Origin of the sequence: Syntrophotalea acetylenivorans (assembly GCF_001887775.1) — a bacterium.
Taxonomy (GTDB): Bacteria; Desulfobacterota; Desulfuromonadia; order Desulfuromonadales; family Syntrophotaleaceae; genus Syntrophotalea_A; species Syntrophotalea_A acetylenivorans.
The window spans coordinates 230,686-461,371 of sequence record NZ_CP015519.1; the positions used below are offsets into that span (position 1 = coordinate 230,686).

A 230,686-nucleotide genomic window follows, 5' to 3' on the forward strand; every position below is an offset into this window, starting at 1 on the left:
CGGTAGTGGCTCCCGGAGTCGGGGCGTTGCAGGCGTTTTTTTTGGTTGGGCTGTGGGTACAGGCGCTCTCGTCGAGCAAATCGCGGATTTTCGGTTTGCGTGTCAAAGCCTGACTCCTTTGGTAGCAGGCTGTTGACTAACAGCCTGTAGGGCCCAGGGATGGGCGGCCAAAATTATGGACGGTCCTGTAAGTCCTTGATTTTGTAAGCAAGGCGAAAACTTGTTTTCGGCTTGCGTCGTTGAAAAAGGCCATGGAGGGTCTTTTTCAACATCCTGCTAGAAGGTGGAGCAAGCCCTGTCACGTCATTGGGACCGAAGCTTACGACATCTCAATAAAGCAAGAGCCTTGCCATGCCACGTAACTATTTGAAATATATCTTTTCTATATTGTTTGTCGTTAGCTTCCAGGTTCAGAATATCGCTTGGATGCCTATAAAATGTGCATCGCGTCCACATAACTGGTTCCGGGTCTTCCCACCAGGGTCTGGAAAGAATGATATTGTTAACAATAGGCCACAAAGAGAGACCAAATGACTTTAACGAGCGATAGACTGGCGAGAGGAGGTCTTATGGAAGGACATTTTACCGGTAGCTGTCATTGCGGAGAGGTGGCTTTCGAAATTAACGGAAAAGTACTTAACGTGGTCAATTGTCATTGCTCAATTTGTCGCAAAGCCAATGGTGGAGTATTTTCGAGTTTTGCCGTAGTCCCCGAAGAAATCTTCACCGTTGTCAAAGGGGGTGATTCACTGACCCGCTATGCCATGTCGGATAAGGGAGAAAAGAATTTTTGCAGTGTCTGCGGCGCACCGGTGTTCAACCGCAACAAGCTCTATCCCGGAATAGCGGTAGTGCCCCTGGGCTGTTTCGAAGAACCGGCCAGGCTTACCCCTCAAGCCGATATTTTCTGTGCCGACCGTTTGCCTTGGGTGACGCCATACGGGGGTAGTAACTGCTACGATCAGGGGTTTGATGGCTGAGGTATAAACAGATTATTTTCATTGGTAAGTGTTTTTTTCTTGTCAGAATTGAGTGCCCTTATTATGTTTAGATGTTGTTAATCTCTAAATACTAAATCCATCCATTTAAGGAGGGGGCATGTCGCTCAAAAGACAGAATGCCTTAGTTGAGTTACTCAACGTCAGCGCCAAAGAACAAAAAGTTGCCGACGTGCGCATCGGGCTGGGTTATACGGCTGTATGTCTCGAAAAGCACCAGGCCGGGTTGGCCTGGACCCCTCCGCGTACCGTGGGCTGCTGCACGCATCTGCCGCTGGCTGGGACTCTGGCTGGTCGCCCGGCCTCAGAACTGTTGCAGATGCTGGCATCAGAACAGCCTCTGCAGCGTACCCTCGGTCTGGCGACGGCCAATGCTCTGCTGGCTGCCGGTCCCTTGCCGGAAACCAGCCGGGAAGAAGTGCTTGACGGTTTGAAGATCACCGCGGAGGACCATGTGGCTATGGTCGGTTATTTCGGCCCTCTGGTTAAAAGGATCCAGAAAATCGGCTGCCGGTTTGATATCATCGAGCTCGACAGCTCCCGTCCCGGAGTGCTGAACCCGGAGCAGGGACGAGCGGTGCTGGCTGAATGCAGCGTGGCCATTCTCACCGGCACCAGCTTGGTTACCGGTACCTGTGACGAACTCCTGAACGATTTGGGGCAGCCTCGTGAAGCCGTATTGCTCGGCCCTTCGGCACCCTTTTGCCCACAAATCTTTTCCGACACTCCCCTGACTCGTATTGCCGGTGCCCTGGTGCTCGATGCAAACGGCGTGCTGCAGGTTGTTTCCGAGGGGGGAGGGACACCACGGCTCAAGTCCCATGTCTCTTTTGAGACGATGATTCTGTAAACTGCTTTGCATCTGAATGTTTCGCCCATTCCAGGGAAAAATATCAGCATATTATAGTTGGGAGCCAGTCCCCGGTCCCCTTTCTGATAACTGATATATCTTAGACAATCCGAGAAACAATTTAGAACAAGATATAAGACGGCCCAACCTATCAATATTAGGTTGGGCCGTTTGGTTTTATTTAAATCGTGGGTTTTGCGACATCGCTGAATGGGGCCAAATGTCTAGTAGATTGGGGGCGATTCATAGGAAAAAACATTACCGCCATCAATGTATGAGCGTTGCAAGGGTTTCTATCCCTTCTGGGATGTCATTAATTTTCATCCCACCAAAACCAAGCATTAACTTATTACCTTCAGTTTGGCTAGAAACGTAGAACTCGGAAAAGGGCAATAGTCGAAGCCCCTTTTGTTTTGCTCGTTCTACAAAAGCCAATTCATCATTTAAACTTTCGGCCAGTTCGAGAATTATGTGGAGCCCTGCGCCCTGACCAATAACTTTAGCTTTACGTCCGAAATATTCGCCGATGCTTTGAAGCATTATTTCATGCTTCTTTTTATAAAAATTTCGGGAACGTCGAATGTGTTGCTCCCAGTGCCCCCTCTCCATAAAGTTGATCATGGCTCTTTGGATAAGGAGTGGGACCTGGCAAAAATGACCTTGGAAGAGCCGATGGTAATCATTCAAAAGTGACTTGGGGAGCACCATATAGCTCAATCTCAGCGCAGGAGAAAAGACCTTGGAGAAGGTCCCTTGATAAATAATGTTGCCATCAGAGCATAACCCCTGCAAAGAAGAAATAGGTCGCCCAATGTATCTAAGCTCACTGTCGTAATCGTCTTCAATTATCAGACGTTCCCCCGTTTTCGACCAAGAAATCAGTTCCAGTCGGTTGGCCACAGGCATTACATAGCCGAGCGGCATTTGGTGTGAAGGGGTTATGTATACAACGGTACTGGATGTTGACTTGAGCGTACTCAGATTGAGCCCGCCAATGCCAACATCAATAGGAGTGATATTGAAACCGTTGTTATGAAAGACTTCTCGGGGGAGATGGTATCCGGGATTCTCGATAGCCACTGATTCGTGACGACCTCTGGCAAGCTGAGCAACAATGGTTAGACTTTGCTGTAAACCAGAACAGACTACAATTTGGTCGGGAGTGCAGTGAACTCCACGTGATCGCTCCAAATAAAATTGAAGATTGCAACGCAACCCCCATTCCCCTTGTGGCTCGCTGTACTGTGAAAAGTCTCCGGCGTCTGACCGGAGACAATCAATGAGGCATCTGCGCCAAAGGGATGCCGGGAAAACCTCCGGGTCGAGACGTGCAGGGTGAAAATCGTACTTATAACGTTCCGCAAGTTTAGGGTGAAGGTCTTGTTGTGGATGAATAACTCGAGAAGATGACGCTAATTCCTGGTCTATATATGAAACAAAGTATCCGCTTCGTGACTTACTGTATATGTAACCTTCAGCGCACAATTCCTGGAAAGCGCCCTCGACTGTATTGCGACTTGTTGCTAACTCCACGGCCATGGCACGTATTGATGGGAGCTTGAAATGTGCGGGAAGTTCACCAGAAATTATTTGGTCCCGAATTTGTAGGAAGAGTTGCCGGTAAAGTGGTGTGGCGTCTTTGTTGTTTAAGTTGAACATAATTTCAGCCGACTGTAGTCTCTGTCAGACAATATAAGGGAGGGTTTACTAAAGATATCTGTCCCCATATTCTTTTATTGAATTGTACCTTTTGATGGGGACAATGATCAAGTATCCTCTGCATATCTACTGATCACAAATAATTCAAACAAAAGGAGAAAGCTATGATCTCTGAAAAATTGCTCGAAATGCTCGAAAAAGATGGCATCGTTGCGATTGCAACGCTAGGTAAGGATGGGCCTCATATGGTCAATACCTGGAATACCTACATCCACATCTCGCCAGAAGGGCGATTTCTGATTCCCGCAGGCTATATGAACAAGACAGAAGAAAACATCAAATATAACCCTGAGGTGTTAATCACCGTTGCAAGCAGTAAGGTCAAAGGTTTGCACGGTGCTGGAGCCGGATTCCTAATCAAGGGTAAGGCCGAATTTGTAACTTCTGGGCCTGATTATGACAACTTGAAAGAGAAGTTTGGTTGGCTAAGAGCGGCTGTTGCCGTTACCATTGATTCCGCTACTCAGACTTGGTGACTTTTTCAGGCCTAGGTTGAATTAATTTTACAATCTCGCGATCCAAAGATTATTATGGCTGTTAAAGAAAAAGTTCTAGAAGCCATGCGTACTGAAGGCCACCCCTTCAATGCTGGAAAGATTGCTGAACTTGGTGCTCTCGACAGAAAAGCCATTGTTAAAGGAATGGCATAACTAGGAAGGGAAGAAAAAATGGTTTCGCCGAAGCGTTGTTACTGGAAGCCAGCATAAACTTTCGCCAGGAACACGCAACGAAAAGAAAAAGGCCGGCGCCCTAATGGAGTATTGGTCTTTTGTTGTTTACTCCGTGATCAAGGCCCGAATTTTCGACAGGACATTACTTTTCAGATTCCCACAAACCAAGCAATACAAGACGCCGCCAATCTACATCCGTCGATAGTTGAGGTCAAAGAAATGACTTTTTGTAATTCCTCTTGCATTGTTTTGAGGGTGTGAAATTGGCAAAAGCTCGAAATCCTTGTTACTCCTGCATTGTGAGAAAACCCCGTCTAGCGATCCGGGCGGGGTTTCTGTGTTTTAGAAGTCGTGACTTATAGGAAAACCATTGACACAACTGATGTTAAACGTCCTCTCCTGGTTGGCTAGCAAATCCCGGAGGGTGCTGCTTCCACTGATGCAAGGTGGTACGAATGATTTCGAAATAGCCCTGCGCCCGCACGACTTCTTGATATCCCGGAACGGCTCCCACCCACTTGCCCAATCGGACGTTGCGTTGCTGTGTGAGATAAAGAGTGGGCAATCCCATAAGCGCCGGTCCGTCCATGCCGGCAGTAGTAACACCGATCTGGCCCACCAGGTTGTGTCGGCATTTCAACTCCTCAAACAGTTGCAGTTGAGCCAGGCGCATGTCCGACCCCTGGAAGAGCGGCTCCTTCCAGCAAAGGGTCAGGTCTACTCCCCTTGTCGGAACAAGGTCCGCGGGAACAGCATCGCCGAAAAAGATGGGAGTGAGCCCGGCATTCAATACCAGTTCAAAAAGCTGCCGCAACTCATCGAAACAGGTGTTGCGCTCGGCATCGTGGTCACCCGTTCGTACCCAAAGCAGCACCTTCTGCTCTGAATTCCCTCCCACATTGCCATCGATCCATGATCTTAAGGAAGCCGATGGCGATTCCTCTCCCAGAAACGCTGCGCGAAGGGTACGCTGTGCTCCTGGCGCGTCGGCGTGAAAAGCCTCGGCGATGATATGCGTCAGATGCTTGGGACTCGCCGGACGAGACCGATAGGGGCGAAGGGATCCTGCTAACCCGGCAGCACGCAGAAAATGTTTGGCCTGCAATTCCTGAACAGCGCCAGGTCTGATCTGGATGGGAACACCGGCAAGCAGCGCCGCGGCAGCAAGGTACCAGCCTTCGCCGAACGAAAAGCCGGGATCTGCATGAAACGTGTAGGCGCGGTTCCGCTCCAGGACGATTTTTCTCGCGGCGTTTCCGGCAATTTCAGCTCTGCGGGCTATCGCTCTTGCTTTGTCCGTATTAAGTTGCTCAGCAAAACGTGCGGCCTCCAATGCCGCCTCTTCTGCATTGCAAACAATCTGCTCAACTCGCTGCCAGCCGTCCTCGCAATCTGACCATGTGGGCGCCCGCTGAGATCCGCGCGAGAGCTGCCCGGCGCCATAGCGCGCATCCTCTGCCCGGGCCGCTTGAGCCCGTAGTAACACCCATTGGAGCAACGCAACCTCTCGATTGTCCACCGCGCTGTCCAGCGCCCTTGTGGCCAACTGTACAACGTGCTCTAGCCGAGCTCTATAGTCATCGCGCACTCCGGGCAGATGCAGCGATCCCTCCAATGCCGTAGCCTCTGCCAGCAGGGTGGCGGCCTTTCGTGTGAGCCCTGCGCCTTCCGTTTCGTTATGGAGCAGCCTAGGAGACTGTTGGACTTTACGGATCATTGCGAGAAATTGGCTGTTCGAGGACAGATTGTCGATCGTTTGAGAGCGAATAGCCATAGCTATTTGTCGAAAAGGATCGGGAATATGGACCGATCAGACGGTTTCGTAGCAGATTCATGTAAAGTTCGACAGCCTCCTTATCACAGTAACTTCTTCGACCAGGTCTTCGGCGCGAGCGGTCCGTCTATTTCCAACTCTACATTGTGTAAAAAGGGGCGAGGTCCGCGAGATTTTATCCAGTCGATCATAACGGCCAAGCCCTCTTCGAGTTTCACCTTCGGCTCGTAATCAAGCAGTCGCCGGGCCTTATCGGCGCAGCAGTTGGCAAAGAAAACCTCCTGAGGACGGCTATCGATCCGGTTCGGCTGCAAATCAAAATCGAGTAGCCGAGCGATCGTGGCCGCAAGCTCGTTGATGGTCACAAACTCATCGTCGGGGCCGATATTGATAACTTCATGGACACAGCGGTCGTCCGTAGCCATACGCAGAAGCGGATCGACCACATCGGAGACAAAGCTGAAGCAGCGTTTTTGATTGCCGCCTCCATAGATATAGGGTTGACGGCCTTGTAATATCAGGTTGATGAAAATAGCGGCTACGTTGCGATAAGGATCGTCGTACCGCTGCCGAGGCCCGATGATATTGTGAGGAACCGCCACCACCCACTCCATACCGTGAATTTCGGCAATATTGGCAAGCAGCCGTTCCGCACACCATTTGGCGATGCCGTAGGGGTCCTGAGGAGCCGGCACCATATCCTCGGTGAACGGAACCTTATTTGTACCGTACCTAGCCATGGACGAACATAGAACGAAGCGCTTGACTCCTCCGGCCGCTGCCGCGGAAACAATTCCACTGGTCGCCGTGACAACATTCTGAGTGACCATATGCGGGCTGAATACGGAGAGGCCTTCATAGGCTGTGGCAGCGCAATGGTAGACAATATCGACCTCTTTCATCAAAGCGGCCAGTGGCGCAAAATCGTTGCAGTCGATCTGATGAAACGCAGCGCCACTCGAAACATTGTCAAGGTAGCCACCCTTCAGGTTGTCACATCCCGAAACCCTGTACCCTTCAGCCAGACACCTTTCCGCGATATGACTCCCCAAAAAACCTGCTATACCCGTAATGAAAACTCGTTTTTCGCTCAATTGAAGTACACCATACCGGATTTTTTTATTAGAACCTGAATGAGTGAATGATCCGGCGAATCATAACACAAGTCATTGAATCGCTTAAACACTCTGTTGAGGGGTCTAAAAAGTTATGTCAAATTGTTTTCTAATGGCTTATTGAGAGTATTTTCGCTGTTCCTACATTCCCTGCAATCTAGGGGCACTCGAGCGTTTGGCCGATGAGGATGGGCGATAACAGGTGGACGGATTTGTTCAAAAAGCCCATGGCTGGCTTTGAGAAGAATAAGCTGTTTAGACAAAAAGGCCGGCTTGGGAAATTCCCTGCCGGCCTTTTTTGTTCATTTGTCAAGCAGCCTCTCGGTCAGGCGCCGGTGATATTCATTCCGGTCGGAACGGTAAAGGCGCGTTGGCCAAGTTCCTTGTCCATCATCATCAGGCCGCGTTTGTCGTCTTCGAGTCTTTGGAGGTTTTTCAACTCAAGACCAAAGCTGGCCTCTTCTTCAACCTGCTCGGTAACAAACCACTGCAGGAAGATTTCCGTAGCGTGGGCGTTTTCACTTTTAGCCAGGGTCATCAGGTTGTTGATGCTGGCGGTGACAAACTGCTCGTGTTTCAGGGAATATTCGAATACATCCAGCGGCGACTCGTAGTCGACTTTCGGCCCGTCTATGGGCAGCAGTACCGCACGGCCGCCGGCTTCGCAGATATAGTTGAAAAACTTCTCGCCGTGGCATAGTTCTTCAAGGGCCTGCATTTTCATCCAGTGGGCAAAGCCGGGCAGGTCTTCAGCTTCAAAGTAAGCGGCCATAGCCTTGTAGAGATACCCCGAAAAAAACTCATTTTTCATCTGTTCGTTCAATGCGTCGACCAGTGGTTGGCTGAGCATGGCGTTTTCTCCTTTTGAGAGGGAAAGGGGTTAACAACATGTTTGTGGTTTCAATCTCAACTTTACCTTATTTATCCTATTTATAACAAATGATAAGAATTTCAGACGCGTGGTCCATTGTTTAGATCAGGGATCGGCAGCCGACGTCATCTTCTTGCTTTCCTACTCGGAATAACCTGTTATTGTTGAATAAAAAGAGGGGTTAAACGACATGAGCCGGCATTTGAGGGGAGGGTCGCTATGATGACAACGGGATCGGTGAGGGAGCAACTTGGGCTCTTCAGTGGTGTGGTGACAAACCTGATTATTATGGTCGAAAAGGCGAGCAGTGGGTTCAACCGTCAGCGTGCCGCGGATCTGGAAGAGATGCTGCATCATCAAAAAATCGTTGTGGATGAAATCTCTTTGCTGTCGAGTCGCCTGGATGGACTATTGTCCACGGAGCAGGGGGATAGTCGGGATTTTTGTTTGAAATTGGAAAGTGTGTTGGCCCATGTCCAGTTGATGTCTGAGGATATCGGAGAAATGATACCGGCACTTAAAAAGCAGATCAGCCAGGGGATCCCCTTTTCGAAAAAAGGGATCATCCAAACCAATGAACTTTTTGAAGGTCAACTGGAGATGCTTCGGGTGCTGGCGGATATCTTTCAGACCGACAACGAGGTTTTAAAAACCTTTTTGCGCCAGGAAAAAGGCCCCAGTCTTTGTCAACGGTGTATCGATTTTGCCACAGACCATGAAGCCCGTCTGGTCGAAGGCCTGTGTTTGCCCCATGCTGCACCTATCTTCCTGACTTTGCTTGATGCGGTTAGAAACATGGCTCAGCATGGTATGGAAGTAGCTCATTTACTTATGCTGGAACAGCGGAGCTAAAAAGCGACTATTTTACGGGGTCGTTTGTGCGGGAACCAGCACGATCTGAATCCGCCGGTTCTGGGCCCGCCCAGTTGCCGTTTCGTTACTGGCGATGGGCTGATAGGGACCGTAGCCGCAAACCGACAGACGAGCACCGGGAATGCCTTTGTGTTGTTGGAGAAAGCGCACTACATTGGTCGCTCGGGCCGTCGACAGTTCCCAGTTGCTGGCAAAGGTCTTTTTTAGTCGAGGGCTGATGGGGATATTGTCGGTGTGTCCTTCGACGCGAATTTCTTTGTCGGTGACCTCTTTAAGGATGTCTCCTACCCGGTGCAATACCTGTATGCCTGCGTTTTTAAGGTCGGCTTGGCCGGAATCGAATAAAATCTTTTCTACCAGGTTAACGGTGAGCTTCCCCTGTAATTTGGAGATGGTAATTTCGCCCCGCTCAATTTCGCTTTCCATCTTGTCCACCAGCTGGTCATAAGTCGTTTTCATTTCCGCTATGCGGGCCTGCCGGGCCAACTGCTCTTTTTCCAGTTGTGCAGTCAACGTCCGCTTGGTTTCTTCCAGGCCATCAATAGTCTGCCGCATCTCGCTCATGGCGGCGCCGGCGGAGGCACTGCGTTCGGAGAGAACCTTTTCCAGACGCTCGATATCTGTCGCTGCGCGCAACTGGTCCTGCCGCAGGCCGATATTGGCATTGTTGACTTCTTCCAGTTCCAGTCCCCGCTGGTCGTATCGCTGGGCTAGCTTTTGTTGTTGTTTTAACAGTTGGCTGTAGTCACGTTCCAGTTCTGACTGGGCGGTGGCAAGATGAGCTGCTTCATCGCTTTTTCGTTGATATTCGGCCTTACTGACACAGCCGGAGAGCAGAACAGCCAAAGCCAGCAGGAGGGCAAGGTGGGGACGCAGCATGGTGTGCTCCTTTTTGTATGGCAATTAAATAAAGTATTAGGGACAAAGATAATCAATTATTAAAGCTGGCACGATTCTCCAACACTCCGGTAAAAATTGCAAAGGCAAAATGGGCTGTGTTTACGAGGCTTTTCAGTTGCGGCTGATCAACTTGCCATGGTATATAAATAAGCGTTTTAAAACCATACTCTGGAGTTTTACATGTTTGAAATAGATCGTATTATTCAGAATGCTTTGCAGGAAGATATCGGCCTCGGTGATGTTACTACTCTGGCTACCATCGAGCCTGGCATACTCAGCCGGGCCGAATTGGTTGCCAAGGAAGATTTTGTCCTGTCGGGCATGGATGTGGCCGCCCGGGTTTTTGCCTTGCTCGACGAGCAGGTTGCTTTCGAAAAGTTGCGTGAAGACGGCTTTGCTGTACAGCGTGGTGAGGTGCTGGCCTGGCTCAAGGGCGATGCTCAAGTATTGCTTCAGGGGGAACGGGTGGCGCTTAACTTGATGCAGCGCATGAGTGGTATCACCACCCATACGGCCCGTTTCGTTAAAGAAATTGCGGACACCGATGCCGCCGTGGTCGATACCCGCAAAACCACCCCCGGATTGCGCTGTCTGGAAAAATATGCGGTTCGCATGGGTGGCGGGCGGAACCATCGTACTTCCCTGTATGACGGGGTGCTGATCAAGGAAAACCATATCGCTGCAGCAGGGGATATCGCCACGGCCGTTGAACGGTCCCGGCAACGGGCCCCCCATACGCTGCGGGTCGAGGTGGAAACGACGTCTCTAGCTGAGGTCGAATTGGCTTTGGCTGCAGGAGCCGACATCATCATGCTCGATAATATGGATTTGGATACCATGCGGGAGGCGGTCCAGTTGATCGACAAGCGGGCCTTGAGCGAAGCTTCCGGTGGGGTCACCCTGAAAACGGTGCGGGCCATCGCTGAGACTGGGGTGGACTATATCTCCGTCGGTGCTTTAACCCATTCCAGCCGGGCTGTTGATATTTCCATGCTGTTTCAGTGATGATGGCGTCGCAAAAAGTCCGCCCACCGGCGTTACGGCGCTTTTTCAGGACCTCGACATACTAGAGGTATGCCTTCGCCCCTGAAAAAACACCAGGCCTTGGTGGTCGAAATTTTTGCTTAGCCATCTTATGATTTTTGCGAATGCATCAGAGATAGAGTGCTATTGGAGTCTATGAGCCAGCAGAGTCGCCAGGATGAAATTCTGATGTTGTTTCGGCAGCAGCCAGACGCTTTTGTGTCGGGTGCTGAGATGAGCCGTGTCTTGGGGGTCTCACGCACTGCGGTGTGGAAACATATCGAACAATTGCGCACTCTGGGTTATCAAATTGAGGCGGTTACCGCCCGCGGCTATCGCCTGCGTACATCGCCAGACCTGTTGTTGCCGGCTGAACTGCAGACCGGTTTGCAGACGAAGGTCGTCGGTCGAGAGCTGGTCTACTTTACCGATACCGATTCTACAAATGACCGGGCTCACGACCTGGCCAAGAACGGTGCCGAGGAAGGGACCGTGGTTATCGCGGAATCCCAGCAGGCCGGCAAGGGACGCCTTGGTCGACGTTGGACCTCTCCTGCCGGGGTCAATCTCTACGCGTCGATAATTCTCAGGCCCCCCATCGCGCCCCGGTATGCTTCGCAACTGACCTTTTTGTCTTCAGCCGCCGTGGCTCGGGCTATCGTTGACATTACCGGCTTGACCCCGACGGTCAAGTGGCCAAATGATGTCCTGCTTGACGGGTGCAAGGTGGCCGGACTGCTCAATGAACTGGATGCTGAAACGGAACGGATCCGTTACCTGGTTCTCGGTGTCGGTGTGAATGTCAATATGAAGGCCGAGCAGTTTCCCGACGATTTACGCTACCCGGCATCCTCGCTGGCAATAGCCCGTGGACAGGAGGTGTCGCGGCTTCTCTTTACCCGAACCCTGCTGGAACATCTCGATCAACTGTATGATCAGTACCGCCGGGAAGGTTTTCAACCGATACTGCAGGCATGGCAGGGTTTTTTCGCCTTGACCGGACGGCAAGTCGAGGTTGATTGTCAGGGGCGCCTGCTGCAAGGCCAGGTTGTCGGGCTCGATGACGATGGTGCTCTATTGTTGCAGATGGCCGACGGCCGGCAGGAACGTGTTTTAGCCGGGGACGTGCGACCGCTCTAGAGATCAGGACTTTCAGGAGAAATTTTCCAATATTATGCTGCTGGTTATTGATGTAGGAAATACCAATACAGTACTCGGCCTTTATCGGGGCGAGGATCTTGTGCAAAATTGGCGAATTACCACCGATAAAACCCGGACGGTGGATGAGTATGCTATGCTTATCCATGAGCTATTGCGTTTGGGCGATATATCCATGTCGGACATTGAGGATGTCATTATTTCCAGCGTTGTGCCGCCGACTAAGGATGCTCTGGAAGGATTGTGCCGCAAATATTTCAAGCGCGCTCCTTATCTGATCGGACCGGGAATCAAGACCGGCATGCCGATTCATTACGATAATCCCCGGGAGGTCGGTGCGGACCGTATCGTTAACGCCGTTGGGGCTTATGAGAAACGCCGCTGCAGTTTGATCATTGTCGATTTCGGTACCGCCACAACTTTTGACCTGGTATCGGCCCGTGGTGAATACCAAGGGGGAGCTATCGCCCCTGGACTGAATATCTCGGCCGAAGCATTGTTTCAAAGAGCCAGCAAACTGCCGCGAGTCGAATTTTCCCGGCCTCCTCACGTGATTGCCAAAAACACCGTGAACAGTATTCAGGCTGGACTGTTTTTCGGTTATGTCGGGTTGGTAGACGGTATCGTGGGTCGTATGCGCCAGGAAACCCGGGAAAATCCGCAGGTGATCGCTACCGGCGGTTTGGCCAAGATTATTGCCCCGGCATCACAGACCATTCAAGAAGTCGAGCCATTTTTAACGTTGGAGGGTTTGCGAATACTGTACCTGCTTAACAAAGATTGACTTTAGCTCTCGATCTTGTCGAGAGTTCAAGTTGTACTAGATACTCCTCATAACCAAACAGCAGTTTTTACTGCTCTGTGGATAGCATGCGGTCGGCAGGCCGCATCTTGAAATTCGTTGTTTCCTGCAAAGCGATCCTTAATCGAGTTCCCCCAACAGGGAAAAGGAAGGGAGAGACCATGGGAAAGTACGACACGGCAAAAGTGAGGAATTTTGGGGTTATTGCACATGGCGGAGCGGGTAAGACCTCTCTGGTCGAGGCGGTCCTGTTCAACAGCGGGGCAACGGATCGACTAGGGCGGGTCGATGATGGTTCCTCCTGCATGGACTTTGAACCCGAGGAGATCAAGCGCAACATCACCATCGGCGCTGCTGTCGCCCATTGCGAGTGGCAAGGGCATCAACTGCAGATTGTCGACACACCTGGCTATGCTAACTTCCTTCACGATACTCGTACCTGCCTTCGTGCTCTAGATGGTGCGGTCCTTCTGGTTTCAGCCATTTCCGGCGTTAAGGCACAAACACAGAAAATTATGGAGTGGTGCCAGGAATTCGGGGTCCCCGTTATCGCTTTCGTTAACAAAATGGATCGCGAACGGGCCGACTTTGATAGGGCCATATCGAGTATGGCCGACTCCCTCGAAACTCCCGCTGTGGCAGTTACCTTACCCATCGGAGCGGAAGATGATTTCCGTGGTGTTATCGATCTGGTAACAATGAAAGCCCATCTGTTCAAGGACGATGGCAGTGGGGACAGCGAGACAGGAGAGATTCCCGGCGAACTGCTGGATGAGGCTGAAACCCAGCGGATAATGCTGATGGAGGCTGTTGCTGAAACTGAAGACGATCTGATGGAGAAGTACCTCGAGGAAGAGACTCTTACAGAAGATGAACTTCTTCAGGGGTTACGATCCGGTACCCTGGCCGGACATTTCATTCCCGTGTTGGCCGGCAGTGCGGTCCGCAATGCTGGAGTCAGAGAACTTACAGATTATGTCAATCTCTGTTTGCCGTCGCCTATTGACCGCGGCAGTCAGGCCGGCACCAACCCGAAAACCGAAGAACTTGAAGAACGTCTTCCTGCCGAAGATCAGCCTTTTTCTGCCTTGGTATTCAAGACCATATCCGATCCCTATACCGGTAAGCTGACTCTGTTCCGGGTCTATTCCGGCTCTCTTAAATCGGACAGCAACTTCTACAATGCCAATAAGGATGTCGTCGAGCGTGTGGGGCAGATTTTTATGCTCAACGGTAAGCAGCAATCATCGGTGCAGGTTGCCACGCCCGGCGATATCGTAGCGGTGGCCAAGCTAAAGGAAACAGCCACAGGCGATACTCTGTGCGACGGTGCCAAGCCGATTTGCTATGAATGCCCTGAGCCGATGCAGCCGGTTATCTCCTTTGCCCTTGAAGCGGCCAGCAAGAACGATGAAGACAAGATTAACAGTGCCCTGCAGAAACTTGTTGAAGAGGATCCTACGCTGCAGGTGCGGCGGGACGAGGAAACCAAAGAACTGGTCCTGTCGGGAATGGGGCAGGTCCATGTTGAGGTTACCGCCGAAAAGATGAAACGCAAATTTAATGTCGAGGTTCTGCTGAAGGCGCCCAAAGTGCCTTATCGTGAAACCTTACGCGGCAAAGCTCAGCTGCAAAGTAAATATAAAAAGCAGTCGGGCGGGCGCGGTCAATATGCGGATGTCTGGCTGGAAATCGAACCGCTGCCAAGAGGTTCCGGGTTCGAGTTTGTGGATAAAATCGTTGGTGGCGCGGTGCCTCGCCAGTATATTCCGGCGGTTGAAAAAGGTATTGCCGAAGCGTCGCTCAAGGGGGTTTTGGCCGGGTTCCCGACAGTGGATTTCAGAGTAACCCTGTACGATGGATCTTACCATTCCGTCGATTCATCTGAGATGGCTTTCAAAATTGCCGGATCGATGGGGTTCAAAAAAGGTGTAGAACAGGCCAAGCCCGTTCTGCTCGAGCCGGTTATGCAGATGAATATCACGGTACCCGACGATTGTGTTGGTGATGTGATCGGTGATATGAATTCCCGCCGAGGCAAAGTGCTGGGCATGGAGCCGGGGGCCGGCACCCAGGTGGTTGCTGCTCAGGTACCCCTTAGCGAGGTACTTAAATATGCCCCGGAACTGCGTTCGATGACTTCCGACCGCGGTATGTTCACAATGGAATTTTCCCATTATCAAGAAGTGCCTGCACAGAATATGCAAAAACTGATTGCCGAGCTCAATCAGGAAGAGTGAGCCTCGTAGAGGATCAAAACCATTGTTGAGGTTGTACTAATGCGTCCTTCGGTGTTGTTGCCGAAGGACGCATTTCCTTCATAAACAGCAGAATTTTTGATTCAAAAGAGGTTGTTTTGTATAAAGCTAACTTGACTGAAAGTGGCGAACAGTCAACAATGATGGCGTTCTGAAAGGTCCGTCTTACGGAGTCATGGCGTTTTTTCAGGGCCTCGACATACTGGATGTATGCCTTCACCCCTGAAAAACACCAAGCCTTGAGGACGAAATTTTTACTTAGTCATACTGTAAACTTTGCGAATGCAGTCAAGCAATGTAAACTGTCTTCGCGTGAAAACCGGCGCCAGAGATTCCTATGTGTGTATAGCTCAGACGATATAGACTGACGGTTGCCAAGCTGTTTCCAAAAGGCCGAAGAGAACGATGAAAGATCTGACTACCGATCGAAAGCTAAAAGTATCCTCCCGCGTTGCCCGGCTCATCGGGCCGGATGGTTCTCTTGAAGAGCAACGTCAGGTTGCCGGCGGCCAGTTTCAGCTTTGTAATAAGGAAGAGTTGCTGGCGCTATTTGTGCTTGCTCGTCGCGGTGCTGCAGAGGTTCGAGATCTGGCGATCAGCACACTTAAGGGCATTGCTCCTTACAGGCTGGTCCCGCTGCTTTGTCATGGTGAAATCCATCCCCAAGTACTTGATTTCGTGGCCCGGCAACGTCATGATGATGCCTCTGTACTCGTACTTTTGCTTGATAACTCCGGGTTAGCTCGCCAGACTTTGTTGTCTGTCGCTAGCCGTTGTTCCGTCGATGTTCTTAGTTTTTTAGTTGATCGTCATGCGCGCAGCCATGTTGAGGGTTTGCGAGAGGCTATCGAAGCCAATCCCGCAGCAGAAGGACATTGGCTGGCACGATTCGACGAACTCTCGGCCCAGACGGATGAACCCGTCGATGATGACGAGGACGACTGGGATGAGGAGATTGAGGAGGAAGGTCAGTCCGTCTATCAGCAAATCATGAACATGGGGGTTGCGGAGAAAGTCAAAGCAGCCCTGACCGGTGATAAGGAATGGCGTAAATTACTGATCAGGGAAAGTAATAAACTGGTGTCCGCAGCGGTGCTTAAGAATCCCAGAATTAGCGATGGAGAAGTGCTGGCCGTGGTAAATAACAAGAGCAGCAATGAAGAATTGATCCGGATCGTCACCATGAACCGGGAGTGGATGAAAAACTACGCCATCAAACAGGCTTTGGTCGTTCATCCAAGGACTCCACCGGCACTGGCCTTGCGTTTTATGAACATTCTTTCCGAAAGGGATCTTAAAACCCTCAGCAAGAGTCGGGATATTTCCCAGGTGATCGCCAACAGTGCTCGACGGATGTTAAATGCCAAATCACGACAAAGATAAAAAGATGGCGTCGCAAACAGGCTTTGCAAGTCGAAATTTTTGATTAGCCATCCTATCGGGTTTTATGAATGCATTAAAAACGTTAGTTACCTACTTTTCAGGTTTTTCAGGAGAATAGAATGATTAAAGGAAAAATTGTCGCTGTATGTACCAGCCAGGCTAAGGGTGGCCGTAAGAAGGATGTTGGACAAGGCGTCCTGGTGGAAAATTTTGGTTTGCAGGGCGACGGCCACGGTGGTGACGGCCACCGTCAGATCAGTTTGCTGGCCAATGAGAGTGTTGCAAAAATGCTCGCCAAGGGGCTCGATGTCGGTCCCGGCGATTTTGCCGAGAACTTCACCACCGAAGGTCTTGACCTTTGTTCCATGCCGATTGGCACCCGTTTAAAAATGGGCAGCGAAGCCGTGCTGGAAATTACCCAAATCGGCAAAGAGTGTCATGAACGCTGCCAGATTTATTACCAGGCCGGTGATTGTGTCATGCCTCGTGAAGGTGTTTTTGCCCGGGTATTGCGTGGTGGGCCCGTAGCCAATGGTGATGTTATCGAATTGCTTGAGGGCGATTGGGAGGTACTGTGAGCCAAACAGGGAATTTCGCCATTGGCATACTGACCCTCTCCGACAAAGGCTCTCGAGGAGAGCGAGAGGATATCAGTGGCCAGGTGATACGGGAAATGGTCACTCCCCTCGGCTCGATTCAAGAGTATCAGGTTGTGGCCGATGACCTGGAGCAGATCGTTGCCACGCTGGTAGATTGGACTGATGCAAAAAAACTCGATCTGATTCTAACCACCGGCGGTACGGGCATGAGTCCGCGGGATGTAACCCCCGAAGCAACTTTGCGGGTGATCGACTGGCAGATCCCGGGTATGGCCGAGGCCATGAGGTCCAGCAGTATGCAGATCACTCCCCATGCCATGTTGTCCCGAGCCCTGGCCGGGGTCCGGGGAGAAACCATGATTATCAATCTGCCCGGCAGTCCTAAAGGGGTTCGCGAAAATCTGGCCGTGGTTCTGCCCGCCTTGGAACACGGGATCCTCAAGCTCAAAGGTGATCCGTCCGACTGCGCTCGTTGATAGATTGAGCTCTGAGGTTGTTTTTGCTGCATTCTTCGTTTATTCGCTTGTTGCATTCATGGTGTGCCGATGGCAAAGAAAAAAGTATTGCTGGCCAACAATGGAGACCTGTTTAAAGAGGTTGAGGATTCCTTTCTCTACCGGGATGAATATGAACTTTTGTTTGCTGCTAACGGTGTTGCGGCGTATGAAATAGCGGTCGAGGAACGCCCCGCTCTTATTTTTATGGACATTGTGCTGCCGGAACTTAATGGCGATGAGTGTTGTCGACGGTTCAAGGCACATCAGGATTTGAGGAATATTCCGGTCATCATGGTGGCGCATGGAGATAGAGAGGAAGAACTACAGCGCTGCGAGCGGGCTGGATGCGATGATCTTCTGCTTAAACCCATCAATCGCCAGCTCTTCATTGAAGCGTGTCGCCGACATCTGCAGATTAGTCAGCGTGAAGCCCCCCGGGTTGCTCTGCGACTCAGTGTGCATTACGGCATTGGCGGGGAAGAACGACAATTGCTAGAATATTCCATTAATGTAAGCACCGGTGGATTGTTCATCGAAACGCCAGATCCGCCAGCGGCATCAACTCCTTTGCGTCTGGAGTTTTTTCTGCCGGGGCAGGAACGACCGATTCGTTGCCTTGGCAGAGTTGCCTGGCTTAATGCCGAGGATGGTCTACAGAATCCGCAGCTGCCAAAGGGGATGGGAGTGCAGTTTGTTGATATGAGTCTTGACGATATGCGGTTGATCCGCTCTTTTATCATGAGGGAACTGGTGGCCTAGGTTGTGTTTCTTTAAGGTTTCCCAGGCTAGTTCTGACAACTCTTTGATCCGGAGAAGTATTGTTACCTGGTAGCGTCCGGATCGTTATCTATGCAATAAGCCAGTTTATGTACTTGGAAGCCATTTTGCCTGGCCGACTTCCAACAAAATCCCCAATTATTAAAGGCTACCTGTTGCAGGTAGCCTTTTTGTCAGAGACGATCAGAATGTCCTCTGAATAATTTTGATCCGGAATTTTCAGGCCTTCTATGATTTTTGCGGAAGCCTGTAAAAATAGTTTTATCTTGCTATTCCACTATTTTATCCTCAAAAACTTTTCCCTCAATGCCGAGCTTCCCGCTGGCAATCTCTCGTAACTTGTATTTTTGAATCTTGCCGCTTGCGGTCATCGGGTAGGCATCGACAAAGATGACATGTTTGGGCTTTTTGTATGGCGCGATGCGGGTGCGGGTGAAGTCGATGACATCCTCTTCGGTGATGTCTACCCCCTCTTTTCGGATGATGAAGGCACCGACCACTTCGCCGTACTTTTCGTCGGGAATGCCGACCACCTGCACGTCGAGCACGCCTTCCATGGTATAGAGGAATTCCTCGATCTCACGGGGGTAGATGTTTTCACCTCCACGGATGATCATGTCCTTGATCCTGCCAGTGATCTTATAATAGCCATCGGTATCGACTTCAGCCTGGTCCCCGGAGTGTAGCCAGCCTTTGGCGTCGATCGCTTCGGCCGTTTGTTCAGGCATGTTGTAATAGCCCTTCATCACGTTGTAACCCCGGCAGCAGAGTTCGCCCCGCGCACCGCTTTCGACCTCTTTGCCAGTGTCCGGATCGACAAGTTTGACTTCGATTTCCGGCAGCGCGGCGCCAACGGTGCCGGTACGCTGGGCCACCGAATCGTCGGTGCGGGTCTGGGTGATAACCGGCGAGGCTTCGGTCAAACCGTAAGCGATGGTGATATCAGTGCAGTGCATCTTCTCCATCACTTGGCGCATGGTCTCTTCCGGGCAGGGCGAGCCGGCCATGATGCCGGTACGCAGTGAGCTGAGATCGAACATGTCGAACATCGGGTGCGCCAGTTCAGCAATGAACATGGTTGGCACGCCGTAGACCGCCGTGCACTTTTCCTTCTGCACCGCCGCCAGCACCAGCAACGGATCGAATAGCTCCAGCGGCACCAGGGTGGTGCCGTGGGTCAGTGCTGCCATTATCCCGAGTACACAGCCGAAGCAGTGGAACAACGGCACCGGCAGGCAGAGCCGGTCAGCTTCGGTGAACTTCTGTCGATCACCGATATAGTAGCCGTTGTTGAGGATGTTGTAGTGGCTGAGCATGACCCCTTTTGGGAAACCGGTGGTCCCGGAGGTGTACTGCATGTTGACGACGTCGTGAGCATCCAGGGAGTTCTTGATGCGGTCCAGCTCGCTGTTGTCGTCCTGGTCGCCGAGAACCATCAGCTCGCGGGTGTTGAACATGCCGCGATGCTTCTCCTGGCCGATAAAGATGACGCTGCGCAGCTCCGGGAAACGTTCGCTTTCGAGCTGACCTCTCTGGGAGGTCTTCAGCTCCGGAATCAGTTCGTAGACCGTTTGCAGGTAATCGTGATCACGGAAATTGTCGATCAATGCCAGCGCCTTCAGGTCGGCCTGCTTGACCAGGTATTCCAGTTCAAAGCGGCGATAGTGGGTGTTGATGGTAACCAGCACCGCGCCGATTTTGGCAGTGGCGAACATGAAGGTGGTCCAGTCGGGGACGTTGGTCGCCCAGATTCCGACGTGATCTCCCTTGCCGATGCCTATCGCCAGCAGACCCTTGGCCAGCTGGTCGACCCGCTCGTTGAACTGGCTGAAGGTCCAGCGCAGATTGCGGTCGGGATAGACAATGAAGTCATGGTCGGGCAGGCGCTGTGCCTGCTCCTCGAAAAACGCACCGATGGTTTTATCCGTATAAGGCATGGTGAGATCTCCGAGTTAGCAAGGTACGTAGACGACGGCCAGAATCCTGGCGGGCTCGCCACCTTTGGCATGCACGTCGTGGGGCACGACCGAATCGTAGTAGATGCTCTGGCCCGCTTCCAGCTCGTAGGTAGTTTTGCCGTAGTTGATCTGGATAGAGCCGGAGATCACATAGATGAACTCCTCGCCTTCGTGGCCGGAGAGGGGCGCTGCTTCGCCGGTACGCGGCTTGACCTCGATCATGAAGGGTTCCATGTGCCGATCTTTTTTGCCGGCCGCCATGGAGACGAAATCGAGGTTACTGCTGGTCGCCTCTGGGTCTTTGCCGGAGAAGCGAATCACATTGGGAGCATGGGCGTTATTAAAAACAGCCGGGCCGTTGAGCGGATCATCATCCATCAGAGTGCCGAGGCGCACGCCCAGAGCACGGGAAATTTGCATGAGCGGGGTAAGGGAGGGGACCAGTGCGCCCTCTTCAATCTGCCGGATCTGGTCGGCGTGGCATTGGCTCTTTTCGGCCAACTGTTCGATGTTCATTTCTTTTGCTTCGCGTAGTTGACGCAGCTTGGCTCCGATTTTGTTCTCGGCAGACATCTTGACTCCTTTGGGGGCGGTATTTTGGGCAGAAAAACAGCAGATAGTGGATCGTTTCAAAGCCCGAATTCCAGACTGAGTTCAACGTCGTTGTCCGGTACCTAATATTTGACAAGCGTTTGCATCAGCCATGAAATCTTCAGTGTTTGCGGTAAATATGCAAGGTCTTCAGGACTGGTCCGAGGTCTTAACCTGCCCGATCTGGTGATAATCGTCAAGATGGAAGTTTTGTTTTCAACAGTGTTTTGTTTGTCACGATTAACCAGATTGAGTCGAGTAAGACGATCCGGGGTGATGGCGGGGAGTTAATAGCTGGATTCCTGCTCAGGTTGTCTCCGGTGCAGTTGCCGGTACTGTCGCTTGATTAATCATCTGAAGGAAACTTGCAGTGAGCTCCGGATGCAGTTCGCTGCCTGATAGATCAGTCAGCATTTCGTAGACCCTGTTGGCTCCCATAGCCTCACGGTAGGCGCGCTTGGTGCGCAGAGCGTCGAAGATGTCGGCTATGGTAACCATGTGGCTGCCCAGATGTTGTTGCCAATCCTTTCTGACCCCAGGATACCCGGTCAGATCGTATTTCATATGGTGTTCGTAGGCTGTTACCACCGCCAGTTGCGGAACCCCCGGTGTGCCGACGAGATATTCTGCGCCGCGTACAGGATGTAAGCGAATTATCTGCCATTCCTCTTCGTTGGGCTTACCCGGTTTATTGATGATGTCGACAGGCAGAAACAGTTTGCCGATATCGTGCAGCAGTGCCGCAATGCCGATGTCGTGGAGCAAGGGGCCGCTAAGGCCGAGCCGGCGGGCATGAGCCAGAGTAAGCAGACAGACGTTGGTTGAGTGGGTAAAGGAGTACTGATCCTGTTGATGCAGTGGAAAAATAGCCAGCAGGGGATTAAGTTCCTGGTCCAGGGCCTGCAGAAAGTGGGCAACAATTTCTTTGAGTCCATTTAGGCTGAGGGAACGCTTTTTGCCGACACCGGTACAAATATCGGATAGCCGTTCCCGTTCGTATTGCACCAGGTCGCTCTCACTGGGAAGAGGTGTCGCCCCGACAGCTGTTGAGGTTTGCCCTGCCTTTGACATGTCGATACTTCCAAACCGTAAACTCGTGCTGCTTTTGGGCTGTTGAGAGAGATCCTGGCGCTTGGTCAACAACACAATCAGTTGCAAAAGTTCCTGTTGGCTTATAGCCCTTTGTAAACTGAGATGTTCGATGCCGTGAACTCTTAGCGCCTCGACGAAACGGACGGTGTGAAGATTTGACGATAAGGGAGTCTCATCAAGAACGATGTTCTGGTCGATGAGCAAGATATCGATTTGATTTTTGCTGCCGAACAGGGATTTAATCAGTTCAAGGGCTTTGCCGCACAAGCGGGTTACCTGCGGGTGTTGTTGGTTGTAAAGATCGGCATTTGCTGCGGCAGTGACTAACAAACGGAAAAAATCTTGCCAGATAGCAGGCTGTTGTTGGCTCATGGTGCCCCCTTTAGCAGTTCTGTTTGGGCTTGTCGAACCAGGCGAGCAAGTGCGGGTCGTTTTATCCCGGAAAGCTTGTGGAGCAGAGAAGCGATATCGTCTTGGGAAAAGTTTTTCAAACTTCGTAGAATGCGTCTTCGCAAACGCATTTGCCGGCGGGGATGCCAGAGGCTGTAAGCGCGGAATCGTTTTTCAAGATGGGGTAATAAGTCTTTTCCGCCTTGTTTTGTTAATGAATCGAGCGCCGCAAACTTTAAAAACAAACCTTTTCTGGACAGGTTTTTATCTCCAAGCATTTTCAGAAGCGCGGATTTGACTCTGGAGTCACGACAGTACCTGGCCATTTTTACGGCAGAAAGACAGCGTTGATGATCGGGGTGGGAAAATTCTTCGAGGAGATGATCGCTGCCTTGCGGAACCTGAAAAACAAGGGCTGTTTTCACTACCTCATACCGGACTTTTTCGTGAGGGTGGTCCCATAAGGGGGTGATCGCGCTCATGGAAGAAGGATCTCCAAGGCGCTGCAGAATGATAATCAGATTTCTCAGATAGTACCAGCGAGAATCCTTGAGCCGTGTGATAGCATGGTCTCTGGTTGCGATTCCCTGATCGACGAGGCAGTTCATAAAAAATTGGCGCAGGGCACGGTTTGGTTCTATAGCAAGGCGATCGAGCATGGGGCCAATGGCGATCGGACCTATGGTTTCAAGGAGGAGAGTGAATTCCTTAAAGGCGTTTTTTCCCCAAGCAGCCAATGTTTCCAAAACCTGAGAAATAAATACTGGTGAATAAAGCTCTGTGCGTATTTCTTGAAACCAGGCGGGGTCATTAGCTGCCGTATCATTGTTTGCAGAGGACAGTCGAGAATATATGTCAGCCAGTGAAACAAAATCGCCGGTATCGAGGAAGTGGCCACATAAGTTGTGCAGGGCCTTTTTAAAGGATTTGTCTTTACCCTCACCGCAATCGGTTTGAGCCAGTTCAAAAAGTATGTCGCTGACTTTTCTCTCAATCGGCTGTTGATTAAAGGACGCTTGCCAGTAGTGCTCATCAGGAGGGGACTCCGGTTGTTGACTGGCAGGGGCTTCGATAGACCGCAGGGTCTCGCCGTATTCCTCAGGAATAAAACTTTCCGATTCATCTCTTGCATAGAGAGGGCTCAATAGCCCCTCGGTATTGGACGATACGATCTTTGTATCGGCGTTGTTTCCAATTGAGGAGGCTCCCGACTCTTGGCTGTTTTCACACTGTGTCAGTCTGTCCAGCAGCGTAAAGATAATCGGCGGTATGGTCGTTTGACGGGAGTTGAGAGTTTCCAGGACCTCCATCAACATCGTGCCTGGAAATTGAGACAGCACCTTTTCTGCCATTTTTTCATCAGGAGCGACAGCTCGAAAAGTGCTGTTGAGCAATTGTGCACGCAACTCGGGATTGAGTTGGGAGGCCAAGCCTTGCAGTCGGGTGATGGCCATGGAGCTTCCCCTGTTGGAGAGCTGTTCGCGGTCCAGTTCACGCAGAAACTCGGTAATCGCCCGATCGTAGTGTCCTTCCAACGGAAGTTCATTATCCACCACTTGTTGGTTTAGTTGTTCGGCCACCGCTTGTGCAGCGAAATCCTCTTTACTTTTAAGTTGGGGTTTTGGTTGAGTTTGCGCTCCCTTTCCAACCAACAGGTTCTGGACTAAACGCTCCCATATCGCGGCTTCTTTCTTTTTTATAGCCGCGAGGCTCGGAGGACTTTCACTGATTTGGTCAGATATGCCGAAAGCGCTGTAATCGATGGGTTTAACCTGGATTCCATCGATAGCGGCTGCTTTGATCAGTCCCAATAGCCCGCCTTGAGCTTGAACCGCCTCCCTGTTTTGGCCGATGATTCCTAGGAATTCCTTCAGTTGTTTCTCGGGAAGATTTTGATGCAGGGTTACGACGGCAATGCCATGGTTGAAAAAATGCGAGGCAAATTCTTTGTAAACCGGATTTTTCTCATCCAGGATAGTCTGGCCTGCCACCAGCTTGTCTTTGCTGATGCCAAGAGAAAGTAGCCCGTTTTCCGGCTGCAGTTGTTCTAAGTAAGACAGGGCTTTCTGAACGCTCTGCCCGATAACAGGGTGGCTGGCGGGATAGGTAACGGTGTGATGACGTGCGATGTTGAGCTCGTAGATAAACTTGCTCAGCAGTTTAAGATCCAAGCGTAATTGTGCTTTTTGGCTAGGATAGGGCGGCAATATATACTCTCCAGGGAGTTTTTACACTGCTCTTATTTAATGATTTGTAGAAGCCTTGGGCTATATTTATCCAATTAAGCCTCAATCTTTAAGCGTTTGATTTTTTCAACCAATGTGGTTCTTTTGATACTAAGAAGGGCTGCAGCTCGGGCTTTGACCCCGTTTGCCAAAGCTAAAGCCGAAAGAATCAAGTTGCGTTCTATACCTGCTACAAATTGGGGCATGTCAATCCCCTGTTCAGTTAGTTTTGGACCAACGACATCTGTTTCATGACTGTCTGGATCGGCTTCCCCGATATCGGTGGGAAGGTCGGATATTTCAATAGTACTGCCCTCGGAAAGGGTCATGGTTCGTTCAATCACATTTTCCAGTTCACGGACATTGCCGGGCCAGGAGTAAGCCTCCATGGCACGCATCGCCTCGCTGCTAAAGGCAATAGGCGTGCGGCCTGTTTCCTGGCAGAATTTTTCGACAAAATGACGCGACAGTAAGGCGATATCTTCTTGACGCTCTTTCAATGCAGGCAGTTTGATCGGGATAACGTTGAGGCGGTAGTAAAGATCCTCACGGAACTCTCCGGCTCTGACTGAATCTTCCAAATTGGCGTTCGTGGCGGAAATTACACGGACGTCAAGCTTGATCGTTTTGTTGTCGCCGACCTTTTCTACCTCCTGTTCCTGCAGTACCCGCAGTAATTTCATCTGCAGATGAAGGGGCATGGTGGCGATTTCATCAAGGAAGATCGTGCCGTGGTGCGCCTGTTCAAACTTGCCTTTTTTATCTGCAACTGCTCCGGTGAAAGATCCTTTAACGTGACCGAAGAGCTCGCTCTCGAGCAGTTCGGCCGGTATCGCTCCACAGTTAATAGCAACGAAAGGTTTATCCTTTCGATTGCCGTTAAAATGAATTGCCTTGGCCACCAGTTCCTTGCCGGTGCCGGAGTCCCCGAGAATTAGAATAGTTGAATCGGTACCGACAATCTTTTCCATGCGGGAGAAGACCTGCTGCATGGCCAGGCTGTTACCGACAATTTTGTCGAAACGGTATTTGCCGCGGAGCTGCTGGCGCAAGTAGAGGTTTTCGCTCAGCAGCTGGGTTTTTTCCAGCGCCTTGGAAATGACGACCTTGAGACGCTCGAAATGCAGTGGTTTGGTCAGATAGTCAAAGGCGCCGCTCTTCATCGCTTCAACAGCTGTTTCCGCCGAGGCTTTACCGGTGATTAGAATGACACTGCTGGAGGGGGCATCCTCTTTGACTCTTTTGAGAATGTCGATGCCGCTGATTCCCGGCAGGAAAAGATCGGTGAGGATTACCTCGAAGCTGTTTTTTTGCAATAGTTCCAAGGCTTCTTCACCGCTGGCGGCGGACTGTACCTGATAACCGCTGCTGTTCAGCAACAGGGAAATGGCTTCGCGGTTACTCGGATCATCATCGATAACCAGGATCTGAGAGGACGGTTTCATAGCAACTTTCCGGCAGCAGAATTGCGTCACATATTTGACGCATTAAACAGATACCACACTAAAACGCCTGGGGCAAGGAGTCCGCAGAAATATTTCAGCTAGCAAGCTGTCGGACTCATCACGAGTCGTCTGCAAAATCGCCTGATCGGCCCAGGCTCTCGACCATTTTCCCCAAATAGTCCTGCTATTCGCTCTCACGTTCTCGACCGCCTGGCCTCTAACAGCCAATTTTCGTTTCGGCCCGTTAAGTCCGGCGGACTGCTAGGCTGAATTGACAGATAAGGGCCTTCGGTTAACCTTGTTGTGATGAGAAATTTTTTGTTTATCTCCATGATATTCATGGCGTTGGCCTCAGCCTTAGTTTCTGGAGTTAGAACCTTAAAGGCCGCTGGGGAGAAGCCCACACAGGTGCGAATCGGTGCGGTGCGGGTCGCCGACGTCATTAATTCGACGGTGGCCGAGTTTGTTGTCGCGCAAGTGGATAGTGCCAATCGGGCCGGCCGGAACGCCTTTTTGCTGGAACTCGATACCCCGGGTGGCCTCGATAGCGCTATGCGCAGCATTATCCAGGCTCTTCTCGGGTCCGATATCCCAACGATCGTATATGTTTACCCTGACGGCGCCCGTGCTGCTTCAGCTGGCGCATTAATTACCCTGGCCGCTGATTTTGCTGCCATGGCGCCTGGGACCAATATTGGAGCCGCTCATCCGGTAGCGATTGGGATCGGAGGAGAACAGAATGAGATCATGCTCAGCAAAGTCACCGAGGATGCCGTGGCTTATGCCCGCAGTATTGCTCAGCAGCGTGGTCGAAATGCCGAACTGGCGGAGCTTATGGTCCGAGACAGCTTGTCGCTGGCCGCAGAGGACGCCGTACGCCGACAAGTAGTCGATCTTCTTGCGACAGACGAAGCGTCCTTGCTGAAAACCATCGACGGGGCTGAATATCGGCGGGAGGACAAGACGCTTATTTTGCATAGCGCCGACGCCGAATTAATTTTTGTCGAGATGAATTGGCGACAAAAAATACTCAACGTAATCAGCCAGCCAAATATTGCTTATATGTTGTTGATGCTGGGCATGCTGGGTATTTTTTTCGAGATTTCTCAGCCTGGAGTCATTCTGCCCGGGGCCATTGGTGCCATTGCTTTGCTACTGGCTTTTTTCGCCTTTCAAACCCTGCCTGTCAATTACGTTGGTGTTTTGTTCATTATCTTGGCTCTGGTGCTGTTTATTCTCGAGGTAAAAGTGGTGTCTTACGGCATGTTGACCATTGGTGGCATCGTTTCCATGACTCTTGGGTCATTGATGCTGATTGAACAACCCGAACCTTTTTTGCGTATTTCCTGGATGGTAATTGCAGGAACGGTAACCGTGGTCAGCGGTTTGTTTATGGTAGTCCTTTTTTGCGTTGTGCGAACCCAGCGTCGTCGGTTTTTTTCCGGTGCCGAGGGGATGGTTGGGGAGCAGGGCGAGGCGGTAACTGATATTCATCAAGACGGTAAGGTCTTTGTCCATGGGGAGTACTGGCAGGCTTATTCGACTGCTCCTGTTGCCCGGGGAGAGAAGATTGAAGTGGTCTGCGTCGGCAGCAATATGCGTCTGGAGGTCAAAAAGGCCACATCGACATAGCAGATCGTGTGAGCTGTCTCGGGATGAAGGATTGACTCCTCTCACAGAGGAATTCAGTTTGTTGGTCCAAGGGTGGCGAAAGGAGGCAGTATGGCGTTTCCGATTATCATTATCTTTCTGGTTTTGCTGGTTCTCAGCAGCGCAGTACGGATTATTTTGGAATACGAGCGGGGTGTGGTGTTTCGTCTTGGCCGGTTTTCTACCGTTAAGGGACCGGGATTGCGGTTTATTATACCCATAGTCGACCGGATGCGAAAGATCAGCTTGCGCACCGTGGCCATGGATGTGCCGCCTCAGGACGTTATTACCAAAGACAATGTCTCGATCAAAGTCAATGCGGTGCTCTATTTTCGAGTGGTGGGGCCGGACAAGGCCATCATCGAGGTGCAAGACTATCTCTATGCCACCAGTCAATTGGCCCAAACCTCACTGCGTAGCGTGCTCGGCCAATCGGAGCTCGATGATCTGCTGGCCCATCGTGAACAGATCAATCAGCATTTACAGGAGATTCTCGATCGACAGACGGACCCCTGGGGGGTGAAGATATCCAACGTCGAGATAAAGCATGTCGATTTGCCGGCTGAAATGCAACGGGCCATGGCCCGCCAGGCCGAAGCGGAGCGAGAGCGCCGCTCAAAGGTCATTCACGCCGAAGGCGAATATCAGGCAGCGCAAAAGTTGACCGAGGCGGCGTCTATCCTTTCCACGGATAAAAGCGCTTTGCAGCTGCGTTTCTTGCAAACTTTGACCGAAGTGGCCGCCGAAAAGAATTCAACCGTTATTTTCCCTTTCCCCATCGACCTGGTTCGGCCTTTTCTTGAACAGGGAACCAAAAACGAATGACTTTTGGCTGCCAGATGTAGCTACTGCGCACGGCTTGCTGATTAGGTCGTGCGCTTTTTATTTGTTGCTCTGATAACCGTGGTAAAGTGTTGAATCCAATTGGTATTTAGATTCACAAAATAAAGTTCATATTGATTTGTGTTGAAGGTTCTGATAGCATCGACTGTTCAGGATAAGGATAATCATTGTTGTTTGGAGGGTACTTAGAAATGGAAATAAATCGTTTCAATAAGATCATGGTAGCCAATCGCGGCGAGATTGCCATTCGGATTTTTCGCGCCTGCATTGAACTCGGCATTCAGACTGTTGCCATCTTTTCCGAAGAAGATCGGATTTCTTTGCATCGCTATAAAGCGGACGAGTCTTACCTGATCGGTAAGGGCAAGGGGCCTATAGAAGCTTATCTGGGCATCGACGAAATTATCGAGCTTGCCCTCAAAAAAGGTGTCGACGCTATCCATCCCGGATACGGCTTTTTATCGGAAAACCCTCTTTTCGCAGAAGCTTGTGCCGAGGCTGGAATCGCCTTTATAGGGCCTGGTGCGGATATTCAGCGTCGTTTGGGGGATAAGGTCGCAGCGCGCAAGGTTGCTATGGAGGCCGGTGTACCTGTGGTGCCGGGCACGGCTGATCCCGTTACTTGCGAAGAAAAAGCCCTGTTGTTCGCTGCCAAGGCCGGTTATCCGATCATGGTCAAAGCCGCTGCAGGTGGGGGTGGTCGCGGGATGCGAGTAGCCCGGAACCAAAAAGAACTGCTTGAAGGGCTGAAATCAGCTTCGTCCGAGGCCAAGACGGCCTTTGGCAACCCGGCGGTCTTTCTCGAGAAATTCATCGAGAATCCTAAACATGTCGAAGTCCAGGTTCTCGGCGACCATCACGGCAATTTAGTTCACTTCTTCGATCGTGATTGCTCCATTCAGCGCCGTCACCAGAAAGTTATCGAGGTTGCTCCCTCGCCGGCTCTGAGCGAGGCTAAACGGCAAGAATTATGCGACTACGCCCTGAAAATCTGCAAACACGTCGATTATGTCAATGCGGGGACCGTTGAATTCCTCATGGATCAGGAGGAAAACTTCTACTTCATCGAGGTCAACACCCGGATCCAGGTCGAACACACGGTTACGGAGATGGTCACCGGCCGCAATCTGGTTCAGGGACAAATTCGCGTTGCCGAGGGTTATCGCTTGGCTGACCCCGAGATTGGGATTCAAAGCCAGGAAGATATTGTGTTGAATGGTTTTGCCATTCAGTCCCGTGTAACCACCGAGGATCCGGAAAAGAATTTCGCACCGGATTTCGGCACCATCGCCGCCTATCGCAGCCCTGGAGGTTTTGGCGTGCGGCTCGATGCGGGAAGTGCCTATCCCGGTGCCCGCATCAGCCCCGACTACGATTCGTTGTTGGTGAAAATCAGCTGCTGGGGGCTGAATCTGGCCGGTGCGGCCCGCACCATGAGCCGCAGCCTCGAGGAATTTCGTCTGCGTGGCGTAAAGAGCAATAAAGGTTTTTTGGAAAACGTTATCAATCATCCGACCTTTCTGGCCGGGCAGTGTGACACCTCCTTTATAGATAATCACCCGGAGCTGTTTCAAATGCCGGTCAAGCGTGATCGCGCCCATAAGCTGTTGTCTTTTATTGGCCACACGGTGGTCAACGGTTATGAAGGTATAAAGGAGCCGCTGCACTTCAAGGATTTGCGTAATCCTGTTGTTCCCGAGATCCCCTACGATTGCAGTCGTCCCAAGGGTAGCCGCGATATCCTTAAAGAACTGGGTCCGGAAGGACTGTCCCAGTGGGCGCTGAACGAGCGCAAGTTGTTGATCACCGATACCACCATGCGCGACGCCCACCAATCTTTGATGGCGACACGCTTCAGGACTTATGACCTCGATCTTATCGCCCCGGCAACTAGTCATCTTGCCAGCGATCTCTTCTCCCTGGAGATGTGGGGAGGAGCCTCTTTTGATGTGTCCATGCGCTTCCTTAAGGAAGACCCCTGGGAGCGCCTTGACCGTTTGCGGGAGAAGATTCCCAATATCCTGTTCCAGATGCTGTTGCGCGGATCGAATGCGGTCGGTTATTGCAACTATCCCGATAACGTGGTGCAGGAATTTGTTGCCCAGGCGGCCAAAAGCGGTATCGACGTCTTTAGGGTCTTCGATTCATTGAACTGGACCAAGGGCATGCAGGTGGCCATGGATGCCGTACGCAAGTCCGGCGCCGTGTGTGAAGCGGCGATCTGTTATACCGGGGACATTCTTGATCCCAAGCGGGATAAGTATCCGCTTTCTTACTATGTGGACATGGCCAAGGAACTGGAAAGGATGGGCGCCCATATTCTGGCGATCAAAGATATGGCCGGATTGCTCAAGCCTTTTGCGGCCGAGAAGCTGGTCAAAGCCCTGAAGCAGGAGGTCGGCATCCCCATTCACCTCCATACTCACGATACCTCAAGTAACGGTGGGGCGACTCTCTTTGCCGCCTCCATGGCCGGGGTTGATATCGTCGATACGGCACTTTCTTCGGTTTCGGGTCTTACCGCTCAGCCGAACATGAATGCACTTCTCTCCGTGTTGAAGGATTCTGAGCGCGATCCGCAACTTGATGAAAAGAAATTGCAGAAGCTGGCCAATTACTGGGAAACGGTGCGCACCTACTATGCGCCCTTTGAATCGGAGCTTCGCAGCGGCACTGCTCAGGTTTACCACCATGAGATTCCTGGCGGTCAGTATTCCAATTACAAACCGCAAGTTGAAGGCTTCGGCCTTGGTCATCGCTGGGAAGAGTGCAAGGAGATGTACCGTAAGGTTAACGATATGTTCGGCGATATCATCAAGGTGACCCCGTCGTCGAAGATTGTTGGCGACATGGCCATGTTCATGGTGCAGAACAATCTTGAGCCTGCCGATGTTTATGAGCGGGGTTCGGAGTTGACCTTTCCCCAAGGGGTTGTGGACTTTTTCAAAGGTATGATCGGTCAGCCTCACGGTGGCTTCCCGGAAGAGCTTCAGAAAATAGTTCTAAAAGGCGAGGAGCCCATCACTTGCCGCCCTGGCGAATTTCTGGAAGCTGTTGATTTTGCGGCTAAGAAAGATGAATTGGAAAAGAAGCTCGGCCAGGAGGTCGATGACCGGGATGTTCTTTCAGCGGTCCTCTACCCCGGGGTTTTCGAAGAGTTTGCCCGCCATCGTCAGGAATACGAAGATACTTCCGTGTTGCCGACTCCGGTCTTTTTCTACGGTCTGGATCTCGGGGACGAGACGTCCATTGAGATACAGCCGGGCAAGACCCTGGTTGTCCAGCTTAATGCTATCGGTCGGGTAACCGAAGATGGCAATCGTGATATCTACTTTGAACTCAACGGCGAACCGCGCCAGGTAGCCGTTCCGGACCTGTCGGTGGAATCGGATATGATCACCCACCGAAAAGCCGATCCGGATAATCTGCATCATGTCGGTGCTCCCATGCCCGGCAAGGTTTTCCGTATTCTGGTCAATGTCGGGGATGTGGTCAAAGAAGGGGACACCCTCTTATCTACCGAGGCGATGAAGATGGAGACTAACGTCAAGGCTGCTAAAGACGGGGTTGTTTCCGAAGTTCTGGTCTTCGAGGGAATGCAGATCGATGCCGGAGAGTTGCTGATTATTCTTGACTAAACATCAGGTTTCTTTGTCACGTCCTAAAATAGATTGACGGTTTTTTCAAGCCACCTCCCTTGCGGAGGTGGCTTTCTTATGTACTTCTTCTGGTGTTTTCATGTCTAAGCTGAGGTGTGGCCTCAGACGATTGTAGGTATCGACGGATTCCCGCACCAAACCCTTCAACTCACTCAAAGTCCGGCACTTGGTGATCAGAAACTCCTGCTTCAAAATACCATTTACCCTCTCGGCCAAAGCGTTCTGATAACAATCATAGCCATCTGTCATTGACGGCGTCATACCATGACGCTTTAGCTCTTGCTGGTAGATCGCTGAACAATATTGTAGACCTCGGTCTGAATGGTGTATTAACGCTCGGCTTGTCTGTCGTTGCTTAGCTGCCCGACGTAAAGCTTTTACGACCCTGTCAGCACGCATATTGTCACTGACTTCATAACCCATGATTTTGCGACTATAGGCATCTGTGACCAATGATAGATAGTGAACACCTTCATCCGTTTCAACGTAGGTAATATCGCTCACAAAGGCTTGTTCGGCACAACTGATCTCTTGACTGCCTAAACGATTCGGGTATTTCTTCATCCAATGTTTGCTGTGCGTCGTTTTTGTGTAGCGCTTGATCGGTGTCACCAGCAGTTGATGCGCTCTCAAATAGTCAAAAAAAGCGTCACGCCCCAACTTTATTCCCTGCTCAACAAACATGGGTTTCAACAAAAAATACAGTTTGCGAGTACCAAGCCGCGGCATAAACCGTCTGACCTCCATCACCATTGACTTGACGGGGGCCAACTCTATGCTGCGCTGCTCACTGCGTTTTTCTCTTTGATAAACGGCTTGCCGGGTGATGCCAAGGAGCTTACAAGCGCGGCTTAGACTCAGCCCTTTTTGTTTTTGAAGGCGTCTCGCTCCTTGGCAATATACTTTTTTCGCAGTCCCGTTCCGTGCTCTGCATCCAGGATATCCACCACTTCATTCAACAACAGATTGCGAAGACGTTCATCCTCAAGTTCGCGCTCGAGTCGCTTGATTTTCTGTACGGGAGTTTCTTTCGCTTTGGGAGATTTGGGCATGGTCATCCTCACAGGTTGGGTCCAATCCAGCCTTCCGTGTTTTCGCAACCATTTTAACACTGTCGAGCGGCCCTGGATGCCATAAATCTTCTGAGCCTGCTTGTAGGTCATGTCGCCTTTTTCTACGGCAGCAACCACCTGCAATTTAAAGCCCATGGTGTAATCACGTTGAGTACGTCTCTTCCGCTTACTTTCTGCTGTGTCCATAAATAAGCCTCCTAGCTGTAAACTTATTTCAGGACGGGACACTTAATGACAAAAGGCCGAGCCCTTAACAGGACTCGGCCTTTTTTTGTGGCGCCTGGTTAGCCAAAACCGAGTTGATAAACTTTCAACAGGTACAGGATGATCGGGTAGCTGATAAGAGAAAAAAGGGTGGAGAGCAGGATAATCGAACCGGCCAGTTCCGTGTTGCTGTCAAGTTGCTGGGCCAGCACTGTGCAGGCGGCCGCTGCCGGTGCACCGGCCATGAGGACGGCAATGCCGAGATCGAGACCGCGAACATCGAGAAGTAGCATGACAACGATGGTAAGCAATGGTAGACCGATAACCTTGAATAGGCTGGCGATTGTTGCCTGAACCAGGTCGCCGCGAAGTTTCCGCAAAGAAAAGCTGCCGCCGATGGCCAATAGGGCCAGCGGCAAAGTAATGCTTGCGGTAAGGTTGAAAGAACGAGCAAAAACCGTTGGCAGGGGAAGTTGCCAGTAGCTCCAGACAATGCCCAGCAGGGCGGCGAGTATCAAGGGGTTCGAGAGTAGGCTGCGATACCAGAAGGACCATGTGGTTTGCCGCTTCCCGGTTCTTTGGGGAAGCAGCAGGGCCAGAATGGATAACAGGTTGATCACCGGCACCAGGCAGCCCATAAACATGCCGGCCCTGGCAAAAGCTGCATCTCCATAGGCACTGAACACGATAGGCAGACCGATGTAGGCCAGATTGCCACGAAAGGCCCCTTGACTGAATGCACCGCGGTCTTCATATCGATACTTACGACCTATTGCGGCATAGCTGTAGGAAATGATTAAACCGCTCAACATGACGACTGTGGCACCAGTAACCATACGGCCGTTGAACGTTGCGCTGAAGTCGGCAGTAGCGATTTTATGGAAAAGCAGGGAAGGCAAACCGATAAAGTAGATAAGCCGGTTGGCTTGATACAAAAAACGGTCGTCAATCAGGCCGCTGCGTCTTAACAGGTAACCCAGCCCAATGACGAAGAATACCGGAAGAATAATGATGGATATCTCGGAGAATATTTGCAAAATAGACCCTTTTCTATATCTGGTTCGAACCAGCATACTCCCCCGGTAAGGGGACGGCAACTATTGAACGTATTGAATCTGTGCTTCCTTGACTTTTAGAGCCTGGAGGGTTAGATGTTAAGGATGGTCAGCAGAATACGGACACTCCCCATTTTATCGATTGCAACGATACTGTGTGTTTTGGCTTTAGTTGGTTCCAGCCTCTGCTTTTCGGGATGTCGACGTAATGAGGCTTTGTATGAGCCGGGAGCTATGGTCGGCGAATTGGCTCCCGATGTTTCGCTGGTCGACATGGCTGGGCGGCAGGTAGTTCTAAGTCAATTTCGTGGACAAAAAGTGCTGCTAGCCTTCTGGGCTTCCTGGTGCCCTCCCTGCCAAACAGAAATGTCTTCATTGCAACGCCTGCACGACAATCCTGCCGTGGGGAATCTTAAAATTCTCGCGGTTAATGTTGGAGAAAGCAAAGAGCAGATCGCCTCTTTTGTTGCCAGGCAGCAGCTCTCACTACCGATTCTTATCGATGCCGAAGGCATCGTTCAAAAGCGATACGGAGTTAATCAACTGCCGATTGTTTTTCTAGTCGACGGTCAAGGTATAATTGTCGCGCGCCATTTTGGCTTACGTGATTGGAATTCCAGGGATGTCATTACTGAACTCAACCAGTTCGGGAGAGAATGATTAAATGAGCAATGCCGCTGATATTACTTTATGGATAGCATTTTCCGCCGGAATTCTGTCCTTCTTTTCCCCCTGTGTCCTGCCTTTATTGCCCTCGTATATAACCTATATCACCGGTCTCAGCTTTGGCCAATTGCAGGAGGCGCACCCCGGTGCTCGTGTTCGGCTGACGGTCTTTTGTCATTGCCTGGTTTTTATTGCAGGCTTCTCCGCCGTGTTTATTTTGCTCGGGGCGCTTGCCGGAATGGCCTCCGCTTCTTTCCATGGTCAGCTACGAACGGTGCTGGTCTGGGTGCAAAAAATTGGTGGCATTCTTATTTTTCTTTTCGGTATACATCTTAGCGGGTTGTTTCATTTCGGTATTCTTCTCGGCGAAAAACGGATTCATTTGCATCGTAAGCCGACTGGATTTATCGGCACCTTTGTCGTTGGGTTGGCCTTTGCTGCCGGTTGGACTCCCTGCATTGGGCCTATCCTGGGAACTATTCTGGCTCTCGCTGCCGGATCAGCAGCAGGACCCGGCCGCGGTATTCTGCTTTTAACGATTTATTCAGCAGGGCTGGGTCTTCCCTTTTTGTTGGCAGGGCTCCTGTTTCACGGCTTTCTTACCTTTTTTAACCGTTTTCGTAAATACATCCGTCTGGTTGAGATCTGTACCGGAGTCTTGTTGATGGTGGTTGGCATCATGCTGTTTTTTGACATGTTCGGCTTGGTGACCGGTTATCTGTACCGCTTGCTGCCGCCTGCCGGCTGATTTAAAGTCCTGATTTGACCTTGACAGTCATCATCCCCTACTGATATTTTTGAAATTCAATTTCATGGGAGGTATGATGCCAGACAAGCGTACAACTTTCAGAGAATTTGTGGCCCGCAAGGGGCTGAAATGGACCAAGCAGAGGGAAATTATTCTGGACGAATTTCTCAATTCCAAAGAACACCTTTCGACAGAAGCTCTCTACCTAGAGATTCGCAGCAAGAATCCCCACATCGGTTATGCCACTGTTTACCGGACCCTGAAGCTTTTTGCCGAGTGCGGCATAGCAGAAGAACGGGATTTCGGTGCCGGGCAGGTTCTCTATGAATTGAGTCACGGTGGAGACCACCACGATCATCTTATTTGCACCGGTTGTGGCGCCATCATCGAGTTTGAAGATAAGCGAATAGAAAAACTACAAGAGCAGGTTGCTCAAGACCATCATTTCATCATCTCAAGTCATCGTCTGGAAATCTTCGGGTTGTGCACCAAATGCGCAGCCGGATGAAGATTGCCAGGGCCTTTTTTTGAATGGTTTTTCATTCCCCTTTTAAATAGAAATAATTGTAATGGTTTCTCAAAGCAAAGTTCCCCAAAGTGACCGTAAGGTCATTCTGGTGGGTAATCCCAATGTTGGCAAAAGCATTCTTTTTAATGCCTTGACCGGGGCCTATACGGTTGTCTCTAATTATCCCGGCACCTCGGTTGCCGTAGCTCGGGGGCATTGTGAGATAAACGGTCAACGCTATGAAATTCTCGACACCCCGGGCATGTACTCGCTGTTGCCGATTACCGAGGAGGAGCGTGTTGCCCGGGAGATGTTGCTGCTCGAAGATGCTCATGCGGTCATTCATGTCGTCGATGCCAGAAACATCGAGCGCATGCTGCCCATGACCCTGCAGCTTATCGAAGCCGGGCTACCGGTTATCCTGCTGGTCAATATCCTTGATGAAGCAGAACGTTCCGGCATGATCATAGATATCCCGTTGTTGGAGGAAAAGCTCGGGATTCCTGTGGTGGGCGGAGCGATTCGTCATAAGCGGGGTTTGAAAGAGGTAAAACAGGCCATTGTTGGTCGTGGAGAAGGTGACCTGCCGAGCTATGGGTATTCCTCCGATCTGGAAAAGGATATCGCCAAGGTTACAGACTCCATGACCGGTGAGTATCGACTCGCCCTTCGATCCCTCGCCTTGCTTCTGCTGCAAAAGGACGATGAAATTCTCGATCTGGTGCGCTGCTGCGAAGGTGATAATTTTGAAAGAGTGGAACAGGCTGCTGCCGCGATAGCGTTTGAACATCGGTTTGATCTTCATCTGCGTATCAGCCTGGAACGTAAACGGGTGTGCAAAGGATTGTTGGCCGAAACGGTACGACAATTGGATAATCAAAAGCCCCGGTTTGCTGATCGGTTGTCAGCCTGGACCACCAATCCCTGGACCGGCTTCCCGATATTAATTGTGGTTCTCTATTTCGGCATCTATCAGTTTGTCGGCAAGTTTGGAGCCGGTGTATTGGTTGACCTTTGCGAAGGTTCGTTGTTCGAGAACTATCTCAACCCTTTAGCCGTAAATCTTGCAGATCGGTTCCTGCCCTGGTATTGGTTGCGGGAAATGCTTGTCGGTGAGTATGGCGTCTTTACCCTCGGTGTTCGCTATGCGGTGGCCCTGGTACTGCCTATTGTCGGTACTTTTTTTCTGACTTTTTCGGTTATTGAGGATGTCGGTTATTTTCCCCGGCTGGCTATGCTGGTCGATCGCATTTTTAAAAAAATCGGCCTTAACGGGCGGGCAGTAATTCCCATGGTGCTCGGGTTTGGTTGTGACACCATGGCAACCATGGTGACCCGTACCCTGGAAACCGTTCGAGAACGGGTACTCGTGACTCTGTTGTTGGCACTTGCCATCCCGTGCAGTGCCCAGCTGGGTGTTATTCTCGGGTTGCTTTCCGGAGTGCCGGGAGCTCTGATGGTCTGGACCGGGTGCATCGTTTTGGTTTTTCTTTTGGTCGGTTTCCTGTCCGCCCGGGTTTTGCCCGGTGAACGGCCAATGTTCTACATGGAGTTGCCGCCCATGCGGTTGCCCCAGTTTCACAATGTCCTGATTAAAACCATGACCCGCATGCAGTGGTATTTTCTGGAAATTTTCCCTCTGTTCATTATTGCCTCTCTATTGCTGTGGGCGGGGAAAATGACTGGTGCCCTGCAGTGGCTTGTTCGTGGCATGACTCCGGTCATGGGGCTGCTCGGTCTTCCGGCAGACGCATCGGCTGCTTTCATCTTCGGTTTTTTTCGTCGTGATTTCGGAGCCGCAGGGCTCTACGATCTGCAGGAGGCAGGCCTGCTAACACCGGTCCAGTTGACCGTAGCAGCTGTTACTATGACTCTTTTTGTGCCTTGCATTGCGCAGTTTTTGATGATGAAAAAGGAAAGGGGCTGGAAGGTTTCTTTGGGAATTTTCCTGTTTGTCACGGTGCTGGCTTTTTCTGTGGGCTGGGCATTGAATGTTCTACTGCTGTTTAGCGGCGTCCTTTCATGAAGTGTGGTTTTTGCGGCCGTCATTACACACCAGAAGAAGCGGTGGATAAAGAGTCCTGTGGCCGCTGTTTGCGCGGTTGTCAAAAGACCTACTGCCCCTATTGCGGGTATGGCAATCCTTTGATCCCGGGATTTTTTGATCGCTGGGTTAAAAATAAAGATAAAGAAGGAGTAGATGATGAATAATTCCAGTAAAGCCGAAGATATCCTTGAGGCGCTCTGGATTGCAGTTGTAGAAGATGGGGATAATTCCATATCCTTGCAGGATTTGCAGGTTTCAGCCGATGATCAACCTCTTGTTGAACTCGCGGAACAAGCCCTGGTTGAAGTTAAGGGCGCAAGGGTCTATCTGCGCCATGAAGGCAGGGTTGAAGGAGAAAAGGTGGTCAGGAGGCACCGTCTTTCTGAACGCCTGATGATGGATATCTTCGATCTTAAAGGTGCGAGCGCAAACAATAAGGCCTGTGAGTTCGAACATCTGCTTAACGAAGGCATCGACACTAAAATATGTACCCTGCTCAATCATCCGACGACCTGTCCTCACGGCAAGGCTATTCCTCCCGGTCCCTGTTGCCTGGAAGCACGAAAAAAAGGGGGGATGGGGGTGGTGCCCTTGACGGAACTACAGGTCGGGGAGGAAGGGGAAATCGCTTACTTGTCCACCGAAGATCCCAAGAAGATGCAAAAACTTATGTCCATGGGTGTTTTGCCTGGTAGCAGCATTCGCTTAAGTCGCACGTTTCCTACATATATTTTTCATGTAGGTAATTCCGAATTTGCGGTGGATGAACAATTGGCCCAGGAAATTTTTGTTCGACAGCCCTGATAGAGGCCTTTGCTTCCTCTTGCACAGAAAACCCTGATTTATTATAAACGGCCCGTTTGTCGTCCTCTCTGAGTTGAGGTGTCAAGCGGGCTGTTTTTGTTAAATTCGAAACCTTTGATCTTCTGTCTTACATTCACTCTCCTAAAAGTGCTTTTCAGTAGTGTTGTAATTTGTTAAGGTGCAAGATGTTGAGGGAGCGTTAATTTAAAGCACGGTTAGTCTGCATTGTAATTAAAACCAACCAAGTATTTGTGATGAGTTTTCCCCTTTTGGGGGCCGTATATGAAAATGCTAACTTTGTAGCTTGTTGTTGATGTTACAAGTCCAGCCAGATTGATTCATTGTAATTGTCTGCAGCTTTTAGTTCTGTCCTATTTTCTTGGTATGATGTCGATAATGAAGAAGTTTTTTTCCAAGATAACTCTTAGACAGAAATTGACGTGGATTATTCTGTTGGTTTGTAGCATTGTACTACTGCTCTCTTCCTTGGCTTATTTCGGTTTAGAGATCATTTCCTTCAGGCGCTCAATGGCTGCCCACCAAACGTCATTGGCAGAGATCATAGCTGCCAATGCGGCGATAGCTCTTCCTTTCAAAGATCGGCCTTTGGCCCGCAATACCCTGGCGACCTTAGCATCAGAGCCAAACATCCAACTTGCATATATTTTCGATAAACATAATGAACCTATCGCGCAGTACCTTAGAAAAGACACTTCATCGAAACCCTTTGTAAGTGGGTATCCCCAAATCTCTCCTGCCGAATATAAACAGTTGGCGGAAGGAGTTCAGGCAGGGGAAAAGAGCTTTTTCTTTTCCAGTAATCACTTGGCGGTATTTTGTCCTGTTGTCACTCAGGGGCAACGGGTCGGCATGGTTTATCTCAATTCTGACTTGGGAGCTTTTGCCCGTTGGAAGCGTCTTTTTGCAGGTAGTGTGATCGCTGTTTTGGGCCTCTCCTTTTTGCTCGCTTATCTACTGTCGAGGCAATTACAACATATCATCTCGCGGCCCATCCTTTATCTTGTCGATAAAATGCATGCCGTGACCAACGATGAAGATTTCACTATACGGGCAAAAATAAGCTCCCATGACGAAGTAGGAGCTCTGATTGTCGGCTTTAACGAGATGCTTGAACATTTGCAGGATCGCGACCAGCAGCTCGCCAAATATCGACAACACTTAGAAGACCTGGTCTGTAAGCGAACGGCCGAATTGCGCTCTACCAATGAGGAATTGCAGGAAACCGTAGCTGAATTGGTCCAGACCAGGGACGCAGCAGAAGAAGCGAGCCGTACCAAATCCCGTTTTCTCGCCAATATCAGTCATGAGCTTCGTACGCCTATGGTCGGGGTTCTTAGCAGCACTGAATTGCTTTTAAATAGCGGACTCGACTCAGAGCAACTCAGCCTTGTAGAAACCCTGAACAGCTCCGGCGAGGCGCTGCTGGAGATTCTCAATGATCTGTTGGATCTTTCCAAAATTGAAGCGGGGAAACTGTCTCTTGAAAACGTAGAGTTTGATCTGCTGGAAGTGATCGATTGTCCCATTGAGTTGTTGGGGAAGGTGGCTTTTGCTAAAGGGATAGAATTGATTTGCCATGTTGCCCCGGAGATTCCCTCTGTATTGTGTGGGGACCCCGGCCGGCTACGGCAGATTCTTTTCAACTTGTTGAGTAATGCCATTAAGTTTACTCATTCAGGTGAGGTTTTATTGAGGGTTTTACCTGAACAAGAATCGCCTGATTGGGTAAAGCTTCGTTTCGAAGTAATTGATACCGGGATCGGTATAGAACCGGCAGACCAACAACGAATATTTGAATCTTTTTCTCAAGCGGACAATTCGACCACACGCTTGCATGGCGGTACTGGACTTGGTTTATCTATTGTTAAGCAATTGGTTCATATCATGGGTGGTCAGGTCGGCCTTGAGAGTAACCCCGGTAGCGGATCGGTCTTTTCTTTCGCTGTTACTTTTAATAAGGAGGAAGTTGTACCGGTTAAGCCCGCCGAAGGTGCTGGTAAGAGGATTCTGGTCATTGAAAAAAATCTGACAGCCTGCCGCATGTTAAAACAACACTTACAGTATGCGGGCTGGTGTGTTCAGATCAGCCAAAAATGTCCTTTAACGGAGATAGAGCTTGAAGAAAGTCTGGCTCACAATGAATTTTACGATGTTGTTCTAATCAGTGATTCTTTTCCTTTGGAACAAAGATGGGCATTGTTGGATGTGCTCAGACGTTCTATTGCTGTTCATAGTACCCGGGTGGTCGCCATGGGGCCGCGAAATTCCCACGCATCCTGGGACCAAGGGACAATAGAGGTTGTCAGTTCTTATCTTTATAAGCCTTTATTGCCATCAAAGTTGCATAAGTTGCTGGACGATATTTTAGTTTCTTCCCCCAACCCTTTGCCGAGTCCTCCCAATGTAGAGAACTTCGAACCCTCTCCGGTAGAGGATAATAGAGCTGCCGGGGCCATTTTGGTGGCGGAAGACAATCCAACTACCAGTAAGCTGATTGATATCAGTCTCTCTAACCTTGGTTATCAGGTCACTATTGTGACCGATGGTCAGGCGGTGGTTAATGCCGTGGAGCAACAGGCTTTTGATTTGCTGCTTATGGATTGTCAGATGCCGATTATGGATGGTTATACCGCCTCGAAACAGATTCGCGGAGCAGGGCATAAAATCCCTATTATCGCCCTAACCGCATCTTCGCGCCAAGAAGACGAAGCTCGCTGCCGCGAAGCGGGGATGAACGATTTTGTCTGTAAACCCTTCAAACATAAAGTGCTGCATCAAGTAATAGCCCAATGGCTTACCGAGGCACGGACCATAACCGCCTAATCCCTCTGATATTCTTTTCCTAGAGACCTTGGTCAAAATGGATACATCATATATTTATCATCACCTGAAAACAAAGCGCATGTTTTGGGCTTTGTGTGGTTTTAGTCTAATAGCCTATTGTGCTCTTGTGTTTTTTCTTCTGCGGGCAATCTTCTTTGAGCCAGAAGTGAGTGAAACGCTATCCGTGGATACCTCGACTGTCTTTCAGAAGATGGACGGTAAGGGACTGTTGGTCAATATCACCGGGAGCGGTTTCGACGAAAAGGTTGAGGCTTACCTGGCTTATGATGCTGGGAATCACGGAGCGATAGTTGCCACCTTGCCGACCTGGGGATATTTGCGGCAGGTGGTTGTTCGTGGTGATACGGCCTATCTGGCTAATGGCCATCGCGGATTTCTGGTGGTTGATACCCGCAATTTGCATCAGCCGTTGATTGTCGGCAGTGTCGATACTCCTGGCCCTGCATGGGCTATTGCAATAGCTGGGTCTTACGCCTATGTGGCAGATGGCACCGCCGGGCTCCAGGTGATTTCTATAGACGATTTACACCAGCCACGTATCGTTGCAACCCTGCCGATTGAGGGCGATGCTATTGATGTGTTGGTCACCGGGGACAGGGTAGTGGTTGCAACGCGTAAGCATGGCGTAAAGATTGTTTCAGTAGAGCATCCACAGCGCCCACGTTTGGTCGCCGAGATTGCTGTCGAGGGAGGAGGGGTCAAAAGACTTGCTCTTGACGGTGGCAAGCTGTTTGTAGTTAAGGGCAAACAGGGGGTATGGGAGTATGCGTTCGATGACACAGAGGGATATCCGTTGGTCCGAAAGCTCGAAACCAGTGGCTCGGCCCAAAGTATTGAGGTGTCTGAAAAAGAAATTTTAGTTTGTTGCGGGAAAAATGGACTGGATATTTTCCCTTTGGCAGGAACGGAATCCAAACCATCGTTTTCCATCGATACGCCGGGCTCTGCTCGTGCTGCGGTAGTGGTGGGGGGAAGTGTTTACATAGCAGATAATTTCAATGGCCTGCAAGTCCTCAAACGCCATCCTGGGTTTAGTTGGCAGGATGCTGGTACGGTCGATACGCCAGGCAATGCTTGGGATGTTGTTGTTGACGGAGGGTATGCTTTCGTTGCTGATGGGAAAAAGGGTTTGCAGATTGTCTCCCTGGATAAGATTAATCCGTCGAAGGGTTTGCAACGAATTATAACTCCCGGTTATGTCGAAACCTTGGCCGTTCAAGAAAACAAGATCTATGTTGCGGATGGTCCCCACGGTTTACATGTTGTTAGTTGTAATTCAAATGGCGATTTCCGCATCGTTGACTCCTTTAAAACTCCTGGTTATGCCTACGATGTGGCCATTAAGGACGATCGAATCTACGTTGCTGATGGTGCCAAGGGATTGCAGGTTTTGACGGTGAAGAGGGGAGGGGTACTACAATTAGTTGATACGGTTAAACTGGACGGTGTCGCAAGAGCGGTAACTGTGATTGATCGCTTAGCTGTGGTAGCGGCAGGCAAGACCGGATTATATATCGTCGACATTGAAAACATAGCAGGGCCGCGGGTTATCGGATACCTGGGTGAATTAGGTTATTTGCGCGATGTTGCAGTCGTTGGCGAGCACGCTTTTGTTGCGGCCGGCAAAGCGGGGTTGTTGCAGGTCTCCATTAAAGAACCGACCCGCCCACGAGTGGTAGGTACGGTCACGCTGCCTTTGCCTCTGCAGGTCTTTGCACAGTCGTTGGCTGTTACGGTGCATGGAGATAAAATGATGGTGGCTAATGCCACGGCCGGCTGTCAGATATTCGACGTCTCGGTTCCGGAAAAACCGAGATTCCTTACTTCGATAGCGTCCATGGATTATGTGAAGGGGGTCAGTGCTTTTGAAGGCACGGGATATCTGTATGATTATAAAAACGGCGTCCAGGCTGTTGACCTTAAAACCCTTCAACAGCTTCGATCGGTCGCGAGCTCGAAACTGACCGGATTAGCAGTGGTGGATGGAAAAGCACTGCTTGGACACGGTAATGGAGGTGTCTCCATCGTACCATTGCCCATCGAGCTCTCTGAAGTTGATCTTCGCAGTAGCCAGGAACTTTCGGTGTTTATACCGAATCCTGCGATGCGAGGCAGGTATTCGCTTTGGCTGACCAAGGGGGAGCATAGCATGATTGTGCCTCAGCCTTTAACGTTTGACCAGGCGGGCTTGGGCGCTGCTATTGAATAATTTTTTTTGTTAAAAGCGATATTCCATTCCCGCCCAGACTTGCCGGCCGATCTCATAGTCATCCGTATCACCGACAGAGGTTTTTTTGTTCAGTAGGTTGTTGACCTCCAGGCTTAGAATCATGCTGTGGTTTTGATAAAGCCGCTTTTCCCAATCGACACGACAAGAGATAATGACGGCCCCACCTTTTTTAACTTCTTCATAAATATATGGGTTCGTGCCATCCGGTAGTGTAACGTCAGGATTCTTTTTGTAGGAGTTCTGGATGGCTTTGTAACCGCCGCGGTATTTGGCTATGGTGCTAAATGTAAGCCCGTATGGAAATTTTCCAATATAGGTGATATTAGCAACCCAGGGACGATTGAAATCTTTTCGCGGCAGCTCGCTTTTTGAGGTGAGCTTTCCTTGGAAAGAAACTAGAGGATCCTCTTCTTCCACTAGATCATCATAAGATTCGTTGCTGCTGTCAGTTTCCTGATAAGTAACATTGGTACTCAGATAATGGTTTCGCCAATGCCTCTCCCAGGAAAGGCTGTAGCTTTCGTGCTGGCTGCGCCCGTTGTTATTCAATGTGTTGTAATATATGCCGTCCTCCTCTTTCTCGAAGGTTTTGCCAAATTCTTCCCGCCCTTTTCTCTGTATATATTTTGCTACCATCTTGCCACCGAACAGCCGCTGTTCCAGACCTAAGACATATTCATCCGCATATGGTGTGTTTAGTTCAGAGAATTGAGTATCTGTATTGTGCCCCTTCCAAAAGGTCCATTCATCGGCTATCAGTTGTTCAAAGTATTCGTCTTCGATGCCTTCCCGCAGTTTGTAAGCAAGAAGAGTATTGGCGTAATACCTATTGTACCCTCCAATAAGAAGGGTCTGGCGATTAGAGAAAACATCCACTGCCATTGCCATACGGGGCGCCAAGTTAAGGTTGTGCATGTAGTCATCGTAATCCACCCTCATTCCTGGTCGAAATTCCAGTCTCCCCCAGGTGATGATGTTTTCCAAATAGAATCCATATTGCCTGAGAGAGGCCTTGGCATCAGATTCTTCATAAACCTTACGATTGGGGTAGTCATCTTTGGTGCTGAAGGGGTTGTCGTTCAACAGGTATGTGTATAGATAGCTTGTTTCAGAACGCTCGAATCTGCCTTCAACGTGCTGAGTATCGATACCCGTATTTAATACATGGTTTGTTGGGCCGAGGGAAATTGGCAGAAAAGAAAGGTCGAATTTAAATTGGAAGCTTTGCTGCGTTTTTTTGAGATCCCCATAAAAGCCCTCTCTTTCCCAGATGTTTTTGCTGAGCTCAGTTTGAGTTAAATGAGTGGGGGCTTCTCGGGAGTTTTCACTTGTACGGTAGGCCACCTGTGTGTCGAGGGTGGCTATAGGCACTCGCGTATGGCAGCCCACCGAGAATAGATGGCCGCCACCATATAGCGTGTAATCGCTGTCACGGTAGCCGTCCTTGAAATATGTGCCATGATAAGGAGTGTAGGTCCAGAGGAAATCGAGGTCGATGCTCAAGGTGGGTTGGAAAAGACTCTTGAACAAGAAGTTTTCCTCACGGCGTTCCTGCGTTTTGGATTTACCCTCCTGACTCAGGGGGATTCTGGAGTATAACTGTCGGTAACCACTGACCGTCAGTAGGCGGGGGGTGAGGGGAATGTGAAAGTCGAACCCGTAATGGTGTTTGCGAAATTTGGGTTGTTCTCTATGGTCGGTAGAAGATAAAAAAGCTTCCTCTTTTTCAGGATCTAAATGAAATGAAGTCCATTCATCCCGGGTCGTGCGATAAAATAGTTTACTAGAGAACCAGGGCAGGGGGTTGATGGTTTCAGCGTCCACCACACCGCCTTTGAAATTACCGTATCGCGCTGACACATTGCTGTCGTAGACGGTGATTTTATCTGCCAGCGAGGCGTCAAGAAACATTTCCTGGGCATGCCCCGCCAAGTCGTTGGGTGAGTCAAGTGGGGTCTTTCCATTCGGGTCAAGCAAGCTGTTGTTGCTGATACCGTCGATGGTGAAATTGTTTTCAAAGACTTTGCCGCCGGATATAGATACCTGGGGCGGTAAAATTTCTCCTCCCTGCGTGGAAATATTAGCCGTTTCACTGAATTGAATGCCCGGAAGGATGGTGAGTGCCTCGTTAATGCTGTTGTTGCGAAGGGGCAGCTTCTCTAGAGTTTCACTCTGGATGATAGAGCCTTGTCCGGTCATAGGCTCCGGTCTGGCCACAACTGTGACTGGAGGAAGTTGCAGCACCCTGTCTAGTAGGAGGTCGACGTCTGACGGTTTGATCGATTGCGTGGGTGGACTGCTGGACTTGTCCTCTGCCGCCCAGATATTGGTTGCCATTCCCTCTGCGCAAATGATTGAGAAAAACAGGAGACCGAACACGCTAGGAATTATTGGTGATAGAAAGACGTGTTTTAAGACGAGGATAGACATTTTTCCGTTTGATGAAGGAGCTAGACTTGGTTTAGACCGAGCCGTTAATAATTGTGTGCAGAAAATTACATTAATGGAACGTACCACATTTAGTTAATCAACAAAAGTAATACAATTCAGTAAAAAGTATATTGTTTAGGCAGGATTTGAAATACGCAATGTGGTGTTTGTTTAATGTTTAACAATTTGGAATTGATGTTTAGTAAGATTGGTTTGCAATAATTCTTTGAAAGTTCAGGCCATACTATTAAACCTACCCATGGAAATCGGTTGGCGCGTACCAATATTGCGAAACTAGGATTAAAAGACAAGCTGGCAAGTATTAGCGTCAAGCAATAAAGGTACTGTCTTTGGTTAAAAAATTAAGCATGACAAATTAAGGGCGGGGTTTTTGGTGGCCAGTATTAGTATTCATGAATGTAGATGGTTGAAATGGCTGATTCGGGTAAGATGCAGACCAAAAATCATGCAGGCAAAATTCAAGGGTTTTGCGGGTTTCACCTGGCATGAAAAAAGCGTGCCGACTTCTCGGGGCGTTTCTTGACAACCAGCCCCGTTTTCTTTAGGCTACCATTCGAATTTACCGTTTTTTTCGAGAGGATTTTTCATGCGAATTAGCGCCATCATTCCCGCCCGTTTCGCCTCAACCCGTTTTCCTGGCAAACCCCTTGTGAAGATTGCCGGAAAAAGCATGATAGAGAGGGTGTGCGAAAGAGTCTGTAGTTCGAAGACCATTGATCGCGTGATCGTTGCGACGGATGATCAACGAATTTTTCAGGCCGTAACGGCCTTTGGCGGTGAGGCATGGATGACTCGTGAGGATCACGCTTCCGGTACGGATCGCCTGGCCGAGGTCGCCGATAAGTTGCAGACGGATCTGGTAGTTAATGTTCAGGGGGACGAGCCTTTGATTTCCCCCGCTATGATCGATTCGGCCGTCGCGCCCTTACGGGACGATCCCACCATTCCTATGGGGACTCTGAAATCGGCGATTGCAGATTGGCAGGAGTTTCGTGATCCGAATGTTGTCAAGGTGGTCACTGATCATGCAGGTAATGCTCTCTACTTTTCTCGTTCTCCTATTCCTTTCCCGCGGGAAGAATGGCAAGCCGCCTCGTCGCCGATGTCGGCCTTGGGTGTTTACAAGCACATTGGTCTGTATGTTTATCGGCGTGACTTTTTGCTGAAGTTTGCTGCCATGCCGCAAAGTCCTCTTGAAGCACTGGAAAAGCTGGAGCAATTGAGGGCATTGGAGAATGGCTTTAAAATTCGAGTGGTTGAAACTGACCAGCCTTGCATCGGTGTTGATACACCCGAGGATGTGACAAAGGTTGAAATGCTCTTAACGAACAATGATGCCCGCTGAGTTAAAAAATGGGTTTCCATTTGCTTTCCATGGGTGTAAAATTCGGCGTTTGTGTCCAAGATACCACCTATTGATTTCTGATTAATTCCCGGTTTGTCCTGGGGGAGGAGTTTTTATGAAGACCAAGTTTCTGTTTATTACCGGTGGCGTTGTTTCCTCCCTGGGGAAAGGATTATCCGCGGCTTCCATTGGCGCCCTTATGGAGGCTCGGGGGTTGCGGGTTTCCATGCAGAAGATGGACCCGTATATTAATGTCGATCCGGGAACTATGAGCCCTTTTCAGCATGGCGAAGTGTTTGTGACGGATGATGGGGCCGAAACTGATCTCGATTTAGGACACTACGAGCGCTACACGTCTGCCAAGTTGTCCCAGAAGTCGAACTTCACTACTGGCCAAGTATACGATTCGGTTATTCGCAAAGAGCGGCGAGGCGATTACCTTGGTGGTACGGTTCAGGTCATTCCTCACATCACCAATGAAATAAAAAGTAAAATCCTGGATAACTCAAAAGATGTCGACATCGCAATTGTTGAGGTCGGCGGTACGGTCGGCGATATCGAATCACTGCCTTTTCTGGAAGCCATTCGGCAGTTCCGTGCTGATCGCGGCCGGGAAAATGTACTTTATATTCACTTGACCCTGGTGCCGTATATCCCTACGGCGGGCGAGTTGAAAACCAAGCCGACTCAACATAGTGTCAAGGAGCTGCGTGAGATCGGTATTCAGCCGGATATTTTGCTGTGCCGTTGTGACCGTGAGATTCCGCGGGATATGAAGGCTAAGATCGCTCTGTTTTGTAATGTCCCTGAAGTTGCGGTGATCACCGCCCGGGATGTTCCTAGTATTTATGATCTGCCTATCGCTCTGCATGAAGAGGGGCTTGATGAGCGAATCACCGAATATCTCAATATCTGGACCAAGGCACCTGATCTTTCTGCCTGGGAGTTGATTGTCAAACGGGTCAAGGAGCCAGCTTCAGAAGTCACGATTGCTATTGTCGGCAAGTACGTGGAGCTAACAGAAAGCTATAAGTCTTTGGCTGAAGCCTTGACTCATGGCGGCATCGCCAATGATTGTGGGGTTAAGCTGACCTATGTTGACTCAGAAGCCCTGGAGCGGCACGGCATAGGTGACACTTTTGCCGGTGTTGACGGGATTTTGGTGCCTGGCGGGTTTGGTCAGCGCGGCAGCGAAGGGAAAATTGCCACAATTCGATATGCCAGAGAAAATAATGTGCCCTTTTTCGGTATTTGTCTCGGCATGCAAATGGCTGTTGTTGAATATGCTCGTAATGTTTGCGGTATCGAAGATGCTTATTCCAGTGAGTTCAAGGAAGATGCTAAAAATCCAGTGATTCACATTATGGAAAGCCAGAAAGGCGTCTCTAGCAAAGGCGGAACCATGCGGTTGGGGGCGTGCCCATGCTCTTTGGAAGAAGGCACTTTGGGCCGGCGCATTTACGGCCAGGAAAATATCACTGAGCGCCATCGCCATCGCTACGAATTTAACAACCAGTATCGCGATCAGTTGCGCGATTGCGGCTTGATTATTTCCGGAACCTACCCGGCTGCGGATTTGGTTGAGATTGTCGAACTGAAGGAGCATCCCTGGTTTTTGGGTTGTCAATTCCATCCGGAGTTCCGTTCTCGGCCGATGGATCCCCATCCTCTTTTCGAATCCTTTATCGGGGCTTGTCTGAAGGGCAAAGGTGAAGACTGAAATGGTGCGTGAAGTGACGGTAGGCAAGGTTTCTTTCGGTGCCGGCCACCCGCTGGTACTGATTGCCGGTCCCTGCGTCATTGAGGATGAAGAGACCACTCTGGGTATCGCTCGGCAGTTAAAATCCATCGCTGAAGAGGTTGGAGGGGCGCTGGTCTTTAAGGGGTCCTTTGATAAGGCCAATCGCACCTCTGTGGATTCTTTTCGTGGCCCGGGTCTGGTGGAAGGGTTAAGGATCTTGCAGCGGGTCAAGGACGAACTTGGCTTGCCCGTGGTTTCTGATATCCACGAAGCATCGCAAGTCGAAGAGGCTGCTCAGGTTCTCGATATTATCCAGATTCCGGCTTTTCTCTGTCGCCAGACCGATTTGTTGATTGCTGCCGGTAGCAGCGGCCGGGTTGTCAATGTGAAAAAAGGACAGTTTCTGGCTCCTTGGGATATGGAGAATGTGGTTGCCAAAGTCGGTTCGACGGGCAACCAGAATGTTCTGCTAACGGAGCGTGGTACGACCTTTGGCTACAATAACCTGGTTGTCGATATGCGGTCTTTGGCCATTATGCGCCAGGGGGGGTGTCCGGTCGTTTTTGACGCCACTCATGCCGTACAGTTGCCGGGAGGTGCCGGTGGCGCCTCCAGTGGACAGCGGGAGTTTGTCGGCGCCTTGTCCAGGGCGGCTGTGGCGATAGGGATTGATGCCCTGTTTTGGGAGGTTCATCACGATCCCGCCCGGGCACTGTGCGACGGCCCCAATTCCCTGGCTTTGGACAATGTTAAAAAGTTGTGGCGGGAGATGCTGGCCATTGATTCCATCGTTAAAGGAACTGACGCATCATGACTGAAATGATCGACGTGGCAAAACGTGTCCTGCAGATTGAGGCACAAGCGCTTTCCGATCTGGCTGATCGTATCAACGGGGATTTCACGAAGGCTGTGGAAATCCTCTTGTCCTGCAAGGGGCGGGTTGTAATTACCGGTATGGGTAAATCGGGTTTGATCTGTCAAAAGATTGCATCGACCATGGCTTCTACCGGTACGCCTGCTTTTTTTCTTCATCCTGCCGAGGGGATCCATGGAGACCTTGGCATGTTGATGAAAGGCGATGTGGTTATCGCTGTTTCCAACTCGGGTGAGACCGATGAGATAGTCCGTATCCTGCCGGTAATCAAACGGATGGGGCTACCGTTAGTAGCTATGAGTGGTAATCCTCGCAGCTCGTTGCGCCGTGCTGGTGATGTTTTTCTAGATATCTCCATTAAAGAAGAGGCTTGTCCTCTAGGATTGGCCCCTACGGCCAGTACTACGGCAACGCTGGCCATGGGTGACGCTCTGGCCGTTGCTTTGTTGGTCCGGCGAGGATTTAAGGAAGAGGATTTTGCCTTGTTTCATCCGGGAGGTGCTCTCGGTCGCAAATTGCTTTTAAAGGTCGAGGATCTCATGCATGGTGGCGATGAGATGCCTATGTGTTACGAATCGACCCCTCTTAAAGAAGCGCTCTTTGAAATCACCAGCAAAAAACTTGGGATTACTGGTGTGCTGGATGATGGAGGTCAGTTGATAGGTGTCTTCACTGACGGTGACTTGCGACGTTCTATGGCGCAGGGATTTGAGGTGCTTGACCTCCCGATTGGAGAGGTTATGGCGCGAAATCCCAAGCGCATCCTCAAAACCGCCTTAGCCGCTGAAGCGGTGCAGACCATGGAAGCTCATACGATTACCTCTCTGTTCGTTTTTGACAGCGAAGAAGGCCGGATGCCCGTCGGAATTATCCACTTACACGATCTTTTGAAAGCAGGGGTAGTTTGATGAAAGAACGTCTGAGCAAGATTCGGCTGTTGTTGCTGGATGTCGATGGTGTTCTTACCGATGGACGCATCACCTATGATGCTAATGGTATTGAGAGCAAGTCTTTTGATGTCAAGGATGGTCATGGCCTTAAAATGTTGCAAAGAACCGGAATTAAAGTAGGAATTATCACCGGTCGCGAATCCGAGATTGTGGCTCTGCGGGCACGGGAACTCGGTATTGAAATTCTGTATCAGGGCGCCAAGCAGAAGCTTCCTCCTTATGAGGCTATCCTGCAGGAGCACGGTTTGGAAGATCACGAAGTTGCCTACGTTGGCGATGACCTGGTGGATTTGCCCATTTTAAATAGGGTTGGCTTTGCTGTTACAGTGGCTGACGGGGTCGAGGAACTCAGAGGCCCTGTTGATTATGTAACCCGCAGACCGGGGGGGCATGGGGCCGTAAGGGAGGTTTGTGATCTACTTTTGAAAGAGACCGGCTTTTGGACCGAAGTTACCGGCCGCTATTTTTCCGAGACTCGTAATTGATCTAATCAAATCCCATGCCAAGTCATGGGATTCGTCTTTACAGCCATGGGGCTTGGTGGTATACTGGCACTAACTATGATACCTAAGGTAACTATCCGAAATGTATTGCTAATTTGTATATTGATTCTGCTCGGTGCCGTGTCGTTTACGGTGTGGCGGAATTTTAAAACTTCCACTCCCGAACAACTTGTAGAGATGCTCCCGGACAATGTCGATGTGGCATTGGATAATATTGATTATACAGAGACCCGGGGTGACCAGCGATTCTGGAGGTTGCAGGCCGATTCCGTTTCCCATGAAGCACAGCAGAAAGAAGTCAGCCTTCAAAACGTTCGTATGACCGTCTACGACCAGGGAGAGCTTGGTGATATCGAGTTGACCGGTCAGAGCGGTAAGTGGTTTTCTGAAACGGGCAATATCGAACTTACAGGTGACGTTGTTGCAAAAAGTGACCAAGGCTTGGCATTGTATTGTCAGGAACTATTTTATGACAATAAGGCAGAAATGATAACAAGCGAATCTCTTGTTCGCATAGTGGCTAAGGACATGGAAACAACAGGCCGAGGGTTAAAGGTTTTTCTGCCTGAACAACGCATTGTGATCTTGAGTCAGGTAAAAACTGAGCTTAGTAACTGGTAAGAGGAGTGGAATGAACAATCAGCCTAATTATCGTTATTGCTTCATTCTATTGCTGCTGTTGGTAGCTGTCTTTGCTGTGGATTCCGGCTCGGACGCATTTGCAGACCAGATTACGACAGGTTCGGAAACCATTCAAATTTCATCCCGCAGGCTTGAAGCAGATCACGCAGCAGGGAAGGTCAAGTTTGTCGGCGAAGTCGTGGCAGTTCAGGGCGATACGACCATTCGCGCAGATGAACTGATACTGTATCAGTCAGACAAGGACCAGCGTATTGAACGTATCGAAGCCTTTCGACAGGTGCGTATCGAACAGGGCGAACGTGTCGCGACGGGTAAAAAGGCCGTTCTCGACAGAGCTCGCGGTCAGGTTGTTTTGACCGGTTCGCCAAAGGTCAGTCAAGGTGCGGATTTTGTCGAAGGAGATGAAATTGTCTTCTTTCTTGACTCGGAACGTAGTATCGTACGTAGTAAGGGGAGCGAGCGGGTTAAAGCCGTTTTCCACCCAAGGGAAAGGTCTTCAGAATGAGTCAGCGCCTTGTTGCCCAAGGTCTTCATAAGCTTTACGGGGGGCGGCAGGTAGTAAGCGGGGTTGACCTGGAGGTGTCTTCCGGAGAGGTAGTTGGCTTGCTTGGACCCAATGGTGCAGGTAAGACCACCTCTTTTTATATGGTTGTCGGGCTGGTCCGCCCCGATAAAGGACAGGTCTTTCTAAACGATAAAGAATTAACCGATATGCCGATGTATCAGCGGGCAAGGGTCGGTATTGCTTACCTGGCACAGGAAGCATCAGTCTTTCGCAAAATGACAGTGGAGGAGAACCTCCTTGCGATTCTGGAAACGTTAGATCTGCCGTCGGCGACTCGTCGTCAGCGTATGGGTGAGTTGCTTGAAGACTTTAGGCTGGAACACGTTTCCAAATCACCCGGATATGCCCTTTCAGGTGGAGAACGTCGACGTCTTGAGATCGCCAGGGCCCTTGTGGTCAATCCTTCATTTATCCTGCTGGATGAGCCGTTTGCCGGTATAGACCCGATTGCTGTTATCGATATCCAGAATATTATTTCAAAATTACGTCACCGAGGTATCGGTATCCTGGTTTCCGATCATAATGTACGCGAAACTCTTGGAGTCTGCGATAAGGCTTATATCCTGAATGCGGGAGAGATTCTGGCCTGTGGGCTGCCGAATGAAATTGCTGCTTGCCCGACGGTTCGTTCCATTTATCTTGGAGATAAGTTTCAGCTTTAACCGTCAGATTACGCTTTCTTGTTAGTGTAAAGTCAATGGACATTGTCCCGGGAGTATCATGGCTTTAGAAATTCGCCAACAACTAAAACTGACTCAGCAACTGGTCATGACTCCGCAGTTGCAACAAGCTATTAAATTGTTGCAGTTGTCCCGTACGGAATTGGAAATTGTTGTCCGCCAGGAGTTGGAAGAAAACCCGATTCTCGAAGAAGGTGTAGATACTCTCGAGGAGAAGGACGATCAGGATGTCGATAAAGAGACAGAGGAAGCTAAAACTGAAAGTGAGGAAGTTCAGGAGTTAAAGGAAAACCCCGAAGAGTTTAACGACGTCGATTGGCAAACCTACTTGGAAGGGAATCATCTTAGCGGAACTTCTTCTGAAATGTATGAAGGAGATGATGATCGTCCCAGCTATGAAAACTTACTGACAAAAAAAGGTTCCCTTGGGGATCATTTGTCGTGGCAGCTCAATCTTAGCCGAATCGCGGACGATGAGCAGTTGGCCGCGGCAGAAATTATTGGCAATATAGATGAAAACGGCTATCTGCAGGCATCTGTTGAGGAGATCGCCAGCGGTTCCGGTCTGGCAATGCCTGTCGTTGAAAGGGCCCTGAGTCTGGTACAGGATTTCGATCCTCCCGGGGTAGCCAGCAGGTCATTGCAGGAGTGCTTGTTAAAGCAGGTTCAGCAGTTGGGCATGGAAGGCAGCCTGGTTGAACGGATTCTTCAGCATCACATGTCCGAGTTGGAAACCCGGAAATACCCGGCTATCGCTAAATCCCTGGAAGAGAGTCTTGACGACATCTTAGGTGCCGCACGCATTATTTCCGGACTCGACCCAAGGCCCGGTCGCGCTTATAGTCAGGAGGATATCCATTATATCACTCCGGATATATTCGTTTATAAAATCGGCGAAGAGTATGTGGTCGTTTTAAATGACGAAGGCCTGCCTAATCTGCGGATCAACTCCTTTTATCGCAATGCGCTTTCGAGTGGATCAAATGTCGATGAAAAGGCCGGCGAATATATTCAGGAAAAACTTCGCGGTGCGATGTGGCTGATAAAAAGCATCCACCAGCGTCAACGGACTATTTACCGGGTGACCAAAAGCATCGTCAAATTTCAGAAAGAGTTCTTTGAAAAGGGCATAGAACACCTGAAACCGCTGGTTTTGCGTGATGTCGCTGAAGACATCGAAATGCATGAATCGACGGTTAGCCGGGTCACCACGAATAAATATGTGCAGACACCGCGGGGCTTGTTCGAACTCAAATATTTTTTCAATAGTGGAATTAATACCACCGTCGGCGCTTCTATCGCTTCAGAAAGTGTTAAAAGTAAAATAAAGGAGATTGTCGCCGGTGAAAATATTAAGAAACCTTTTTCGGATCAGAAGATTGTCGATATGCTGCGTCAGCAGGGTATCGATATCGCCCGGAGGACCGTTACCAAATACCGGGAAATGTTGGGGATAAGGTCGTCCACAGAACGAAAGAGATTTTTCTGAAAGGAGGCAGGGCCAAAGACAGGTAGATATTTCAGGTCAATGGCGAGGCTGTTTCAGACATTCACAAACTTCAATCCCCTGGAGGCTTATTTATGCAAATTGCCGTAACGTTCAGACACATGGAAACCAGCGATGCCGTGCGTAACTATCTTGAGGAAAAACTTTCTCGCGTCAAAAAATATATTGACGAACCGATCGATGCGCAGGCTGTTCTTTCTGTTGCAAAGAAAATTCGCCATAGCGCGGAAGTAACTCTGGTAGCCAAAGGGATTACCATTAAAGGTTCTGAACACACCAATGACATGTACGCGGCCATTGATGGAACCGTCGATAAAATTGAGCGTCAACTCAAGCGCTATAAGGAAAAACTCAAAGAACACAAACCGGCCAGCGGCCGTGAACGGCGTGTAGCCAAAACTGTTTATGCTGCGGAAAGCATTGACGAAGGCCTTGGCCAGCCCAGTATCATTCGGAGCAACAGCTTTTCTGTTAAGCCGATGGCTGTTGAAGAAGCAGTAATGCAGATGGATCTTTTGCACAAAGAGTTTCTGGTTTTTACTGATTCCACCACTGAGGAAATCAGTGTTGTTTACCGGCGTTCGGACGGTAACTACGGCCTTATCGTGCCGGAAGCTCAATAGCGGTCATTTGTTGTTTCTTTAGAGGGGGGCTTTCGCCTGCATCGTAGTGGGGCGGAAGAAGATACCAGGAATGAAGATAGTCGACTTATTAAGTCCTGCTGCTATCGTGCCGAACTTGCAGGCCACGAATAAAAAAGCTGCTTTAGAAGAATTGGCTGATGCGATTGTTGGTGTAGAGAAAGATTTGGACCGGCAGGAAGTCATCGGTGTTTTGCAAGAGAGAGAGCGATTGGGCAGCACTGGCATCGGCGAAGGCGTTGCTATTCCACATGGTAAGTTGAAGGATATCGACAAGCTGTTGATCTCTTTCGGACGTAGTGACTCCGGTGTCGAGTTCGATTCAATGGACGGCAAACCTGCTCGACTTTTCTTTCTGTTGCTGGCCCCGGAAGAGTCCGTTGGCGTGCACCTGAAGACTCTTGCAAGAATTTCAAAGTTACTCAAAAACTCAGCGGTTCGGCGCCGCTTGCTGGATGCACCGAATGGTGAAGAAATTTATCGCGTTATCGGAGAAGAAGAAGAAAAACTCTGATCAGAACCACTTTCCGGCAGGAGATTGCTACGCGTGGCGTGCCGAACTGAACAGTCCAATCACTCTTTTGTTGATTGTCTAACCGCTTTTCCTAATCTATATGTGTCCGTGGCCGCCCTCTAAATAAGAGGCGGCCACTTTTTTGCCTTGGTTTAAGGTTATCTCAGGCATCTTTCTTGATGGCCTGAGCCCATTGACGGAATGTGATTTAACTGCCCCATTTTCAGGAGACGGAAAATGAAACGTGGTCGCCTTGTTATCATCACCGGCCTGTCGGGCTCAGGCAAGAGTACTGCAGCCAGAGCCTTGGAAGATCAGGGGTTTTTTGTTGTCGACAACCTTCCGCTGGTATTGCTTCCAGAGTTTATGGAACTGCCCCAGCAATCTGCCGGGCCTTCTCCTCCTGTAGCCGTTGTTATCGATATCAGGAATCAGGATTACCTGTCCCGATATCGTGAGATTTTGCAGCAAATTAAGGACGCAGGGCATCAGGTTGACGTTCTCTTTCTTGATGCTGCAGATGATGTCCTGGTCAGGAGATACTCCGAAACACGCCGCCGTCATCCGCTGAATCAGAATGAGGGGGTGCTGGAAAGCGTTCATCAGGAGCGACGCTTATTGGCGGAGGTCATGGGAAGGGCAACTATTACCATCGATTCTTCTCTTCTTACCCCCCATCAATTGCGCGCCAAAGTGCTTCAGATTGGATTCGGCGGAGAGAAAAGTTATCCCTTGTCGGTATTGCTCCAATCCTTCGGTTTTCGTCACGGCCTGCCTGCCGGTTCCGATCTGGTAATGGATGTTCGCTTTTTACCTAATCCTCATTTCGTGGCTGAATTACGTCCCCATACGGGGTTGGATGCAGCCGTCAGCGATTATGTCATGGATCAACCGGCAACCCAGGAATTTCTTTCCTCCTTTTTGGGGTTGCTTAAATTTCTCTTGCCCCACTATCATCATGAAGGGAAGAGCTACCTGACTATATCGATTGGCTGCACAGGCGGTCATCATCGAAGTGTGGCGCTCGTGGAAAAACTACACCAGGAGCTAGACGCACCATTTATGACAATGGAAGTCCTTCACAGGGACATTGCTAAAGAGTGATGAAATGATAGGGATTGTCATAGCTACACATTCCAATATGGCCCAGGGTCTAGTTAGTGCTGCTGAAATGATTTTAGGCTCTCTGCCCGGGGTTAAGGCTATATCTATCGGGCAGAATGATGGGCCGGAAGATATCCGTCAGCATTTTACAGCCGCCCTCGATGAACTCGATCTCGCAGGGGATGGCGTATTGATTTTGACTGATATGTTTGGCGGTACACCCTCCAATATCGGTCTGTCTTTTATGAGCAATGCTCGGGTGGAAGTGCTGTCCGGGGTTAGCCTGCCGATGTTGCTTAAAGCGTGCAACGCTCGTAATGAGTTGTCACTCGAAGCTTTAGCGGTTGAGGTTAAAGAATATGCTTTGAAGAGCATTCTTCTAGCAAGTCAGCTACTGAAAGAACAGGGATCGTCGCGTTAACGGGGAGCAAATGGGGATAGTCTTAGTTCGAATCGATAATCGTTTAATCCATGGCCAGATTCTCGAAGCTTGGGTTCCTGCCCTTCAAGCCGATTGCATCGTGGTTGCAAATAATCAACTAGCTGAGATCGCCTTTCAAAAGGTTTTGATGGAATCGGCGGTTCCCAGGGGAATAAAAGTGGCCATTGGCTCTATCGAAGAGATGGCCCAGCTTCTACGCTCTGAAGAATTGAGTGCGTGCAGGGTTTTGTTGTTGTTTGGCAACGCCCAGGATGCCTTGCAGGCACATCGCCTTGGAGTATCTTTCGATGAGTTGAATTTAGGGAATTTGCACGGTGGCAAGGATAAAAAGCGATTGAGTTGTACCGTGGCGTTAAACGATGATGACATTGAGCAGTTGCAGGCTCTTGAGGATGACGGGGTAAAAGTTGTTATGCAATGTGTTCCTTCTGACCGACAACGCCTATGGCGCCGCTTGATTCGATGACAGGTAGGGTATGTACCTTTCCGCTTTAGGGATAACAGTTGCGGTGGCCGTATTGGCCGGGCTCGATAGAACCGCTGCCGGTCAATTTATGGTATGCCGGCCGATTGTAGCCGCTCCCTTGACCGGATGGCTATTGGGCGATGTTGCGATCGGATTGCAGGTCGGGGCTATGCTTGAACTTTTGTGGCTTGGCCGGTTGCCCGTGGGAGCTGCCATCCCGCCCGATGATAGTCAGGTTGCAGTCGGCTGTACCTTCCTGGCTGTAGTCAGCCAGGCTCAAACCGGTTTGCCGCCTCAGGCTGTGGCGGCAGCCAGCCTATTGATCGGAATGCCCTTTGGTAAGGCTGGGCAGTTATTCGATCGCCTGGCGAGGTTGGCGAACGCTCGTTTGTTAAATAAAGCCGAATTAGCCCTCGATAGGGGGCGATTTGAATGTTTGGAGAGATATCATCTGCAGGGGTTGTGGCATTTCGCTGCTGCATCTCTGGCAACTTTGACGATTGTTGTCGGGGGAGGACTTCTTTGCCTGCCCATATTTTTAAGTTATCTTGATGGACCGTTAATTCAGGCGGCTCCCTGGATCTACTTGCTGTTTCCATTAATCGGGATCGGTTCAATGCTTAGCGGTCTAAAGGTCCCACGTGCCTCTTTGCTATTTGGCGTTTCTTTTGTGTTCGGATTGTTTTTTCTGGCCTTACGATAAGAGGCAGTAACGTATGAAGTTGCCACGCTCTGTATTGTTGAAGGTACTTTCCAGGTCTTTTTTGCTTCAGACCAGCTGGAATTATGAGCAGATGCAGAGCCTCGGCCTGGTTTACACTCTGACACCCGCTTTTCGTCAGTATTACTCCGGGGTGACGTTGCTCTCAGCTTATCGTCGACATCTGGAGTATTTCAACACCCATCCCTATCTTGCGACGACGGTGATCGGTGCCGTGCTAAAGCTTGAAGAACAAGTACAGCAAGGGATCGACCCGGGTTTCACCCTTGGTGAGTTCAAGTCTGCGATGGTAGCTCCTTGCGCTGCCATGGGGGATGCGTTTTTCTGGGGAGCTGTGCGGCCCGCAGCTGCAGTGGCTGCTTTGCTCTGGGCTTTTCATGGTTCTTTGTGGGGACCGGTCCTCTTTATTGTTTTATTTAATCTGCCCCATTTCTGGTTTCGTATACAGGGTTTGGTTAAAGGATACGGTGGTGGCGTGAGGGTGGTTTCCACCCTACAGCGTTGGCATCTCTCCGATTGGGCCATCCATCTCAAGCAGGTCTTGGTTGTGCTGCTCGGTTTGCTGGCTGCCGCTATTGGTGCAGCAGCCACGAAACACCTGTCTGTAGGGATTTTTTGGGGGTTATGTGTTGCTCCTATTGCATTGGGGTTATGTACCTTGATGAGGCGTCGTGTTTCGTCATTATTAATTATAATAGCCTCGTCGCTGTTTTTGCTGGGTTGGTTTCAGCTGCATTGATAGAAGGATTGTACGATGGTAGAGAAGGGCTTCATCATAGTTAATCGTTTGGGTCTGCATGCCAGGGCCGCAGCTCAACTAGTCAAAACTGCTAACCAATTCTGCTCCGAGGTAGTCGTTGTCAAGGAAGATGAAGAGGTTAACGGCAAGAGTATTATGGGGATTCTGATGCTTGCAGCGGCCCAGGGGTCGGAAATTACGGTGCAGGTCACTGGAGACGACGCCGAGCTGGCCATTGAGGCTATTGGCAAACTGATCGAGGACGGCTTTGGAGAAGAATAACCGGACAATCGTAGAAGATATCACTCTTTTTGGTATTGGCGCTTCCCCTGGTATTGCCATCGGGGCCAGCTATGTACTGGATCGCAAGCGGATCAAGCCGGTCGAGCGAAAGATTTCTGCCAGCGAGGTTAGTGAGGAAATCAAAGCGTTTCGGGATGCAGTAAGGGTCTCGAAAAAGCAACTGGAAGACGTCAAGCAAGGAGTCGCTGATCGTCGTCTGGCCGAGCATCTACATATTATCGATACGCATTTGTTGATCCTGGAAGATCAATTGCTCGTCGATGATTCCATTGCCCTGATCGAAAGTGATTTAATCAACGCAGAATGGGCTCTAAAGCGCACCCTGGATAAATTTCGCATAGTCTTCGATGCTATTGAGGATGAATATCTACGGGACCGCCGCTCCGATATCGATTCTGTTGGTGAGCGCTTACTACGGAACCTGATAGGTGCCGATCAACAGTCTCTTGCCGAGTTAGAGCGAAAATCAATTGTTGTGGCACACGATCTTTCACCGGCCGATACCATGCAAATGGATAAGAAGCGGGTGATCGGTTTTATTACCGATGTCGGTGGTCGCACCGCCCATACAGCGATTCTTGCCCGTTCTCTCGGTATCCCCGCTGTGGTCGGTCTGGAGTCGGCCACGGCCTTAGTACGCGAAGGTATGCCGGTCATTATTGACGGCACTTCCGGAATCGTTATCTTGAATCCCTCCCAGGCAACCTTTAAGGAGTACCTGGAGAAGAAGCAGCTATACGAATATCTTGAACAGGAGCTGCTTAGTTACCGCGAGTTGGCCGCCGAGACTCTTGACGGTCATAGCATCACTCTGCGCGGCAATGTTGAGTTGGCCGAAGAAGTTGACTTGGCTCTGCGTGAAGGCGCTAAAGGGGTAGGGCTGTATCGTACCGAATTTCTCTTTATGAACCGAGAGCGGATTCCGGACGAGGAAGAACAATATCTGGCTTATCGTGAGGTCGTTGAGCGCATGGCCCCTCATCCGGTTACTATCCGGACCCTTGATGTTGGTGGCGATAAACTGGTGACTGACATCGACCTTTCCGATGAGGCCAACCCGGCGCTGGGGTTGCGGGCGATACGCTTTTCTCTGCAAGAGGGAAAACTTTTCAATACCCAGTTGCGGGCTATTTTAAGAGCCTCCGCCCATGGCCAGGTTCGAATTCTGTTCCCTATGATTACAGGGCTGGCGGAAATCAGGAGTTGTAAAAACCTTCTTGAAGAGGTCAAGGCAGAATTAGCCGCGGAAGGGTATGCTTTTGACGCGGATATTCAAATTGGCATCATGATCGAGACGCCTTCTGCCGTTCTGATTGCGGAACTTCTGGCCCAGGAAGTGGACTTCTTATCGGTCGGCACCAACGATCTGATTCAGTATTGTCTTGCCATCGACCGTGGCAATGAACATGTGGCCTATCTGTACGAGCCTCTTCACCCTGCCGTTTTGCGCGCGCTTCAGATGGTCTGCCGTGCCGGACAGAGTGCTGGAATTGAAGTGGGTATTTGTGGTGAAATGGCTGCCGAGCCTCTTTATGCCTTGGTGCTATTGGGACTCGGTTTTGACGAACTGTCGATGAATGCTCCTTATCTTCCCCGGGTCAAGCGTATCATACGCCAAGCCCGCCGGTCCGAGGCGTTGGAGTTGGTGACCGAACTCCTGCAGTTCGGTACCGCACCGGAAGTTGCCTCCTGCCTTCAAAAAGAAATGCAGCAGCGCTTCCCGGGGATTTTTCCCGTTCAGCAAATCCGCAAGGCGGTAACCGATTCTTGACTTTCAATCCACAGCCGATCTAAAATCCAACGTTTTCAACTATTAAATTTATAATAGGAGGCATAATCTCCATGGCTATGACCGATTTTCTGTTTACCTCTGAATCTGTAAGTGAAGGACATCCGGACAAGGTTGCCGACCAGATTTCCGATAGCGTGCTCGATGCTATCATTGCTCAGGACCCCGAGTGCCGTGTTGCCTGCGAAACCATGGTGACTACCGGTATGGCTATGGTAGCCGGGGAAATCACCACCACCGCCAAAGTCGATTATCCGGGTGTGGTGCGGCAGGCGATTAAGGATATCGGGTATAACGACTCGGCTATGGGTTTTGACTGGGAAACCTGCGCCGTACTGACCTCCATCGACTGTCAGTCACCAGATATTTCCCAGGGGGTAACTGAGGGCCAGGGCATGTTTAAGGAGCAGGGCGCCGGCGACCAAGGCTTGATGTTCGGCTATGCTTGCGATGAAACTGCCGAACTGATGCCTATGCCTATCACCTATGCACATCGATTGACCAGCCGCATGGCTGAAGTTCGTAAAAGCGGTCTTCTGACCTTCCTGCGCCCCGACAGCAAGTCTCAGGTTTCCATTCAGTATATTAACGACAAGCCGATTCGTGTTGATGCAGTGGTTGTTTCCTCTCAACACACCCCTGACGTTACCTACGAGACTCTGCGTGAAGCTCTGATCGAAGAAGTGGTCAAGCATGCGATCCCCGCGGAAATGATGGACGAAAATACCAAGTATTTCATCAATCCGACAGGCCGTTTTGTCGTCGGTGGGCCGCAGGGAGATTGCGGTCTCACAGGGCGTAAAATTATTGTCGACACCTATGGTGGCCAAGGTTCTCACGGTGGCGGGGCCTTCTCCGGGAAAGATCCTTCCAAGGTCGATCGCAGCGCTTCCTACATGGCCCGCTATGTCGCTAAGAATGTCGTGGCTGCCGGTCTGGCTAAAAAGTGCGAAGTTCAGCTGGCCTATGCCATCGGTGTGGCCGAACCGGTTTCGGTGATGATCAATACCTTTGGTACCGGAGTGATTCCCTCCAATGATATCGCCCGTGTGGTGCAAGAGGAGTTCGATATGCGCCCCGCTGCGATTATCACCACCCTGGATCTGTTGCGGCCCATTTATAAAAAGACCGCTGCTTATGGACATTTTGGTCGTGAGTTGCCCGAGTTTACCTGGGAGAGGACGGACCGCATTGAGTCTCTGCGGCAGAAAGCAGGCATCTGACCACAGTTCAATACGTGATAAAAGGCGAGCCGTTTGGTTCGCCTTTTGTTTTTTTAGTGCACCAATCACCTTATTTTCAGATTGTACGTGACATGTTTTCGATCCCATGATGCTCTCTGTTGTTGTACCGATTCTTAATGAGATTGACCAGTTATCTCAACTGTTCGATATGCTCTCTCTTCAGGCGGGAGTCTCTTTTGAGTTGATTCTGGTTGACGGCGGATCAACGGACGGAAGTTTTGAAAGAGCTAAAGAACTCGCTGCCGGGGCATCTTTTCCCTGTCGGGTGGCTTCCACTCAGAAGGGGCGTGGTCGGCAACTTAATGAAGGAACCCGGCTCAGCTCCGGAGAATCGCTATTGTTCCTTCATGCGGACAGCCAATTTGTAGATAATATGGCACTGGCAAAAGCCCTGAACTGTTTTCAGGCGGCTCTTAAGAGTGCCGGTCATAACCGCATTGCCGGGCATTTCTCTTTAAGATTTCAAAGGGAGACCTCCAAAGGGCATTTTGGTTTTTATTATCTGGAGAGTAAGGCCCGTCTTGACCGCCCTGGTTGTATCCATGGCGACCAGGGTTATTTAATGCAACGGCGCTTTTTCGATCAAATTGGCCCCTTTGACGAGTCCCTGGGGTTTTTGGAAGATAATCGCCTGGCAGACTCGGTGCGGAACGCTGGTTCTTGGGTATTGTTGCCGGTAGAACTGCTGACTTCCAGCCGTCGCTTTGTGCAGGAAGGGTTCCGCCAGCGACAAATGCTGAATGCCCTGATCATGAATCTTGAAGCACTGGGCCTGAACGATTGGCTGAGGGGCTTGCCTGACATCTATCGGTTGCAGGGCCATACTCAAGAATTGCATTTAATACCTTTTTTCCACGATATCAACGAACGCCTGTCTCTGCTTTCACGGAAAGAACAACGACAATTCTGGTTACAAACCGGGCATTATTCTGTGGCCAATGCTTGGCAGCTGGCTTTTTTGGTGGATGTAAAAGGTGCTTTTCACAAAAATCTGCGTCCAGGTGAAGGTCGAAGAACGTTGCTCAGCACTTTTGATCGCATCTTGCATCCCTTGATCGACCATTTTTTAGGGTATCGATTTGCCGGGATGGTGATCCGTTTTTGGTTTCGTGGAATACTTAAGAAACTCTCGGTTTGAAAATGGGCCAGACACAGATGTTTGATAGCATTCTATTGCCACGGGGGAGTTGTGGTAAAGTTAATGGTAGATATTTACCGCTCAGGGAAAGGATATGACCATGAGACGAAAGAGACATTTGTTTTTAGGGCTCCTGGCTCTGTTGGTTGGCATCACGCCTGCCTGCACATCCTATAAAAGCCAGGAGGTTTCTTTTAAGCCGCCTACGGCTTATGGAAACATGCAGCAGGTAGCCGGGTCACAGATTGCTGCCCAATCCTATGCCGATAGCTCGGCTGCCAAGCAGGCTTTCGGTTTCGATATCCGTTCGGCAGGTCTTCTTCCTGTGCAGGTGATTATCGATAATGGCGGCGACAGTGCCTTGGATGTCGTTCCCGAGCAGACCTTTTTGATCGACGCCGAGGGTAATCTGTGGAGCCTTTTAGACAGCCGGACGGCGTACCAACGCGTGGAGAAGAGTTCGGAATATGCCCGTATCGCTAAAGGCGGTGGAAAGGGGTCCCTGCTAGGGGGTGCCGGCGGTGCGGCCATCGGTGCGGCCATCGGTATTCTAACCGGTGATAGTGTCGCCGAGGCGGCATTTAGGGGTGCGGCCGTCGGCGCAGCTGGTGGTGCGGTCATTGGTGGCACTCAGGCGAGCACTTCCGGCGATGCCAGCCGCCAGATTGGACGCGATTTGGCCACTAAGCAATTGGTCAATCAAGCGGTGCAGCCGGGCAGCTTGGCCAACGGATTCTTGTTCTTCCCGGGTGAAGCCCCGTCCGCGGCTCAATTACGTTTGCAAATAAGAGAAACCCAAAGCGGCTTGGTACATAAGGTGATGATTCCCCTGCCTTGATTTCTGTTCAGAAACAGCTCTCCGTCCAACAATAATGGGAACGAACCAGTGGTTCGTTCCCATTATTTCATCTTGACCTGCCGGGTTCCTCATGATAGATCAATATAACTTGATCTATTGTTGAGGGAAAGCAGATAAAATGTTGCAACTTCTCAAAGCGCTGGCGGACCCGACCCGCCTGCGAATACTAGGTATTCTGGCTCACGGTGAATTTACGGTCCAGGAATTGACCGCTATCCTTGCTATGGGGCAGTCTCGAATTTCCCGTCATTTGCGTATCCTCACCGAGGCTGGAATCGCCTCCGTCAAGCGACAAGGAACCTGGGGCTACTATAGGCTGGATAAGGGTGGTAGGCTTTTTGACGACCTGTGGCGCAACCTGGAACAGCATCTCGATAGTCTGGCCGAGTGGCCAAAGGACCGGGATAATCTTATGTCAGCTCTTGAGGAACGTCGTTGTCGCAGTCAGAGGTTCTTTGATCAACATGCGACCCAGTGGGATCAACTGGCTCGTGAACTGCTGCCAGTGGCTGATTATCGAAACCAGCTCCTTCAACAGGTGCCGCGTTGCCATACTTTGTTAGAGCTGGGCGGCGGTACTGGATCGATGTTGCCCGCATTGGCGAATAAGGCGGATCGAATTCTGGCCGTCGATCATTCCGCTGCGATGTTGGCGGAAGCAAGAAAATATGCCGAGCGGCAGGCTTTAAAAAATATCGATTTTCGTTTAGGGGAAATGAGCCATTTGCCTTTAGGTGATGCCGAGGTGAACTGGGCCGTTCTCGACATGGTGTTGCATCATGCCCCGCGACCGGCCCTGGTGTTACATGAACTTTCCCGTGTGCTCAACTCTCATGGTGGCGTGACGATTGCTGACTTGCAGCGCCATGAGCAGGAATGGGTGCGAACCAGGCTGGCCGACCAATGGCTGGGTTTTGATATTGCCGAGATGGAAAACTGGTTTATTGAGGCTGGATTTGAAAAACCGGAATTTCATTATGTTTCTGCCATCGGACAAAAACATGATGTGCTTTTGTGTACTGCTCGAAAAAGGGTAGTTGAATAGTAGTTCGCATTTCGAATTTAAGAAAAATGACCGTTACATCATTTCATTAACAATAAGGAGTACTTCAGTATGACAAACACCGTCGATACAGACTATTTGATCAAGGATCTTGCTCTGGCGGATTGGGGACGTAAAGAAATTCGTATTGCCGAAGCTGAAATGCCGGGCTTGATGGCATTGCGTGAGGAATTTGGAGATCAGAAACCTCTAGCCGGAGCTCGTATTACCGGTTCTTTGCACATGACGATTCAGACCGCGGTTTTGATCGAGACCCTGGTCGAACTGGGAGCTGATGTGCGCTGGGCCAGTTGCAACATATATTCAACACAGGATCATGCCGCCGCTGCCATTGCTGCTGCTGGCATCCCTGTGTTCGCTTATAAGGGAGAGACCCTTGAGGAGTACTGGCAATATACCAAGTCAGCCCTTAACCACCCGGACGGTCCGAATCTGATTGTCGATGATGGCGGCGATGCTACCTTGCTGGTGCACCGAGGCGTGGAACGGGAAATGGAATTTGAAAAAACAGGAAAGTTGCCGGCCATATCGACGGACAATAAAGAGCTGACCATCGTCGACCAGTTGCTTAATGATACCCTTGAAGAAGACTCCAGTTTCTGGAGGCGTATGGCCGAAGGCCTCAAAGGGGTCAGTGAAGAGACGACCACCGGAGTCCATCGCCTCTATCAGATGGCCCGCGAGGGCAGCCTGATGTTCCCGGCTTTTAACGTCAACGATTCGGTTACCAAAAGCAAGTTCGACAATCTCTACGGCTGCCGCGAGTCCCTTCTAGATGGCATCAAGCGGGCGACCGATGTCATGGTGGCCGGCAAAAAGTGCGTTGTGCTCGGTTATGGGGATGTCGGCAAGGGATGTGCACAGGCCTTTCGCGGCATGGGCGCCATGGTCTTTGTTACTGAGGTCGATCCCATCTGTGCTTTACAGGCCGCCATGGAAGGGTTCCCGGTCGTGAAAATGGATGAGGCCTGCGCCTATGGTGACATTTTTGTCACAACGACCGGTAATGTTGACGTTATTACTCGCGATCACATGGACCGGATGAAAAATGAAGCCATCGTCTGTAATATTGGCCACTTTGATTCGGAAATCCAGGTCGATGCCGTCTACGATGACCCCAACCTGGTGGTCCATGAAGTCAAGCCTCAAGTTGAACAGGTCGAGTGGCCCGATGGCAAGCGGGTGACCATTCTGGCCCGCGGTCGCCTGGTCAACCTCGGCTGCGCCACCGGACATCCTTCCTTCGTAATGTCGGCTTCTTTTACGAACCAGGTTTTGGCTCAGATTGAATTATGGGTCAATCCCGACAATTATGAAAACCAGGTTTATGTGTTGCCCAAACAGTTGGACGAAAAGGTGGCCCGTCTGCATCTAGGTAAGCTGGAGGTAGCTTTGACGGAAATGACCCCTAAGCAGGCCGAGTATCTCGGTGTTGAGGTGGATGGCCCTTACAAGCCCGATCATTACCGCTATTGAGGCCTTTTCCTTTTCAGGTGTCGCTTGCTCCTTCGATCGCAGCCTCTAGGTTGTGTAATTGCACAGTCTCTAACAAGGGTTTCAACCGCGATTTTTTACGGAATGGCACGTGGCGACCGGACGGGAGGGTAGTACAATTGGTAAGACATAAGATCTGATCGTAACGGGTATGCGAATCAGGTCTGAAACCTCCATCTTTTGGCGCGTTGTCCTTCCCTCCTGAGCAACGCGCCTTTTTTATGTTTATTTTACTGGTATAGCTGGTTGGGCATAAGTAGGTTGTGTTTAGCTAGTTGCCCACCCGAAGTTTTCGGAGGGGCAACTAGCTAGGATTGAATGTCCCAATAAGTATTTGATGCCTACTGTGGATATGAACAGGTGAAGATGCTACAACTGCACCTTGCCCTGTCAACGACGAGTCGTTATAATCCCCCGAATTGATATTTTGCTGAAGGAGCAATTGTTATGTTTCGTGAAGAAAATGAGGCCTTAAAGAAACTCCAGGTCAAGCTCGATGAGCTGAGGGGGTATCTTTGAATTACCGGCTAAAAAAGAGCGTATTGCTGAGCTAGAGGCAGAGATTGCGCGTCCCGGTTTCTGGGATCAGGGCGATAAAGCTCAGGATTTGCTGAAAGAGCGTACCGGCCTGGAGAAGATCGTAGAGCAGTGGGAACAGGCGGCCAGGGAACTTGAAGACCTTCAGGTTCTGGTGGAGTTGGGAGAAGAGGGCGAGGATCAGGAATCTCTGGATGAAGTGCGAGATTTACTACCGGCCTTGACCAAACGGGTGGATAAGATGGAATTTGCCCGCATGCTGTCCGGTGAGTATGACGCCAACAACGCCATTTTCAGTATCAACGCTGGTGCCGGAGGACTTGAGGCTCAGGATTGGGCCGATATGTTGCTGCGCATGTATCTGCGCTTTTTTGAAAAACGGGGTTACAAAACCGATATCACTGACTATCAGCCCGCTGAAGAAGGCGGGATCAAGAGTGTTACCCTGACAGTGGAAGGGGATCATGTCTACGGCTGGTTGCGTTCAGAGATCGGTATTCATCGCCTGGTGCGGATTTCACCCTTTGACTCCAATGCCCGAAGGCATACGTCCTTCAGCTCGGTTTTCGTTTTCCCCGAACTGTCCGACGAAGTTGAGGTTGAAATCAACGAAAAGGATCTCAAAGTCGACACCTATCGTGCCAGTGGTGCCGGTGGGCAGCATGTCAATAAGACCGATTCCGCTATTCGCATCACCCATATTCCTACCAACACCGTGGTGGCCTGCCAGAATGAGCGTTCCCAACATAAAAACCGGGCTACTGCGTTAAAACAACTCAAAGCACGACTTTTCGAGTTGGAGCGTCGCAAAAAAGCAGAAGAGGCTTCCTCTATTGCCGGAGAGAAAATGGAGATCGGCTGGGGCAGTCAGATTCGTTCCTATGTGTTGCACCCGTATCGCATGGTTAAGGACCATCGTACCGGTTTTGAGGTAGGTAATGCCGATGCCGTTCTCGACGGGGATCTCGATGGTTTCATCGAAGCGTATCTGCTAAGCGATCAGTAGGAGTCCTCGGCGTCTTTTTTTCTGCTGGAACCGGCGCTTTTTAGACTGCTGGAAGGGCTTTCTCAGAGGCCCGAAGAGGCCGTCAAAACGGGCTTTTCCCTTGACTTGCCTGGGGGCATTGTTTAAGGTGCCTTGTTTTGCATCCGGGATAGAAAGGGCTTTAAATTAATGGAAGAACTGAACGATATATTGTTGCAGCGTCGGGCCAAAGTTGATGAATTTCGTGAGCAGGGGATCAATCCTTTTGCAAACGATTTTTCCGTCAGCCACAATGCGGCAGAGGTCAAGGCTGCTCATGATGAACACGATGCCGCTGCCCTCAAAGATTGCGATCAGCGTTATGCTCTGGCCGGCCGGATAATGGCCCGTCGTGACTTCGGCAAGGCCGCGTTTATTCAAATTCAGGATCGCACTGGCAGGCTGCAGGTATTTGTTCGCCGGGATGAAGTAGGGGACGAGACTTTTGCGGTTTTTCGTAAGCTGGACATTGGCGACATCGTCGGGGTGTCCGGTCGGATGTTTCGTACCAAGACCAATGAATTATCCTTGCGGGCCGAGTCCCTGCGGTTGCTGACCAAATCGTTGCAGGTGTTGCCTGAAAAATGGCATGGCCTGACCGATGTGGAGACCCGTTATCGGCAGCGCTACCTCGATATGATCGTCAACCCCCAGGTGCGCGATACTTTTCAGAAGCGCAGCCGTATCGTCAGCCTGATCCGTGACTACATGGTGCAGAACGACTTTCTTGAGGTGGAAACCCCGATGATGCAGCCGGTGGCCGGTGGCGCGACAGCGAAGCCTTTTGTCACTCATCACAATACCCTTAAGATGGACCTTTTTCTGCGCATTGCGCCGGAGCTCTATCTCAAAAGGCTGGTGGTCGGCGGCTTTGAACGGGTTTTCGAGATCAATCGAAATTTTCGTAACGAAGGTATTTCCATTCAGCATAATCCTGAATTTACCATGATTGAATTCTATCAGGCCTATGCGACCTACCATACTCTAATGGATTTCACCGAAAACTTGATTTGCCATGTAGCGAAAGAGGTTGTAGGTGGTCTGGTTATTCCTTACGGCGGCAAAGAAGTTGATCTGACTCCTCCCTGGGATCGGCTCACACTGAGGGAGTCGATTGTCAAATATGGCAATGTCGAGCCGGCCCTGCTGGAGGATAAGGAACGATTGCTCAACTATGCCCACAGCCTCGGTCTCGAGTTCGAAGGCAGCATAGGCCACGGTAAGCTTCTTACTGAGATATTTGATGAGGTGGTGGAGCCGAAGCTGTGGAACCCGACCTTCATTACCGAATATCCTACAGAAGTTTCGCCCCTGTCGAGGAAGAACGATGCCAATCCCGAGGTTGTCGATCGTTTCGAGCTGTTTGTGGTCGGGCGCGAACTGGCTAATGCTTTCTCCGAGTTGAATGATCCGATCGATCAGAAGGAACGCTTCATCGGCCAATTGGCCGAAAAAGAGGCTGGCGACGAAGAAGCTCATGCTATGGATGAAGATTACATCCGGGCGTTGGAATACGGGTTGCCACCGACTGCCGGTGAAGGAATCGGTATCGACCGGTTGGTTATGTTGCTTACTGATTCCGCTTCGATTCGGGATGTCATTCTGTTCCCGCAGTTGAGGCCCGAAAGTAAATAGTTTTTGACTATAGCTCACGCCTGTAACGGGTCGTGGTCTATGATGTCATGTTTCACCTGTCATGCCTAATGGGGTTTTATGGGGTACGAATGGTTCGTCAGTCTGCGTTATCTGCGTGCCAAGCGTAAGCAGACCTTCATATCGGTAATATCCTTTATCTCCATAGCCGGGGTTACTTTGGGTGTTGCTTCGTTGATCGTTGTGCTGGCAGTTATGACTGGCTTTCACGACGGTGTACGGCAGCAGATTCTTGGAAATGTACCCCATGTTCTAGTGCAGCGACAGGGGGGGAATATTCCCTCCTATCAGGAACTTGTTACTGAACTTCGCCAGACGACCCCTGAAATCCTGGAAGTAACGCCTTATGTCGCCAAGGAAGCCATGCTGCTGGCCAAGCGTAATGTGGCTGCCGTCAATGTTAAGGGATTGCCGCGGGGACATAAGGTTTTTCAACAGAACTTCTTGTCTGCCTCTGGAGATGAGGTAGAAAAGGCTCTGTTCACTACGCAGGAAGGTCCGCCCGGTCTGGTAATCGGTCTTGATACCGCCGCGACCCTTGGAGTGACCGTAGGCGATACCGTCAATGTTATCCCTCCGATGTTCACCATTACTCCTTTCGGCCTGATTCCAAAGATGAAGCCTTTTCGGGTGGTTGGTATCGTCAGCCATAGAGGTGGTTTCCTCGATACTTATTTTGCCTATATCCCCCTGCCTGTGGCCCAGAATTTTTTTGATGCTGCGGACCAGGCCAGCGGTGTTGAAATTGAGGTCGCCTCTTATGACAGGGCCACCCCCCTCGCGGCTCAATTGCGTGACCGGTTTTCTTTTCCGCTGGTGGTTCGTTCCTGGGAAGACCTGTTCGGTTCCTTCCTGTCGGCTCTTAAGTTGGAAAAGCTCGGATTGTTTATTGTGCTTGCCATTATCGTGCTGGTAGCAGCCTTTAATATTGCGACCACCCTGATCATGGTGGTTATGGAGAAGCATAAAGATATCGCAATATTGCGCTCCATGGGAGCGACTTCGCTCAGTATCATGAAGATCTTTGTTCTCGAAGGATTGATTATCGGTTCATTAGGAACTGGCCTTGGCACTTTGTTGGGGGTTTTGTTGGCTAAACAGGCAGACCCCATTATCAAAGGACTGGAAGGGATTCTAAAGATCAAGATTTTCGATCAAACGGTCTATGGCATGGATCGCTTTCCTTCGGTGGTTATCCCCGAAGATGTGGTCAAGGTGGTCTTGGTTGCCATGACTATCTGTCTGTTGGCAACGGTCTATCCCGCTTATCGCGCGTCACGTATGGATCCCGGGGAAGCGTTGCGCTATGAATGAGTCCCGCAAAGAGGTATTGATTGACGTCCAGGAACTTAGCAAGCACTTTGTGTGCGGGGAACGCCGTGTTGAAGTGCTGCGGAAAGTCAGCCTGCAAATTGACAGCGGCGAGCAGGTGGCGCTGGTAGGGGCGTCCGGGGCAGGCAAAACCACCTTGATGCATATTCTTGGTGGATTGGATCGCCCGAGTAGCGGTACGGTGTATTATCAACAACAGGATATCCTTGCGCTAAAAGGCCCCGCTCTCGATACGTTTCGTAACCGGACTATCGGTTTTGTGTTTCAATTTCATCAGTTGTTGCCCGAGTTCACAGCTCTTGAAAATGTCATGATGCCGGCCTTAATTGCGGGGCGGGGTTTTGGTCGGGCCCGTGGACCTGCCGAAGCGATTTTGCAGGAAGTTGGACTGGGTAAGCGGTTGGAGCACAAACCTGGTGAACTGTCCGGCGGTGAACAACAGCGGGTAGCCATTGCCAGGGCTTTGGTCATGGAACCCCAATTGCTGCTCGCCGACGAACCTACCGGTAACCTGGACAGTGGCACTTCCGACGAGATCTATCGTCTGTTGCAGCAGCTGCACCGAGACCGGGGACTGACTATGATTGTCGTGACCCACAGCCAGTCATTGGCTGATCGTATGGGGCGTACCCTGCAGATGGTTGACGGGGACATAGTCGCTTGAATTTTGGTTTACAGGGTTTTTGCAATTACCTATAATCGCGCTTTTTATGTGTCATCTCGACGGAGTCGATCTGCTTATGTTTAGAGTGGTATCTTTTGTGATTTTATTGGCGGTTCTTGTCCCCCAGGGCGTTGCAGCCCAATTGTATCAGGTGGGGCAGGTCGTCATTGAAGGGAATCGGCGAGTCGAAAGCCGCTATATTAAATCGGCTTTGAATATCAGCGAGGGGCAAACGGTTTCAGCAACCGATATTGATCAAGGTCTCCGTAATATCTATGCTACCGGCCGTTTTGATAATGTAACGGCTGAAACGGTAACTGCTGGTGAACGGGTAAATCTGGTCTATCGGGTTACCGAGCGTCCCCTGTTGCGGGAAGTCGTCTTCGTCGGAAATCATGAAATTGACAATGATAAGCTCAGCACGATTATCAACGCCAAGAGTATCGATTTCTTCCGACCGCAGGTTCTGGCTCCTGCGATCAAGAAGATTAAGCAGGCCTATGTACTGGAAGGTTTTTACGCCACCGAGGTCGTACCGCAAGTTGATATTAATGACCGCAACGAAGTTACTCTCACGCTGGACATTGAAGAAGGTGAGAGAGTTTTCGTCACGAGCATTCGTTTTGAAGGCAATACGGTTTTTAGTGAAAAAGAACTCAAGAAGAAGCTCTTTTCCAAAGAAAAATGGTTCCTGTCATTTATTACTGAGAGGGGCGCTTACAAAGAAGATATGTTGCTTGCAGATCGGGATGTGATTACTGATCAGTATTACAACCAAGGATATATCAAAGTCCAAGTCAAGAAGCCGATTACGACCCTGCTGGCCGATAAAGAATCGATGGAAGTGCTATTCGAAATCGAGGAGGGGGAACAGTTTCGGATTGGCGAGGTCGACGTCCAGGGCGATCTGCTGGGCAGCAAGGAAGAAATGCTGGCCGGATTGACTCTGCGTTCAGGAGAGGTTTTCAGCCGCAAAGTGCTGCGTGAAAACATGAAGCAGCTTAACGACCTCTACGCCGATGAAGGCTATGCCTTTGTTAATGTCTCACCGGTTACCGATGTCGATCCATTTCTTCAGCAGATCAACATCGTGCTCAATGTTGAGCGTGGTGTACGTGTGAGTATCGGCCGCATCAGCGTTGCAGGCAATACCCGTACCCGAGACAAAGTAGTTCGCCGTGAAATGCGCCTTACGGAAGGTGATTTTTATAGCGCCAGCAAGATGAAAAACAGTCGTCGTCGAATCAATAACCTCGGTTTTTTTGAAGAGGTGAATCTCACCACCAGTCGTGGTGTCGATGATGCTCATATGGACGTTGAAATTGACGTACAGGAAAAAGCTACAGGGTCTTTCAGTGTCGGGGCTGGTTTTTCTTCTGCCGATGGGCTGCTGTTCCAAGGTTCCGTGTCCCAGGACAACTTTCTCGGGCGTGCTCTGCGCTTTGATCTGTCTGCGGCCTTAGGCGGTAGCAGCACTACCTATCGTCTCGGTCTGCTCGATCCCTATTTTCTCGATAAGCACATCGCTTTCGGTGGCGATCTTTACAACACGGAACGAGAGTGGTCCGATTTCACCCGCAAGACGACCGGTGGTGATGTCAAACTCGGGGTGCCGCTTACCGAAACTATGCGCAGTTTCTTTATCTATCGCTTCGAAAAGAAGGATATTTTCGATGTAGATGATGACGCCCCACGGTCGATTACTGAACAGAAGGGCAAGCATACCCTGTCGTCCTTTACCGCTTCGTTGAGCCGCAATACCACCGATTATCGACCCGACCCGACCCGCGGCAATATCTCCGAATTGTCCATCGAGTATGCCGGTCTCGGCGGCACCGAAAAATTCATAAAATACATCGCAGATCATCGCTATTTCTATCCCCTGCCCTGGGGGCTGGTCTTTTCCGCACATGGCCAGGTTGGCTATATTCAGGAAATGGGCGGTCAGGACAGTCCTCTTGATGAGCGCTTCTTTCTCGGGGGTATGAATAGCCTGCGCGGCTTTGAATCTCGCGAGGTGGGTCCCTATGAAATTGATGATGATGGGGAAATCTATTTTTATGGGGGCAATAAAGAGGCTTACTTTAATCTCGAAGTGGCCTTCCCACTGGTTAAGGCCATGAAGATGAAGGGCCTGGTTTTCTTTGATACCGGTAATTCCTGGGACAAAGACCAGGAGTTTTTCAGCGATATGCGCTACAGTGCAGGGGTCGGTATGGCCTGGAACAGCCCCATGGGGCCGTTGCGATTTGCTTGGGGGCGCAACCTTGACCCCGAGGATTATGAAGAGACTTCCGTTTTCGATTTTTCTGTCGGCAAAATGTTTTAGATCTTTCGTATCCACGTAAAGGAGATTGTCATGAAAAGACTTTGGATAGGTTTAGTGGTCGTGCTGATGATGGTTGCAACCCCGGTTGTCGCCGCAGAGGTTAAAGTGGCTTATGTTGACCTGCAAAAGGCTCTGGTGGTTTGTGACGCCGGCAAGGCGGCAAAAGGCACAATGGGTAAGCGAGTCAAAGAATTTCAGGCCACCGCTCAGAAACGCCAGCAGAACCTTAAGGTCCTGAACGAGGAATTGGAAAAGAAAAAAATGATGCTGTCGGCTGATGCCAGAGCGGAAAAAGAGCGAGACTATCAGCAGAAAACCAAGGACTTTCAGAGATTTATCAAAGATGCGCAGGAAGAGTTGCAGCGCGAAGAAGGTCTCCTCGGCCGTGAGATCCTGGAAGGGCTGGGCAAAGTCATTAAAGAATTGGGTGATAAAGAGGGTTATACCTTGGTGCTGGAAAAGTCTAATGGTGGTCTGTTGTATGCCGACGAATCCATTGATTTGACCGACAAGGTTATTGCCGCTTACAACAAGGCGTACAAAGCCAGCAACGGCAAATAAGGAGCGGCTGTGAAAACCCTTAAGGAATTGGCAGATCTTATCGGCGGGACCGTCGTTGGTGACGGAGATGCAGAGATCCATCGGGTAGCTGGTATCGACAGTGCCAAACCCGGGGAGATCACTTTCCTGGCCAACCCTAAATACCTGCCTCTGTTGAAGACTACTCAGGCTTCGGCCGTGATGGTCACGCCGGGCGTCGAAGCACCAGGAGTATCCCTGCTGGTTTGCCCTAACCCCTACTTGGCCTTTGCCAAGGTATTGACCGCACTCCATGTAGCGAAGCCGGAGTATCGCGGTATCATGGAGGGGGCATATGTCGATCCCGAGGCAAAAATTGCCGATGGAGTGACTATCCACCCGGGCTGTGTCATTGGTAAAAATGTTTCGGTTGGCTCGGGAACGACTCTCTATCCCGGCGTGTTGTTGTATGACAATGTCACTGTCGGCGAAGATTGTCTGATTCACGCAGGCACGGTAGTGCGAGAGGGATGCCGTCTCGGGAATCGAGTCATTGTCCAGCCCAAAGCTGTTATCGGTTCCGATGGCTTCGGTTTTGCTCCGGATGGCAGCAGTTATTTTAAGATACCCCAGGTGGGAATCGTGGTCATCGAAGATGATGTTGAAATTGGGGCGAACAGCTGCCTTGATCGCGCAGCCCTCGGTGAGACGCGCATCGGACGCGGTACTAAAATCGATAACTTGGTTCAGATTGCCCACAATGTTAAGATCGGGGCGGATAGTATTATCGTTTCCCAGGTGGGCATTGCCGGCAGCACCGAGATAGGCAAGCATTGTACTCTGGGTGGTCAGGTCGGTGTTGCAGGTCATATCAAAGTTGGCGACAACACCATGGTTGGTGCCCAAAGCGGGGTTACTGGCAACATGCCGGGAGGCGAGGTCATCTCAGGGACGCCAGCAATTCCCCATCGGGATTGGTTGAAAGCGGCGACAAGCTTTTCTAAACTTCCGGAAATGCGTAAGGAAATTAAGAAGTTAAAGAAGCAGGTCGAAGAATTACAAGAGCTTACCAAGGAAGGATAGCTGGCATGGAGCTCAACGCACAGGATATAATGAAGGTACTTCCGCATCGCTACCCTTTTTTACTGGTAGATCGTATCGTGGAATTGGAGGTCGGGACTCGAGCGGTCGGCATCAAGAACGTGACCATTAATGAGCCCTTTTTTCAAGGACATTTTCCGGATCACCCCATTATGCCGGGAGTGCTGATTCTGGAAGCACTGGCTCAGGTCGGCGGTGTAACTGCCGCCCTGGCCGAAAAGGATGTCGATGACAAGGTGACTTACTTTGTCGGTATCGATAAGGCGCGTTTTCGCAAGCCTGTTACTCCCGGAGATGTGTTGCGTTTGGAGATGGATATTAAATATTGCAAGCGCGGTATATACTGTTTTGAAGGCAAAGCCTACGTTGAAGACAAGCTCGTAGCACAAGCTGAATTGAAAGCCACGTTCGCACCACGCGAAGAATCTTGAGGAAATATGATACATCCAACAGCAATAGTTCATGAAGGCGCACAGATTGCCGAAGATGTCGAAATCGGTCCCTATGCCATTATTGGTGAGCATGTGAAAATCGGTTCCGGCACCACCGTCGGCCCCCATACTGTTGTCGAGGGGTGGACGGAAATCGGCTGCGACAACCGGATTTTTCAGTTTGCTTCTATTGGAGCTGCTCCCCAGGATCTGAAATACCGTGGGGAAAAGGCCTTGTTGAAAATCGGAGACCGCAATACGGTGCGCGAATTCGCCACCCTGCATCGTGGTACTGCCGATGGTGGTGGGGAAACGGTTGTTGGCAACGACAATCTGTTCATGGCCTATTCCCATGTTGCACATGACTGTATCCTCGGTAACCAGGTAATTCTGGCCAATGGCGCCACTCTCGCCGGTCATGTAGAGGTCGATGATTTCGCCATTCTCGGAGGATTATGCGCTGTGCATCAATTCACCAGAATCGGCTCCCATGTCATGATCAGCGGTGGGTCCATGGTAACTCAGGATGTACCGCCTTTCTCTATAGCGCAGGGTGATCGAGCTAAAACAGTGGGGATCAACCAGATTGGCCTCAAACGGCGTGGCTTCTCTGATGAAGCCATACGTGGGATCAAACAGGCATACAAGTTGATCTTCCGTTCCGGGTTGCGGACTGAAGAGGCCCTTGAACAGATCGCAAACGAAATAAATGACTGTCCTGAAGTTGAGAAATTTGCCGAATTTATCCGTAAAAGTGCAAGGGGGGTCGCCCGCTAACTGATTTTTATCGATCAGCTTTGGGCCGATCCGGTTCGAGTGAAATACGAATGTATGCGATCTGGTTAGTTGGCGTGAGGCGTTTCGGGCTAGTTTAATTTAAAGGGCATCTGTTGTTAGCGGATGGTCCTGAAAGAACAACAGGCGGGGTGTCCTATGGAGTCCTCGCCTCTTTTCTTTATCTGGCGCATTAAAACGATTACTCCCAAACTGCTTAGGTGTTTTCCAGGAGCTGTCGGGCTTAACGGGCCGAAACGAAAAATTGGCTGTTCGAGGCTTGATTTTTGAGAATTTGAGAGCGAATAGCAGGACTATTTGTCGAAAATTGTCGGAAATATGGACCGATCAGTCGATTTCGCAGTCGGTTCATAGAAAGTCCGACAGTCTCCTAGCTTCTGAAAGGTCTTTCTTTGCAAGTTTCGGCACAGATTCAGCGGCGCGTTTTGGTCGTCGCAGGCGAGGCTTCCGGCGACCTTCATGGCGCGAATATGATTCGCGCAGCGAAGGATATCGACCCAAATCTCTGTTTTTTTGGTGTTGGTGGTCCTCGCATGAAACAGGCCGGGTGCGATATCCTTTTGCCTGCCGAGGAACTGGAAGTTATGGGTCTGGTCGATGTTGTCGGCCATTTGCCCGTGTTGTGGCGAGCATTTAAGTCACTTAAAAAGATTCTCAATAGTCCTGAACGCCCGGATGTTCTGGTCCTTATCGACTTTCAGGAGTTTAATCTCTTGTTGGCTCGACAGGCCAGAAAGGCGGGGGTTCCCGTCGTTTTTTATGTAGGGCCGACGGTTTGGGCCTGGAGGCGGGGAAGGGTTAAGAGATATGCCCGTGCCGTAGATCGCCTGGCGGTAATTTTCCCATTTGAACCTGCTTATTATGCAGATGAGGACATAGAGGTCGAATACGTCGGGCACCCATTGCTCGACGAAGCCAGGGCGACCAGGCAGAGGGACGATTATCTACAGGAATTAGGTCTCGATTCTTCCCGACCGGTTGTGGGCATTTTCCCCGGCAGTCGCAATAGTGAACTTAAATACAATTTACCGACCATGCTGGAAGCCGCCGAGCGAGTAGCTCTGCAACTACCCGGTGTTCAATTCCTGCTCCCCGTTGCGCCTTCTTTTGACCTTGAGGCTATGCGACAACGGATTGAAAGCTGTATGTTGCCGATCCTATTGGTTAGGGGGTCGATATACGACGTGGCCAATGCTTGCGATGCTGTTCTGACTGTTTCCGGTACGGTTACTCTGCAAATTGCTTTGGTCGGAACGCCGATGGCTATTCTCTATAAAACGGCTTCGCTGAACTATGCAATTGCCAAAAGGGTTGTTAATTTGCCCCATATCGGGTTGCCTAACATCGTCGCAGGTCGTGAAGTCGTTCGAGAGTTTATTCAGGATCAGGCTACCGCGGAAACTGTCGCCGAGGAACTCATCAAAATACTGACAGATGCTCAATATCAAGAGAGCCTGCAACAGGGTTTGGGTCAGGTTCGCCAATGTATGGGGGACCCTGGCTGCTCTCAACGTGTCGCACAAATGGTTTCGGAATTGAGCCGAAGTCATCTTGCTTAGGAAGATTTCGAGTGAATAATAGTACTGCCACTACCTACCGTCGGGTTTATCGATACTCAAAACCGTATCTCGGACGGATCTTTCTTGCCTTGGCTGCCTCGTTACTGGTCGCGGGGACCGATGTTTCACTGGCGAAACTCGTTCAGCCTTTGATGGACAAAATCATCGTTGCCCAAAATAAGGCTCTGGTTTATGTTGTGCCGGTTGTTGTTATCGGCCTGGCTTTCCTGAAGGGGGCCAGCCGCTATGTGCAGGAATATTTCATCAAGACTGCCGGGCAGTTGTCGGTACAGGATATCCGCAACGATCTCTATGAACATACCATGTCCTTGTCCATGGGCTATTTCTCTCGGGATTCGACGGGCAACCTGATGTCGCGAATTCTTAATGATGTCGGTATCCTGCAACGGTCGGCAGCCGACGTCCTGGTGGATGGAGTTCGTGAGAGTTTTACCCTGGTCGGCCTGACGGCCTTAGCCTTCTATAACGACTGGAAGCTGGCCTCTATCGCTTTTCTGGTGCTGCCGCTAGCTGTGGTGCCTGGTTCTTTCATCGGCCGGAAGATCAAACTGAATACCCGCCGCGGACAGAACACCATCGGCAACCTGACCCGGCTTCTGCAGGAAACCTTGTCCGGGATTAAGGTCATCAAGGCTTTCGGTACCGAACAGCGGGAAATGGAGAATTTCCGGCAGGAAAATTTGCGATTTTATCATTTCATGCGCAAGGTATTGAAGTACGATTCGGCGGCTGCACCAGTCGTTGAGATCCTCTCGTCTTTCGGTGTGGCGGCGGTATTCTGGTACGGCATTCATCGGGTGTTGTCCGGAGCCATGACTCAGGGGGAGTTGTTTTCGTTTATTGCCGCCATCTTCATGATGTATACTCCGATAAAACGGTTGACCAGGGTCAGTAATAACATTCAGCGCGCGGTCGGTGCGGCGGAACGGGTCTTTGAGGTGCTGGACGTGGTCCCGGAGATTTGTGATTCTCCCCAGGCTATGGATATGGGAAGGGTGAGCGGTGGTATTACCTTCGATGGGGTTGGATTCGCCTACGACAAGGAACCGGTTATAAGGGAGTTTTCTTTAAAGATTGCCCCAGGCGAAGTGGTGGCGTTAGTTGGTCCAAGCGGTGGAGGTAAATCGACGCTTGTCGGTATGCTGAGCCGGTTCTACGATCCGCAGCAGGGTACGATTTATATCGACGGTCTGGATATCCGCCAAGTGTCCCTCGCCAGCCTTAAACATAATATCGCCTTGGTCGACCAGGAAACCTTTCTGTTCAACGACAGCATTCGCAACAATATCCGCTATGGCCGACCGGAAGCGACAGATGCCGAGGTCAAAGAGGCTGCCCGCCAAGCCTATGCAGACGACTTTATTCGCGAACTTCCAGGAGATTACGAGAATACCATCGGTGATCGGGGGGCACGTCTTTCCGGGGGACAGCGTCAGCGCATCTGTATCGCGAGAGCGATTTTGCGCGACGCTCCTATTTTATTGCTCGATGAGGCCACCAGCGCGCTTGATACAGAAAGTGAAGCCATGGTGCAGAAGGCCCTCGGTAATCTGATGAAAAATCGCACAACCATTGTTGTTGCCCATCGTCTTTCCACGATAATGCACGCAGATAAGATTGTTGTGCTGGAAAATGGCAAAATCCAAGAGATTGGTCGCCATACCGATCTGCTTAAGGGCGAAGGGCTTTATCGAAAGCTGTATGAGATGCAGTTTAAATAGCAACTGTTTTCCAAAAGCCAGTCCAGGTCAGGGGATGTTCTACTGATCATTCTTGATAACAAATTTTACAAGCCGAACAACAAGAACCGCTTTGATTGGGAGAAATAGAGTGTATCTGCTCTATAATATATTGCTGCTGGTGCTGGCTCTGCCTATTCTTTCCGGTCATTTGCTCTATGGCTTGTTAAGAGGCAGACGGCGGCAGGGCGTACGTGAGCGCTTCGGTTATTATGGCAAAGATCAACTTGCATTTTTAGCTGGTAAAAAGACGGTTTGGATTCATGCCGTTTCCGTAGGGGAAACTCAAGCTGCGGTACCATTGGTAAAAGCCTTCAAGAAACGTTTTCCCGATTGGGCTGTAGTTCTGACCAATGTGACCGAAACAGGACACAAAGTGGCTACGGGTATTGCCGGTGTCGATTTGTGCCTATATTTTCCCTATGATTTCCCTTGGACCATACGCCGAGCGTTTTCACAGGTAAAACCAGAACTTGTAGTGGTTGTCGAAACGGAAATCTGGCCGAACTTTATGCGCATCGCTCGCCTTGCAGGCATCCATGCTTTGCTGGTCAACGGACGCATCTCAGATCGTTCTTTTCCCCGTTATCGCAGATTGAAATTTTTTATAAAGCCGGTCCTCCAGCAGTTTACGCGATTATGCATGCAGTCCGCCCTTGATGCAGAACGAGTAGAGGCTATGGGGGCTCCAGCGGAGCGGATAGAAATAACCCGCAACCTCAAGTTTGATATGCAGACCGGGGGCGTCAGCGAACAGAATCCGGAGGCTATTCGAAGAAAATTTGGCTTCCCACCTGACGGCAAGGTACTGGTAGCCGGCAGTACTCATGCCGGAGAAGAAGAACTGGTAGCTAATGTATATCGTCGTCTTCTAAAAAAACAGCCTGACCTTTGTCTGGTTTTGGTACCCCGGCATCCCGACCGCTGCCCGGCTGTTGGGGAGTTGTTGTCTTCGTATAATCTGGCTTATTCCTTACGTAGTGAGTGTGGCGATGATCCTGCCTTGTTGACGCCTGGAAGCGTTTTTCTGGTCGACACGATAGGAGAGCTGTTGCAGTTCTATGCTTTGGCTGATCTGGTATTTGTCGGTGGGAGTCTGGTTCCCGTAGGCGGACATAACATTCTGGAAGCGGCATTGCTGAAAAAACCGGTTCTTTTCGGACCGCATATGAATAACTTTAAGGAAATCAGTCGTTTGCTGATTAAGGCGGGAGGCGGTCTATGCATTCCTGACAGTGAAGAGTTATTTGATGCTGCTGCCGAGCTGTTGGCTGATTCCGATCGCTGCCAGGATATGGGAGCCAAAGGTTATGCTTTGCTGCAAGATAATCGTGGGGCTACGGAACGTACCCTGCAAGCCATCGAACGGATATTGGGGGACGAATGAGGGGCCTGCAAGGCTTTTACCGCCGACTGGCCCGCAATGGTCCCGCCAGTTTGGCTGAAAAGGCAGTCTATGGTGTTTTACTGCCTTTCAGCATCATCTATCGGGAAATTATTCGATTAAGAGCATATCTATACCGCCGGCGAATTTTTTCGAGTTACAAGGCCCCCGTTCCGGTCATCTCTGTGGGCAACCTGGCTGTGGGAGGAACCGGTAAAACTCCTGTTGTCGACCATTTGATCAAGTTTTGCTTGGCTCAAGGAAGACGAGTGGCGGTTGTCAGCCGCGGTTATGGCGGTAAGAAATACTCTGGAGTGCAGGTCGTCAGTGAAGGAAAGGGCCCTTTGCTTGGGCCCGGCCAGTGTGGGGACGAACCGTATCTGCTGGCGCGGCGTAATCCTCAAGCTTTGGTTCTGGTCTCTCCTAAGCGGGTCCATGCAATACAACAGGCGGTTGAGAATTTTGGCGCTGACGTTGTACTGCTCGATGATGGATTCCAGCACCTGGCCGTGCAGCGCGACATCGATATTGTGTTGCTTGACGCGCAGCGTCCCTATGGCAACGGGCACCAGTTGCCCGCCGGGCTCTTACGGGAACCGATTGCTGCACTGGAACGTGGCGACCTTTTTCTGCTGACTCGCTGCAACAATAAAGAAGAGAGGAAGCTTCCGGTCAAAGGCCCTGTATTACATTGTCGGCATGTGCTGGCCGATCATGCCCAGACTCTGAATGGTGAGCAGATTCCATTGACCCGTCTGGCTGAAAAGCAAGGAGTTGCTTTTGCCGGTATTGCAGAGCCTGAAGACTTTTTTCTGAGTCTCAAGGCCAAAGGTCTGCACTTGGTTTCCGGGGTTCCTTTTGCGGATCATTGTACCTATACTGAATCGGAACTTCGACAATTAGCGGCGGCCTGCCACGGAGCCGACTACTTGGTGACTACAGAAAAAGATGCCGTGAAGCTGACCGCTTTGAATTTGCCTTTACCTTGTTATCAGGTCCCGATGGCTCTTGATTTTCGAGAGCAGGGGGCGTTGGAGCGCTTTCTGAGCCCGATCGTTTGTCCGGAGGATAAAGAGTTATGACACTTTCGCAGGAATTGCTGGATATTCTGGTCTGCCCAAAGTGCAAAGGGGAGCTTCTCTATCAGCAGAGCGAGTGCCGCTTGCTCTGTGAAACCTGTCAGCTTGCGTATCCTATTCGAGATGGTATTCCGGTGCTGCTTATTGATGAAGCGGAGAAGTTTTGAAGTCTCGTAATGCGTAATAGGTAATAGGTAATAGGTAATAGGTAATAGGTAATAGGTAAAAACCAATATCCCGAAATCTTGGCGATTTTTGCTTTTAAAGTCTTTTCCCCATTACGATTTACGTCTTACGAATTACGGGCGTACACACCCCGGAGTTGATAGTTTTGAAAAAACTCGATAATAAGCAAATCAAAAAGATCATGGTGCGTTCGACCAACTGGGTTGGTGATGCAGTCATGACCACCCCGGCTATGGGCAATATCCGCGCAGCCTTTCCAGATGCTGAAATTGTCGTTGTAGCCAATCCCCTGGTCAGCGAGCTCTTCAGTTTTCATCCCTATTGCGATCGGGTGATCGTTTTTGATAAAAAAGGCCCCCATAAGGGATTTGCCGGGCTGTGGAAATTTTCTTGTGAACTACGGCAAGAGAACTTCGATTTGGCTATTTTGCTGCAAAATGCCATCGAAGCAGCCTTGATGGCCACATTGGCAGGGATCCCGCGCCGTGCAGGATATCGCACCGATGCACGCAGACTGTTGCTGAGCCACGGTGTTCCGGTCGGCCCAATTGAAAAGAAAATGCACCATACCGATTATTATCAAAAAATGCTGCAACGGTTGGGGATCCAAGGCGGTGATGCTAATCTGCGTCTTGCTTGTACCGAAGAAGAACTTGACTGGGCTCAGGAAATACTTGGAGCAGGCGATTGGGTGGCTATAAATCCCGGGGCCGCTTACGGTTCCGCAAAGCGCTGGTTCCCCGACAGATTTGCTGAAACAGCCGATGGCCTGGTCGCCGAATATGGCGTTAATATCGTTCTGACCGGCGGTCCGGGCGAAAAGGAAATAGGCCAGGACATAGCCGCTGCCATGTCCTCCAAGCCTCTCAATCTCATCGGCCAGACCAGCGTCCGTCAATTGATGGCTGTTTTGGCCAGTGTGCGTCTTCTGGTAAGCAACGATTCGGGACCGATGCATGTCGGTGCCGCCTTCGGGGTGCCCATTGTTGCTGTGTTCGGCCCTACCGATCACACGACGACCTCTCCCAAGGCTGATATCTGTCGCATTATTCGCAAGGCCACCGACTGTGCTCCGTGCCTGTTGCGTCAGTGTCCCACCGATCACCGCTGCATGAAGGCGATTACCGCCGCCGATGTGCTGGTCGGAGTTCGTGATTTGCTGGGGGATAGGTAATGCGGGTTTTGATTGTCAAGATAAGTGCCTTGGGTGACGTCATTCACGCTTTGCCAACGCTTGCCTGGTTGAAAAGTATCGATCCGTCCATCGAAATTGATTGGTTGGTTGAAGAAGGTTTCGCACCATTGCTTGAGGGCCATTCTTTATTGCGTAAAGTCCATCGATTGGGTCTTAAACGTTGGCGGCGCCAAGGTTTTTTGGCAACCCTTAAGGGGATTCGACAAACCATCATTGATCTACGCCAAGAAAACTACGATATGGTGCTCGATCTGCAGGGTAACTGCAAGAGCGGGATCTTCACCTTGCTCGCTGGTGCTTCTCAGCGCTTCGGCTTTGCTCGCGACGGCGTGCGTGAATGGCCCAACCTGCTGGCCACCAACCGCAAGGTGGCTCTGACTCCTGCCGACCATCACGTCAGCGACCGTTCTCTGGCCGTGGCACGTGCTGCCTTTCCAGAGGGAAAAACGGCACTGCTGGCCGGGCCAATGAACGTTTCCCCCGAGGCTTCTGCCACCGTGCAACGTCAGCTCACCGAGCTTGATCTTGATCGGCAACCGTTGGTGGTTCTGCAGTACGGTACTACCTGGACCACCAAGCTGTGGCCCCTTGAATGTTGGCAGGAACTGGCCGGCAGATTGTGCGATGATTACCGGGTGCGACCTATTTTATTATGGGGAAATGACACTGAAAAACAGGCCTGTATTGCAATCCATCGGGCTACCGACGGCCGTGCGATTATTTGGCCGAGAGGATCTCTGCCCGAGTTGGTGGCTCTGCTGCAGAAAGCCGACCTGGTTATTGGCGGTGATACTGGCCCGATTCACATTGCTGCTGCTGTCGGTACCTCGACGATCTCTCTTTTTCGAGTTACTGATGCCGAGCGCAACGGTCCGCGTGGGGATGAACACATATGCTTGCAGTCGCCCCTGGACTGCTCGCCCTGTTTACGGAAGGACTGCGAGCGGGATGCAGAGTGTGGCAAAAGTATTTCTGTGTCTGAGGTGTTTCGCTCCGTCTGTGTACTGCTGAGAGGAGATAAGTAACAACAAAGAGGGGGGGTAGGTAACCCTTTTCTGTTACCAGGCAAAGTTTCATAGCCTCCATTCGTACAAAATCTGGCTGGATGCGGACTCGATGGGTTCTGCTTGAATTAAACATAAAAAGTTAAACTGTTGCATATTCTTTTAGGGGTAATAGGTTTATGACAAATCCAGAAGTAACGATACTTATTCCGAACTTTCGCACTCTCGAGATCACCAAGCTGTGCTTTCGCCTATTGCGTAAGTACACCGATTCGGACAAAGTTCATGTTATAGCTATTGATAATGGCTCTCAAGATGCTTCCACCGAATACCTTCGGTCGCTGAAGTGGATCAAGCTGATTGAGAGAACTCCAGCTCCTGAAGAAAAACCTGCACGTTCCCATGCCCTTGCTTTGGATCAAGCTCTCGAACAAGTTACCACCCCTTATGTTCTCTCTTTTCATACTGATACACTCGTTAAGAATGATCGGTGGCTGGACTTCTTGTTGCAAGAAATTCGAAAGAGCCCTGACATCGCAGGTGTCGGTTCTTGGAAACTAGAGACCCGGTCGTTTTTACAAAAGTTGGGTAAACAGGTGGAGAGAGGATGGCAAAGTCTTCTTTTCCCCCTGATGGGGAAGGGATTCGGACGTTTGGAGGGAAAAGGTGAGAACTATTTGTATCTTCGCAGTCATTGCGCTCTGTATCGGACTGACTTGATCAGAAAATATGGCTTCTCTTTCGCGCAGAATGGGGATACCGCAGGTAGGGCAATGCACAAAGAATTGATCGACCGTGGTTACAAGATGGTCTTTCTCCCTTCGGAAAAACTTGGTTCGTATATCATGCATTTGAACCATGCGACTATGGTACTCAATCCGGAGCTGGGTTCCCGCAAAAAGTCTGTGGTTAAGGGGCTGAAGAGAATAAAAAAGTTCCTTAAAGAGATTGATGCCGAGCAGGTTCTTGCCGACGAGGGCCTTGATTCCTGATGTCGGATCAGGTGATTTCATGAAGCTGGCGTTTTGTCTGTTTAAATATTTTCCCTTCGGTGGTCTGCAAAGGGATTTCATGCGGATTGCAACGGCCTGTCGTGACAGAGGACATGAGGTCGAGGTTTTTACCATGAAATGGGAAGAGGAAGTGCCGGACAACTTCAAGGTGAACCGGGTGAACGTGCGTGCACTGACCAATCATGGAAAGTGTTCAGCCTTTGCCGAAACCGTGCAATTGGAAGCATCTAAACGTTTTGATGCGATTGTCGGTTTCAACAAAATGCCCGGGCTTGATCTCTATTTTGCTGCAGATCCCTGCTATCTTACCCGGATGAAGGAAACTCGCGGCCCACTGTCCCGACTTGGCAGTCGCTTTCGAACCTATGTGACTCTCGAAAGGGCGGTTTTTGATTCGTCAAGCAAGACACACATCCTAATCCTTTCGGAAGAAGAAAAGCGTCGATACATAGCTGCCTATGGCACGCCAGAGGAGAGATTTCACGTTCTTCCTCCCGGAATTGACCGCAATCGTCTTGCCCCGAAAAATGCTAGCACGATCCGGCGGGAGCTGAGAGAGGCATTTGGCATCAGTGACGAGTATCTGGTGTTGATGGTCGGTTCTGGATACCGGACTAAAGGCCTCGATCGATCCATCAGGGCGATAGCTGCGCTTCCCGAAGCACTACGTTGCAAGTCTCGGCTTTTTGTAATTGGTGAAGGCCAGGCCCGACCCTTTGTGAAAATGGCCAAGCGGTTTGGTATTGAGAAACAAGTTAGGTTTTTAGGAGGCAGAGAAGATGTTCCCCAATTTCTCTTGGGAGCGGATCTCCTTTTGCACCCCTCCTATACGGAAGCCTATGGTATGGCGCTATTGGAGGCTATGGCCGCCGGTTTGCCGGTTTTGGTGACAGACATTTGCGGCTATGCATACCATATCGAGAGAGCCAATGCAGGACTCCTCATCCCCTCACCATTTCAACAAGAGACTATGAATAAAATGCTGGTCCAAGCACTTTCTTCTTCGGATGCGAAGCAATGGCGACATAACGGTCTATCCTATGTTGCTAAGACGGATATCTTCAGCCTTCCTGAGAAGGCGGCAGATTTAATAGAGAGCGTCGCCCGTAAAGGAACCAGCCATGCTTGAGTTGCGTAGCGATTTCGAGGCATATTTCGGTGAGCGGGCTTTTGATAACATCTTGGCTTTGCAGGGCGAAGAGTTCCGGGCTTTAGAGGGTCGCAGGACTCTGCGCTGTATTTTTGAGGGTAAGGGAGTTTTTGTAAAAATTCATTTAGGTATCGGATGGAAGGAGATCTTTAAAAACCTGCTCCAGTTCAGGCTGCCGGTTCTCGGTGCTGAAAACGAATGGCAGGCTATCCGCAGGCTAGAACAACTCAGTGTGGCGACCATGAAGATCATTGGTTTCGGCAAGAGAGGTTGGAACCCTGCTCGACTAGAGTCCTTTATTATCACAGAGGAGTTGGAGAATACGATCAGTCTGGAAGACTTTTGCAAGGACTGGGCAAAAAATCCACCTTCTCCGGCGCTCAAGCGAGCTCTGATAGGCAAGGTGGCGCAAATTGCCCGCTCTCTCCACCAGAATGGTGTAAATCATCGTGATTTTTACCTTTGTCATTTTCTACTTGATCGCCGGACCTTGGCGGAAGCAGGAAATCCTGAGAGCCTAAGGCTTTATTTAATCGACCTGCACCGAATGCAGCTGCGTAGGAGCACCCCCAGACGCTGGATCATCAAGGATGTGGCCGGGCTTTATTTTTCCAGTTTAGATATAGGTTTAACACACCGCGACCTGCTCAGGTTCTTGAAGATTTACTTTGACTGCCCTCTGCGAGAGGTTCTTATACGAGACCGGCTGTTTTTGAGTCAGGTAACCCGGCGGGCGGTTAAGCTTTACCGAAAGACTTTTGGCAGGGCTCCGCGGCTGAACTGGAAAAGTAACTGAACAACGATGTCTGGGAATGACAGGGTAAATTAATGAAGGAACTAAAGCTCTACTGGTCAACGAGTTTACAAGGCGGCCGCAAAAATTTCGGCGACTGGCTATCGCCTGTTTTATGCGAAGCCCTTTCCGGGATGAAGGTTGTTCATGCACGGCCTAACAAATGCGACCTGATGGCTTTGGGCAGCATCTTGGCCAAGGCCAAGAATCGTTTCTGGAATCGCCGCATCGACATTTGGGGGTCTGGCCTTATTGAAGGAATTCCCGCCTTCAGAAGCCCCCACCGGATTCACGCGGTGCGTGGATGGCAAACCGCCCAAACGATTTGTAATCAGAAAATTGAGGTTGTTGGCGACCCCGGGCTTTTGTGTGACATGCTTGTCCCGGAGAACGTGACCGCCCAAAAGCGGTTCAGCGTAGGAGTGGTCCCCCACTACGTCGATCAGAGCAACCAACTCATTCAGCAACTTGTTGAGACGATTCCTAACGCTACGATGATCGATGTTTTTTCCGGGACGATCGAATTCATAAAACAGGTTGCGGCTTGTGATGTTGTCCTTTCTTCAAGTATGCACGGTCTTATTACTGCTGATGCCCTTGGTGTTCCGAATGCGTGGATACGCTTGTCTGACAACGTGTGGGGGAAAGATTTTAAGTTTCATGACTACTATAGCGTCTTCAAGCTTGCAAATGTTAAGCCTTATCCGTTGACAAGAGAGACCCGCCTTCAGGAAATTATGGATATTACAGACAGCTATTCTCGCCCTGGGATTTCAGAGGTCAAGGAAAGACTGTTAAATGCCTTCCCTTTTAAAAAGTAAGAGAAAGTATTCAGCCATATATCGCCTTCTCAACTAGTCATGACCTTAAAAAATATTCGGAACATTTGTCAGCCCACATGTCGTTTTACGATGGAATAAAACAAATAATTTTTAGTCAGAGATCTTGTATTTTACGAACTAGGTGTTAATCATGGGCGCGGAGATATCCTTGAGGCAAATTAGTTGGGATTACTTGACCGAGGACGGGGAGAGCTTCCTCGGTAAGCTTGAAAATGATCTTCAGGTAAAAACAGTTATTAAAGATTACCCAAAGCGTCGAGTAGTAAGCTATCCTGGATTGTTTATGAAAGAGGTTCGCTATCGGGGTACAGCTGTTCTTTTCAAAACAATCTTGGGAGGAACGGCTTGCAAAGAAGGACGGATTTCACGGCGCTTATTTAAACTTGGAATAGCTGCTCCCGAGGTCCTTGGTTATGGGGTTGAAAAAAGGAACGGGATTCTCACTAGAGATGTTTTACTGACGAAGGAGGTAGAGAATAGTAAGAGCCTTTACGATACCTTGCTAGAGGATTATCCACGTTTTTCTGTTGCAAAAAAATGCCACTTTAATAAGGAGTTTGCCTCATTCGTAAGAAAGTTGCATGACAATGGAGTCTTCCACAACGATCCTCACATGGGAAATATCCTGTTTGTTAATGATCCCAGGAACCCCCATTTCGTCATCCTTGATACGGATCGGGTCGACCTTAAAAACCGTGCTCTTTCCCAGAAAGAAAGGATCGCAAATCTCGCCTTGTTTCACACTTTGGGGGCCCTGGCGAGTAGATCCGAGTTTTTCAGATTTATTAAAGCCTACGGTTTTTCCCAAATAAAAAATCACCGCAAGCTCATTCTTCGCCTTCAAAAGAAAGCTCTTAGTCATTCAAAAAAGATCTGGCGTAAAAACTCACGTCGATCTTTGTCCAACAATTCAAGGTTCTGCAAAGAAAACCTCCATGGATTTTCAATTTTTAGGCAAAGGACCAGCGAAACCGCAAATATTCTTAAGACTCTGCTGCCTGATCCTGATCAAATCCTGGAACAAGGCGAAATTTTTAAAGACGGGCGGACTGTCAGAGCCGCCAAGATTCATGTAAACGGTATGGATTATTTTCTCAAGCGGTACAATGTCAAAGGCTGGAAATATTGCGTACGAAATGCTTTTCGTCGATCCAGATCAATCAAAACCTGGTTGTCTTTTTGGGAATTTCGCCTAAGAAGATTGCCTGTTCCAGAACCGCTTCTTTGCTTGGAGGAGCGGAGGTTTCGCTTGCTTGGGCGTTCATATATTCTCAGCGAATTTATTGAAGGGTCTGAGAAGTTAAGTAAACATTGGCCGATGCTTGACCAAGGAAAAAAGAAAAGTTTGCTCGTAAAGCTAGGTATCCTTTTCGGCCGAATGCACCTGTTCGGTTGCTTGCACGGTGATCTCAAATGGGACAATATTCTTTTGCAGAACACAGGTGAAAAGTCAGAGGTCATATTGATCGATCTCGATGGCACTCGGGTTCGTTCCCACCTCCGGGACGCACGAGCCCGCAGAGATATTGAGCGCTTCCTGCGCGACCTCAGGAAATGGGCAAGTGATGAAGATGTGCAATTCTTTTTGAAAAGCTGGCAAAGGTGGCGTGTTAGATAATTGCCGGTGAGGGGGATGTACTGAGCCTATGGTGGTTTCCGTTAAATTCGGCCAGAGATCTTCAACTTGCATCTAAAGCAGTGTCAGTTTAGGCTCAACCATAGAATGGCAGGATTTCTATAAATTGGTCCTCCATACTTTCAGAGATCGACCTCTTAACCTAATCAAGGCACTTTTCCTGAGACACTTAGAGCGGTAAAAAATGTGAATTCTAGTGGAGTAGAAAGCGTCATGAAGTTAATGGGCCGAGTAAGAGAATGGCTGAAAGGGGAGTGGGAGCTGGTATTTCTCTTACTGTCTTCGCTGATTCTAAAAGTCATTCTCCTTTCATCCGATCATATTATCAACCTAGATGGTGTTAGGTATATTAGTGCGGCTCAACAGTTTGCCGATGGCAATTTTCTGGAAGGGCTTCGGATTGACTGGATGCCCTTCTACTCCCTGCTTATTGCGGCCTTTCACTTTCTCGTGCGGGATTGGGCGCTGGCCGGTCAGCTGATTTCCCTTCTCGCTATGGTGTTGGCTCTGATCCCTCTTTACCTGCTGACAAGGGAACTCTTCGACAAAAAGGGGGCATTCTGGACTGGTGTTGCTTTCACCATATGCCCCACGCTTAATGGCCATGCCGTTGGTTTGCTTCGAGATCCTATTTTTATTTTTTTTGTTGCCTGGTCGGTCTATTTTTGTTTACGTGCGTTCCAAACTGAAAAAATCGTCTTTTTTACTCTGACTGCCCTATCATCGACCTTTGCCCTTTGCTGTCGGCTTGAGGCCCTTCTTTTGTGGGGTGTTTTTTTGTTGGTACTAGCTGCATTAGCAATCAAAAACCGATTGGAAAGGCCTCTTTTACTCAAAGGTATTTCTGTGTTGGTTGGCCTTCCACTCATTTTTGGATTGTTGTTGGGCGGCAGTGTATTGCTTGTTGCAGGGCCTGACCTTACATCTTTCGATGTAGAGGGAGAGCATAAGTGGCAACTGAAGGATGTAGTTGCCGGCAACTCAATTAGTTACTACAAACGCAAAGTCAGTAAGGGAGTTCTTAGGAACTATCAAAGTCGTTATGAAAAATTAAAGGACTTGGAAAGTGCTTTGCCGGGCTGGAGTCATGGTGGCAATTTGCTAGAAACGACTCGGCATTATATGCCGCTCATCTACCTGTTCAGTGCAGTTGAAGCCCTAGCGGATAATCTCTTTAGTTTTTTCGTTCTCCCCCTTTTGTTCGGCTTTGGGAAACGTTTAAATTGGCACCGCGGGCACTGGTTGATCCTGCTGCTTGTGTGTGCCTATTTCCTAATGGGCTACTATTTTCTGTTCACACACGATTGGATTAGCAAGCGTTATGTTCTGGTGCCAGCTTTGCTACTTATGCCTTGGTTAGGTCGAGGACTGGAGCGGATTCGAGCCAGGATCACTAGGTTTCGCTGGCCACGGTTTGCAATGGTTCTTTTCCTGCTAGTTTTCTGCGTTGTTCCCGTTTATAAATCCCTTGGAGATTTTATCGGGCAGGACAAGGACAATGTGGTTAAGGTTGCAGGTGAATGGTTGGCGGAACAACCGGACTTGAAGGATGCACTAATTGCATCCAATGATCCAAGGGTTTGTTTTTATGCTAATCAAGAGTTGAATTTCATCAGGCGTTTACCAAAAGATTTTAGAAAAGTGGAAGCCCAAGCAATTCGCAAACAGGCTGATCTGCTGATTATAGAGACCTCTTCAAAGAGTCTGGGCCAGATACCCGAATTCAAAAAGTTTTCTTTGCTGAAGGAATTTGTAGGCACTAAAAATCATGTACGAATCTACCACCGAAATACATGATTTGGCGACTTTGACTGTTAAGTTTTGTGGGAGCCTGGGGCCGCTATAGAGTCAGGTTGGATTTGCTAAAGTCTCTGATTTTATATTTGCTAGGCTCATGCAGAGTAATGGGAGAGAAGAATTGATAAAGAATATTTTGGTTACAGGGGGCTCCGGGTTTATCGGTGCGAACTTTATTCGCCTTGCTCTCGCAACTCTAGATAGCTGTCGACTGGTAAATCTAGATAAGCTGACTTATGCGGGTAACCCTCAGAACCTTACTGATATTTCGGACGACCCCCGCTATCGATTTGTGCAGGGGGATATCTGCGATGCTTCGTTGGTGGAGCAACTCTTTGCCGAAGAACAGATCGACACAGTCGTCCATTTTGCCGCCGAATCCCATGTGGACCGGAGTATCACGGGTCCTGCCGCCTTCATCGAGACTAACATCCTTGGCACTTTTACGTTGCTCGAAGCTGCACGTAAGACCTGGGGCTTCGATGGCCGATCACCGTTAGCCGATTGCCGATTTTTGCACGTTAGCACCGATGAAGTTTATGGTTCGTTAGGCGACACAGGCCTCTTCACCGAAGAGACTCCGTACGATCCTCGATCTCCATATTCATCCAGTAAAGCCTCTTCCGACCATTTGGTTAGCGCTTATCATCATACTTACGGCCTGCCGACCTTGATTACCAACTGCTCCAATAACTACGGTCCGTACCAGTTTCCTGAAAAGCTCATTCCGCTCATCATCAACAACGCCCTGAACGGCAAGGTCCTTCCGGTCTACGGAGATGGCAAGAACGTGCGGGATTGGCTCTATGTAGTCGACCACTGCACGGCTATTTTAAAGGTTTTGAAAAAAGGACATCTGGGGGAAACCTATAATATCGGAGGCAATAACGAAAAGCAGAACATCGAGGTAGTACAAACAATTTGCGATATTCTCGATGACCAAGCTGCCCCTTTGCCGGAAGGAAAGCCAAGGCGCAGTCTGATCACTTTCGTCAAAGACCGCCCCGGACACGACCGCCGTTACGCTATCGATGCTGGAAAAATTACGAAAGAGCTCGGCTGGGAACCTTCAGTGACATTTGAGGAAGGGATTCGGAAGACTGTTAAGTGGTACCTTGAGAACTCCGATTGGATTACCAAGGTGATCGATGGCACCTATCAGGAATACTACGATCGCATGTATGCGGGGCGCTGAATGAGCGGGATGACACGCAAAGTTGCCCTGATCGGAGCCAGGGGCATGCTAGCGAAGATGGTGCAGGCAGCAGCTCCGTCTAACTTTTCGATTCAGGGCTTTCAACGGCCCGAATTTGACCTGACTGATGTTGACCAAGTTCGACGGGCGATGGAGGAGTTTCGCCCTCAGGTCATTATTAACTGCTGTGCCTATACCCAGGTCGATCGTTGCGAAGATGAAGAGGAGCTGGCGACGCGGGTCAATGGTGAGGGGCCCGGTTATCTGGCAGTTGTCGCGAGAGAACTCGATGCTACCTTGGTGCATGTCTCCACCGATTATGTGTTTTCCGGGAATGCGAATCGCCCTTACCGGGAGAATGATGCAACCGGTCCCATGTCGGCGTATGGCCGCTCCAAATTGAAAGGCGAGCAGGCCATATTGGAGAGCGGTCTGGAGAAGTACTTTATTGTCAGAACTAGCTGGCTCTACGGCCCCTGGGGAAAAAATTTCGTCGAGACCATTCTTCGCCTGGCTGCCGAAAGGGAAGAATTACGCATTGTGGCAGATCAGGTTGGGTGTCCCACTTATACCGGCGATCTGGCAGAGGCGATTTTCCGTCTACTGGAGCTTGAATCAGATTCTGAAACTCCTGCTGTGTTTAAGGGGGAGTATGGTGTCTACCACTTTGCCAACGAGGGCCAGTGTAGTTGGTATGACTTTGCTTGCGAAATCGTCGAAATAGCCAGGCAAATAGGGCTTCCGGTGAAGGCTCATCGGATTGAGCCGATTACAACCGAGCAATTTCCACTGCCAGCCCAACGTCCGACATATTCCGTTTTTGATACGGCGAAATACCAAAAGGCAACGGGTGTTTCAATTCCATCTTGGCAGGAAAGTCTGAAAACCTATTTCGAAGTGCGTTGAATTTCTTAACAAGGGAGTGCAAATAGAATGTCCGGAATCAAGAGAGGAATTGTTCTTGCCGGGGGCGCAGGTACCCGCCTTTACCCACTGACCCTGGTCGCAAGTAAGCAGCTGCAGCCGGTTTATGACAAGCCGATGATCTTCTACCCCATCTCCACTCTTATGCGGGCCGGTATCAGGGATATCCTCATCATCTCTACCCCACAGGACACGCCCCGTTTCGAAGAGCTTTTGGGGGACGGCAGCCGCTTTGGCATCCGCCTTTCCTATGCCGTCCAGCCCGAACCGAAGGGGATCGCTCAGGCCTTTCTGGTCGGTGAGGAGTTTATCGATGGCGACCCCGTTGCCCTGATTTTGGGAGACAATATCTTCTACGGCAAAATGGATCTTGACTCCATTTTTGAGCAATTCTCTGAGGGTGCACTGGTTTTCGGGTATCCGGTCAAGGACCCTGAGCGCTACGGCGTGGTCGAGTTTGACAAGGATGGCATGGCCATCGGCATTGAGGAAAAGCCGCAGAAACCCAAGTCGCATTATGCCGTGCCCGGTCTTTATCTTTATGACAGCAAAGTGGTGCAAACTACCAAAAATCTCACCCCGTCAGCGCGCGGCGAGCTGGAGATCACTGATGTCAATACTAAATACTTGAAGCAGGGGAAACTGAGAGTCGAAAAGCTCGAGCGAGGGATTGCCTGGCTCGATACTGGCACCCACATGAGCTTGCTTGAAGCCAGTCATTTCATCGGTACGCTGGAAGCCAGACAGGGCCTGAAGATTGCCTGTCTGGAAGAGGTTGCTTTTATAAAGGGGTACCTGTCTGAAAGTGAAATGACTAACGTCATTGCCGACACTCCCAAGTCCAGCTATCGTGACTACCTGGAGATGGTTTTGAAGGATGGGATAAATATATGAAGGTAATTCCCACAGATATCCCCGAGATTCTGATCCTCGAACCCAAAGTTTTTGGTGATGAGAGAGGTTTTTTTTACGAAAGCTTCAACCAGCGGGCGTGGGAGGAGGCGACGGGACTGAAAAGAAACTTTGTTCAGGACAACCATTCTCGTTCAGTTAAAGGAGTCCTGCGGGGCCTTCATTATCAGCTTCCGCCTTCAGCGCAGGGGAAACTGGTTCGTTGCGTTGTCGGAGAAGTTTTTGATGTCGCAGTGGATGTTCGAAAGAGTTCCCCCACATTCGGTAAATGGGTGGGTGTAAATCTTTCCGCGGAAAATAAGCGACAGCTATGGATACCCGAAGGCTTTGCCCACGGTTTTCTGGTCCTTTCCGACGTTGCCGAGTTTTTGTATAAAGCCACCGATTACTATGCGCCTGAACACGAGCGCGGCATTGTCTGGGACGATCCGGAACTTGCCATCGATTGGCCCTTGACGGAAAAAACTACAGTTTCCGCCAAAGATCGGGACGCTCCACTTTTTAAAGACGCCGAAGTTTTTTAGTTTCCAACTGGAAAACCTGCTTGTTTGCATCTGGATGTTTCGAAAAGGAAAATATTCGGAATATCAAAAGGCGCTATTGGCCACAGATGAACGCTGATTTACGCAAATATGGCAACTTCGCTGGAGGAAAAGAATGGTTCGGGAGGTTGCGTATCACGATAGTCTGACTGAGCAGATAATAGGATGCGCATACTCCGTAGGAAACGCCCTTGGTGAAGGTTTTCTGGAGAAAGTCTATGAGAATGCCTTGGCTCATGAACTAGAGAAGACAGGCCTGAAGGTTTCTCGTCAGGAGCCAATAACGGTTGTTTATGATGGTGTCGTGGTCGGGGATTATTTTGCCGACATGATTGTGGAAGAAGAAATAATTATTGAACTCAAGGCTGTAAAGAATATTGATAATTCCCATTTGGCACAATGTATTAATTATCTGAAGGCGACAGGGAAGAAGCTTGCTCTATTGATCAACTTTGGTAACAGCAGGGTGCAGGTTAAGCGGGTAATAAACACAAAACAAGTTAGTCCATCTGCGTAAATCGGTGTGAATCTGCGGCTATACTTAGAAGTTTTGGCTTTCAGGTTGTTCAAGGAAATTCCGAAATGGCAGGGTTCGGAGGAAAAAAATGACCGTTGAAGATATAAGAAATCATTTTGAAAAGCTTCAGGAATCGCTTAGTAAGGCGTCCGAAGTGATGTCTGACGATATTTTATTGTCTTGTCGCGCAATTGCCAATGCGCTGAAGCAGGGGAATAAAGTCCTGATCATGGGCAATGGCGGGTCAGCGGCCGATGCCCAGCATTTTGCCGCCGAATTGGTCGGACGTTTTCTATTGGAGCGCAAGGCATTACCAGCCATTGCGCTGACCACCGACAGCTCGATTCTGACTGCGGTGGGAAACGACTACGGATTTGATGAAATATTCAAACGCCAGGTAGAGGCCCTGGCTCAGCCCGGTGATGTTGTGATCGGTATTTCCACCAGCGGGCAGTCCGATAATGTCTTCCATGCCCTTTCCTCGGCCAACGAGATCGGCTGTAAAACAATCGGCCTGTTGGGACGGGATGGCGGCACTATAGCCAGCATTGTAGATATCGATCTCACCGTACCCGTTCAGTATACCCCGTACATTCAGGGTGCCCATGGCAGCATCATTCATATCATATGCGACTTGGTTGAAAAAGATATGTTCGGATAGTGTGAGTAAGTCCTGCGGAAGCGCTTTGTCCTGCCTTTTCCTTAAATTTCGCATTTTGTTTCTTGTTTTTTACTTGCGCCGCAGTGCTGTTCCGCTGGATTAGAATAATTGTATTCCCGACGGATTTCTGGTAATTAAGGCCTGGTTCTTGGGTGCTTCTTCCTGCCCTGACTTCTTGTATCCTTCAAGAGAATATGTGCTGTTGCGAGGATGTTTCAATTCTTAACGGCTAGGGGATTGAGGATGCTATAAGTTTATGGTTTGGGTGATGGAACCCTGTGTGGAAGTACAAAAGGTCGATTTGCTTATTTCCGGATAATCATATAGATGGTGCTGTGGCAGAAAACGAAAAAGTCTTATATCTTTCTTTGTTTATGGATTTGATAAAGTCAAATTAGAATGAATATTTCTGCATTCAAAAAGCTTCACGGCCTTCTCACTCCCCAAGAACGTCGCCGTGCCTACCTCCTGCTAGGTATGATCGTTTTTATGGCCTTGCTTGATGTTGTGGGGGTGGCCTCCATCATGCCTTTTATGAATGTGGTGGCGAATCCGGAGATGGTGGAAACTAATCGATATCTCGCTGTCGTTTACGGCTATTTCGGTTTCGAAAGCACAAAAGATTTTCTGGTTCTTCTCGGTATGCTCGTGTTTCTGGCCCTGGTTGCCTCCATAGGGTTCAAGGCGCTAACGACCTATGCCCTGTTGCGTTTTACCCATATGCGCAACTATTCGATAGGCAAGCGGCTTGTGGCCGGTTATCTGCGCCAACCTTACGATTGGTTCCTCAACCGTCATAGTGCCGACTTAGGCAAAGCTGTACTATCCGAAGTCCAACAGGTCATCACCGGCGCTCTTATTCCTTTGATGCAATTTCTTGCCCATGGGGCAGTAGCTCTGGCTCTACTGGGTTTTTTAGTCATGGTAAAGCCAATTCTTGCGTTAATTGTCGCGGCTGTTCTAGGAAGTGCGTATGCGGCAATCTACTTAATGCTACGGCGGTATCTGGAGAATATTGGATTAGACAGGGTACGTGCCAACCGTGAGCGTTTTGAGGTTGTTCAGGAGGCTTTTGGTGGTATTAAAGACATTAAGGTTGCTGGCCTTGAGGGAGGTATGCTGGATCGTTTTGAGAGATCGGCAAAACGCTTGGCCAGACGTCAGGCCGCATTTCAGGTGTCCAGCCATTTACCGCGTTTCGCACTGGAAATTGTTGCTTTCGGAGGCCTGTTGGCCGTGGTTCTCTACCTGTTGGCTGAGTCCGGAAGCTTGAGACAGGCTCTGCCGGTGCTTTCCGTCTACGCTTTTGCCAGTTACAGGTTGATGCCTGCTCTGCAGCAAGTTTACCTTCAGTTGTCGAATATGCGTTTTGCCGGTCCGGCATTGGACGCATTGTACCGAGACTTTGGCAGCCTAAGCTCCGGAGGCGTTGCCAATTTAGATCGAAGCACTCTCACTCCGCTTGGTATCCGACAGGGACTACGGTTAGAGCAGGTGGGATACTCATACCCAAATGCGCCACGGCCGGCATTGAATACTATTACTATTGACATTCCGGTCCGCGCCACCATCGGCCTGGTAGGAACCACCGGTTCAGGCAAGACCACTACTGTGGATATCATTCTTGGTTTGTTATGGCCTCAGTACGGAAAGCTTTTGGTTGACGGCAAGTCCATCACCCGGGAGAATGTTCGTTCCTGGCAACGTACAATCGGTTACGTTCCCCAGCATATTTATCTTTCTGACGATACTGTGGCTGGAAACATCGCTTTCGGCTTGCCTGCTGCGGAAATCGATCAGGATGCGGTTGAAAGAGCCGCCCGCATAGCTAATCTCCATGAGTTTGTAGTTAACGATATGCCCCAAGGCTATGCAACCTTCGTTGGGGAACGCGGTGTGCGCCTGTCCGGGGGCAGCGGCAACGGGTGGGGATTGCCCGTGCCTTATACCATGACCCTGAGTTGCTTGTCCTTGACGAAGCTACCAGTGCTTTAGACAACGTAACTGAACAGGCAGTGATGGAGGCGGTGAACAATCTTGGTCGCCGTAAGACCATCATTCTAATTGCCCATCGACTTACTACCGTTCGCGGATGTGATCAAATTTTCGTGTTGGAAAAGGGGGAATTGGTAGACCAGGGTAGCTATGAGGATCTGGTAAAGACTAACGCTTGTTTTCGGGCAATGGCATCTGGCCACAGTTAAATTCAAATATGAATGGGTCTTTGTTTAGCATCATAGACGATAGGTGAATAACGAAATGGAAATGGCTACAGATAACAACCAAATGAAAAATTATGCATTGGTTGGGGCAGGGGGCTATATTGCCCCTCGGCACATGAGAGCAATCCAAGATACGGGCAATCAGTTGGTTGCCGCTTTAGATCCCTCCGATTCGGTCGGTATTCTCGACAGCTACTCTCACGACATAGCCTTTTTTACTGAATTTGAGAGATTTGACCGCTTTGTGGAAAAATTGAAGCGGCAAGGAGAGGAGAAGCGGATTCATTACGTCAGTATCTGTTCTCCAAACTACTTGCATGATGCTCATATTCGCTTTGCTCTGCGTATCGGTGCAGATGCCATCTGCGAAAAACCGCTGGTGCTCAACCCGTGGAATGTCGATGCCCTCCAACAGATGGAGGAAGAGAGCGGGCAACGTATTTACAATATCCTTCAGTTGCGAGTGCATCCATCCATCATTGCTCTGAAGGAGAAAGTTGCCAAGGCCCGCAAGAAAGACAAGTATGAGATTGACCTGAGCTACATCACCTCGCGCGGACGCTGGTATTTCACCTCATGGAAAGGCAACGAACAAAAGTCCGGAGGGGTCGCCACCAACATCGGGGTTCATTTCTTCGATATGCTGATGTGGATTTTTGGGGATGTGAAACACCATGAGGTTCACCTGTCGGATGAGCGGCGCATGGCCGGCTTTCTTGAGTTGGAAAAAGCCAATGTTCGTTGGTTTCTCTCAGTTGATCGCAAAGACCTCCCCGAAGTTGCCGTCAAAGAGAAGAAGCCGACCTTCCGGTCGATTTCCGTTGACGGCGAAGAGTTCGAATTTTCTAACGGCTTCACGGATTTGCACACGGTTGTCTACCAGGAAATCCTCGCCGGGCGCGGCTTCGGCCTCGAAGATGCCCGGAGGGCCATCAACCTGGTCTATGAATTGCGCAATGCGAAAGCGACCAAGGTTAACGGAGGAAACTCTCATCCCTTTGTTGCCGCAATCGACGATTAACTCAGACGGAGGGATCCATAAATGAATGACTATTTTGTGCACGCATCCTCTTATGTTGACGCTGGTGCTGAAATTGGCGATGGGACCAAAATTTGGCATTTCAGCCACGTTCTTTCTGGTGCGCGGATTGGCCAAAACTGCAGTTTTGGCCAAAATGTCTGCATCGCGGGTGGTGTCGTAATTGGCAATAACGTCAAGGTGCAGAACAATGTCTCCATTTATGAGGGGACCATTGTTGAAGACGATGTCTTTCTAGGTCCGTCCTGTGTTTTGACCAATGTGACCAACCCCCGATCGCAGGTGGTCCGAAAATCGTTGTACGAAAAAACCCTTCTGCGGCGAGGCGCCACGATTGGTGCAAATGCAACAATCGTTTGCGGGATCACTCTTGGACGGTATTGTTTTGTCGGTGCCGGCGCGGTCGTTCAGCGCGATGTGCCGGATTACGCCCTGATGCTCGGGGTCCCGGCCCGTCAAAAAGGCTGGATGAGCCGGCACGGGCATATCCTCAATAACCCTGACCAGGATGGTGTGATGGTTTGTCCGGAAAGCGGTTTGCGGTATCGAGAGGAACAGCCGGGCCGGCTTCGTTGCTTGGATCTGGATGAAAATACACCTCTTCCCGAGTCGTTGGCCGTCGGGGAAAAATCGTACGATGATTTTAAAGAGGCATAAAATATATGAGCTCGATTCCATTTATTGATCTGCAGGCACAGCAGGCCCGCATCCGTCCCGAAATCGATCGGCGAATTCAGGACGTGCTCAACCACGGAAAATATATCATGGGGCCTGAGGTGGCTGAGTTGGAATCCCGCCTTGCCGACTATGTGGGCGTGCAGCACTGCATCGGTGTGGCCAGCGGTACCGATGCGCTACTGATGGCCCTGATGGCCTATGGCGTCGGTCCCGGGGATGCTGTTTTCACCACACCCTTTACCTTTGTTGCAACGGCGGAGGTCATCTCTCTGCTGGGAGCTACTCCGGTATTTGTCGACATCGATCCACAAACGTTCAATATCTGCCCTAAGTCCTTGGAGCAGGCCATTGCCAAAGCCCGTGCAGAAAATCGGGGGCAATTGATCCCCAGAGGGATCGTGCCGGTCGATCTGTTCGGTCTCCCGGCGGACTACGACGCCATTAATGCTTTGGCTAAGACCCACGGACTTTTTGTTTTGGAAGACAGTGCTCAAGGGTTAGGCGGGGTATATAAGGGTCGGATGGCGTGTAGTCTGGCTCACAGCGCTGCAACCAGCTTCTTCCCGGCCAAGCCTCTGGGTTGTTATGGGGATGGCGGCGCCATCTTCACCTCTGACGATGAATTTGCCGAAAAGCTCCGGTCGATCCGGGTACACGGGAAGGGCTCCAACAAGTACGACAATATTCGGATCGGGGTGAACGGCCGGTTGGATACTCTGCAGGCCGCCATCCTTCTGCCAAAGTTTGATATCTTCCCCGAAGAGATCGATAAGCGTAATGCCGTGGCTGAAGGTTATTCGAAACGCCTTTCACAGGTTCCGGGCCTCCGGCTGCCGATCATGCCAGAAGGGTACAGAAGTGCCTGGGCCCAATATTCTCTGCTTACAGAGCGCCGGGAAGAGCTTCAGGCGTCCTTGAAAGCAGTTGGGGTTCCGACCGCCGTCTATTACCCCAAGCCTCTTCATCTGCAAACGGCCTATGGCGGTCTTGGTTCTGGAGAAGGGGCGTTCCCCGAGTCGGAGAAGGCGGCTCAAAGCATCATGAGCCTTCCGATGCATCCTTATCTCCAAGAAGAACAGATCGCATTTATTTGCGACACCATTAGGGAGTCTTTGCGTTAATAGTTACTTAGAAGTATTCAGTTACCCACTTTTGTTGAGGGCGTTCTACACAATTTATTCAGGGATATTTCATGGAAGATCGAAAAATCGTTATCCTCCTTCCTGCTTTTAATGAGGAGGCTTCTCTACCAGCGTTGCTACCAAAAATCGGTTCTGTTATGGAGCAAGAAGGGGTTGAGTACAAGATTATCGTCTGTGATGACGGCAGTAAAGACAACACTGCCATGGCACTCCTTGAGTACCAGAAAAAACTTCCCCTAGAAGTCATTACTCATAAAATCAATCGCGGACTCGGTGAAACCAGTCGGGACCTTTTTGAAAGGGCCGCGGAAATCTGTAACCCGCAAGATATCCTCATTCGCCTGGATTGCGACGATACCCATGAACCTGAGTTTATCCCGAGGATGATTGCCAAGATCGAAGAAGGATTTGACGTCGTTATTGCCTCTCGCTTTCTCCCTGGTGGTGGACAGATAGGCGTTACCTCCTACCGTGCTTTCATAAGTCGTTGTGCAAACCTGTTTATGAAAGCATTTTTTCCGATTGAAGGCTTGCGTGAATATTCTTGTGGATTCCGTGCTTATAAAGCCTCAATCATTATTGATTCCATTCAGAGATTTGGAAATAATTTCATTCAGTTAAAGGGGCTTGGTTTCACTTGTACCCTTGAAAAACTAGTTAAGCTAAAATTGATGGGCGCTAAATTTGGGGAAGTACCTTTTGTGCTGCGTTACGACCAGAAACAAAGTGACAGCAAAATGATAAATAGCCTTACCACGCTGGGATATATTGTGATGACGGTTATGTACCATTGGCCGTGGGGTGGGTGGCGCAGACTTTGTTCTTCCGCAAAATCAAAATAATTTTTTGAAATAAGTTATTTCTGCAAGTAGACGTGAGGTATCATTTAAGTGTGTGGCATTTGTGGAATTATAGGCCCTCCTGCCGCGGGGGATGAGTGGCAGGAAACAGTTGGGGCTATGATGAAATCTCTGGCCCACCGAGGGCCTGATGATGCAGGTTTGACCTCGGGCAAGGGGTTCGCCTTTGGCCATAGGAGGCTCTCAATTATCGATCTGGAACATGGGAAGCAGCCCATGCAAACAGTCGATGGGCGCTACACACTTGTTTTTAATGGAGAAATTTACAACTACCTTGAGCTTCGGAATCAATTGATTCAACAGGGAAGCCGGTTCAGGACCTTCTCCGATACTGAGGTGTTGTTGCAGTTGCTGATTCGTGATGGCGAGCAGGCGCTTGAATTGCTCAATGGCATGTTTGCCTTCGCCTTTCATGACAGCGAGACCGGTAAATGGCTTCTGGCCCGGGACCCATTTGGTATCAAGCCTTTATACTATTCAAAGAAAGGCGATAGTCTTTATTTCAGTTCAGAGATCAAAAGTCTATTCTCTGCCAGTGATATCCGCCCCCGGCAAAATTGGAAAGCCCTTCAACACTATCTGACCTTCCAGGTCTCTTTGTCCGAGGAGACCTTGTTCGATGGAGTCAAAAAGGTAGAGCCTGGTTGTTATATCGTTGGCAACAGGTCAGGAATGCAGAAGATTGTTCGGTACTGGGATACCAACTATCAGATTGACAACCATCATACGGAAGAATATTTCAAAGACCGTTTACTGACCCTGCTGGAAGACAGTGCCAGGCTTCAAATCCGAAGTGATGTTCCCTTGGGGGCCTATCTGTCCGGTGGCCTTGATTCCAGTTCTGTCGCCTCTATGGCGGCGGATCATCTGGGAAGCTCTATCAAGGTATTTACTGGAAGGTTCGCCGAAGGCCCTGCGTATGATGAGTCGGCATATGCCCGCCAGGTCGCTGAAAAAATCGGTGCTGAATATCTAGAGGTGGTCCCCACGGCCGAACAGTTTGTCGATTGCCTGCCAAAACTGATCTATGCCATGGATGAGCCCGTTGCCGGCCCAGGGCTTTTCCCACAGTACATCGTGAGCTCACTGGCTTCAGAGCATGTCAAAGTAGTTCTTGGTGGCCAGGGGGGTGATGAAATATTTGGTGGCTATGCGCGCTATTTGATCGGGTATCTGGAACAGGCGCTGAAAGGAGCTATTTTCGAGACCCAGGAAGAGGCCCAGCATATTGTCACCCTGTCCTCGATCATCCCCAACTTGCCGCTGCTGAAGGAATACCGCCCACTGATGCAAAGGTTTTGGCATGATGGGTTGTTTGACGATATGGACGCCCGGTATTTCCGGTTGATCGATAGAAGCCCTGACGTGGAAACTCTTCTGACTGCAGATGCAAGAAGGGCCTATAACCGAGAAGAAGTCTTTGCCGACTTTCAGCAGGTATTCAATCACCCCGATACAAAGTCCTATGTCAACAAGATGACGCATTTTGATCTGAAGACTCTGCTTCCGGCCCTCTTGCAAGTGGAAGACCGTGTCAGTATGGCAGTGTCTCTTGAGTCGCGCGTTCCCCTTTTGGACACCCGAATCGTAGATCTTATCACCACCATGCCGCCTCAGATGAAGTTTCAGGGCGGGAAGACCAAATATATTTTTAAACAGGCGGTCAAAAACCTTATTCCTGCCTATGTAATGAATCGGAAAGATAAAATGGGCTTCCCGGTTCCTCTAAAGGAGTGGATGGAAAATGGTATTGTTAGGGACTTTATTCACGAAACGTTACTTGGAAAGCCGTCCAGGGACCGTGGGCTGTTTGATCCCAAGGCATTGGAAGACCTGATTGTGAAGGAAAAAACTTTTGGGCGTCAGATCTGGGGGGCCTTGTGTCTTGAGCTCTGGCACCAGAGGTTTATTGACGGCGGGATGGCATGAGCCAGGGCGCGGGGTTGCGAGAATATGCTCTTGAAACCCTGAGTATCTATTGGCCTGAAGGGAAGGCGGCAATTAACTCGCTGCCCATTTCTGCCATCGCCGTAGAGGAAAAGAATGTCACTATCCCTCCGTTAATGGACCTGGTTTCCCTCCCCGCATGGGCTGCGGATACAGGTGTCGAAGGAACGATTCTGGTCCCTGCCTACCTCATTGAAAAAGGCGAGGGAGAGGTATGGACCCGGGTCGATTGGATTGGGGTAGCTGCCTGGTATCTGTCCGGACTCCCGGAGCGGGAGTATGAACGGCAACATGGCCCGGTGCATTCCTACAGTTTCCGTCTGGCAAAGTGGGATACGCGGATCTGGGAACGCGCCTGGGTTAATCGGATAGCTCTGTTTCTGAGGCGCTGGGCAGCAGAACATCTCGGTCAGGAAGAAATGACGGTTTGTGGTCCTTTGCCCGAACCAAGGATCCTGTTGACACATGATGTCGATGCCGTCAGGAAAACGCTGGTCATTCGAGCCAAGCAAGGAGCTTTTTTTCTTTTTAACGCTGCCAGGACCTTGTCCCAGGGTAAGCCGAAAAAGAGCTTATCCCATTTCTTTAAAGGGCTTGGTTTCATTTTCAGAAAAGCTGATTACTGGTGCTTTGGTACGATTCGTTCCCTTGAAGAAAAGTACGGTGTTCGCAGCCACTTTAACTTTTTTGGGGGAAACGGTCCTCGAAAGGGGGGTGGCTGCGCTTTCTTCTAGATCCTTCCTATGATATTTTTGACCCTGCCTTAAAAAAAGAAATACGGGATCTCGAAGAAAACGGTTGGACCGTCGGCCTTCACCAGTCTTTTTACGCCTGGGATTATGCCGCACTGATGGTTGACGAAAAGACTGCCCTTGAAGAAAGTTTGGGGGTGCCCGTCTGCACCTGCCGTCAGCATTGGTTGCGGTTTTCCTGGGAAAAGACCTGGAGGGCACAAGAAAAGGCAGAGATCCGGTTGGATACGACGCTCGGATTCAATGATCGGCCCGGGTTTCGAATTGGTGCAGCCCTGCCTTTTTTCCCATGGGACCATCAAAGAAAGACCCCTTTAAAGATTCAGGCTGTGCCCATGGTTTTGATGGACTCGCACCTGTACGATTACGGGGATATGTCTTCAGAAGAGCGGCAGAGACAGATAACAACCTGGCTCGACGAAATTAAATCGGTCCATGGAACCGCCACGATCATCTGGCATCAACGTGTTATGAGCCGAGATTATGGCTGGGGGCCTGGATACGAACAATTGCTACAAATTCTGAGGGATCAATGAGTTCGAAGTACCCTACATTTGGTTACCGGTTGCCCCACCTTCTCAGCTCACGCCTTTTTGGAGACCGCCAGCGCTTTGGGCTTAAGGCGAATATGGAGGACGCCTGCTGGAAAGAGTGGGAAAAATGCTACCTCGATTTTTATTATGAGAACCAGAAGAAGTCGGTAGGGTCGGTTGTAAACGATGCTGGCTACAAGGTCATGGAAAAGGTCGATCTCACCGGGAAGAAAGTGCTGGAAATCGGTCCTGGTGATATACGCCATATGTCTTTCTGGTGTGGAATGCCTGCTCATTATGTAATTGCCGACATTAATCAGGCGATGCTGGATAAATCAGCCTCAAGATTGCGAGAGCAAGGGGTTGACTATTCGACTGTTCTTCTTTCCAAGCAGGAGACGGCGCGGTTGCCGTTTGAGGACTCTGAATTTGATGTTGTAGTCTCATTTTATTCGCTGGAACACCTCTATCCGCTTGAACCTTATCTTACCGAAACGTCCCGGGTTCTTAGGCAAGGGGGTGTATTCGCTGGCGGAATTCCCTGCGAGGGAGGGCTGGCTTGGGGGATAGGCAGGTTTTTAACAAGCCGACGTTGGCTCAAGAACAATACTCGGATAAATCCTGACAAGATCATTTGTTGGGAACACCCGAACTTTGCAGAAGATATTCTGAAATCCCTGGATGAGAATTTTGCGCTTAAATATCTTAGCTATTGGCCTTTCGGGGCCCGCGTAATTGATATCAACCTGGTTGCCAAATTTGTTTATGAAAAACGCTAACCCTTACCGGGAACAAGTCTGGTCGACTCTCCCACGCCTTCTGGCGCTGTTCGATAATGATCCGACGAGCCCTACTTATGGGCAGGGAGATCGATATCGTTGGGCCTGGAAGTTGATCGACTTCGGCAACGGGACCTACCAGGGGGCGGCCCATGGTCTGGCAAGACTTCTGGCGGCAGGCATGTTGCCACCGGAGTTTTCAGGGCAGGCCATTCTGCAGAGAATCGATGCCTTGTTTATTGGAGCTGGGCGTTTAAGACGGGCGGATGGCAGTATGGAGGAGGCCTTTCCCTTTGAGGCGTCTTATTGTGTCACTGCACTGGCCGCTTATGATCTTCTCAGTGCCGTAGAGCTTCTGCAGGAGGGCTTCTGGGACAGGTCGAAGGTCCAAGGTGGACTTGAAGTTGTAAAGCCCATGATCGAGTTTTTATGCCAGTCGGATGAGGTACATGCGTTTATTTCGAATCATCTGGCAACGGCATCCGCTGCGTTATTCAAATGGACGCGCCTTACGGGAGAGGATGGCCGAAAGAAAGGGGAAGACCTCCTTCAGAGAATTCTGCTGGAACAATCGGAGGAAGGTTGGTACCGTGAGTATCAGGGTGCAGATCCGGGCTACCAGTCCTTGTGTACCTATTATCTGGCCGACATCTATCGAATGGAGCCTACTTCCGAATTGCGAGATTCCCTGGAGCGCTCTCTGGAGTTTCTTTGGCACTTTGCCCATCCGGACGGGTCTTTTGGTGGACTTTATGGAAGCCGGAATACCCGTTTTTATTATCCCGCCGGAATTGAGTACCTGTCAGGTTCCTTTCTCGAAGCGGCCTCACTGGCGAGTTTTATGCGGCAAAGTGTGCAAAAAAATAGTGTTGTGACATTGGCTGCCATGGATGAGTCTAACCTGGTGCCTATGTTCAACAGTTATTGTTGGGCTGCGACAACCTTATCTGACGATCGTCCCAGTATCGCTGTCCCCGCCCTAGAACGGGGGAAGTGGAGAAAGGTTTATGAAAAGGCCGGTCTCCTGGTTGATAAGGGACCGGAGCATTACACGATCATCTCATGGCATAAAGGGGGGCTGTGCAGCCATTTTAGTACAACGGGCACTGTGGTTAACGCTGGAGCTATTGTAAGTGATGCGAAAAATCAACTGTTTAGTACGCAGGGGTATGATGGGTCCAATTCTCTGATTCTGGACGGTGATAATGTGATGGTCGAGTCACATTTTACACGGATGAACAGAGAGCATCCGACCCCGTTTCAATTTGCAGTACTGCGTTTTCTTTGCCTCACCGTTATGCGGCTGGGGTGGTTAAGGGACCTGATAAAAAAAATGCTTGTGACTCGACTGATTACCGGGGTCCATAAGGCCGGCTTCGTCAACAGAAGAAAGATTGAATTGGGGCCCGATCTCCGGATAGACGATCATCCTGAGTTACCGGGGGGATGGCGCTTGAAGAAAAAACATCAACAGTTTTTTGCCATTCATATGGCAAGTCAGGGCTACTGGCAAATACAGGACGAGGGCTGCCATGATCCCAAGGTTTAAGCCCTGGCTTGACCATAGAGAGGCGTTGGCTCTTTTCAGGCGCAACAAAGGGGCTGTCCTCCGATTCGAAAAAAGCTTTGCCAAAACATTCGAGGCAGAAGAGGCGATTTCTTTTTCTTATGGCCGAAGTGCTTTATGGGCTTTTTTTAAGGCCGTAGGTATTGAAGGGGCCGAAGTCGTATTGCCCGCATACACTTGCTCCGTGGTTGCCCATGCCGTCAGCTTGAGTGGCAATTCACCTCGCTTTGTCGACATCAGGTTGTCGGATTACAACATGGACCTCGACCTGTTGCCCGAGGCGATTAATAAAAAAACCAGGGCTATTGTTGCCACCCACCTTTTTGGATACCCCCTAGACATCGATCGCCTCGAGGAAATCGTTGCCGAGGCAGAATTGCGATACGGGCACAAGATCTGGTTGATTCAAGATTGTGCACATTCTTTTGGTGCCCGTTGGAAAGGTCGGCTCGTATGCAATTCTGGTGATGTCGCTATTTTTGGTCTAAATATCAGTAAAATGATCACGTCAATTTTTGGGGGGATGCTCACGGTCAATGACCCTGAATTAGCAAAGAGGATCCGCTCTTGGCGTGATGCCAATTTCATAAAAGCGCCATGGATAAAATCATGGTTACGTAAAATATATCTTTTGACGGTTTACGTTGCATTCTCCCGTCCCATATATGCGGTTACGCATTGGTTACAAGAACAAACCCCTTTTTTAAACAAGCTTACCAAGTCATATCACCTTGATGACCAAATACATTTTCCACCAGATTATTTGGAGCTATTGACGGATGTTGAAGGTGAAGTTGGGCTTGTGCAGCTAAATATGTACCCCAAGATTGTTTCTTCAAGACGTAAGTGTGCCAAATGGTTTATTGACAGTATTCAATGGCCAGAAGATTGGAAGCCCCCTTACTGGTTGAAGGAGCGACCTATTCCCATTTTGTTGTAAGAGTTCCTGATCGCCGCAAAGAAAATGAATTTTTTGCAAAAAATGGCGTTCAATTGGGGGAACTGATCCAATACTCTGTGCCGGGATTGGCCAATTACGAAAAACTTGAAGATAAATTTGTTAAATCGGAGCTCGCTAGCAAAACAACAATAAATATCCCTATTAGCCCAGATCTTAAAATTAAAGACTTAGAGAAAATAAAAAAAATTATAAATAAGAAATAAATATTTTATGGGAACTGTTATTAAGCAAGTAACAAGAAGTCATATAAATGAACTTGTTAGGATACATCAAGAGTCTTTGCCAGATGATATTCTTCCATCACTTGGAAGTGGAACTTTGCTAAAATACTACGAATTTGTACTTTGTTCTTATGGACAATACATTTTAGGGGCCTTTCAGGAAGGTTGCTTGGTGGGGTTTTGTCAGCTTTCTGTAAACCAATTTTCAATTTTATCCATTTTTTTAAGAAACCCATCATTTATTCTCAGAATAACTATTCTGGCTCTAACAAGACCAAAAAAATTTATTTCAGGGGTTTTGATGGTATGGCATAAGTCAAAACTTAACTCTCGTTGCCCTGAAATAGAATTTATTGCTGTTGATAAAAAATTTCAGGGGATTGGTATTGGCAGTAAGTTAATTGAATCTGTGACAAAGCATGAGGCGGTTATTGGTGCAACTTTAATGACTAAAACCTCAAATCCTCTTGCAAAAAATATTTATGAAAAAAAATATAACGCTATTATATCTTATGAGTTTTTATTGTTTGGTAAAAAGTATTGGTATTTAACTTGGAAACCTAGTATTTGAAGTTTGTAAAATGAATAAAGTAAATAAAAAAAATATCAACTATTACTCCGTGTTCAGACTTTTAATTATTATTTTAATTGCTTTTTTTGCCATCTTCGGAGTAGATTATGGTGCGCTAATTGACCATTTGACTGCTAGGCTGTTGGCGGCAATGGTTCTTAGCCAAGTTGTTGTTCTTTTGTCTCTTACGTTGCTCTCTTTTAGGCTTTCACTCTTCATAGACAAGAAAAATCCTCCTGTTATCGCTTCCTTTAAGGCAATAGTTCTTGCAATGGGGTTTAATCTTATAATTCCTGGCAGGATGTCCGAGTTTGTAAAACCTTTGTTTCTAAAGAGTAAAGTAGGTATTTCAATGGAAGGTGGACTAAGCTCTGTTTTCCTGGAACGTGTAACAGACATGTTTATTATTTCTTTGCTTTCAAGTGTTGTTTTAAGCGGTTCATTTGTTGACTTTGATGGCAGAATAATGATTTGTGCTGCCTCCGTTTGTTTCCTTTTGCTTCACTTCCTGCCAAAAGGTATGCCATGGGTTGAAAAAGGTGTTGCCTTTATCCCTTTTAAGAGATTGTCTAGTTTGATATTGAATATTCTTGAACATCTTTCTCAAGCCATCATTGATAAACGGTTATATGGTGGGTTTGCCTGTGGATGCCTTGCCTGGTGTTTTACGGTAAGTAGTTTTTTTGTGTTCTTTTTTGTGGCGGAGAATGGGCAATTCTCTATTGATAAGTGTCTGATATTGTTTGTTATCTCAACGATTGCCTATGCTGTTCCGGCCTTGCCGGGTGGTGTCGGAACCTATGAGGCGAGTATCGTCTTTGTGTTACAGCATTATGGATATAGCATGGAGCACTCCCTTGTGCTGGCTGCCGCTCTACATCTAAGCCAAATGCTAATGGTTGGGCTTTTGGCTGGTGTGGTTGTTGTGAGGGAAGATTTGACCTTGGGGGATTTTTTTGGAAGGGCCAAAGCTGTCCCCTCTCGTGGGTGATTCTGCCGCTCCCCTCAAAATTTTTTACCCAAAACATGTAACTGGTTAATGGGAAAGGTATGAAAAAACTGGATCTTCTTCTTATTTTCCCGCAGCTTGGGGCTTTTGACGAGTTGGTGAAAGATATCCCACTGAGTTTGATATATGCTGCTGCTGATGCCGTAAAGGATGGATTTTCTGTCGAAATACTCGATTTGCGGCTCTATGGCGACGGATGGCAAGAACAGATCGATCAACGAATGAAGGATGGTTGTTTTCTCGTTGGCTTATCCGTGATGACCGGCAATCCCATCAGGACAAGCTTGGAGGTGTCCAAATACATCAAAAGCAAGTACTCCTCGGAGATCGTTTGGGGCGGCGCTCATCCCACCATTCTGCCGGAACAAACCCTGGAAAATGAGTACATTGACTATGTAATTCGGGACTGGGGTTCTAAAGCACTATGTCAATTGGTGGGGTATGTAAAGCAAAGGGACCTTCCCCTCGATTCCATTGTCGGGCTTGGGTATAAAACCGGGGGCCAAGTACATCTGAATGAAACGTGCTCCGAGTTCGAAATCCTTGATTTCCGCGATATCCCATATCACCTGGTCGATGTCGCCTCCCCAGCCTACAACAGGCTAAGCAACGGTGAAATGATCTTTCCTGTTTTTACGGCTGTTGGATGCCCTTATAAGTGCACGTTTTGTATGTCGCCCGCCGTCTATAAAAAGATAAAGGGTGGCAAATGGATACCTTTTGAAATGGAAGAGGTGTTCCAGCATATGGATTACCTGCTGGATAGCTACCCAATTTCACGGTTCCAGATTTATGACGATGATAGTTTTGTTGATATTGAGCGGATGCGCTCTTTCTTTCGAGAGTATATTTCTCGTGGATACCCAGACCGTGTAAAACTCGATTTTCGGGGAGTTCGGATTGACGAATTAGACAGGACGGACGACGAGTTTCTGTCGCTGATGGTGGAAAGCCGCGTCGAAATTATGGCCATTGGTGTTGAGTCGGGATCAGATCGCATGCTGGAAAGCATGAAAAAGGGGATTACTGCTGAGCAAATTCGGCGGGTCAATCGAAAATTGGCGCGTTTCCCGTCGCTGAAGCCCCATTACAACTTTTTTTGCGGTATCCCCGGTGAAACTATGGCAACGCTAATCGAAACCAAGAATCTTTTATTGCAACTGGTCCAGGATCATCCAGGCTGTTATTTGGGGGTCGGGGCGGACTGGAAACCGTTGCCCGGCTCTGTTATGACCGATCAGGCAGTAGCTGATTACGGTTTGAAATTGCCCGAAAAGTTGGAAGAATGGGCTGATATCGACTCTTTTGATGCCGAGAAAATCGTCCATCCTTGGTACTCCCGTGAAATGGACAATATGATTCGATTGCTGCAAATTGCTGGACAAGCTCTGGATTGCAAACTTTACGATTTTAAGAAAGAACTCGGCATTTTTTGGGGAAACTTATTGATCAGCTTGGCGTCTTTGTACAGGCCGATCTTGATGTTCCGCCTCACTAGAAATTTTGTCAGTTTTCCTGTTGAGTACACCCTAAAGAATTGGATGTTTACCCTCCTGGTTAAAACCAAGTCCCTTTTTGGGGGAAAGAGCTGTTGAGTGCTTTTTATGAAATTTTTATCTCACCTGAACGTTAAGGGCATCCTTTTTACCGTCATTCTTGTAGCGGTTGCATTGCGATGCTTGATGCCGGCTTATTTGGTGATACACCAAAAACCGTATCGTAAATATATGATAAGTTCCAGTGCGACCTGGGATATGTTGGCGATGTCTGTTGCGGTCGCAAAAGGGGAAGGGTTTCATTTGGAATACCTACCGTATGTGCAGAAGGAACTAAAGCTTTATAGCCCCCCATTAAATAAACTGCAGCGGCAGCCGAATGACAGGCCTTTCTATTTTGATAAAGGGGGGGTGGGCCAGGTTATTGTCAGTAGTGCAGTTTTTTTTGCTCTTAATCAGGTCAATGTGCCCGCCGTTCAATTCGTCCAGGGCGTCATTGATTCCCTAGGGTGCTTGCTGATCTTTTTAATACTAAGGATATTTTCCAGTCGAGTTGTTTCTCTGTTAGGTGCTGCTCTGTACGCGGTATGGCCGGCTTCTATTTTTTATAGTTATCACTTGATGTCTGAAGCCTATGTTCCCGTTACCCTTCTTGCTGCTGGGTTGTTTTTTATCAAGGCTGTCCAGAACTGGCGCTGGCAGGATATCCTGTTTGGTGGTGTTTTTGTTGGGTTGTCTTTTTCGTTTCGGTTGGACAATATTCTGGTTCTTCCCTTTTATATGGCTTTTATGCTTCTGGTCGGTCCTGAAAGATGGAAAGTGCGAATTTGTAATGCGGGATTGGTTTTTCTGGGTTGTGTTCTCGGTTTATTACCTTTTAGCCAAATGATTCCACAGGATGCGAACAAACCTTCAAATGTTGGAGTGGCATTATACAATTCCCTGGCCGAATATCCTGCAAACTACAAAGGGCTTCGTTTTTTTCATGACAAAAGCGCTACTGAACATGGGATCCAAAAAGCTCAGGAGTATATGGGAAATGATGCCGTCTTCGATTCATTGTATGCATTGAGCCAAAATCCGATGGTTCCAGGGTTCTTCCGGCCGATGAAAGATAGCCATTTGGTAACCCTGGCTTATATTCGTGAAGTGATTTGGGGGAAGCCGGTACTTTTTATCAGTCGGGTAATCAGTCGTACTATAGCGTATTTTCCGGCCAATCCATTTGTTGGATGTATTGCTTATTTCTGGGAGAGCCCCCGCGGGACATCCACCATGCGGAATTACCGGTTTAGTGAAACCTTTCAACTGTTTAAATACTTCGATTTCATATTGTTTTTTAGTTTTTGTGGAGGCGTTTGGTGTTCGAGAAAGAAGACGGCTCTGTTAAGTCTTTTCTGTATATATCTGGGGGTATTGTTAAGTCATGTATTGCTAGGGGGAGGAGAGGTCCTTTTTCGTAATGACCAGGAATATATTTATCTTGATCCCCGATATATGCTCGGAATGGTAACGCTTTGGCCTATATTTATTGCAACTTTTTTGGGGAAGATCCTTGAAGTTTTAAGAGTGAATAAACCTGCATTATCAGAGTACGAGGCTCAATGAGCGGGCTTGCGGGAAAGAGGATGTGAATCGCCCCTAGTTTTGTAGACACTCCTGGGTTATAAAAAATGACTCAGGAGGAACCCATGAGCAGCAAGCGTTACACTGAAGAGTTCAAGATCGAAGCCGTCAAGCAAATCACCGAGCGCGGCTACTCCGTTTACGATGTCGCTCAGCGTCTGGGAGTGACCACCCACAGCCTATATGCCTGGCGCAAGAAATACGCTTCAGGTCCCCAGCACGACCCGAGTCTCGACCAGGATGCCGAGATCAAGCGGCTTCGTGCCGAACTGAAACGGGTTACCGAAGAGCGAGATATTTTAAAAAAGGCCACCGCATACTTCGCCAAAGAGTCCCGGTGAGGTATGCCTTTATCCGGGCACACCTAGGGCAGTTCGCTATTCGCAACCTGTGCCGGATGATGCAGGTTCACCGCAGCGGCTACTACGCCTGGATCAAGCAACCCAAGTCGGGCCGGCAGAAGGACGACGAGAGGTTGTCGGGACTCATCAAACAACTCTGGCTGGAGAGTGGCTGTGTCTATGGTTATCGCAAGGCCTATAAAGATCTGCGTGAAATCGGCGAGACCTGTGGTCCGAACCGGGTGGCCCGCCTGATGAAACAGGCCGGGTTGAAAGCCCAGGTAGGCTACAACAAGCCCCGGCATAAAGGCGGTAAGGTTTCTGTCTTGGCCGACAACCATCTCAATCAGGACTTCGATGTCCAACAACCCAATCAGGCCTGGGTCACCGACATCACCTATATTCGCACCTATGAAGGGTGGTTGTTCCTGGCCGTCGTCATAGACCTGTTTTCCCGTCAGGTCGTGGGCTGGTCAATGCAACCCAAGATGCAGGTCGATCTCGTACTCAACGCGTTGCTCATGGCGGTGTGGCGGCGCAAACCAAAGAACCCGGTGTTGGTCCACTCCGACCAAGGAACCCAGTACACGAGTAGCGACTGGCAGAATTTCCTAAAGACGCAAAATCTGCTGTGCAGCATGAGCCGCCGTGGTAATTGCTACGACAACGCTGTCGCAGAGAGCTTCTTCCAACTCTTAAAACGAGAGCGAATCAGACGCAAGACCTACAAGGACCGAGAAGAGGCCCGGCGCGATATCTTCAACTACATCGAAATGTTCTACAACCCGGTTCGCCGTCACGGTTACAATGACAACCTGTCGCCAATGGAGTTCGAAAGGCGCCATTTCAGCAAAACCCAGAGTGTCTAGTATTCTGGTGGCGATTCAAACTTTAGCCTAACGTCGCTTAGCGCGGCAGTGTTTAAAATCTTTAAGGGCGGTTTTTTATGGAGTTTTTATGAGAACAAAAGTTGCAGCTGTTGTGTTCAACTCAGTGTTCAGAGATGCTCGAGTTTTGAAGCAGGCTGAAAGTATGGAAAAAAATAATTATGAAGTTAAAGTTTTTGGCATACAAGATGAAAATAATAAGATTAGGAACCCTAAAACAAATTATCAGTTCGATATAATATTGAGTGAATGCCATTCGTACAGAAAGTTTTTGTTGTGCGGAATTTTAACCTTATTTTTTGTTTTTATTTTTCATAAAATTCCTGACCATGCTGGTTTTTTAAAAGGGATTGTTATTGTCTTTTTTTTGTTTGCATTTTTATTTCTTTTTAAGAAAAAAAACAAATAAAAATTAAAGTAAAAAGTAGTCTTCAAAAATTATTTCAAATTTTGAATGACAGGTCAGTTTTCTTTTCAAAGTTATATGAACTTGTTTTGTTGGTTCGTAGGATTTGGCTTTACCATGTATGGAAAAAATGTTTGATAAGAGAAATTTTAAAATTTAAGCCAGATGTGGTTCATTGTCATGATCTTGTTACGGTTCCAGTTGGGTTAAAAGTTAAAAAAATTATTGGCGCTAAAGTTGTTTATGATAGCCATGAAATTTTTACCAAGCTTTCCCATGCTACACCTATATGGGAATGGTGGTTTCATCGAGTTGAGGAGAAAATTTCACATAAAATCGATGGTTTTGTAACCATTAACAAAAGTATTGCTGATTATTTGAAAAAAGAATACCCGGCTTTGCCTGAACCGGTTTTGGTCAAAAACGCAACAAAGTTTAACGGAGGGAGAGGGGCTTATGATGGGAGGCTGCATAAGGCTACTGGTCTCCCTTTGGACCAAAAAATATTGCTCTATCAGGGGGGATATTCCCCGCATCGTGGATTAATTCAATTGGTAAAAGCTGGTGGACTTTTACCTCAAGGGTGGACACTTGTATTAATGGGGTGGGGAGGGCTTGAAGAGGACTTGCGCCAAATGGCTCACCAAGTTGACCCTGAGGGTGTCCGGATCAAATTTATTCCCCCTGCTCCGCAAACAGAGTTGGTTTGCTGGAGTGCTGGCGCTACCCTGGGCGTCATTCCCTATGAAAATATCAGTTTGAACCACTGGTATTGCACTCCTAACAAGTTATGGGAGTATCCTGCGGCTGGCGTCCCCATCCTGTGTAGTCCTTTCCCGGAGTTGTCTGCCGTAGTTGAAGCTTTTGGGGTTGGGGCCCTGCTGAACGATCCGGTAACCCCTGAGGCAATTGCTGCAGCGGTTGCGAATATGACAGCGGAGGATGTCCAGAAACAGGTTGAATCTTGTTGGGAGTTTATCCGAAAGGATAACTGGGGAGTTTACGAGCGGAATCTTATTGATTTATATAGGTCTGCCCTTTAATTCATCTATTGGTAAGGAAAAGAAGATGGTTGGCAGGATTTTTGATATGCCTTTTCAATCAATTCATAATTATTTGGGGAATTGCCTTTGGCTTTTGTCTGACGGGCTGAAAGGGTGGTGGCAATGCGTCTGGGTTATTTTATCAGGTTTTTTAGGTGCCACGAATTTTTCTGTTACCTTTCTCCTGTTGTTGGGGTATGCCCACTTTCAATTCGGTGGACGCGCGGTTAGTTTTAAAGGGATATCTTTGATTGTCCCTCTGGGACCTGGGGGAATATTTTGTATGCAGGGGGGTGGACTGATCATGGGGTTGCTCAGTGCGTATTGTATATATTGGGGGAAACGAGGTTCTCTCAACGTCGCTGAACAATATCATTTGGAGGCAGTACCAGCGGATTCAAATAGGATGATTGCCGCGATAAAGGACTCGGTTTAATATCGTGTCTGGATATTGGAAATCTGTTGCCACCATTATCTCTGGTGCGGCCGGAGCACAATTCGTTTTCTTCTTATCAATTCCTTTTCTTACGAGGTTGTATTCGCCTGAGATATTTGGGAAATATGCCGAACTATTTTCGCTTGCGTCCATTTTTGGTATGGTTGTTTTTTTGGGCCTAGAGCGTGCTCTTCCTTTGGTTCCCCATACTTTCCTTTCGCAATTTTTCAAATGGTTATCAAATGCCTTTGTGGGCATAAGTTTGATAGTTTTTTTCTTTTACGGGCTATATCTTTTTTTGGATGGAAGCTTTTCACTATTAAAGTGCATATTATTTTATTTGCTCATAGTCGGCGTCGGACTTTTAAATCTCTCCTCATATGTAGTTGTACGAACAGAGGCATTTAAACTAGAGGCTGGAGCTAGAGTTGCCCAGTCTATAATGATGGTACTTTTGCAGTTTGTTGCTGCTTTTATTGCTAAATCTAGCCTAATCCTCATGTCGGTCGATGCCTTTTCACGATTGTCCACCGGTATTTATATTCTTGTTAGGAGAGTAAGCCATCTATTGGCATGTGATAATAGTCGTCTTAAAGAAAAAAATAGTTCCTTAAAAGGAGCGCGCATTACTCCTGAATGTCAAAGATTTTGCCTAAGTGATTATAAGCTATTTTATACCTATGGATTATTTTCTACCTTATTGGTGGTGTCGGCCTCGAACCTTCCAGTTTTTCTTACTTCTTTAGTGTTTAGCCCAAGCATAGCTGCTACTTTCTTTTTGGCGCTGAGGCTTTCTACCGTGCCGATTACCCTTATAGGTACTTCTATTGGCAAGGTGTATTTCTCTGAAGCCTCAAAGAATATTTCGAACCCATGGAGGGTTAGGGAGCTTTTTATACAGAACCTTAGGAACTTGTCGTTGTTGTTTATCTGTGTGGTGACCCCGGGCATTCTTATCGGATGTCATATTCTACCATTTTTGTTCGACAGTGAATGGGCTCCCGCTGTTGATTATCTTCTTGTTTTGCTACCAATGATGTTTTTTCAGTTTGTTGTTTCTCCATTATCTCTAACTGTTACAATATTCAAACGTCAACAGTACGATGCTATTTTCTCTATTGTCAGACTTTTCTTTATTGTTGTTCCTTTTGCGTCGTCTCATTTTTTTGACGCGGATTTTTTAATTTGTTTGCACCTATTAGTGTTCTTGTCTTCTCTTTCCTATGGCTTGTTTGGGTTTTCTTGTTGGAAGGTGATAAATAATGAATGTAAAAAAAGTGTTGAAGCTGTTATTTAGATTATGTGGTGTGCCTGTTCTCAGGGGGATAGCACCCTTGTTTTATAAGAAAGAATTACTTCGGGGTCGTTATTTTGACGACAGTCTAGAAGGGTGGCTTTGGGTATTTAGAGGCTTTTGGTTTCAAAAAATTCTAGGGTTTAATAGACATTTGCCCTTTCCTGCCTCCTCGCACGTTCATGTTTCAGATCCTCAAAACCTTATTTTAGGCAGCAATGTGCTTAATAATTTTCAGTCTTTTGGGATTTATTTTCAGAACTTTTCTGGAAAAATACATTTGGGGAATGATTGTTATATCGGACCTAATGTCGGCCTTATTACAGCGAATCATGATCTAAGCGATCCTTCAAAGCACCTACCTGGGAAGGATATCATTATAGGGGCACGTTGTTGGGTTGGAATGAATAGTGTGATTATGCCTGGTGTTGTCCTTGGTGAAGGGACTGTGGTTGCTGCCGGTTCTGTCGTTACAAAATCATTTCCCGAGGGAAATGTTCTTTTGGCAGGTAGTCCTGTAAAAGTTATGAAGGAGATAATAAATTCATGAAAGTCGTAACAATAATTGGAGCTCGCCCACAATTTGTAAAGGCCGCAGTGGTTTCTCGTGTCTTTAAAAATAATCAACCAAGGGTGTCTGAAATAATTATTCATACCGGGCAACATTATGATAGCAATATGTCCGATATTTTCTTTGAAGAGATGGAAATACCTAAGCCTAACTTTAATCTCGGGGTTGGAGGTGGGCGTCATGGATCAATGACTGGACAGATGCTTGAAAAAATTGAAGATGTGTTGCTAGAGGTGCAACCTGATTGGACTCTCGTTTATGGCGATACTAACTCGACCATCGCCGGAGCATTAGCGTCTGCTAAATTAAATATTCCAGTAGCTCATGTCGAAGCAGGATTGCGATCCTTCAATCGGCGGATGCCTGAAGAAATCAATAGGGTGGCCACCGATCACATTTCAGACTTGCTTTTCGCTCCAACTCAGATCGCGGTCCAAAATTTAAAACGGGAAGGGGTTGCTGAGGAACGTATTATTTTGGCTGGAGATGTGATGCTTGACGCGGCCCTATTTTATCGGGATAGAGCGTCTGGACTGTCTTGTAATGCGAGCCGTTTGCCGGGGGGGGACTTTGCTCTTTGCACAATTCATCGTGCTGAAAATACAGATGATCCGCAACGTCTTGCGAATATTGTAGATGCCCTTGAAGAAATCGCTTTTTCTGATATCCCAATTTATTTGCCATTGCATCCTCGAACGCAAAGATGCCTAGCTGCGAATGGGTTTTCGTTTAAACATGTGACGGTTATCGATCCGGTTGGATATTACGATATGTTAGTTTTGCTTGATCGCTGTCGATTTGTTTTAACCGACAGTGGTGGCTTGCAAAAGGAGGCTTATTTTTTTGAAAAACCCTGCATTACTTTAAGGGACGAAACTGAATGGGTGGAATTAGTAGAGTCAGGGGCTAATCAACTTGTGGGGGCTCAGGGTGATAAAATACTATCCGCAGTTCGGGACGGATGGAAAGATGATTTCGAATCGTGCGTGTGGCCTGCATTCTATGGTGATGGGCAAGCCGGAGATGTAATATTTAAGACTCTTTATTCGCGTTGAATATGAGGAATCTAAGCTTTCCTTGCTGTAACTAGTATTTGTGAGGGTTAGTTTGATTGGACACGGTCTATGAAGACAGTTTTGATAATTTGTTATGATTATGTGCCTTATTTTCCTTCTTTAGGCGGTGTATTGCGTGTTCTCACTCTTTCTAGGTATCTCTCTAAGAATGGTTGGAAAGTATTTGTCTTGACTTCAAGAGGGCAAGATTTTGGTTTTCATGGTTATGAGGACATACTTAAGGATGTTGAGATTGTTTATATAGATGATCCTATTAAAGTTAATATTCAAAAAGTTTTGAATAAGCAACTTGAAAATACTGCCAATAAAAAGGGAAATCTGCCCCTTTCTTCCCTTAAAGGATTTATAAAGTCCTTTGTATCCTATGTCGTTGTTCCAGACTTGGGCGTTTTTATGGTACGGAAATACTTGAAGTCTGCGGAAAGAATTATAATTAAAAACAGTGTTAAAAACGTAATTGTTTCATCACCTCCCCACAGTATGCAAATTGTTGGAGCCTTGTTAAAAAATAAATTTAAGTCTAATGTTAATCTAATTGTTGATTATAGGGATAGCTGGAATATGACTGCCATATTTAGGAAGAAAAATGTTATTGCTAACTATTTCTCCTGTCTTTTGGAAAAATATACTTTGAATAAATGTGATCATTTTTCATATGTTTCTAAACCTATTCTTGATAAACTTATCAATTTCTATGGCATTGATTTGGAATGTAAATCTACAATTGTGATGAATGGATTTGATGAAAAAACGATTTTTCCGTCAGTTGATTCGAATCATGATTCCGGGGTGGTTAAGATAGGTTATTTTGGTGCCATAAGTGACGATAAGACTTCCTTCAGAAGTATATCCAATGTTTTAGATGTATTGATTGATCTCGCAAGTAAAAATTCTTTGCCGAGACTTGAATTTAATTTTTATGGTGCCACAAATTTTGAACGTTATGATTTGCAGAAGCTTCCCATGGTCAAAGTTAGGGGAAATGTGCCACATGATGAAGCTCTCCGTTGTATGGCCGATATGGATTTCTTAATGTTGTTGCATTCTGATCCCTTGAGTGCGGATGAAGTAATTACTGGAAAGTTCTTCGATTATATCTCTATGAAAAAGCCTATTCTGTGCTTTGCGCCACAAAATATGGAGGCAAGGCGTTTGATCGAGAAAAACCGGCTCGGAGTTAATGTTGACATTGAGAGTACGATCGATATTGCAGAAAAACTGATCGCTTTGCCATTGTTTCTGAATAGCCCCTTTTATGAAGGTTTTAATATTGATCAATATCAGCGAGTTAATCAATATAATAAGATGATAGAGTTGTTGCGGTAAGTGACGTTTGAGATACCATGTTTGTGCATAGTTATCGTGGACGCCCTTTTTTCGCTTTGCCACCTTCAGGATAGAGAAATTTTATCCCTGAGAAAAAACCGACCTCGAAGTCTATCTGCCCTTTTCCTGGGGCAAGCCGAATATCAAGAAACTGCCACGGCGACATGAGGCTCAGAGAAGCAGCCGATAGGTATTTGTAATTCAGAGAACGACCTCCATCAAATTTGTTGACACTGAAAGCATTATATTTCGTGGTTGCTCCTAAGCAAATAGTTCTTATGTCGCCACACAAAAAGAAACAGAACCATTGACATAGTTTTGGCAGGTTCTAGACCAAAAACTACCTAATTATATTTTAAAGAAAAGAGAAGGTTAATGAAGGTTGCCTTGATAGGGACGCGTGGAGTACCTGCAAATTATGGAGGGTTCGAAACTTGTGTCGAGGAACTTGGTCGCAGACTTGTGGAGCGTGGACACTCCGTCACTGTTTATTGCCGGAAAAGTTATTATGATGAAAAGGAGAGCCATTACTTAGGGATGAAACTGGTTTATCTCCCGAGTCTCAAGAGAAAGTCCCTAGATACTCTTTCACACACACTTTTGTCCGTGGGCCATGCTCTCTTTAATCCCTATGACGTTTTGATGGTCTTCAATGCTGCTAATAGTCCAACGCTTATTTTACCCAGACTTTTTGGAAAAAAAATCGCCATCAATACTGACGGTCTTGAGTGGAAGAGGGGTAAGTGGGGCTCTATAGCCCGGAAGTATTATAAGTTTTCCGAGTGGTTGTCGACAAAATTGGCCAACCGGATAGTTGCAGATTCTCTTGGGATCCAAGATTATTACCGTAAACATTATGGCGTTGAGAGCTCATATATAGCCTATGGTGCACCTGTTATTTATTCCTCTAAGCCAGCACTATTGGACCGGTTTGGTGTTAGCCCTGGACAGTACTTTTTGCAAATCACCCGTTTTGAACCGGAAAATAACCCCCTGTTGACAATAAAGGCTTTTAAAGCAGCCAATACCGGGAAAAAGCTTGTTCTTGTTGGTGGCGTTCCTTATGAGAGTGAATATTCCAGACAGATTGAAATGGAAGCCGATGAGGACGTTATTTTGCCTGGCTTTCTTTACGATAAAGAGCTGTTGAATGAACTTTGGGCGAACTGCTTTGCCTATATACATGGGAATGAGGTTGGTGGGACCAATCCGGCTCTTCTTCAGACCATGGGTGCTGGTTGTTTTACCATTGCGGTAGATTGCACTTTCAGTCGTGATGTTCTTTCAGATTGTGGGATTTTTTATGAAAAAAACGTAGAGAGTCTTTCCTCCAAGATGATATGGGCGACCCAAAATGAAAAGAAGTTGGACTCATTTAAGGCCAAAGCAGTGGCGCGCATTAAAACTCACTATACCTGGGACAAGGTAACGCATGGATATGAGTCTCTATTCGTCAAACTGGTAAATGGAAAATATCCTTGGAAGCCTTTCAGAAAAGACTAATGGCAGTCTGAGATGGTGTCATCTGCCGATGTGCGAGGTTATTGCGTAAGCTTCCCGTCAAGTAGACAGTTGAAAAATAGAGTTTTCAGCGTTCTGTGACAGATATTCAGCCGGAGTCAGATCCCCTAGGGAATCGTGTGGCCGCTGTTTGTTGTATTCGATCTTCCACCAATAGGTGGTTTCCTGCACTTCATTCAGATTGCGGAACAGGTAATGGTCGAGAACCTCGTTCCGATACGTTTTGTTAAAGAGTTCGATATACGCATTCTGGTTCGGCTTGCCGAGCTCAATGTATTGAATTGTTATCCCGGCCTCCTCGGCCCAAGCGATGAAATCGCCGCTGAGAAACTCAGGTCCGTTGTCGGTCCGAAAAACATCGGGTAGATTTCGCTCCAATCTGAGTCGCTCAAAAACTCGGATCAAACGTTTCCGGGTGATCGAGGTATCGATTTCGACATGCAGCAGCTCGCGGTTAAAATCATCGATCACTTTAAAGGTGCGGAACCGCCGACCGGCATAGAGCGAATCACTCATAAAGTCGGCTGACCAGACCTGGTTCGGTTGTTTTGGTACCAGCAACGGCTGCTGAATACGTTTTGGAAGCTGCTTCTTGGCCGTCGTTTCTGATTCAAGTTCAGTTTGCAGTAAATACGATAAACCCGTTTATGGTTCCAGCGGTGTCGCTTGCGCAGATATTTTCAGCATTTCCAAAAGCCCCACCGGGGATGTTTATCGAGCAATGCATTGATGGCATCGACGACTTCGGCATCACGATCCTGCGCTATAGGATGTCGATAGTAGGCCGCCCGAGACAGACCGACACAGCGGCAACTGCGCTGCACAGATAAGCGATGTTCGGCAATCAGATAGGTGATGGCCTCACGCTTGTCAGGCGGCCTTAAAGCTTTTTTTCGATCAGGTCTTTCAGGGCCCGGTTCTCAAGGGCCATATCAGCGTACATGCGCTTGAGTTGAGAAAGTTCCTGTTCCATCTCTTTCATGCGCTTGAGATCGGAGGCACTCATGCCGCCGTATTTCGATTTCCAATTGTAGTAAGTGCGTCCGAGATGCCATGTTTGCGGCAAATCTCTTTAACTTGAACACCAGCTTCGCCCTCTTTGAGAATGGCGATGATTTGATTTTCGGTAAAACGGGTCTTTTTCATCAGAGCCTCCTGAATGGATTGTGCCAGAAAACTCTACTTTTGGCATGTCAATCATTTGGGGAAGCTTACGAAAGCCGCTGGGTTTGATTAGAACTGCTGTAGATTTTGCGGGTTCCGATAAAATCTTATAGAACAAGCAGGTCACCTTTTTCACCTTAGTAAGCCCATTTTAAGTATTTAGGTTTGGCAAAACCGATTTTTTAGAGAGGTAGTGATGCTCCGGCAACAGGCGAAACTGTTTAACAAACTTTCCATCTGCGTGGACACCTTTATCATATGCACCTCCCTGTTGCTAGCCTACCATGTCAGGATCTTTTTTAACGGCAATCTCCTTCCGTTGGACAACTATCTCTGGGTGCTGGTCATCGTCATACCTATTTGGTTCTACCTTCTCAAACTCAACGGCCTCTACTCCTCGATTCGACGCTGGTCGATTTTTGACATTGTCAGCAAGCTGTTCAATGTTCATCTGCTTGGTGGTTTGCTGACAGCTTCGATAATTTACTTTGTCGACCGCGATCAATACAGTCGGGGGCTATATCTTGCCTTTCTGGGCACATCCTTTCTGCTGCTCTCCTTGGTAAAGGTCATCGTTCGCATGGGGCTAGGGTTTTGCCGACGACGAGGGGTCAATACAAGGCATTTGCTAATCGTAGGCACCAGGGAAAAGGCTCGACGTTTGCATCAACTAGTCGAACAACACGAGGCCTGGGGCCTGGTAGTTGCTGGCTTTGTTCAGGTTGGTGGTGCTCAGGTTCAAGACGAAGTGGAGGGACACAAGGTGCTCGGCCAGGTTGATGAGCTCCTGACCATTTGCAAAACTAAGCGAATCGATGAGGTTATTTTTTGTCTCCCCAAGGATTTCATCGTGGACGCCGAGGCCTATCTTCAGGAACTTGAGGAGTTAGGTGTCACTGTCCGAATGGTTCTTGATTTCTACGATTTTTCTTTCTACCGACGCGAGCTGAGTTTCTTTCATGACGAGTTGCCGATCCTCACCTATCACCCCAAGGCGTTTGAGGGACAGCAACTTTTTGTGAAACGATCTCTCGACATCCTAGGCGCCCTCTGCGGACTTGGGATTACCGCGATTTTATTTCCTTTCATCGTTATGGCCATCAAATCTGATTCTTCTGGACCTATCTTTTTCGGTCAGCAGCGGATTGGTGAGAATGGTCGGACCTTCCGTTGTTGGAAGTTTCGGTCTATGTTTGTTGACGCAGAAGAACGTAAGAAGGAACTACTGGCTCAAAATGAAATGAACGGGGCCATTTTCAAGATCAAAGACGATCCGCGCATTACGAAGGTGGGTTCTTTTTTGCGCAAGACTAGTTTGGACGAACTTCCGCAATTCTGGAATGTTTTAAAGGGAGATATGAGTCTGGTCGGAACCCGGCCGCCGACTCCTGACGAAGTGGCGCAGTACGAAAACTGGCATCGTCGGCGGATCAGCATCAAGCCGGGAATAACCGGTATGTGGCAGACCAGCGGCCGCAATCGGATCGAAGATTTTGATGAAATTGTCCGGCTGGATTTGCATTACATCGACAACTGGTCCATCTGGCTGGATATTTTAATTCTCTTTAAAACGGTAAAGGCGGTCTTGGTTGGTTCTGGTAGTTATTAAGCTGCACGCTTCAAGGACCTCACGCGGAGTCGCGGGGAACGCGGATAGGGCCATAATTCTCGTAATGCGTGACGCGTAATGTGTAATTGGTAAATTCATTTGCTGAAACCGTTAAAAATCTGGTGATGTCAAGTTTTTTACCCCTTACCAATTACGTCTTACGATTTACTAATTTAAAGATTAATCAGCAAATGCGAAACATCAGATTTTGTCTGCGCCTGCCCAGGGTTTAAAGGTCTAGGTTTTTCCTGCATTTTTATCGGAATTCCTCCGTGTCCCCGCGTCTCCGCGTGAACAGAACGGAAGGATAGTTTGCTCTTCTTTACATATTGTCAGAAAAGCAAGGTGCTTTGGACGCAGATGAACGCAGATAGGGCCATAAGGTTCGTAATGCGTGACGCGTAATGTGTGATTGGTATATTCAACTGCTGAAACCATAAACAATTTGGTGATGTCAAGTTTTTCCCCCCCCCACCAATTACGTATTTCGATTTACGGGTTTAAAGATTGATCAGCGAATGCGAAGCATCAGATTTTATCTGCGTCCATTCTAGCGGTTAAAGATCTAGCTCTTCGCCTGCATTTCTATTGGTTTCCTCCGTGTCCCCGCGTCTCCGCGTGAACCGAACGGAAAATGAGATCAAAGACCGAATGCGAGTCGTGAGTTAAGGGAGGTTGAAAAGTGGCAAAAAAAACTTATAAGTCCATCGATTTTTCCGCCGTCAAACGCTACTCCATCAAAACACGCGATAACAAAGTCAACGTGGGTGAGCACTTCGCCCAGCCACCGAAACCAGGGCAGTCGGTGGCCGACTTTCTCGATGGGTTGCCTCATCTCCTTGGTGCCGACAATCTTCGGGGGGTGGTTGATGCTGTTGTGGCTGCACGCCAGAAGGGTAAACCTGTTGTTTTGGCGATGGGTGGTCACGTCATCAAATGTGGCTTGCAGCCGGTGCTGAAGGCACTGATCGAGGCTGATGTCATTACCGCGGTGGCCATGAACGGCTCGGTTACCATTCACGATTTCGAGGTTTCTCTGATCGGTGCCACTTCCGAGGATGTGGCCGCGGTTTTGGCCGCCGGCGATTTCGGATTCTCCGAGGAGACCGGCATCGGCATGAACGAGGCCTTGAAGCAGGGCAGGGAACATGGGGTCGGCTACGGCGAGGCGATCGGTCGTTGTATCGTCGACAACGACCATCCGTATCGTGACTACAGCCTGCTGGCGGCCTGTGTCGAAAAGGAAATTCCGGTGACGGTGCATGTGGCAATCGGTACCGATATAATCCATCAACATCCCGAGGCGGATGGCGCGGTTATCGGTGAGATGAGCTATCGGGATTTCAAGCTGCTTACATCGGTAGTAAGCGAACTCGGCGACGGCGGTGTCTGGCTTAACGTTGGTTCGGCAGTATTGTTGCCGGAGGTTTTTCTCAAGGCTCTGTCCATCGCTCAGAATCTCGGGTACCATGTGGACGGTTTTACCACCGCCAATTTCGATATGATTCAACACTACCGTCCTTTGGCCAATGTGGTTAAGCGACCGACTATGGGAAAGGGACGTGGGTATACTATTACCGGCCACCACGAAATCAATATTCCCCTCTTTGCACAGGCGGTTCTCGACCGGCTTCGCTGAAATCGCAGCGGAAAACCTTGCATAAATTCCTGCTTTATGATACCCGAGTAACGCGTTCTGGCTAAGGGCCGTAATGCGTGAGGATGAGGCCGTGAGGGTGAGACCGTGAATGGTTTTAACCCATTACGCATTACGGATTCTCACTCACGGATTTGTCTGTCACGGCATTTTTAAGCTTGCAGCTTACAACTGGATTTTTTATGAATCGTACTGAAGTGGAAATGTTTTTAGATCGTATCGGCGCCGTCAGAGCTTTGGTGGTTGGCGATCTGATGCTTGACGAATATTTATGGGGCAAGACCGATCGGATCAGTCCCGAGGCCCCGGTTCAGGTGGTTGATATTACCAACGAAGATTTGCGCCTGGGTGGTGCCGGTAATGTCATCAATAATCTGGTGACCCTCGGTTGCCAGGTTCATGTGGCCAGCGTTCTCGGCAATAGTCAGGATGGCGATCTGGTGCGCAATATGCTGGATGAAATTAAAGTTGATACCACAGGACTTTTATTTGACCCTCAGCGTAAGACCAGCCGTAAAACCCGTATTTTGGCTAGCCACCAGCAGATGATGCGTTTTGACCGGGAGAGTCGGGAGCCGATTTCTGCCGAACAGGAGCAGGTTTTAGCTGATTATGTCAGAGAGAATGCGACCCGGTTCGATGTTATTTTGATTTCGGATTATCTCAAAGGGGTATTAACCGAAGGCTTGCTGCAGCAGATCATTCGTATCGGTAAAGAGCAGGGGCTGCCGGTGGTTATTGATCCGAAAGGCAGTGATTACGGAAAGTACCGTGGTGCGACCCTGTTGACCCCTAATCGCAAGGAGACGGAAGTCGCCTCCCGGGTAGCCATTACCGATCAGGACAGCCTGCGCCAGGCGGGGCAGGCGTTGTTGAAAAACTTGGAGCTTGAAACTCTGGTGGTGACCCGTAGTGAAGAAGGAATCAGTATCTTTTTTCAAGACGGTCAAGAGGTCCACTTACCGACGGAAGCCCAGGAAGTGTATGATGTAACCGGCGCCGGTGACACGGTATTGTCCCTGATCGGAGTGGGATTGGCGTGCGGATTGTCCATTGAGGATGCCGCAGGCATGGCCAATCTTGCCGCTGGGATTGCGGTTAGTAAGGTCGGTACTTCCACCGTTAGTGTCGATGAAATTCGTGAGATGTTTTCCCATCAGTTCCTTGAAGGGGATGCCAAGATCAAACGTCGCGAACGGTTGGCGCAAATTCTTGAGACTGAACGGCAACGGGGCAAGACCATCGTCTTTACCAACGGCTGCTTCGATTTGCTGCACGTCGGTCATGTCAAGTATCTGCAACAGGCTCGGCGACAGGGTGACTTGTTGGTGTTAGGGCTTAATTCGGACGATTCGATTCGTCGTCTCAAGGGGCCCAACCGCCCACTTATCGGCGAGCAGGAGAGAGCGCATATCCTGGCTGCATTGACCTGTATCGATTACGTGGTGACCTTTGACGAGGATACCCCTTTGGAACTTATCGATATGCTGCGACCCGATATTCTGGTCAAGGGCGGCGATTACACGCCTGAAACGGTGGTTGGCCGGGAACTGGTGGAAAGCTACGGTGGCCGGGTGGCGTTGATTGATTTGGTGGACGGTCGTTCTACGACCAACATTATCGAGAAAATTCTCGACCGTTATGAACAGGAATGATTCAGCCGGCCGGCCGGCGATATTCCTCGATCGGGACGGGACGATTAATGTAGAGAAAAACTACCTGCATCGGATTGAGGATTTTCAGTTCATTGACGGAGCCCCTGAGGCCATTAAAGCACTCAACCAAGCCGGGTATCTGGTGCTGGTGATAACCAATCAGTCCGGAGTGGCCCGCGGCTATTTCTCTCTAGAGGATGTTGAGTCTCTCCATCAACATCTGGCTCAGCGTCTGGCTGCTGCAGGCGCTCGTGTCGATGGCTTCTATGTTTGTCCTCATCACCCCACAGCTGGGCTGGGTGAGTTGCGTAAGGCCTGTTCCTGCCGCAAAGGAGAGCCGGGGATGCTGCTAAAGGCGGCTAACGAGCACGGTATAGACCTGACTCGTTCCTATATGATCGGCGATAAAGAGGCCGATATTGAGGCCGGCGAAAAGGCGGGTTGTTCGTCTCTACTGGTTCTTACTGGCTATGGGAACGAGACGGCACAAGTTGTCTCGCCGGATCGAGCCAAAAGATTTGCCGACCTTAAACAGGCTGCAGATTATATCTGTCGTCAGACCGTCTGATGACAAATTTCCATTGAATTGGACAAAGGAATATTCATGATTAAAAGTATGACCGGTTATGGCAAAGGCCAAGCCACCCGCAACGATATATCCCTCTCTGTGGAAGTGAAGTCCGTCAATCATCGCTATGGCGATGTGACTGTCAAGGTGCCTCGCACTTTGATGGTTCTGGAAGGGGAGGTGCGCAAGCTGGTCGGGGCCCGATTGAAGCGGGGTCGTATCGATGTCTATGTCAACCTTGAATTTGCTTCGGATGCCGATAAGGTACCGGTCCTCAATCGTGCTCTGGCGGATAGTTATTTGCAGTTGCTCGAGGGGATGGAACGTACTTTTGAATTGACCGGTGGGGTCAGTGTACAGTTGCTGGCGGCGCAGAAGGATGTCATTACTCTCAAAGAGGCCGAACCGGCCGTGGAGGATGTTCGGCACTGCCTGGAAGTCGCTCTGGATAAAGCCTTGTCCACCGTGGAAGACATGCGCCTGGCAGAAGGAACGGCAACCTGCGAGGATATGCGGGAGCGTTTTGCAACGCTTGAGACACTGTTGGCCGAGGCTGCCGAGAGGGCACCGTTGATCCCTCAAGAATGGCGGTTGAAATTGCAGGAGCGACTGGCTCGGCTGGATAAAGGATTTGAATATGATCCCCAGAGGGTAGCCCAGGAAGTGGCCGTTTTTGCGGATCGCTGTGATATCAGCGAAGAACTGACCCGCTTCAAAAGTCATCTGCAACAGTTTGCATCCTTGTTTGAGAGTGATGAACCCGTTGGTCGGCAGATGGACTTTTTAGTCCAGGAACTGAATCGCGAAGCGAACACCATGGGGTCTAAATCGAACGATGTCGAGTTGACTCGCCACGTTGTGACCATAAAGTCAGAACTGGAAAAAATTCGTGAGCAGGTACAGAATATCGAATAGATTCATGGTGTGAGGCAAGTGGCGAGTGGCAAGCTCCTCAAACCGCTAGCCCATAGCCGCTAGCCGATATCTTTCAGGAAAAAACTATGCAACATAGAGGTAACCTTTTTGTAGTTTCGGCACCCTCCGGGGCCGGTAAAACGTCGCTATGCAAGGCGGTAATTGACATTTTACCCAATCTGCGGCACTCTGTTTCCCATACGACTCGTTCGCCTCGTACTGGCGAGGTTGATGGCCAGGATTATCATTTTGTTTCCAACGCTCAATTCGATGCCATGGTGGCGGACGGTGCGTTTGTCGAATGGGCATTAGTCCATGGCAATCGCTACGGAACGGCCGTGGCCAGCCTTGAACAAGTACGTGATGCCGGTTGCGATCTGCTGCTTGAGATCGATTGTCAGGGAGCTGCTCAACTTAAGGAACGTTGCCCGGACGCCATTTTTATCTTTATCCTGCCTCCTTCATTACAGGAGTTGGAAAGCCGCCTGAAAGGACGCCAGACTGACACGCCTGAAGTGATCGCGCAGCGCCTGCTCAATGCCCGGGACGAAATGCGCGAGATGTTCTGGTATGATTATCTGGTAATTAATGATGAGTTTGATCTCGCCAGCCAGCAGTTGCAAGCCATTTTGCTTGCTTCCGGTTGCCGAACAGAGGTTTTAAAAGCTCAGGTTCAGGTTCTTTTTGAAGAGCTCGATCTTTGATTACTGCTCTTTGCATGAGCGTCTCAGGTTATTCGTTTGATAATGATTGTCTTTAACCACATAACAGGGAAATATTTCTATGGCACGTATCACTGTAGAAGATTGCTTGCAGCAGATTCCTAACCGTTTTCTGCTCGTCATGGTGGCGGCTAAGCGCACCAAGCAGCTTTATAAAGGCTCTCAGCCGTTAATCGAAAACAAAAGCAACAACAAAAAGATAGTACTTGGTTTGCGGGAAGTGGCCGCAGGAAAAGTAGATTTTGAAATTCCCATCCGTAAAAGCTAGTCTTTGATAATACTGGCCGGTACTATCAGGTGCCGGCCAGCCCTCTTTGCGTGTTTGCGGCACCGCATTTTTAACCCGGTTTCGCTTCTTCGGCCTTTTGTCATGCGCCCATCCCAACAGTTTAAAAAGATCGTCCAAGAGCTTCTCGATCATCATTCGGCCACGGATATCGACTTGTTGCGTCAGGCTTACACTTTGTGCGTCAGTGTCTATTACGGCAGGCACCGTGAATCCGGCGAAACCTGTCTAACCCATGCTGTTGAAGTGGCTCATATTTTGTGCCGCTTTAAGCCCGACGCGGCCACCCTTGTTGCCGGTATGCTCATTGATATCGTTGATCAGCAACTGGTTGATGTTGCCGCGCTCCGGCAGCAGTTCGGTACCGAGATCGGCGAACTGGTTGAGAGTCTAGCGAATCTCCGTAAATTGGTATATTCCGCAGAGGAAGAGCGGCAGGCGGAGAATTTTCGAAAGATGCTGCTCTCCATGGCCAGGGATATCCGCATTGTCCTGGTGCAGTTAGCCGATCGGTTACATTGTTTACGTACCATGGAGAAGATCCCTGAAAAGGAACAGCGGCGTTTTGCCAAGGAGACCTTGGCGATTTATGCTCCTCTGGCGAATCGTCTCGGTGTCAGTTGGTTGAAATGTGAAATGGAGGATTTGTCTCTGCGCTATGCCATGCCGGAGATTTATTTCGACCTGAGGGACAAGGTATCCCGCAACGAAAAAGATCGCTCCGGCTACATAACGCAGGTCAAGCGACTGCTTCTGGAAAAAATCGGTCGACAGGGGATCAAGGGGGTCTGTTACGGGCGTTATAAACACCTTTATTCGATTCATCGAAAGATGGTTCGTCAGCAGGTTGTTTTCGATGAGGTTTACGATCTTATTGCCTTTCGAGTGATTGTACAGACGATTCCTGAGTGCTATACGGTGCTTGGTGTCATTCACGCTGCCTGGAAGCCCGTTCCGGGACGATTCAAAGATTTCATCGCCATGCCCAAGCCGAATATGTATCAGTCATTGCATACAACGGTTATCGGTCCTTTTGGTGAGCGCATGGAGGTGCAGATTCGTACGGAGGAAATGCATCGCATCGCCGAAGAGGGCATTGCAGCCCACTGGAGATATAAGGAGCAACAGGCAGGGAAGGCTCCTGGCTCCGAGGTGGACAAACAAAAAGGTTTCTTTGAGCGGGAACCTGAGAAACAGCCGGCAAAGAGTGATGAAGTTGGATTGCTGGAGGCCCTCAACGATGATTTGTTCTCCGATGAGGTCTATGTCTTTACTCCCAAGGGAACGGTTAAAGCCTTTCCGCGCGGGGCTACTCCCATCGACTTCGCGTACAGCGTGCATACCGATGTAGGTCATCACTGCAGTGGAGCGCGGGTTAACGGCAAGCTGGTACCTTTAAAGACTCAATTGCATAGCGGTGACATCGTCGAAGTCATTACTGCCACCAGTCAACAACCCAGCAAGGATTGGTTGAAGTTTGTCAAGACCTCCAGAGCTGCCAGTAAAATACGGCAGTGGATTAAGGCCGAACAGCATGAGAAGAGTTTGCTCCTCGGCCGCGAGCTCCTTGAAAAACGATTGCGTAAATATGGTGTAAGTCTAAAACGGGCGCTCCAGTCTGCTGAAATGGCTACAGCCATGGAGGAACTGGGCTATCACGCCAGTGATGACCTGCTGGCTGCCATTGGTTATGGTAAATTATCGCTGGGACAAGTGGTAGGCCGGGTTGTTCCGGAAGAGAGCCTTAAGCCCGAAGCCCCCAAAGAAAAGGGCCGGATTGGCCGGGTTCTGGAAAAAATCCATAAAAAACCCTCCAGTGCTATAAAAATTCAAGGTCTTGACGACATTATGGTGCGATATGCCAAATGTTGCAATCCGTTGCCGGGAGATCCGGTGGTTGGCTTTATTACCCGTGGTCGTGGTATTGCCGTGCACGCCGCAGATTGTCCCGGAGTTATGCAGAGCGATCCCGAACGGCGTATCGAAGTAGAATGGGATTTAAAGAAAAAGTCATCCCATCTGGTCAAGGTGAGGGTATATTGCCTCGATCAAAAAGGAATTCTAGCTAATATCAGTGGTGAGATAAGTAACTGCGAAGCTAACATCATTTCGGCTAACGTACATACAACCGACGACAGCAAAGCCCGGATTGTTTTTACCATCGATCTGCAGGACCGGGAACACCTTAATCGAATAGTCAAGGCTTTGAAACAGGTTAAGGGTGTTCATCAGGTCGAACGAGTGCGGGGTTAAAATTTTAGATCTATTATGGGCAGTCAAAGTCAGGACTGGCTCATCGTGAGTAAATTTTTGGGATGAGTCGACGGGGCAGGGAGGGAGTGAGCTATGACAGGCAAACAAGTTGTTTCCACATCTGAGGCACCAGCTGCAATCGGGCCTTATTCCCAGGCTGTCAAGGCTGGGGACTTGTTGTTTTTTTCCGGTCAACTTGCCCTTGATGTTGCTAGTGGTGAGTTGGTTCCGGGGGGGATTGCTGAACAGACTGAGCAGGTTATGGCGAATATCGGTGCGATTCTCAAAGCGGCCGGCCTGGATTATGATTCGGTTGTTAAAACCACCATTTACCTGCTTGATTTGAAAGACTTTAGCGTGGTTAACGAAATCTACGGACGATATTTTAACGTTGATTCAGCCCCGGCGCGGGCCACTATACAAGTGGCGGCTCTGCCTAAGCAGGCGTTGGTAGAGATCGAGGGGATAGCCCGGGTCAGCTGATGTTTCAGCTAGTTGTTTGGAAATAAAAAAGGGTGGAACTAATGTTCCACCCTTTTTTATTGATACATAACTGTATGGTCCGTTGTAGACCGATCAGGCCTTGGTAACGGCTCCGGAACGCAGACAGCGGGTACAGATCTTAATCGACTGTACCTTGCCTTTGTGCAGCGCTCTTATTTTCTGGAGGTTAGGATACCATACCTTCCGGGTCTTGTTCTGTGCATGGCTGACATTATTGCCAGTCGTTGGTCTCTTGCCGCAAATCTCACAAACTCTTGCCATTTTGAAAACCTCCTGGAATTTTAGAGCTGCTATATTTAGCACGCTTTTTAGACCTTTGCAACCTCTTTTTCCTGTTTCAGGCGTTTGTCGGGCTACAGTAAATCGAGTTGAAAAATGTTTTGAAATGGCTATCCCATCCGCTTTTGTAAACAGCCTGCGACCGCTTGTCCCAGCATTATGTCGGCATTTAAACCGATCGATGGCAGCAATTGCGAACCATGGCAGAATATGGCGTTGGAGGCTACCGGGTTGGGCAGGCTTCCCCTCGGCCAGAAGCATTTAGGCATGACTTTTTCGTTTTGCGGGCGGGCCGATTCAGTTAATTCATAATCGATAAAGGGCAGTACAGACGATAGCTGCTCGCGAACCATATCTGTGGTGAGTTGGGTTTGGTCCGGCGGTTGGGCTGCTTCAAGAAGTGCCTGACCTGGCGTCAGTTTATTTTGATCCCAGGTCAGGCGCAAGGTTTGTTCGCCGGCCAATATAACCTGCCGAGAAAGTATGGACAGGCGCTGTCGAGGCAGGTTGGACAGGGTCCAGGTCTGTGGCTTACCTGGAACCTTGGCCAGGGTAGAAGTCAGGGCCGGGTAAGGCTCCACATGCTCGGGTAAGGATCCGATCAGGAACTGGTCTGCGCTGAGAACTTTTCCATTTTTTAAGCTGGCGCCAGTTTGACGTTTCCCGGCACGTTCCATTCCAGACAATTCATCGAGAGGGATATGTTGTCCGCCGGCAGCGGCATATCTCTCTGTCAAAAGTTGGCTCAAGTCCGACAATGAAATGGTTTGAGGGCGGGTGGTTATGTGCCATTTTAAAGCGGCCTCGGCGATAGAAAGTCTTTTGGGGGCCACCAGACAGAGTCCGGATAACAACTGGTTTAGCGCTTCCTGCGGCTTATGCGAACCAAGTGTTGTTGTTAATTTTAAGATAGGTTGTTGCAGGCGCCGGGCGGGCAGTTTTTGAGCTAGTTGACGCCGATAAAGGGTTAAAAGGCGAAAAGCAATCAAAGAGGCATCGGGTGCGGGGCTGGCTAGCAGCAGGCTGAGTTTTCGGCCCCACTCATCAAGGCGGGCTAATAAGGCCAGTATTGAGGGGTGGTGCTTTGGAAATTCTCGCAGGAGTTCATTTTCTAAAGGCAGGAGACCGCCCACTTGCAAGCGAATGTCATTCGTTACCAGTTGTAAGGACTCGCCCGAATCAATTAAAAGGTGTTCCCCTTCAAGTGTCTTCAGTAATTTGTTCAGGGCCGGACAGCACGGTAAGGACTGTGCCGCCGGTTGAATAGCAGAAGGCAAGGAAAGCACGCGATAGCCCTGCCTGGCGAGCAATGTGGCGCAAATTTGTTCGCCAATATTTGCACCAAGGACGATCAGGTTATAATGTTCCGTAGCCATAGGTTAAGGTCCTGACTCTATGCTCAACAGACAATAGGGGAATGGGGGAATGGGGAGGTTGATCAGCTAAATGTCCTCTTCACTGTACACTCGCAGGCCGTTATGCTGCAGCATGGCGGTGGCGACTCCTTGACCGGCTACTGATTGTTGCTGGCGATAGACGCGCCCAACGCCACAGGAAGGACTGCCCTCCTTGAACAGGGCTGTTTGGCAATCGGTAAGGCGTGCGATTTGCAGAGTCACCTCTGCGCCCCTGATAAAATGGGAGTTCATTTCCTTGCCATCGGATCGGACAAGCCTGCCCTTGCCCAACAAAACCTCTTTGCCGTCCCCCTGGTCAAACCAGCATTTCGGTCGAGGCGTGGCCAAGCCGGCTAATTGCTCCGGACACACGGGGATGGGATGCAGCCCTTTTTCCTTAAGATGAGTGAGGACCTGACTATTCTCTTTGTGTTTCCCATCGTACCGAGTAGGTAATCCGAGCAAGCAGGCACTAACCAGAATCGGTTTGAACATCAAGTCCTCCAATGGGCATGGATGACCTTGGAAAATGCTTGTACTTAGCTGAGCGGGGGGCTAAGGAGGGTTTGGTCAGGATTTTCCAAGGGTGGATCAATCAGAACCCGTCGACCTTCAAGGCGTAGCCGACCTTCGGCAAAAAGACGAATCGCTTCTGGGTAGATGCGATGTTCCTGACGGAGGATGCGTGCTGAAAGGGTCTCCAGGGTGTCGTTTTGCAGGACCGGCACCGCTGCTTGAACGACAATGGGGCCGGTATCGACTCCGGCATCGACGAAGTGAACGGTACAGCCGGTAATCCGGGTGCCGTGGTCAAGAGCCTGTTGTTGGGCATTCAAGCCGGAAAAGGCGGGCAACAGGGCAGGGTGGATGTTCATGATGCGGTCGGGAAAGGCCTCAAGAAACTCATTGGAGATCAGGCGCATGAAACCGGCAAGTACGACCAATTCCACTCTGGCTTCGTTCAAGGCGGCAACCATGGCCCGGTCAAAATCAAGCCGGTTTTTATATTGCTGCTGGTCGATGCAAAGAGTTGGGATGCCAGCCAACCTTCCGCGTTGCAATGCGCCGGCAGTCGGCTTATTACTAAGAATAAGGGCAATTTCAGCGTGGAGGGTGCCGTCCTGGATGCGATCGATGATCGCCTGCAGATTGGTGCCGCCGCCGGAAGCAAGGATACCGAGGCGTAACTTGTTGCTCACAGAGATTCCTCGAAACGTTTTAGGGCAGGCCGAAGGCCTGCCCGTTGTTAATTCAGTACGACGCTTTCTCCCGTATCGCTTTTGGCGATGCGGCCGATTACGTAGGCTTTTTCATCGAGACCGGTAAGTCGTACCATTATCTCATCGACTTCTTGTTCCGGAACAATAAGAACCATGCCGATGCCGTAATTAAGGGTGCGATACATTTCCAGTTCGTCGATGTTGCCGCCGCGGCGCAGAACTTCAAAAATGGCTGGTTTTGGCCAGCTGTCCTTTTCGATAATTGCCTGGCAGTTCTTAGGTAGAACCCGGGGTACGTTTTCGACAATGCCGCCACCGGTTATGTGCGCCATGCCCTTGATCTCAAAGTCGCGCAACAGGTTGAGAATCGTTTTGACGTAGATTCGAGTCGGTGTCAGTAATTCTTCGCCAAGGGGCTTGTCCAATTCGTCAAGCTGAGAGTCGACAGTCAGGCCCATTTTCTCAAACAAAATCTTACGCACCAATGAGTAGCCGTTGGAGTGCAAACCGCTCGAGGCCAGTCCGATCAACCGGTCGCCAACAGTAATGGTGGAGCCATCGATAATTTTACTGTTGTCGACGATGCCGACGGTGAAGCCGGCCAGATCGTATTCGCCATCGGCGTAGAAACCGGGCATTTCAGCCGTTTCTCCGCCAATAAGAGCACACCCCGCCTGGAGACAACCCTCAGAGATGCCTTTAACGACTTCCACGCCCTTTTCCGGTGCCAGTTTGCCGGTGGCCATGTAGTCCAGAAAAAAGAGAGGCTCAGCCCCCTGAACGGCGATGTCGTTGACACACATGGCCACCAGATCGATGCCGACAGTATCGTGTTTGTCCGCCATGAAGGCAATTTTAAGCTTGGTGCCCACGCCGTCGGTGGCGGTAGCGAGAGTCGGTTTTTCGTACTTGTCGGCATGAAGTGAGAACAGGCCGCCGAAACCGCCGATATCGGTCAGTACCTCTGGTCTGGCAGTTGCTTTGACCAATGGTTTGATCATGTTGACGAAACGATTGCCCGCATCAATATCGACGCCGGCATCCTTGTAGGTCATTTTCTTGTCGTTGCTCAATTCTTGGCTCCCCTTGCAGATAAATTCGGCCATTATTAAAACAATCAGCCACTCATTGTCAACGCCAAAGTCCCCTGTCGTAACGACAGCAAGATTGGTTCTTTACACTGTACAGGGGGTGAATTATGATGCGCTGAAGCGGGTAGCCATAATACTTTAAGCCGCTGCCCTTTGAAGAATTATTCTAACCGCTTTTAGCCAGTCTGTCATGATTCTTTTATCATAACGGGTATTTTTCTCATGCGTTGCTGTTGCTACCGTTGCAGTTTCCCATGCGCCACACGCTTCCTATGAACCCAGAGAATATCATCCGCTGTATGACCGAGGCCGATCTGGAACAGGTGCTGGTTGTTGAGCAGCTGTGTCATCGTGCGCCCTGGTCCGAAGCTATGTTCCTTAACGAATTGGCTAATCCGCTGTCACGTATTGATCTATTGTGGCGTGGACGCGATCTGGCCGGATTCCTCTGTGCTTGGCGAGTTTGCGAAGAACTGACCATCCTCAATGTGGCGACAGCGCCGAAAATGCGCAGAAGCGGTGTGGCTCATGCTTTGCTTGAGCAGGTTTTGCATAGGAACCTGCAGACCGGTCTCGAGAGCGCATTGCTGGAGGTTCGTCCCTCTAATGCAGCGGCTATTGCTCTCTATCGATCTTTTGGGTTCAGTGAGATTGACCGCCGTTTGCGTTATTATAGTGATGGAGAAGATGCCCTGGTGATGCAGTTGCTGCTGACGGAGCATGGAATGCCGGGCAAGAATTGTTTAAAACACTAATGGTTAACTGTTTATTTACAATTAATGGAGTGACCGAGAGTTCACAATGAAAAATTTTAATACCACCATCCTGTCTAACCAGGAAGTTTCACCAGATTATTATCGAATGAAAATTCTGGCACCGGGGATTTCAGATTCGGCCCAACCCGGGCAATTTGTCATGTTTCGGTCTCAAGCTACGAATGAACCCTTGTTGCGCCGACCTTTCGGCATTTTTCAGACCGGGACGCTAGCCTCCGATTGCGAAGGAATGCCCGCCAAGGAGTTCGTGGAAATTCTTTATAAGGTGGTTGGCAGGGGAACCGCCATCATGCAGGAACTGCACGAAGGGGATCGGGTCGAGTTGTTGGGGCCGCTCGGTCATGGTTTCGATTTGTCTGCCGACGGCAGTGAGGTGATCCTGGTTGGCGGGGGTATCGGATTGGTCCCTCTGTATATGCTTGCCAGCGAACTGGTAAAAACGAACAAAGTTCGGTTGCTTATCGGCGGGCGTTCTCGTAAGGACGTGTTGATGGTAACGGAATTTGAGCGCCTCGGAGTGGAAACCTACGTGTCGACCGATGATGGTACGCTCGGAGAAGAGGGTCCGGTTACCCAAGTGTTGCAGCGCAAACTGACGAAATTCCCCGGCGCGGCGGTATATGCTTGCGGTCCAATGCCGATGCTGGAAGCGGTTCATCGGATCTGCCAGCCCCGTAAGGTGAAATTACAGGTTTCACTGGAAGCGTTTATGGCTTGCGGGGTAGGGGCCTGTCTCGGGTGTGTGGTCAAAGGGGCCGGTCATAGCGAAGAAAATCCCCGTTATCTCTGTACTTGCAAGGAAGGCCCTGTATTTGATGCAGAGGATCTCGACTGGGAATTGCTGGAGAAGCGAATGAACGAGGAGGGCCACAGCCATGAGTGAGATGCCGCAATCAAAGAGTCCGTCGGCAGAAACTCCGGACCTGTCAGTTGGATTTGCCGGTCTGCGGTTGAAGAACCCGGTCATGCCAGCTTCTGGTACTTTTGGCTACGGTGAGGAATATAGTCCCTATATGGACCTCAACCGCCTGGGCGCTATTGTTACCAAGGGGCTTTCTCTTCGTCCTAAAGCCGGGAATCCAACCCCCCGGATCGCCGAAACCAAGGGCGGCATGCTGAATGCGATCGGTCTGCAGAATGTCGGAATGGACGTTTTCGCCGAGCAGAAACTGCCCTTTTTGAAAGAGGTGCAGACGCCGGTGATTGTCAATTTCTTTGGCAATAGTCTGGAAGAATACGGTATGGCCGCGCAGCGACTGTCGCAGATCGATGGCATTGCCGCGGTTGAACTTAACATCTCCTGCCCTAATGTAAAACAAGGGGGTATCGTTTTCGGTACCGATCCCGGCGCCGCAGCCGAAGTAGTTGGTCTGGTACGGCGGCATCTCAACGTGCCGCTCATCGTCAAGCTGACTCCCAATGTCACCGACATTACCGTCATCGCCCGGGCTGTCGAGGAGGCAGGAGCCGACGCTATCAGTTGTATCAATACCCTGACCGGCCTGGCGGTCGATATCCGCCGCCGCACCCCGCGTCTTGCAAACGGCACCGGAGGGCTTTCCGGTCCCGTGTTGAGGCCTCTGGCGGTACGCATGGTGTATCAGGTGGTGCAGGCGGTGAGCCTGCCGGTAATCGGCGTCGGTGGTATTATGACTGCCGAGGATGCCTTGGAGTTCCTTATCGCCGGCGCGCAAGCCGTTCAGGTCGGAACGGCCAATTTTGTCGACCCAGCGGCGATGATCACTATTATCGATGGTCTGCAGCAATTTTGTCAGGAAGAAGGGGTGTCTCATATCACCGATTTGATCGGTAGCCTGCATTGCTGATTAGACCGCTTTAGCCTCTGCCCGGTTGGTGCGAAAGTCGCTATGGACGTTATTACCACCCATATCAATGCCGATTTCGACTGTCTTGGCAGCATGATTGCGGCTAAAAAGCTCTACCCGCAGGCTGAAATGGTCTTTGCCGGTGCCCAAGAGCGAAGTGTGCGGGAGTATCTGCTTAAAAATCCTGAGCAGGCTGCTCTTTTCAAGCGCATCCGCGATATCGACCTGGCCGACATCCGCCGGTTGATCCTGGTCGATGTTTGCCAGGCGGAGCGGATCGGCCCTTTTGCCGAGGTTCTTGAGCGACCGGGGATCGAAGTTCATGTCTACGATCATCATCCGCTCTGCCAGCTTAGCGTCAAGCCATCCCTTGAGAAGATCGAGGAGGTTGGCTCGACGGTTACCATCTTTGCCCATCTGTTCCAGGAGCAGGGGATTGAACTCAGCTCCGCTGAAGCGACCATGATGCTCCTCGGTCTCTATGAGGACACAGGCAAGCTGCTGTTTAATTCCACCACCAGCAGTGATTATCAGGCGGCAGCCTATCTATTGGAACAGGGGGGCGACCTCAATCTGGTGTCCGATTCCCTGATTCAGGAGTTAACGGCCAAGCAGGTCGCTTTGCTGCATCAACTCATTGAAAGTCGTTCCATTCTCAATGTCAACGGCATCGACATTGCTGTCGCTCATGCCTCTATCGACCATTATGTCGGTGATCTGGCTGTCCTGGCCCATAAACTAAAGGATATGGAGAGTCACAACGCTCTGATTGTGGCCGTGCGAATGGGTGATCGGGTTTTCCTGGTCGGCCGCTCCCGGGTCCCCGAAGTTCATGTCGGCCAAATTTTGAGCGAATTTGGCGGAGGTGGTCACAGTTTTGCCGCCTCCGGGGTTTTGCGGGATATGACCCTGGTGCAGTTTCTTGATCGCCTGACAGAAGTATTACAGCGCCATGTCAACCCCCACTGGGAAGCTCGTCATCTGCTTTTTACCGCGCTCAAGACGGTACCCAAAGATGTAACTATCAAAGACGTTCGCGAACTGCTGACCCGTTATAATATTAATGCGTTACCGGTTATGGATGGTGAGCGGGTGGTTGGTATTATTAGTCGCCAGGTGGTGGAAAAAGCCGCATATCATTTACTTGAAGATTTGCCGGTGAGCGAATTTATGAACAGTGACTTTGTCGCGGTTCAGCCTGGCACTCCTGTGGAAGAGTTGCAGGAGTTGATTGTCAGCGGCAATCAGCGTTTTGTGCCCGTGGTGGATGAAGGCAAGCTGGTCGGGGCGATCACCCGAACAGATCTGTTGCGGCATATGGTGTCCGGCGCGGTTTCCCGGCGCATGAGCGATGCCCCTGCTCTTGGCAGCAGTCTTGGCTTGAAAAAACGATATGTCGTGCGCTTGCTGCGAACGCGGCTTGAACAGCGTATTCAGGATATTCTTGATCGGCTGGGGCAAGTGGCACAGGATTTAGGCCTTGATGTTTTTGCGGTTGGGGGATTTGTCCGCGACCTGTTGTTGAATAAGCAGAATCTTGATGTCGATATTGTTGTCGAAGGAGACGGTATCGCCTTCGCTGCTGAATTTGCCCGGCGTTTTGATTGTCGCATACGCACTCATCGCAAATTCGGCACCGCTGTCCTGATCTTTCCCGATCAATTCAAGGTGGATGTAGCCTCAGCGCGCACCGAATATTACCTGGAACCAGGAGCCTTGCCCACGGTAGAGCATGCACCGATCAAGCTCGATCTTTACCGTCGTGATTTCACCATTAATACTCTTGCCATTGCTCTCAACGGCAGTCATTTCGGAGAACTCTACGACTTTTTCGGCGCCCAACGAGACCTTCAGGAAAAAGCGATTCGCGTTTTGCATAACCTGAGTTTCGTAGAAGACCCGACGCGGGTTTTCCGCGCCATCCGTTTCGAGCAGCGTCTCGGTTTTCGCATCGGGGTGCATACCGAACAGTTGCTGCGCAGCGCCATGCGTATGGGTTTTTTGGACAAGATCGGCGGTCATCGTGTTTGGAACGAACTGGTTTTGATTTTTAAAGAAGCCAACCCTTTACCGGCAGTACTGCGGATGGCCGATCTCGACCTGCTTGAATATCTGCATCCCGACCTTTTGCTTGAAAAAAGGGCCAAGAAGCTGTTTGCCAATGCTCGTCAGGCGATTGATTGGTATCGCCTTCTCTTTACCGGCGAGCCGTGTCGCCACTGGCTGGTCTATTTTTTATGCCTTTTGACTGATCTGGATGATCAGGCCGTGGCCAGCCTTTGCCAGCGGTTGGTGGTGGCGCCGCGACTGCAACAGATATTTACCGTTGAACGGGAGGCGGCCCATCGTGCAACCAATCTGATCTTCTGGCGCCGGATGCACACTGCACCACCGCGTCCAAGTGAAATTTATGATTGGTTTCAACCGCTGGCCACGGAAGTACTGCTGTATGCTATGGCTCGCAGTAACAACGAACAGGTACAGCGTTGCCTTTCCAGCTATTTCACCCATCTCCGTTCAGTTCAGTGCGAACTGGTTGGCAGTGACATCAAGCAGTTGGGAATTGCACCGGGCCCCATCTATAAAGAGATCTTTCAGCGTCTACTTGCTGCACGCCTTGACGGAGAGCTTGTAACCCGGCAAGACGAACTCGATTTTGTTTCCCAGCATTACCTGCCAAACAAGCACACCAACGAATGATTTCGCTTTTGTGTCTCTGCTGAACTATCCCAGGCAACTGCCATGGATAAATTGACTTAGGTACAGGTATTTGCTAAAAAGAAGGGTCAAGCTTCTTTTAGGAAAGGTTATGGATATCTTGCTGGTAAAAATCTCAATTATGCTGGTTCCCGGCTTACTGGCCATCGTATTGCACGAAGTTGCCCACGGCTATATTGCAGAACGTCTCGGCGATCCAACAGCCCGCATGTTGGGGCGTTTGACTCTCAATCCTTTTAAGCATATCGATCCTTTTGGTCTGGTGGTGCTGTTTCTGGTTGGTTTCGGTTGGGCGCGACCGGTGCCGGTCAATGTCCTCAACTTCAAACGTCCCCGCCAGGACATGGTTTGGGTCGCTTTGGCCGGGCCGGTTACCAACTTGATCCTGGCTGGACTCTCTGCACTGTTTTTACGGTTGTTACTGCTAATGCCCCTTGGTGCATCGCAACCGGGGGGATTCGTTTCTTCTCTGGCAGAACCGCTCATTTTGATGGCGGGGTTCAGTCTGTACATTAACTTGTTGCTTGCCGCACTCAACTTGCTGCCGGTTCCTCCCCTCGATGGTGGTCGAGTGATTAGCGGGGTGCTTCCCGAGGCTCAAGCCAGGTGGCTGGCGCGGATTGAACCTTTCGGGTTCTTTATTTTAATCCTGTTGGTCTTCGTCACGCCCCTGTGGGACAAGGCACTGCTGCCCGCGGTCTCTTTTGCTGCTCATTGGTTGGCCGGTCCGCAGGCTGCAGCTATTCAACACTTTGTTCCTTTGGCCGGTTCCTGATGGGGCAGCTATGCCTTACCAGATAGATATAGATACTTTTAAAGGGCCTCTCGATCTTTTACTCCATCTCATTCAGAAACATGAGATGGATATTTATGATATTCCCATTGCCGAAATTACCGCCCAATACCTGGCGACAATCGAGGTTATGAAAAGCCTGAACCTTGATCTGGCTGGCGAGTTTCTGGTGATGGCGGCCACCCTGCTTCATATCAAGTCAAAAATGCTCTTGCCCCGGGATGAGGAAGAGGCTCTTGAGGAGACTGAACTCGATCCGCGGACCGAATTGGTTAAACGTCTGTTGGAGTATCAGAAATATCGAGATGCCGCTATTTCTCTTGATACCCTGCCGGTTTTAGGACGGGATGTTTTTGTGAACAGTCCCCCGGAACCGGAAGGTGATGGAGAGGATGAGGCAGAATGGGAGCCTGTTGGCCTCTTTGAACTGGTCGCAGCTTTTCGGCAGTTAATACAGGACAATGGCGAGGAAACTTTTCACGAGATCAGTCGCGAGCGTCTTTCCGTAACGGACCGAATCAATCAGATTTTAACTTCCCTTAGCGAACAGAGCAGTATGGCTTTTGGTGATTTGCTAACCGGTGTTGTTAGTCGTAACGATGTGGTTGTAACCTTTCTTGCTATGTTGGAGCTGGTTAAAATGCGTCTTGCCCGGCTGATGCAGAACAGTCGGGATAGTTCCATTTGGCTTTACGCCGTTGAAGGCATCGATGGCAACTGTTTGCAACAGGATGAGACCCTTGGTTACAGTTGAGCTTAAAGCAATCATCGAAAGTTTATTACTGGTTGCCGACGGGCCGGTACAGCCGGATCGTGTTGCCCTGATCCTCGAGATCGAATTGGAGCAGGCAAAAGAACTTTTGCAGGAATTGCAAGAAGACTATGAAGGTGCCCAGCGTGGATTTTCTTTGCAGTTGGTTGATGGCGGATTTCAGTTCCGAACTCGGCCTGAATATGCCGAATGGATCCGGCGGTTTCGTAAAAGCCGGCCTTTCCGATTCTCTAGAGCTGGTCTGGAAACCCTGGCTATCGTCGCTTATCGGCAGCCTGTTACCCGCGCTGAGATCGACTATTTGCGCGGTGTCGATTCGGGTGGCGTAATAAGGACCCTTCTCGATAAACGTCTAGTACGTATCCTCGGTAAAAAGGATATCCCCGGGAAACCCCTCATTTACGGTACCAGTAGAGAATTTCTCGAATTATTCGGTTTGCGGGACTTGTCCTGCCTGCCGACCCTTAAAGAATTTAACGATCTGCCTCCGGATATGCTTGCCGATATGGAAATGTCTGATGCAGGGCAACCCCCTTTAGAAGAGGATTCGTCATCATAAACGGCGGAACTCTTCAATAATACCGAGTGCTATAAATGAAGGAACGGTTACAAAAATTGATCGCCGCTGCCGGTCTTGCATCACGGCGGCAGGCAGAGCGCTGGATCAGCGCAGGCAGGGTTACCGTCAATGGTCGGATTGCCGCTATTGGTGATCAAGCCGACGTTGAGCGTGATCGCATTGAAGTGGATGGACGACCGCTGCGACTGGAGCAGCCCAAAGTCTATCTTCTGCTGAATAAACCCAACGGTTATGTCACAACGGCCCGGGATCCTCAGGGGCGCAAGGTTGTTGCCGATCTGTTGAAGGACGTCAAAGTGCGGGTTTTTCCCGTCGGGCGCCTGGACCTCAATACAGAAGGTTTGCTGCTGTTGACCAACGACGGAGATCTGGCTGCGCGTTTAACCCATCCACGTCATCAGGTGGCTAAAACCTACCTGGTACGTGTGCGGGGCACGCTGACAGCCTCCTCCCGGCGCCGGCTCGAAGAGGGAGTGATGCTGGACGATGGTCCTACCGCTCCGGCCAAAATTGCCAAGGTGCGCTCTTCAGGAAGTCATACCTGGTTCGAGATGACCATCAGTGAAGGCCGTAACCGTCAAGTCCGAAGAATGTGTGAGGCCGTAGGGCATTCGGTAAGCCGCCTAAAGCGTGTTGGTTTGGCTTTTCTGGTTCTGGAAGGTTTGCCGGTTGGGGTATATCGCCCCTTAACGAACGGCGAGGTCAAGCGCCTCAAAAAACTGTAGATTTTTCTCAGGGCGTTTTTGCTTGTAAATGGCCTTTGTCATGTGAGATGGGAAGCACTGGAGGGGTTTGATTTAATAATGGACTCTTGTTCACCTAAAGGGGCTTGTTTGCAGGGGAAATTCATGTCCCTGTTCTTGACAGAGTGCTTGCTCCTAGTTTAAGTTAACGAGGGTATTTAATCACTTTAACCGAGTGGGTGAAGGCATTGTCTAAAAAGGAAAAACTCTTAGCGGCGGCGCAGAAAAATCTGCTTAAAGGCCAAATCGGTAAAGCTATCAAGGACTACGAAAAGATAGTGGCTATCGATGCCAACGACATTCGCAACCGGCAGAAGTTAGCGGAGCTTTACAGCCGTGACAAAATGGCGGAGATGGCCCTGGCAACCTATGAAAGTGTGGCCAAGCATTATGAGGACAATGGTTTTTTTCTAAAGGCTCTGGCGGTCTACAAGCAGATGCAGAAAGTCGATGCCTCAAAGCCCGAACTCTATCAACGCCTTGCAGAAATCAATGTCAAACAGGGATTGGTCGGGAATGCTTTGACCGAATATCACAACCTGCTCAAATTATACCGGAGCCAAGGGGAAACTGACGAAGCGTTAAAAATACTGGACCAGATGAAAGAACTGGATCCGGATAATTTAAATATCTCTTTGCAAGTGGCTGAAGCGTACAGTCAGGCTCAGCAGACAGAAAAAGCAGCGGATTGCTTGGTTGAAATCCTGCAACGCATTACTCCCGTTGCCGATTTGCAGGCTGTGGAAAACGTTCAAAAAGTTATACTTAGCAAGTGCCCAGCTACCGACTGCCCGGAATTCAATCCCGTTATGGTGGAACTGGCCAGGGCATTTCTTGCTTGTGGGCAGGCGGATCGCAGTGTTGAGTTGTTGCAAAGCGTTTTGGAAAATGACTCACAGAATACCGAGGCACTTTTGTCGTTGGCCAAGAGCTATCGTTCTCTGGCTGATCATTCAAAGGAAATATCTACCTTCGGTTCATTGCTGGAACTTGATGCGGATAATCTGAATTGGCACAAAGGGTACGCTTGTGCTCTCTTGGCTGACGGCCAAACGGAACAAGCATTGGGTGAACTCGAAAAGCTCAAGGAAGGTTTTTTCGCTGAAGGGCGCGCGGCGGATCTTAAAGAAAGTTACGAAACAATTGCAGAGCAATTGCCGGAAAATGAAAAGGCCGTTGTTTCGTTGCAGGCCATTTACGAACAGACGGGAGAAGGCGGCAAACTTTTTGATTTGATGTCTACTCAACCGGATGAAGCACCTGCAACAGAATCTATTGCTGAAGACGAGACAGCCGATTCTGTGGAACCAACCAGTTTTGGTGAACTCGATCTAGAAGATGAACCAACCACTGCTCCCGACAATCTGGAACAGTCGTCGTCCTTCGAGGTAGAGGCCGACTCGCCCGTTGAGGTTGAGGCAGCCCAGGAGAGTGGTCTCGAATTTGATGAACTAGACCTGGATGGTATCGAGTTTGGCCTCGATACAGAGTGTTCGGATGACGCAAGCACCTCCGCTGACACATTACTAGATGGGGACCTCCCTGAGTCCCCTGTTGAGGTTGCCATTGATGCGGCCGGCGAGGTCGAAGAAGCAGAGTTCTATTTTCAACAGGGCCTGCTAACCGAAGCCGCTCAAAAATGCCAGGCCTTGATAGACCGTTTAGGCGATTGTCCCCAGGCTAAGCAATTGCTTGACCGAATTGGCAAAAACGACGTCACCGGCTTAGATGCCGGTCAGGACAAAAAGGTCGTTGCTACTGCACCCAGTGGTGCGAAGGGACCGTTGCAGGGCTTGGAAGATCGGGAACGTTCACGTCTCGATGGTTCTTTGAGCGACTTCAAAAAAGGTTTGGAAAACCAGGTTTCTGCCGAGGATTTTGAAACGCATTACAATCTTGGAATTGCGTACAAAGAAATGGGTTTGCTTGACGATGCTATCGAGCAGTTCGATAAAGTGATGGCCGATCCCCAACGGCGCATCGATTGCCTGACACTTAAGGGGGCGTGCCTTGTCCAAAAGGAGGCCTTTGAGGATGCCGTTTCCGCCTTTAAGGAAGGCTTGGCTTATGATGCCCTCAAAGATGGCGAGCGTATTAGCCTTTATTATGAACTGGGGCTTTTGTATATGGAGTGGAAACAGCCCCTCGAGGCGCTTGACAGCTTTCAATGTGTTGCCGATGCAGATCCCTTTTTTCGTAATGTAGACGATCAGATACGACAGTTACGTAAGGAATTGGGGCTTGATGACGATAGTGGGGGCAACCCCTCCGGTAATGGTTCGGATAAGAACCGGGTTTCTTATATCTGAACCTGACCGATCAGGATTGTCTTTTTATTGTTGGAATGCCACGGTTGTTTTTCGGGTGGGCTTGAGGAAAAAGTAAGAATAATAAAGTTTTTTGTAAGGGAATTGGTAGATGAGCTACGCCGAACATTATGGACTAGAGCGGGAGCCTTTTTCAAACGCTCCTGACGCTCGGTTCTATTTCAACAGTGAGCAACACCGTCAATCGCTTCAACGCTTGATGTATGCTGTCGACTCCAATAAGGGATTAGCGGTTCTGATCGGAGGAATCGGTACCGGCAAGACGACTCTGGCGCGACGTATGCTGGATTGTCTACCCGAAGATCGCTATGAATCTTCTTTGCTGGTGATGGTCCATTCCGGTATCACACCGGAATGGATATTAACCAGGATCGCCATGCAGTTCGGTGTTGAAGAGCCTGCATCTGACAAACTTTCATTGCTTAAACAGCTCTATGACCGGTTGCTGCAGATCGAGGAGTCGGGTCGTCGCGCTGTGGTTTTGATCGATGAAGCCCAGATGCTGCAAACGCGCGATCTGATGGAAGAGTTTCGCGGGTTGCTCAACCTGGAGATCCCTTCTAAAAAATTACTCAATATCGTCTTCTTCGGCCTGCCTGAAGTCGAGGATTGCTTGCGGCTCGATGAACCTCTGGCCCAGCGTGTCGCTGTTAAATATCAGTTGCATTCCTTTACCGTTGAGACCACAACCAGTTATATTAATCATCGTTTGAAAATTGCCGGTGCTGATCGAAACGTCTTTGCTGCTGATGCTATCCCGGCTATCCACCGCTTTACCGGTGGAGTCCCACGATTGATCAATACCATTTGCGACAATTGCCTGTTCGAGGGCTTCATGCGTAAGATGGAACAGGTCGATGTTTCTGTCGTGAACAGCGTTGCAGGAGACTTCGGTTTGTTGAAGGAACCCTTGACCGATGTGGCTCAATCGGAAAACCACTCTGACTTGACAGAAATCGAGAACTTACTCGACTCTCTTGAGCATAAGATTTGAATCGTAACCGTATATTTGAATTTGAAGAGCGGTCGAAGTATTGACCGCTCTCTTTTTTACGCTTTAGCTAAATTTTCTGCTTCGGAAGGTTCGCATGAGGGAGCAAATTCGTATTCTGCCGGAACAACTCTGTAACCAGATTGCCGCTGGGGAAGTAGTAGAACGCCCGGCATCGGTAGTCAAGGAGTTGGTGGAAAACGCCCTGGACGCGCAAGCCAACAAAATCGTTGTAGAAATTGAAGGGGGAGGCAAGCGATTGATTCGCATAACCGATAACGGTTGTGGTATGGATCGGGATGATGCTTTTCTTTGCCTCGAACGACATGCGACCAGCAAGTTGCGCAACGAAGCTGATTTGTTTCATTTGCAGACACTCGGCTTTCGTGGCGAAGCGTTGCCATCGATTGCCGCCATTTCCCGTTTACGGTTGCGTACACGAACTTCTGAGGCATTGGAAGGGTGGGAAATTCACGTCGAGGGAGGCGCCGTGCGTCATGCCGAGGCCACCGGTATGCCGGTCGGAACCCTTATAGAGGTCAGGAATCTCTTTTTCAATACGCCTGCCCGGCGCAAATTTTTACGCAGGGATGAGACCGAAGCCGGACACATAAGCGATACGATCACCAAATTGGCCCTGGCCTGCCCGCAGGTTCAGTTTCAGTTGGTAAATAATGGTCGCCGGCAAATAGATCTCAACCGGCAGAAAAACCTCTCTGAGCGTGTCGCTGGTTTACTTGGCCGTTCGGTCCTGCAAGGTTTGATGCCGGTCGAGGGGACGAAAGGTGGGATGCGCCTTCATGGTCTGATCAGCCAACCGTCTCTCAACCGATCAGCGACCAGCAGTCAGTTCGTATTTATTAATGGTCGATATATTCGCGACCGATTGGTTCAGCACGCTCTGCGTGATGGCTATCGTCACCTGTTAATGAAAGGCCGTCATCCCATCGTTGTGCTTTTTCTTGAAATGGCGCCGGAGCAGGTTGATGTCAATGTTCATCCAACAAAACACGAGGTTCGATTCCGGGATCAATCCTTTGTGCATGACTTTATCGCTCAGACCTTGCAGGAAACGCTGCGTTCGATCGGTTCCGAGGCACCGGCTTCCGTCCCTGTTAATCCTGTTTTTCCTGTTGTCAAAGAGCAAGATGACAGTTCCTCGCCATCTCGTTCAGCGAGTATTGCCGAACCGATTGACGAGTCACTGTTGGTAGTGGGCGAAGGCAGGGTTAATTATCCGGTAACGCCACAGCAAGAGATCATCGAGAGTTTCGACGAACCAGGTCTGACAAGTGATGCCCCGTTGTGTGAAACCGGTGGTTTTTATGCCGGCCTCAGGGTAATAGGCCAATTCTCTGATAGTTATATCCTTTGCCAGGACAAGCAGGACTTGCTGCTCATCGATCAGCATGCAGCCCATGAACGCATTGGATTCGAACAATTGCGCAACCAGTATCGTGACTGCGGGGTAGAGCGACAAGGCTTGCTTTTCCCCCTGGTTCTTGATTTCGATCATCGGGAAGCGGCCGCCCTTGATGAGCACCAGGCTGAGTTGCAACGCGTTGGGTTTGATTTGGAATGTTTCGGCGGGAACTCCTATGTCCTCAAGGGGATTCCGCAGGTTCTTGGGGATGCTGAGGCGGAAAAGTTGATTCGCGATGTGATCACCGAACTGATTTCTTTTGGTGGCAGTTCGCTTCTTGAAGAGCGTATCGAACAGCTTCTGATTCTCATGGCTTGTCATCGGGTTATTCGTGCCAACCAACAATTAAACAGGTCGGAGATTGACTACCTGCTTCGGGAGCTTGATCAGGTCGATTTCAGTGGCCATTGTCCTCACGGTCGACCCGTTGTGCAACGTCTTTCCTTGTCGGAAATCGAACGTATGTTCAAGAGGACATGATGAAAGGTGTGAAAGAGGGTCAACGCCCCTTGTCTCTGGTGGTGATTTGCGGGCCGACGGCAGGAGGGAAAACATCGCTGGCTTTGGATCTTGCCGAGCACTTTGGAGTGGAAATAGTATCTGCGGATTCAAGGCAGGTCTATCGGGGGATGGACATTGGCACAGCCAAGGCAAGTGTCGAAGAGCGGGCCAAGGTCCGCCATCATCTGATCGACGTCGTCGATCCAAATGAGAACTTTACAGCCTCTGATTTTATCGTTTATGGTCGTGTCGCGCTCAACGACATTGCTGACCGTAGTCATCTGCCCCTGGTTGTTGGGGGGACCGGATTTTATGTCGACGCATTGTTGCGCGGCTTGGTTGATGCGCCAGGCGCCGACCCGGCGCTGCGTCAGGAATTGGCGGACTGGGAGCTTCAGCATGGATCCGGTAGTTTGCATACCCGATTGCAGGCTGTTGACCCGGTCATGGCTGCTCGGCTGACCCCCCTTGATCAAGTTCGAATTATACGAGCTCTGGAAGTTTATTATCAAAGCGGCCAACGATTGTCTGATCTGCAAGGGCGACACGCGGCTGTGAAAAGTCCTTATCGGGTCTTATCCATAGGTTTGGCGTCACAGAGAGACTTGCTGTATGATCGCATCAACCAGCGAGTTGATGAAATGATCCAGGCCGGTTTGCTAAACGAGGTTCAAGCGTTACTGGAACAAGGGTATAACCCCGATTTGAAGGCGTTAAAGACTATCGGTTATCAAGAATGTGTAAACCATTTGTTGGGTAATGCGTCTTTGCCGGACACTATAAGTTTGATTCAGCGCAATTCACGGCGTTATGCCAAGCGACAGTTGACCTGGTTTAGAAAGAATAAAGATATAATTTGGCTTGATTCCCCGAGAGAGTTTGCTAAGGTATTGAAGTTGATTGATCATTTTATAATGTCTAAATAAAGGAGCGGCCATGTCTAAGACCCCATTTAATATTCAGGATCAGTATCTCAACCAAGCTCGTAAAGAGCGTGTCCGTGTAATAATTATGATGATGTCGGGGCAAAAACTGGAAGGGTTTATTAAATCGTTTGACAGCTTCTGCGTCTTGGTTGAATGCAGTGGCGACCTTCTTTTATACAAGCACGCCATTTCCTCAATCACCTCGGCTGATGGTTCCTTCCGTCTGCATGGCAGCCGAGATTAATTGGCGGCCAGCAGGGCGGGCTGGATTTCCCGAGGAATGATTCCTGCCTAAAAGGTCATTTCAATTCTGCGCCTGGGAGACTGTCGGACTCCAAGGGCCGAGCAGAAGGTTTTTGGTCGACTTTTGCCAGGTTCGACACCTCCTAGTAGAGTAGAGAGTGTCAGGCTGTTGCTGTTATGGTGCAGCAAGCGTCGTGACACGCTTATGTCAGGGGATTGGGTATGGTTTTGAATATCCCGAATTCGCTAACCCTGCTGCGGTTGTTTCTAGTACCGTTGGTTACTATCGCAATAATTTATCGTGAATTCGAGCTGACTTTGGCTTTGTTTCTGGTGGCAGCCCTTAGCGATCTGCTGGATGGGCTTTTTGCTCGTCTGCTCGATCAGTGTACACTGTTAGGACTCTACTTGGACCCGGCAGCAGATAAAATGCTGACATTGTCCTGCTATCTATCGCTGGCATTTATCGGCTTGGTTCCTGCGTGGCTTGCGGTGGTGGTCTTTTTTAAAGACCTGTTTATGATTCTGGGTGCCGCAATTATCTTTTTCTGTGGCTGGGAACTCAAGGTTGAGCCGAGCCGTTGGGGAAAGCACACCACCTTTTTGCAGCTGATTACTGTCGCGGCAGTGCTTTTAATTGTTGTGACCGGTTGGTCAGGCAGCTGGATCTCCTGGCTATTCTATTTGACCGGGCTGCTGACAATTTTTTCCGGTGGTCATTATATTTTTCAACGCTTACGTACTTTGCCGGAACAACCACAACTGCCGGCATGAAACCTTTCTTAAGATTTGCATGGAAACCACATGAATGATTGCGAACAACAGGCGCGTATCGCGCTGGATAATCAAGACTGGCCTGCTGCGATCCGTTTATTTAGACAGGCACTTAAAGATTCGCCGCAGGACGCAGAATTGTCTTTGCTTTTAGCCGATGCCCTGTGCGAGTTCGACAAGGCTTCAGAAGCGGTATCGGTGCTTGAAAAGGCTCTAGAAAAACATCCCGGGGAAGTAGAGCTTCTGTTTGCTCTCGGAGATTTAGTTTTTGAGCTTGACGACAGTGGTAAGGCTCTGGAATGTTATCGTGAAATTCTTCGGATAGACCCGGAAGAGGGCGAAGCTTGGGCCAGCATCGGTTTAGTTCAGTATCGGCAACAGTGTTATGTCGAAGCCATAGATGCTTATCGCACAGCTGCAAAATTGGATGGCGATTCGGCTTTTCTGTTTAACTGCCTGGGAGATGCCTTTCTTGCACAGGATGATACTGAACAGGCCTTGGTGTGCTACCAAAAAGCACTGAAGCTCGATCCGCAAGAAGCCCATACCCATCTCAATATGGCCGAAATATACCAAGAACGTGGTGACCTTGTTTCTGCCAAGGCAGCCTGTTGCGAAGCTATCGCCCTCGACTCAGAGTTGGCAGAGGCCTATGTGGCCCTTGGAAATATTTGCCTCGACCTGGATGAGACTCGCGAAGCACTGTCCAGCTATCAGAAGTTTCTGGCTATTGAAAAGTCGACCGTGGGGCGGGAAATTTTAGCTGAAGTTACCGCTCTGGTCGAAGGGTTGAAGGCAGAGATGTCTTGAACAGGCATTTTCCAAAAAGATGATAGGTTTTAAACTGATAGGACAAAAAAAGGGCAGGCGCATCGCGCCTGCCCTTTGTAGTTTCAATCGCTAAAACCCCATGTTCGTTACTTGCCAGCGGCCTTTTTGGAAGCCTTAAGGGGGTTGACTTTAACGTCGACACTTTTGATTTCAACTTTTTTGTGGGTAGCGAAATTACACAGACCTGCGCTCCACTTTTGAGCGGGAGAGGGGTATGCCGAACAGACCTGGCCGACTTTACTGTCGACGATCCGCTCGCAGCCCTGACATTCTTCGACGACGGGCTGACAGGTGTTGCCTTCAAAGACGCAACCGCGCTTTGACCAGAAGGTACACTCAATGCCGGGGAGAACGGTTTCACACTTCATCTGGTTTTGCCTCCTTTATGTTTCAATTGTTCTTTTTTTGTCTAAAGAGTGGCATTATTATGCATGTGGTGAATTTTTGTCAATTGTAAAATCGAATTGACAGTGGTTTTGTAGAGTTGAATGAGGAGTGCCTCATCTGGTTGCATAGGGAGTGTTTGTTCGATGACTCATGAAGAGTGGGAAACTAAGTGCAAATGTTGTGCGCGTTGCTGCTATGAAAAGATCGACTTTGAAGGAGAGGTTTATTTTACCGATACACCCTGTGAAAAGCTTGACCTTGAAACGCTCCGTTGTACCGTTTACGCCGACCGGGATATTCGGCGCCCTGGCTGTGTCCGGTTAACTCCGGAACTTGTCACAAAAGGTTTTCTTCCGGGAGATTGTCCCTATGTGGAGAACATATCCGATTATGTGGCGCCTGTTCCCTTTGATGAAACAAACCGTTGAGGCGGTGAACAAGATATGCCGCAAAGTTAAGCTGTTGTCATCATATTATTTATAGGGGATAATATCAATTTCACCTTTTCTGTGAGCCACGTTTGTCCGTTCTGGCTTTTAGAGGGATGGCTGTTGAAGCCTCAGCACCCAGGCTATTAACTAACACGCTGTTGCTGTCTGCACATTTGTTCCAACATAGAGGACTGTTATGGAATTGAAACAGGGCATAGAGAAATCTGAAAAGCGAAAATTTTGGTTGATGAAATCTGAACCGAATTGTTTTTCCTTGAATGACTTAAAGAATCGTCCGGACGGTACCGAGCCCTGGGACGGGGTTCGTAATTACCAGGCTCGTAATCTGTTGCGGGATGATATCAAATGTGGGGACGGTGTCTTATTCTATCACAGTAATATTTCAAAACCCGCTATCGTCGGATTGGCAAGGGTGGTCCGTGAAGGGTATCCAGACTATACAGCCCTTGACCCTGAATCCGATCACTTCGATCCCCGTGCATCAGCAACAAATCCTCTCTGGTATATGGTTGATGTGCAGTACCTGGCTTCCCTAGAGGTTCCTATAACTCGCCAGGATTTAGCTCGGCATCCTGTGCTTGCAGGCATGGGGGTACTGAAAAAGGGCAACCGTCTGTCCGTGCAGCCGGTTACTCAAGAACAATGGCAGGCCGTTTTGCAGGTGGCTGGTCTTGAAGACCCTTTCGGGCTTTAGAACCTATTTTCGATCTTTTATGCATCCGTGTCCATTGTCCGGATCATACTAAAACCTTTAATCCGTATGTAATTATGGAGTAGGCAATGACTAACTCTAGGAAATTTATCGCGGCAATTACGGCGGCCGTGATCGTGGGTCTGGTCGCTCTCGTTGTATTGACTAAGTTTCTGGTAACGCCGGAACGGGTCAAAGGGCTGTTGCTGCCACGCGTTGAGAAGGCCTTGAACCGCCAGGTTGGAATTGAGCAGGTCGATATCAGTCTCTTTTCCGGCATTGTTCTTAAAAACATTGAAGTTAAAGAACTAAAGGATGCAACGAACTTCCTGCAAGCCGAGGCCATAACCCTGCGTTACCGTTTCTGGCCCCTGTTTCGTATGCGGGTAGAGATTGACGAGATTTCCGTCGATAAACCGAAAATTAGGCTGGAGCGATGGACCGATGGAACCTTTAATTTTAGCGATCTGATCCCAACGGCCGATAAAAAAACTGCCACGGCACAGGGTGAAACAGACCTATCCGCAGAAGAGTCCACAACGGGCAATATTCAGTTGTTGATTTCCCAGTTGGCCGTCCGGCAAGGAACCGTTCAACTAATCGATCACCAGGTCGCCGCTGACCCGCTTAGTTATAAACTCGATGATTTTTCATTGCAGGTCAGCCAGTTTTCCCTTCAACAAGACTTTCCCGCGCAGTTGTCAGCCACATTGAACGGGGCGCCCTTGTCCATCAACGGGGTTGTCAATCTTGCTAAAAGTTCAGCAGAAGTCAAAATAGTCATGCCTGGCTTAGATGTCATGCCTTTTGCCCCATACTTTGGTGAGCAGTTACCGGGTCGTCTGGATCGTGCTGAAATTGATCTGGACTTGCAATTATCGGGGAATCGGGAAGTGCTCGCCAGCGAAGGACAGGTGCGGCTGCATAATGTCGACTTGCAGTTGGACGCTATGCCCCAAGCCCCTTTAAAGGGGGCTAAAATTGACATCGATTATGATATTGATCTCGATCTGAAGAGCCAACGACTCGTGGTTGATCACGGCCGGTTGTCCTTAAACGAGGTACCGCTTTATGTCGCCGGTGAAATACAACAGGGTGCAAAAAAGTCGCTAGATTTGAATTTGCGTATAAATGAGCTGAATATCGCCAAAGTTCTAAAGGCCTTTCCCGCCGGACTGGTCAAGGACTTTGTCCCCCTGGAGCCTGCCGGTCTGATTACAGCGAGAATTCATCTAGCTGGCACACCTGAGCGCCCCAGGGAATTGGTGCAGGATGCTGAAATGCGCTTAGACGGTGTGCAGGCGCTCGTTGGCACACTAAGACCGTCACTGACCGGCCTGGTTTCGATCAATGGCGATGCGTTACTGACGGAAAACCTGGTGCTGGTTGTCGGCGATAATCGCCTTCAACTTGAATGCGAAGCTTCTTCTTTTACTAAATTGCCCATTGTAGCGGTTGCAAATGTTCGTAGTGATCACGTTATTATCGATCAACTGCTTCCCCGGGAAAGTTCATCATCCGCTGGAGCCTTGACTTCTTCTAAGAGTACTGGGGCAGCGTCGCCATCTACTCCACCGGAGCCTTTGGACCTTCCGCTTATACTCTCCGGCACAGCTACGATTAAGCAGGCCTTTTATCGAGGTTTGCCCATTGACGGCCTTCAGACACGCTATCGTTTCCAGAACAATCAGCTTCAAATTGAAGACTTGGTCGGCCAGGTCGCCGGGGGCTCATTCAAGAACAACTCCCTTATCGATCTTGGGCGTCCAGGCTTTGCCTATCGAACCCAACTTTCCACCCTCGGCGTTCAGGCCGACCCATTGCTAAGAGTTTTTGTTCCCAAAGCTGCTGGTTCCGTTTATGGTTTGATGAATCTAGACCTCGATCTGAAGGGGCAAGGGACCGATTTTGAGGTTGTTCGTAATCAATTGAGTGGCCAGGGGAGTTTGTTGTTGCGAGAAGGGCGTGTAACCGGCACTAATTTATTGAAAGAATTGTCGAATTTTCTTGGTCTGCCTGAATTGAGCGTTATGGGGTTCGATCAAGCCAGCGGGCGTTTTGCTATCAATAAGGGCCGTTTTGATCTAACCAGTAGTTTGGTCAGCCAGGATCTTCGTTTCGCCCCGCGAGGTGATGTCGGCCTTGACGGTACCCTGAATCTCGCCCTGGATCTTCGTTTGTCGCCAGACTTGACCGAAAAACTTGATGGTAGCGGCCGTTTTGCTCAGTTGTTGGTTGATGCCGATGGTTGGGGGCAGGTTCCTCTCCGGGTGAAGGGATCCGTTGCCCGCCCGAAATTTGCCTTGGATACTGCGTTCATAAAGGGCGCATTGAAAGGAAAAGCTGAAAAAAAACTTCAGGAAACCTTGGAAGAAAAGCTGTTCCGTAAAGAAGTTCCAGCCGACCAGGAAGATTCACGGGAAAAGGAGAAGAAGCTTCTGGAGGGTGTTATTAAGGGCTTGTTCGGTCAATAAGTCTAGTACGCTGCCAATCACCATGGCGCCAGCACCATAGGGTCGCAATGGACAAATAATACCTTATGCATTCCATGCGACCGCTTTTGAGGAAGGGGAAGGCATTATTTTTCTGATTGAATTATAAGAGCGGATTTTTTTGACCGTTAGTTGGACAGGCTTATGTGCTAAGGAGTGTCTGATGAACGTTTATGATTTTGCCATACAGATGGAAACAGATGCCGAAACCTTTTATCGAAAATTGGCGGACGAAAGTCATATCCCCGGCATGAAAAAAATATTTTCTGATCTGGCTGACGATGAACAGAGCCACAGGCAGTTATTTCAGAACCTGAAAAACCAGCAAGTGCCCGACGCTGTGACCGAGTCAAAGGTGTTGGAAAAAGCGAAGAACGTTTTTGCCAAAATCCTGGCTGAGAGGCAGAGCCTTCCTTCCGTAATGAGCAATCTTGAGTCTTATCGGTACGCCCTCAAACTTGAAGCGGAAGGCGTACGGTTATACTCTGATGCGGCAAAACGCGAAGTGGATGAGGAGATAAAAAAGGTCTTGTTGTGTATTGCCAAGGAGGAGGAAAATCATTTCAATATCGTCGAGAACATCTATAATTTTGTCAATGCTCCCAATCAATACCTAGCCTGGGTTGAGTTCAGCAGTTTAGGCGAGTTTGAGGCCTTTGGCCGTGAAACGGATATATGACCTGGTGTTAAATCGTTGCCATTTCCGTTGTGGAAAAAACAGACCAGCCGCTATGATAACGGGTGGTCTTTCTGCGAAAATATTTTACCCTGCCAACCCTTAACCCTGTGTCACTTTGGTTGCCAGATTTGACTTCAGACGATTGATGCGGCGATAAGCTTGATCGATTCGCTGTTCGCTGACGCGACCCTGTTGTACCAGGTCGGAAATCAGGGCTACGGTATCGCTGACAAGGTCATCATCGCTGGCGCAAATTAATAAGATGTCCACTCCAGCATTGATGGCACGTTCTATCGTCTCCGGAAAAGAATAGTGCCGCCTGATCGCATTCATCCGCAGATCGTCCGAAATAACCACCCCGTCGTATTTCATCTCTTCTCGTAGCAGTTCGGTTATAATAGGTCGGGACAGGGTTGCCGGTAGTTTTGCATCCAGCTGTGCATTATAAACATGCCCTGTCATGATCGCATCTGCCAGGCCAGCGTCAATCAAATTAACAAAGGGCAGCAATTCTGCCTTTTCCCAGGTTTCGGTGATGTCGACAAAGCCTCGATGACTATCGGTTTTTGAACTGCCGTGGCCTGGAAAATGTTTCAGACAGGTTGCTATGCCATGGGAGCGATGAGCCGCTATGACTTGACCAGCGTGGGCCGTTACGATGGCAGGGTCGGTTGAGAACGACCGCTCCCAAAAACCGATAACCGGATTCTTCGGATTGCTGTTCAGGTCGACCACTGGGCTGAAGTTGAAATTGACGCCATACCGATGCAAGGTTTTGGCAATCGCCTCGGATTCCGTGCGAGTTTTGGCAAGATCGTTCATTTGGCCGAGTTGGGCGAAACTGGTTGTCGTTGGGAAGCCATCTCGAGGCTTTAGCCGGCTCACTTTCCCTCCTTCCTGATCAACAGCGATGAGCAGCGGGGTAGGACTCGCCGATTGAAGCGAATGGGTCAGGGCCTGCAATTGATCGGGGGATACGATATTGCCTGGCCCTTTGGCTTCGTCAGCAGGCTGGCTGCGCAGCATGACGCCTCCCAGGTGACCGAGACGAATGTCCTGCAGCAGAGGGTGTTGCGCAGAGAGCCGAGAACCTTCGAAACAGACCAACAGCATCTGGCCGATGCGTGCTTGCAAGGATAACGGCGGTGGAGGAGGGACCGCTGCCGGTCGGCTAAAGTAAAGGTCGAGCAGAAATACCAGAAGTGCTGCGCATAAAAATTGCCGCCATTTTATGGACATGGTGTAAGCCAGGTGAAAAAGAAAGATAGCGATAAAAAAAGCCCGGCGGCTAACCGCAGGGCTTTTTGCTTGAATGTTGTCAGATGCGACGACTTAGATTTTGCAGACGTTAGAAGCTTGAGGACCTTTTTGTCCTTCGGTCACGTCGAAAGAGACCCGGTCTCCTTCAGCAAGGGACTTGAATCCGTCGCCCTGGATAGCCGAAAAGTGGACAAAAACATCGGGGCCGTTGTCCTGCTCGATGAAACCAAAACCTTTTGCGTCGTTAAACCATTTGACTGTACCTTCTGCCATTTTCTTCTCCATGTTTCCCGGTTGGGATGTTTTTGTTGTGGAGATCGAAGCCTCTGGCTGAAAGACACAAAGCCGAATTGGGTCTGAATGCTTTGTTCTTGATTGACGCCGTGTCAATATGCCGGGCTACATGAATCCGCACAACATTTACCAAGATGATGGAAGGCTAACATGGGCACGTTTTTAAAAACAAGTATTTTCCTGCCGAAATTTTCAAAAATTCCCATAAAACACAACCGCAAAAAGTTGAACAAGATTAAAAGGCTACACGAATATTTTGAGGTGTCAAGCATGGTGGCGAGTCAAGTGTGCCAGGAGGTTTAATGCATTGCTTAGAGATTGCAGTCTTGAAAAATAGCTCCTGCTTGACAATTTACAGTAATATCTGTTAGTTTTAGTGAGATAAACTAATTTCTGGAAAAAGACCATCGTAAAGCCCCGAAATTAACTCGGGGCTTTTTTTATTAAAGAAAAAGGAACTTATGGATTTTCAAACTTTCGATTTTCAACCTCAGATCATGAGCGGCATCAAGGCCGCTGGTTATCTTGCTCCCACTCCGATTCAGGAACAGGCTATCCCTGCAGTGCTCAGTGGAAGCGATGTAATGGGGTTGGCGCAGACCGGCACCGGAAAAACCGCCGCTTTTGCTTTGCCTATTCTGCAGCGTTTGTCCAGCGGCAGCAAAGGTCATGTACGTGCTCTGGTTGTTGCGCCGACTCGTGAGCTGGCAGAACAAATACACGAATCCTTTACTAGCCTAGGTCAACAGACTGGCCTTCGCAGTGTCACGGTCTATGGTGGCGTTAGCATCAATCCGCAGATTGCTAAACTGAAGCGAGGCGCCGAGATCGTTGTGGCTTGCCCAGGGCGCTTGCTCGATCATCTCCGGCAAGGAACCATCGATCTGTCGCACCTCGAGGTATTAGTCCTCGATGAGGCCGATCAGATGTTCGATATGGGCTTTTTCCCGGAGATTCGACGTATTCTCAAACATTTGCCCAGTAAGCGGCAGACATTGCTGTTTTCAGCGACCATGCCTAAGGAAATTCGCCATCTGGCTCATGAGGTGCTGCACGATGCTGTGACCGTTCAGGTCGGTACCACGGCCCCGGCAGAAACGGTTAGCCATGCACTTTATCCGGTGGCTCAACATCTTAAGACAGCGCTGTTGAGGGAACTTCTAAAACGCACCGATACCGAATCGGTATTGGTATTTACCCGCACCAAGCATCGCGCTAAACGATTGGGGCAGCAGTTGGACCGTGATGGTTATCGGGCAACGTCATTGCAGGGTAATCTGTCGCAGAATCAACGTCAAAAAGCTTTGGAGGGTTTTCGCAAAGGCACCTTCCAAATTTTGGTGGCGACCGATATCGCTGCTCGGGGAATCGATGTGAGCCAGGTCTCTCATGTCATCAATTACGACGTACCATCGACACCGGAGTCCTATATTCACCGCATTGGTCGTACCGGTCGAGCCGCTCGAAAAGGAGATGCTTTCACCATGATCACCAATGAGGACCGGGGGATGGTGCGGGCCATTGAAAGGCTTCTTAAAAGTACCATCGAATGTCATACCCTGGACAATTTCGACTACAGTGCAGCAGCGCCGCCCCGGGATCCGGCCAAGGGCCGTAAACAGGGCTCCCCACCTGCCGACCGTCGGCGTGTAGCAGCTAAGTCCGGCAGCCGATCGGGTAAAAGCGGATCTCGTTCCAATAAGTCTGCTCAGGGAGGCCACCGCTCACGCGGCCGGCAGAGCCAGGCAACCGTATAAACGGTTTTTGCCGGCGAAAACTCGTTGGGAATGAATAACGGCCCGATCGGTCTGACGCACTTAGTTTGCTCAGACCGATCGGGCTTTTGTTTTTCTGTTTAAGCAAAATTAAATCAAGAACGTCTATTCAGATATATTCCTCTACCGTTTCCCATAACCAGTTATTCCTGCACTGTTTTGCTGCTCCAGGTCTTTTTGGCGTCGCTGTAACAGGGTATACTGAAAAAAAGCCTAAGTTTTCTTTATAGTGGTAACCCTTAAACAGGGGAGGCGCTATGCAACAAAAGCGGCTGCTGGCGGTGGCTCGTGGCGACGAACCCGCCGACCTTGTGTTACGCAATCTGCAGTTGGTCGACGTCCTTAACCATCAGGTTTATCCTGCCTCTATCGCGGTCTGTGATGGACGCATCGCCGCCATTGATGAAGCCTGTCTCGGCCACGAAGAGCACGATCTTCAGGGTGGCTTCGTTTGCCCGGGGCTGATCGATGCTCATGCCCATATCGAAAGCACCATGCTGCATCCCGCAGAGTATGCCAGGGCCGTGATTAGCCACGGTGTAACCACGGTGATTGCCAATCCTCATGAAATTGCCAACGTACTCGGTATGGCAGGGATACTTTATCTGTTGCAGGCCGGAGATAGAGCGCCTCTCGATATCCTGTTGACGGTGCCTTCGTCAGTGCCGGCTACCGCCTTGGCTTCTTCTGGGGCCACTTTAACCAGCAAGGATATTCAATCGCTGGGCGATCATCCAAAGGTGGTGGGTCTGGGCGAGGTGATGGATTTTCCTGGGGTGGTCGCCGGTAAAGATCGTTTATTGAAAGAACTCTCCATGTTTCGGGGGCAAGTTGTTGACGGCCATTGTCCGGGACTCATGGGAAGGGATCTCCAGGCCTACGCCGCGGCTGGAATCTCTTCTGATCACGAATGCGTCAATATTGCCGAGGCGGCGGCCCGCTTGCGAAGCGGTATGAAGGTCTTTTTCCGTGAAGGCAGTGCGGCGCACAACCTTCTCGATCTGCTGCCCTTGTTGGACCACTACAATGAGCGCTGGATTTCTTTGTGTACCGACGACTTAAGTCCCGCCGATCTGTTGACGAAAGGTTCCATCGACAATTTGCTGCGGATGGTCATGAACGCCGGGGTTCCGCCCATCACCGCTTTGCGCATGGCAACCCTTAACCCGGCCGAGCATTATCGGCTTTGGGATCGAGGGCTGCTCGCTCCTGGGCGTCGGGCGGATATTCTCGTGGTAGATAGCCTTTCCGAGTTTCAGCCGAAAAGAGTCTATCGGGCCGGTCAACTGGTAGAAACCAAAGAGCAGCCGGCAGACAGGGCAGAGAGGGTGCCTGCAAAGCTTGCGCATACGGTTCGGGTTGATTGGCAGCGGCTAGACCTCAAGGTGGCGGCGCAGGGAACTCACATGAGAGTCATCGGCGTAATTCCAGATCAACTGACGACGACCTGCAGGATTATGCCGGCCCATATCGTTGCTGAAGAGGCTCTGGCTTGTCCGAAACGAGATCTGCTGAAGATGGCGGTAATCGAACGACATCGCGAAAGTGGTCAATGCGGTCTTGGATTTGTGACCGGCATGGGTTTACAACGCGGGGCCATAGCCAGTACCGTGGCCCACGATCATCACAACCTGATGGTTATCGGTGGCGATGACCGTTCCATGCTGACGGCGGCACGGGCGGTTGCTGCCGTTGGTGGTGGCCAGGCGGTTGCTCTTGGTCATGAGGTTTTGGCGCTTTTGCCATTGCCTGTTGCCGGTCTGATGTCCGATGGTGCTATTGAACAGGTTGCCTCTTCCCAGAATGAGGTGGCCCAGGCCGCTCGTCGGCTTGGATGCAGGTTGGATGATCCGTTTATGACCATGAGTTTTCTGGCGCTGGAGGTCATTCCGGAATTGAAGCTTACCGACCGGGGTCTGGTCCATGTCCGGACCATGAAGTTTGTTCCTCTATTTGTGGAGGATTGATGTGGCTGGGGTGGAACCGCAACCGGCAGTGATGTTAACTGTTGAGCAGATTGCTCGTCGAGTGCAGGAACTTTCTCGGCAAATCAGCCGTGATTATGCTGCCGCAGACGAACTGGTCATGGTCGGTGTATTGCGTGGTTGTTATATCTTCCTGGCGGATCTGTCACGGGCGCTAACTATACGCAGACGAATTGATTTTATCGCTGTTTCCGCCTACGGGCAGCAAGTCTACCCCAGCGATTCTCTGCGTCTTATAATGGATGTACGCTCCGACCTGGCTGGACAGCATGTGCTTATTGTCGACGATATACTTGATAGTGGCTTAACCCTGAACTATTTGACCCATCTCTTGGGTGCTCGCAATCCTGCCAGCCTGCGCACCTGCGTCCTTTTACGTAAACCTGGCCGGTTAAAGATAGATATCACTCCCGATTATATTGGGTTTGATATACCGGAAGTGTGGGTTGTCGGTTATGGTCTCGATTGTTCCGACCGATATAGGGCTTTGCCCTATATCGGTCAAGTCGACCGCTTAATCTGACCGGTTAAACATAGGGGAGGGTAAGACTTCAGTCATAAATAGTCAAAATTATGACCATTTTGTACTTTTTGTATTGTATTAAAATTAAATATCATGGTAATTCATTGATGTTAATTGATCCATAATTGAGAGGATGCAATGACCGTGAGGTGTTGTGGTGGTTCCACCACAGGATTGCCAGATAATGAATTGTGCGCTGATGCTTCGCAAATAGAGGAGCTGAAAGAACGTATCCGGCGTTTGGAAGAGGAGCGGAATTATTTGCGTAGCTCTTGTGACGAGCTGCAAGGCAGTCACGACATTCTTTTGGAAGCAATTGGCGCTGCAAACCAGAAGCAAGTACAGGCTGAAATGTTGAGCATGGAATTAGACCAGGTTTTTTCTTCCTGTGCCGATGCCATGTGGGTGGTGCGTAATGATAAAATAGTGGTTCGCGCCAATGACGCTATGCTTAACTTGCTGGGTAAAACGTCTGCAGAGGTGGTCGGCCGTCCGTGCAACACCTTGCTTGAAGCGCCCCTTTGCAACGGGAAATCCTGCCCCCTAGAGCTCTCTATAAATTCTCTCTCTGCCAAGGAGTATGATGTTTCGCGAGGTATCTCTTCGGGAGAACAACATTTTATCGTATCAGCTGCTCCTTTGGTGACCTTGGATGGTACACCTGGAATTGTTGCGCAATTTAAGGATATCACGGATCGCAAACAGGCCGAAGCCGCTCTGGCCAAGGCCAATATTACCCTCGCCCGATTGGCACGATTGGATAGCCTGACGCAGTTGCCCAATCGACGATCCTTCGATGAAAACATAGAGCGGGAATGGCGTCGATTGGCTCGTGAAAAACAAAGTCTTTCCCTGGTTTTATGCGATATCGACTTTTTCAAGCCGTACAATGATACCTATGGCCACCAGACCGGTGATGACTGTCTGCGTCAGGTAGCGCAAGCTCTTGGCGGATGCGCTATGCGAGCCGGAGATCTTGCTTGTCGCTATGGTGGAGAAGAGTTTGTTTTTTTGTTGCCGAATACCCCTTTAGAGGGCGCCACTAAGTTTGCTGAGCGGGTTCGTCATGCAATAGAAGCGTTGGCTCTTCCCCATGAAACATCCCGTGCTGCGTCTGTCGTTACGCTTAGTCTTGGTGTGGCGTCGCAGATCCCTGGTTCCGGTACCTCACCGGAAATTCTTATCAGGGCAGCAGACGAGGCCCTTTATCAGGCTAAAGAAGCTGGCCGCAATCAGGTTGCTGCCAGTTAGCTGACCGGTTTTTCTTCAATGGCTATTACTCCCTTCCCCTAGCCAGGTTTGTTCAATTCCCATTTCTTCCGTTTCTCTACTGTAGTTGTCAAAATTAACCCACCTGTTTTATGCTTTTGTGGTCTAGAGGGTAAGTCTGGCGTTCTTTGGATGCTGGAGTGCAGCTCTTGTAGCTCGTGAGAGTAATGTTATCTTTTACTGGTAGGGATATCTGAAGAGGTTGGTAGCAACTTCTGGGAAAGGGATAAATATGATTGTGGTTAAGTGTGGCCGGTATCGCCATTTTAAAGGCCTTGAATATGAAGTTCTTGGTGTGGCTCGGCATTCCGAAACGGAAGAAGAACTTGTAGTTTATCGGCCTCTCTATGGTGAGGGCGATCTATGGGTCAGGCCTCTGCATATGTTTGTAGAAACTGTAGAAATAGACGGTAAGACTGTTTCCCGATTTAAATATATAGGCGTAAGTTCTTGCTGAAAAGTGTAGTCAGGGTTATGTCCGTTGTCAAAAGGAGGAAGTTTTGAAAATAGTGGTGTTGGATGGACACACGCTTAACCCAGGAGACCTCAGCTGGTCCGATTTGGCCGCTTTGGGCGAATTGAAGGTCTATGATCGTACCGGACTCGAAGTACTGCAGGATCGTGCTCTAGGCGCGGAGATACTGCTGACCAATAAGGTGCCTATTGATGGCTCTTTGATCGAAAAACTACCGAAGCTTCGATATGTCGGAGTTTTGGCTACCGGGTATGATATCGTCGACGTTTCCGCGGCGACTCGCCACAATATCGTTGTGACCAATGTGCCGGGGTACAGTACTTCTTCCGTCGTGCAGATGGTTTTTGCTTTATTGTTGGAGATGACACAGCAGGTCGGTCACTACAGTCGGCTGGTCCGGGAAGAGGGGCGCTGGTGTGAAAGTCCCGACTTCTGTTTTTGGGATCGCCCGTTACGGGAGCTGACGGGGTTGCGCTTGGGATTGGTGGGGTTTGGCCAGATCGGTCGCCAGGTGGCTCGCGTGGCTTCAGCCTTCGGCATGCAGGTGCAGGTACATACCGCCCATCCAGAGAAGTACCGGAGTTGGCAAGAGACCGAAGGAATAGTGTTTCTGGGCCTGGAAGAACTTTTTGCACAAAGCGACGTAGTTAGCTTGCATTGTCCTTTGTCAGAGGACACAGCCGGCCTCGTCAATGCCTCTCTACTTCACATGATGAAGAGAAGGGCGTTGCTTATCAATACGGCTCGGGGCCCCTTGCTCGACGAACAAGCTGTTGCCTCTGCGCTGAACAGTGGCCGGCTGGCAGGTCTGGGTATCGATGTCTTGTCCAGTGAGCCACCCTCAGTCGATAATCCTTTACTCACCGCCGCCAATGTCCATGTCACTCCCCATGTCGCATGGGCTACTGAAGAGGCCCGTAGGAGACTGCTGGACATTGCAGTTGCCAACATCAAGAGTTTTTTGACCGGTGAGGTAAGCAATAGGGTCAACTAACCGTGATATGGGATGAATTTCAAACTTAATCTTGTTGTTATTAAAAGGTTCGTTCTATGGCACAGGGATATAAAAATAATGGTTTTAGACAACCTTATGTTGTTCGGCGGACGATTCGCAATTGTGGGTAAAACTTAGTGCCAATTTCCTTTTCTATAATAATTTCAATTATTTAAAAAAATAGAAAACAGTTATTCGTTATGTTTTCCTGGTTATAGCTTATTTTCTGACGCCCAAATGTGTAACTGATTGTATTTCAATGCAAAACTTTATATGCTTAAAAAATAGGCAGGTTGTTGGGGGTGCCGATGGGGGCTGTGGCCTCTCGGTTGTGTACAGCCTTATGCACAGGTCTTCCACAGAATTTGTTGAAAAGTATCCAAGGGCCCCGATTGAACAGGGTTTTTTAGGTTTTGGTTAGGGCCTTGGCTTCTCGCCAAAGAGTTTCCATCTCAGCCAAAGAGGCTTTTCGGAGAGAGCGACCGCTTTTCTCCAGAGAGCTTTCGACGTGGCCAAAACGAAAGATAAAGCGACCGACTGTTTTCCGTAATGCCTCCTCGGCATCGATGTTTAAATAGCGGCCGAGATTAGCTGTCGCAAAAAGGAGGTCTCCCAGCTCGTTTTCGATGGACTGCTGATGGTCTTCCCTCAAGGCCTCTTCCAGTTCTGCCATTTCCTCCCTGACTTTGGCAAAGGCGCCATCGATTTCAGGCCAATCAAAACCGGCACGGCTTGCTCGTTCAGTCAGTTTCTTTGCGTGCATCAGGGCCGGTAAGCTTTTCGGTATGGAGCCTAGGGTTGTTTCGGCTTTGCCCAGTGTCTCTTTTTCTTGCTTTTTGATTGTTTCCCACTGGGCCGATACATCTGCAGGTGTCTTGCATTCAATATTACCGAAGACATGTGGATGCCGCCGCTCCAGTTTGTCGGCTATGCCGGTTATGACATCTACCATGCTGAAGTCAGAGCGTTCTTCATGAATCCGGGCTTGAAAGACTATTTGCAGTAAAAGGTCGCCAAGCTCCTCACAAATTTCAGCGGGTTGACCATTATCGATCGCTTCCAGGGTTTCATAGCATTCTTCCAGTAAAAAGGGTTTTAGTGTTTCTGGAGTTTGTTCGGTGTCCCACGGACAACCGTCAGGACCTCGCAGTCTTGCCATTATGGACAACAATCGTTGAAGGGCTTTTGCAGCTTCTGTCTGTTGCATGGGTTTTCTCCTGAGTTATTCAATGGATGCGGCAATTTTCTCGTGAAGGGGTCCATATCTTTATTTGTATTACATTTTCGCAAATATTCGGTTGCAATGATAGGGGGAGAGGGGATAGGGAAACGCTTCATTTATGGGCTTTTGCAGGGAATGGTTTTTGCCTTGACAAAAAAGGGGCAGGCTTTATACTACCCGCTTATTCAGCGGTGCTTGGGGAGGTCAGGCGTGCTTATATCTGTAGATGAGGTAAAAGAGGCGGGACTGTTACTTGAGTTGGAGGAACCGCTGACAGCCTTTCCTGTACTGGGCGAGATTGCACAAAGCGGTTCCTGCCAATTTGTCGGTCCGGTTACGGTAGAGGTTAAGGTTTTTCTTGCTCATGAAATGGTCGAGGTGGAAGGGCAGGCATCGGTGCGTGCGAATTTCACCTGTGGTCGGTGCCTGCAAGAATTCGATCTTGATATCAGCAGCGATTTTGTCCTGACCTACTGTCGTGAATTGCCCCATGTTGAAATCGTTGATGATGGCGACGACGAGGGTGCTGAACTTAGTGCTGAAGATATGGGTTTGATTCTTTTCGACGGAGATGAGATCGATCTGTCGGAGAGTATACAGGAACAGTTGGTTATGGCTTTACCGAATAGCCCTGTTTGTGATGAGAAGTGTAAAGGGCTTTGCTCTCAGTGTGGAATGGATCTTAACACCGGGACTTGTGATTGCCCTCCACAGGATATTAATTTAAAAATGGCCGCCTTGAAAGATTTCAAGGTTAAAAAACGATAAACTTCACCGCTCAGGGCGGTGCGTAATGACGAATCAAATCGGTGGCAGGAGTCGCCGATACATAAGGAGTGCTTAACATGGCTGTACCAAAGAAAAAAACATCCAAATCCAAACGTGACATGCGTCGGGCTCACGATAGCCTTTCTGCTCCCGGTATCTCTATTTGCCCCCAGTGTAAAGAGCCCAAACAGCCTCATCGGGTTTGTGGTAGCTGTGGTACCTACAAAGGTAAAGATGTTACCGAGACAGAAGCATAATAAGAGGTCGACCGCTTGAAGGAAAAAATAGTAGTTGCCGTTGATGCCATGGGCGGAGACAATGCACCCGCCGTAGAGGTTCAGGGTGCTGTTGCGGCTGCCCGGCGTTGGGGCGTGTCCATTATTTTAGTTGGTGATAGAGAGCGGGTCGAAGCCTGTCTGGCCCAGGAGACGACCTCCGGTCTTGATATCCGAATCCAGCATGCCAGCGAAGTTATCGGCATGAAGGATTCAGCTTCCGATGCTGTCCGCAAAAAAAAGGATTCCTCGGTACGGGTCGCTTTTGATCTTGTGCGAGACGGGGAGGCTCATGCTGTGGTCAGCGCAGGAAATTCCGGTGCGACTTTGGCTGTAGGCATGTTTCGGCTGAAACGTATTCGTGGTATAGACCGGCCGGCCATCGCTACGATCATGCCCAACATGGTCGATCAGACAGTTGTTCTCGATGTTGGTGGTACGGTCGATTGTAAACCTGCCCATTTAGAACAATTTGCATTGATGGGTGAGATCTATGCCAAGTCCGTACTGGGGAAGACCCAGCCGCGCATAGGTATTCTCTCCAACGGTGAAGAAGACAGCAAGGGCAACGATCTGACCCGTCAGGCGCATCAGTTACTGAAGGGGTCTGACCTCAACTACCTCGGCTTCGTCGAGGGGCGTGACCTATTCAATGGTAAAGTCGATGTAGTTGTCTGCGATGGTTTTGTCGGTAATATCGTTCTCAAGGTCTCAGAAGGCCTGGCCGAAGCGATCAGTTCAATTTTGCGACGAGAAATCGGCAGCCGCTTTTTGGCCAAGATCGGTTATTTACTGTGCAAACCGGCCTTTGCCGCTTTCAAGAAACGTATCGACTATGCCGAATACGGCGGTGCGCCGTTGCTTGGCATTCAGGGAACGGGTATGATCTGCCATGGCGGATCGGCTTCCCGTGCGATTATGAATGCCATTGGTCTTGCCCGTGAATCGGTGGCCCAACGCGTTAATGATCGACTGATTGAGCATTTGCATATGGGGGCCGATGATACGCCTGCTGACGAAAAGGGATAGTGTTCCTTTTAGCTGGTATTGGCTACGTTGTTGGTGGGGGACGTATCTAGATGCTATATAGTCGTATAGTTGGCACCGGAGCATATTTGCCTGAGAGGGTTCTCACCAATGGTGACCTTGAGCAAATGCTCGATACCAGCGACGAATGGATCGTAACTCGCACCGGTATTCGCCAGCGTCATATCGCCGGTGAGGAAGAATATACCTCCGACCTGGCCAGCAAAGCGGCTTTGCAGGCCCTTGATATGGCTGGTTTGACCGCTGGTGATATCGACTTGATCCTGGTGGCCACGGTTACCGGTGATTTCAGTTGGCCCGCTACCGCTTGTCTGGTGCAGAGCCAGATCGGTGCTGACAAGGCGTTTGCCTTCGATTTGTCGGCGGCCTGTAGTGGCTTTGTCTACGGCTTGTCTACCGCCGATAGTTATATCAGATCCGGTAAGGCCAAGCGTGTTCTGGTGATCGGCGCTGAGATTTTCAGCCGCATTGTTGACTGGCAGGACCGCACTACCTGTATCTTGTTCGGCGATGGCGCCGGCGCCGTGGTTTTGGAGGGGCAAGAGGGAGATCGTGGCATTCTCTCCACCCATCTGCATACCGACGGCTCTCAGTGGGGCCTTCTGTATCAGCTTGGTTTCGGTTCGCGTAACCCGGCATGCGGGCAGGACGGAAAAAAATATCTTCCCTATATTCAGATGCAGGGAAACGAGGTATTTAAAGTTGCTGTGCGAGCCTTATGTGATGCGGCAGAAGAGGCTTTGTCTGCCAACAAGGTAAGCGTGGATCAGTTAGCCTACTTTGTTCCACATCAGGCAAACCGTCGTATTCTTGAGGCGACGGCCAAGAGACTTGGGTTGCCTTCGGAAAAACTGGTAATGAATGTCGATCGGGTCGGAAACACCTCGGGCGCATCGATTCCCCTGGCTCTGGACGAACTCAACCGGCAAGGGAGCCTCAAAGAAGGTGACCTGTTATTGTTGGACGCTTTTGGTGGCGGTTTCGCCTGGGGTTCAGCACTGCTGCGTTGGTAACGGTTGAATTTTGTGATCGGTCAAGGAGTAGTTAATGTCTAAAGTTGCTTTTATTTTTCCTGGACAGGGTTCTCAATACCCGGGTATGGGAAAAGATCTTGCTGATAATTTTGCTGTAGCCCGAGAGGTATTTGAAGAGGCGAACGACAGCCTCGGATTCGATATTGCCAAGATATGTTTTGATGGTCCCGAGGCTGACCTTCAGCTGACGGCCAATACACAACCTGCCATACTGACGGTCAGTATCGCTGCTCAGCGGGTAATTGCTGACGAGTGCGGGCTGACGGCGGCTTTTGCTGCCGGACATTCCCTTGGCGAGTACTCCGCATTGGTCTGCGCCGGGGCCTTGGCGTTTAGAGATGCCGTGACCACTGTTCGCCAGCGTGGCCTGTTTATGCAGGATGCAGTGCCTGTCGGAGTCGGGACCATGGCGGCGATTATTGGGCTTGACCGAGCCGACCTGGAGGATGTCTGTCAACAGGCCGCTGCAGGGGAAGTGGTTGCGCCAGCCAATTTCAACAGTCCTGGCCAGGTGGTTATTGCCGGTCATGTGGCAGCTGTTGAACGAGCCATGGGCTTGGCTAAAGAACGAGGCGCCAAGCGGGCTTTGGCTCTTCCCGTCAGTGCACCTTTTCACTGCAGCCTCATGCTGCCCGCTGCCGAGCGTCTTGCCAAGGTCCTCGACACCGTTTCGATAAGTGATCTTACTGTCCCGGTAGTCAGCAATGTCGAAGCTCAGGCCTACAGTGAGTCCCAGCGTGTTAAGGAACTTCTCGTAGCGCAGGTTTCAGCTCCCGTGCGCTGGGAAGAATCCGTACAACACATGGCTTCACTTGGAGTCGAGCAATTTGTTGAAATCGGACCGGGTAAGGTGCTTACCGGGTTAGTTAAGCGTATCGCTCGAGGCCTTGCTTTGCATAATGTACAAGATGCATCAGGACTTCAGGGCCTGTAACTAAAAGGGAGAAAAACGCATGCTTCAAGATAAGGTAGCCATTATTACTGGATCTTCGCGGGGCATAGGTCGCGGCATTGCTTTGCATCTGGCTTCCCTGGGCGCTATTATCGTGGCATCGGCTAGAAATGTAGCCGCCCTTGATTCTCTTGTGGCTGAAATTCAGGAACAAGGCGGAAAAGCCCTTGCAGTGCCGGGTGATGTTGGCATCAGCCAAGATGTAGATGCTCTCTTTGCTGCAGCCAAAGAAACTTTCGGCCAGGTGGATATTCTCGTTAATAATGCCGGGATTACCCGGGACGGCCTGTTGATGCGGATGAAGGACGAAGATTGGGATGCCGTTCTGGATACCAATCTAAAAGGGGCCTTCTATTGCTGTCGTGCGGCTGCTAAAATCATGAGCAAGCAGCGTAGTGGCCGTATCGTGAATATTTCCTCTGTGGTTGGAGAGATGGGTAACGCCGGTCAGGCCAACTACTGTGCCAGCAAGGCCGGACTTGTCGGGCTAACGAAATCCATCGCCAGAGAATTGGCTCGTCGCAATGTGACAGCCAATGCCATCGCTCCTGGATTTATCGTTACCGATATGACCGATACCCTGTCGGATAAGGTTAAGGAAGAGCTTCAGGGGCAAATACCTCTGGCTCGTCTTGGAGAAGCGCAAGATATCGCCCATGCCGTTGCTTTCCTGGCTTCCGAGCAGGCCGGATATATTACCGGTCAAGTGCTCGGCGTCAACGGCGGTATGTATATGTAGTTAGCTAGTCCATTCACAAACGGATGGTCCGAACATCAACAAGGAGGTGAAGCAAATGGCTTCTATTGAGGAAAAAGTCAAGCAAATTGTAGCAGAGCAACTTGGAGTTGAAGAAGATCAGGTGACCGCGGAAGCTGCTTTCATGGACGACCTGGGTGCTGACTCGCTCGATACCGTTGAGCTGGTTATGGCTTTGGAAGAGGAATTCGATATCGAAATTTCCGATGAAGATGCCGAGAAGATCGCTACTGTTGGGGATGCAATTTCCTATATTGCAGATAACTCCTGATTCGATCTACACTGTAGGGACAATGGAGGGAACACCTGTTTCCTCCGTTTTTTAACTGGCAAGAATGAGCCGGCAACGCCTAGCTGCGCGTTGCCGGCTATTAAAGTAACGCCGGCAATGACACTGGTCCACGAAAGGACGGTGTAAAGGAGGCATTTTAATATGCGTAGAGTCGTAGTAACTGGACTCGGGGTGGTTTCCGCTTTGGGTACTGGGGTGGAAAAGAACTGGGATGCGTTGATGACCGGGCGCTCCGGTATTGATCGTATCACTAGGTTTGATGCCTCTGAGTTTCCGACTCAGATTGCCGGCGAAGTCAAAGATTTTGACGCCACGAACTATATGCCTAAGAAAGAGATCAAGAAGATGGATCTCTTTATCCAATACGCTCTGGCCGCAGCCGAAGAAGCCATGGAAGACTCCGGCCTGCAAGTGACCGAAGAAAATGCGGAACGGGTCGGTGTTCTGGTGGGGGCTGGTCTTGGTGGTCTGCCGGCCATTGAGAAATATCACCAGGCCATGCTTGAAGGGGGCTACAAAAAGATTTCCCCTTTCTTTATCCCGATGCTTATTACCAATTTGGCTCCCGGCCAAATTTCGATGAAATACGGTGCCAAGGGGCCTAACGTCTCTTCAGTCTCGGCCTGTGCTACCGGCACCCATTCAATCGGTGATGCTTATCATATTATTGCCCGTGGCGATGCGGATGCCATGATTGCGGGGGGCGCCGAATCGACTATTACCCCCTTAGCTATCGGCGGTTTCAATGTAATGCGTGCCCTGTCTACCCGTAACGACGATCCTCAGACCGCCAGTAGGCCCTTTGAAAAAAATCGCGATGGTTTCGTTATGGCTGAAGGCGCCGGCATTCTGGTGCTTGAAGAATATGAAGCAGCCAAGGCTCGCGGCGCAAAAATTTACGGCGAAGTCTGTGGCTATGGTCTGACCTCCGATGCCCATCATTTAACCGCTCCTGCCCCTGGTGGGGAAGGGGCCGCCCGCTGTATGAAGATGGCTCTCAAAAATGGCGGTATCGCAGCGGAAGACGTCGACTACATTAATGCCCACGGAACTTCGACCCACTTCAACGACCTGTATGAAACGATGGCGATCAAGACCGTTCTTGGTGATCATGCCTACAAGACCATGGTCAGTTCTACCAAAGGTATGACGGGCCACGCTCTCGGGGCTGCCGGTGGTATCGAGGCGGCGTTTGCGCTTCTTACCATTGATCGCGGTGTTGTGCCGCCCACGATCAACTATCAGGAACCCGATCCCGAGTGTGACCTCGATTACGTTCCTAATGAAGCACGTCAGGCTGAGGTTAAGGTGGCGTTATCTAATTCTTTTGGTTTCGGTGGCACTAACGCCAGTTTATTGTTCCGTAAGGTATAAGGATTTTATGATGTTCTTAATTGCCAGCGATCACGGCGGTTTGCCGATGAAAGAGCTTATCTTGAATTATCTGGCTGCACGGGGCATCGAGGTTCGTGATCTTGGAACCGATAACGGCGACTCTGTCGATTATCCGGATTTCGGCGAAAAGGTGGCACGTGCCATTGCCAAGGGTGAAGCGGATAAGGGTATCCTTGTCTGTGGGACTGGCATCGGTATGTCCATCGTGGCCAATAAGTTCCCCGGGGTGAGAGCGGCTCTGGTGTGGGACGATTTTACCGCACAGATGTCTAAAGAGCATAATAATGCTAATATCATCGTGCTGGGGGGGCGTGTTCAAACGCCCGAAGCCGCTTGCCGAATGGTCGGTATCTGGTTGGATACAGCCTTTGAAGGCGGCAGGCATCAGCAGCGCCTCGATAAAATCGCCCAGATAGAACAGGACCTTCGGGCCGGGATACTCTAACGGTTCAACGCTAAATGGGCAGGCTGCGGCCTGCCCATTCCTTGTTTTAAAGAAATTCAATTATCAGAATACATCGAGTTAATATGGAGGTTGAGAAGGATGGCTGAGATGCTCGCTAATTTCGATCCTGAAGTCGCCGGGGCCATACGGCAGGAAACGGAACGCCAGGAATACAATTTGGAATTCATCGCGTCGGAAAATTTCGTCAGCGAACAGGTCATGGAAGCTCAGGGCTCCGTCATGACCAACAAATATGCTGAAGGCTATCCGCGCAAACGCTTCTATGGTGGTTGCGAAAAGGTCGATATGGTCGAAGATCTGGCTATTGCGAGAGCCAAGGAGATTTTTGGCGCAGATCACGCCAATGTCCAGGCCCACTCCGGATCCCAAGCCAATATGGCGGTATATTTTGCCGTCTGCAAGCCGGGCGATACTGTGTTGGGCATGGATCTCTCGCATGGAGGTCATCTTACCCATGGTTCGCCGGTTAACTTTTCCGGGAAACTGTACAACATTGTTTCATACGGCGTTGACAAGGAAACCGGCCGTATCGACTACGATGAAGTCGAGCGTATTGCCCTCGAATGTAAACCGACCCTGATTGTCGCTGGTGCCAGCGCCTATGCCCGGACCATCGATTTTGAAGCCTTCCGGCGCATTGCCGACAAGGTCGGCGCCAAGGTAATGGTCGACATGGCACACATCGCCGGTTTGGTCGCTGCCGGGGTGCATCCGAGCCCGGTGCCTCATGCCGAATTCGTCACTACCACCACCCATAAAACATTGCGTGGTCCCCGCGGTGGTATGGTGTTGTGTCGTGAAGAATACGCCAAGATCATCGATAGCAACATTTTCCCCGGCATCCAGGGCGGCCCATTGATGCACGTTATTGCCGCCAAGGCCGTTGCTTTTAAAGAAGCATTGACTCCAGAATTTAAAGCTTATACCGAGCAGGTCGTTAAAAACGCCAAGGTGCTGGCCTCTGCTCTGGTCAAGCGTGGTTTCAATCTGGTTTCCGGCGGTACCGATAATCATCTTATGCTGATCGATTTCAGCGGCAGTGAGATCACCGGAAAGATGGCTTCTGCAGCCCTGGAAAAAGCCGGTATCACCGCCAATAAGAATACGGTACCCTTTGAGACCCGCTCGCCTTTCGTTACCAGCGGTATTCGTCTCGGCACCCCGGCCACCACGACTCGCGGTCTTAAGGAAGCCGAGATGGAACTGGTCGCGGCATGGATTGAGAGAGCCATCGCGAATATGGATAACGATACGGTTCTGGAAGAGATCCGTGGAGAGGTTAAGGAATTGTGCAAAAAATTCCCCCTCTATGCTCATCGGCTGAAGTAATGACTCGTCCATCCTGGGAAGAGTATTTCATGGAAATTGCCCGCTTGGTGGCCAGACGCTCGACTTGTCTGCGCCGCCAGGTGGGAGCCTTGTTGGTCAAGGATAAAAATATCCTCGCTACAGGATATAACGGTACGCCCTCAGGAATCACTCATTGTGGCGATTCGGTTTGTCTGAGGGAGGCTCAACAGGTGCCGTCCGGTCAACGCCATGAACTTTGCAGGGGGCTTCATGCCGAGCAGAATGCCATTATTCAAGCGGCTAAGCACGGGATCAATATCAGTGGTGCTACCCTCTATTGCACCAACTCGCCCTGTGTCATTTGCAGTAAAATGATCATTAACGCCGGCATCGAAAAGGTACTCTACCTTGAAGGCTATCCTGATGACCTCTCCCGTCAGATGTTGCAGGAAGCCGGGATTGAAGTCCTTCTGATAGGCGATGCTCCAAAGGTTTCGGATACCTCACTATGAAATGTCCGTTCTGCGGCTTTGCCGATAATCGTGTCATTGATTCGCGTCTTGGCAAGGAAGGCAACAGTATTCGTCGCCGCCGGGAATGTCTGCAGTGCGAGCGTCGCTTTACCACTTACGAGCGGGTCGAGGAGATACTGCCTCTGATTGTTAAAAAGGATGGCCGTCGCCAACCTTTCGATCGGCTTAAAGTGATTGCCGGTATGCAGCGAGCCTGCGAAAAGCGTCCTGTATCCTTTGCGACCATTGAAAATATTGTCGATCAGCTTGAACGCCAATTGCAGGAAAGCGGTGATCGCGAGGTTGATTCCAGCCGCATCGGTAAAGCGGTCATGGATGCTCTTCATGAAATAGACGAGGTCGCCTACGTTCGCTTTGCTTCGGTTTATCGCCAGTTCAAAGATATCAATGAATTCATGGATGAACTTAAGGATATCCTTGCAGACGGCGGCGGTCAGAAGCCCGGTTAATCAGTTTCTGTCTGAAAACGGCTCTTTTCCGCCGTGGCGGCGTCAATCTTCGAGCTTGCTTGTGTGGCGTACCGGTGTACGCCTCCGCGCAAGCCCTTGATTCTCTTGCCACGACGAAAAATCTCTCGTTTTCAACTCGGCAACCAGTCCGGTGATCATCCGGAGTCTCCGTATGAGCACCAACAGTTACAGGTCTTTTCAGTCATGGAAGCAACTGCGGATCGATATATGCGTCGGGCTCTTGAGCTAGGAGCCCAAGCTGAGGGACGGACCAGGCCCAATCCGGCTGTCGGCGCCGTGGTTGTTGCCGACAATCAGATCGTCGGCGAGGGGTTCCATCCCGCTGCCGGCCAGCCTCATGCAGAAGTCTTTGCCCTGCAAGCAGCAGCTGAGCGTGCTGTAAATGCCGATCTTTATGTCACCCTTGAACCCTGTTCCCATCAAGGCCGCACCGGCCCCTGCACCGAGGTGATAATTGCTGCCGGCATTCGGCGTGTCTTTGTCGGTACCCAAGATCCCAACCCGCAAGTGGCCGGTTCAGGCATCCGCCGCCTACAGCAAGCCGGAATTCAGGTTGCAGTCGGTCTCCGTGATAAAGAGTGCCGCCGCCTGATCGCCCCTTTTGCCAAGCATGTAACTACCGGGCTTCCATTCGTTATTCTCAAAAGCGCCGTTACTCTCGATGGCCAGACAGCCACCTCGACCGGCGATTCCCAATGGATTTCCAATTCCCGGAGCCGTGAAGAGGTCCATCGTCTTCGGGACCGCGTCGATGCTATCATGGTCGGTGTCGGAACCGTACTGCATGATGACCCTAAACTCACCACCCGTTTGCCGGGGGGACGGGATCCTTTACGCATTGTCGTCGATTCTCAATTACGGACACCTCCCCAGGCGACCCTGCTCCACCTTGATTCATCTGCTGAAACTTTGATTGCACATATTTCCACAGCATCAGTAGAGCGCCGAGACCGTCTCCTGGAGAACCGCGCAACTCTTTTGAAAACCGCAGAATCCGACGGGCGGGTCGATTTGCACGATCTGTTGGCACAATTGGGGCGCCGCGGGGTGCAGAGTGTTTTACTGGAAGGCGGGGCGCAATTAAATGCGGCTTTTCTAAAGGCAGACCTGATCGACCGCATGATGATTTTTGTCGCGCCAAAGGTGATCGGCGGCAATGGTGGCTTCGGTATTTTTGCCGGGGAAGGTTTTGCCCGCCTGGCGGACGCCAAACAATTGCAGGATATTCGTTTTCGTCAATTTGGCGACGACATACTTATTGAGGGAGAGGTAATACGATGTTTACCGGCCTGATCGAAGATCTCGGTACCGTGCGCTCTCTTCAGACCGGAGGCGGCAGTGGGCGAATTACTATTGCGACCTCCCTGTCTATGGATGAGATTGCTCTGGGCGATAGCATTGCCGTTAATGGTGTCTGTTTGACCGTGGTGACCTTTGGAGGCGGACAGTTCAGCGCAGATGTTTCTGCGGAGAGCCTCTCCCGGACTGTACTCGGTGATTTACGTCCCGGTCAGCAAGTAAACCTGGAACGGGCTTTGCGTTTGTCCGACCGACTGGGCGGCCATTTGGTCAGCGGTCATGTCGATGGGCTTGGTGTGGTGACTGAACGTTATCAGGATAGAAACGCGGTGCGTTTTACTATTGAAGTTCCTGCCGCACTACAGCGCTACCTGGTGGAAAAGGGTTCCGTGGCTATCGACGGGATCAGTCTGACGGTTAACAGTGTCAGCGGACAAGGGTTCAGCGTGGCCGTTATTCCCCATTCTCTGGCGAAAACCACTCTGCAAGAGCGTCGGGTTGGCTCAACCGTCAATATCGAAACAGACCTGCTCGGAAAATACGTGGAGCGTCTGCTCCGGCCCGCTTCAGAGCGAGGTGAAGAGGGGGCTCTCAGCCTCGATATGCTTGCCAAAAATGGCTTTCTGTGACATAGTACGCCCCGCGAAAGGGAGGCAACGACATGCCGATTCAAAATATTGAAGCGGCCCTGGAAGATATCCGCCAGGGCAAAATGGTTATATTGGTCGATGATGAGGATCGAGAAAATGAAGGCGATCTGGTCATCGCAGCTGAACTGGTCACACCCGAGGCCGTTAATTTCATGGCTAAGGAAGGGCGAGGTTTAATCTGCTTATCCCTCACCGAAGAGCGGGCCGACGAGTTGGACCTGCCCCTGATGGTACAGGAAAACAGTTCGTCTTTCGGGACAGCTTTTACCGTTTCCATCGAAGCCCGCCGTGGTGTTTCGACGGGCATTTCCGCCAAGGATCGAGCGACCACGATTCAGGTTGCAATTGCCGATGAATCGCAGGCTAAAGACCTGGCCAGACCCGGTCATGTTTTTCCTTTAAGGGCCAAAAAAGGTGGTGTTCTTGTACGCGCCGGGCAGACTGAGGGCTCGGTCGATCTGGCGAGACTGGCGGGACTTAAACCGGCTGGTGTTATCTGCGAGATCATGAACGATGACGGCAGCATGGCTCGCATGCCGCAACTGAAAAAGTTTGCCAAGAAACACGACCTCAAAATCGTTACTGTAGCAGACCTTGTCAGCTATCGTATGCGCAAAGAGCTGTTGGTTCGGCGAGCTGCCGACACCATTATTCCGACCCCCTTTGGTGGTGACTTTCAGGCCATCGCTTACGAAAATGAGGTCGATGATTTACAGCACCTGGCCCTGGTTAAAGGTACCATTGATCCGGAAAAGCCGGTGATGGTTCGGGTTCATTCAGAATGCCTGACCGGAGACGTATTCGGTTCCTTGCGTTGTGATTGCGGTGACCAATTGCACTCGGCCATGTGTCAAATCGCCGATGACGGCTGTGGCGTTATCGTCTACATGCGCCAGGAAGGACGGGGCATCGGTCTGATCAATAAACTTAAAGCCTATGCCTTGCAGGACGATGGTCATGATACGGTAGAGGCCAATGTGGCACTCGGCTTTCAAGATGATCTTCGAGACTACGGTATCGGCGCGCAGATTCTACTGGATCTCGGCGTGCGGAAAATTCGACTCATGACCAATAATCCCAAAAAGATCGTCGGTCTAGAAGGATATGGTCTCAATGTCGTCGAAAGAGTACCGATCGAGATATCACCGACCTGCGAAAACCTTCGCTATCTCAAAACTAAACGGGAAAAAATGGGGCACCTGCTAGAAAACCTCTAGCCGTAGGCGGCGGAAGTTAATATGTTTCGCCCGGTGCATAAAAGTGTGACAACGCAGCCCACTTGAGGCCGAAGATCCTGTGAGAATTCTCGCTGGATCCGGTCCATGATAATAAAAATCGCCATAGAAGAGGGAGAATACCATGGCCAGAATCATCGAAGGCAAGCTCGACGCCAAGGGCCTTAAGGTCGCTATCGTGGTCAGCCGTTTTAACAGCTTTATCTGTGAACGCTTGTTGGAAGGGGCAACGGACGCTCTGCTGCGTCATAATGCCGATGATGGCGATATCGATGTGATCCGGGTCCCCGGTGCTTTCGAAATTCCCTTGGTGGCAAAGAAACTTGCGACCTCAGGTCGCTACGACGGAGTGATCTGCCTTGGTGCCGTTATTCGCGGCGCCACTCCACACTTCGATTATGTTTGTGCCGAAGTGTCCAAAGGGGTTGCTTCCGTCAGCCTCGATACCGATATTCCTATTGCCTTCGGTGTTATTACTACCGATACCATTGAACAGGCCATTGAACGAGCCGGCAGCAAGGCTGGCAACAAGGGTGCTGAAGCCGCCATGGTGGTGATCGAGATGCTTAACCTGTTTAGGGCGCTCTGATTAATATGCAAAACGGTTCCCGTCGTCAAGGCCGCGAATTGGCCATAAAAATACTCTTCAGCCTGTTTGAGGACCAATCTTCCCTCGACCATGTGCTAGAGACTTTTTGGAATAACTTTCGTTTTAACAACGATATCCTCGGTGACCCGATGGATGAGGTGGAGTTGCCTGTTAAGGAGGATATCCGCCTTTTTACCGAGGAACTGGTGCGAGGTGTTGCGACTCATCGTGAGCAGCTTGACCAGGTTATCGATGAGTTTTCCACCAACTGGTCTCTGGAGCGTATGTCGAGAGTCGATCTCGCCATCCTGCGCATGGGGGCCTTTGAATTGTTGTTTCAGCCTCAAACGCCTACGAGTGTAGTCATTAACGAAGCGGTAGAAGTCGGCAAGCGCTACGGCACTCAAGAAACACCGTCTTTTGTCAACGGCCTGCTCGACAAGGTATCCCGAATCTATCGCCCCAAGTCCTCATGAACTCGGTGCGGGTCTTAGCTCAGGCGCCGGATCGCATGCCCGGAGAGGTCGTCGCCGGTTTTTTCTTTGAAGACCAGCGCCCCGTTGAAGGACCTTCCGCTCTACTCGATTGGCGCCTGAACGGTCTGCTGCATAAATTGTTACTGGCCGGTTCGGCTACGGGCCAGCTGGGGGAAAATATTCTGGTCGGCAACAACGGTAAACTTGAGGCATCCTGGATTCTCTTTGTCGGTGGCGGCAGGCTTCAGGATCTGGCTCCCTTTACCTATGGGGGACTGGTCAGCAGCGTTGTCGACGATTGCCGCCGAGCCGGATTTAACCAGATTTCATTGTGTTTAACCGCACCGGCAGATGCTGCCCCCGACTGGGTGGAACAGCTCGCAAGAGAACTGGCTCTTGGATCCGGTGATATGGAAATCCTGCTGACGTTGCAAGAAGGGGTCGGCGCCTGAGTTAGTCTTTTGTTTTAAGATTTACAGGATCTGATAGAAGTTTTTCGATTGCAAGGGGGGGCTATGAAAGAGGTCAAGGTAGGGTTGCTCGGATTTGGTACCATCGGTGCCGGGGTGGTCAGGGTTTTTCAACAGAATTCACAGGTGATGACCGATCGCCTGGGTGCTTCCATAAAGCTGGCACGCATTGCCGATCTCGATATCACCACTGACCGTGGCGTGCAGGTTGAGGAGGGCGTGCTCACTACCGACGCTAACCAGGTATTGACCGCTCCGGATATCGATGTCGTTATTGAATTGATCGGTGGTTATGAGCCTGCCCGTTCTTTTGTGTTAAAAGCGATTGAAAACGGTAAACATGTTGTAACCGCCAACAAAGCCCTGTTGGCTAAGTACGGCGACGAAATCTTAGCTGCCGCGGCCGAAAAGGGTGTGGAAGTCATGTTTGAAGCCTCCGTCGGAGGTGGTATCCCTGTGCTTTCCGCTATCAAGGAGAATCTCTGCGTTAACCGGTTTCGCTCGATATTCGGTATCCTCAACGGTACCTGCAACTATATCCTGACCCGTATGACGGATGAAGGGGCTGATTTTGCCGCAGTACTGAAAGATGCACAGGATGTCGGCTACGCCGAAGCCGATCCCACCTTCGATATCGAAGGGGTCGACACGGCCCATAAACTCGCCATTCTCATCGGCCTCTGTTACGGTACGCGGGTGGATTGTGACGACATTCATTTGGAAGGCATCAGTCAGATCTCAGCGGTTGATATTCAATTCGCCCGCCAATTTGGCTACAAAATCAAATTGCTTGCTATCAGCAAAGAGGTGGACGGAGAAATCGAGGCCCGGGTTCATCCGACCATGATTCCGCAAAATGCTCCTCTGGCCGATGTGGATGGGGTGTTCAACGCCGTCCGCCTGGTTGGTGATTTTGTCGGGCCGGTGATGTTGTATGGTCAGGGAGCGGGTATGGACGCGACTGCCAGCGCCGTTATGGGCGATGTCATGTCGATTGCGAGAAACCAGCTGACCGGTGCCATTGGCAGAACCCCGGCCATGGCCTATTGTCCTACCGCCATCGGTAAGTTGCCCCTTAAAGCGATGTCCGATATTGTGAGTCGCTATTATCTGCGTTTCAGTACTGTGGACAAGCCCGGCGTAGTGGCTCGAATCGCCACTATTCTCGGTAACTATCAGATTTGTATTTCCTCCATGATGCAGCCGGAGGGGCATGCCGTTGATACGGTGCCGATTGTAATTATGACCGACGATGCCAGGGAAGCGGATATTCGATCCGCACTTGATGAAATTGATCGCCTGGATGTCGTTCACGAGCCGAGTCACTTTATTCGGATTGAAAACACTATCGAATAGTTGATCTTAGGAGCCTATTGATGGTCTCCTTGAGCTAAAGCAAAAAAGGCGCCCCGGTTCGGGCGCCTTTTTTGTTGGTAAATTGTTCTGATCGGTAACCCGTCAATGGGATTATCCTTTCAGGTCAAGCGCCCCGTTTGTCTCAATGCTTCGTAAAGGACAATGCCGGCAGCGGTGGAAAGATTAAGGCTGCGCACCCGGTCGTTGAAGATCGGAATGCGGATCGTGTGATCGGCCTCAGCACAGAGCAGTTCTTCCGGCAGGCCTTTGGTTTCCTTGCCGAAGACCAGGAAGTCGCCCGGTTGGTAATCGACACCACTGTAGCTACGCTGAGCTTTTTTGGAGGTATACCAATAGCGGGCAGCGGGGTGCTCCTGTTGCAGAGCTTCCAGAGACGGCCAGCGCCTTACGTCGATAACCTCCCAATAGTCGAGGCCGGCTCGTTTAAGATAGCGGTCATCAAGGGAAAATCCGAGTTCCCCGACCAGATGCAATACGGTGTTGGTTGCCCCGCAGAGGCGAGCAATATTGCCGGTGTTGGGTGGGATCTCCGGTTCGATCAGAACGATATGAAAAGGCTTTGACATTTAAAAACTGCCTAACGGGCGTTGCCCCGGGCTTGGATAAAAAGCTCGCGGCAAACCGGGATAGATTTTATAGTTGACTGGCCTTGAGGGCCTGATCGAAATCTTCGAGTATATCCTCGATATCCTCAATTCCGACAGAAACTCGAATAAAGTCGGGACTTACCCCCGATGCTATCTGCTGTTCCTCTGAAAGCTGTTGGTGGGTCGTCGAAGCGGGGTGAATAACCAAAGTTTTGGCATCGCCGATATTGGCCAGATGGCTCGCTAGTTTAACTTCATCGATGAAGCGGGAACCGGCTTCCTTGCCGCCCTTGATGCCGAAGCCGAGGATAGCGCCCTGTCCGGCAGGCAACAGCTTTTGCGCCCGCTGATAGTCAGGATGGCTCGGCAGTCCTGGGTAGTTAACCCAGGCGACGTCAGGGTGGTTTTCGAGAAACCGGGCCAAACTGAGAGCGTTTTCGCAGTGGCGCGGCATACGCACATGGAGGGTCTCCAGCCCCTGCAGCAATAAAAAGGCGTTGAAAGGGGACAGACAAGGGCCCAGATCGCGCAACAAGGTGACTCGCATCTTGGCAATAAAGGCTTCTTTACCCAGAGCCTCATGGTAGATCAGACCGTGATAGCTAGGGTCCGGACTGGTGAATTCCGGAAAACGTCCGCTGGCCCAATCGAAGTTGCCGCTGTCGACTACCGCGCCGCCGATGCTGGTGCCGTGGCCCCCGATAAACTTGGTCAAGGAGTAGACCACAATATCGGCGCCGTGCTCGATAGGGCGGAACAGACAAGGGGTCGCTACGGTATTGTCCACCACAAAGGGCAAGTTGTGGTCATGGGCCACCTTGGCTATTGACTGAAGATCGTCTACATTGTTCTTGGGATTGCCGATGGTCTCCGTATAGACCGCCTTGGTCTTTTCGTCGATGGCCGCAGCTACCTGGGCAGGGTCGGAGCTGTCGACAAACTTGACCGAAATCCCCATACGCGCCAGAGTGTGATTGAACAGATTGTAGGTGCCGCCGTAAAGATAACTGGCAGAGACAATATTGTCGCCGGCCCTGGCCAGGTTGAGAACTGTCAGCAGGATCGCCGAGGTGCCCGAGGCAACGGCCAGGGCACCAACACCGCCGTCTAAGGCCGCCAGGCGCTTTTCCAGTACTTCCGTCGTCGGATTCATGATGCGGGTGTAGATATTGCCCGGTTCTTCAAGGGCAAACAGGCGGGCTGCATGTTCGGAAGAATCGAAAGTATATGAGGATGTCTGGTAAATAGGTACCGCTCGCGAGTTAGTGGTTCCATCCGGTTCATGACCGGCGTGCAGGGTATTGGTACCGAGACGATAAGGACTTTTTTCAGACATGGCGCACTCCTTGGTCGCAACAAAGGTGAATACATTGGTGCCGATAGAAAAACAGGCAAATAATAACAGAACCATAAGCCAAGGGGAAAAAAACTTGCGCTACGATAGTTTGAAAAGGGGGGACCATGGCAGGTATGGATAGCCTCTGCATGGAATCAGTGTTGGTCGAACTGCAGGAGGTTCTACCCGGTAGCCGCGTAACAAAAGTTTACCAGCCCGCTGCGGCCGAATTGATCTTCAAACTCTGGAATCGAGGTCGTACCTGGCGACTGTTGCTGTCTTGCGAGCCCGGTCGTTCCCGTTTGCATCTGGTCGAAGGCACCTATCCGAATCCGCCGGTTCCGCCACGATTTTGTCAGTTGCTCAGGGCCCGCTTGCGGGTTCTGACCGGTTTAAGGCCGATTCCCGGAGAGCGGATCGTTACCTTTACTTTTGCAGGGGGCGATAATTCAACCTATCAACTCCAGGCAGAGCTAACCGGTAGGTCCGCCAACCTGGTTCTGGTCGATGAGCAGGGTCTGGTTGTCGATGCCCTTAAGCGAATACCGGCCGATAATGGCCGGTTGCCTGTGATGCCCGGTGAGCACTATCATGCACCAGAGCCCTTGACGGGGCAGCTATTGGACCAGGTCAATCCAGGGCAGCTCCCTGAATTCGATGCATCTTCTTTTGAGCAATGGTTGCTGGGCGGGGTCAAACCCATGTCCCGCTTACTGGCAAAAGATCTTGCCCTGCTGGTGAAGTCGGGCAAGAGTCCAAGCCAGGCTCTGGCAGATTTCCTCGAACGCCGCCGTAATTGGGACACAGGTATCTCTATTATGAATGTGGCTGGTAAACCTCAGCTTCTACCCTTTGGTCTAAAAGCCCTTGAAGCTCAGGAGCTGGCAACCTTTACTTCACCTTCGGCAGGTGCAGAAGTCTACTTTGGGGAGTATGTCTCTTCAAAAGATCAGTTCGGCCCGGCCGGGGAATTGCGGTCACTGGTTAAAAAGACACTGAACAAGCTTACGCGGCGAATGAAACGCATTCTGCTGGATCAGCAAAACCTGGAACAGGCAGAAGGGGTGCGCCAACAGGGCGAACTGCTCCTGTCGCAGCTGCATCGGGTGCAGCCCGGTGAAAAGTCCGTCACGGTCGATAATTATTACATGGATCCGCCCCAACCGATCAGCATACAACTCGATCCCTGCTTAACCCCGCAGGAAAACGCCGAGCGCCTGTTTTGCTCCTATAAAAAAAGCAAACGAAGCCGGCAGCATATTGAACGTCGGCTTGTCGAAACGGAACAAGAAATTCTATGGCTGGAGGGGATATCCCTGGCTTTGGCCGAAGCACAGGGGGCTGATGAATTTCTTAGTATTCGGAACGAACTGGCAGAGCAGGGCCTATTGAAAGGCAAAAAAGTAAACCGGGTTCAACGAGGCTCTAAAGGCGTCGCCGGAGTACGGGAAACCGTCAGCCCCGGTGGTTTCCGAATTTGTTGGGGAGTGAATAATCGCGCCAATGATCACGTTACGAAAAACCTCTGCCATGCGGATGACCTGTGGTTCCATGCCCACGAGATGCCTGGGTGTCACCTGGTTCTGAAACGAGGCAATCATCGAGAGGTTCCTGAACAGGACCAACTCTTTGCCGCCGCTTTGGCAGCGGGGTATTCACGGGGGAAAAACGATGGAATGGTGATGGTGATGGTTACCGAAGGACGCTGGGTAAGTAAGCCCAAAGGGGCGAAGCCCGGACTCGTGACGGTACGTCAATTCAAGACCCTTCGCGTGATCCCAAAGCGGGATCAAAAGGATAATGGGACGAAGGAATAACTCCGCAGCCAAATCAAGGACCCAGGAGCTTTGTCAGGGGCTAGTTGTCAATACTCTCTCGTAAACCTTTACCGACTTTGAAAAAGGGCAGTTTTTTGGGTTTTACTTCGATCGTTTCACCGGTCTTTGGATTCCGGCCGGTGTAGGCTTTATAGCTTTTGACGGTCATGCTGCCAAAGCCGCGAATCTCAATGCGTCCGCCTTCTGCCAGGGTGTCGGTCATGGATTGGAAGATAAGATTAACAATTTCCTCCGCTTTTTTGTAGGTCAATCCCTTTTCAAAAGCCAGCGCTTCAATGAGGTCCGATTTGTTCATGACGCCTCCAGAATGCTTTCCAATAGTATTTCTGGAAAGCACCTTCAGTTGATAGTTGGCACCTGATTAAGTTCTGAAAAATCAGTTGAAAACGTAGAGTATACTTAACGATATACGGTACTTATGGGCCTGTCAATCAAGGTGGCTGCAATTTTTTCTAAAAAACTCTAGGCACTGCGAATGGTTTGCTGGTAAAGGCTGTCTTTTTATTGTCAACCATATTTGTCGGTAGTGTTGACAAAACTTCCCTCGTCCCTATAATCGAACCCTGTTAACTGACTTAGGAAAGGGAGTTTTAGATCATGCAAAACCGAATTCGTGAATGGACTGAAAGGGTGTTGGGCGGTGGTGCCCTCGATGCTGAGGAAGGATTATCGCTATTGGAGACACAGGGCTCCGACCTTGGATATCTTCTGGCTGGTTCGCAACAGATCCGTCATCATTTTAAGGGTGATCATATCTCCCTGTGTTCAATCATCAACGCGAAATCCGGGCGTTGTGCTGAAAATTGTGCATTTTGTGCCCAATCTGTTCACCATGCGGCGGAACCTCCGGTCTATGACCTGAAACCAATAGACGAAATTATCGCCGGAGCACATGAGGCCGCTGAAAACGGTTGCCATTGCTACGGTATCGTTTCCAGTGGTTCCAGTTTGCAGCCCGGGCCGGAAATGGAGCGCCTGTTAGAAGCGATTCGGCAGATTCGCGCCACCACAACGGTTCGGCCCTCGGCTTCGTTGGGTTTGCTGGATAAAGCAGCCGCAGAGGCTTTGGCTTCTGCGGGCTGCGCCGTTTATCACCATAACCTGGAAACGGCTCGTTCCTTTTTCCCCTCCATTTGTACTACCCACGATTACGAACAGGATGTGGAAACCGTGAGGGTTGCCAAGCAAGCCGGCATGTCGGTCTGTTGCGGAGGGTTATTCGGTCTCGGGGAAAATTTGGAACAACGGGTTGAGTTGGCGTTGACCCTGCGGGAACTGGAAGTCGATTCGGTGCCGATCAACTTTCTGGCTCCGGTGGAAGGCACTCCGCTAGCTGGTCAGAGGCGATTGAGTCCTATGGAGTGCTTGCGCATCATCGCTCTTTATCGCTATATACTGCCTGAGTGTCAAATCAATGTATGCGGTGGTCGGGAGCTCAATCTCGGCGAATTCCAATCGTGGATTTTTATGGCCGGCGCCAGCGGCATGATGGTCGGAAATTACCTGACCATGCGCGGGCGTGATTTGCAGACGGATCTACAGATGATAAAGGATGCAGGTTTAAGCTATGGTTCCTGTAACTGATTCGGGCGGACGGGGGATTTTTGTCACTGGTACGGATACCGGGGTTGGCAAAAGCCTGGTTGCTGCGGCCTTGGCGCGATTCCTTGTCCGAAAAGGTATTAAAGTCGGGGTGATGAAGCCGGTGGAAAGTGGCGTCGATGATGTCGCAACCTTGGGGCAGGATGGCGAACTACTACGCTGGGCAGCTAATTGCGATGCGCCTATCGACCTGATCAGCCCCTGTCGTTTGCCTGAGCCTTTGGCGCCATCTCTGGCAGCCGAACTGGCCGGAACTGTGATCGATATCGACGGCCTGGTCTCCGATGCCAAAGATCTTTTGGAGCGTTTTGATTTCGTCATCATCGAAGGGGCCGGCGGTATTATGGTTCCCCTGCGGGACAACTTTATGGTGGGAGATCTGGCTCGACGCATCGGTTTGCCGCTGCTCACGGTTTGCCGCCCCGGCCTTGGTACTATCAACCATACTCTGTTGACCCTGCAGGCTGCCCGGGCGTGGGGATTGGATCCTGTCGGTCTGATGGTCAACGGCATGCCGGAATCTCCCGGTTTGGCCGAAGAGCATGCACCGGCCATGCTGGCAGAGCTGGGTGACATTGAGCTATGGCAGGTCCTGAGTCGGGTAGCGGGGGATGAACGGCAGAAGGTGGAACAGATTGCTGATCAGTTCGACAGCAGCCTGATGGAAGCCTTATTCCCCTAGAAACAAATTTATTGTTTGGTTAAAAGGAGTCGTGGACCGCGGGGTTGCGCCCCCGCGCGACGCCTTACTCTTTTACTGCGCGGCAAAAGAGTAAGCAGAAAAACGCGCCCCGGCTCCTTGCCCTGCGGGTCCCCTGCGCTTCGCAGACGTTTTGCGGGCGGGAAAAAACTAGCTGCGCTCAAACAGTTTCCCCGCCTTGTTCGCAAAACGTCCACTCCGCTCCGGCTGCGTCACAGGGGATTTTTTTCTCATTTTCCATCACTTATCAATGATCACTTGTCTCACTATCCCTGCGTGTCGCCGAAAACTGCATCAAAGTTCTTCAAAGGATCACCCATGAACTATCAGGACATAGTAAATTACGATCGCCAGCATGTCTGGCACCCCTGCACCCAAGAAAAGGATCACGAAGCACTGCCGCCTATTCCCATCGAACGGGGTGAAGGGGTCTACCTCATCGATAAGGCAGGCCGTCGCTATATCGACGGTGTTTCCTCCTGGTGGGTCAACCTGTTCGGACATACTCATCCCCGCCTGAATCGTGCCCTTACCGAGCAGGCAGGTCGTATCGCTCATCACATTTTTGCCGGTTTCACCCATGAGCCGGCTGTGGACCTGGCGCGTCGCCTGTGCGCATTGACCCCTGGCAACCTGAGTAAGGTGTTCTTTGCCGATAATGGTTCGGCGGCAGTGGAAGTAGCATTGAAGATGAGCTTCCAGTATTGGCAACAGCACGGCAAACCCAACAAAACCCGTTTTGTTTCTTTGACCGAAGCCTACCACGGTGAAACGGTCGGCGCCCTGTCCGTTGGGGGCTGCGATCTTTATCGCCAGGTCTACCAGCCCATGCTTCTGGATACATTTCAGGCCCAGGGACCCGATTGCTTTCGTTGTCCCTACGGTCTGCACAGGGATAGTTGTGACGCCCCCTGTTTCGAGCATCTGGAAAAGCTGGTTACCGAGAGCCAGGAAGAGATTGCCGCGGTCATTGTCGAGCCTCTGATTCAGGGGGCCGCCGGCATGCGCATCTATCCGCCGGTTTATCTACGCAAACTGCGTGTGCTGTGCGACACCTGTCAGGTTCATTATATCGCCGATGAAATCGCCGTAGGGTTCGGTCGCACGGGTAAGATGTTTGCCAATGAACATGCCGGTGTGGCTCCCGATCTGATGTGTCTGTCCAAGGGCATCACCGGAGGATACATGCCCCTCTCGGTGACCTTGGCTACCGAGGATATCTACCAGGCCTTTTATGATGACTATGAGACCCTCAAGGCTTTCCTTCATTCTCACTCTTATACCGGTAATGTGCTGGCATGCGCCCTGGCTGTCGAGGTGTTGAATATTTTCAAGGAGGAGCAGGTCCTGGCTAACCTGGCACCCAAAATGGCCTTGCTGGATCGCTACGCAGCCCGTTTCGAGGCCTTGCCTCATGTTGGTGAATTCCGCCGCTGCGGTATGGTTGCCGCGGTGGAGATGGTGGCGGACAGGCGGGGAAGGGTGCCCTATCCGTGGCAGGAACGGCGGGGTTATCAGGTCTATCAGCAGGCCCTTAAGCAAGGCGCTCTATTGCGGCCGCTGGGTAACGTGGTTTATTTTATGCCGCCTTTGACGATTGAAGAGCCGGTGCTGGAAGAGTTACTGGAAATCGCCCTGAAGGGAATCGTCGAGGTGACATCCGAAGAATAAACACTCCCCCCGTTGGCTGAAACTGGACAATGTGTCGCTCATAGGGTTTATTGATAGGGTAGCCTTAATGATTTCAAGGGGGAATGATGGTTAATCCGCAAGAAATGTTCAGGCCGGGTGATGCCCTGCTGGTAGTCGATGTGCAAAACGATTTTTGTCCCGGCGGCGCACTGCCTATCGAGCATGGAGATGAAGTTGTCGCTGCTCTTAATCCTTGGATTGATGCAGCACAGAAGCGATGCATACCGATCTTCCTGAGCCGTGACTGGCACCCGTCGGGTCATCCCAGCTTTGCCGCTAACGGCGGTTCCTGGCCGGTGCATTGCCTGCAAGATACCCGCGGCGCTGCCCTCCATTCTGAGTTGCTGATACCTGAAGGTGCCGAAATTGTCACCAAGGGCACCCGTTTCGATCAGGATCAGCTCTCCGTCTTCGATCAGACAGGATTATCCGACAAATTGCGCGCCGACGGAATTCGTCGCTTGTGGGTTGGAGGTTTGGCCCTCGATGTGTGCGTTCTTGCCTCGGTACTCGACGGATGTCGTGAAGGGTTCGATGTGCAGTTGCTGCTCGCCGGGTGTCGGCCGGTGACTGCTGAAGGAGGCCGTGAAGCTCTGGAAAAAATGCGTCAGGCTGGGGCGGAGATTGTAGAGTAGGGGGCTTCGATCATTTTGAGTCAGGCTGGTTCATCCATGACAAAGGGGCTGTCGCATTAGCGGCAGCCCCTTTGTTGATAGTACACTAGTTCTGTCGGACTATTCCGGTAATACCGCGCAACAGATAACTTCCACCCGGCGGTTTTTGGCACGTCCGGCTTCAGTGGTATTGTCAGCTATAGGAGAAGCTTCGCCGAGGCCTCGGGATACCAGTCGTTTTCCGTCGATGGGATAGTTGTCTACCAGGTATTGACGGACCGCTTCCGCCCGGTCTTCGGAGAGTTGCGCGTTGTAATCGGCGGCACCGCGCGAGTCGGTATGTCCTTCGATGACGATCTGAGGCACGTCCTTGTATTTCTGGATAAACTCGGCGGCGCGGTCGAGTTCCGGTTTGAACTCCGGCTTGATCGTCGCGTCATCGAAATCAAAAAGGATATCCAGGGTCATGGTCAAGGGACAACCTTTTTCATCGACCTGGACACCGGTCAGGGTTCCTGGACACTGGTCGAGATAATCAGGGACTCCATCTCCATCCGTATCGAGAGGACATCCATACTTGTCTATGGCCGCGCCGGCAGGGGTGTCAGGGCACTGATCGAGATAGTCGGGGACACCGTCTCCGTCACTGTCCGGAGGACAGCCGACATCATCGACGACAATGCCTGCTGGTGTATCCGGGCACTCGTCCAGGTAGTCGGCTACGCCGTCCCCGTCGCTATCCAGCGGACAACCGTATCGATCAACTTGAACGCCTTGAGGGGTGTCGGGACAACGATCAAGGTCATCCGTCACGCCGTCGCCATCGCTGTCCATGGGCGGTGGAGGAGGCTCCGGTTGCTTTTTGGCAAAGCGGTAATTAAAGATGATCCCGGCTAAAACCTGGTCGGCATCACCTTCGTCATCTACGACCGGGCTATCTTCGGCATCGTCCAGCAAGCGAGTGTACTTAGCCAGGGCCAGCATGCCCCAGTTTCGGTTGAAGTTGTATTGCCAGGCCAGGCCGACGCTCGCGTCTTTGAAGCCGCTGTCAGCGTCATAGACAGGCAGACCGCTCGCATCAGAATCGGCTGTGTCGATGCCGAAATAGCTGTCCATATAATCGGAATCGGCATAACTGGTCGCTGCAAACATGGTCAGACTTCCCAGGGTCTGAAAAGGAATCTTGTAGCCGAGGCCCAGTTCTACCAGCGAACCATTGTGGGCGTCAGCTGCGTCCGTGAGACCGGTTAATTGTAGAAGCCAGTGTTCGCCGCTGTACCCAGCGAAGAGTCCCAATTCAACCGCGGCATCGACTTCTTCCAACAGATCGACTTCGTCATCCTCGACATCGTCCCGTTCCGCGCGATAACGAACTACCGGGCCTAAATGCCAATTGCGGCTGGGTACCAGATTCGCACGCAGGGTATTGCCTAACTGTCGGGTCCCAGATGATTCCATCAGCAGAAAAAGCTTCCCGTTGTTCCTAGCTCGGGATATGCTTTTTGACATTCTCTGCTGTGAAATCTGAAGGAGTCCGACATGACGATTCGGTTACACGCGAACGCAACGACAACACCTAGGATACGACGCTATATCCAACAGTCCCAAAAGACGGATAAAGCCTTGGCCAAAGAGCTGGGTATCTCTATTGATACGGTTCGTCGTTGGCGAAAGCGCGACGACGTTCATGACCGTTCTCATACGGCTCACAGGCTGAATACGACTCTGAGCAAAGCCCAGGAAGCTGTTGTTGTCGAACTGCGGCGATCTTTGCTCCTATCCCTGGATGATCTGCTGGTGGTCACCCGGGAATTTATCAATGCCGACGTTTCCCGCGCAGGACTGGACCGCTGTCTACGCCGGCATGGTATTTCTCGATTGGCCGATCTGATCCCCCAAGAGGAAACGGCCAAAGACAAACCCAAGACTTTTAAAAACTACGACCCGGGTTTCGTTCATGTCGACATCAAGTACCTGCCGCAAATGCCGGATGAAACTTCACGGCGGTACCTGTTTGTGGCCATCGACCGCGCCAGCCGCTGGGTCTACTTGGAGCTGCGCAAAAGCAAGTCGTCCCAAGCCGCTACGGGTTTTCTAAACCGTCTGGTAAACAAAGCTCCGTTTGTGATCCGCAAACTGCTGACCGACAACGATAAGGCCTTCACGGATCGTTTTAGCACTGCCGGCGAGCGAAAGCCGACGGGAAAGCATATATTTGACCAAGCCTGTGTGCGACACGGTATCGAGCATCGGCTGATTCCACCCCGTCGCCCTCAGACCAATGGCATGGTGGAGCGTTTCAATGGCCGCATCAGCGAGGTGCTGGCAACGACCAGGTTCAATTCCGCTGAAGACCTGGAACAAACCATGCTGCGTTATGGGTATTTATACAATCAGCATATCCCCCAGCGGGCCTTGGAACATAAAACCCCGGTAGAGGCTCTAAAACAGTGGCAAAAAAGGAAGCCGGAACTTTTCCATAAACAGGTCAGGAATCATGCGGGACCTGACACCTAACAAAGAAAGAAAATACCCCCGGCCCCAGTTGACTCGTGCTTGCATCAAGGGAACCGCTTCATATTCATTGGAGCCTTCGTAATCCGGGGCGTATCCGGCTCCAAGACCGAATACGGATGACTCGATGCCAGCATTGTCTGTCATGCTCAAATCAATAGCTTGCGCCACACATGGTTGAGCCGCAAACAGCATGTTTAACATGAACAACAGCAGACAACAGCCCATACTTCCTGCCACATACCTCCAGCTGTTCATAACTTACCTCCCGCTTGATGTCCTGATAGGTACCATCTCGACCGGTTGATCCACAATGAGTCAAAGTTTAACAAGCGAATCAAAAATGTAAATGGTTTGAGAACTGTTTAATCAAGAGAAAGAAAGCTTAAAGACAAGAGTTACAGCGTCGAGTTGAAGAAAGCAAAAGGCCGATCAAGTGAATGATCGGCCCTTGGTGATGCTTTTACACTGGTGAGAATGTTTACTTGAGCAGTTCGACGATCTCCGCAGCCATGCCGGTGTAGCTGGCCGGGCTCATCTCCAGCAGTCGCTGCTTATCCTCATCCGCCAGTTCCAGACCTTCGACAAAGGCGCGGATGGTGTCGCAATCGATGGTCTGACCACGGGTCAGTTCCTTGAGTTTTTCGTAGGGTTTTTCGATGCCCGCCTTGCGCATTACGGTCTGGATCGGTTCGGCCATGACTTCCCAGGCATTGTCGAGGTCGGCGGCAAGTTTGTGCTCGTTGAGCTTCAACTTGCCCAGGCCCTTGAGGGTCGAGCGGTAGGCAATCATGCTGTAGCCGAAGCCGACCCCCATGTTGCGCAATACCGTCGAATCGGTGAGGTCTCGCTGCAGGCGGGAAATTGGCAGTTTGGTCGACAGGTGGCCGAAGATGGCGTTGGCCAGGCCGCAGTTGCCTTCCGAGTTCTCGAAATCGATGGGATTGACCTTGTGCGGCATGGTCGAAGAGCCGACTTCACCGGCCACGGTCTTCTGTCCGAAGTAAGCCATGGAGATGTAGGTCCAGATGTCCCGATTGAGATCGGTGAGGATGGTATTCCAGCGGGTCAGGGCGTCGAACAGTTCGGACATATAGTCGTGGGGCTCGATCTGGGTGGTGAACATGTTCTGTTTCAGACCCAATTCGCCTTCGATGACCCCTTTGGCCAGCTTCGGCCAGTCGACGGCAGGGTAGGCCGATAGATGAGCGTTAAAGTTACCTACCGCGCCGTTCAGCTTGCCGAGGATCTCCACCTGGGCGATGTTGCCGCTCTGCTTCTGCAGGCGGGCGGCAAAAACCGCCAATTCCTTGCCGATGGTGGTCGGCGAAGCGGTCTGGCCGTGGGTACGGGCCAGCATCGGCACGTCCTTGAATTCATCCGCCAGATTTTTTAGGTTGTCGATGATCTGCGTTTGCAGAGGCGTCGTCGCCGTCAGTCCGTCCTTGAGCATCAGGGCGTGAGACAGGTTGTTGATGTCCTCCGAGGTGCAGGCAAAATGCAAAAATTCCGACAATTCCTCAAGGGAAGTACCGGCGATCTTTTCCTTCAGGTAGTACTCCACCGCTTTAACGTCGTGGTTGGTAACCGCCTCGATCTTCTTCACTTTCTGCGCTTCCTCGGGGGTGAAATCCTCCACAATGGCGCGCAGGGTCTTTTCCTCTTCGGTCGTGACCGCGCGGCACTCAGCAATGCCCGGTTCGGCGCACAGGGCCAGCAGCCACATCACTTCAACCTTGACGCGGTTGCGCAGCAGCGCGTATTCGGAAAAACATTCGGTCAGTTCAGTTACTTTCGATGCATAACGCCCGTCGATAGGGCTGATAGCTGTAATCATAATGGTCTCCTCCTTGTTTTGGTCAAGCGGACAATATAGCGGGGAAGGGGGGATTCTGCAAGGCTCTTGGTTTCCTGCTTCTTAGGCGATGAAGATTACTGCGAAATACATTGACGATATAAAATTAAAGAGATATAAAAAAGCGGTATAAATGCTTCATTATCCTTTTACCGTTGTGGCGTGCCTGTGTGAAAGGTCGCATTGACCAAACGTGCCACTTGCCAAACTTTCCGGCACTCCTTCGCCACCCATTTGCTTGAGAATGGCTATGACATAAGAACCGTCCAGGAGTTACTAGGGCACAATGACGTCAAAACGACGATGATTTACATCCATGTCTTAAACCGTGGTGCAGCAGGTGTTCGGAGTCCTGTTGACGGGCTTTGATTGGCCTCACGTTGTTTCGTTATGCGGATCCGTCTATGCCGCCTTAATAATTTTTGTGAGCTGCAAATTTAGCTGAAAAAAATAACAAAATATACAAAAAGCCGTTTTTTAAAAAATTGGTTAGATGGGCCTTAAACCACATTTCGGGAGCTTATAAGGATCCGTCCATTTACTGTTAGGCAGCTCGACTCTGGAGCATCGCTGAAATGGCCAATTCTAAACTCATCTTTTTGATTCTTTGGTTGTTGGACTCAATTCCAAACAAAAAAAGCTCTTGGCCTATTTTTACATTTTTGCAATTGCATCTTTTGTATGTTTTGTAGGTGTCCTTTTAACGATCTGAAAAAGCCTAACCATAAAATCAAGCGGACTGGGTGATACGGCGGCGATTCGCGTAAAGGTCTCTGCTTTTTTGAAAGGTCTTGGTGCCAGCCGCTTATCACTATCGTTATGGTAAATCGCAACGTGTAGCGCCAGTTTTATCCAACACGAAAGAGCCTGATGTTTTCGCTGAGTTTTCCCTCTTTTTAAGCAGGCTTTCAGCGTACATCAGGCTCTTTCCTTAAGTGCCTTTGGAAAAGTCTTTCCTATGGCACCCGCCCATCTGGTTAAACAAAACTATTCTCCATCGATGGTTACGCCAAATCGGTCGAGCACCGCGTCGATGGGGTTGGCTACGGTTATGGTCGTGCTGCCGGCAAAGAGCAGGCCGACCGGTTTGCGCTCATCCGCCTTGGTTCTGCCTTTGCCGACCGCCACCACCAGAGACCCCGAATCGCCGCCGGCACTGAAGCCACCAGGTTCAATAATGATCTGGTTGACGAAGCGGGCCGTGCCGCTGTCGTAACCGACGTTGACCGTGGCGTTTATGGCGGTGATAATGCCGCTGGTCAAGCCGGTGGTGCGGCCGTACTTTTTGACCTTGAGATTGACGCGCGGAGCCAGGGTGGACGATTTGGGGGTGCCATAACCATCGCAGGGCGTGTTGTTGCTGAGAAGATCTTGCGCGGATTCGGCAAGGGCTGCATCGATGATGTTGCCGGCCGAAGCGGAAAAGACGATCTCTTCAAAATCGTGCAGGGTGCCGATCTCATCACCGTCGATGAGGGTTCCGTTGGGGCCTATGCTTCCGCCGTCGAAGGCCCCGGGTTGCAGAATTTCGTCGTTATAGGAGGCGAGATTTTCATCGGCATAGACGTGGTTGTTGCTCAAAGCGTAAACGTTGGTACCATCCGTGACCCGGGCGCCAATGGTACCGGCGGTGATGGCCGGATGCCCGGTGGATACGCCGATCGGTACCGCGCGATCAAATGGGGCTGCGGGGTCCACGTCACACACAGTGCTGGTGTCATCTTCGCCGGGGGTGGCGGGGATACCGCCTTTTTTCAGAGCGGTAATTTTACCGGTGATTTTAACCGCTACCGGCTGGCCGTCCAGTACGGCAGGTATGTGTGCTGCACGGGCACTATGGAACGACTCCACCAGCACCAGCACCGCCGGCTGGCCATGTGCAGACAGCCCGGTGGCGGTACCGACCACACCAGGCTCACCCATGAGCTTTTCGGTGTGCCGGTTTTGCACCGCCATGACCGCTTTGATGGCCGGATGGTTCTGGTCAAAGACCACCGTCGCCTGCTCTGGAAGGTCTAAATTCTCTGGGCCTAACGCCATCGCTCCGCCAGCAGAGAAAAGCAGCGTAAGAAGAAATGTCATCAGGCTGAACGAATACGTTGCGTAGCGGGTAATCGGGTTTCTCATGGCCCATTTCCTTTCACTGCTTGTCATTAAACTAAAAAAGCCGAGCTTTTCGAAAGTACCTCTTTCGGAAGCTCGGCCATCTTCAAACTGAAGATCCGTTGCTTGCTGCTCCCCCTCATGATGCGACGGGGTGAGCATTGCCAGGAGATCCTTTCAGTGGATGTAATTCATTGGTTGGAGGCCTCTTCATTGTTTGAATAGTGAGATCTTTTAACTCTATGTTTTATAAACATAAACGCTCGGTATCGGGTGTCAAGCAGAGTCGCGGTTAGGATTGGTAAATGTCACCAAGAACAGGGGGTGAGGTCTTTGTTCTCGTTCAATAGTAGCCCCCTTCCTCAATGCAAAAGAGCCTGATGTTTTCGCCGAGTTTTCCTCTTTTTCAAGGAGGTTCTCTGCGCTCATCAGGCTCTTTCCCCCGGTGCCTTTGGAAAAGTATTTGTCCTTTTCCTTGTGCTATGCACATCGAGTTGATCTGTTGCTTTTCCGATGTGGGAGCGGGGGTGCATAGGCTCCACAGGTTTGGAGGTTTTTAGTCTCTTTACCTTTTTTCTTATCGACTGGTCGTTTGTTCTGCCGACAATGCGATTAGAGTAGAACCTATGATTCAATACTACATCTGAGATTGAGAAATGCAACCTCCCTTTCGCGTTTTAATTTGTTAATTTATGTCGATAAATTAGACAGTTGCCTCAGGTCCGGCACAGGCTTTTGACCAAATCCTCTTCTGCCTGGCGACCGAGAGCATTAAGTGCCTCGATAGCGCTGTTCGCGTATTCTTTTCCATCTCCTGTTAAGTAAGCGAAAACAAAGGCGGCCAGTTCGGCTTGGGCGGTGGCGCGCTTCTCTGCAGGGGTTCTCTTTCGGCCGGCCTGCAGCCAAAGAGTTTCGGCTCGTTCTCGATGAAAAGTAATGGCCTGATTGACGACATCAAGCCGTTTTGTCAGGGATTGCTTTTCGTTAGAGCGAAAGGCGGCGACGATCTTTTCAGGAAAGTCTTCCTGGATGAGTTCCGCAAGACGGATCAGTTTATTTTTCACCAGTACCTCGGTTGTCAATTTTAGGTGCAGGGAACCAGGTTTGCCGTTTGCGTTTTTAGATCGAACACGACCTTAACCTGTTGGTTCTTCAGTTGCTGCAGAACCTCTTCGACCTTATCCTCCAGGGTGCAGCCGGTTTCGGCCCAGTCGCAACCGTCTCTGGTTACAAACTCCTGAATCATCCGCCGCAGCGTATCCGGTTTGATCTCTTTGTGGGGAATCTCGACCCCTTCTTCGGAATGGTCTGAATTATTTACTTGATGCAAAAATCACCTCAATGCGACCTGAATAGATCTTGATTCATAACGGCGGGGAAGAGCTGGTATCTCCGCAGGTCTAGATGGCGGTTTGAGTCAGGGCCGTTTCATCCTTTCTGGGGAGCAGCATGGCCAGGGCTGCTGCAGCAGCGGTTAAGCCCCCTGCCAACAGATAACTGCTGCTGAAACTGCCGGTCAAGTCTGCCAGAAGGCCGGCCAGACTCGGCCCTGCAATCTGCCCGAAGCTGGCAAAAAAGGTGACGTGGCCGAGAGCGGACATGACCTTTTCCCGTGGGAGATAATCGCTAAGGGCGGCTACAATGATCGAAGGAATACTGAAGGCCGAGAGCCCATAGAGGGTAACGGATAGATAAATCCATATTCCGGATAGTTGGCTGGCTGCCAGCAAGTAGGCACAAGTTTGCACCGCAAATACGCTCATCATCCCCCTGGCGCGTCCGACACGATCGGACAGGGTACCGAATAGAGGGCCGGAGAATAGGGCACAGAAACCGACCCAAATCCACAAGTGGCTGGCTTGTGCTTCATTGAAACCCATTTCCTGCACCAGGGTGGTGACAATGAAAGTGGCATAGATCACATAGGTGAAACAGAAGATGAAGAAGGCGGTTGCGATGAGAGCGAGCAGATAGGGCGGTGCGCTGCTTGGCGGTAAACTATCAACCTTGCCGTCACGGTCTGGAGTTGATGGAATCTCGGTACCGATAGGTTCTAGTCCCAACCCTTCCGGGCTGTTTCTTATAAACAGGGCAGAGAGTAGGGCGATGACACCAACAAACGCTCCGAGCAGCAGCCAACCCAATCGCCAGCCGGCGGCACCCTGACTGGCGGTGAGCAAGGGAATCAAGGTTCCGCTGAGCATGATGGCAAAACCGTTACCGGCCATCAGCAGGCCTCCGGCGCGTCCACGGCTGCTGGCTTTGAACCAGTGGGCGATCAAACCCATCACTGGAACGTTGGCAGTGCCGGTACCGAACCCCGTTAGAATGTAGAGGGCGAGTACCGTAGGGTAGTAACTGGTTCTGCTGATCAGCATCATGCTGGTTGCGACTGTCATCAGGCCGCAGGCAATCATGGTGCGGGCCCCAAGACGTCGTACCATCCAGCCGCAAAACAATACCGCCCCAAGATAGCCGGCAAAGTTACCGGCACTGATCAAACCCATCTGGCTATAGCTTAAGCCGAGGTCCTCGCCCATGGAGGGCAGGAGCATGCCCAGGGCCAGGCGTCCGAGGCCGATACAGCCGAAGACGGCCAGCATGGACACGAACACGATGACCCAGCCGTAGTGAAATTTGAAGAGCGGTGATTTATTCCTCATCCGTACAGAATTCTTTCTTTTCGCACTAAGGCAGCAACCGGACCCATGAAACTTCACATTCCCCCGCCTTGCTGGAAACATAGGCTGAATCACCGGTGATGGTGACCGAGATATCCATGGTGCGTTGAACCAGTGTTGCCAAGGTCTGTATGCTTTGCCACTGGAAGCGGAAAAAGGAGGCCGCCAGGTCTTTAAATTTTTCCTGGCCCATATCCCACCAGGATTCGGATTTTGCATTGAAACTATAGACCCGGACCGATTCCGAGATGCGTGTTGCCTTTTTTATTCGATCAAAAGAGGGCTCGCCGACATCAACCCACAGGGCAATCCTATCATCCAGAGTGCGAGCCCAGAGGTCGGGCTCTTCCGCTACGCAAAGACCTTTGGTGAATTCGAGAGATTCCTGTGCGTTGATACAGAAAGCCAGCACCCGCGCCATCATCCGTTCAAGGGTTTCGGAGGGATGTTGTGCAACCGTCAAGTTGAGATCGTCGTAATAATTTCTATCGATATCAGCCAGGGTAATTCGCAGTTTATAGATCGTCGGTTTTAAGGCCACAAATGGTCCATTTGTATAGCAAGACAAAAGATATCGAGGTTTTCGTCATCTCAAAAAAAACCCCGAGGTTCCCTGAAGCTGTCTGTTTTACCATGGAATCTATTTATAAATTGAGAAAAAAACAGATTGTTCCATAAGAATTGGACCGAGCACCATCTTCGGAGATTTGCCGTTATTTCCATTGCCTTGGTATCATGATTCGCCGGAAGAAGCTTAGGGAGATGGAAATTGTCGTGCAATCAAAGACTTATGGTTGACGCATCGCATATCTTCAAGCATAGTGAGCGCGACTCAGGTTTTGGATGATCCAGAGTTCCTTTACCTCTTAACCACTTTTAGATAAAAGGACCATTATGCGCCCCGATATTTACGACGAAACGATGGATGCATGGGATCTGGTCGATACCGCGCAGATTCCCGGTGGTGGTCAGCTTGAGCTGTATAAATGCGAAGAGGAATACTCCATCAGCATTTCCAGTGGGGGCGGTCTGATGAGCACCATGGCGCATCAGTCCGAAGATGCCCTGGCGGAACTGGTGTGTCCCAAGGTCGCTGGCCGCCCGCAGCCAAGAGTGTTGATTGGCGGACTGGGAATGGGGTTTACCCTGGCGGCAGCCTTACGCCATTTAGGGGATAATGCCGAGGTGGTGGTGGCCGAGCTGGTGCCCTCTGTGGTGGAGTGGAACCGAGGCCCTCTCGGGAAGTATGCAGGACATCCTTTAAATGATGAACGGACCACGGTTCGACAAGGCGATGTGGCAAAAATTTTACGGGCAGAGAGGAACGCCTACGATGCGATTTTGCTCGATGTGGATAATGGTCCCAAGGGCTTTACGCGCAAGAAAAACGATTGGCTTTATACCACTGACGGCTTGACCGAGGCTTATCGGGCTCTGCGCCCCGATGGCATACTCGCTGTATGGTCAGCCGGTCCCAGTCGCAACTTTATGGAGCGCTTGCGCAAGGTCGGTTTCAAGGTGAAACAGTCCAGAGTGCCTGAGCAGGACAATAAGGGCGATCTTCATGCGATCTGGCTTGCCGAACGGGGACCTTGAGTCATTTCAGAATATTCCCAGCGGAAAGAGAATGACCCCAGAAACCTTGCCTTGTCCACGGAATACACTGAACACACAGAAAGAACCTTCGACTATTCGGTGCTTTCCGTGTGTTCCGTGGACCGAGTCCACTTATTATTCTGCCGGTTGTCAGGGGGCAGGATGCAGACTTTCTCCATGGCCTCTGTGAACTCCGCAGTGAAACAATGGGCCGTACAAATTATCAAATTGAGCAAAGTACATAACCAGATGTGTTTATTAAGGATTACCTCTAATGTCTTTTGAATCCCTCGGCCTGTGTGATGAACTGCTGAAAGCCATTTCCGATCAGGGTTATACCACCCCGACCCCCATCCAGACCGAAGCCATTCCGGTGGTTTTCGAAGGGTGCGATCTTCTCGCAGGAGCTCAAACAGGTACCGGCAAAACTGCGGCCTTTACCCTGCCTATCGTGCAGAAACTGGGGGAAAAGGTTCCCCAGGATAAGCGCCGCCGGCCTCGGGTATTGGTTCTGGTGCCCACCCGCGAACTGGCCGCCCAGGTCAGTGACCAGATGCAATATTTCGGTCGCCGCTTGTCGCTGCGCTCCACCAAAATTTACGGTGGGGTCAATATCCGCACGCAGATGGAGCGACTGCACCGGGGTGTCGATATTGTGGTCGCGACACCGGGGCGCTTGCTCGATCACATGGAAAAGGGCACGATTAATCTGTCCCGGATTGAATTTCTGGTGCTGGACGAGGCCGACCGCATGCTCGATCTAGGCTTTATCGACGATATCCTTCAGATTGCAGAATATCTTCCGGTAGAGCGTCAGACCCTGCTTTTTTCCGCAACCTATTCCCAGAGCATCAAGCAACTTGCCGATGAACTGCTCGATGAACCACGGCGGATTGAGGTGGCACGCAAGAATATCGCCGCCGATGCAGTATCTCAGGTGCTTTATGCGGTGCAGCGCAAAAACAAAAAAGATATGCTTTCGGACCTGATTCGCACAGAAAAATGGACGCAGGTATTGGTTTTTGCCCGCACCCGCTATGGCGCGGACAAGTTGACCGAAGAGTTGCTTGCTGATGGAATAAAGGCCGCTGCGATTCACAGTAATAAAAGCCAGTCCATTCGCACCCGTACCTTGGCTGAATTTAAACAGGGAGAGTTGCGGGTGCTGGTGGCGACGGATGTGGCCGCTCGCGGGCTGGATATTCAAGGTTTGCCCCGGGTGGTGAATTACGATTTGCCTCAGGTCGCCGAAGACTATGTTCATCGGATTGGCCGCACCGGCCGGGCCGGGGAAAATGGAGAGGCGATATCCCTTGTCTGCCCTGAAGAGCAGCCGCTGTTGAAGGCGATCGAAGCGTTGTTGAAGCAGGTCATTCCCCAAAAAACTCTGTCTGGTTTTCCTAAGGTGGAACTCAAAGGGGGAGGGCGGGTCAAGGTCAGTCAGGCGACCAACAGGCCGGCCAGTTCACGGAAGGCTCCTGGCAAATCTAAGAAGGCGGCGACCAAGGCCGGCAAACCAAAATCCAAGCCTGGAAAACCCTTGGCCGCCAAAAAGAATACCTCGACTCGACGAAACAAAGTCTCCACCGGGCGTCCCGCTCCTAAAACCGGTCGCCGAGGGGGCCGCTCATAACGCGTCCTTTGAATGGCTTTGCCGGGATTTACCTTGCTCATTACGGTAGTTACCATTATATTATGCGGCTGACCATCGTTGAGTGTGGGTAGAGGGTTTCTATTCAAAAGAATGGTTGGTTCGTTTCCGCAGTGCAGATGTCTTTCGGTTTATCCGTTGCGCGAGCAGTCTGTTCGAAAAACCTGATTTTCCTGCCAGCTGCATTTTCTTTTTGTTAATTTTCAGTATGCTTCCTTTAGCCGTCTAAGGTTCTATCGGCCTGTGTGTCGTTTTGTGCCCGGTAGTCAGGTCGGCAGGCCCGGCCTGAGGTAGCGTTTCGTTCAGTCGCATTTTTAGAGGATTTCGTCGTTATGAATATTTCTTTTAGTTCAATTCATCAGGAGTGGTTTTCCAATGTCCGGGGAGACATTCTTTCCGGAATGGTGGTGGCTCTGGCTTTGATTCCCGAGGCAATTGCTTTTTCGATTATCGCCGGGGTGGATCCCAAGGTGGGGCTCTATGCCTCCTTTTGTATCGCCGTGGTAACCGCCTTTGCCGGTGGTCGTCCGGGGATGATCTCTGCTGCTACCGGTGCCATGGCCCTGCTGATGGTGACCTTGGTCAAAACCCATGGCCTGGAATACCTGCTGGCAGCGACTCTGTTGACCGGTGTGTTGCAGATTCTGGCAGGCACCTTTCGCCTCGGTTCGCTGATGCGCTTCGTCTCGCGTTCGGTGGTGATCGGTTTCGTCAATGCCCTGGCGATATTGATCTTCCTGGCGCAGATGCCTGAACTTACTAATGTCGGCTGGCAGGTCTACGCCCTGGTGGCAGCCGGCCTTGGTTTCATTTATCTCTTTCCCTACATCACTAAGGTGATTCCGTCGCCGTTGGTGTGCATTGTGGTATTGACCGCTTTCACCCTCTTTTTCGGCGTCGATGTGCGCACTGTTGGAGATATGGGAGCTTTGCCCGATAGTTTGCCGATCTTTCTGCTACCCAATATCCCTCTAAACTTTCAAACTCTGGCGATTATCTTTCCTTATGCCATCACCATGTGTGTGGTCGGATTGCTCGAATCGATGATGACTGCGACCATTGTTGACGATCTGACCGATACCACCAGTAACAAAAATCGCGAATGTGTCGGCCAGGGTGTGGCCAATATTGCTGCAGGTTTCATGGGTGGCATGGCCGGTTGCGCCATGATCGGTCAGTCTGTGATCAACATCAAATCCGGCGGGCGAGGACGGCTTTCTACGCTTCTAGCCGGCATCTTCCTGTTGATACTGGTGGTCTTTTTAGGTGAATGGGTGGCCCGCATTCCTATGGCCGCTCTGGTCGCGGTAATGATCATGGTATCTATCGGTACTTTCAGTTGGGACTCGATCCGTAACCTGCGTACAAACCCGAAGAGTTCCAGTCTGGTGATGGCTGCAACCGTGGTCGTGGTCGTTTCGACCCACAACCTGGCACTGGGTGTTTTGGTGGGGGTATTACTCAGTGCTTTGAACTTTGCTTACAAGATTGGCAGAATACTGTATGTTGGATCGACGCTGTCTGAGGATGGATCGACCCGACACTATAACGTGGTCGGTCAGGTCTTTTTTACTTCGGCGGATAGCTTCATCGGCTTTTTTGATCTGAAGGAAGCGGTGAGTAAGGTAATTGTCGATGTCAGTCGTGCCCATTTCTGGGATATTACGGCGATTGGAGCCCTGGATAAGGTGATTCTCAAATTCAGACGGGAAGGCACCGAAGTCGAGATTGTCGGTCTGAATAAAGCCAGCGAGACCATGGTGGATCGTTTTGCGGTCCATGACAAGCCCGAGGCTATCGAAAGTCTGATGGGACATTAAAGGAGCCATGCCATGAAAACACTTGTACTTGCCTGCATTGATGGGTCCTCCTACACGCCCGCTGTGTGTGATGCTGCCGTTTGGGCTTCTCAAAGGCTCGATGCGCCGCTTAAATTTTTTCATGCTTTACAGCGTAAGCAAGAAACAGCTGTAACCGATCTCAGCGGCAGTATTGGTTTTGATGCCAGAGAGTCGCTGCTTGAGGAGTTGGTCTCCCTCGATGAAAAGCGGAATAAGCTTGCCATGGAGCGGGGCAGACAACTGCTTGCTATCGCTAAGGATCGTGCCCTGACTGCCGGTAGTCCTGAAGTCGATGGGTGTCAGCGCCATGGCGGTCTGGTGGAAACTCTCACCGAATTGCAAGAAGGAATTCGCCTGCTGGTTTTAGGTCAGCGGGGGGAGGCGGCTTCCATTGCTTCCGAGCATCTCGGTAGCCATCTCGAAAGAGTGGTGCGTACCATGCAGCGGCCGATTCTGGTAACCCCGGCAGAATTTAAAACGCCCAAAAAGGTGATGCTGGCTTTTGATGGCAGCGCTACGACTCGTAAAGGGGTCGATATGGTCGCTGGAAGCCCCCTCTTGCGTGGCTTGCCTTGCCATCTGGTGATGGCCGGATCCGACACGGCTGAAAAACGAGGCAAGTTGGAGCAGGCGCGTCAGACCCTTGAAAATGCAGGAATCGAGGCGCCAACTGCGATCCTTCCCGGCGAATCCGAGAGCGTACTGCGGCAGTATCAGCAAGAGAATGATATCGACATGATCATTATGGGGGCCTACGGTCATTCCAGAATTCGCCAATTTCTTATCGGCAGTACGACGACCGCGATGTTACGTCAATCGGTGGTCCCGGTACTTTTGCTACGGTAATAGCCCGGACCCTGTGGCGGTACTCACAGGAACCGCCATTTCAGATATAAAAAAGGCAGCCACAGGGCTGCCTTTTTTATATCTGTCGTTGGCTGTTTGTCTGGAATGTGTTAGATGATCGTGACTTTGCGGCCTTCATATTCGACAACCTGGCCTTGGCGAATCTTGCAGCGCTTACGAAGTTCCACCTGTCCGTCAACGATGACAAGTCCTTCGGCAATCATCAGTTTTGCGGTTCCACCGCTGGGGCACATCCCGGTGAGCTTCATCAGGTTGTTCAACTCGACAAATTCCCGTCCCTGCAGATCAAACTCTTCCATCTTGGATGCCTTTCTCAGTGTTTAATTCACTCTTTTGCGGGGTTGTTTTTGTTGAGGACCTGTCTTTGCCTTGCCTTTTTTTGCGACCCAGACCGCATGACGGTAGCCCCCTTTGCCGTGTCTTTCACAGCGCACGGCAAAGCCGGCAGAATTTAGACGTCCTTCGAATCCGGCATCGGGATTTTCTCCCCAAATGGCAAAGGTGCCCTCGGGTTTCAGGGCCGCCCGGGTGCGTTCGATGGCGCGGCTACCGTAAATGGGGTCGTTGCGCCTATCGGTTTTGGGGTGTGGCCCCCGGTAGAGGTCGAGGATTACGGCGTCGAAAGTTTCAACCGGCGTTCGTCGAATTAACTCGGCAACGTCAGCGATCTCAATCGTCACCCTGGGGTCGCTGGCCGCCCCGTCGGTTAATTCAGCCAGGGGGCCAAGGCACCACTCATGGATTTTCGGATTGAGCTCGGCCACCACGACTTGTGCATCTTCTGGTAGAACATCGAGTACCGCCCGCAGGGTGATGGCCATACCCAGCCCACCGACCAGCACTTTTGGATGCGGCCGGTTCAACAGGCCCTTGCAGCCGAGTTCGCCGAGGGCGATTTCTGAGCGTTGTGCTTTACTATTCATGAGCACCTGGGGACCGACCGTTATCAGATAATCCCCGACGCCCCGCTGGCGCAATTCAAGAATACCTTCATCCTGGGTGTCAAAGCGATCGATTATTTTCCAGGGTAAAGCCATAGCAGTTTCCTTACATGGGTAGAGCAGGCGTTATCAGTTTTGCGGAAGTCGATATTCATACCCTGTTACAGGGTCAGACTGGCTTCCCCTTGAAAGTGCTCTTCTCTGATTTTTGCAACTTCGGTGCTTTCAAGATATTCATCGAAAGTCATGGAGCGTTCAATAAAGCCGACAGGGGTGAATTCGACGATGCGGTTGGCCACTGTCGATAGAAACTTATGATCGTGTGTGGCGAAGAGGATTACTTCCGAGTAGTCGATCAGACCTTCGTTGAGAGCGGTAATCGATTCAAGATCGAGATGGTTGGTCGGTTCATCGAATACCAGCACATTAGCTGCGGTGAGCATCATTTTGGCGAGCATGCACCGCACCTTTTCACCACCGGAAAGGACGCTCGATTGTTTGGTCGCCTCGTCCCCGGAAAAGAGCATGCGGCCGAGAAAGCCCCGGGCAAAAATCTCTCCTTCAGTGGGGGCGAATTGACGCAGCCACTCGATGAGATTCAAGTCGTTTTCAAAGTAGCGGCGGTTCTCTTTGGGGAAATAGGCCGGGGTGATGGTGACCCCGAAGCGAAAGCTGCCGCTATCGGGTTCGATCTCTCCTTCAAGGATCTGAAACAGGGTGGTCTTGGTCAGACTGTCGCCGCCAACAAAAGCGATCTTGTCCCCCTTGTTGACGGTCAGGCTGAAATTATTCAACACCTGGACTCCGTCGACGGTTTTGCACAGATCCTTGATTTCCAGAATGATGTCGCCGCAGGGGCGCTCCGGCTTGAAGACCACGAAGGGGTATTTACGGGAGGAAACAGGCATGTCCTCAAGGGTCAGTTTTTCCAATAGCTTCTTACGGGAAGTTGCCTGTTTAGCCTTGGAGGCGTTGGAACTGAAGCGCTGAATGAATTCCTTGAGGTCGTTGGCTTTATCAGTGATTTTTCGATTTTCTTCCTGCTTTTGTTTGAGCACCAGCTGACTTGCCTCGTACCAGAAGTCGTAATTGCCGACATAGACGGTGATTTTTCCGAAGTCGATATCCGCTACGTGGGTACAGACCTGGTTGAGAAAATGACGGTCGTGGGAGACCACGATGACCGTGTTCTGAAAACGAGAGAGAAATTCCTCCAGCCAATTGATCGATTTGAGATCGAGATGGTTGGTCGGCTCATCCAAGAGTAGAATGTCAGGATTGCCGAACAGGGCCTGGGCCAAGAGCACGCGGACCTTTTCACCCCCTTCGAGTTCTTTCATTTTCTTGTGTCGCAGTTCTTCAGGTATGCCGAGACCGTTAAGCAGTACAGCGGCTTCCGATTCGGCCTCGTAGCCGTTCATTTCGGCAAACTCTGCTTCCAGTTCCCCGGAGCGAATGCCGTCTTCTTCGGTGAACTCCCCTTTGGAGTAGATCGCCTCCCGTTCGGCCATCACCTTATAGAGGCGCTGATGCCCCATCATCACCGTGTTGAAGACGGTTTCATCGTCGAAGGCGAAGTGGTCCTGGCGAAGCATGGCAATCCGCTCGCCGGAACCGACTGCGATGTTGCCTTTATCCGATTCGATTTCACCGGCGAGAATCTTAAGGAAGGTGGACTTCCCTGCGCCGTTGGCTCCGATGAGACCGTAACAGTTGCCGGGAACGAATTTAATATTGACGTCTTTAAAAATGACCCTCTTGCCGTAGGCGAGGGCCACATTGTTGGCGCTGATCATGGATGTGATACTTTCTGTATAAGAGCTTGTAGGACTTTCCAGGAACCGACTGCAAAATTGCCTGACCGGTCCATATTTCCGAGAATTTTCGCCAAATAGCCCTGCTATTCGCTCTCAAATTCTCAATAATCTGGCCTTGAACAGCCAGTTTTTCGTTTCGGCCCGTTAAGTCCGACAGGCTCATAGACAAATAAAAAACCGCAGGGGTGATCCCTGCGGTCCACGGAACTGCGAAACATATCATTTAAATCCTTCTGCTTGCAATCAAATTCTGCTTTTAAATCGCGGTTCAAGGCAATTATTAGATTGATTTAGCTGTTCCCTTTAGCTATTTCCCAGTAACCTGATGGGCAGACTTTTATAAAACATTTCAACTCTATTTTTCAGCAGGGAAACACCATGGACAGATCATCTCGCAATCGTCTTAATCATCGCCATAGTCATCTGTTTAGCGAAGAGACCCTGTTCCACCGTATTGCTCGCTCGGTGTGCCGCGCTGAATGTTTGCCCCGCAAAGAATTATTTGAGGCTTGGGAAATGGCCCGCCGGGTGCGACGCCGGTTTCGCGGTGGAAGAGTCATCGATCTGGCATGCGGTCATGGTCTTCTGGCGCATGTACTGCTGGTGCTGGACGACAGTTCGGCCGAGGCGCTGGCGGGGGATGTGCGTCTACCGGAGAGCGCCGGCAAGTTGGCAGCCGTTCTGCAGTCTGACTGGCCCCGCTTACAGGGGCGCATTCACTTGATGGAGCAACGCATCGATACCATAGAAATCGACAGGAATGATCTGGTGGTTTCGGCTCATGCCTGCGGCGGGTTGACGGATCAGGTGATCCAGGCGGCGATCAAGGGGAAGGCCAGGGTCGCGGTACTGCCCTGCTGCCACGACTTGCACAATGCGGATGACGGAGGTCTGCGGGGCTGGATGGATGGTCCGCTGGCCGTGGACGCCGCAAGGGTGGCACGGCTGCGAGGGGCCGGTTATCGAGTCTACACGCAGACGATTCCAGCGGCAATTACTCCGAAGAACCGCCTGCTAATGGCCGAGCCTGAATGATTTTATAGTGGTTAGGCCAAGGCCTGTGGGCTGGGAGTAGCGGCGCTGGACAAACCTGTCTGCTTGCGCTTATTCTGGAGTAGTTAGTAAAGTCAATGCCCTGTTACCGAGAAGGCTGATTATGCTCGATATCTCCTCCCGCCAGCAGTTGCAAGCCCTCCGGCTGAATCCTCTCAATCAGCTGGCCTCCCTCAAGCTGAAGCAGGCCGGTGTTGCTGAAGATCGGGCGGTCCTGCCGATTTTCTGCCTGATGGAATGGGGCTTGGCAGGAGGGCGGTTTTGTTCCACTCGGCGCCTGCCGCAGGAACTGTTGCGCCTGCGCCTGATGGCCGATCAGCAGGCGGCGGTTTCCTACCTGCTTGACAACTTACCCGGCGGCTTGCCTCAACTGCATCGCCAGTTGCTTCGTATGTCTCCGAAGGGGGCGGCCGAGGCCTTACTCGAGGTACTTGACATGCGCCTGAGGGCCGACCCGCGTAATCCCTATCCGTTATCGTGATGCCTTTACCATTATTTTATGGCTTTTTTGATATTTCCCGAGGAGAAAACCATGCAGGTTCCATTAAGTGAATTACAAGAGCGAATGATCCGTTTCCGCGCTCAGATGGATCGAGTCGACCCCGAGTGGCAGTCTGCTGCGATCTTTGGGCGCGTCAACCAGTACTATTTAACCGGTACCATGCAGGATGGCCTGTTGTGGATTCCGCGAGACGGCGAGGCCGTGCTGTGGGTGCGCAAAAGTTTCGAACGGGCGATGGATGAGTCGCTGTTTGACCGCATCGAGACCATGAACAGCTTTCGCGACGTGGCTGCGGCGGTCGGTAATCTTCCGGATCGCTTGCATGTCGAATGCGAATTGTTGCCTTTAGCTCTGCTGCGTCGCTTGCAAAAACACTTTCCCATCAACGATATCCGTCCGGCTGACGGTGCACTGGCCGCTGTGCGTGCCGTCAAGAGCCCTTACGAACTTGAACTGATGGAGCGCTGCGGTGAAGTACACAGGCGGATTCTCGAAGTACGGTTGCCGGAGATGCTGCAGGCAGGGATGAGCGAGGCAGACCTGGCGGCCCGTCTCTATGCCGTAATGGTCGAGGAGGGCCATCACGGAGTGGCCCGATTCGCCATGTTTCAGGCCGAAGTGGCTCTTGGCCACATCTGTTTCGGCGAAAGTTCCCTCTATCCCTGTAGTTTTGACGGCCCGGGAGGCAACTACGGTCTGCACCCGGCTGTGCCTTTGCTCGGCAGTCGATTGCACCGTTTGGCCAAAGGTGATCTGGTCTTCGTCGATATCGGCTGTGGGGTAGAGGGGTATCATACCGACAAAACTTCCACCTATATGTTTGGCGAACCGATCGATGATGAAGCGATGGCTGCCCACCATCAATGTGTGGAGATTCAGAATCGTATTGCAGAACAGTTGCGTCCCGGCGCCGTCCCTTCAGCAATCTATGAGCAGGTCATGGACAACCTGGAGGGAGAGTTTCTTGATAATTTCATGGGGTTCGGCTCCCGTCCGGCTCGGTTTTTCGGTCATGGCATCGGCTTGCAGATCGATGAGGCTCCTGTTATCGCCAAAGGCTTCGACGAGCCTCTGCAGGAAGGGATGGTACTGGCCCTGGAACCTAAAAAAGGCATCCCCGGGGTCGGAATGGTCGGTATCGAAAATACCTTCATCGTGACTGCCCAGGGGGGGCGTTGTATTACCGGGGATCATCCGGGGCTGATGCCTGTTTACTGAAAGGCTGAATTTGTTGAGTAATTTGAAAAGACTTTTTTATCGGTTTAAAACGCAAAATCCTCACTTGAAAGTGAGGATTTTGTCAGTAACAGTTTGAAAGCCTGCAGTATTTTCCTGCAGGCTTTTTGGGTCATAAAAGGCGGTGCTTATTGTTCCTCTGGCATTTCCATCGCCTTCTCGGCATCGTCCATCATCGATTCGGCGCCCTCGGCGGCCTCATCAACCATTTCCTGACCCTTTTCCATCATTTCTTCACCGGCTTCTTCCACCATGGCCTGACCTTCTTCTACCATCTCCTTGCCAGCTTCCATGGCTTCTTCAGCGGTTTCTTCCACGGCGGCGGTAGCATCGTCCATGACCTCTTGCGCTGCTTGCTCCACATCCGTTGCGGTAGCTTCGGCAACGGGGCTTTCCTCAACCGGAGCGACGGGTTCTTCCTTTTTGCAAGCGATAGCAAAAACTAAAAGAGACAGTACTCCAGCCAGAATCAGAAATTTTTTCATGCGTTTTTCCTCCTATTTAATTGGGGAGACAGAGATTGAAAAGCCTTTTCGGCCACGGTCATCGGGCAGAGATTGCCATGACCCTAAAGGTAAAAATAACCCAAATATCCTTGTATAGCAACTTCTAACGTAACAGCTTTGGCTGTGGAATCTAGCGAGATACATCTCAAACGGCCAGGGAAAACTTTTTTGCCTAACGATCGTTTCGAATTTTGAGTACCGCAATTTCTGCCTGTCGGGCAAAGTCGATAGAATCGGCTAGAATGCGTGCCGACTCCTGGGGGCTGTGAAAACCGGTGCTGTTTTCGCTGGAGATGAAGTCCCAGCGCATCTGGCCACGGCGTTGCAGATGTAAGGCCTTCTTGAGTTGATCTTGGCTGGCTCCGGCCTGCCTGGCTGCAACAATGGAGTCCATAGCTGAGAGCAGGGCCTGCTGGCTCTGGGTAAGCAGTTCATCGGTTTTATGCTGAATAGCTAAAACTCGTTCTTTTAACTCTTCAGCCGGGCGGTTGTGGCAGGTCTGGCACGATTGGTTGAGATTGTGCAGAGGGCTGCGTACCCAGTGATCGGAGATCTTGACACTGCCTTGACGAACATAAGGCATGTGACAGTCGGCGCAGGATACCCCTGAGCGGGCGTGAATGCCTGTACCCCATAGTTCAAATTCAGGATGCTGCATCTTCAGCATTGGGGCGCCGGTCTCTTTATGTGTCCAATCTTTAAATGCGTAAGCGTCGTAATGCTCTTCGATAGCCTCGATGCTGCGTCCTTTACTCCAAGGGAAGGTCAGAACTTTGTTTTCCCCTTTGAAATAGTATTCAACATGACACTGAGCACAGACATAACTGCGCATCTCTTGACGACTGGCTGTCTCAAGATCGACACCGGCTTCTTTCATGGCATTGATGAAGGCCGGCCGGGTGATGCGTAGGGCCATGGTCTGAGGATCGTGACAGTCAGAGCAGGAAGTTCCGGTTTTCAGGTGTGGTTGCAGTTCGTTGTAAGGGGTGTGGTTAAATTCCTCCCAACCCATCTCTTCGATGAGACGAGGCGCTTCTGCCGCGTGGCAGTTGGCGCAGGCACCGGGTTGACTGACCACTTTAACCCGCTGGGTTTCGGCCTGATCGATGGCTGCGTAGTGGTGGCCGCGGTCCTCATTATGGTCAATACTGAAGGCGTAACCAGCCCAAAGCCTCTTCATAGCCGGGAAGCGTTCTATTTTGCTATAGGGCGTGGAGCCTCCATATTCGGTCTTGCCGTAGTCGATTTTAGTTTTAACGAAGCTGTCGTATTCGTAGGGAAAGTTCTTCCCCATACCGCGGGGTCGAGCTCCTGTGCATCGATCTCTATCACCTTGTGTGGGTAAAGATTTGTTTGCTGCTTGCGGTCCTGTGTATTGAGCATCAGATAACCAACGGTTATTGCAAGGAGGGTTGAAACGACGAAAATTACTATTTCGTACGGTTTTACGCTCATGGTATCCTCCGCCTATTTACGGGTTGAATGACCGACGTTGCCGTGGCAGGTTAAGCAGCCTGAGCATTCCTGTTTTACCCGGGTAAATGTAACCAGATACGATACAGAGATCAATGAATAAAAGGAAAAATCCTAATGATTGATTGGGTTTTTGATGTTGGCACTCCTTTGTTGTTTTGTTACAGTTCCAACCATGAATAGTAAACTTGCAATACAAAAGTGTCCTCTCTTTACAGGTCTTACCGATGAAGATTTGGCTGCTTTGCTTAAGATTGCCAGCCGAAGTGAGATTCCTAAAGGGACTATACTTTTTACGGAAGGTGAAAATGCTCGGGGATTTTATGTCCCAGTAAAGGGGAAGGTGAAAATTTATAAAGTGACTCCAGAGGGACGGGAGAGGGTGCTGCGCATCGCAGAACCCGGCCGTACCTTTGCCGAAGCTGCCATCTTTGATCTTGGCACTTACCCTGCGAATGCAGCTACTCTTGAGCGGTCGGTCCTGCTTTTTTTCCCAAAGCACGAGGTGCTTCAGCTATTAAAGAATAATGTTCAATTGGCGATCAACATGATCGGCGGTATCTCCCGCTTGTTAAGGGAATTCATGGATCAGATGGAAGATATTGCTTTTCGTGATGTTCCAGCCCGCCTTGCCCGCTACCTGCTTGATTTGGCCGAAGGAGAACAACAGCGCGTTGAATTGCCTTTGTCCAAGAGTCAGTTGGCGGTCAATCTTGGTACGGTCAGCGAAACTCTGTCCCGCACTTTTCGTAAAATGGTTGATGACGATCTGATTCGAGTTCAGTCTCGTTCTATCGATATACTCGATGTCGAGCGTTTGGCCGACTTGGCGGAGCGCTATAAAGAATAACTTTACGACCAGCGGTTGTGATAACGTTGAACTCATGGGCCATGGATTTTATGGAGATGCCATGTCAGGCAGTCGTACTGAATTAACTGTCCGCTATGCAGAAACGGATGCTCAGGGAATCGTTCACCATGCTAATTACCTGGTCTGGTTCGAGGAAGGTCGTTCAGACTATTTACGACAGCAGGGATTTTGCTATAGCGAATTGGAAAAGGCCGGATACTATGTCGTGGTGGCTGAGGCCGAAGTTCGTTACCGGGCACCGGCATTTTACGAGGATCGCCTGATTGTTGAAACCAACCTTTGTCGACTCCGGAGAAAGTTGCTTGAATTCCGGTACCGGATTTACGGACCGAAAGAAAGGTTGCTGGTCGAAGGGCGTACGCTGCATATGGTATTGGGGGCTGATCGACGTCCAACAAGTCTGCCCCCGGAGTTTATGGAACGCTTGCAAGGCTCTGTCGCAGAAGGTCAAGCCTAAGATAATTATCGGCTTGACTTAGCTAAATTCAATTGTTATAAATTCGCACGTACCGGGCGAATAGCTCAGTTGGGAGAGCATCGGCCTTACAAGCCGAGGGTCACAGGTTCGAGCCCTGTTTCGCCCACCAAAAAAACTAAAAGGCAGCGAGCGTAAGCTCGCTGCCTTTTTTTATGTTTGGCCAAGAAGGTCGCTGCGTTTTCTAATTGCAGAATGTGTCGTCTATTAACGACAGCGGATTATTGAGAAAACACTGCAGCAGGTCTCTATGGAAGCTCTGCCGGCTTAACGGGCCCTGTAAATACCCACTCGTTGTTCTGAACGGCCCTATGACAGTTGATGCAGCCATCAACCTTACCTTCCGCCAGAATGGTTTTGTCCGGCGCGTACTTGAGCCAATACCAGTCACCTCCCTCGGGGTTATAGCCGGTCCGTCGATACATGACCGTGACGGCAGCCAATTCTTTTTCCGGAGAATAGTTTTCTTTGACGATAATGGATCCATCGGGCAATTGACCTTTTTTGTTTTGCAGGGCCGCCAATACCGTAGGACTAACATAGGTGGTAAGGTAGGCTCCATGGGGATGCTGACCCTTGTAGAGAGCTTCTTTTCCTGGAAACAGAGGCCATTGCCGATAGTCCTGAGTTACGGTGATCAGCTCAATAAGCGTTCTACCATCCGTGTCGGGTAAGGCTGCAGCCTTTTGATCGGCAGACGGCGAAGTGCTTGATTCTTCCTGTTTTTTGCAGCCGGCAGTCAACGTTAAACAGAGCAGCAAGCAAGCAACCATTAATAAGCGGATCATAGTTTTTCTCCCTGGTGACTCGGTTGGGTATAATGATGCGAAACTTGGATGAATTCTAGCAAGGGGTTATACTTAGTCAAGTTGTCAAAGGAATACGACTGTTAGCCGGGCGAGTCCGCTTCATCAGCAACGGGATATTCATAGAGATTTGATTACCCGTTCCATGTTTTGGCGCAAATAATGCTAAACGTTCTCATGTTTCTTTTCCTTGGAGCTCGTATATTTTGAATAATCAAGATTCTAATATGAAGATGTTCCTGCCCATCAGGTTCATCCTTCGTTCATTTGTGGCTTTGTTTACCGGCTTTTTGTTGCTTGGGGTCGGTTCGAGCTCTGCGGGAATGCCCCGTGACCCTGAAAGTTTTGAGGTCAACCGTCAGCGACTTCTTTCCTATCTGCTTTCTCAGCAGTTAACCCAGAACCACTATCGTGATCTGGCACTTGACGATCATTTTTCCACTGCGGCTTTTGATTTATATATTCAACAGCTGGACAGCCAGAAACGTTTTCTGTTGAAAAAAGACTTAGATGCCTTGCGGTTCTATGAACACCAGATCGACGATGAGGTACTTAGTGGATATCTGAAATTGCCCACGGTAAGTGCTGATTTGCATCGCCAGCGAATCGACGAGGTAGAGTCTGTGATACGCCAAATCATGACCAAAGGGTTTGATTTGCGCCGCAAAGAATCTTTTGAAACCGATCCCGAAAAGCTGGATTACTGTCAAGACCGGAACGAACTTCGTGAGCGCTGGCGTAAAACGCTCAAATATCAGGTCTTGTCTCGCTATCTCGAGTTGTTGGACGAGCAGGGCGATGTGGTATCCAAGACTCCTTCCATGCCGAAGGGGTACCGGGTCGATGAGGAGCTGCTGGCTACTGCTAAAGAGAAGGTTCTGAAATCAATTGAACAATTACTGATACGTTTGAGGCAGATTACACAGCGCGAATATGTCGATCGGTATTTCGATGCTGTGTGTCGCGCCTTTGATCCCCATACCAATTATCTTGCTCCTGCAGAAGAAGAGGAATTCGAAATCAGTATGAAAGGATCACTGGAGGGGATTGGTGCCACCCTGCAGCAAGACGATGGTTACATTAAGGTTGTCAGTATTGTCCCCGGTAGTCCAGCCTTTCGTCAGGGGCAACTTGAGGCCGAGGATATTATCCTCAAAGTCGCCGAGGGAGCCGACGAACCCATCGATATTGTAGATTCCCGGCTACGGGATGCCGTACGTCTCATTCGGGGCAAAAAAGGCACGGAGGTGCGCCTCACCGTGCGAAAGCCTACTGGTAGACAACAAGTGATACCGATCATTCGGGATGTTGTGCAGATTCAGGAATCTTTTGTTCGCTCGACTGTGCTTTCTTCGCCTGCAGACCGCCAAGGACGCTTCGGTTATATTCGCATTCCGACTTTTTATCGTGATTTTTTTGATCACGATAAGGACAGTACCCCCCGTAACTGTACCGATGATGTCCAGGCTGCCCTGGAAAAACTTGGTGCCAGTGATATCGAGGGACTCGTTATCGATTTACGCAATAATGGCGGCGGTGCTTTGACGGATGCAGTGCAAATTGCAGGACTGTTCATCAGGCAGGGACCGATTGTGCAGGTTAGAGACAGCAATGGCCGAATTTCTGTGCTTGAAGATAAAGATCCTGAGGTGGCCTTTGATGGACCTTTGATCGTATTGGTTAATCGCTTCAGCGCCTCAGCCTCTGAAATCCTTGCGGCAGCTCTGCAGGACTATCGCCGGGCCCTGGTCGTAGGTGACCATGCAACCCATGGTAAAGGAACCGTACAGACAGTTCTAAATCTTGACAGGGCCTTGCCTCCGGAGAGTATGGATCAGTACCGTCCCCTTGGTGCCATGAAATTGACATTGCAGAAATTTTATCGGGTTAGCGGTGGATCTACTCAGGTACAGGGGGTTGAACCGGATCTTCTTCTTCCCGACCCGCTGCCCTATGTCCAGAGTGGAGAGCGGTATACGGATTATGCCCTGCCATGGGATACCATTGCACCGGTTTTATATACACCTTGGCGAACATCTTCTTTTGACATCGATTCATTACGCGCTGCGAGCCGAAAGAGGCTGGCCGCCTCTCCTCGATTTAAGATATTAACCGAGTTGCGAAAACGAAGTCAGGACCGGGGCGGAATTACAGAACGCTCGCTGGAATTGGGTGACGTGTGGCAAGAACTCAGTGAAATTAAAAAGGCGCAAAATGCCGATGCTGCTGTCAAGTCGACCCAAAAAGTTCTGGAAGACCCTACTGGTGATGATTGGTTGACCCGTTTAGAAAATGATTTGTTTGTCGGTGAAGCAATGCAGATTCTTGCAGACTTAAAGGGAAGTCAGCCCGTTGTCAACAAATTGACAAAAGCCACAGAGAAGGGCCTTTAAGGGTAACTTTCAGCTAAGAGTTCCTTGTCTATTGTTAAGAATGTTTATTGCGTAAGGTTTAATACTTGTTTTTCTATGGTAATATGTCACTGATGATATTGAAGAAAAGCGAAATATAAAAGTTTTTTTGTGGGCGAGGCATGGAATTTGCTCTAAGTGAGGTGGCTTTTTCCTAGCTTTATGTGCCCGTTCCGGACGAGGCTCATTCAATTTTAAGAAGCCGGATATTCAAAGATATTGATTTGCTAAATGCCGATTAAGGAGCGTATTGATGAAAAAGACCATTCTGCTGATAGTGGGCCTTAGCGTATTCTTGTTGTCCGGTTGCTACGTTTGCAACAAGGCGAATTGGCCGGAGCAGCCGGTGTTGGATCATATGAACACTATGCAAAAGACCCAATACCTTAACGATGTTAAACAGAACCTGATCAACTTTAGAACGACGGCAGTCGATTTGGAAAGTCATCGATTACCCCATCGCCCCGATGAAGATCCTGCAGATTGCCAGCGGACAGGGTTTCATTGCGAAGTTGCCAGGTACGTTGAAGTTTACGCCATGCCTGTCCTTAATGACGGCGAGGCGCTGCAAAACCTGGAAACCCGGCTTGAGGTTGCTAAAATAAATCTGCTGAGTGCTTACGCCTTATATGAAACGGGCAGTTTCGGTCAGGCACGCAGCCTGCTCAAGATGTATGACAAACGGTATCGCAAGGATGTCGCCATCGAAACGGCTATGGTCGATAACCGTGATATGGAATTCGCCACGCTTGGCGAGGCCGCACAAAACCTGCGTTCCAAATTGACTAATTAATGCCTTTTTGAATTTCAACAGCATCAGTAAGGGGACTAACAAGACATGTTTAATGCCCTATCCGAGTCAATCATCAATACCTTGACCTACCTTATTAATACCTATTCCGGTTTGTTGCAGGTAACCGTCTATTTCATCATGCTTTGCGTATTTGGGTTTGCGCTGATCAAGTCTTATCTTTCTTTTTGCGCACTGACATCTTTTGATTTCAAGACCCTTAAGAGCCGCAAGCAACTTCATAATTTGCCCGCCAATTTGCGGACTCCGGTGATGATTATCGCCGCGTCCTTTTTTGACAAGGCGAAACAACACTATCTTGAAGAGAAGATTAACAACCCGGCTTCCGAAAAGGTCATTCCGCCCGATGCGTTTATACGCGATGCTGCTTTTCAGTTCAGTGAACGTTATTTCGAGGAGAAATTTCTTTCCCCTATCAGCATGATGGCCAACTTGATGCCCCCATTGGGCTTTATCGGTACCATCATCGGTATGGTAGTACACTTTCTGTCCAATAGCGGCACTTTGAAGAGCGATTTGGCCATCGCCGGTATTGCTACCGCATTGTATACAACCTTTATCGGTCTGGTTTGTTTCACCATTCTCGAGTTTCTCAAAAAAGTTTTTTATGGTTTGTTGCACAAGCGAATCGATCAGGGCCTGGCGGCCGTCGCTGATTTTGATCAGGACTAACCGGAGTATAGGTGCAGGATGAAAAATAAAAACGGTCAAACCTGGCTCTTTTCTTTTACGGACTTGGCTTTTCTATTGTTGATCAGTTTGAGTACGATTCCGGTTGCCGACAGCGTCACTATCCGCTTTTCTGAAATGGATGTGCCCGTGGTTCCGGAAAGTCAACAACTTGGAGCCCTTGGTCAGTTAAGGGAAGTCTGGGAACTTCAGGTTCATCCAGTCTCCGCAGAATATCCGGTCCCTTATAAGATTGTCCGTTTCGGACTCACGAGTCAGGTGGATGGCGAGGGAGCCCAACTGCTTGCTCCCGCGCAACTGATGGATGCCCTGGAAAATTTGAAAGCGCGAAATATTCAGCCTGTCCTGTTGCCCGAGAAAACCTCTCTTACTCAAGATTTGCTTTATGCCGCTGGTGCAATGGCGAAGGTCTGGGGAATGGAGTATAGCGAGACTGTGGTGCAGCCGGAAATACTTGAGGAAGGCTCTTAGGTATGGAGTTTGGCAAAGAGAGCCTTTACGGATGGGGGGTGTGCCAGGTGCCCATGCCCCGTGCCCGGAATGATATTTATGCCGATCGCCGTTGTGCACAGCAGTCGGTGGCTTTTCCTGACCGTCGAACCAATCGATTCTTTAGGCCATTTGCCGCTATTTTTACTGCTATTATACGGGAAGACTTTCCTGCTATGCATACGGTTATAGTGGTTCTGGTCGCTATCCTGCTGTTGCTCATTTTTGGCCTGCACACCCGCCCCGATTCTCCTTTAGTTGAACCGCCTGTCGTTGAACCCATCGAAATTGTCACCAGACTGTTGAAAGAACCGCCGGCCGAGCCCCTTGTTGCTGTCGAACCAGTAATGGTTAAGCAGCAGCCGGAGCCCCTGCCGATTGAAGAGAAGACCCTTGAGCAGACTAAGCCGATTGAAAAAATAATACAGGTGAAACCGAAGAAGATTTTGGCATTGCCACCAGCCAGAATTCTTCCCAAGCCACGTAAAGTACAAGAAAAGGTTGCGTTGCCGGTCGAGAAATCGCTGCCGATGCCGAAAAAGACCGTTACTTTAGCGGTTCCCGTGCGACAGGCTCCGGTGCTGGACACCCCTGCTCCTTCACGACAGGCCAGTAAATACACGCTAGCCTCCACACCACAGCCTCTTTTGGCGGCAGACAGCCCGGCCTTAGGAAGGCGTAACCAGGAGAGCCTTGTGGTTTCACCGAAGGCTTCTGCCGTGATTGATTACAGTTTGAAGCCAAGTTCTTTCGGTCAACAGGCTTTAGCCCCGGCCAAACAATTTGCTCCGACGGCACCGGGGACAACCGTCGACTTGCCCAGTACCAGCCATTCTCGCAGTGATTTCTCTATGCCTAGCAGTCAAGGCGGGCATGCAGTCGCCCAGGCTGGCCGCTCCTTCGCTCCTCAGCCGGGTCAAAGCCCGGTCGACATTGCAGCGGTTGGCCAGGTAGGTGGGAGTTATGTCACCCCCAGTAATTCGACAGCTGCACCCTTGGCCACGGGCAGGGTGAGTGATTTTTCCGGCCCTGCAGCAACAGCTTCAGTTCAATTGCCGACAGCTTCCCGACGTGGTGCAGTCGCTGTTTCAGGCTCAGTGAACAGTGCCGCCGGCAACGGCCCCCCGATAGTTCCGTCAATTTTGTCGGTGAGGGTGAAGCAGGGGCCGACCCGAACCTTTTCATCAGCCTCAATCAGCTTGGCGCCTGTGTCGATCAGAGCGAAGAGGATCGCTTGCGTACCGAACTGGCTATTCGGCTCGATGAAGGGGGTGTTTTCCCCTGTGGCGAAATGAAATTTCACATCGATTATGTTGAGACCGGGCAGACAGTGCAGATGCGTATCTACAATCCGCGTAATTTTGCCGATAAGTGTGCAGCGTTACTTTCAGCTATCGAATGTATCAATCATTCCAAATAGTGAGGAAGCCTATGAAATTGTTCAGATTTGCATTAATCGTACTGTTTGTCTGTCTGGTCCCCACCATGGTCATGTCCCAAACGAGTACCGGGCAATGGGATAACCTGCTTGATGTTACCTATCGCTTCAGCTGGTATCCTCAGGAGGATCTGCAGCAATTACTGGCTGAAAAGGGAGCTGAGTACGGACAGACACTGGAAGGGTATCGAGACCAGTTACGCCAGGACCTACAGATCGAGACTGGGGCGGAGGGTCGTATCGTCGGCCAGGTGACCGCAGAGGGCCAGCAATGGAAGAAATTTTATCATCTTTCCCTGGCAGAATTCTGTCTTTACCTGTCCAACGGGGAAGGGGTACAGCTGGAAAATGCACAGGCTGTGATGGGAGTCCTGTCAGGCAAGGCACAACAGTCCGATGTGGCCTTTTGGCTTTATCTTTATTCTGCTTACCAGCAGATGCTTGCTAAGGATGCCCGGGGCTTCAGTAATGCTGTGTATGATCTGTGGCAGAATGTCGTGCTGAAGCTGGAGGTCGACAATCTGCGTATTCAACGTGAGATAGGTAAAGCCGGCTTTGTCAAAAGTCTACCTTATCTCTATGAAAATGTGGCTCACCTCATCATTCGGCGGGCTATTGTAGAAGAGCAGATTCCGGGACTCTCTCCTCTGGGAGTTATTATCTTGTCCATTGAAGACAAGCTCACCGTGGAAAATGGTTATCGGACTGTTGTCGAAGCGACTGTTGAGCGAATGCGCGGTCTGAACTCGGACAATTACAATCTTAACTTTGCCGTAGCATTTCTTGAGGCCATCGCCAGCCGTAATGCTTTTGAGGGAGAGCAGAACCCCGATCTGCTGGTCGCCAAGTATCAGAGAGCGGAGGCCTTTTATCGCCTGGCCTGGGAATGGGCAGACAGCCGCAAAGGCAAGGCAGCTGTGCTCAGCCAGCACATGAGTTTTTCTACTTATGTGACTCGCCGCCTTAGCGACTCTGCTGATTCTTTAGCTGCCGATCCATTTTTTAGCGACTTGCCGTCAGCCGCAGATCGACAATTGGACCAGGCCATCGATCTGTATAAAGAATTGGCCGATCCTCGGGTTCAAGAGGGAGAATTCATTTCGGCGGGCTTCTATGAGCGTACTAATTATCTTGCCGCTATGCATAAATTGTGGGATTCCACAGCCAAACTCGGCATTATGCTGTCCGGGTATTATGAGAGTACCCGCCAGGCGGTATTGCATGGGCAGCTTTTCCCTGCGGAAAGCCCGCTTCTGAAATATCTTGCCCTGTTTGAAGAGCATGCCGTTAACGATTCCGATATCGTTCCGGATAACGCCTATTTTTTGGCCGCCTATGCGGCTGGCGAGTTGGCAGACCTCTATCGCAAACTTGGCGATTATTCAACGGGTTCCCAGGCCAGTGAACTCTTCTTTGCTTATCAACTTCAGGCGGTGGAACTCTTTCCCATCGATATCGTTGGGATCCTGCAACTTGCCTATCAGGCAAATCAAGATGGCAGGGTCGAAGACTACTTCCATTACAGCAATCAGATCGGCCAGCGGTTACAGGATTTAGCGGTTGGTCATCAGGGCTCAGCTTCAGGTTCTGGTGATTACACAACTATTGTTGGCCATATGTATAATGATATTCCTCAGGTCATGGCCAATGCTTATTCTCTGGTAAATTTTATTCAAGAGGCCGGCGGTACTGAAGAGGGCATGTACCGCAAGGCCTTGGCTATGAATCGTGTATTGCAGACCGTAGAGAATAAAACCTCGGATGATTTTCTTGAGCGGCTGATGTTGGCTTTGGGACAAGCAGATTTTAGTGAAGGTGTAATCGCTCTTGACCCCAAAATGGGCGAAGATGTACCGCCGGCCGAGTTTGCAAAAATCCAAGGGATATTGAGTGAAGTTTCCGGGTATCGGTTTAACAGGATCAAAAATGAGCTGTATGCTTCTCTAAGCAGCCCGATGCACAAGGTGTTACGCAACCTTTTCCACGAAGTGCCTTACGAAGAGCATCAGTATCCAAAGCTGCTGAAGGCCGTTCATCCTGGATCTTGACCTGTCTTCTCAAAGGAAAAAGGGGAGTTTTTCTCCTTGACAGTGTGAAGGCGATTTGATATCAATACCGGGCTCTTGAGGAGCCGGAATGTTTCTCTAAGGGCCCCGTCGCCAAGTGGTAAGGCAGAGGTCTGCAAAACCTCCATCACCAGTTCGAATCTGGTCGGGGCCTCCAAATAAAACAGAAAAAGCCAGCTTTCGAGCTGGCTTTTTCTGTTTCTGGATCAATCGGCCTGTTGGTGACTAAGTACTATGGCTGCTGGAGTCTCAGGTTGGCCCTTTCACCGTGGAATGATAAAATACAATCATGGCGCAGGCATTGTCTGTTTGGCTGATCCAGGGACGGTAAAGGGAGGAATCAATGTATCGAGCAGCTGCTGTGGCAGGGCAGTTTTATCCAGGCCGGAAAGAGGCGTTGCTGGAGCAAGTCAGCAACTATGTGCAGCATGAGCTAGAGCCGCAGCCCGCTATCGGTATTATGGTGCCTCATGCCGGTTATGTTTATTCCGGTGCTATTGCCGGACAGACTTTCGGGCGGGTACAGGTTCCCGACCGGGTCGTACTTCTTGGCCCCAACCATACGGGTTACGGTGCCGTTCAAGCGGTTTTTCCTGCTGGTAGCTGGCAAACCCCCTTGGGGGATGTACCCATCGACAGCCAACTGGCCGAACAAATTATAGCCGCTTCTACTGAGGCCACTGCGGATGAATTAGCTCATCGCCACGAGCATTCCCTGGAAGTCCAGGTGCCATTTATCCAGGTGATGGCTCCGAATGCCCGACTGGTTCCCATATGTCTTGGCCATGCGTCACTGGAGAAGTTGCTCGATTTTGGGGTAAGTCTAGGTCGGTTGCTGGTATCTCAACCTGAACCGACACTGTTGGTCGCCAGCTCGGATATGACCCATTTCGAATCCGCTGAATCCGCTCGCCAGCGGGATATGAGAGCACTGGAAAAGGTTCTTGCCCTCGATGCAGAGGGACTTTATCGGCTGGTAGCGACTGAACACATCAGCATGTGCGGGGTGGTTCCTACTGTCGTCATGCTTGCGGCCGCAAAAGAACTCGGTGCCAGCAAGGGCACTTTGGTGCGCTATGGAAACTCCGGTGAAACGACTGGCGACATTTCCGAGGTGGTCGGGTATGCCGGCGTAATTATTACTTGATGGCGCCGGAAAAAATCTTGTCTTACGGCGTTTTGCCAAGACCCCGACATACTGAACGTGTGTCTTCGCCCGTGAAAAATCACCCGGCCTTGTAGAACACAATTTTTGTTTGGCCATCCTCCGAATTTTTCGAATTCATTATCACTTGAGGGCGGAAAAGGCACCAAATAGTAAGTCTTGGGCTCCGTTTTGGCGGGTTCCCTGGGCCCGAAAAACCTTGTCAATAACTGCCCGTTCCAGTATATATCTGGGGTCGTCTTAAGACGGCCTCTTTTCTTATAAATCGTTTTATCTACGGTTCAGGAGTAATAATAATGTCTCAACTGCGCGTTCGTTTCGCTCCCAGTCCGACGGGATATTTACATATCGGCGGTGCTCGTACCGCCCTGTTCAACTATCTACTGGCCCAAAAAGAGCAGGGTTGCTTCGTGTTGCGTATCGAAGATACCGATGTTGCCCGTTCCACCCAGGAATCGGTCGATGCCATTCTACAGGCCATGAGCTGGCTTGGCTTGAGCTGCGACGAAGGGCCCTATTATCAGTCTGAGCGTTTCGATCTCTATCGTTCCAAGGTCGATCAATTGCTTGCTTCCGGCAAAGCCTATCGCTGTTATTGCACCCCTGAAGAGTTGGAAGCAAAGCGCAAGCTGGCCGAGCAGGAGAAGCGCAAGCCCAAATACGACGGCACTTGTCGTGATCGCGAGGATGCACCGGTGGATCGTCCCTATGTCGTTCGCTTTTGCGCGCCGCAGGAGGGTGCGACGACCTTTAACGACCGCATCAAGGGCCCGATCACTTTTCAGCACGCCGAACTTGACGATCTGATCATTCAGCGCACCGACGGCACGCCGACCTACAACTTTGTCGTCGTGATCGACGATGCCGAGATGGGAATCAATCTGGTTATTCGCGGCGACGATCATATCAACAATACTCCGCGTCAAATCCTGCTTTATCAGGCCCTCGGCTATGAAGTGCCCGAGTTCGCTCATGTACCGATGATCCTCGGCTCCGACCAAAAGCGTCTTTCCAAGCGGCATGGCGCTACCTCGGTCATGGCCTACCGGGATCTCGGCTATCTGCCGGAGGCGATGGTCAATTACCTGGTGCGGCTCGGCTGGTCTTTTGGCGACGAGGAGATCTTCTCGATGGAAGATCTAGTGGAGAAATTCAGCCTGGATAATGTCGGTCGATCCGCTGGGGTCTTTAATCCGGAAAAGCTTTTGTGGCTTAATGCCCATTATATAAAAACCGGGGACCCTCAGCGTCTGGGAGAGCTCCTGAAAGAATACCTCGCTGCCCAAGGGATAAACTGTGATGGGGGGCCATCGATTGAAGAAGTGGTCAAATCTCTACAGGAACGCTGCAAGACCATGGTCGAGATGGCCGAACAAGCCGCCTGGTACTATCACAGCGAGGTGGAATTCGATCCCAAGGCATCGGCTAAATTTCTTACCGAAGCGCAACAGCCTGTCTTTGCCGCTACGTTGGAGCAACTGGCTGGCTTGGATGATTGGCAGGAAGGTTCTATCGAGGCAGCCCTCGGCAAGGTAATGGAAAGCACCGGTCTCAAGTTCGGCAAGATCGCCCAGCCCCTGCGCGTGGCCCTTACCGGCGGCACGGTCAGCCCAAGCATTTGTCTCGTGATGGCAGTGATGGGCAAGGAGATGGCCCTGGCTCGTATCGAGCGCGCGGCCGGCATGCTGACCTGATTAGCGATTACTTTGAATAACAACGCCCGGGTAGCAATGCTCCCGGGCGTTGTTGTTTGACCTGACTTAAACTTCGCCGGACCCGGGTATCGTTCACCCACATAGGTAACACTTCGGTTATTGAAACGGCTCAAATTCTTGAACAGCAGAGGGAAGCGCAGCGACGTTGCATATGCGTTATGGGTTTTAAAACCCAACAGCCCCTTCGACCACTGTTGACAATAGAAACGGACCGAACGCTTTAGTAATAACCTCTGGAAGAGGGACCGCTCAAGGAAATTGTTGCCGATGTAAAATGATTCAAAGGGTGTCAACCTTCTCCTTATCTGCGAGAACGCATGCTCCACGCAGTGGCAAGGCACTTTTTGCATACTTTTTGTTGCCGCATGGACAAAAAGTATGGCGGTTGGCGGG

General features: G+C 50.2%; 213 protein-coding genes, 2 tRNA genes and 3 pseudogenes (1 of these 218 cut by a window edge). 178 read left to right on the plus strand and 40 right to left on the minus strand.

Features of this window, described 5'->3' with window-relative positions; all coding sequences use genetic code 11:
* Positions 1–106, minus strand: the 5' end (the start) of a protein-coding gene (nifE, locus tag A7E78_RS01025) for a nitrogenase iron-molybdenum cofactor biosynthesis protein NifE (protein WP_072282524.1). Its footprint begins 1,247 nt before the window's first position; 106 of the gene's 1,353 nt are visible here — the first part of the coding sequence; it begins with the start codon at positions 104–106; its stop codon lies beyond the left edge, outside the window.
* A 463-nt stretch (positions 107–569) separates the two neighbouring features.
* Between nifE and A7E78_RS01030 the strand changes: the two genes are divergently transcribed.
* The gene (locus A7E78_RS01030) at positions 570–980 is read left to right on the plus strand and encodes a GFA family protein (RefSeq protein WP_072282525.1); all 411 of its coding nucleotides are present in this window, start codon (positions 570–572) and stop codon (positions 978–980) included.
* A 118-nt stretch (positions 981–1,098) separates the two neighbouring features.
* Entirely contained in the window at positions 1,099–1,848 is a 750-nt protein-coding gene (locus A7E78_RS01035) for a DUF364 domain-containing protein (RefSeq protein WP_072282526.1), read from the plus strand.
* Positions 1,849–2,115: 267 nt separating this feature from the next.
* On the opposite strand, the gene pdxR is transcribed toward A7E78_RS01035, so the two are convergent.
* Positions 2,116–3,507, minus strand: coding sequence for a MocR-like pyridoxine biosynthesis transcription factor PdxR (gene pdxR, locus A7E78_RS01040; RefSeq protein WP_072282527.1), 1,392 nt, complete (start codon positions 3,505–3,507; stop codon positions 2,116–2,118).
* Positions 3,508–3,671: 164 nt separating this feature from the next.
* On the opposite strand from pdxR, the gene A7E78_RS01045 reads away from it, so the two are divergent.
* Positions 3,672–4,043, plus strand: coding sequence for a pyridoxamine 5'-phosphate oxidase family protein (locus tag A7E78_RS01045; protein WP_072282528.1), 372 nt, complete (start codon positions 3,672–3,674; stop codon positions 4,041–4,043).
* A 580-nt stretch (positions 4,044–4,623) separates the two neighbouring features.
* Here A7E78_RS01045 and A7E78_RS01050 read toward each other — a convergent pair.
* The 3 genes from A7E78_RS01050 to A7E78_RS01060 all read right to left on the minus strand — a co-directional run bounded on the left by A7E78_RS01050 (position 4,624) and on the right by A7E78_RS01060 (position 7,977).
* Positions 4,624–6,012, minus strand: coding sequence for a hypothetical protein (locus A7E78_RS01050; RefSeq protein ID WP_235606772.1), 1,389 nt, complete (start codon positions 6,010–6,012; stop codon positions 4,624–4,626).
* Between the two features lie 83 nt (positions 6,013–6,095).
* Entirely contained in the window at positions 6,096–7,106 is a 1,011-nt protein-coding gene (locus tag A7E78_RS01055; protein ID WP_256359848.1) for an NAD-dependent epimerase/dehydratase family protein, read from the minus strand.
* A 346-nt stretch (positions 7,107–7,452) separates the two neighbouring features.
* On the minus strand, positions 7,453–7,977 hold the full coding sequence (locus A7E78_RS01060) for a ferritin (RefSeq protein ID WP_072282530.1): 525 nt from the start codon (positions 7,975–7,977) through the stop codon (positions 7,453–7,455).
* Between the two features lie 240 nt (positions 7,978–8,217).
* Between A7E78_RS01060 and A7E78_RS01065 the strand changes: the two genes are divergently transcribed.
* On the plus strand, positions 8,218–8,850 hold the full coding sequence (locus tag A7E78_RS01065; RefSeq protein ID WP_072282531.1) for a hypothetical protein: 633 nt from the start codon (positions 8,218–8,220) through the stop codon (positions 8,848–8,850).
* A 12-nt stretch (positions 8,851–8,862) separates the two neighbouring features.
* On the opposite strand, the gene A7E78_RS01070 is transcribed toward A7E78_RS01065, so the two are convergent.
* Positions 8,863–9,750, minus strand: coding sequence for an OmpA/MotB family protein (locus tag A7E78_RS01070; protein ID WP_072282532.1), 888 nt, complete (start codon positions 9,748–9,750; stop codon positions 8,863–8,865).
* A 201-nt stretch (positions 9,751–9,951) separates the two neighbouring features.
* Here A7E78_RS01070 and nadC point away from each other — a divergent pair, with 201 nt between their 5' ends.
* The 8 genes from nadC to A7E78_RS01110 all read left to right on the plus strand — a co-directional run bounded on the left by nadC (position 9,952) and on the right by A7E78_RS01110 (position 18,250).
* Entirely contained in the window at positions 9,952–10,776 is an 825-nt protein-coding gene (gene nadC, locus A7E78_RS01075) for a carboxylating nicotinate-nucleotide diphosphorylase (RefSeq protein ID WP_072282533.1), read from the plus strand.
* Positions 10,777–10,950: 174 nt separating this feature from the next.
* Positions 10,951–11,934: a biotin--[acetyl-CoA-carboxylase] ligase gene (locus tag A7E78_RS01080; RefSeq protein ID WP_072282534.1), complete on the plus strand. Its 984-nt coding sequence runs from the start codon at positions 10,951–10,953 to the stop codon at positions 11,932–11,934.
* 34 nt (positions 11,935–11,968) lie between these two features.
* On the plus strand, positions 11,969–12,736 hold the full coding sequence (locus A7E78_RS01085; protein ID WP_072282535.1) for a type III pantothenate kinase: 768 nt from the start codon (positions 11,969–11,971) through the stop codon (positions 12,734–12,736).
* Positions 12,737–12,915: 179 nt separating this feature from the next.
* A complete protein-coding gene (fusA, locus tag A7E78_RS01090) occupies positions 12,916–14,994 on the plus strand; it encodes an elongation factor G (RefSeq protein WP_072282536.1) in 2,079 nt (692 codons plus the stop codon).
* A gap of 423 nt (positions 14,995–15,417) precedes the next feature.
* Entirely contained in the window at positions 15,418–16,395 is a 978-nt protein-coding gene (locus A7E78_RS01095) for a hypothetical protein (RefSeq protein ID WP_072282537.1), read from the plus strand.
* A 119-nt stretch (positions 16,396–16,514) separates the two neighbouring features.
* Complete coding sequence (locus tag A7E78_RS01100; RefSeq protein ID WP_072282538.1) at positions 16,515–16,973, plus strand: MOSC domain-containing protein; 459 nt, start codon at positions 16,515–16,517, stop codon at positions 16,971–16,973.
* Positions 16,970–17,470, plus strand: a complete 501-nt coding sequence (locus A7E78_RS01105) for a MogA/MoaB family molybdenum cofactor biosynthesis protein (protein ID WP_072282539.1) — start codon at positions 16,970–16,972, stop codon at positions 17,468–17,470. Before A7E78_RS01100 ends, A7E78_RS01105 begins: the two co-directional genes overlap by 4 nt.
* Before the next feature lie 69 nt (positions 17,471–17,539).
* Complete coding sequence (locus tag A7E78_RS01110; RefSeq protein ID WP_072282540.1) at positions 17,540–18,250, plus strand: TIGR02266 family protein; 711 nt, start codon at positions 17,540–17,542, stop codon at positions 18,248–18,250.
* 287 nt (positions 18,251–18,537) lie between these two features.
* Here the strand turns inward: A7E78_RS01110 and A7E78_RS01115 are convergent, their stop codons facing one another.
* From A7E78_RS01115 to A7E78_RS01135, 5 genes are all read right to left on the minus strand, one after another.
* A complete protein-coding gene (locus tag A7E78_RS01115; protein WP_072282541.1) occupies positions 18,538–20,205 on the minus strand; it encodes an AMP-binding protein in 1,668 nt (555 codons plus the stop codon).
* Between the two features lie 15 nt (positions 20,206–20,220).
* Positions 20,221–20,799 carry a helix-turn-helix domain-containing protein gene (locus A7E78_RS01120; RefSeq protein ID WP_072282542.1) on the minus strand — a complete coding sequence of 193 codons (579 nt, stop codon included), beginning with the start codon at positions 20,797–20,799 and terminating at the stop codon, positions 20,221–20,223.
* A 324-nt stretch (positions 20,800–21,123) separates the two neighbouring features.
* Positions 21,124–22,281 carry an HD-GYP domain-containing protein gene (locus A7E78_RS01125; RefSeq protein ID WP_072282543.1) on the minus strand — a complete coding sequence of 386 codons (1,158 nt, stop codon included), beginning with the start codon at positions 22,279–22,281 and terminating at the stop codon, positions 21,124–21,126.
* A complete protein-coding gene (locus A7E78_RS01130; RefSeq protein WP_072282544.1) occupies positions 22,278–24,506 on the minus strand; it encodes a HEAT repeat domain-containing protein in 2,229 nt (742 codons plus the stop codon). Before A7E78_RS01130 ends, A7E78_RS01125 begins: the two co-directional genes overlap by 4 nt.
* 74 nt (positions 24,507–24,580) lie before the next feature.
* The gene (locus A7E78_RS01135; RefSeq protein WP_072282545.1) at positions 24,581–25,969 is read right to left on the minus strand and encodes a sigma-54-dependent transcriptional regulator; all 1,389 of its coding nucleotides are present in this window, start codon (positions 25,967–25,969) and stop codon (positions 24,581–24,583) included.
* A gap of 408 nt (positions 25,970–26,377) precedes the next feature.
* Here A7E78_RS01135 and A7E78_RS01140 point away from each other — a divergent pair, with 408 nt between their 5' ends.
* The 3 genes from A7E78_RS01140 (at position 26,378) to A7E78_RS01150 (ending at position 32,100) form a co-directional block, all read left to right on the plus strand.
* Complete coding sequence (locus A7E78_RS01140; protein WP_235606774.1) at positions 26,378–27,601, plus strand: NfeD family protein; 1,224 nt, start codon at positions 26,378–26,380, stop codon at positions 27,599–27,601.
* A gap of 90 nt (positions 27,602–27,691) precedes the next feature.
* Entirely contained in the window at positions 27,692–28,444 is a 753-nt protein-coding gene (locus tag A7E78_RS01145; protein WP_072282547.1) for a slipin family protein, read from the plus strand.
* A 209-nt stretch (positions 28,445–28,653) separates the two neighbouring features.
* The gene (locus A7E78_RS01150; protein ID WP_072282548.1) at positions 28,654–32,100 is read left to right on the plus strand and encodes a pyruvate carboxylase; all 3,447 of its coding nucleotides are present in this window, start codon (positions 28,654–28,656) and stop codon (positions 32,098–32,100) included.
* Between the two features lie 45 nt (positions 32,101–32,145).
* Here the strand turns inward: A7E78_RS01150 and A7E78_RS14770 are convergent.
* Both A7E78_RS14770 and A7E78_RS01165 read right to left on the minus strand, forming a co-directional pair.
* Positions 32,146–33,380 (minus strand): IS3 family transposase gene (locus A7E78_RS14770; RefSeq protein WP_418361387.1). Its coding sequence is split into 2 segments (ribosomal slippage): positions 32,146–33,009 and positions 33,012–33,380, totalling 1,233 coding nucleotides; the frame shifts between segments, so codons are not numbered across the junction.
* A gap of 98 nt (positions 33,381–33,478) precedes the next feature.
* A complete protein-coding gene (locus A7E78_RS01165; RefSeq protein WP_072282550.1) occupies positions 33,479–34,435 on the minus strand; it encodes an AEC family transporter in 957 nt (318 codons plus the stop codon).
* 114 nt (positions 34,436–34,549) lie between these two features.
* On the opposite strand from A7E78_RS01165, the gene A7E78_RS01170 reads away from it, so the two are divergent.
* The 8 genes from A7E78_RS01170 (at position 34,550) to A7E78_RS01205 (ending at position 44,300) form a co-directional block, all read left to right on the plus strand.
* On the plus strand, positions 34,550–35,113 hold the full coding sequence (locus tag A7E78_RS01170; RefSeq protein WP_083552510.1) for a TlpA family protein disulfide reductase: 564 nt from the start codon (positions 34,550–34,552) through the stop codon (positions 35,111–35,113).
* A gap of 4 nt (positions 35,114–35,117) precedes the next feature.
* Entirely contained in the window at positions 35,118–35,867 is a 750-nt protein-coding gene (locus A7E78_RS01175) for a cytochrome c biogenesis CcdA family protein (RefSeq protein WP_072282551.1), read from the plus strand.
* A gap of 73 nt (positions 35,868–35,940) precedes the next feature.
* On the plus strand, positions 35,941–36,375 hold the full coding sequence (locus tag A7E78_RS01180; RefSeq protein ID WP_072282552.1) for a Fur family transcriptional regulator: 435 nt from the start codon (positions 35,941–35,943) through the stop codon (positions 36,373–36,375).
* A gap of 61 nt (positions 36,376–36,436) precedes the next feature.
* Entirely contained in the window at positions 36,437–38,401 is a 1,965-nt protein-coding gene (gene feoB / locus A7E78_RS01185) for a ferrous iron transport protein B (RefSeq protein WP_072282553.1), read from the plus strand.
* The gene (locus A7E78_RS01190; protein WP_072282554.1) at positions 38,398–38,586 is read left to right on the plus strand and encodes a hypothetical protein; all 189 of its coding nucleotides are present in this window, start codon (positions 38,398–38,400) and stop codon (positions 38,584–38,586) included. Before feoB ends, A7E78_RS01190 begins: the two co-directional genes overlap by 4 nt.
* Positions 38,579–39,226, plus strand: coding sequence for a metal-dependent transcriptional regulator (locus tag A7E78_RS01195; RefSeq protein ID WP_072282555.1), 648 nt, complete (start codon positions 38,579–38,581; stop codon positions 39,224–39,226). Before A7E78_RS01190 ends, A7E78_RS01195 begins: the two co-directional genes overlap by 8 nt.
* A 396-nt stretch (positions 39,227–39,622) precedes the next feature.
* Entirely contained in the window at positions 39,623–42,070 is a 2,448-nt protein-coding gene (locus tag A7E78_RS01200; protein ID WP_158516050.1) for a response regulator, read from the plus strand.
* Positions 42,071–42,107: 37 nt separating this feature from the next.
* Entirely contained in the window at positions 42,108–44,300 is a 2,193-nt protein-coding gene (locus A7E78_RS01205; protein ID WP_072282557.1) for an LVIVD repeat-containing protein, read from the plus strand.
* A 9-nt stretch (positions 44,301–44,309) separates the two neighbouring features.
* Here the strand turns inward: A7E78_RS01205 and A7E78_RS01210 are convergent, their stop codons facing one another.
* A complete protein-coding gene (locus A7E78_RS01210; RefSeq protein ID WP_158516051.1) occupies positions 44,310–46,658 on the minus strand; it encodes a TonB-dependent receptor plug domain-containing protein in 2,349 nt (782 codons plus the stop codon).
* Between the two features lie 700 nt (positions 46,659–47,358).
* Between A7E78_RS01210 and kdsB the strand changes: the two genes are divergently transcribed.
* From kdsB to A7E78_RS01595, 76 genes and pseudogenes are all read left to right on the plus strand, one after another.
* Complete coding sequence (gene kdsB, locus A7E78_RS01220; protein ID WP_072282560.1) at positions 47,359–48,117, plus strand: 3-deoxy-manno-octulosonate cytidylyltransferase; 759 nt, start codon at positions 47,359–47,361, stop codon at positions 48,115–48,117.
* Between the two features lie 115 nt (positions 48,118–48,232).
* Positions 48,233–49,837: a CTP synthase gene (locus A7E78_RS01225; protein WP_072282561.1), complete on the plus strand. Its 1,605-nt coding sequence runs from the start codon at positions 48,233–48,235 to the stop codon at positions 49,835–49,837.
* A gap of 1 nt (position 49,838) precedes the next feature.
* Complete coding sequence (gene kdsA, locus A7E78_RS01230) at positions 49,839–50,672, plus strand: 3-deoxy-8-phosphooctulonate synthase (RefSeq protein ID WP_072282562.1); 834 nt, start codon at positions 49,839–49,841, stop codon at positions 50,670–50,672.
* A gap of 5 nt (positions 50,673–50,677) precedes the next feature.
* On the plus strand, positions 50,678–51,640 hold the full coding sequence (locus A7E78_RS01235) for a KpsF/GutQ family sugar-phosphate isomerase (RefSeq protein WP_072284986.1): 963 nt from the start codon (positions 50,678–50,680) through the stop codon (positions 51,638–51,640).
* Positions 51,640–52,167 carry a KdsC family phosphatase gene (locus A7E78_RS01240; protein WP_072282563.1) on the plus strand — a complete coding sequence of 176 codons (528 nt, stop codon included), beginning with the start codon at positions 51,640–51,642 and terminating at the stop codon, positions 52,165–52,167. Before A7E78_RS01235 ends, A7E78_RS01240 begins: the two co-directional genes overlap by 1 nt.
* 75 nt (positions 52,168–52,242) lie before the next feature.
* On the plus strand, positions 52,243–52,806 hold the full coding sequence (gene lptC, locus A7E78_RS01245; RefSeq protein ID WP_158516052.1) for an LPS export ABC transporter periplasmic protein LptC: 564 nt from the start codon (positions 52,243–52,245) through the stop codon (positions 52,804–52,806).
* Between the two features lie 10 nt (positions 52,807–52,816).
* Positions 52,817–53,332 carry a lipopolysaccharide transport periplasmic protein LptA gene (gene lptA, locus A7E78_RS01250; protein ID WP_072282565.1) on the plus strand — a complete coding sequence of 172 codons (516 nt, stop codon included), beginning with the start codon at positions 52,817–52,819 and terminating at the stop codon, positions 53,330–53,332.
* A complete protein-coding gene (lptB, locus tag A7E78_RS01255; RefSeq protein ID WP_072282566.1) occupies positions 53,329–54,054 on the plus strand; it encodes an LPS export ABC transporter ATP-binding protein in 726 nt (241 codons plus the stop codon). Before lptA ends, lptB begins: the two co-directional genes overlap by 4 nt.
* A 58-nt stretch (positions 54,055–54,112) precedes the next feature.
* Positions 54,113–55,561 carry an RNA polymerase factor sigma-54 gene (gene rpoN / locus A7E78_RS01260; RefSeq protein ID WP_072282567.1) on the plus strand — a complete coding sequence of 483 codons (1,449 nt, stop codon included), beginning with the start codon at positions 54,113–54,115 and terminating at the stop codon, positions 55,559–55,561.
* Positions 55,562–55,653: 92 nt separating this feature from the next.
* Positions 55,654–56,202, plus strand: a complete 549-nt coding sequence (hpf, locus tag A7E78_RS01265) for a ribosome hibernation-promoting factor, HPF/YfiA family (RefSeq protein WP_072282568.1) — start codon at positions 55,654–55,656, stop codon at positions 56,200–56,202.
* A gap of 70 nt (positions 56,203–56,272) precedes the next feature.
* On the plus strand, positions 56,273–56,734 hold the full coding sequence (locus tag A7E78_RS01270) for a PTS sugar transporter subunit IIA (protein ID WP_072282569.1): 462 nt from the start codon (positions 56,273–56,275) through the stop codon (positions 56,732–56,734).
* A 237-nt stretch (positions 56,735–56,971) separates the two neighbouring features.
* Positions 56,972–57,838 (plus strand): RNase adapter RapZ, encoded by an 867-nt coding sequence (gene rapZ, locus A7E78_RS01275; protein WP_072282570.1) that lies wholly within the window; start codon positions 56,972–56,974, stop codon positions 57,836–57,838.
* A 4-nt stretch (positions 57,839–57,842) separates the two neighbouring features.
* Positions 57,843–58,259: a PTS sugar transporter subunit IIA gene (locus A7E78_RS01280; protein WP_072282571.1), complete on the plus strand. Its 417-nt coding sequence runs from the start codon at positions 57,843–57,845 to the stop codon at positions 58,257–58,259.
* A gap of 10 nt (positions 58,260–58,269) precedes the next feature.
* Positions 58,270–58,746, plus strand: a complete 477-nt coding sequence (locus A7E78_RS01285) for a PTS sugar transporter subunit IIB (protein WP_072282572.1) — start codon at positions 58,270–58,272, stop codon at positions 58,744–58,746.
* A 10-nt stretch (positions 58,747–58,756) separates the two neighbouring features.
* Entirely contained in the window at positions 58,757–59,449 is a 693-nt protein-coding gene (locus tag A7E78_RS01290) for a PTS sugar transporter subunit IIC (RefSeq protein ID WP_083552520.1), read from the plus strand.
* A gap of 13 nt (positions 59,450–59,462) precedes the next feature.
* The gene (locus A7E78_RS01295) at positions 59,463–60,206 is read left to right on the plus strand and encodes a PTS system mannose/fructose/sorbose family transporter subunit IID (RefSeq protein ID WP_072282574.1); all 744 of its coding nucleotides are present in this window, start codon (positions 59,463–59,465) and stop codon (positions 60,204–60,206) included.
* Between the two features lie 15 nt (positions 60,207–60,221).
* Positions 60,222–60,488 (plus strand): HPr family phosphocarrier protein, encoded by a 267-nt coding sequence (locus tag A7E78_RS01300; protein ID WP_072282575.1) that lies wholly within the window; start codon positions 60,222–60,224, stop codon positions 60,486–60,488.
* Complete coding sequence (gene ptsP / locus A7E78_RS01305; RefSeq protein ID WP_235606775.1) at positions 60,475–62,280, plus strand: phosphoenolpyruvate--protein phosphotransferase; 1,806 nt, start codon at positions 60,475–60,477, stop codon at positions 62,278–62,280. The genes A7E78_RS01300 and ptsP overlap by 14 nt, the downstream gene beginning before the upstream one ends.
* A 71-nt stretch (positions 62,281–62,351) precedes the next feature.
* The gene (metK, locus tag A7E78_RS01310; protein ID WP_072282576.1) at positions 62,352–63,521 is read left to right on the plus strand and encodes a methionine adenosyltransferase; all 1,170 of its coding nucleotides are present in this window, start codon (positions 62,352–62,354) and stop codon (positions 63,519–63,521) included.
* Positions 63,522–63,627: 106 nt separating this feature from the next.
* Positions 63,628–64,680 (plus strand): glycosyltransferase, encoded by a 1,053-nt coding sequence (locus A7E78_RS01315; protein WP_072282577.1) that lies wholly within the window; start codon positions 63,628–63,630, stop codon positions 64,678–64,680.
* A gap of 100 nt (positions 64,681–64,780) precedes the next feature.
* A complete protein-coding gene (locus A7E78_RS01320) occupies positions 64,781–65,518 on the plus strand; it encodes a hypothetical protein (RefSeq protein WP_083552523.1) in 738 nt (245 codons plus the stop codon).
* A 139-nt stretch (positions 65,519–65,657) separates the two neighbouring features.
* Positions 65,658–66,584, plus strand: a complete 927-nt coding sequence (locus A7E78_RS01325; protein WP_072282579.1) for an ArsR/SmtB family transcription factor — start codon at positions 65,658–65,660, stop codon at positions 66,582–66,584.
* 69 nt (positions 66,585–66,653) lie between these two features.
* Positions 66,654–68,078, plus strand: a complete 1,425-nt coding sequence (gene ahcY / locus A7E78_RS01330) for an adenosylhomocysteinase (protein ID WP_072282580.1) — start codon at positions 66,654–66,656, stop codon at positions 68,076–68,078.
* 465 nt (positions 68,079–68,543) lie between these two features.
* Positions 68,544–69,639, plus strand: a protein-coding gene (gene prfB / locus A7E78_RS01335; RefSeq protein WP_201258017.1) for a peptide chain release factor 2 whose coding sequence is annotated in 2 segments (ribosomal slippage) — positions 68,544–68,603 and positions 68,605–69,639 — 1,095 coding nt in all. Because the reading frame shifts where the segments join, the coding sequence is not laid out codon by codon here.
* A gap of 168 nt (positions 69,640–69,807) precedes the next feature.
* The gene (lysS, locus tag A7E78_RS01340) at positions 69,808–71,292 is read left to right on the plus strand and encodes a lysine--tRNA ligase (RefSeq protein ID WP_072282581.1); all 1,485 of its coding nucleotides are present in this window, start codon (positions 69,808–69,810) and stop codon (positions 71,290–71,292) included.
* A 78-nt stretch (positions 71,293–71,370) separates the two neighbouring features.
* On the plus strand, positions 71,371–72,624 hold the full coding sequence (locus tag A7E78_RS01345; protein ID WP_072282582.1) for a lipoprotein-releasing ABC transporter permease subunit: 1,254 nt from the start codon (positions 71,371–71,373) through the stop codon (positions 72,622–72,624).
* Entirely contained in the window at positions 72,617–73,306 is a 690-nt protein-coding gene (locus A7E78_RS01350; RefSeq protein WP_072282583.1) for an ABC transporter ATP-binding protein, read from the plus strand. The genes A7E78_RS01345 and A7E78_RS01350 overlap by 8 nt, the downstream gene beginning before the upstream one ends.
* 76 nt (positions 73,307–73,382) lie before the next feature.
* Positions 73,383–75,635, plus strand: a complete 2,253-nt coding sequence (gene bamA, locus A7E78_RS01355; protein ID WP_072282584.1) for an outer membrane protein assembly factor BamA — start codon at positions 73,383–73,385, stop codon at positions 75,633–75,635.
* Positions 75,636–75,665: 30 nt separating this feature from the next.
* Positions 75,666–76,196 carry an OmpH/Skp family outer membrane protein gene (locus A7E78_RS01360; protein WP_072282585.1) on the plus strand — a complete coding sequence of 177 codons (531 nt, stop codon included), beginning with the start codon at positions 75,666–75,668 and terminating at the stop codon, positions 76,194–76,196.
* Positions 76,197–76,205: 9 nt separating this feature from the next.
* A complete protein-coding gene (lpxD, locus tag A7E78_RS01365; RefSeq protein ID WP_072282586.1) occupies positions 76,206–77,237 on the plus strand; it encodes a UDP-3-O-(3-hydroxymyristoyl)glucosamine N-acyltransferase in 1,032 nt (343 codons plus the stop codon).
* 5 nt (positions 77,238–77,242) lie between these two features.
* Positions 77,243–77,686, plus strand: coding sequence for a 3-hydroxyacyl-ACP dehydratase FabZ (gene fabZ / locus A7E78_RS01370; protein ID WP_072282587.1), 444 nt, complete (start codon positions 77,243–77,245; stop codon positions 77,684–77,686).
* Between the two features lie 6 nt (positions 77,687–77,692).
* A complete protein-coding gene (gene lpxA, locus A7E78_RS01375) occupies positions 77,693–78,463 on the plus strand; it encodes an acyl-ACP--UDP-N-acetylglucosamine O-acyltransferase (RefSeq protein ID WP_072282588.1) in 771 nt (256 codons plus the stop codon).
* A gap of 410 nt (positions 78,464–78,873) precedes the next feature.
* Positions 78,874–80,040: a lipid-A-disaccharide synthase gene (gene lpxB / locus A7E78_RS01380; protein WP_083553177.1), complete on the plus strand. Its 1,167-nt coding sequence runs from the start codon at positions 78,874–78,876 to the stop codon at positions 80,038–80,040.
* Positions 80,041–80,051: 11 nt separating this feature from the next.
* Positions 80,052–81,782, plus strand: coding sequence for an ABC transporter ATP-binding protein (locus A7E78_RS01385; RefSeq protein WP_072282589.1), 1,731 nt, complete (start codon positions 80,052–80,054; stop codon positions 81,780–81,782).
* Between the two features lie 109 nt (positions 81,783–81,891).
* Complete coding sequence (locus A7E78_RS01390) at positions 81,892–83,187, plus strand: 3-deoxy-D-manno-octulosonic acid transferase (protein WP_072282590.1); 1,296 nt, start codon at positions 81,892–81,894, stop codon at positions 83,185–83,187.
* Positions 83,184–84,266, plus strand: a complete 1,083-nt coding sequence (gene lpxK, locus A7E78_RS01395) for a tetraacyldisaccharide 4'-kinase (protein ID WP_072282591.1) — start codon at positions 83,184–83,186, stop codon at positions 84,264–84,266. The genes A7E78_RS01390 and lpxK overlap by 4 nt, the downstream gene beginning before the upstream one ends.
* Positions 84,263–84,430, plus strand: a complete 168-nt coding sequence (locus tag A7E78_RS01400) for a Trm112 family protein (RefSeq protein WP_072282592.1) — start codon at positions 84,263–84,265, stop codon at positions 84,428–84,430. The genes lpxK and A7E78_RS01400 overlap by 4 nt, the downstream gene beginning before the upstream one ends.
* A 164-nt stretch (positions 84,431–84,594) precedes the next feature.
* Complete coding sequence (gene waaF, locus A7E78_RS01405) at positions 84,595–85,623, plus strand: lipopolysaccharide heptosyltransferase II (RefSeq protein WP_235606776.1); 1,029 nt, start codon at positions 84,595–84,597, stop codon at positions 85,621–85,623.
* Complete coding sequence (waaC, locus tag A7E78_RS01410) at positions 85,623–86,669, plus strand: lipopolysaccharide heptosyltransferase I (RefSeq protein WP_072282593.1); 1,047 nt, start codon at positions 85,623–85,625, stop codon at positions 86,667–86,669. Before waaF ends, waaC begins: the two co-directional genes overlap by 1 nt.
* A gap of 158 nt (positions 86,670–86,827) precedes the next feature.
* Positions 86,828–87,640, plus strand: a complete 813-nt coding sequence (locus tag A7E78_RS01415) for a glycosyltransferase (protein WP_072282594.1) — start codon at positions 86,828–86,830, stop codon at positions 87,638–87,640.
* Between the two features lie 19 nt (positions 87,641–87,659).
* Complete coding sequence (locus A7E78_RS01420) at positions 87,660–88,790, plus strand: glycosyltransferase family 4 protein (RefSeq protein ID WP_072282595.1); 1,131 nt, start codon at positions 87,660–87,662, stop codon at positions 88,788–88,790.
* Positions 88,783–89,607: a lipopolysaccharide core heptose(I) kinase RfaP gene (rfaP, locus tag A7E78_RS01425; protein WP_072282596.1), complete on the plus strand. Its 825-nt coding sequence runs from the start codon at positions 88,783–88,785 to the stop codon at positions 89,605–89,607. Before A7E78_RS01420 ends, rfaP begins: the two co-directional genes overlap by 8 nt.
* A 32-nt stretch (positions 89,608–89,639) precedes the next feature.
* Positions 89,640–90,425, plus strand: a complete 786-nt coding sequence (locus A7E78_RS01430; protein WP_072282597.1) for a polysaccharide pyruvyl transferase family protein — start codon at positions 89,640–89,642, stop codon at positions 90,423–90,425.
* Between the two features lie 151 nt (positions 90,426–90,576).
* Complete coding sequence (locus A7E78_RS01435) at positions 90,577–92,064, plus strand: lipopolysaccharide kinase InaA family protein (RefSeq protein ID WP_072282598.1); 1,488 nt, start codon at positions 90,577–90,579, stop codon at positions 92,062–92,064.
* A 231-nt stretch (positions 92,065–92,295) separates the two neighbouring features.
* Positions 92,296–93,879, plus strand: a complete 1,584-nt coding sequence (locus A7E78_RS01440; RefSeq protein WP_072282599.1) for an ArnT family glycosyltransferase — start codon at positions 92,296–92,298, stop codon at positions 93,877–93,879.
* 124 nt (positions 93,880–94,003) lie between these two features.
* The gene (gene rfbB / locus A7E78_RS01445) at positions 94,004–95,074 is read left to right on the plus strand and encodes a dTDP-glucose 4,6-dehydratase (RefSeq protein WP_145924924.1); all 1,071 of its coding nucleotides are present in this window, start codon (positions 94,004–94,006) and stop codon (positions 95,072–95,074) included.
* Positions 95,075–95,980 carry a dTDP-4-dehydrorhamnose reductase gene (gene rfbD, locus A7E78_RS01450; RefSeq protein WP_072282601.1) on the plus strand — a complete coding sequence of 302 codons (906 nt, stop codon included), beginning with the start codon at positions 95,075–95,077 and terminating at the stop codon, positions 95,978–95,980.
* Positions 95,981–96,007: 27 nt separating this feature from the next.
* Positions 96,008–96,892 carry a glucose-1-phosphate thymidylyltransferase RfbA gene (gene rfbA / locus A7E78_RS01455; RefSeq protein ID WP_072282602.1) on the plus strand — a complete coding sequence of 295 codons (885 nt, stop codon included), beginning with the start codon at positions 96,008–96,010 and terminating at the stop codon, positions 96,890–96,892.
* Positions 96,889–97,434 (plus strand): dTDP-4-dehydrorhamnose 3,5-epimerase, encoded by a 546-nt coding sequence (gene rfbC / locus A7E78_RS01460; protein WP_072282603.1) that lies wholly within the window; start codon positions 96,889–96,891, stop codon positions 97,432–97,434. The genes rfbA and rfbC overlap by 4 nt, the downstream gene beginning before the upstream one ends.
* A 133-nt stretch (positions 97,435–97,567) precedes the next feature.
* A complete protein-coding gene (locus A7E78_RS01465; protein WP_072282604.1) occupies positions 97,568–97,969 on the plus strand; it encodes a GxxExxY protein in 402 nt (133 codons plus the stop codon).
* Between the two features lie 88 nt (positions 97,970–98,057).
* Positions 98,058–98,630 carry a D-sedoheptulose 7-phosphate isomerase gene (gene gmhA / locus A7E78_RS01470; protein WP_072282605.1) on the plus strand — a complete coding sequence of 191 codons (573 nt, stop codon included), beginning with the start codon at positions 98,058–98,060 and terminating at the stop codon, positions 98,628–98,630.
* Positions 98,631–99,272: 642 nt separating this feature from the next.
* Positions 99,273–100,834, plus strand: a pseudogene (locus A7E78_RS01475) (ABC transporter ATP-binding protein).
* An 82-nt stretch (positions 100,835–100,916) separates the two neighbouring features.
* The gene (locus tag A7E78_RS01480; RefSeq protein WP_072284990.1) at positions 100,917–101,873 is read left to right on the plus strand and encodes a Gfo/Idh/MocA family oxidoreductase; all 957 of its coding nucleotides are present in this window, start codon (positions 100,917–100,919) and stop codon (positions 101,871–101,873) included.
* A gap of 21 nt (positions 101,874–101,894) precedes the next feature.
* The gene (locus A7E78_RS01485) at positions 101,895–102,548 is read left to right on the plus strand and encodes an acyltransferase (protein WP_072282606.1); all 654 of its coding nucleotides are present in this window, start codon (positions 101,895–101,897) and stop codon (positions 102,546–102,548) included.
* Positions 102,549–102,553: 5 nt separating this feature from the next.
* The gene (locus tag A7E78_RS01490; protein ID WP_072282607.1) at positions 102,554–103,690 is read left to right on the plus strand and encodes a DegT/DnrJ/EryC1/StrS family aminotransferase; all 1,137 of its coding nucleotides are present in this window, start codon (positions 102,554–102,556) and stop codon (positions 103,688–103,690) included.
* A 71-nt stretch (positions 103,691–103,761) separates the two neighbouring features.
* Positions 103,762–104,553, plus strand: coding sequence for a glycosyltransferase family 2 protein (locus A7E78_RS01495; RefSeq protein WP_072282608.1), 792 nt, complete (start codon positions 103,762–103,764; stop codon positions 104,551–104,553).
* Between the two features lie 48 nt (positions 104,554–104,601).
* Positions 104,602–106,500: an asparagine synthase (glutamine-hydrolyzing) gene (gene asnB / locus A7E78_RS01500; RefSeq protein WP_083552529.1), complete on the plus strand. Its 1,899-nt coding sequence runs from the start codon at positions 104,602–104,604 to the stop codon at positions 106,498–106,500.
* Positions 106,497–107,252 (plus strand): hypothetical protein, encoded by a 756-nt coding sequence (locus A7E78_RS01505; RefSeq protein ID WP_072282609.1) that lies wholly within the window; start codon positions 106,497–106,499, stop codon positions 107,250–107,252. Before asnB ends, A7E78_RS01505 begins: the two co-directional genes overlap by 4 nt.
* 116 nt (positions 107,253–107,368) lie before the next feature.
* Positions 107,369–107,806, plus strand: coding sequence for a polysaccharide deacetylase family protein (locus tag A7E78_RS01510; RefSeq protein ID WP_072282610.1), 438 nt, complete (start codon positions 107,369–107,371; stop codon positions 107,804–107,806).
* On the plus strand, positions 107,803–108,582 hold the full coding sequence (locus A7E78_RS01515) for a class I SAM-dependent methyltransferase (RefSeq protein ID WP_083552531.1): 780 nt from the start codon (positions 107,803–107,805) through the stop codon (positions 108,580–108,582). Before A7E78_RS01510 ends, A7E78_RS01515 begins: the two co-directional genes overlap by 4 nt.
* 112 nt (positions 108,583–108,694) lie before the next feature.
* Entirely contained in the window at positions 108,695–110,131 is a 1,437-nt protein-coding gene (locus A7E78_RS01520) for a hypothetical protein (RefSeq protein ID WP_145924818.1), read from the plus strand.
* Positions 110,115–111,089, plus strand: coding sequence for a DegT/DnrJ/EryC1/StrS family aminotransferase (locus A7E78_RS01525; RefSeq protein ID WP_072282613.1), 975 nt, complete (start codon positions 110,115–110,117; stop codon positions 111,087–111,089). Before A7E78_RS01520 ends, A7E78_RS01525 begins: the two co-directional genes overlap by 17 nt.
* Positions 111,038–111,313, plus strand: coding sequence for an aspartate aminotransferase family protein (locus A7E78_RS14890; protein ID WP_145924819.1), 276 nt, complete (start codon positions 111,038–111,040; stop codon positions 111,311–111,313). Before A7E78_RS01525 ends, A7E78_RS14890 begins: the two co-directional genes overlap by 52 nt.
* 7 nt (positions 111,314–111,320) lie before the next feature.
* Positions 111,321–111,902, plus strand: coding sequence for a GNAT family N-acetyltransferase (locus A7E78_RS01530; RefSeq protein WP_072282614.1), 582 nt, complete (start codon positions 111,321–111,323; stop codon positions 111,900–111,902).
* 10 nt (positions 111,903–111,912) lie between these two features.
* Entirely contained in the window at positions 111,913–112,893 is a 981-nt protein-coding gene (locus tag A7E78_RS01535) for a lysylphosphatidylglycerol synthase transmembrane domain-containing protein (RefSeq protein WP_072282615.1), read from the plus strand.
* 59 nt (positions 112,894–112,952) lie between these two features.
* Positions 112,953–114,506: a B12-binding domain-containing radical SAM protein gene (locus A7E78_RS01540; RefSeq protein ID WP_072282616.1), complete on the plus strand. Its 1,554-nt coding sequence runs from the start codon at positions 112,953–112,955 to the stop codon at positions 114,504–114,506.
* Positions 114,507–114,515: 9 nt separating this feature from the next.
* Positions 114,516–116,015: a glycosyltransferase family 39 protein gene (locus A7E78_RS01545; protein ID WP_235606777.1), complete on the plus strand. Its 1,500-nt coding sequence runs from the start codon at positions 114,516–114,518 to the stop codon at positions 116,013–116,015.
* Positions 116,016–116,098: 83 nt separating this feature from the next.
* Positions 116,099–117,243, plus strand: a protein-coding gene (locus A7E78_RS01555) for an IS3 family transposase (protein ID WP_145924820.1) whose coding sequence is annotated in 2 segments (ribosomal slippage) — positions 116,099–116,333 and positions 116,333–117,243 — 1,146 coding nt in all. Because the reading frame shifts where the segments join, the coding sequence is not laid out codon by codon here.
* An 88-nt stretch (positions 117,244–117,331) separates the two neighbouring features.
* On the plus strand, positions 117,332–117,670 hold the full coding sequence (locus A7E78_RS01560) for a hypothetical protein (RefSeq protein WP_072282620.1): 339 nt from the start codon (positions 117,332–117,334) through the stop codon (positions 117,668–117,670).
* Positions 117,671–117,759: 89 nt separating this feature from the next.
* The gene (locus A7E78_RS01565) at positions 117,760–118,710 is read left to right on the plus strand and encodes a glycosyltransferase (RefSeq protein WP_256359869.1); all 951 of its coding nucleotides are present in this window, start codon (positions 117,760–117,762) and stop codon (positions 118,708–118,710) included.
* Positions 118,685–119,146: a hypothetical protein gene (locus A7E78_RS01570; protein ID WP_145924822.1), complete on the plus strand. Its 462-nt coding sequence runs from the start codon at positions 118,685–118,687 to the stop codon at positions 119,144–119,146. Before A7E78_RS01565 ends, A7E78_RS01570 begins: the two co-directional genes overlap by 26 nt.
* A 4-nt stretch (positions 119,147–119,150) precedes the next feature.
* Positions 119,151–120,443 carry a lipopolysaccharide biosynthesis protein gene (locus A7E78_RS01575; RefSeq protein WP_072282623.1) on the plus strand — a complete coding sequence of 431 codons (1,293 nt, stop codon included), beginning with the start codon at positions 119,151–119,153 and terminating at the stop codon, positions 120,441–120,443.
* A complete protein-coding gene (locus A7E78_RS01580; RefSeq protein WP_072282624.1) occupies positions 120,409–120,990 on the plus strand; it encodes an acyltransferase in 582 nt (193 codons plus the stop codon). Before A7E78_RS01575 ends, A7E78_RS01580 begins: the two co-directional genes overlap by 35 nt.
* The gene (gene wecB / locus A7E78_RS01585; RefSeq protein WP_072282625.1) at positions 120,987–122,066 is read left to right on the plus strand and encodes a non-hydrolyzing UDP-N-acetylglucosamine 2-epimerase; all 1,080 of its coding nucleotides are present in this window, start codon (positions 120,987–120,989) and stop codon (positions 122,064–122,066) included. The genes A7E78_RS01580 and wecB overlap by 4 nt, the downstream gene beginning before the upstream one ends.
* Before the next feature lie 69 nt (positions 122,067–122,135).
* Positions 122,136–123,413, plus strand: a complete 1,278-nt coding sequence (locus A7E78_RS01590; RefSeq protein WP_072282626.1) for a glycosyltransferase family protein — start codon at positions 122,136–122,138, stop codon at positions 123,411–123,413.
* Between the two features lie 375 nt (positions 123,414–123,788).
* Positions 123,789–124,916, plus strand: a complete 1,128-nt coding sequence (locus tag A7E78_RS01595) for a DUF1972 domain-containing protein (protein WP_072282627.1) — start codon at positions 123,789–123,791, stop codon at positions 124,914–124,916.
* A gap of 57 nt (positions 124,917–124,973) precedes the next feature.
* Here the strand turns inward: A7E78_RS01595 and A7E78_RS01600 are convergent.
* Positions 124,974–126,080, minus strand: a pseudogene (locus A7E78_RS01600) (IS3 family transposase).
* Positions 126,081–126,294: 214 nt separating this feature from the next.
* Between A7E78_RS01600 and A7E78_RS01610 the strand changes: the two are divergent.
* The 9 genes from A7E78_RS01610 to A7E78_RS01650 all read left to right on the plus strand — a co-directional run bounded on the left by A7E78_RS01610 (position 126,295) and on the right by A7E78_RS01650 (position 136,246).
* Complete coding sequence (locus A7E78_RS01610; RefSeq protein WP_072282628.1) at positions 126,295–127,707, plus strand: sugar transferase; 1,413 nt, start codon at positions 126,295–126,297, stop codon at positions 127,705–127,707.
* A gap of 682 nt (positions 127,708–128,389) precedes the next feature.
* Positions 128,390–129,346: a GSU2086 family protein gene (locus A7E78_RS01615; RefSeq protein WP_072282629.1), complete on the plus strand. Its 957-nt coding sequence runs from the start codon at positions 128,390–128,392 to the stop codon at positions 129,344–129,346.
* 200 nt (positions 129,347–129,546) lie between these two features.
* Entirely contained in the window at positions 129,547–131,019 is a 1,473-nt protein-coding gene (gene rfaE1 / locus A7E78_RS01620) for a D-glycero-beta-D-manno-heptose-7-phosphate kinase (RefSeq protein WP_072282630.1), read from the plus strand.
* Positions 131,006–131,587, plus strand: coding sequence for a D-glycero-beta-D-manno-heptose 1,7-bisphosphate 7-phosphatase (gene gmhB, locus A7E78_RS01625; protein WP_072282631.1), 582 nt, complete (start codon positions 131,006–131,008; stop codon positions 131,585–131,587). The genes rfaE1 and gmhB overlap by 14 nt, the downstream gene beginning before the upstream one ends.
* 36 nt (positions 131,588–131,623) lie before the next feature.
* Positions 131,624–132,502 (plus strand): YicC/YloC family endoribonuclease, encoded by an 879-nt coding sequence (locus tag A7E78_RS01630; RefSeq protein WP_072282632.1) that lies wholly within the window; start codon positions 131,624–131,626, stop codon positions 132,500–132,502.
* 86 nt (positions 132,503–132,588) lie between these two features.
* Positions 132,589–133,206: a guanylate kinase gene (gene gmk, locus A7E78_RS01635; protein ID WP_072282633.1), complete on the plus strand. Its 618-nt coding sequence runs from the start codon at positions 132,589–132,591 to the stop codon at positions 133,204–133,206.
* A gap of 79 nt (positions 133,207–133,285) precedes the next feature.
* Complete coding sequence (gene rpoZ / locus A7E78_RS01640; protein WP_072282634.1) at positions 133,286–133,492, plus strand: DNA-directed RNA polymerase subunit omega; 207 nt, start codon at positions 133,286–133,288, stop codon at positions 133,490–133,492.
* Positions 133,493–133,594: 102 nt separating this feature from the next.
* The gene (locus A7E78_RS01645) at positions 133,595–135,763 is read left to right on the plus strand and encodes a RelA/SpoT family protein (RefSeq protein ID WP_072284992.1); all 2,169 of its coding nucleotides are present in this window, start codon (positions 133,595–133,597) and stop codon (positions 135,761–135,763) included.
* A gap of 93 nt (positions 135,764–135,856) precedes the next feature.
* Positions 135,857–136,246 (plus strand): RidA family protein, encoded by a 390-nt coding sequence (locus tag A7E78_RS01650; RefSeq protein ID WP_072282635.1) that lies wholly within the window; start codon positions 135,857–135,859, stop codon positions 136,244–136,246.
* A 93-nt stretch (positions 136,247–136,339) separates the two neighbouring features.
* On the opposite strand, the gene rpmB is transcribed toward A7E78_RS01650, so the two are convergent.
* The 5 genes from rpmB to purM form a co-directional block, all read right to left on the minus strand.
* Complete coding sequence (gene rpmB, locus A7E78_RS01655; RefSeq protein WP_072282636.1) at positions 136,340–136,528, minus strand: 50S ribosomal protein L28; 189 nt, start codon at positions 136,526–136,528, stop codon at positions 136,340–136,342.
* Positions 136,529–136,656: 128 nt separating this feature from the next.
* Positions 136,657–137,922: a hypothetical protein gene (locus A7E78_RS01660; RefSeq protein ID WP_072282637.1), complete on the minus strand. Its 1,266-nt coding sequence runs from the start codon at positions 137,920–137,922 to the stop codon at positions 136,657–136,659.
* 66 nt (positions 137,923–137,988) lie between these two features.
* Positions 137,989–138,438 (minus strand): 2-thiouracil desulfurase family protein, encoded by a 450-nt coding sequence (locus A7E78_RS01665; protein ID WP_072282638.1) that lies wholly within the window; start codon positions 138,436–138,438, stop codon positions 137,989–137,991.
* Positions 138,439–138,482: 44 nt separating this feature from the next.
* Positions 138,483–139,142, minus strand: coding sequence for a phosphoribosylglycinamide formyltransferase (purN, locus tag A7E78_RS01670; RefSeq protein ID WP_072282639.1), 660 nt, complete (start codon positions 139,140–139,142; stop codon positions 138,483–138,485).
* 47 nt (positions 139,143–139,189) lie between these two features.
* Positions 139,190–140,218 carry a phosphoribosylformylglycinamidine cyclo-ligase gene (gene purM, locus A7E78_RS01675; protein WP_145924925.1) on the minus strand — a complete coding sequence of 343 codons (1,029 nt, stop codon included), beginning with the start codon at positions 140,216–140,218 and terminating at the stop codon, positions 139,190–139,192.
* A 335-nt stretch (positions 140,219–140,553) separates the two neighbouring features.
* Between purM and rimI the strand changes: the two genes are divergently transcribed.
* The 15 genes from rimI to A7E78_RS01750 all read left to right on the plus strand — a co-directional run bounded on the left by rimI (position 140,554) and on the right by A7E78_RS01750 (position 156,457).
* Positions 140,554–141,009, plus strand: coding sequence for a ribosomal protein S18-alanine N-acetyltransferase (rimI, locus tag A7E78_RS01680; RefSeq protein ID WP_158516053.1), 456 nt, complete (start codon positions 140,554–140,556; stop codon positions 141,007–141,009).
* A 46-nt stretch (positions 141,010–141,055) separates the two neighbouring features.
* The gene (locus tag A7E78_RS01685) at positions 141,056–141,913 is read left to right on the plus strand and encodes a dihydroorotate dehydrogenase electron transfer subunit (protein ID WP_072282642.1); all 858 of its coding nucleotides are present in this window, start codon (positions 141,056–141,058) and stop codon (positions 141,911–141,913) included.
* A 1-nt stretch (position 141,914) separates the two neighbouring features.
* The gene (locus A7E78_RS01690) at positions 141,915–142,856 is read left to right on the plus strand and encodes a dihydroorotate dehydrogenase (RefSeq protein ID WP_072284993.1); all 942 of its coding nucleotides are present in this window, start codon (positions 141,915–141,917) and stop codon (positions 142,854–142,856) included.
* Between the two features lie 42 nt (positions 142,857–142,898).
* Positions 142,899–145,556 (plus strand): CBS domain-containing protein, encoded by a 2,658-nt coding sequence (locus A7E78_RS01695; RefSeq protein ID WP_072282643.1) that lies wholly within the window; start codon positions 142,899–142,901, stop codon positions 145,554–145,556.
* A 109-nt stretch (positions 145,557–145,665) separates the two neighbouring features.
* A complete protein-coding gene (locus tag A7E78_RS01700) occupies positions 145,666–146,349 on the plus strand; it encodes a site-2 protease family protein (protein WP_072282644.1) in 684 nt (227 codons plus the stop codon).
* A 10-nt stretch (positions 146,350–146,359) separates the two neighbouring features.
* Positions 146,360–147,121 carry a segregation and condensation protein A gene (locus A7E78_RS01705; RefSeq protein WP_072282645.1) on the plus strand — a complete coding sequence of 254 codons (762 nt, stop codon included), beginning with the start codon at positions 146,360–146,362 and terminating at the stop codon, positions 147,119–147,121.
* Positions 147,108–147,698: an SMC-Scp complex subunit ScpB gene (gene scpB, locus A7E78_RS01710; protein WP_235606778.1), complete on the plus strand. Its 591-nt coding sequence runs from the start codon at positions 147,108–147,110 to the stop codon at positions 147,696–147,698. The genes A7E78_RS01705 and scpB overlap by 14 nt, the downstream gene beginning before the upstream one ends.
* A 35-nt stretch (positions 147,699–147,733) precedes the next feature.
* Positions 147,734–148,444 (plus strand): pseudouridine synthase, encoded by a 711-nt coding sequence (locus tag A7E78_RS01715; protein ID WP_072282647.1) that lies wholly within the window; start codon positions 147,734–147,736, stop codon positions 148,442–148,444.
* Between the two features lie 206 nt (positions 148,445–148,650).
* A complete protein-coding gene (locus tag A7E78_RS01720; protein ID WP_145924823.1) occupies positions 148,651–150,771 on the plus strand; it encodes a tetratricopeptide repeat protein in 2,121 nt (706 codons plus the stop codon).
* 109 nt (positions 150,772–150,880) lie between these two features.
* Complete coding sequence (locus A7E78_RS01725; protein ID WP_072282649.1) at positions 150,881–151,783, plus strand: ExeA family protein; 903 nt, start codon at positions 150,881–150,883, stop codon at positions 151,781–151,783.
* A gap of 94 nt (positions 151,784–151,877) precedes the next feature.
* Positions 151,878–153,683 carry a DNA mismatch repair endonuclease MutL gene (gene mutL, locus A7E78_RS01730; protein WP_072282650.1) on the plus strand — a complete coding sequence of 602 codons (1,806 nt, stop codon included), beginning with the start codon at positions 151,878–151,880 and terminating at the stop codon, positions 153,681–153,683.
* 8 nt (positions 153,684–153,691) lie between these two features.
* Positions 153,692–154,630: a tRNA (adenosine(37)-N6)-dimethylallyltransferase MiaA gene (gene miaA / locus A7E78_RS01735; protein ID WP_072284994.1), complete on the plus strand. Its 939-nt coding sequence runs from the start codon at positions 153,692–153,694 to the stop codon at positions 154,628–154,630.
* A gap of 10 nt (positions 154,631–154,640) precedes the next feature.
* A complete protein-coding gene (hfq, locus tag A7E78_RS01740; RefSeq protein WP_072282651.1) occupies positions 154,641–154,874 on the plus strand; it encodes an RNA chaperone Hfq in 234 nt (77 codons plus the stop codon).
* Positions 154,875–155,095: 221 nt separating this feature from the next.
* Entirely contained in the window at positions 155,096–155,647 is a 552-nt protein-coding gene (locus A7E78_RS01745) for a CDP-alcohol phosphatidyltransferase family protein (protein WP_083552539.1), read from the plus strand.
* Positions 155,648–155,677: 30 nt separating this feature from the next.
* Positions 155,678–156,457, plus strand: a complete 780-nt coding sequence (locus A7E78_RS01750; protein WP_072282652.1) for a tetratricopeptide repeat protein — start codon at positions 155,678–155,680, stop codon at positions 156,455–156,457.
* Positions 156,458–156,564: 107 nt separating this feature from the next.
* Here A7E78_RS01750 and A7E78_RS01755 read toward each other — a convergent pair whose 3' ends face one another.
* The gene (locus A7E78_RS01755; protein WP_072282653.1) at positions 156,565–156,846 is read right to left on the minus strand and encodes a PxxKW family cysteine-rich protein; all 282 of its coding nucleotides are present in this window, start codon (positions 156,844–156,846) and stop codon (positions 156,565–156,567) included.
* 162 nt (positions 156,847–157,008) lie between these two features.
* On the opposite strand from A7E78_RS01755, the gene A7E78_RS01760 reads away from it, so the two are divergent.
* The 4 genes from A7E78_RS01760 (at position 157,009) to A7E78_RS01775 (ending at position 161,179) form a co-directional block, all read left to right on the plus strand.
* Positions 157,009–157,293, plus strand: a complete 285-nt coding sequence (locus tag A7E78_RS01760) for a CxxCxxCC domain-containing protein (RefSeq protein WP_072282654.1) — start codon at positions 157,009–157,011, stop codon at positions 157,291–157,293.
* A 199-nt stretch (positions 157,294–157,492) separates the two neighbouring features.
* Positions 157,493–158,011: an EVE domain-containing protein gene (locus A7E78_RS01765; protein ID WP_072282655.1), complete on the plus strand. Its 519-nt coding sequence runs from the start codon at positions 157,493–157,495 to the stop codon at positions 158,009–158,011.
* A gap of 86 nt (positions 158,012–158,097) precedes the next feature.
* The gene (locus A7E78_RS01770; protein WP_072282656.1) at positions 158,098–160,482 is read left to right on the plus strand and encodes a DUF748 domain-containing protein; all 2,385 of its coding nucleotides are present in this window, start codon (positions 158,098–158,100) and stop codon (positions 160,480–160,482) included.
* A gap of 181 nt (positions 160,483–160,663) precedes the next feature.
* Positions 160,664–161,179, plus strand: coding sequence for a ferritin-like domain-containing protein (locus A7E78_RS01775; protein WP_072282657.1), 516 nt, complete (start codon positions 160,664–160,666; stop codon positions 161,177–161,179).
* Positions 161,180–161,278: 99 nt separating this feature from the next.
* On the opposite strand, the gene A7E78_RS01780 is transcribed toward A7E78_RS01775, so the two are convergent.
* A complete protein-coding gene (locus A7E78_RS01780) occupies positions 161,279–162,418 on the minus strand; it encodes a glycoside hydrolase family 3 protein (protein ID WP_072282658.1) in 1,140 nt (379 codons plus the stop codon).
* Between the two features lie 93 nt (positions 162,419–162,511).
* Positions 162,512–162,712 (minus strand): cold-shock protein, encoded by a 201-nt coding sequence (locus A7E78_RS01785; protein ID WP_072282659.1) that lies wholly within the window; start codon positions 162,710–162,712, stop codon positions 162,512–162,514.
* A 482-nt stretch (positions 162,713–163,194) separates the two neighbouring features.
* Between A7E78_RS01785 and A7E78_RS01790 the strand changes: the two genes are divergently transcribed.
* From A7E78_RS01790 to A7E78_RS01815, 6 genes are all read left to right on the plus strand, one after another.
* A complete protein-coding gene (locus tag A7E78_RS01790) occupies positions 163,195–164,490 on the plus strand; it encodes a DEAD/DEAH box helicase (RefSeq protein WP_072282660.1) in 1,296 nt (431 codons plus the stop codon).
* A gap of 275 nt (positions 164,491–164,765) precedes the next feature.
* Entirely contained in the window at positions 164,766–166,475 is a 1,710-nt protein-coding gene (gene ade, locus A7E78_RS01795) for an adenine deaminase (RefSeq protein WP_072282661.1), read from the plus strand.
* 1 nt (position 166,476) lies between these two features.
* Entirely contained in the window at positions 166,477–167,016 is a 540-nt protein-coding gene (gene hpt / locus A7E78_RS01800) for a hypoxanthine phosphoribosyltransferase (RefSeq protein WP_201258018.1), read from the plus strand.
* 138 nt (positions 167,017–167,154) lie between these two features.
* The gene (locus A7E78_RS15150) at positions 167,155–168,267 is read left to right on the plus strand and encodes a diguanylate cyclase domain-containing protein (RefSeq protein ID WP_083552541.1); all 1,113 of its coding nucleotides are present in this window, start codon (positions 167,155–167,157) and stop codon (positions 168,265–168,267) included.
* A gap of 250 nt (positions 168,268–168,517) precedes the next feature.
* Positions 168,518–168,742: a DUF1653 domain-containing protein gene (locus A7E78_RS01810; protein ID WP_201258019.1), complete on the plus strand. Its 225-nt coding sequence runs from the start codon at positions 168,518–168,520 to the stop codon at positions 168,740–168,742.
* 43 nt (positions 168,743–168,785) lie between these two features.
* A complete protein-coding gene (locus tag A7E78_RS01815; protein ID WP_072282663.1) occupies positions 168,786–169,754 on the plus strand; it encodes a D-2-hydroxyacid dehydrogenase in 969 nt (322 codons plus the stop codon).
* A 406-nt stretch (positions 169,755–170,160) separates the two neighbouring features.
* On the opposite strand, the gene mazG is transcribed toward A7E78_RS01815, so the two are convergent.
* Entirely contained in the window at positions 170,161–170,961 is an 801-nt protein-coding gene (gene mazG / locus A7E78_RS01820; RefSeq protein WP_072282664.1) for a nucleoside triphosphate pyrophosphohydrolase, read from the minus strand.
* 225 nt (positions 170,962–171,186) lie between these two features.
* Between mazG and A7E78_RS01825 the strand changes: the two genes are divergently transcribed.
* The 19 genes from A7E78_RS01825 (at position 171,187) to A7E78_RS01915 (ending at position 186,330) form a co-directional block, all read left to right on the plus strand.
* Entirely contained in the window at positions 171,187–171,744 is a 558-nt protein-coding gene (locus A7E78_RS01825; RefSeq protein ID WP_072282665.1) for a YceD family protein, read from the plus strand.
* A gap of 77 nt (positions 171,745–171,821) precedes the next feature.
* Positions 171,822–172,001: a 50S ribosomal protein L32 gene (gene rpmF / locus A7E78_RS01830; protein ID WP_072282666.1), complete on the plus strand. Its 180-nt coding sequence runs from the start codon at positions 171,822–171,824 to the stop codon at positions 171,999–172,001.
* A 27-nt stretch (positions 172,002–172,028) separates the two neighbouring features.
* Positions 172,029–173,048, plus strand: coding sequence for a phosphate acyltransferase PlsX (gene plsX, locus A7E78_RS01835; RefSeq protein WP_072284998.1), 1,020 nt, complete (start codon positions 172,029–172,031; stop codon positions 173,046–173,048).
* Between the two features lie 50 nt (positions 173,049–173,098).
* A complete protein-coding gene (locus tag A7E78_RS01840) occupies positions 173,099–174,079 on the plus strand; it encodes a beta-ketoacyl-ACP synthase III (RefSeq protein ID WP_072282667.1) in 981 nt (326 codons plus the stop codon).
* Between the two features lie 34 nt (positions 174,080–174,113).
* The gene (gene fabD / locus A7E78_RS01845) at positions 174,114–175,034 is read left to right on the plus strand and encodes an ACP S-malonyltransferase (protein WP_072282668.1); all 921 of its coding nucleotides are present in this window, start codon (positions 174,114–174,116) and stop codon (positions 175,032–175,034) included.
* A gap of 19 nt (positions 175,035–175,053) precedes the next feature.
* Positions 175,054–175,791 carry a 3-oxoacyl-[acyl-carrier-protein] reductase gene (gene fabG, locus A7E78_RS01850; protein ID WP_072282669.1) on the plus strand — a complete coding sequence of 246 codons (738 nt, stop codon included), beginning with the start codon at positions 175,054–175,056 and terminating at the stop codon, positions 175,789–175,791.
* A 55-nt stretch (positions 175,792–175,846) separates the two neighbouring features.
* On the plus strand, positions 175,847–176,080 hold the full coding sequence (acpP, locus tag A7E78_RS01855; protein WP_072282670.1) for an acyl carrier protein: 234 nt from the start codon (positions 175,847–175,849) through the stop codon (positions 176,078–176,080).
* Positions 176,081–176,242: 162 nt separating this feature from the next.
* Positions 176,243–177,475, plus strand: coding sequence for a beta-ketoacyl-ACP synthase II (gene fabF, locus A7E78_RS01860; protein ID WP_072282671.1), 1,233 nt, complete (start codon positions 176,243–176,245; stop codon positions 177,473–177,475).
* 10 nt (positions 177,476–177,485) lie between these two features.
* A complete protein-coding gene (gene rpiB / locus A7E78_RS01865) occupies positions 177,486–177,941 on the plus strand; it encodes a ribose 5-phosphate isomerase B (protein WP_072282672.1) in 456 nt (151 codons plus the stop codon).
* A 108-nt stretch (positions 177,942–178,049) separates the two neighbouring features.
* Positions 178,050–179,291, plus strand: a complete 1,242-nt coding sequence (gene glyA, locus A7E78_RS01870; RefSeq protein WP_145924926.1) for a serine hydroxymethyltransferase — start codon at positions 178,050–178,052, stop codon at positions 179,289–179,291.
* Positions 179,291–179,764 (plus strand): deoxycytidylate deaminase, encoded by a 474-nt coding sequence (locus tag A7E78_RS01875; RefSeq protein WP_072282674.1) that lies wholly within the window; start codon positions 179,291–179,293, stop codon positions 179,762–179,764. Before glyA ends, A7E78_RS01875 begins: the two co-directional genes overlap by 1 nt.
* Positions 179,761–180,234, plus strand: coding sequence for a transcriptional regulator NrdR (nrdR, locus tag A7E78_RS01880; protein ID WP_072282675.1), 474 nt, complete (start codon positions 179,761–179,763; stop codon positions 180,232–180,234). Before A7E78_RS01875 ends, nrdR begins: the two co-directional genes overlap by 4 nt.
* Before the next feature lie 204 nt (positions 180,235–180,438).
* Positions 180,439–181,548 carry a bifunctional diaminohydroxyphosphoribosylaminopyrimidine deaminase/5-amino-6-(5-phosphoribosylamino)uracil reductase RibD gene (gene ribD / locus A7E78_RS01885; RefSeq protein WP_072282676.1) on the plus strand — a complete coding sequence of 370 codons (1,110 nt, stop codon included), beginning with the start codon at positions 180,439–180,441 and terminating at the stop codon, positions 181,546–181,548.
* On the plus strand, positions 181,533–182,183 hold the full coding sequence (locus A7E78_RS01890; RefSeq protein ID WP_072282677.1) for a riboflavin synthase: 651 nt from the start codon (positions 181,533–181,535) through the stop codon (positions 182,181–182,183). Before ribD ends, A7E78_RS01890 begins: the two co-directional genes overlap by 16 nt.
* 32 nt (positions 182,184–182,215) lie before the next feature.
* Complete coding sequence (locus tag A7E78_RS01895; RefSeq protein ID WP_072282678.1) at positions 182,216–183,421, plus strand: bifunctional 3,4-dihydroxy-2-butanone-4-phosphate synthase/GTP cyclohydrolase II; 1,206 nt, start codon at positions 182,216–182,218, stop codon at positions 183,419–183,421.
* A 142-nt stretch (positions 183,422–183,563) separates the two neighbouring features.
* Entirely contained in the window at positions 183,564–184,028 is a 465-nt protein-coding gene (gene ribH / locus A7E78_RS01900; RefSeq protein WP_072282679.1) for a 6,7-dimethyl-8-ribityllumazine synthase, read from the plus strand.
* Positions 184,029–184,033: 5 nt separating this feature from the next.
* Positions 184,034–184,504, plus strand: a complete 471-nt coding sequence (nusB, locus tag A7E78_RS01905) for a transcription antitermination factor NusB (protein WP_072282680.1) — start codon at positions 184,034–184,036, stop codon at positions 184,502–184,504.
* A gap of 35 nt (positions 184,505–184,539) precedes the next feature.
* Positions 184,540–184,956 (plus strand): M17 family peptidase N-terminal domain-containing protein, encoded by a 417-nt coding sequence (locus tag A7E78_RS01910; protein ID WP_158516054.1) that lies wholly within the window; start codon positions 184,540–184,542, stop codon positions 184,954–184,956.
* A gap of 63 nt (positions 184,957–185,019) precedes the next feature.
* A complete protein-coding gene (locus A7E78_RS01915) occupies positions 185,020–186,330 on the plus strand; it encodes a homoserine dehydrogenase (RefSeq protein ID WP_072282682.1) in 1,311 nt (436 codons plus the stop codon).
* A 119-nt stretch (positions 186,331–186,449) separates the two neighbouring features.
* On the opposite strand, the gene A7E78_RS01920 is transcribed toward A7E78_RS01915, so the two are convergent.
* Together A7E78_RS01920 and A7E78_RS01925 are read right to left on the minus strand one after the other, a co-directional pair.
* Complete coding sequence (locus A7E78_RS01920; RefSeq protein WP_072282683.1) at positions 186,450–186,917, minus strand: tRNA (cytidine(34)-2'-O)-methyltransferase; 468 nt, start codon at positions 186,915–186,917, stop codon at positions 186,450–186,452.
* 67 nt (positions 186,918–186,984) lie between these two features.
* Positions 186,985–188,274, minus strand: coding sequence for an O-acetylhomoserine aminocarboxypropyltransferase/cysteine synthase family protein (locus A7E78_RS01925; RefSeq protein WP_072282684.1), 1,290 nt, complete (start codon positions 188,272–188,274; stop codon positions 186,985–186,987).
* A gap of 125 nt (positions 188,275–188,399) precedes the next feature.
* Between A7E78_RS01925 and A7E78_RS01930 the strand changes: the two genes are divergently transcribed.
* On the plus strand, positions 188,400–190,091 hold the full coding sequence (locus A7E78_RS01930; protein ID WP_072282685.1) for an Rqc2 family fibronectin-binding protein: 1,692 nt from the start codon (positions 188,400–188,402) through the stop codon (positions 190,089–190,091).
* A 40-nt stretch (positions 190,092–190,131) separates the two neighbouring features.
* Here A7E78_RS01930 and A7E78_RS01935 read toward each other — a convergent pair whose 3' ends face one another.
* Positions 190,132–190,407: an HU family DNA-binding protein gene (locus A7E78_RS01935; protein ID WP_072282686.1), complete on the minus strand. Its 276-nt coding sequence runs from the start codon at positions 190,405–190,407 to the stop codon at positions 190,132–190,134.
* Between the two features lie 302 nt (positions 190,408–190,709).
* Here A7E78_RS01935 and bioB point away from each other — a divergent pair, with 302 nt between their 5' ends.
* From bioB to A7E78_RS01955, 4 genes are all read left to right on the plus strand, one after another.
* A complete protein-coding gene (gene bioB, locus A7E78_RS01940; protein WP_072282687.1) occupies positions 190,710–191,696 on the plus strand; it encodes a biotin synthase BioB in 987 nt (328 codons plus the stop codon).
* A complete protein-coding gene (bioD, locus tag A7E78_RS01945) occupies positions 191,680–192,396 on the plus strand; it encodes a dethiobiotin synthase (protein WP_072282688.1) in 717 nt (238 codons plus the stop codon). The genes bioB and bioD overlap by 17 nt, the downstream gene beginning before the upstream one ends.
* Positions 192,397–192,732: 336 nt before the next feature.
* Positions 192,733–194,085: an adenosylmethionine--8-amino-7-oxononanoate transaminase gene (gene bioA / locus A7E78_RS01950; RefSeq protein ID WP_072282689.1), complete on the plus strand. Its 1,353-nt coding sequence runs from the start codon at positions 192,733–192,735 to the stop codon at positions 194,083–194,085.
* An 83-nt stretch (positions 194,086–194,168) separates the two neighbouring features.
* Positions 194,169–194,741: an isochorismatase family protein gene (locus A7E78_RS01955; RefSeq protein ID WP_072282690.1), complete on the plus strand. Its 573-nt coding sequence runs from the start codon at positions 194,169–194,171 to the stop codon at positions 194,739–194,741.
* A gap of 99 nt (positions 194,742–194,840) precedes the next feature.
* Here the strand turns inward: A7E78_RS01955 and A7E78_RS15275 are convergent, their stop codons facing one another.
* Complete coding sequence (locus A7E78_RS15275) at positions 194,841–196,178, minus strand: MipA/OmpV family protein (RefSeq protein WP_072282691.1); 1,338 nt, start codon at positions 196,176–196,178, stop codon at positions 194,841–194,843.
* An 81-nt stretch (positions 196,179–196,259) separates the two neighbouring features.
* On the opposite strand from A7E78_RS15275, the gene A7E78_RS01965 reads away from it, so the two are divergent.
* Positions 196,260–197,237: an IS481 family transposase gene (locus A7E78_RS01965; RefSeq protein ID WP_072282692.1), complete on the plus strand. Its 978-nt coding sequence runs from the start codon at positions 196,260–196,262 to the stop codon at positions 197,235–197,237.
* 478 nt (positions 197,238–197,715) lie between these two features.
* Here A7E78_RS01965 and purB read toward each other — a convergent pair whose 3' ends face one another.
* Positions 197,716–199,071 (minus strand): adenylosuccinate lyase, encoded by a 1,356-nt coding sequence (purB, locus tag A7E78_RS01970; protein ID WP_072282693.1) that lies wholly within the window; start codon positions 199,069–199,071, stop codon positions 197,716–197,718.
* Between the two features lie 201 nt (positions 199,072–199,272).
* On the opposite strand from purB, the pseudogene A7E78_RS01975 reads away from it, so the two are divergent.
* Positions 199,273–199,458: pseudogene (locus tag A7E78_RS01975) on the plus strand (tyrosine-type recombinase/integrase); the annotation flags it as partial.
* A gap of 618 nt (positions 199,459–200,076) precedes the next feature.
* Here the strand turns inward: A7E78_RS01975 and A7E78_RS01980 are convergent.
* The 5 genes from A7E78_RS01980 to A7E78_RS02000 all read right to left on the minus strand — a co-directional run bounded on the left by A7E78_RS01980 (position 200,077) and on the right by A7E78_RS02000 (position 204,414).
* Entirely contained in the window at positions 200,077–201,216 is a 1,140-nt protein-coding gene (locus A7E78_RS01980; protein ID WP_145924826.1) for a Nal1-like putative serine protease, read from the minus strand.
* A 692-nt stretch (positions 201,217–201,908) separates the two neighbouring features.
* Positions 201,909–202,256 (minus strand): hypothetical protein, encoded by a 348-nt coding sequence (locus A7E78_RS01985; RefSeq protein ID WP_083552552.1) that lies wholly within the window; start codon positions 202,254–202,256, stop codon positions 201,909–201,911.
* 20 nt (positions 202,257–202,276) lie between these two features.
* A complete protein-coding gene (locus A7E78_RS01990; protein ID WP_072282695.1) occupies positions 202,277–202,522 on the minus strand; it encodes a YheU family protein in 246 nt (81 codons plus the stop codon).
* Positions 202,523–202,592: 70 nt separating this feature from the next.
* Positions 202,593–203,855, minus strand: a complete 1,263-nt coding sequence (locus A7E78_RS01995; RefSeq protein WP_072282696.1) for an MFS transporter — start codon at positions 203,853–203,855, stop codon at positions 202,593–202,595.
* Between the two features lie 25 nt (positions 203,856–203,880).
* The gene (locus tag A7E78_RS02000) at positions 203,881–204,414 is read right to left on the minus strand and encodes a YaeQ family protein (protein WP_072282697.1); all 534 of its coding nucleotides are present in this window, start codon (positions 204,412–204,414) and stop codon (positions 203,881–203,883) included.
* A 380-nt stretch (positions 204,415–204,794) separates the two neighbouring features.
* Here A7E78_RS02000 and A7E78_RS02005 point away from each other — a divergent pair, with 380 nt between their 5' ends.
* The 4 genes from A7E78_RS02005 to A7E78_RS02020 all read left to right on the plus strand — a co-directional run bounded on the left by A7E78_RS02005 (position 204,795) and on the right by A7E78_RS02020 (position 209,807).
* On the plus strand, positions 204,795–205,469 hold the full coding sequence (locus A7E78_RS02005; protein WP_072285000.1) for a spermidine synthase: 675 nt from the start codon (positions 204,795–204,797) through the stop codon (positions 205,467–205,469).
* A gap of 274 nt (positions 205,470–205,743) precedes the next feature.
* Complete coding sequence (locus A7E78_RS02010; RefSeq protein WP_072282698.1) at positions 205,744–207,102, plus strand: DEAD/DEAH box helicase; 1,359 nt, start codon at positions 205,744–205,746, stop codon at positions 207,100–207,102.
* A 350-nt stretch (positions 207,103–207,452) separates the two neighbouring features.
* A complete protein-coding gene (locus A7E78_RS02015) occupies positions 207,453–208,940 on the plus strand; it encodes a SulP family inorganic anion transporter (RefSeq protein WP_072282699.1) in 1,488 nt (495 codons plus the stop codon).
* A gap of 12 nt (positions 208,941–208,952) precedes the next feature.
* Positions 208,953–209,807, plus strand: a complete 855-nt coding sequence (locus A7E78_RS02020) for a universal stress protein (RefSeq protein ID WP_072282700.1) — start codon at positions 208,953–208,955, stop codon at positions 209,805–209,807.
* Between the two features lie 110 nt (positions 209,808–209,917).
* Here the strand turns inward: A7E78_RS02020 and A7E78_RS02025 are convergent, their stop codons facing one another.
* The 3 genes from A7E78_RS02025 to A7E78_RS02035 form a co-directional block, all read right to left on the minus strand.
* Positions 209,918–210,127 (minus strand): RNA-binding S4 domain-containing protein, encoded by a 210-nt coding sequence (locus A7E78_RS02025; protein WP_072282701.1) that lies wholly within the window; start codon positions 210,125–210,127, stop codon positions 209,918–209,920.
* A 21-nt stretch (positions 210,128–210,148) separates the two neighbouring features.
* Positions 210,149–210,865: a spermidine synthase gene (locus A7E78_RS02030; protein WP_072282702.1), complete on the minus strand. Its 717-nt coding sequence runs from the start codon at positions 210,863–210,865 to the stop codon at positions 210,149–210,151.
* A 65-nt stretch (positions 210,866–210,930) separates the two neighbouring features.
* A complete protein-coding gene (locus A7E78_RS02035; protein ID WP_072282703.1) occupies positions 210,931–212,565 on the minus strand; it encodes an ABC-F family ATP-binding cassette domain-containing protein in 1,635 nt (544 codons plus the stop codon).
* A gap of 399 nt (positions 212,566–212,964) precedes the next feature.
* Here A7E78_RS02035 and A7E78_RS02040 point away from each other — a divergent pair, with 399 nt between their 5' ends.
* The 3 genes from A7E78_RS02040 to A7E78_RS02050 all read left to right on the plus strand — a co-directional run bounded on the left by A7E78_RS02040 (position 212,965) and on the right by A7E78_RS02050 (position 215,359).
* Positions 212,965–213,621, plus strand: coding sequence for a methyltransferase (locus A7E78_RS02040; protein WP_072282704.1), 657 nt, complete (start codon positions 212,965–212,967; stop codon positions 213,619–213,621).
* A 121-nt stretch (positions 213,622–213,742) separates the two neighbouring features.
* A complete protein-coding gene (locus A7E78_RS02045) occupies positions 213,743–214,120 on the plus strand; it encodes a hypothetical protein (RefSeq protein WP_072282705.1) in 378 nt (125 codons plus the stop codon).
* 51 nt (positions 214,121–214,171) lie between these two features.
* The gene (locus A7E78_RS02050) at positions 214,172–215,359 is read left to right on the plus strand and encodes a M24 family metallopeptidase (protein WP_072282706.1); all 1,188 of its coding nucleotides are present in this window, start codon (positions 214,172–214,174) and stop codon (positions 215,357–215,359) included.
* Between the two features lie 146 nt (positions 215,360–215,505).
* Here the strand turns inward: A7E78_RS02050 and A7E78_RS02055 are convergent, their stop codons facing one another.
* Together A7E78_RS02055 and A7E78_RS02060 are read right to left on the minus strand one after the other, a co-directional pair.
* On the minus strand, positions 215,506–215,862 hold the full coding sequence (locus A7E78_RS02055) for a hypothetical protein (RefSeq protein ID WP_072282707.1): 357 nt from the start codon (positions 215,860–215,862) through the stop codon (positions 215,506–215,508).
* A gap of 193 nt (positions 215,863–216,055) precedes the next feature.
* Complete coding sequence (locus tag A7E78_RS02060; RefSeq protein ID WP_201258023.1) at positions 216,056–217,177, minus strand: ammonia-forming cytochrome c nitrite reductase subunit c552; 1,122 nt, start codon at positions 217,175–217,177, stop codon at positions 216,056–216,058.
* Positions 217,178–217,531: 354 nt separating this feature from the next.
* Here A7E78_RS02060 and A7E78_RS02065 point away from each other — a divergent pair, with 354 nt between their 5' ends.
* The 3 genes from A7E78_RS02065 to A7E78_RS02075 all read left to right on the plus strand — a co-directional run bounded on the left by A7E78_RS02065 (position 217,532) and on the right by A7E78_RS02075 (position 218,814).
* On the plus strand, positions 217,532–218,206 hold the full coding sequence (locus A7E78_RS02065; protein ID WP_072285001.1) for a Crp/Fnr family transcriptional regulator: 675 nt from the start codon (positions 217,532–217,534) through the stop codon (positions 218,204–218,206).
* 61 nt (positions 218,207–218,267) lie between these two features.
* Positions 218,268–218,684 (plus strand): acyl-CoA thioesterase, encoded by a 417-nt coding sequence (locus A7E78_RS02070; RefSeq protein ID WP_072282708.1) that lies wholly within the window; start codon positions 218,268–218,270, stop codon positions 218,682–218,684.
* Between the two features lie 54 nt (positions 218,685–218,738).
* Positions 218,739–218,814: transfer RNA gene (locus A7E78_RS02075), tRNA-Val, on the plus strand.
* A 136-nt stretch (positions 218,815–218,950) separates the two neighbouring features.
* On the opposite strand, the gene A7E78_RS02080 is transcribed toward A7E78_RS02075, so the two are convergent.
* Positions 218,951–219,490 carry a cytochrome P460 family protein gene (locus A7E78_RS02080; RefSeq protein WP_235606779.1) on the minus strand — a complete coding sequence of 180 codons (540 nt, stop codon included), beginning with the start codon at positions 219,488–219,490 and terminating at the stop codon, positions 218,951–218,953.
* A gap of 224 nt (positions 219,491–219,714) precedes the next feature.
* Here A7E78_RS02080 and A7E78_RS02085 point away from each other — a divergent pair, with 224 nt between their 5' ends.
* The 9 genes from A7E78_RS02085 to gltX all read left to right on the plus strand — a co-directional run bounded on the left by A7E78_RS02085 (position 219,715) and on the right by gltX (position 230,272).
* The gene (locus A7E78_RS02085) at positions 219,715–221,901 is read left to right on the plus strand and encodes a carboxy terminal-processing peptidase (RefSeq protein ID WP_158516055.1); all 2,187 of its coding nucleotides are present in this window, start codon (positions 219,715–219,717) and stop codon (positions 221,899–221,901) included.
* A gap of 271 nt (positions 221,902–222,172) precedes the next feature.
* Positions 222,173–222,712: a hypothetical protein gene (locus tag A7E78_RS02090; RefSeq protein ID WP_072282710.1), complete on the plus strand. Its 540-nt coding sequence runs from the start codon at positions 222,173–222,175 to the stop codon at positions 222,710–222,712.
* A gap of 45 nt (positions 222,713–222,757) precedes the next feature.
* Positions 222,758–223,402, plus strand: a complete 645-nt coding sequence (locus A7E78_RS02095; protein ID WP_072282711.1) for a MotA/TolQ/ExbB proton channel family protein — start codon at positions 222,758–222,760, stop codon at positions 223,400–223,402.
* A gap of 18 nt (positions 223,403–223,420) precedes the next feature.
* The gene (locus tag A7E78_RS02100) at positions 223,421–223,891 is read left to right on the plus strand and encodes a hypothetical protein (RefSeq protein WP_072282712.1); all 471 of its coding nucleotides are present in this window, start codon (positions 223,421–223,423) and stop codon (positions 223,889–223,891) included.
* Positions 223,892–223,893: 2 nt separating this feature from the next.
* The gene (locus tag A7E78_RS02105) at positions 223,894–225,204 is read left to right on the plus strand and encodes a hypothetical protein (RefSeq protein WP_072282713.1); all 1,311 of its coding nucleotides are present in this window, start codon (positions 223,894–223,896) and stop codon (positions 225,202–225,204) included.
* Positions 225,205–225,340: 136 nt separating this feature from the next.
* The gene (locus A7E78_RS02110) at positions 225,341–227,395 is read left to right on the plus strand and encodes a hypothetical protein (protein WP_072282714.1); all 2,055 of its coding nucleotides are present in this window, start codon (positions 225,341–225,343) and stop codon (positions 227,393–227,395) included.
* Between the two features lie 101 nt (positions 227,396–227,496).
* Positions 227,497–227,570 (plus strand) — tRNA-Cys (locus tag A7E78_RS02115).
* Positions 227,571–227,756: 186 nt separating this feature from the next.
* The gene (gene amrB, locus A7E78_RS02120) at positions 227,757–228,560 is read left to right on the plus strand and encodes an AmmeMemoRadiSam system protein B (RefSeq protein WP_072282715.1); all 804 of its coding nucleotides are present in this window, start codon (positions 227,757–227,759) and stop codon (positions 228,558–228,560) included.
* 314 nt (positions 228,561–228,874) lie between these two features.
* Positions 228,875–230,272: a glutamate--tRNA ligase gene (gene gltX, locus A7E78_RS02125; RefSeq protein WP_072282716.1), complete on the plus strand. Its 1,398-nt coding sequence runs from the start codon at positions 228,875–228,877 to the stop codon at positions 230,270–230,272.
* The last annotated feature ends 414 nt before the right edge of the window (positions 230,273–230,686 follow it).

Coding starts and splice junctions, on each gene's coding strand:
- A7E78_RS01030 (WP_072282525.1), top strand. CDS start 570: ATGGAAGGACATTTTACCGGTAGCTGTCATTGCGGAGAGGTGGCTTTC.
- A7E78_RS01035 (WP_072282526.1), top strand. CDS start 1,099: ATGTCGCTCAAAAGACAGAATGCCTTAGTTGAGTTACTCAACGTCAGC.
- pdxR (WP_072282527.1), bottom strand. CDS start 3,507: ATGTTCAACTTAAACAACAAAGACGCCACACCACTTTACCGGCAACTC.
- A7E78_RS01045 (WP_072282528.1), top strand. CDS start 3,672: ATGATCTCTGAAAAATTGCTCGAAATGCTCGAAAAAGATGGCATCGTT.
- A7E78_RS01050 (WP_235606772.1), bottom strand. CDS start 6,012: ATGGCTATTCGCTCTCAAACGATCGACAATCTGTCCTCGAACAGCCAA.
- A7E78_RS01060 (WP_072282530.1), bottom strand. CDS start 7,977: ATGCTCAGCCAACCACTGGTCGACGCATTGAACGAACAGATGAAAAAT.
- A7E78_RS01065 (WP_072282531.1), top strand. CDS start 8,218: ATGATGACAACGGGATCGGTGAGGGAGCAACTTGGGCTCTTCAGTGGT.
- A7E78_RS01070 (WP_072282532.1), bottom strand. CDS start 9,750: ATGCTGCGTCCCCACCTTGCCCTCCTGCTGGCTTTGGCTGTTCTGCTC.
- nadC (WP_072282533.1), top strand. CDS start 9,952: ATGTTTGAAATAGATCGTATTATTCAGAATGCTTTGCAGGAAGATATC.
- A7E78_RS01080 (WP_072282534.1), top strand. CDS start 10,951: ATGAGCCAGCAGAGTCGCCAGGATGAAATTCTGATGTTGTTTCGGCAG.
- A7E78_RS01085 (WP_072282535.1), top strand. CDS start 11,969: ATGCTGCTGGTTATTGATGTAGGAAATACCAATACAGTACTCGGCCTT.
- fusA (WP_072282536.1), top strand. CDS start 12,916: ATGGGAAAGTACGACACGGCAAAAGTGAGGAATTTTGGGGTTATTGCA.
- A7E78_RS01095 (WP_072282537.1), top strand. CDS start 15,418: ATGAAAGATCTGACTACCGATCGAAAGCTAAAAGTATCCTCCCGCGTT.
- A7E78_RS01100 (WP_072282538.1), top strand. CDS start 16,515: ATGATTAAAGGAAAAATTGTCGCTGTATGTACCAGCCAGGCTAAGGGT.
- A7E78_RS01110 (WP_072282540.1), top strand. CDS start 17,540: ATGGCAAAGAAAAAAGTATTGCTGGCCAACAATGGAGACCTGTTTAAA.
- A7E78_RS01115 (WP_072282541.1), bottom strand. CDS start 20,205: ATGCCTTATACGGATAAAACCATCGGTGCGTTTTTCGAGGAGCAGGCA.
- A7E78_RS01120 (WP_072282542.1), bottom strand. CDS start 20,799: ATGTCTGCCGAGAACAAAATCGGAGCCAAGCTGCGTCAACTACGCGAA.
- A7E78_RS01125 (WP_072282543.1), bottom strand. CDS start 22,281: ATGAGCCAACAACAGCCTGCTATCTGGCAAGATTTTTTCCGTTTGTTA.
- A7E78_RS01135 (WP_072282545.1), bottom strand. CDS start 25,969: ATGAAACCGTCCTCTCAGATCCTGGTTATCGATGATGATCCGAGTAAC.
- A7E78_RS01145 (WP_072282547.1), top strand. CDS start 27,692: ATGGCGTTTCCGATTATCATTATCTTTCTGGTTTTGCTGGTTCTCAGC.
- A7E78_RS01150 (WP_072282548.1), top strand. CDS start 28,654: ATGGAAATAAATCGTTTCAATAAGATCATGGTAGCCAATCGCGGCGAG.
- A7E78_RS01170 (WP_083552510.1), top strand. CDS start 34,550: ATGTTAAGGATGGTCAGCAGAATACGGACACTCCCCATTTTATCGATT.
- A7E78_RS01175 (WP_072282551.1), top strand. CDS start 35,118: ATGAGCAATGCCGCTGATATTACTTTATGGATAGCATTTTCCGCCGGA.
- A7E78_RS01180 (WP_072282552.1), top strand. CDS start 35,941: ATGATGCCAGACAAGCGTACAACTTTCAGAGAATTTGTGGCCCGCAAG.
- feoB (WP_072282553.1), top strand. CDS start 36,437: ATGGTTTCTCAAAGCAAAGTTCCCCAAAGTGACCGTAAGGTCATTCTG.
- A7E78_RS01190 (WP_072282554.1), top strand. CDS start 38,398: ATGAAGTGTGGTTTTTGCGGCCGTCATTACACACCAGAAGAAGCGGTG.
- A7E78_RS01195 (WP_072282555.1), top strand. CDS start 38,579: ATGAATAATTCCAGTAAAGCCGAAGATATCCTTGAGGCGCTCTGGATT.
- A7E78_RS01200 (WP_158516050.1), top strand. CDS start 39,623: ATGAAGAAGTTTTTTTCCAAGATAACTCTTAGACAGAAATTGACGTGG.
- A7E78_RS01205 (WP_072282557.1), top strand. CDS start 42,108: ATGGATACATCATATATTTATCATCACCTGAAAACAAAGCGCATGTTT.
- A7E78_RS01210 (WP_158516051.1), bottom strand. CDS start 46,658: ATGGCAACCAATATCTGGGCGGCAGAGGACAAGTCCAGCAGTCCACCC.
- kdsB (WP_072282560.1), top strand. CDS start 47,359: ATGCGAATTAGCGCCATCATTCCCGCCCGTTTCGCCTCAACCCGTTTT.
- A7E78_RS01225 (WP_072282561.1), top strand. CDS start 48,233: ATGAAGACCAAGTTTCTGTTTATTACCGGTGGCGTTGTTTCCTCCCTG.
- kdsA (WP_072282562.1), top strand. CDS start 49,839: ATGGTGCGTGAAGTGACGGTAGGCAAGGTTTCTTTCGGTGCCGGCCAC.
- A7E78_RS01235 (WP_072284986.1), top strand. CDS start 50,678: ATGATCGACGTGGCAAAACGTGTCCTGCAGATTGAGGCACAAGCGCTT.
- A7E78_RS01240 (WP_072282563.1), top strand. CDS start 51,640: ATGAAAGAACGTCTGAGCAAGATTCGGCTGTTGTTGCTGGATGTCGAT.
- lptC (WP_158516052.1), top strand. CDS start 52,243: ATGATACCTAAGGTAACTATCCGAAATGTATTGCTAATTTGTATATTG.
- lptA (WP_072282565.1), top strand. CDS start 52,817: ATGAACAATCAGCCTAATTATCGTTATTGCTTCATTCTATTGCTGCTG.
- lptB (WP_072282566.1), top strand. CDS start 53,329: ATGAGTCAGCGCCTTGTTGCCCAAGGTCTTCATAAGCTTTACGGGGGG.
- rpoN (WP_072282567.1), top strand. CDS start 54,113: ATGGCTTTAGAAATTCGCCAACAACTAAAACTGACTCAGCAACTGGTC.
- hpf (WP_072282568.1), top strand. CDS start 55,654: ATGCAAATTGCCGTAACGTTCAGACACATGGAAACCAGCGATGCCGTG.
- A7E78_RS01270 (WP_072282569.1), top strand. CDS start 56,273: ATGAAGATAGTCGACTTATTAAGTCCTGCTGCTATCGTGCCGAACTTG.
- rapZ (WP_072282570.1), top strand. CDS start 56,972: ATGAAACGTGGTCGCCTTGTTATCATCACCGGCCTGTCGGGCTCAGGC.
- A7E78_RS01280 (WP_072282571.1), top strand. CDS start 57,843: ATGATAGGGATTGTCATAGCTACACATTCCAATATGGCCCAGGGTCTA.
- A7E78_RS01285 (WP_072282572.1), top strand. CDS start 58,270: ATGGGGATAGTCTTAGTTCGAATCGATAATCGTTTAATCCATGGCCAG.
- A7E78_RS01290 (WP_083552520.1), top strand. CDS start 58,757: ATGTACCTTTCCGCTTTAGGGATAACAGTTGCGGTGGCCGTATTGGCC.
- A7E78_RS01295 (WP_072282574.1), top strand. CDS start 59,463: ATGAAGTTGCCACGCTCTGTATTGTTGAAGGTACTTTCCAGGTCTTTT.
- A7E78_RS01300 (WP_072282575.1), top strand. CDS start 60,222: ATGGTAGAGAAGGGCTTCATCATAGTTAATCGTTTGGGTCTGCATGCC.
- metK (WP_072282576.1), top strand. CDS start 62,352: ATGGCTATGACCGATTTTCTGTTTACCTCTGAATCTGTAAGTGAAGGA.
- A7E78_RS01315 (WP_072282577.1), top strand. CDS start 63,628: ATGATGCTCTCTGTTGTTGTACCGATTCTTAATGAGATTGACCAGTTA.
- A7E78_RS01320 (WP_083552523.1), top strand. CDS start 64,781: ATGAGACGAAAGAGACATTTGTTTTTAGGGCTCCTGGCTCTGTTGGTT.
- A7E78_RS01325 (WP_072282579.1), top strand. CDS start 65,658: ATGTTGCAACTTCTCAAAGCGCTGGCGGACCCGACCCGCCTGCGAATA.
- ahcY (WP_072282580.1), top strand. CDS start 66,654: ATGACAAACACCGTCGATACAGACTATTTGATCAAGGATCTTGCTCTG.
- lysS (WP_072282581.1), top strand. CDS start 69,808: ATGGAAGAACTGAACGATATATTGTTGCAGCGTCGGGCCAAAGTTGAT.
- A7E78_RS01345 (WP_072282582.1), top strand. CDS start 71,371: ATGGGGTACGAATGGTTCGTCAGTCTGCGTTATCTGCGTGCCAAGCGT.
- A7E78_RS01350 (WP_072282583.1), top strand. CDS start 72,617: ATGAATGAGTCCCGCAAAGAGGTATTGATTGACGTCCAGGAACTTAGC.
- bamA (WP_072282584.1), top strand. CDS start 73,383: ATGTTTAGAGTGGTATCTTTTGTGATTTTATTGGCGGTTCTTGTCCCC.
- A7E78_RS01360 (WP_072282585.1), top strand. CDS start 75,666: ATGAAAAGACTTTGGATAGGTTTAGTGGTCGTGCTGATGATGGTTGCA.
- fabZ (WP_072282587.1), top strand. CDS start 77,243: ATGGAGCTCAACGCACAGGATATAATGAAGGTACTTCCGCATCGCTAC.
- lpxA (WP_072282588.1), top strand. CDS start 77,693: ATGATACATCCAACAGCAATAGTTCATGAAGGCGCACAGATTGCCGAA.
- lpxK (WP_072282591.1), top strand. CDS start 83,184: ATGAGGGGCCTGCAAGGCTTTTACCGCCGACTGGCCCGCAATGGTCCC.
- A7E78_RS01400 (WP_072282592.1), top strand. CDS start 84,263: ATGACACTTTCGCAGGAATTGCTGGATATTCTGGTCTGCCCAAAGTGC.
- waaC (WP_072282593.1), top strand. CDS start 85,623: ATGCGGGTTTTGATTGTCAAGATAAGTGCCTTGGGTGACGTCATTCAC.
- A7E78_RS01415 (WP_072282594.1), top strand. CDS start 86,828: ATGACAAATCCAGAAGTAACGATACTTATTCCGAACTTTCGCACTCTC.
- A7E78_RS01420 (WP_072282595.1), top strand. CDS start 87,660: ATGAAGCTGGCGTTTTGTCTGTTTAAATATTTTCCCTTCGGTGGTCTG.
- rfaP (WP_072282596.1), top strand. CDS start 88,783: ATGCTTGAGTTGCGTAGCGATTTCGAGGCATATTTCGGTGAGCGGGCT.
- A7E78_RS01430 (WP_072282597.1), top strand. CDS start 89,640: ATGAAGGAACTAAAGCTCTACTGGTCAACGAGTTTACAAGGCGGCCGC.
- A7E78_RS01435 (WP_072282598.1), top strand. CDS start 90,577: ATGGGCGCGGAGATATCCTTGAGGCAAATTAGTTGGGATTACTTGACC.
- A7E78_RS01440 (WP_072282599.1), top strand. CDS start 92,296: ATGAAGTTAATGGGCCGAGTAAGAGAATGGCTGAAAGGGGAGTGGGAG.
- rfbD (WP_072282601.1), top strand. CDS start 95,075: ATGAGCGGGATGACACGCAAAGTTGCCCTGATCGGAGCCAGGGGCATG.
- rfbA (WP_072282602.1), top strand. CDS start 96,008: ATGTCCGGAATCAAGAGAGGAATTGTTCTTGCCGGGGGCGCAGGTACC.
- rfbC (WP_072282603.1), top strand. CDS start 96,889: ATGAAGGTAATTCCCACAGATATCCCCGAGATTCTGATCCTCGAACCC.
- A7E78_RS01465 (WP_072282604.1), top strand. CDS start 97,568: ATGGTTCGGGAGGTTGCGTATCACGATAGTCTGACTGAGCAGATAATA.
- gmhA (WP_072282605.1), top strand. CDS start 98,058: ATGACCGTTGAAGATATAAGAAATCATTTTGAAAAGCTTCAGGAATCG.
- A7E78_RS01480 (WP_072284990.1), top strand. CDS start 100,917: ATGAAAAATTATGCATTGGTTGGGGCAGGGGGCTATATTGCCCCTCGG.
- A7E78_RS01485 (WP_072282606.1), top strand. CDS start 101,895: ATGAATGACTATTTTGTGCACGCATCCTCTTATGTTGACGCTGGTGCT.
- A7E78_RS01490 (WP_072282607.1), top strand. CDS start 102,554: ATGAGCTCGATTCCATTTATTGATCTGCAGGCACAGCAGGCCCGCATC.
- A7E78_RS01495 (WP_072282608.1), top strand. CDS start 103,762: ATGGAAGATCGAAAAATCGTTATCCTCCTTCCTGCTTTTAATGAGGAG.
- A7E78_RS01505 (WP_072282609.1), top strand. CDS start 106,497: ATGAGCCAGGGCGCGGGGTTGCGAGAATATGCTCTTGAAACCCTGAGT.
- A7E78_RS01510 (WP_072282610.1), top strand. CDS start 107,369: ATGGTTGACGAAAAGACTGCCCTTGAAGAAAGTTTGGGGGTGCCCGTC.
- A7E78_RS01515 (WP_083552531.1), top strand. CDS start 107,803: ATGAGTTCGAAGTACCCTACATTTGGTTACCGGTTGCCCCACCTTCTC.
- A7E78_RS01525 (WP_072282613.1), top strand. CDS start 110,115: ATGATCCCAAGGTTTAAGCCCTGGCTTGACCATAGAGAGGCGTTGGCT.
- A7E78_RS01530 (WP_072282614.1), top strand. CDS start 111,321: ATGGGAACTGTTATTAAGCAAGTAACAAGAAGTCATATAAATGAACTT.
- A7E78_RS01535 (WP_072282615.1), top strand. CDS start 111,913: ATGAATAAAGTAAATAAAAAAAATATCAACTATTACTCCGTGTTCAGA.
- A7E78_RS01540 (WP_072282616.1), top strand. CDS start 112,953: ATGAAAAAACTGGATCTTCTTCTTATTTTCCCGCAGCTTGGGGCTTTT.
- A7E78_RS01545 (WP_235606777.1), top strand. CDS start 114,516: ATGAAATTTTTATCTCACCTGAACGTTAAGGGCATCCTTTTTACCGTC.
- A7E78_RS01560 (WP_072282620.1), top strand. CDS start 117,332: ATGAGAACAAAAGTTGCAGCTGTTGTGTTCAACTCAGTGTTCAGAGAT.
- A7E78_RS01580 (WP_072282624.1), top strand. CDS start 120,409: ATGAATGTAAAAAAAGTGTTGAAGCTGTTATTTAGATTATGTGGTGTG.
- wecB (WP_072282625.1), top strand. CDS start 120,987: ATGAAAGTCGTAACAATAATTGGAGCTCGCCCACAATTTGTAAAGGCC.
- A7E78_RS01590 (WP_072282626.1), top strand. CDS start 122,136: ATGAAGACAGTTTTGATAATTTGTTATGATTATGTGCCTTATTTTCCT.
- A7E78_RS01595 (WP_072282627.1), top strand. CDS start 123,789: ATGAAGGTTGCCTTGATAGGGACGCGTGGAGTACCTGCAAATTATGGA.
- A7E78_RS01610 (WP_072282628.1), top strand. CDS start 126,295: ATGCTCCGGCAACAGGCGAAACTGTTTAACAAACTTTCCATCTGCGTG.
- rfaE1 (WP_072282630.1), top strand. CDS start 129,547: ATGAATCGTACTGAAGTGGAAATGTTTTTAGATCGTATCGGCGCCGTC.
- gmhB (WP_072282631.1), top strand. CDS start 131,006: ATGAACAGGAATGATTCAGCCGGCCGGCCGGCGATATTCCTCGATCGG.
- A7E78_RS01630 (WP_072282632.1), top strand. CDS start 131,624: ATGATTAAAAGTATGACCGGTTATGGCAAAGGCCAAGCCACCCGCAAC.
- gmk (WP_072282633.1), top strand. CDS start 132,589: ATGCAACATAGAGGTAACCTTTTTGTAGTTTCGGCACCCTCCGGGGCC.
- rpoZ (WP_072282634.1), top strand. CDS start 133,286: ATGGCACGTATCACTGTAGAAGATTGCTTGCAGCAGATTCCTAACCGT.
- A7E78_RS01645 (WP_072284992.1), top strand. CDS start 133,595: ATGCGCCCATCCCAACAGTTTAAAAAGATCGTCCAAGAGCTTCTCGAT.
- A7E78_RS01650 (WP_072282635.1), top strand. CDS start 135,857: ATGACAGGCAAACAAGTTGTTTCCACATCTGAGGCACCAGCTGCAATC.
- rpmB (WP_072282636.1), bottom strand. CDS start 136,528: ATGGCAAGAGTTTGTGAGATTTGCGGCAAGAGACCAACGACTGGCAAT.
- A7E78_RS01660 (WP_072282637.1), bottom strand. CDS start 137,922: ATGGCTACGGAACATTATAACCTGATCGTCCTTGGTGCAAATATTGGC.
- A7E78_RS01665 (WP_072282638.1), bottom strand. CDS start 138,438: ATGTTCAAACCGATTCTGGTTAGTGCCTGCTTGCTCGGATTACCTACT.
- purM (WP_145924925.1), bottom strand. CDS start 140,218: ATGACCTACAAGGATGCCGGCGTCGATATTGATGCGGGCAATCGTTTC.
- rimI (WP_158516053.1), top strand. CDS start 140,554: ATGACCGAGGCCGATCTGGAACAGGTGCTGGTTGTTGAGCAGCTGTGT.
- A7E78_RS01685 (WP_072282642.1), top strand. CDS start 141,056: ATGAAAAATTTTAATACCACCATCCTGTCTAACCAGGAAGTTTCACCA.
- A7E78_RS01690 (WP_072284993.1), top strand. CDS start 141,915: ATGCCGCAATCAAAGAGTCCGTCGGCAGAAACTCCGGACCTGTCAGTT.
- A7E78_RS01695 (WP_072282643.1), top strand. CDS start 142,899: ATGGACGTTATTACCACCCATATCAATGCCGATTTCGACTGTCTTGGC.
- A7E78_RS01700 (WP_072282644.1), top strand. CDS start 145,666: ATGGATATCTTGCTGGTAAAAATCTCAATTATGCTGGTTCCCGGCTTA.
- A7E78_RS01705 (WP_072282645.1), top strand. CDS start 146,360: ATGCCTTACCAGATAGATATAGATACTTTTAAAGGGCCTCTCGATCTT.
- A7E78_RS01715 (WP_072282647.1), top strand. CDS start 147,734: ATGAAGGAACGGTTACAAAAATTGATCGCCGCTGCCGGTCTTGCATCA.
- A7E78_RS01725 (WP_072282649.1), top strand. CDS start 150,881: ATGAGCTACGCCGAACATTATGGACTAGAGCGGGAGCCTTTTTCAAAC.
- mutL (WP_072282650.1), top strand. CDS start 151,878: ATGAGGGAGCAAATTCGTATTCTGCCGGAACAACTCTGTAACCAGATT.
- hfq (WP_072282651.1), top strand. CDS start 154,641: ATGTCTAAGACCCCATTTAATATTCAGGATCAGTATCTCAACCAAGCT.
- A7E78_RS01745 (WP_083552539.1), top strand. CDS start 155,096: ATGGTTTTGAATATCCCGAATTCGCTAACCCTGCTGCGGTTGTTTCTA.
- A7E78_RS01750 (WP_072282652.1), top strand. CDS start 155,678: ATGAATGATTGCGAACAACAGGCGCGTATCGCGCTGGATAATCAAGAC.
- A7E78_RS01755 (WP_072282653.1), bottom strand. CDS start 156,846: ATGAAGTGTGAAACCGTTCTCCCCGGCATTGAGTGTACCTTCTGGTCA.
- A7E78_RS01760 (WP_072282654.1), top strand. CDS start 157,009: ATGACTCATGAAGAGTGGGAAACTAAGTGCAAATGTTGTGCGCGTTGC.
- A7E78_RS01765 (WP_072282655.1), top strand. CDS start 157,493: ATGGAATTGAAACAGGGCATAGAGAAATCTGAAAAGCGAAAATTTTGG.
- A7E78_RS01770 (WP_072282656.1), top strand. CDS start 158,098: ATGACTAACTCTAGGAAATTTATCGCGGCAATTACGGCGGCCGTGATC.
- A7E78_RS01775 (WP_072282657.1), top strand. CDS start 160,664: ATGAACGTTTATGATTTTGCCATACAGATGGAAACAGATGCCGAAACC.
- A7E78_RS01780 (WP_072282658.1), bottom strand. CDS start 162,418: ATGTCCATAAAATGGCGGCAATTTTTATGCGCAGCACTTCTGGTATTT.
- A7E78_RS01785 (WP_072282659.1), bottom strand. CDS start 162,712: ATGGCAGAAGGTACAGTCAAATGGTTTAACGACGCAAAAGGTTTTGGT.
- A7E78_RS01790 (WP_072282660.1), top strand. CDS start 163,195: ATGGATTTTCAAACTTTCGATTTTCAACCTCAGATCATGAGCGGCATC.
- ade (WP_072282661.1), top strand. CDS start 164,766: ATGCAACAAAAGCGGCTGCTGGCGGTGGCTCGTGGCGACGAACCCGCC.
- A7E78_RS15150 (WP_083552541.1), top strand. CDS start 167,155: ATGACCGTGAGGTGTTGTGGTGGTTCCACCACAGGATTGCCAGATAAT.
- A7E78_RS01810 (WP_201258019.1), top strand. CDS start 168,518: ATGATTGTGGTTAAGTGTGGCCGGTATCGCCATTTTAAAGGCCTTGAA.
- mazG (WP_072282664.1), bottom strand. CDS start 170,961: ATGCAACAGACAGAAGCTGCAAAAGCCCTTCAACGATTGTTGTCCATA.
- rpmF (WP_072282666.1), top strand. CDS start 171,822: ATGGCTGTACCAAAGAAAAAAACATCCAAATCCAAACGTGACATGCGT.
- A7E78_RS01840 (WP_072282667.1), top strand. CDS start 173,099: ATGCTATATAGTCGTATAGTTGGCACCGGAGCATATTTGCCTGAGAGG.
- fabD (WP_072282668.1), top strand. CDS start 174,114: ATGTCTAAAGTTGCTTTTATTTTTCCTGGACAGGGTTCTCAATACCCG.
- fabG (WP_072282669.1), top strand. CDS start 175,054: ATGCTTCAAGATAAGGTAGCCATTATTACTGGATCTTCGCGGGGCATA.
- acpP (WP_072282670.1), top strand. CDS start 175,847: ATGGCTTCTATTGAGGAAAAAGTCAAGCAAATTGTAGCAGAGCAACTT.
- fabF (WP_072282671.1), top strand. CDS start 176,243: ATGCGTAGAGTCGTAGTAACTGGACTCGGGGTGGTTTCCGCTTTGGGT.
- rpiB (WP_072282672.1), top strand. CDS start 177,486: ATGTTCTTAATTGCCAGCGATCACGGCGGTTTGCCGATGAAAGAGCTT.
- glyA (WP_145924926.1), top strand. CDS start 178,050: ATGCTCGCTAATTTCGATCCTGAAGTCGCCGGGGCCATACGGCAGGAA.
- A7E78_RS01875 (WP_072282674.1), top strand. CDS start 179,291: ATGACTCGTCCATCCTGGGAAGAGTATTTCATGGAAATTGCCCGCTTG.
- nrdR (WP_072282675.1), top strand. CDS start 179,761: ATGAAATGTCCGTTCTGCGGCTTTGCCGATAATCGTGTCATTGATTCG.
- ribD (WP_072282676.1), top strand. CDS start 180,439: ATGGAAGCAACTGCGGATCGATATATGCGTCGGGCTCTTGAGCTAGGA.
- A7E78_RS01890 (WP_072282677.1), top strand. CDS start 181,533: ATGTTTACCGGCCTGATCGAAGATCTCGGTACCGTGCGCTCTCTTCAG.
- A7E78_RS01895 (WP_072282678.1), top strand. CDS start 182,216: ATGCCGATTCAAAATATTGAAGCGGCCCTGGAAGATATCCGCCAGGGC.
- ribH (WP_072282679.1), top strand. CDS start 183,564: ATGGCCAGAATCATCGAAGGCAAGCTCGACGCCAAGGGCCTTAAGGTC.
- nusB (WP_072282680.1), top strand. CDS start 184,034: ATGCAAAACGGTTCCCGTCGTCAAGGCCGCGAATTGGCCATAAAAATA.
- A7E78_RS01910 (WP_158516054.1), top strand. CDS start 184,540: ATGCCCGGAGAGGTCGTCGCCGGTTTTTTCTTTGAAGACCAGCGCCCC.
- A7E78_RS01915 (WP_072282682.1), top strand. CDS start 185,020: ATGAAAGAGGTCAAGGTAGGGTTGCTCGGATTTGGTACCATCGGTGCC.
- A7E78_RS01920 (WP_072282683.1), bottom strand. CDS start 186,917: ATGTCAAAGCCTTTTCATATCGTTCTGATCGAACCGGAGATCCCACCC.
- A7E78_RS01925 (WP_072282684.1), bottom strand. CDS start 188,274: ATGTCTGAAAAAAGTCCTTATCGTCTCGGTACCAATACCCTGCACGCC.
- A7E78_RS01930 (WP_072282685.1), top strand. CDS start 188,400: ATGGCAGGTATGGATAGCCTCTGCATGGAATCAGTGTTGGTCGAACTG.
- A7E78_RS01935 (WP_072282686.1), bottom strand. CDS start 190,407: ATGAACAAATCGGACCTCATTGAAGCGCTGGCTTTTGAAAAGGGATTG.
- bioB (WP_072282687.1), top strand. CDS start 190,710: ATGCAAAACCGAATTCGTGAATGGACTGAAAGGGTGTTGGGCGGTGGT.
- bioD (WP_072282688.1), top strand. CDS start 191,680: ATGGTTCCTGTAACTGATTCGGGCGGACGGGGGATTTTTGTCACTGGT.
- bioA (WP_072282689.1), top strand. CDS start 192,733: ATGAACTATCAGGACATAGTAAATTACGATCGCCAGCATGTCTGGCAC.
- A7E78_RS01955 (WP_072282690.1), top strand. CDS start 194,169: ATGATGGTTAATCCGCAAGAAATGTTCAGGCCGGGTGATGCCCTGCTG.
- A7E78_RS15275 (WP_072282691.1), bottom strand. CDS start 196,178: ATGGAATCATCTGGGACCCGACAGTTAGGCAATACCCTGCGTGCGAAT.
- A7E78_RS01965 (WP_072282692.1), top strand. CDS start 196,260: ATGACGATTCGGTTACACGCGAACGCAACGACAACACCTAGGATACGA.
- purB (WP_072282693.1), bottom strand. CDS start 199,071: ATGATTACAGCTATCAGCCCTATCGACGGGCGTTATGCATCGAAAGTA.
- A7E78_RS01980 (WP_145924826.1), bottom strand. CDS start 201,216: ATGAGAAACCCGATTACCCGCTACGCAACGTATTCGTTCAGCCTGATG.
- A7E78_RS01995 (WP_072282696.1), bottom strand. CDS start 203,855: ATGAGGAATAAATCACCGCTCTTCAAATTTCACTACGGCTGGGTCATC.
- A7E78_RS02005 (WP_072285000.1), top strand. CDS start 204,795: ATGGATGCATGGGATCTGGTCGATACCGCGCAGATTCCCGGTGGTGGT.
- A7E78_RS02010 (WP_072282698.1), top strand. CDS start 205,744: ATGTCTTTTGAATCCCTCGGCCTGTGTGATGAACTGCTGAAAGCCATT.
- A7E78_RS02015 (WP_072282699.1), top strand. CDS start 207,453: ATGAATATTTCTTTTAGTTCAATTCATCAGGAGTGGTTTTCCAATGTC.
- A7E78_RS02020 (WP_072282700.1), top strand. CDS start 208,953: ATGAAAACACTTGTACTTGCCTGCATTGATGGGTCCTCCTACACGCCC.
- A7E78_RS02025 (WP_072282701.1), bottom strand. CDS start 210,127: ATGGAAGAGTTTGATCTGCAGGGACGGGAATTTGTCGAGTTGAACAAC.
- A7E78_RS02030 (WP_072282702.1), bottom strand. CDS start 210,865: ATGGCTTTACCCTGGAAAATAATCGATCGCTTTGACACCCAGGATGAA.
- A7E78_RS02035 (WP_072282703.1), bottom strand. CDS start 212,565: ATGATCAGCGCCAACAATGTGGCCCTCGCCTACGGCAAGAGGGTCATT.
- A7E78_RS02040 (WP_072282704.1), top strand. CDS start 212,965: ATGGACAGATCATCTCGCAATCGTCTTAATCATCGCCATAGTCATCTG.
- A7E78_RS02045 (WP_072282705.1), top strand. CDS start 213,743: ATGCTCGATATCTCCTCCCGCCAGCAGTTGCAAGCCCTCCGGCTGAAT.
- A7E78_RS02050 (WP_072282706.1), top strand. CDS start 214,172: ATGCAGGTTCCATTAAGTGAATTACAAGAGCGAATGATCCGTTTCCGC.
- A7E78_RS02055 (WP_072282707.1), bottom strand. CDS start 215,862: ATGAAAAAATTTCTGATTCTGGCTGGAGTACTGTCTCTTTTAGTTTTT.
- A7E78_RS02060 (WP_201258023.1), bottom strand. CDS start 217,177: ATGGGGAAGAACTTTCCCTACGAATACGACAGCTTCGTTAAAACTAAA.
- A7E78_RS02065 (WP_072285001.1), top strand. CDS start 217,532: ATGAATAGTAAACTTGCAATACAAAAGTGTCCTCTCTTTACAGGTCTT.
- A7E78_RS02070 (WP_072282708.1), top strand. CDS start 218,268: ATGTCAGGCAGTCGTACTGAATTAACTGTCCGCTATGCAGAAACGGAT.
- A7E78_RS02080 (WP_235606779.1), bottom strand. CDS start 219,490: ATGATCCGCTTATTAATGGTTGCTTGCTTGCTGCTCTGTTTAACGTTG.
- A7E78_RS02090 (WP_072282710.1), top strand. CDS start 222,173: ATGAAAAAGACCATTCTGCTGATAGTGGGCCTTAGCGTATTCTTGTTG.
- A7E78_RS02095 (WP_072282711.1), top strand. CDS start 222,758: ATGTTTAATGCCCTATCCGAGTCAATCATCAATACCTTGACCTACCTT.
- A7E78_RS02100 (WP_072282712.1), top strand. CDS start 223,421: ATGAAAAATAAAAACGGTCAAACCTGGCTCTTTTCTTTTACGGACTTG.
- A7E78_RS02105 (WP_072282713.1), top strand. CDS start 223,894: ATGGAGTTTGGCAAAGAGAGCCTTTACGGATGGGGGGTGTGCCAGGTG.
- A7E78_RS02110 (WP_072282714.1), top strand. CDS start 225,341: ATGAAATTGTTCAGATTTGCATTAATCGTACTGTTTGTCTGTCTGGTC.
- amrB (WP_072282715.1), top strand. CDS start 227,757: ATGTATCGAGCAGCTGCTGTGGCAGGGCAGTTTTATCCAGGCCGGAAA.
- gltX (WP_072282716.1), top strand. CDS start 228,875: ATGTCTCAACTGCGCGTTCGTTTCGCTCCCAGTCCGACGGGATATTTA.